Origin of the sequence: Enterobacter sp. V89_11 (genome assembly GCF_029967775.1) — a bacterium.
Classification (GTDB): domain Bacteria; phylum Pseudomonadota; class Gammaproteobacteria; order Enterobacterales; family Enterobacteriaceae; genus Enterobacter; species Enterobacter ludwigii.
In genome coordinates this window covers 1-209,764 of the sequence record NZ_JASCAN010000003.1, presented here as the reverse complement: position 1 = coordinate 209,764, position 209,764 = coordinate 1, and the positions used below count along the sequence as shown (strand labels likewise).

The following is a 209,764-nucleotide window of genomic DNA, read 5'->3' as shown; positions in this document are numbered from 1 at the left end:
CCGTAGCGCCGATGGTAGTGTGGGGTCTCCCCATGTGAGAGTAGGGAACTGCCAGGCATCAAATAAGTGAAGAGGCCATCCGAAAGGATGGCCTTTTTGCGTTTTTATCCCTTCCTCGTTGCTCTAAACTAATCACCTATCCCCCCGTATATACGGTAAACTATCCCGGTTTTTGTCTCAGGATAGCGTCTATGAATCACTCCCTTAAGCCCTGGAATACCTTTGGCATTCAACGTAATGCTAATAAAATTGTACGTGCCGATACTGCACAGCAGCTGCTGGATGCCTGGCAAAGCGCAACAGAACAAGACGAACCTGTACTGATTCTGGGCGAAGGAAGTAATGTCCTGTTTCTCGATGATTTTGCGGGAACGGTGATCGTTAACCGCATCATGGGAATTGATGTGGAAGAGCGCGCCGATAGCTGGCATCTGCACGTTGGCGCCGGTGAAAACTGGCATCATCTGGTGCAATACACCCTGGACAAAGGGATGCCAGGACTGGAAAACCTTGCCCTTATCCCTGGCTGCGCCGGATCATCCCCCATTCAAAATATCGGTGCCTATGGCATCGAACTGAAACACGTTTGTGAATACGTCGATTGTATTGAGCTGGCGACCGGCGCGGCTCAGCGTTTAACCGCTGAACAGTGCCGTTTTGGCTACCGTGACAGTATTTTCAAGCATGAATATCAGGATCGCTACGTGATTGTCGCCGTAGGCCTGCGTCTGTCAAAAAACTGGCAGCCGGTGCTGACCTACGGTGATTTAACGCGTCTCGATCCCGAAACGGCGACTGCCCGTGATGTTTTTGACTCGGTGTGCCATATGCGCACGACCAAACTTCCTGATCCTAAAGTGAATGGAAATGCGGGAAGTTTCTTCAAAAACCCGGTTATCAGCAGCGAAAACGCACAAGCGTTTCTTGCAGGTTGGCCTGCCGCGCCCCATTACCCACAGGCGGATGGTAGCGTGAAGCTGGCCGCGGGCTGGCTTATCGATCAATGCCAGTTAAAAGGCGCCTCCGTGGGCGGTGCGGCCGTTCATCGCCAGCAGGCTCTGGTGCTGATTAATCAAAACGATGCGACCAGCGAGGATGTTGTCCAGTTGGCCCATCACGTCCGTCAGCAAGTGGGCGAAAAATTTAACGTCTGGCTGGAGCCAGAGGTCCGCTTCATTGGCCGTACGGGTGAAGTGAATGCCGTGGAGGTTATCGCGTGAAGGACAATACTATCCCTTTAACCCTGATAAGCATTCTTGCCGACGGTGAATTCCATTCCGGCGAGCAGCTGGGTGAACACTTTGGCATGAGCCGTGCCGCCATTAACAAGCATATCCAGACCCTCCGCGACTGGGGTGTCGATGTCTTTACGGTACCCGGAAAAGGCTACAGCCTGCCGGAGCCGATTCAGCTGCTGAATGAAGAGCTGATCCGCAGCCAGGTAGAGCAGGGCAATGTTGCGGTCTTGCCGGTGATCGATTCGACCAACCAGTACCTTATGGATCGACTCAGCGAATTATCTTCCGGGGATGCCTGTGTAGCCGAGTACCAGCAGGCCGGGCGTGGCCGTCGAGGCCGCAAGTGGTTTTCGCCATTTGGTGCCAACCTCTATCTCTCCATGTACTGGCGTCTGGAGCAGGGGCCCGCTGCTGCTGTTGGCCTGAGTCTGGTCATCGGGATTGTGATGGCGGAAGTGCTGCACGATCTGGGCGCTGATAAGGTGCGGGTGAAATGGCCAAACGATCTTTATCTGAACGATCGTAAACTTGCCGGTATTCTCGTTGAATTAACGGGTAAAACAGGCGACGCGGCGCAAATTGTCATTGGTGCAGGCCTCAATATGGTGATGCGCAATGTACAAAATGACGTGGTGAATCAGGCGTGGACCAACCTGCAGGAAGCGGGGATCACCATCGATCGCAACACCCTTGCCGTGCGTATGATTAAAGAATTACGCAGTTCGCTTTCGCTCTTTGAACAAGAGGGGCTGGCATCCTTCCTGTCCCGTTGGGAAAAGCTGGATAACTTTATTAACCGTCCGGTGAAATTGCTGATTGGTGATAAAGAGATCTACGGTATTTCCCGCGGCATCGACGCACAGGGCGCGTTGCTCTTGGAGCAGGATGGCGTGATCAAACCCTGGGTGGGCGGTGAGATTTCACTGCGCAGCGCGGAATAACCCATTATGCGAAAACCCGCATGCGCCGCTCTGGCCGTCATGATGAGTTTACTGTTCTCCCCACTCTCTCAGGCGGGCCAGGCCTGGGAGAGTTACAAAGCACGCTTCTTTACGCCTGAAGGGCGGATTGTCGATACCGGCAACGGCAATGTTTCGCATACTGAAGGCCAGGGCTTCGCCATGCTGATGGCGGTGGCTAACGACGATAAAGCCACGTTTGATAAGCTGTGGAAATGGACTGACGGTACGCTAAAGAACAAAGAAAATGGTCTATTTTACTGGCGTTATAACCCTGCCGAGTCCAACCCGATTGCCGACAAAAATAACGCCGCCGATGGCGATGTCCTTATTGCCTGGGCGCTGTTGAAAGCGGATACGCGCTGGCATGACAAACAGTACAGCGCCGCATCGGATGCGATAACGAAAGCACTCATTAGCCACACCGTGACCCGTTATGCGGGTTACCGCGTGATGCTGCCCGGCGTCCAGGGGTTTACCCTCGACGGTGAGACCGTGCTTAACCCCTCTTATTTCGTCTTCCCGGCCTGGCAGGCCTTTGCCAGCCGCAGCCATTCGCCGGTCTGGGGCAAGTTGATTCAGGATGGCCATCGCTTGCTGGCAAAAATGGGATCGGGTAAAGCCAGACTTCCCACGGACTGGGTCTCACTGGGCTCTACGGGCACGCTGTCCCCGGCCAAAGCCTGGCCGCCACGGATGAGCTACGACGCGATCCGCATTCCACTTTACCTGGCCTGGTCTGATAAGAAGAGCCCGCTGTTAACGCCGTGGCGAGCCTGGTTCGGTCAGTTCCCCCGTGAACAAACTCCCGCATGGGTAAACGTGACGACCAATGAATATGCGCCTTACATGATGGAAGGGGGGCTGCTGGCGGTACGTGATTTAACGATGGGACAGCCATCCGGAGAACCCGAGATCACTGCAAAGGATGATTACTACTCCGCAAGCCTGAAAATGCTTGTATGGCTTGCTGAGCAGCCATAACGGAACGGGTGAGCCCTCTCCCCTGGGGGGAGAGGGAAATGCGGTTTACTGCGGATAAGGTACCCAGTCTCCACCGTTCAGTCGAACGTACGGTTTGTTCTGATACTGAATCACGACCGCGTTCGCGTTCTCAGAGACTTCGGCAGTTTGCGGCAGGTTACTGGTGAGCTGATCCCAGTTCACGCTGTCTTCCACAAACAGTTTGCCGTCAACCGCGCGGGCAACCAGTTCTGAAATGGCCAGATAGCTGGTTGGCTGAGCGATCTCAATCGGTGCGCCCTGATGAGGTGCCTTCATACCAAAGAATTTAATGCCTGCCGGTACGTTGGTAATAGACGGGCTAGGGATATCACGCAGACCTGACACCTGCATTCTGTCGCCTTTCAGCGCGGCGCCGTGTTCAGGTACCACAACCACCATCACTTTACGGCCCGATTTATCCAGCTCCGTAAAGAACGCGTCCAGTTCATCGAAGAATTTCTGCGCACGAACTTTATAATCGGCCGTTTTGCTCACGCCAGGGAAGTGGTTACCATCGTGAAGCGGCAGCGTGTTGTAGAACGTTGCACTGCGCGGATTACTGTCTTTTTCGATGGTCTTCAGCCAGCGTTGCAGCACGGCGGTATCGTCATAAACAGGTGAACCGTCAAAGCCCAGCAGAGTGACCGGCAGTCCGGTTTGATCCATCAGCTGTGCCTGCATACCACCCTGTTCGCGCACCTCTTTCAGGAAGTTACCGAACTGGCCGTTATGTCCCAGCATCAGATGCTGCGTGAAGCCCAGTTTTGAGAGGTTATCGAACAGATAACACTGGTTGCCGGCGGGTTGATACAGGTTCTTATGCGATGTCTGACCGCAGCTTGCACGAAGCAGGCGAATTGCCGCCGGGCCGCTGTACGAGGTGGCAGAGTTAAAGTCTTTAAACTGGATATCGAAATGGGACCACAGCGGGTGAGACATCAAACCCGCGGCATCGACGTCAGCCCAGGAGAGTGAACAGATGTTGATCACCAGCAGCTCAAACGGCTGAGCATCCGCCGGCAGGGCTTCCGGGAATTTGGTCTGACGTTTATCTTCCGCGGTATAGAAGCTGGAGAGCCAGGCGTTCAGGTTAGTGGACGTCGGCGGTGCGGTCTGCGTCGGGATATCGCCGACCACAGGCGTATCACCTGCCGTCGTGACGGTTGCCGCTGCACTTCCCCCGGTAGTGGTCACCGTTGTCGTGGGTTGACCCGCGGGCCACAGGGAGAAGTCTGGACCTGCAAGCGTCAGCACGTTCAGCCAGATCATAATGGCGACGACAAATACCGTGACACGGATCCATTGTGACAGGAACAGCCAGGCCACCAGCAGCACAAAGACGGCACCTATCATTTGCCAGTTAATAAAGCGCTCGGTCAGGTCAAGGACATAGCTGGCGCTAAACCCTGCCACCTGCGAACCCTGACTCATAATGCTGTCCGGTCCCGGCAGCCAGGTGTCATGCCAGAACAGAGCAAAGCCGACAGGGATAGCAATCCAGTGACGCAAGCGATGCAGCCTGATATTGGGCAAAGGCATCAGCAGGAAAGCCATAAACACCAGGTTGAGCAGGGGATGGAAATTCAGATAGCCTGCCCACAGCAGACCAAACTTCACCAGAAAGTAGAAGTTCCAGCCGGAAAGGCCGCGCCAGTATTGCCAGAGCGGCGATGGTGACGAAGCGGTATAGGTAGAATTAGTCATGTTTTCGGTCTGCCTTGACGTGTGATGCCCGTGTCAGTGTTCCGGCTGGTTTTACATAGCGAGGTTTTACAAACAGCACTCTGGCCGTATCGCGGATACGGCGTATGGAATGGCGTGCATAGTAGCCAAGCGGGAAAAAGATCAGCGCACAGAATACGACCAGTTGAATGATATCGCTGATATTCATGATGGTGCGTTCTCCCCATTCTCAGTTAACAGGCGAAGGGGTTCCGGTATTCGCCGCCAGACGTGTCCGTCATGTCGGGCGTTGAGAATCGGTTTGGCATCGCTCTTCACGGCGAGCGGTTTCGCCCATTGTTCAGGCTCGAGGGCGCGCATCTGCACCAGCTCTGCACTGATAGAATTATCTTCGAACCAGATCATACGGTTCGAGAAAATATCCCCGGTTGGCAGGGGGAAGATATGGTTAAGGGCGGTATCAAGATCGTTTATCCGGCAGAAAGACAAGAACAGCACCAGGCGGTTGTCGCCGATGGTCATGATGTCTCCTGTGCGGTTCGGGCGGCACAAGGTGAGCGCCTGTTCAACGCGGATACCCGGTACCGGGCGCAGGGCAACCATCACCCCTTTCCCGTCTGCAGGAAGCAGCGTGTTGCTCATCATGTTGCCGACGGCGTCGCAGAAAGTATCCCATTTCTGGTATCCGCGCAGCTTCATCGGCTGCGTCATTGAGAGCAGGGTGGAGATATCTTCCGGTACGTGACGGTTGAACTGCTGACCCTGAACGCTTTCGAGAAGCGTCAGGCAGCGTGATAACGGCGCATTCCACGGAATCACCATATTGGCACCGCAGCCCAGAAGCAGGCGCTCATCCGTGGCGCGAAGGCTGGTGTTATTTTCGCGCACCACTATTTTTAAGGCGCTTCCGCGCTGGCGACGTAAGGTGTGGATCTGTCGCGCCAGCGTTTCAATCTGGTTATTTTGCATGAGCGAAAAAACAATGGTTGCCGCCTGGGTTGTGCGAGCTTCATTAAAAAGCGCTTCGTTAGAATCAAACAACGACCAATTTTCCGAGAGCGCAGGTGCCCCCTCTAAAACGGCAATATGGCTCAGGATTCGTTTTTCATCGCTGCGCGGTTGCACCACGGTTTCTTCCTGCTGCGCCAGGTGCCATTCGCCCTCAATATGTTTAAGGGTGAGCTGTTGTCTGGCGCTTACGCCTTTTTCATTACACCAGAACGCAATATCGTAGAGATAGCTGTCTGCCTGGTTCCGAAGACTCGCCAGACCAAACAGGGAACGATATTCGCCCATTAAAAGGGAAAACAGTTTGTCGTTATTACTGCCAGGATTGACTATCAATAGCGTGCAATTTTGAAATTTTGCCCATTTATTGATTTTTTCCAGCCAGGGCAGTAGTTTTTCAGCAGGGATATTTTGCAGGGCGTTATTTGAGCATTTCAGAATCACCAGATAGTGATCCGGATCAATAGAGCACTGAATGTCGCGGGACAAAAAGTATAGACTATCGGCCTCCGCAGGCATGGAAAATAATCGCACCGTCTGCGGACCGCGATCGTTTTCAAGGGTGATAATTTTCTTTGGCTCTTCGCCCATGCTCACGACGGCCACGCGGGAATCCTTGCCCTGAGCGGCAATTGTCTTGTTTACCAGACTGATAGCATCTTCATTACGATCCGTATTAATCCACCAGACTCCTCCGACTGGCATGTGGCTCAATTCGTCCCATAATGACTGGATGCCAATAGAAAATATGGAGTCCACGGTGTCCCTCTTTTCGTTTAATTTCTCTGTATCTCAGTTTACTAGCGAAAGCGTAGAAATAAACCTAACATTGAAATTAAAGAACATCAGATTTAGCATGTAAATGAAATTTGATAGGGCAGGAAGCCTCGCTACTTCTGATTGTGCGATTTTACTCAAAGGGATGGAATAGAATGGATAATAACGAACCCGGCACCCCAGTCGACTCAACCCTGGGTTACACATTCCAGAACGACTTTCTGGCGCTGACGCAGGCGTTTTCATTACCTGAAATAGATTACACCGACATTTCCCAGCGGGAACAGTTGGCCGCGGCTATTAAACGTTGGCCGCTATTAGCTGAATTTGCCCAACAACAATAAGGGAGCCATTGATGGCCATACTAGGATTACAGGGCGTCCGTGGTGGAGTAGGTACAACATCCGTTACCGCGGCGCTGGCGTGGTCATTACAGCTTTTAGGTGAATCGGTATTGGTGATTGACGCCTGTGCCGATAATTTGCTGCGCATGTCGTTTAATGTCGACTTTACGCGTACAGAGGGTTGGGCTCGCGCGCTGCTTGATGATAAAGACTGGCGCGATGCGGGTATGCGTTATACCTCGCAGCTTGATGTACTGCCCTTTGGCCAATTGACCACTACCGAGCGTGAAAATGAAGCTGCCTATCAGCGTCTGTTTTCCCAGTTCACCGTCGCGCTGCAGGAGCTGAAAGAAAAAGGCCATTATAAGTGGATCCTTCTGGATCTGCCGCACGGCGCCGGCACGCTGACCCGACAGTTTATGGCGCAGTGCGATCGCGTGCTGTCGATTGTGAACGTCGACGCGAATTGCCATATCCGTCTGCATCAGCAAGGGTTGCCTGAAAATGGTCATATCCTGATTAACGATTTACGCATTGGCAGCCAGATCCAGGACGATCTGTATCAGGTTTGGCTGCAAAGCCAGCGCCGTCTGCTGCCGATTGTTATCCATCGTGATGAGGGCATGGCGGAATGCCTTGCCTCCAAACAGCCACTCGGTGAATACCGCAGCGATTCCCTGGCGGCAGAAGAGATCCTGACGCTGGCGAACTGGTGTCTGCTGCACTTTGCCAAAGGGGCAGAGCCTGCAGGGAGTTCTGTATGAGCCGTCTCGCCAGCTGGTTACTCATCCCGCCGGTCAGTTCGCGTCTGAGCGAACATTACCGGCATTTTCGCCGGCACGGAGCTTCGGCATTCAGCGCCGCGCTCGGCTGCTTCTGGATGATTCTGGCCTGGACGTTCATTCCCCTCGAACACCCGCGCTGGCAGCGCATTCGTGCGCAGCACAGTGAGTTATATCCGCATATTCATCCCGACCGCCCGCGACCGTTGGATCCGGCGCGTTATATCATTCAGGCTGTCTGGCTGGTGGCCACGTCGTCCCGCTCAGAAAACAAAGCGCCGCGCTGGCGCAGCTTCTCCCGCGTGCAACATTTACGTGAGCGCTATCACCAGTGGCTGGACAGTTTGCCTGACCGCGTGGGTGATAAGACCAGCCATCTGGATAACCATAAAGAGCTCGGGCATCTGCACCCGGGCTTGCGGCGTTTTATACTCGGCGTAATCGTCGTTTTCTCGCTCATTCTGGCCCTGGTCTGTATTACGCAACCCTTTAACCCCCTGGCGCAGTTCACCTTCCTGATCCTGCTGTGGGGCGTGGCATTGCTGGTGCGCCGTATCCCGGGACGCTTCTCCGCCCTGATGCTGATAGTGCTGTCACTGACCGTCTCCTGTCGCTACATCTGGTGGCGTTACACCTCAACGCTCAACTGGGATGACCCGGTCAGCCTGGTGTGCGGTCTGGTTCTGCTGTTTGCGGAAACGTACGCCTGGGTTGTACTGGTGCTGGGGTATTTCCAGGTCATCTGGCCGCTCAACCGTCAGCCGGTTCCGCTGCCAAAAGACACGTCACAATGGCCGTCTGTCGATCTCTTCGTGCCGACCTACAACGAAGACCTGAGCGTGGTAAAAAACACGATTTACGCCGCGCTGGGTATCGACTGGCCGAAAGATAAACTCAAAATCTGGGTCCTGGATGACGGCGGCCGCCCGGCGTTCCGCCAGTTCGCGGAAGAGGTGGGTGTCGAGTACATCGCCCGTACCACGCATGAACACGCCAAGGCCGGGAACATCAACAACGCCCTCAAGTATGCCAAAGGTGAGTTTGTCTCAATCTTTGACTGCGACCACGTGCCGACGCGCTCGTTCCTGCAGATGACGATGGGCTGGTTCCTGAAGGAGAAAGAGCTGGCGATGATGCAGACGCCGCACCACTTCTTCTCGCCAGATCCGTTTGAACGTAACCTTGGCCGTTTCCGTAAAACCCCTAACGAAGGCACGCTGTTCTATGGCCTGGTGCAGGACGGGAACGACATGTGGGATGCGACCTTCTTCTGCGGTTCCTGTGCGGTTATCCGTCGTAAACCGCTGGATGAGATCGGTGGCATTGCCGTCGAAACGGTCACCGAAGATGCGCATACCTCGCTGCGCCTGCACCGTCGGGGCTACACCTCCGCGTATATGCGTATTCCGCAGGCCGCGGGTCTGGCAACGGAATCTCTCTCGGCGCACATCGGCCAGCGTATTCGCTGGGCGCGCGGCATGGTGCAGATTTTCCGTCTCGATAACCCCCTGATTGGGAAAGGGCTGAAACTCGCGCAGCGTCTGTGCTACGTCAACGCCATGTTCCACTTCCTGTCCGGTATCCCGCGCCTCATCTTCCTGACCGCGCCGCTGGCGTTCCTGCTTCTTCACGCCTATATCATCTACGCGCCTGCGCTGATGATTGCGCTGTTCGTTCTGCCGCACATGATTCACGCGAGCCTGACGAACTCGAAGATTCAGGGTAAATACCGCCATTCGTTCTGGAGTGAAATCTACGAAACGGTGCTGGCCTGGTACATCGCGCCGCCGACGATGGTGGCGCTGATCAACCCGCACAAAGGTAAATTCAACGTCACCGCGAAGGGCGGTCTGGTGGAAGAGGAGTATGTCGACTGGGTCATCTCCCGGCCGTACATCTTCCTGGTGTTGCTGAATATCGTGGGCGTGATTGCCGGTATCTGGCGCTACTTCTACGGCCCGGAAAACGAGATCCTGACCGTGTTCGTGAGTATGGCATGGGTGTTCTACAACCTGATTATCCTCGGCGGCGCGGTTGCGGTGTCGGTGGAGAGCAAACAGGTCCGCCGTGCGCATCGCGTGGAAATCTGCATGCCTGCGGCAATCGCCCGTGAAGATGGTCACCTCTTCTCCTGTACCGTGCACGACTTCTCAGACGGTGGTCTGGGGATAAAAATCAACGGTCAGGCGAAGGTGCTGGAAGGGCAGAAGGTTAACCTGCTGCTGAAGCGCGGCCAGCAGGAGTACGTCTTCCCGACGCAGGTGGTGCGTGTAGCCGGTAATGAAGTCGGTCTGCAGCTGATGCCGCTGACGAAAAAGCAACATATTGATTTTGTGCAGTGTACGTTTGCCCGCGCGGACACGTGGGCTCTCTGGCAGGACAGCTTCCCGGAAGATAAACCTCTGGAAAGCCTGCTGGATATTCTGAAGCTGGGGTTCCGTGGCTATCGTCACCTTGCAGAATTTGCCCCGTCGTCGGTGAAATTAATTTTCCGGTCCCTTACTTCGCTGGTTTCCTGGATCGTATCGTTCGTTCCTCGTCGTCCCGAGCGGGATGAGGCGAAGCAGGCGGACCCGGTTATGGCTCAACAATGATGATAACGCGATGAAAACTAAACTTTCCTGGTTATGTGCAGTGGCAATGGGGGTAAGTGCGCTCCCCACAACGATGGCTAACGCAGCACCCGATAACGCAGCGGCAACGCCTGCTCCGACGGTACCTGTGGTCGCCCAGGCGACCGATCCGGTTATCACCGCGGCACCCGGTCAAACGGAAAACGTCATTCCGAACCAGCCTACGGACGGCAACACCCTGCCGGCAGACAGCAATGTCGTCGGTCAGGTGATGCCGGGCGTACAGGGAGCAAACGCGCCTATTGTCGCGGAAGATGCCCCGTCACGGGACGTGAAGCTGAGCTTTGCGCAGATTGCGCCGCCGCCGGGCAGCATGGTGCTGCGCGGTATTAACCCTAACGGCGGCATTGAGTTCGGTATGCGCAGCGATGAGGTTGTCTCTCACGCCATGCTGAACCTTGAATACACGCCATCACCGTCGCTGTTGCCGGTACAGTCTCAGCTGAAGGTTTACCTGAATGATGAGCTGATGGACGTCCTGCCCGTCACGAAAGAGCAACTGGGTAAGAAAACACAGGCCCAGGTGCCAATTAACCCCCTTTTCATCACCGACTTTAACCGCATACGTCTTGAGTTTGTCGGTCACTACCGTGACGTCTGTGAGAACCCTGCCAGCAATACCCTGTGGGTAGACGTAGGACGCAACTCTTCGCTGCAGATGACCTACCAGTCGCTGGCGCTGAAAAACGACCTCTCGTCGTTCCCGGTTCCGTTCTTTGATCCGCGTGATAATCGTCAGTTAGTGCTGCCAATGGTGTTTGCGGCGTCTCCGGACGTCACCGAGCAGCTGGCGGCCACCATTGTGGCATCGTGGTTTGGTTCACGTTCCGGCTGGCGCGGGCAGAACTTCCCGGTGATGTACGACAAAATGCCGGACAGAAACGCGATCGTGTTTGCGACCAACGCGAAACGTCCTGCCTTCCTGCGCGATCACCCGGACGTAAAAGCGCCGACCATTGAGATGATGAGCCACCCGGATAACCCGTACGTGAAGCTGCTGGTGGTCTTCGGGCGTGATGATAAAGACCTGGTGCAGGCGGCCAAGGGCATTGCCCAGGGTAACGTTCTGTTCCGTGGAAACAGCGTGGTGGTGGATGAGGTTAAACCGCTGCTGCCGCGTAAACCTTATGATGCACCAAACTGGGTGCGTACTGACCGTGCCGTCACGTTTGGCGAATTGAAAACGTATGAAGAACAGCTGCAGGCGACGGGGCTTGAGCCAGCCCCGATTAGTCTGTCACTGAATCTGCCGCCAGACCTGTACCTGCTGCGCACCAACGGTATTGATATCAATCTGAGCTACCGTTACACCGCGCCGGCAACCAAAGACAGTTCACGCATGGATATCAGCCTGAACAACCAGTTCCTGCAATCTTTCAGTCTGACAAGCACGCAGGATACTAACCGACTGATGCTCCGTCTGCCGGTGTTGCAGGGGCTGCTGGACGGGAAAACGGACGTCTCTATTCCGGCGCTGAAGCTTGGGGCGATCAACCAGCTGCGCTTTGATTTCCAGTACATGAACCCGATGCCTGGCGGCTCGGTGGATAACTGCATCACCTTCCAGCAAGTACAGAACCACGTTGTGATTGGGGATGAGTCAACCATCGACTTCTCGAAGTATTATCACTTCCTTGCCATGCCGGACCTGCGTGCATTTGCTAATGCCAGCTTCCCGTTCAGCCGTATGGCCGACCTCTCTGAATCCATTGTCGTCATGCCAAAAGCGCCAAATGAGGGCCAGGTGACGACCCTGCTGGACACCATGGCGTCCGTGGGTGCGCAGACCGGATTACCGGCAATTAACGTCACGTTGACTGACGATGGTAGCCAGATCCAGAACAAAGACGCGGACATCATGGTGATCGGTAACATCCCGGATAAGCTGAAGGATGACAAGCGTATCGATCTGCTGGTCAAAGCAGCGCAGTCCTGGGTTAACACGCCACTGCGTCAGACCGAGTTCCCGAGCATTATGCCGGATATCAACGATCGTCAGGCCAGCGTGCAGACAACCGTTACGTCTCAGGGACCAATGGCCGCGGTGGTTGGCTTCCAGTCACCTTACAACGAGCAGCGTAGCGTAGTGGCGCTCCTGGCGGACAGCCCGCGTGGGTATGCGTTACTCAACAGCGCGATGAACGACAGCGGCAAACGTGCCGCGATGTATGGTTCGGTGGCGGTGATCCGCGAGTCTGGGGTCAATAGCCTGCGCGTGGGCGATGTGTACTATGTGGGCCATCTGCCGTGGTTCGAGCGTCTGTGGTATGCGCTGGCTAACCATCCGGTTCTGCTGGCTATCCTGGCCGCCGTCAGCGTGGTGTTGCTGGCGTGGGTGCTGTGGCGTCTGCTGCGTATCATCAGCCGTCGTCGCCTTAACCCGGATGAGTAACAGGTGATGAAAGCGTTTCGCTGGTGTGTGTTAGCAGCGTTGATGCTGGCGGCGATCCCTCTTCGCGCCGCCTGCACCTGGCCTGCCTGGGAGCAGTTTAAAAAGGATTACATCAGTGAGAGCGGGCGTGTCATTGATCCCAGCGACACGCGCAAAATCACCACGTCGGAAGGGCAAAGCTATGCGTTGTTCTTTGCCCTGGCCGCGAACGATCGCAAAGCCTTTGATCAATTGCTGACGTGGACGCGCGACAACCTGGCCGGGGGCAATCTGAACGATAATTTGCCCGCCTGGCTATGGGGTCAGAAAGACCACGACAACTGGGCGATAATCGATACCAACTCCGCCTCGGATGCCGATGTCTGGATTGCCTGGTCACTGCTTGAGGCGGGTCGGCTGTGGAAACATCCGGACTATACCCGCACGGGTAAGGCGCTCCTTAAACGCATTGCCCATGAGGAAGTGGTGAAAGTACCGGGACTCGGCTCCATGCTGCTGCCCGGGAAGGTCGGTTTTGCCGAGGAGAAAGCCTGGCGCTTTAACCTCAGCTATCTTCCCCCGCAGATAGCGAGCTATTTCACGCGCTTTGGTGCCCCGTGGACGACCCTTCGTGAAACCAATCTGCGCTTGTTGCTGGAAACGGCGCCAAAGGGGTTTTCGCCGGACTGGGTGCAGTATCAGAAAAACAGAGGCTGGCATTTGCAGCAGGATAAATCGCTGGTGGGCGGCTACGACGCCATCCGCGTCTACCTCTGGGTCGGAATGATGAGTGACAAAGACGCCCAGAAAGCCCGGTTGCTTACGCGCTTCCGGCCGATGGCGACAATGACAACGAAACACGGTGTACCGCCGGAAAAAGTGGATGTGGCGAGCGGGAAGCCTGCGGGCAGGGGGCCGGTCGGCTTTTCCGCTGCGATGCTGCCTTTTTTACAGCAGCGTGATGCGCAGGCGGTACAGCGCCAGCGCGTTGCAGATAATTTTCCCGATAATAATGCCTATTACAGCTACGTACTGACTCTCTTCGGGCAAGGATGGGATCAGCATCGTTTTCGCTTCACCGCTCAAGGTGAATTAATACCGGACTGGGGCCAGGAATGCGCAACTTCACAGTAAATCTTCTCAGTTTATCGCTTAGCCTGGCACTGATGCCGTTGGCTCAGGCCGCTAACTCCCCGCAGCAGCAACAGCTGCTGCAACAGGTGCGGCTGGGTGAATCGACGCAGCGTGAGGATTTGGTTCGTCAGTCGCTCTACCGCCTTGAGCTGATTGACCCGAACAACCCCGACGTCATTGCGGCGCGCTTTCGTTACCTGCTTCGTCAGGGTGATAACGCCGGTGCGCAAAAAGAGCTGGATCGTCTGAAAGGGATCGCGCCGGGCTCCAGTGCGTATCAGTCCTCGCGCAATACGATGCTGCTTTCTACGCCTGAAGGCCGTCAGCAGTTACAGCAGGCCCGGTTACTGGCTACAACGGGTCATACTCAGGAGGCCATTGCGGCCTATGACAAGCTTTTTGACGGTAATCCGCCGGGCGGTGACGTGGCGACGGAATACTGGAATGTTGTGGCGAAAGATCCTGCCCGCCGTAGCGTCGCCATTAACCAGCTGAAGAAAATTAACGCCAGCAGCCCGGGCAATACGCAGCTGCAGGGCACGCTGGCACAGCTGCTGTTCCAGACCGGTCGTCGCGATGAAGGCTTTGCGGTGTTGCAGGAGATGGCCAAATCCAGCAATGGCCGCAGCCAGGCATCTGATATGTGGTATGAGCAGATCAAAGATCAGCCTGTCAGCAACGCCAGCGTCAGCGCGCTGCAAAAATACCTGAGCGTCTTCAGTGACGGCGACAGCGTAGCGGCGGCGCGTACTCAACTTGATACGCAGCAAAAACAGCTAGCCGATCCAACCTTCCGTGCGAAAGCACAAGGGCTGGCGGCGGTGGATGCCGGGCAGGGCGATAAGGCGGTGGCGGATCTGCAAAAAGCGGTCAGCGCAAATCATGCCGACAGCGAAGCCGTGGGCGCGCTTGGACAGGCGTACTCTCAGAAAGGCGATCGCGCCCGTGCGGTGGCGCAGTTTGAAAAGGCGATCGCCCTCGATCCGCAGAGCGATAACCGCGGTAAATGGGACAGTTTGCTGAAAGTTAACCGCTACTGGCTGCTGATCCAGCAGGGTGATACCGCCCTGAAAGCGAACAATACGGCGCAGGCGGAACGTTATTACCAGCAGGCGCGTACACTCGACAATACCGACAGTTATGCGGTGCTGGGGCTGGGAGATGCCGCAGCGGCGCGTAAAGACACGGCTGCGGCGGAACGTTATTACCGTCAGGCGCTGCGTATGGACAGCGGTAACAGCAATGCCGTTCGTGGCCTTGCCAATGTTTATCGTGCGCAGTCCCCGGAAAAGGCCTCGCAGTTTATCCAGTCGCTCTCTGCCAGCCAGCGTCGAAGCATTGATGACATTGAACGTAGCCTGACCAACGAGCAGCTGTCAGCCCAGGCGGAACAGCTGGAAAACCAGGGCCAATACGCTCAGGCGGCGGAAATTCAGCGTCGTCGTCTGGCACTCTCTCCGGGCGACGTCTGGATAACCTACCGTCTGTCGCGCGATCTCTATAGCGCGGGCCAGCGCAGCCAGGCGGATACCCTGATGCGCCAGCTTGCCAGCCAGAAACCGTCCGATCCGGAACAGGTGTATGCCAGTGGGCTGTATCTCTCCGGAAACGATCAGGACCGGGCCGCGCTCACGCATCTGGAGACGCTTCCGCGCAGCCAGTGGAACGCCAATATTAAGGAGCTTGCCGACCGCCTGCAGAGTAACCAGACGCTGGAAACGGCAAACCGACTGCGCGACAGCGGCAAAGAGCAGGAGGCGGAAAACCTCCTTCGCCAGCAACCGTCCTCTACCCGTATCGACTTAACCCTTGCGGACTGGGCGCAGCAGCGTGGCGATCTGGAGGCCGCGAAAACGGCTTACAACACCGTGCTGGAGCGTGAACCGCAGAACGAAGATGCGATCCTCGGTCTGACCGAAGTGTATAGCGCCCAGGGCAACAAAGAGGCAGCCCGTGCCGCGCTGGCAAAACTGCCTGCTGCGCAAAACGGAGAGCCGCTGTCGCTCAATATGCAGCGCCGGATCGCGATGGCGCAGGCAGGCCTTGGGGATTCCGCCGCCGCAGAGCAGACGTTCAGCAAGATTATTCCTCAGGCGAAATCACAGCCTGCATCTATGGAAAACGCGCTGGTATTACGTGATGCCGCCCGTTTCCAGACGCAAAATGGTCAGCCTCAGCAGGCACTGGAAACGTATAAAGATGCGATGGTGTCGTCAGGCGTCACGACGACACGTCCGGCTGACAATGACAGCTTTACCCGCCTGACGCGTAACGACGAAAAAGACGACTGGCTGAAACGCGGCGTGCGTAGCGACGCCGGTGATTTGTACCGTCAGCAGGATGTTAACGTCACGCTGCAGCATGATTACTGGGGCTCCAGCGGCACCGGCGGCTATTCCGATCTTAAAGCGCATACCACCATGTTACAGGCGGATGCACCACTGGCGGATGGCCGTATGTTCCTGCGTAGCGATTTGGTCAATATGGATGCCGGGTCCTTTTCCACCGATAACGGTACCTACGATCCGAAATGGGGCACTTGTGCCGAAACGCCGTGTAGTGGCAACACGCATCAGTCAGCAAATGGCGCGAGTATTGCCGTGGGCTGGCAGAACAAAACCTGGGCGTGGGATATTGGTACCACGCCGATGGGCTTTGACGTTGTTGACGTGGTCGGTGGTGTAAGCTACAGCAGCGACCTGGGGCCAATCGGTTATACCGTTAACGCCCATCGTCGCCCGATCTCCAGCTCTCTGCTCGCCTTTGCCGGGCAAAAAGATACCAACACCGGCACCACCTGGGGCGGCGTGCGCGCAACCGGCGGTGGCGCGAGCATCAGTTATGACAAAGGTGAGGCGCACGGCGTCTGGTCGAGCCTGAATGCGGAAACGCTGACGGGTAAAAATGTGGAAGATAACTGGCGCGTCCGCTGGATGACCGGTTACTACTACAAGCTCATCAATAAAAACAATGAGCGTCTGACCGTCGGCGTGAGCAACATGCTCTGGCACTACGATAAAGATCTGAGCGGTTATACCCTGGGTCAGGGCGGTTATTACAGCCCGCAGGAGTATGTCTCCTTCGCGTTGCCTGTCACCTGGCGTAAACGTACCGAGAACTGGTCCTGGGAGCTGGGCGGATCGGTGTCATGGTCTCATTCTAAAACTAACGACGTGATGCGCTACCCCATTCAGGGACTGATTCCGACCGATGAGCCCGGTCGCTACACCGACAGAGGCGAAATGGAAACCGGCAGCAGCTCCTCAGGCACGGGTTATACCGCACGGGCCATTATCGAGCGCCGGGTCACGTCCAACTGGTTTGTGGGCCTCGGTGTGGATATTCAGGAAGCAAAAGATTATACCCCAAGCCACGCACTGCTTTATGTACGCTACTCTGCTGCAGGCTGGCAGGGCGATATGGACTTACCGCCGCAGCCGCTGATCCCTTACGCGGACTGGTAATCGGATTTAACTTAATCCATTTGTAAGTCTCTCTTAAAAGTACAGCAATCGGGTATACTCAGGCGCACCAGGTTTACACCCTGGTGCGCCCTGCGCTTCGAGTTTTGTGGAGAGTCATTTTGCGTGTCAGCCGTTCCTTAACTATCAAACAGATGGCGATGGTTTCTGCCGTCACAATGCTGTTTGTACTCCTTTTTTGCGTAATTTTGCTGTTTCATTCCGTACAGCAGAATCGCTATAACACGGCTTCGCAATTAGAAAGTATTGCCCGCTCGGTGCGTGGCCCGCTCTCTGCCTCTATTTTGAAAGGGGATATTCCCGAAGCGGAAACCATTTTAAAACGCATTCAGCCTGCCGGTGTCGTGAGCCGCGCAGACGTGGTGTTACCCAATCAGTTTCAGGCGCTGCGGATGAGTTTTATCCCCGAGCGACCGGTCCCCATGATGGTGATGCGACTGTTTGAACTGCCGGTGCAGATTTCGCTACCGGTCTATTCGCTTGAGCGTCCCGCGAATCCACAGCCGTTGGCCTACCTTGTTCTGCAGGCGGACTCGTACCGCATGTACAAATTCGTCATGAGCTGGGTTGTCACGTTAGTGACCACTTGCTTACTTATGACACTTATTCTGAGCGTGGCGCTGACCTGGTGTATTAACCGTCTGATTGTGCATCCGCTACGCCGGATTGCCCGGGAGTTGAACACGCTTTCACCGCAGGACCAGGTGGGGCATCAGCTTCCGCTGCCGCGTCTTCATCATGACGACGAGATTGGCATGCTGGTACGTAGCTATAACCTCAACCAGCAGCGGATGCAGCGCCAGCAGGATGAGCTGAACAGCAGCGCCACGCGCTTCCCGGTGTCGGAGCTGCCCAATAAAGCCTTCCTGATGGCGATGCTGGAACAGACTGTTGCCCGCCAGCAAACCACCGCGCTGATGGTGATCGCCTGTGAAACCCTGCAGGACACCGCCGGCGTGCTCAAAGAGAACCAGCGTGAAATGCTCCTCCTGACGCTGGTGGAGAAAGTGAAGTCCGTGCTGGCCCCGCGCATGGTGCTGACCCAGGTCAGCGGGTATGACCTGGTGGTGATTGCCAACGGCGTGAAAGAGCCGTGGCATGCGATCACATTAGGTCAGCAAGTACTCACTGTCATTAATGAGCGACTGCCCATTCAGGGCATCCAGCTTCGTCCAAGCGCCAGTATCGGTATTGCGATGTACTACGGTGACTTAACAGCGGAACAGCTTTACCGTCGTGCTTTCTCGGCGGCGTTTACCGCCCGGCGCAAAGGGAAAAATCAGATCCAGTTCTTCGACCCGGAACAGATGGAAAGGGCGCAGCAGCGCCTGACGGAAGAGAGCGACATTTTGACCGCGCTGGATAACCGTCAGTTTGCCCTCTGGCTCCAGCCGCAGGTGAATTTGCTGACGGGCGAGGTGATCAGCGCGGAAGCGCTGCTGCGCGTGCAGCAGCCGGATGGTTCATGGGAATTGCCGGAAGGGCTCATTGAGCGCATCGAATCGTGTGGCCTGATGGTCACTGTCGGTTACTGGGTGCTGGAGGAGTCGTGCCGACAGCTTGCTGCCTGGCAGGAACGAGGCGTGACGCTCCCGCTGTCGGTCAACTTGTCCGCCCTGCAACTGATGCATCCGACCATGGTGTCTGAGATGCTGGAGCTGATCCATCGTTACCGGATCAAGCCTGATACGCTGACGCTGGAAGTCACGGAAAGCCGGCGTATTGACGATCCTAATGAGGCGGTCGCGATTCTGAAACCGCTGCGTAATGCCGGTATACGCATCGCGCTGGACGATTTCGGTATGGGTTATGCCGGGCTGCGTCAGCTCCAGCATATGAAAACCCTGCCGGTGGATGTGCTGAAAATCGACAAAGCCTTTGTTGAAGGGTTGCCGGAAGACAGCAGCATGGTCCAGGCCATTATCCAGCTGGCCCGCAGTCTGAAACTGCAGCTGATTGCCGAAGGGATTGAGACAGACGCGCAGTGCACCTGGCTGGCTGAAGCGGGCGTGGAGGGCGGACAGGGCTTCCTGTTTGCACCGGCTGTTCCGTCGGATGTCTTTGAACAACGCTACCTTTCCGGTGGGGACAATAGCGCAAACGTGTAATTTTGTTGCTGGCTTGTGCGAGCCAGCTCAAAGTTCTTAACATTTGTGTTTCAAATTTGAACTGGGTTTATTTCTGTCCTGTTATACGGGTGTTATTTTAGAGCCGCAGGTTAACCATAACCTTACAAAGCCTGTGGTTTTTCTTCCCAAGGACACCCTATGAAAACCTCACTCTTCAAAAGTCTCTATTTTCAGGTCCTGACAGCCATCGCAATCGGTATTTTGCTTGGTCACTATTACCCTGAACTTGGCGCACAAATGAAACCGCTTGGCGACGCATTCGTTAAGCTCATCAAAATGGTCATCGCCCCGGTGATCTTCTGTACCGTCGTGACGGGCATCGCTGGCATGGAAAGCATGAAGGCGGTAGGCCGTACCGGTGCAGTGGCGCTTCTCTATTTCGAAGTGGTCAGTACCCTTGCGCTGATTATTGGTCTTATCATCGTGAACGTGGTGCAGCCCGGCGCGGGGATGAACGTTGACCCATCAACGCTGGATGCCAAAGCGGTCGCGGTGTACGCCGATCAGGCGAAAGACCAGGGGGTAGTGGCCTTCCTGCTGGACGTTATCCCAGGCAGCGTCATCGGTGCATTTGCCAGCGGCAACATTCTGCAGGTGCTGCTGTTTGCCGTCATGTTTGGCTTTGCCCTGCACCGTCTGGGCAACAAAGGCCAGCTGATCTTTAACGTCATCGAAAGCTTCTCGCAGGTCATCTTCGGCATCATCAATATGATCATGCGCCTGGCGCCTATTGGGGCCTTCGGTGCGATGGCATTCACCATCGGTAAGTACGGCGTGGGTACCCTGGTGCAGCTGGGCCAGCTCATCATCTGCTTCTATATCACCTGTATTCTGTTCGTGGTGGTGGTGCTGGGCTCAATCGCCCGCGCGGCAGGGTTCAGCATTTTCAAATTTATCCGTTATATCCGCGAAGAGCTGCTGATTGTTCTGGGGACCTCTTCATCAGAATCGGCCCTGCCGCGCATGCTCGATAAGATGGAAAAGCTGGGCTGCCGTAAATCGGTGGTGGGGCTGGTCATTCCGACGGGCTACTCCTTCAACCTTGATGGCACCTCGATATACCTGACAATGGCGGCCGTGTTTATCGCTCAGGCGACCAACAGCCATATGGACATTTTCCATCAGGTTACCCTGCTGGTGGTGCTCCTGCTCTCGTCTAAAGGGGCCGCAGGTGTTACTGGCAGTGGCTTTATCGTGCTGGCGGCCACCATTTCCGCGGTCGGACACCTGCCGGTGGCGGGTCTGGCGCTGATTCTCGGTATTGACCGCTTTATGTCTGAAGCCCGTGCCTTAACCAACCTCGTAGGTAACGGTGTGGCAACGGTAGTCGTGGCAAAATGGGTGAAAGAGCTGGATCACAAAAAGCTCGACGATACGTTAAATAATCGCCAGTCAGACAGCAAAACTCCTGGTTTATCCTCTTAATATTGTCACAAATGCCCGCATTCCCTTGTCGGGATGCGGGCTCCTGCGCATAATAACTGTTCGTACCTGTCATAATTCGACAAGATTTTTTTTGGGTATATTTCACTTCTGACCGTGACGTTTTGTAGAACACGCGGTCTAATCGACGTGTTTTCATCGTCATCTTTAAGAGTGAAACGCGTCGCGAGACACTCTCTTTAACCAGGAATGTTGATCAGGGGTTCACATGCAGGGCACAAAAATTCGACTCTTAACCGGCGGTTTGCTGATGATGGCAGCAGCCAGTTATGTGCAGGCAGATGCGCTCCAGCCAGACCCGGCCTGGCAACAAGGGACACTAGCGAACGGTTTTCAGTGGCAGGTTTTAGCCACCCCACAACGTCCAAGTGATCGTGTTGAAATCCGTCTGTCTGTTAATACCGGCTCCCTCACGGAAAGCACTCAGCAAACCGGTTTTAGCCATTTTATTCCCCGACTGGCGCTCACGCAGAGCGGCAGTTTGCAAGCAGTTCAGGTGCGTTCGCTCTGGCAACAGGCCATTGATCCGAAACGCCCGCTTCCGCCGGCAGTGGTCTCGTATGACTACACCATGTTCAACCTGAGCCTGCCAAATAACCGTAACGACCTGCTCAAAGAAGCCCTTACGTATCTCGCCGATGCGTCGGGCAATCTGGCGATTACGCCGGAAACCGTTAACTATGCGCTGAGCAACAGTGACATGGTTGCCACCTGGCCTGTGGACACCAAAGAGGGCTGGTGGCGTTACCGCCTGAAGGGTTCAACGCTGCTTGGGCATGACCCGGCCGAGCCGCTGAAACAGCCGGTGGACGCTGAGCAGGTAAAATCGTTCTACCAGAAATGGTACACCCCGGACGCGATGACGCTTATCGTGGTGGGGAATGTGGACAGCCGTGCGGTGGTGGAGCAGATCAACAAAGCGTTTGGCGAACTGAAAGGCAAACGCGAAACACCGGCCCCTGTCCCAACGCTCTCTCCGCTGCGCGCAGAGCCTGTCAGCATTATGACGGATACCGTTCGTCAGGACCGCCTCTCCGTCATGTGGGATAACGCCTGGCAGCCAATCCGTGAGTCAGCGGCGCTGCTGCGCTACTGGCGTGCCGATCTGGCGCGTGAAGCGCTGTTCTGGCACGTTCAGCAGACGCTCAGCAAGAATAACGTGAAGAATATCGGTCTCGGCTTTGACTGCCGCGTGTTGTTCCAGCGTGCACAGTGTGCCATTAACGTTGAATCGCCGGGCGATAAGCTGAATGCGAATCTGGGCGTGGTGGCAAAAGAGCTGGCAAAAGTGCGCAAAGAGGGTCTGTCGGAAGAAGAGTTCAATGCGCTGGTCGCGCAGAAAAAACTTGAGCTGCAGAAGCTGTTTGCAACGTATGCCCGCGCCGATACCGACATTCTGATCAGCCAGCGTATTCGCTCACTGCAGAATCAGGTGGTGGATATCGCGCCGGAGCAGTACCAGAAGCTTCGTCAGGACTTCCTGGAGGGGTTGACCGTCGATATGTTGAATCAGGACTTACGTCAGCAGCTGTCGCAGGAAATGGCGTTGATTCTTCTGCAGCCGAAAGGCGAGCCGGAATATGACATGAAGGAACTTCAGTCGACCTGGAATACCATTATGGCCTCCACGCCGCAGCCATCGCAGGCTGCTACGGCAGATGATTTGCATCAGGACGCAACGGATATCCCGCAGGGGCAGTAATGCCCCTCATTCAAAACCCTCTCCCTGTCGGAGAGGGTTTTTTTTACTGTGGCATTGCCTCACGCGGAATAATTGCCCCGCGATACTGGATCACGGTGCTCGCCGTCAGGTGTCCACGCTGGGCCGCCGCTTCAGGCGTCCCGCCCGTCAGACGCACCGCCAGATAGCCCGCACTGAATGAATCACCCGCCGCCGTCGTATCAATCACTTTCTCTTTCGGCAACGTCACCGCAGGAACGTCGATGACGGCTTCACCTGCGATGGCGACCAGACATGAATCAGCCCCGCGCTTAATCACCACTTCACTTACGCCGGCGGCCTGCGTACGCGCAATCACCTCATCAACGGGTTTCTCACCCCACAGCGCATCTTCATCATCGAGCGTCAGGAAGGCGATATCGGTGCATTGCAGTATCTGCTGATAAACCTGCTGCGTCTCTTCACGGCTGGCCCACAGGCGCGGACGGTAGTTATTATCGAAAATAACCTTGCCGCCATTGGCGCGGCATTCACGCAGTAACGACAGCAGCTTTTCACGGCTGGCTGAGCTTAAAATAGCCAGGCTAATCCCGCTCAGATAAAGATAATCAAAGGTGGCTAACGCTTCGCAGATGGCAGCCGCAGCGTCGCTCTCCAGCCAGAATTTGGCCGCGGCTTCGTTACGCCAGTAGTAGAAGGTCCGCTCGCCGGTATCGTCGGTTTCAATGTAGTAAAGCCCCGGCAGGCGGTTTTCCATACGCTGTATCAGCGAGGTGTCCACCTGCTCACTCTGCCAGGCTTCCAGCATTTGCTGGCTGAAACTGTCCGTCCCCAGGGCGGTGACGTAGTTCACGGTAAGGGCCTCAGGGGCAACCTGACGGGCAATATAAACGGAGGTGTTTAACGTATCGCCACCAAAACCGCGGCTGACTTCCGCGCCTTTTTGTGACAGCTCAATCATGCATTCGCCAATCACGGCAATTTTCTTGGTCATAGTCGTGAACCTGAACAGAGTAATTTTCGGTAGTGTGCGCTGAGTGAATTATGCGGTCAACTATATTAAAACGACGTTCCATTATTTTATTTGAGCCAGCGCGTGTTCCTGTTAATTTCTGCCCGCTTAATTTCATTTTCCGGTTGAATTGAACATAAAGTTCTCAATTGCCGGGCCGATAACCCTTTGACGAGTCCAGAAAGGCCATCCAACAACAGGACATCTGAAATGAAGTCAGAGCAGGTTATCCAGCGGCTGAGCACTACGCCTGAGGCAAGTATTGAGAACTTGCAGGAGCATCGCTACTGGCTGCAATGTGAGCGTGCGTACACCTATCAGCCGATCTACCGAACGGACGGTCGACTGATGGCTATTGAAATTTTGACCGTCGTGACGCACCCGTCAAACCCCTCACAGCGTATCGCACCGGACCGCTATTTTGCCGAAGTTGCCGTGCGCCAGCGCCTGGATGTGCTGGAAGAACAGCTCCGTATGCTGGCAACCAAACAGGCCTTTTTCGAACAGCACGCCATCCTCGCCTCGGTCAACGTCGATGGACCCACCCTGCTGGCGCTGCGCCAGAACGCGAAATTACAGGAGCTGATCGCCTCCTTACCGTGGATGCGCTTTGAGCTGGTGGAGCATGTTCGTCTGCCACAGGACTCATCATTTGCCTCGATGTGCGAATTCGGCCCGCTGTGGCTGGATGACTTTGGCACCGGGATGGCGAACTTCTCTGCCCTCAGCGAAGTGCGTTACGACTACATTAAAGTGGCCCGCGACCTGTTCATTATGCTGCGCCAGACCCCGGAAGGGCGGAATCTGTTTACGCTGTTATTACAGCTGATGAACCGCTACTGCCAGGGCGTGATAGTGGAAGGCGTGGAAACGCTGGAAGAGTGGCGTGATGTGCAAAATTCTCCCGCGGCAGCGGCACAAGGCTATTTCCTCTCTCGTCCGGTCCCAATGGATACCCTCGATTCCGTGATAACGATCCTCTGATCTGCCCGCTTCCCTTTGTCTGAACTATAGTTTTACAGGTAAGGTCATCAGGAAAGGGGATAACAATGACAAAAACAACCAGGGTAATCTCCTGGACAGCAGGGATTTTATTGTTGTTGATCGTGGTCGCCGTCGTCATTATCGCGACGTTTGACTGGAACCGCCTTAAGCCGACCATCAACCAGAAAGTCTCCACCGAACTCAATCGCCCCTTCGCCATACGCGGCGATCTCGGGGTAGTGTGGGAACGCCAGAAAGAGGAGACCGGCTGGCGAAGCTGGATCCCCTGGCCACATGTCCACGCCGACGACATCATTCTCGGCAACCCGCCGGATATTCCTGACGTGACAATGGTGCATCTGCCCCGCGTAGAAGCCACGCTGGCCCCGTTAGCGCTACTGACCAAAACGGTTTACCTGCCGTGGATCAAGCTTCAGCAGCCCGATGCGCGTCTGATCCGCCTTTCCGAAAAGAACAACAACTGGACGTTTGATCTCGCCAGCAGCGACGAAAAAGATCCCAATGCGCAACCCTCATCATGGTCATTCCGTCTCGACAATATTCTTTTCGATCGCGGGCGGATCGCCATCGACGACAAGGTCAGCAAAGCTGATATCGAGATCCTGGTCGATCCGTTGGGCAAACCGCTGCCGTTTAGCGAAGTGACCGGCGCAAAAGCGAAGGGCGATAATGCCAAAGCCGGGGATTATGTTTTCGGCCTGAAGGCCAAAGGGCGCTACAAAGGGCAGCCCCTGACCGGCACTGGCAAAATTGGCGGCATGCTGGCGCTTCGAAGCGACTCGACGCCGTTTCCTGTGCAGGCGGATTTCCGCTCCGGGAACACGCGGGTGGCCTTCACCGGGACCGTCAACGACCCTATGAACATGGGGGGCGTTGATCTGCGGCTGAAATTTGCCGGTGATTCGCTGGGTGAACTGTATGAACTCACTGGCGTCCTGCTGCCAGATACGCCACCGTTTGAGACGGACGGTCATCTGGTGGCAAAAATCGATACGGAAAAATCGTCGGTATTTGATTATCGCGATTTCAATGGCCGTATTGGCGACAGCGATATCCATGGCTCGTTGACCTATACCACCGGAAAACCGCGCCCGAAACTGGAAGGCGATGTGGAGTCTCGCCAGCTGCGGCTGGCCGATTTGGGGCCGCTGATCGGGATTGATTCCGGTAAAGGCACGAAATCAAAAGAGGTGAAAAAAGATCGCCAGCCGGCGGGGAAAGTCCTGCCTTACGATCGCTTTGAGACCGATAAGTGGGACGTAATGGATGCGGATGTTCGCTTTAAAGGGGGCAAAATCGAACATGGCAGTACGCTGCCGATCAGCAATCTTTCGACCCATATCCTGCTTAAAAATGCCGATTTACGCCTGCAGCCGCTGAAGTTTGGCATGGCGGGTGGGACCATCTCATCGAACATTCACCTCGAAGGCGATAAAAAGCCGATGCAGGGGCGTGCCGATATTAAGGCCCGCCGGCTCAAACTGAAAGAGCTGATGCCGAACGTGGAATTGATGCAGAAAACCCTGGGTGAAATGAACGGCGATGCGGATATCCGCGGCGTGGGGAATTCCGTGGCTGCACTGCTCGGGAGCAGTAACGGTAACCTGAAGCTTCTGATGAATGACGGGCTGGTGAGCCGTAACCTGATGGAGATCCTGGGGCTGAACGTCGGGAACTACGTCATCGGGCAAATCTTCGGTGATGATGAGGTGCGGGTGAACTGTGCGGCGGCCAACCTGGATCTGGTCAACGGCGTGGCGCGCCCGCAGATTTTTGCCTTCGATACGGAGAACGCGGTTATCAACGTGACCGGCACCGCCAGTATGGCCTCCGAGCAGCTTGATTTAACCATCGATCCGGAAAGTAAGGGGATTCGTATCATCACCCTGCGTTCGCCGCTCTACGTGCGTGGGACCTTTAAAAATCCTCAGGCGGGTGTGAAACCCGGTCCTCTGATTGCGCGCGGCGCGGTGGCGGCAGCACTCGCGACGCTGGTTACGCCAGCGGCGGCGCTGTTGGCGTTAATTTCGCCGTCAGAAGGGGATGCGAATCAGTGCCGGAACATTTTGTCGCAGATGAAAAAATAACGTACGGCTTTCGGGACCTTTACCCTCTCCCTGGGGGAGAGGGTATCAGGCCGCGGTGAATTACAGAGACTGGTGCTTCGTCTCGTGGGTCAGCAGCAGGGCAATCAGCGTCAGTGCTGCCATGGCGGCCAGGTAAACGCCCACGTAGAACAGGCCATAATTTGCCTGCAGCCAGGTGGCGATATAAGGCGCAACGGACGCACCCAGAATAGAGGCAACGTTATAGGAGAACGACGCGCCGGTATAACGCACTTCCGTCGGGAACAGCTCTGGCAGCAGCGCGCCCATCGGGCCGAAGGTCAGGCCCATCAGGCTCAGACCAATGAGCAGGTACGCCATCACCAGCGCAGGGCTACCTGAACCCAGCAGCGGCGGGAAGACGAACAGGGCAAACAGAATGATCAGCGTGGTGATAACAATCATGCTTGAGCGACGACCAAACTTATCCGCCAGCAGGCCGGCAATCGGCACCATGACGCCAAACCCAATGACCGCCATCATCAACATCCACAGCACTTCGTTACGCGGCAGGCCGAGCCCAACCGGCGCGGCGGCGGTGCTGAACGTCATTGAATAGACCGTCATGATATAGAACAGCGTGTAGGTCGCGAGCATGATAAACGTGCCCAGTACCGTCACGCGGACGTGTTTAGTCAGCAGCGTACCCAGCGGCACTTTTACCTGTTTTTTTGCGGCGGCAACTTTAGCGAAAACCGGCGTTTCGTGAAGTGACACGCGGACATACAGGCCAATCAGCACCAGCACGGCGGAGAAGACGAACGGAATACGCCAGCCCCAGCTCATGAACTGTTCGTCCGTCAGCAGCCAGGAGAGCAGCAGGAAAGTCCCGTTCGCAAAGAAGAAGCCAATCGGTGCGCCAAGCTGCGGGAATGAACCGTACAGCGCGCGTTTGCGTGCCGGTGCGTTCTCCGTGGCCAGCAGCGCCGCACCCCCCCATTCACCGCCCAGCCCCAGACCCTGACCAAAACGCGCCAGCGCCAGCAGCATCGGGGCCAGAATACCAATGGTTTCGTAGGTAGGCAGCAAGCCGATAGCGACGGTGGAGATCCCCATCGTCAGCAGCGAGGCCACCAGCGTGACCTTACGGCCGATGCGATCGCCGAAGTGTCCAAACAGGGCAGAGCCAATCGGACGCGCAACAAACGCGATCGCAAAGGTAGCCAGAGACTGCAGCGTGGCTGCCGTCGGGTCACCCTGCGGGAAGAAAATATGCGGAAAGACAATGACCGCTGCGGTGGCATAAATGTAAAAGTCGAAGAACTCAATGGCGGTGCCAATCAGCGAGGCGACGACAACTTTGTTTCGCGAGTTAACCGGCGCGGTTTCCGCGCCGGAGTCGAGTGTTGTGGCTGTTGCTTGCATAATATTTTCTTATTTTTAGTCGGACGAAAGGCCATATTACGCACAGCAAAAGCGACATTTCAATCTGTAACAAAGCCGCCCACTGGTGATAAAAGCAACAAAAAGCGGATAATGTTCAGGCCAGACAAAACACTTCTATGAAATGCTTCACAGTTTTCAAATATCAGCTGATAAAACTGGTTTTTGGTTAAATAAAAGTTACGGACTGGATTTATATGCTGAAATGATGAATCGGGCTGAAGTTTCAGCCCGGGAGAGGTGTTATCGGTGTGTTTTACCCGGCATACGCGGGTCGTCTTTGTACTCGGCGGTGGCAATCCACGCCGCGCAGAACAAGGTCAGGCGGGCGAAGAAGTAGAAGAACGCCATCAGCCCCAGCACCGAGCCAAACGCCGCGCCAGAAGGGGATTTCACCAGCGATGGCAGAGTGTAAGTCATCACAATTTTGATCACTTCAAAGCCTATCGCCGCAATCAATGTGCCGCGGATCAGCGCCTTCTTACGCGGACGATGGCGGGGTAAGCGCCAGAAGATCCAGAAGAACAGCAGATAGTTGGCGAAGATGGAAATAGCCAGTCCAATGCCGCGCCACGCGGGCTTCAGCCACTCGATGTAATCCAGATAGAGCGCAGAGATAATCATCTGCTGCGCCGAACCGGCGACAGAGGTGATGGAGAGCGTCACAATCAGCGCGACGAGCAGGCCAATCAGCGAAATAAAGTCGCGAAGATACTTAACCCAGATTTTCTCCTGGTCCTGAGGCTTACGCTCCCACACCTCGCGCGACTGGGCACGAATGGCCTCGCGGAGGTTGCCCATCCAGTTAATCCCGGAGTAAAGGGCAATCAACAGGCCGACGATACCGACCGTCGTACGTTGCTGTACGGCGGTATTAATGGTGTTTTTGAGCGTGGTGGCGAGGGTCGGATCACTGACGTTATTCAGGATTTTATTGAAGATATCCTGCAACAGCGTTGGGTGTGACGCGAGCACAAAACCGGCTGCGGCAAAGGACACCATCAGGATCGGGATCATCGATAAAAAAGAGAAATAGGTGATGGCAGCCCCAAACTGGTTACCCATGCGGTCATTAAACCGCTCTGTTGCGCGTATCAGGTGCGCAATCATGGGGAACTGCTGTATCCGCTCTGCCAGGCTGGTGACAGTCCCCAGCGCTTTGCTGGCGGTGCCTGGCATTTTTACTTCTTCAGGCCCGGTTTCCATCTTCTGGATGGGTTCGTAATCTAAATGTTGGGTAGGTCGTTGCGGGTTGTTTTCCGGCGTCACGCGACTTTTCCTTTTCGTTTGGCTGGATGTTATTGAATTATAGCTTGCGACTAATCCACGTAAGCTTTTGTGAGTGCAGTAAGCCACTCCATAAACAGATGTACCCGACGGGAGAGGTTGCGCCGGTGGGGATAAATCAGCGATACCGGCATCGGTTCCGCCCGGTACTGCGGGAGAACTTCAATCAACTTCCTGGTGCGCAGAGCGTCACGCACGCCAACGCGCGGCACCTGGATAATACCTAGCCCGGCGATACAGGCCGCCTGATACGTTTCTGTGCTGTTGACGGTCAAAACCCCGCCCGTCTTCACCCACTGCGTCGACGTGCCGTTATAAAATTCAAAGCCCAGGGGACGTGTTCCCAGCGTGGCGGCGTAGTGAATGACGGCGTGTGAACCTAAATCTTCCAGCGTTTCCGGATAGCCAAAACGCGTGACATAATCCGGGCTGGCGCAGTTAATCACCGACAGCTTACCCAGCGGGCGGGCGATAAGTCCCGAGTCTTTGAGCGCGCCGACGCGTACCACACAATCAAACCCTTCACGAATAACATCCACCAGGCGATCGCTGCTGCTAAGTTCCAGCTCGATGCCCGGATATTGCTGCAGAAAAGCAGGCAGTTTGGGGATGACTAAATTTCGAGCAACGCTGACGGGCATATCCACGCGTAACCGACCGCTGATGGTGGAGGGGTCATGCTGGAACATACCGTCCAGTTCATCCAGGTTTGTCAGAAGATCTTTTGCCCGCTCGTAATACACCATGCCGTCCTGCGTCAGGCTTACGCGACGCGTGGTTCGGTGCAATAGCTGGGTTCCCAGTCGGTTTTCCAGCGCCTGAATTTGCCGCGAAACACTGCCTTTCGGCAGCGTCAGTGACTCCGCCGCCCGGGAAAAACTCTCCAGTTCCGCGACACGAACAAACAGCTGCATTGCGTGAATTTTATCCATAGACGAAGCTCATTGTTGTTGCAATTGAAACAGTGAAGCGCTCTGCGACATCTTTATTGATCTTCTATCACCTAATAAGCTCTTTCTCAATCTCCACAACAGTCAAAACGAGGTTTCTTATGTCTGAACGTATTGCATTAGTCACAGGTGGTAGCCGTGGTCTGGGTAAAAACGCGGCGTTGAAGCTCGCAGCAGACGGAACGGGAATTATCCTGACCTATAACCGAAGCCAACAGGAAGCGCTGGATGTTGTGCGCGAAATTCAGCAAAAAGGCATTAACGCGGCCGCATTGCAGCTCAACGTCGGCGATGTTGCCAGTTTCGACCTTTTTGCCGCTCAGCTTCAGGAAATCCTTAAGACCGTATGGCAGCGTGAAACCTTTGATTATTTATTAAACAACGCCGGGACGGGCTTGTACGCGCCCTATGCCGAGACAACGGAAGCCCAGTTTGATGAGGCGCTGAATATCCATTTCAAAGGGCCTTTTTTCCTGACGCAGCGTTTGCTTCCCTTGCTGAACGACGGTGGGCGGATCCTGAACGTCTCCAGCGGGCTGGCCCGTTTTACGCAACCCGGTTCCGGCACCTATGCGGCAATGAAAGGGGCGATGGAAGTGCTGACCCGCTACCAGGCGAAAGAGCTGGGCGCGCGCGGTATCTCCGTCAATATCATTGCTCCCGGTGCGATAGAAACCGACTTTGGCGGCGGACGCGTGCGTGACAACGCGCAGCTTAACCAGATGCTGGCAACGCAGACGGCGCTCGGGCGCGTAGGGCTGCCGGATGATATCGGTGATGCCATTGCGGCGCTGCTCAGCGATAAACTGGGCTGGATGAATGCGCAACGTATTGAAGTGTCAGGCGGTATGTTCCTGTGATGCCTTCGCTTAAGGGGAAGGAACCTCTTAAGGAAATCCTCAAATTGAATGTGTCCAGATACTGGGAGATATAAATAACACTGGTGGATTTGTAACGTCTCCGTTCATTGAGTTTTTTCTTAAATAATGCCTCTGTAGAATCTCCCTTCGCGACTCTCAGAGGGAGAAAAACGATGCGGGTAATTATGTTTGACAGGCAGTCCCTGTTTATTCACGGAGCGATACACAGTCTTCAGAAATTAATTCCGGAAATAAATATTACGGGAAGCTGTCAGGCAGAAGATTTATGGGCGCAAATTTCAGCGTCACCCACGGCTATCGTCATGATTGACGGGAATTTAATTGAGGATGAGGGGATCGCCTGGCTGGAAGCGATCATGCAGCGTTTTCCGACGATACGCGTGGTAATGGTTCTGGCTAAAAAAGAGGCCCGATGGGTTGAACAATTGCTGCAGCGAAACGTGATGGCCATTGTTCCCCGCAATGCGCACCCGGAGCGCTTTTCCGCGGTGCTGGATTCGGTCTCCCGAGGAATGGTGTGCTTCCCCGGTGAGTGGGTGAGGCAACCGTCGGCGCCGCAGGCGTTATTATCCTTAAGCGAACGCCAGCGCGAAGTCCTGAAATTACTGGCGGCGGGGGAGTCCAACAAAGAGATCGGGCGCAATCTCAACATCAGCGCCGCCACGGTGAAAGCGCACCTGGAAGCGCTTTTCCGCCGCCTGGAGGTGAAAAACAGAACCCAGGCCGCGATGTACTATACCCGGGCGACGGCCTGAAGAATTGCGGTCGGGAGTGAGGTCGTCTCACCGAAACTGAGCATCATTAACACCAGCGCGTCGTGCTGCTGTTGGGTTAACGGGCGTTTAAATTTTTCCCGCAGCAGCGTTTCGCACAGCTGAATATCATCGTGAAGTAAATATTCAGCCTGTAGCGGCGTGATAAGACGCTGAAAACATTCGCCCTGGCGAATAACATGGCCATAGCCAATAACCCATAAACCGTTTTCATCACGATATTTCTCCAGAGAAAGCCCCTGGTGTTTTTTTATTAACGCAATGGCGGCAGAAGATATCTTCAGCGCATGACCTTTCATATTCGTTTCCTCTTAATGGCAATATTGTAGAGTAAACGACGCACGCGAAATATCCGCCAAATGGCTATAGATCAGGAATGATTGCTGAGATATTCCTGCTTCAATAAACCGAACAGCCAGTCATTATGCCATTGTCCGCCAAGGTAATAACTCTCGCGTAACTCGCCCTCCAGACGAAAGCCCGTTTTTTCCAGCAGGCGTCTGGAGGCGATATTCCCCGCCGTGACGGTGGCGGTGAGGCGGCGGATGCCGCCCTGATGAAAGGCGTAACCGCACAGCGCCTGCAGCGATTCGAAGCCGTAACCTTTCCCCTGGGCCGCAGGTGCAAAAAGAAAACCCACTTCCGCGCAATCGTCATCGCGATGAATATAACCGGTGACGCCGAGCGGTACGCCGGAGGTGGCGTCACGCACAACGAGGCAAAGCCAGTGCGCGCTGCCCGGCGCCCAGGGCGTCAGACGAGAGTCGAACGCCTCGCGGATCGCCTCCACGGGGCGATCTTCCGCGACAAAACGCATCACCTCGGGGTCGTGCTGTAACGCCAGGAAAAAGGGCCAGTCATGGTCTTGCAGCGGTGAACAGATAAGACGCGATGTCGTTAAGACAGGCATTCAGATTCTCCTGAAACATTTAAAATGATTTTCGTGGTGTCACTTTATTTCAACAGAAAGTCAGGTATGGTTAACCTCGTATAAATAAAAAGAAAAACGGCCATTACGGGCCCATTCTGGTTGTCTTCGTTGTCGCTTAAGGAAAACAATGACTCTCAGCACAGCACACCCTATCCGCGAACAGTTCGAACACTGTCTGGCGGTTATTCGCCAGGCCTCGGTTGAAATTTTACTTCTCCTGAATGTACATGTTTCTGAGGGAAAAGATCCACGCTGGTTTCTGGAACAACTGGACAGCGCGCGTTTAGGCCTGGGGGGCTGGAATGCGGTTGCGAAGACGCTCAATTTGAATGACGCGGAGATGTCCGAATTCACGCTGCAATTGCGTCTGCTTCAGCAGCGTGTTCCTCAGTACGAAAGCGGTCAGGATGTCAGTGAAAACCAGCTGATTGCCGCGATGCGGTTTGTGACCACCCTGGAGCACCTTCGTTTGCAGCAGCCTCTTCTGACCTACAGCACCGAAGTGGCGCCTGGCAGTGAACTCCAGCAACAACAGGCGCACAAGCAGGTGCGTACGATTGAGTTGATGATAAAAGGGCTCATCCAGCAGGCCTGGCCCGATCAGGTGCGGCTGAATAACCATCTTAAAACCCTGTTTAACGCGGACCGCGTGCGGCGCTGGCTGAAGCTTGGTGACATCAATGATGTGCTGAGCGGCATGATGTTCAGTGAGCTGGCACAGATGCTGGTGGATAAAAAAGAGTTCAGCCGCTACTACGCCTCGCTGTTTAACGATCCGTCAATGCTCACGCTGATGGTGGAACCGCGGAAAACCCTGCAAACCTTCCTCGATGATATTCGGCAAATCCGCAACAATATTACCGTGCAGAAAGCGTTAAGTTCGGCGCAAATCCAGCTGCTGGATAACTACTACACGCAGATCACCCGACCGGTTCAACGTGCTTTTGAAGAGGGGAGAACCCGCGTCAACCCGGCCGGACTGATGGCGGTGGATGCCAGCGAGCTGCATGCTTTCTGGGAAAAGGCGCAGAAAATGGATCGCGTGACCGGCGGGGATCTCTTTGAGGTTCGTGACACGATTGAAAAACCGACCCAGCGCGCACCGCGCACGCCAGAACAGCGTGAGCAGCTTATTTCCGGCGCGTTATGGGGGGCGGTTGGCGTGATGGTGATTGCCATTGTGGCGGGCGGCTTCTGGCTGGTAACCAGCAGTAAACCCCAGCCTGCAGCCGGGAACGTTGCAGAAACGGCCCAGCCTCAGGAGATGCGCGAAACCCCGTCCTCGCGCGAGACGCTGTCGCGCATGGGCGTGACCTGGGACGAGAATAATTTCCGGTCGGCGATTAACCGCAATGATACCCGGGTGGCACTGCTGTTTTTGCAGGGAGGGATGGACTGGAAGCTCTCCTGGACGGAAGAGGCGATGTCGGCTGACTATGACGACGTGCTGGAGCTGATGTTGCGCTACCGACAGAACATGGTGGAACAGAAGCCGTGCCGGCGCTTTATCAACACGCTCAGCCATGCCATGTCGAATGGCGAGTCCCTGACGTCAATGCGTAAACAGTATCTGAAGGCGTTTTGCACCGTGCCTGCAGTGGTGAAGCGCCAGCAGCATGATCTGGATATGGCGACGCGTCGGGCACAATCACAGCCGGATGCCACTACAAAAAAATGGCAGTCCATCCAGACCGCCATTTATGAAGTGATTCGTTAATCCTGTCTTCTCCCTCTCCCGGCAGGAGAGGGATGGATACGGGCATCAGACCGCAGAAGATCACGGCTCCCCATACAACCCAATCAACCGCCGTACCACGCCGTTAGTCCAGCCGAAGCCATCCTGCAGCGGGTACTCACCCCCGCCCCCTTCGCGCGGCGTACTGCTGGCGATGTGATATTTCTCAATCAGCTTATGGTGGGCTTTATAGAAATGATTCACCGTCTGCAGCCAGCTCCAGGCAATCTCATCGCCCAGCGAGTCATTGCCGTACTGTTTGAAGCCCTGAATCGCCATCCACTGCAGCGGCGCCCAGCCGTTGGGTTTATCCCACTGCTCGCCGGTTTCGTACTCGGTGGCCAGAATCCCGCCCGGCGTCAGCAGACGTGCTTTTACCGCATCCGACAAGCGTTCAGCCTGCTCGTGAGTCGCCATGCCAACGTACAGCGGCACAATGCTCGCCGCTGAGAACAGCGCCATGACCTCGCGGCGCCAGTCGTAGTCACGGTAACAGCCATTCTCGTCATCCCACAGATACCGGTTCACCGCGGCGCGGCGATCGCTGGCTTTCTGGCGGAACAGTTCCGCGGTCTCTTTATCCCCTTTCGATGCCGAAATATTGGCGATCGCGCTTTCCAGTTTGAACAGGAACGCGTTCAAATCGATAGGAATAAACTGCGTGGTGCGGATGCTGGCAAGTCGGCCAGGCTCCCGCAGCCAGCGCGAGGAGTAATCCCAGCCGGAGGCCGCGCCTGCGCGCAAATCGCGATAAACCTCATTCGGCGGACGACCAGAGTGACGGGCGGTTTCCACATCCTCAATCCATGATTCATCACGCGGCGTGTCACGGTCGTCCCAGTAGCGGTTTAACAGCGAGCCATCCGGCATACGCACCGCGCTGCGATAGGCCTGATTAAGCAGCAGCGATTCCGCCCCGTCCATCCAGAAGGCATGCTCCATTTTGAGGTGTTCAAGGTAGCGCTTTGCACCGCGCACACCATCCTCTTCAAACAGCTCTACCATCAGGGCAAATACCGGCGGCTGGGAGCGGCTGAGATAATAGGTACGGTTACCGTTCGGGATATGGCCGTAGCGTTCAATCAACCACGCGAAGTTATCCGCCATACATTTCAGCAGATCGTTACGTCCGCTCTCTGCCAGACCCAGCATGGAGAAGTAGGAATCCCAGTAATAGGTCTCACTAAAACGCCCGCCGGGCACGATATAGGCCTGCGGCAGCGCCAGCAGAGAAGACCAGGGGATGTGGTCCTGCGGCTCGCGCGTCAGCACGGGCCACAGGCTGTCAATGTGCTCTTTTAGCGACAGGCCGGGGTCAGAGACATATTCCGTGGTATAGGTCTCTGGCAGCCAGAAGTGGTTCTCCACGAACCGGCGCAGGTCGAAATCCCGGTGGCGCCTGACCTTGCGATAGCGGATCAGAATATCCAGAGGATCCATCTTCGGGGCACAGTCGGGGAAGGTTTTGCTGTCCGCAAACAGCCGTGTCGACTGCACGTGCTCGAACAGTTCCAGATAGCGATCGGCGGGCGTCAGAGCATCAGAGGCGGGTAGCCCCTCAATCATTTCGGGTTCCGGCTCCGCCTCAATCATTTCATCCAGTTTTAACTCGCAGGGATCGGTCTCGTAGCGCAGCTCTTCTGCAATCTCGAACTCGATGTTCTCGGCAGCCTGTAGTTTCTGGTTGAACATGGCGATAAGGACCTCCGGTTGTGTGTTCAAAATAACAGTTTTTTCCGGGCGTCTTATAAGCGTAGACATTCGCTTCGGTGTTGGCTGAGGGAAATGTGCGGTTGATCACGTTTTTAAACGCGAGGTATTTGCGGAGTTAGAACAGCAATTGCCTGAAAAATAAAGGCTAAAAGGGATTTTTAGACAGATTTATGGGGCAAATAATTCAGAGCATTCGTTGTGCAACCATTTATGTCTGAAACAAACGCCCCTCCGCAGAGGGGCATTTTGCTTAACGCATGGTGACAAATTCTTCGGCCGCTGTCGGGTGGATCGCAACGGTGTTATCGAAGTCTTTCTTGGTGGCACCCATTTTCAGCGCCACGGCGAAGCCCTGCAGGATCTCGTCCATGCCAAAGCCAATGCCGTGGATACCGACAATCTTCTCTTCCGGACCCACGCAGACCAGCTTCATGCGGCATGGCTGACGGTGAGAGGTGACGGCGGTATACATCGCGGTGAACGCGGATTTATACACTTTCACCTGGTCGTCGCCATACTGCTCGCGCGCCTGAGGTTCTGTTAAGCCCACTGTGCCGATTGGCGGGTGGCTGAAGACCACGGTCGGAATGTTACTGTAGTCCAGATGCTCTTCCGGTTTGTTGTTAAACAGACGCTCAGAGAGGCGACGGCCCGCGGCAACCGCAACCGGCGTCAGTTCGACCGCACCGGTGTTATCGCCCACCGCGTAAATGCCCGGAACGCTGGTGTTCTGGAATTTATCGACAACGATATACCCTTTCTCATCGGTTTTAACGCCCGTCGCCGCCAGGTTGAAGTTGTCGTTAGCCGGTTCACGACCAATCGCCCAGATCAGGCAATCCACGGTCTGGCTACGGCCATCTTCCAGCTCAAGCGTCAGGCTACCGTCTGCATTTTTCACGACCGCTTTTGGCACGGCGTGGGTGTGCAGCGTTGGGCCTTCGGTATTCATCACTTCGACCAGCGTATCGACGATCAGCGGGTCAAAGTTACGCAGCGGCGCGTGTTTACGCACGAACAGGTGCGTTTCTGCGCCCAGGCCATTAATCACACCGGCCAGTTCTACGGCGATGTATCCCGCGCCCACCACGGCAACACGTTCTGGCAGAGCAGGCAGCTCGAAGAAACCGTCGGAGTCGATACCGTATTCCACACCGGGAATATCCGGGTGGCTCGGACGCCCGCCGGTCGCGATCAGGATGTGATCGGCAGTGATCGTCTCACCGTTAACGTCGATCGTCTTCGCGTCAACAAAGCGCGCAAAACCATGAATAACATCGACGTTGTTCTTGCCCAGCACATTGTCGTACGAGGTATGAATACGGTCGATATAGGCTGTACGGCTGGCGATCAGCTTGTTCCAGTCAAAGTTATTGATGGTGGTGTCAAAGCCGTAATCCGGGCCATACATATGGATTGCTTCACGGATTTGGGCCGCATGCCACATCACTTTCTTCGGTACACAACCCACGTTGACGCAGGTGCCGCCTAGCGCTTTGGCTTCGATCAGCGCACATTTCTGGCCATACATGGCCGCGCGGTTGATGGAGGCGATGCCGCCGCTGCCGCCGCCGATTGCGATGTAGTCATAATGCTTAGTCATAGCTTTTATCCTTAATCGTGAATTGCCGCGATTGTATACCTGAAATCAATAGTTTCCACCGATGACTGCGATTACTCCGGCACGATCCAACTGACGGTGGCATGGCCCGTTCCGGCCGGCACCAGCGTCTTATGCAGCCACGGCAGCACGTTGTTCATCTGCGCTTCGAGCTTCCATGGCGGGTTGATCACAATCATGCCGGAAGCGGTCATGCCGCGCTGATCGCTGTCCGGGCGCACGGCCAGTTCAATTTGCAGAATTTTGCGGATACCGGTCGCTTCCAGGTCTTTGATCATGCGTTTAATTTGCGCACGCAGCACCACCGGATACCACAGGGCATAGGTGCCCGTCGCAAAGCGTTTGTAGCCGTCGTTAATACCGCTCACTACCGCCTGATAATCGGTTTTGATCTCATAAGGCGGGTCGATCAGCACCAGACCGCGACGGGATACCGGCGGCAGTTTGGCCTTCAGCTGCTGGTAGCCATCCGCCTTTTCCACACGGGCGCGGCTGTCTTTCTGGAATTCAGAACGCAGCAGCGGGAAGTCGCTTGGGTGCAGCTCGGTCAGCTGAAGGCTGTCCTGCTCGCGCAGCAGCTGGCGGGCAATCAACGGCGAGCCAGGGTAGTAGCGCAGCTGGCCGTTGCGGTTAAAATGATTCACCACACCAATGTAGGGCTCCAGCTCTGCCGGCAGGTCGTCCTGCTGCCAGATGCGGGCGATCCCTTCCAGGTATTCCCCGGTGCGTTCGGCATGTTCGCCGCTCAGCTGATAACGTCCCGCGCCCGCGTGGGTGTCCAGATAGAGAAACGGTTTATCTTTCTCTTTGAGTGATTCAATGATCAGGCTCTGAACGGTGTGTTTAAGGACGTCGGCATGGTTGCCTGCGTGAAAGCTGTGGCGATAACTGAGCATGAATGATTGTGTTCCAGGTAGTAAACGTAGGCCTGATAAGCGTAGCGCCATCGGGCAAAAATAGAGCGTATCGCCACAGTATACAGAAAAGTTTATCCTGCCGCGAAAGCGCAACGTCTGGCATTGAAATCCTCTACACTTATCCCCATTCTAGATCGCATATGCACAGCGCCGGATGCGCGCTTCATTCATCTTATTCAACAGGACAGCGTTTATGACCAATCCATTACTGACGCCTTTTTCGTTGCCACCGTTTTCTAAAATCCTCCCTGAGCATGTGGTTCCAGCCGTAACACAGGCGCTGGACAACTGCCGTGCGGCGGTAGAAAGCGTGGTGGCGCAGGGCGCGCCGTACACCTGGGAAAATCTGTGTCAGCCGCTGGCCGAAGTGGATGACGTGCTGGGACGCCTCTTCTCCCCGGTAAGCCATCTGAATTCAGTGAAAAACAGCCCGGAACTCCGTGAAGCGTATGAACAAACCCTGCCGTTGCTCTCTGAGTACAGCACCTGGGTTGGTCAACACGAGGGGCTGTACAAAGCCTATCGCGACCTGCGCGATGGCGACCACTATGCCGAACTCAATACCGCGCAGAAAAAATCGGTCGATAACGCTCTGCGTGATTTCGAACTCTCCGGCATTGGTTTGCCGAAAGAGAAACAGACCCGTTACGGTGAAATTGCGGCCCGTCTGTCTGAGCTGGGCAACCAGTACAGCAACAACGTGCTGGACGCGACCATGGGCTGGACGAAGCTGATTACCGACGAAGCCGAGCTGGCCGGTATGCCGGAAAGCGCGCTGGCGGCGGCGAAAGCGCAGGCCGAAGCGAAAGAGCAGGAAGGCTTCCTCTTAACCCTGGACATCCCGAGCTACCTGCCGGTCATGACCTACTGCGACAATCAGGCGCTGCGCGAAGAGATGTACCGTGCGTACAGCACCCGCGCCTCCGATCAGGGCCCGAATGCCGGTAAGTGGGATAACAGCCCGGTGATGGCTGAAATCCTCGCGCTGCGTCACGAGCTGGCACAGCTGCTGGGCTTTGAGAGCTACGCTTCCAAATCCCTCGCCACCAAAATGGCGGAAAATCCACAGCAGGTCCTCGATTTCCTGACTGACCTGGCGAAACGTGCGCGTCCGCAGGGCGAGAAAGAGCTGGCGCAGCTGCGCGCCTTCGCGAAAGCGGAATACGGTGTCGACGAGCTGCAGCCGTGGGATATCGCCTGGTACAGCGAAAAACAGAAACAGCACCTTTACAGCATCAGCGATGAGCAGCTGCGCCCTTACTTCCCGGAAAATAAAGCCGTTAACGGCCTGTTTGAAGTGGTTAAACGCATTTACGGGATCACCGCCAAAGAACGTACCGACATCGACGTCTGGCATCCGGACGTGCGCTTCTTCGAACTGTATGACGAGAAGAACGAGTTGCGCGGGAGCTTCTACCTGGATCTGTACGCTCGCGAGAACAAACGCGGCGGTGCATGGATGGATGATTGCGTCGGGCAGATGCGTAAAGCGGACGGCTCCCTGCAGAAGCCGGTGGCGTACCTGACCTGTAACTTCAACCGTCCGGTGAATGGCAAACCTGCGCTGTTTACCCATGACGAAGTGATCACCCTGTTCCACGAGTTCGGCCACGGCCTGCACCATATGCTGACCCGTATCGAAACCGCAGGCGTTGCCGGTATCAGCGGTGTGCCATGGGATGCGGTCGAACTGCCAAGCCAGTTTATGGAAAACTGGTGCTGGGAGCCGGACGCGCTGGCGTTTATCTCCGGCCATTACGAAACCGGCGAGCCGCTGCCGAAAGAACTGCTGGATAAAATGCTGGCGGCGAAAAACTACCAGGCGGCGATGTTTATCCTGCGCCAGCTGGAGTTCGGCCTGTTCGACTTCCGTCTGCACGCCGAGTTTAGTCCGGAGCAGGGGGCGAAAATCCTCGAGACGCTGGCCGAGATCAAAAAGCAGGTCGCCGTTATTCCTGGCCCAACCTGGGGCCGCTTCCCGCACGCGTTCAGCCATATCTTCGCGGGCGGCTATGCGGCAGGCTATTACAGCTACCTGTGGGCCGACGTGCTGGCGGCGGATGCGTTCTCTCGCTTTGAAGAAGAGGGCATTTTCAACCGTGAAACCGGCCAGTCGTTCCTTGATAACATCCTGACGCGCGGCGGTTCTGAAGAGCCAATGGTGCTGTTCAAACGCTTCCGTGGCCGCGAGCCGCAGCTGGATGCGATGCTTGAGCACTACGGAATTAAAGGCTAACCGTTACGTGAAGATCTGTTTAGTCGATGAAACAGGCGCCGGAGACGGCGCCTTATCTGTTCTGGCCGCCCGCTGGGGGCTGGAGCATGATGATGAAAACCTGATGGCGCTGGTGATGACGCCGGCGCATCTGGAATTACGTAAGCGTGACGAACCCAGGCTCGGCGGGATATTTGTCGATTTTGTGGGGGGCGCCATGGCGCACCGGCGCAAGTTCGGCGGCGGTCGCGGTGAAGCGGTTGCCAAAGCGGTTGGCGTCAAAGGAAGCTATCTTCCGGACGTGGTGGATGCCACGGCGGGTTTAGGGCGTGATGCGTTTGTCCTGGCCTCGGTAGGGTGTCACGTGCGGATGCTGGAGCGCAATCCGGTCGTGGCCGCGCTGCTCGACGACGGGCTGACGCGTGGCTATGCCGACCCGGAGATTGGGCCGTGGCTGCAGGCGCGCTTGCAGTTGATTCACGCCTCCAGCCTGACGGCGCTGACCGATATCACTCCGCGTCCGCAGGTGGTCTATCTCGACCCGATGTTCCCGCATAAGCAGAAAAGCGCGCTGGTGAAGAAAGAGATGCGGGTGTTCCAGTCGCTGGTCGGGCCGGATTTAGACGCGGATGGTTTGCTGGCGCCTGCTCGTCAGCTAGCCACGAAGCGCGTGGTGGTGAAACGCCCGGACTATGCGCCGCCGCTGGCGGACGTGGCCACGGCCAATGCGGTGGTTACCAAAGGGCACCGGTTTGATATTTATTCGGGGACGCCGGAACAGGAAGGTTAGGGTGTGCAGTTTGATGCTGTCACCCCAACCCGCGCTGGAAAGAGGCTCGAACGGTTCCCTCTCCCTTTGGGAGAGGGAAAGCAGACTTACTCGTCTTCTTCGTCACGCAGTGGAACAATCAGCATATCCACATGAACGGTGTTAATCAGCTGACGCGCGGAAGACATCAGCTTGCTCCAGAAGTCCTGGTGGTGACCACAAACGACCAGATCCATATCGTATTTCTTAATCGCATCAACCAGCACCTGACCCAGATCGCCGCTGCCGCTTAAGGTTTCGGTGATAGGGTAGCCCGCGTTGGTGGACAGTTCGCTCAGGGCGTGGTGTGTCTCTTCAGAGATGCGTTTCTGCATATCACCGAGATTGACGTCAATCAGACCGGTATAGAGGTCGGAGTAATTCACATCAACGTGGATAAGAGAAACTTTCGCGTTGTAAGGGCGTGCCATGGATACCGCTTTATCAACCAGCACTTTACTCTCCGGAGAGAGGTCTACCGCGATGAGAATGTGTTTGTAAGCCATAGTGTTACTCCTTCCTTAAGTTATCGATGACTAAATGGAAAAGCCGTCGTCTGATGCTTTCATTACGGCCCAGTAAAACATATTTTTCAAGCTTTGGTGTTGATAACGATTAACCTTGTGGCAAAAAAATTAACGGATCTCCTACACTATTTAATGAGCCGTTCGGATATTAAAACGCGAACCGGATCGACTTTTGTTCATTCTTTCACTGAACTGTCTGTCAGGGCACTGGAGTGCGGTAGCTCAGAGGCCTTGCTTCGTGGGCGTACGCCGGGGAGGATGTATGATTAGCACCGTCGCATTGTTTTGGGCGTTATGCGTGGTTTGCATAGTGAATATGGCGCGCTACTTCTCATCGTTACGTGCGCTGTTAGTGGTACTTCGTGGTTGCGATCCGTTGCTTTATCAGTATGTGGACGGTGGAGGGTTCTTCACCTCGCACGGACAGCCCAGCAAGCAGATGCGTCTGGTAGGGTATATCTATTACCAGCGTTATCGCGATCACCACGATGAAGAGTTTATTCGCCGTTGCGAGCGTCTTCGCCGTCAGTTCATTTTAACCAGCGCCCTGTGTGGTCTGGTTGTGGTCAGCATGATTGCCTTGATGATTTGGCACTGAGCATAAAAAAAGCGGGTCAGTTTCCTGACCCGCTTTTTTATCGCGTTCTGCCGATTAGATAAGCTTCAGCGAAATCCAGTACAACCCACCCGACAGCAGGATAGAGGCCGGAAGGGTAAATACCCAGGCCATCAGAATGTTGGTCACGGTTTTGCGTTGCAGACCGCCGCCGTCAACAATCATGGTCCCTGCCACGGAAGAGGAGAGTACGTGGGTGGTCGAAACTGGCATACCGGTATAGCTCGCCAGACCGATTGAAACCGCCGCCGTCATCTGCGCGGACATACCCTGCGCATACGTCATGCCTTTCTTACCGATCTTCTCGCCGATGGTGGTCGCCACACGACGCCAGCCAATCATCGTACCGATACCGAGAGCCAGTGCGACAGCCATGATGATCCAGATTGGCGCGTACTCAATAGTATTGAGCATATCGCCTTTCAGTTTCTTCAGCAGACGCTGGTCGTCAGCATTCACTTCTGGCAGCTTCGCCACTTTATCCGTGACATCAGAGATGCACAGCATAATGCGACGCAGTTGACCACGTTGCTCAACGGACAGTTTGTCGTAGCTTTCGATATTACCCAGCATGCCTTTGGCACGTTCCAGCGCGTTAATCGCGTTTGCCGGATGGCAGTGGAATTCGCCCGGCGCAGTGGTAGCGCCTGCTTCAGGAGAAGGGATCAACTGGTCAACGCCGGTTGCCTTCTTCAGCAGCTCAGGGTGTTGCTGGAAATAGATTTCAACGTTGTTCACCGCATCACGGGTACGGGTGATTTCGTAACCGGAGGCGTTCATGTTGACCACGAATCCCGCCGGTGCGACGCCAATCAGTACCAGCATTACCAGACCAATGCCTTTCTGACCGTCGTTCGCGCCGTGAGAGAAGGCAACGCCGATAGCGGAAAGGATCAGGGCAATCCGCGTCCAGAATGGCGGCTTTTTCTTGCCGTCTTTCTTCTCACGCTCTGCCGGCGTCAGGTGAATACGGGAGCGTTTTTTCGTATTGCTCCAGTAACGACGCAGGATGAAAATCAATCCGCCTGCGACCACCAGACCCACGATAGGGGAGACAATCAGTGAGGCGAAAATTCCCAGCACTTTCGGGATGTTTAACGCATCAACAACCGAGGTACCGGTCATGAGGGCATTCGTTAACCCAATACCGATAATCGCGCCGATGAGGGTGTGAGAACTGGATGCAGGCAGGCCGAAATACCAGGTACCGAGGTTCCAGATAATTGCAGCAAGCAGCATTGAGAACACCATAGCGAGGCCATGGCCAGAACTAACGTTGAGAAGCAGATCCGTTGGCAACATATGCACGATCGCATATGCAACGCTCAGTCCACCCAGAAGAACACCAAAAAAGTTAAATACCGCCGCCATAACAACCGCGAGCTGCGATCGCATTGCGCGAGTGTAGATAACCGTTGCTACTGCGTTTGCAGTGTCGTGGAAGCCGTTGATCGCTTCGTAAAACAGTACAAAAACCAGAGCAAGCAATAATAAAAGCCCGGTATGTAAATCCAGGCCAGCAAACAAATGTAGCATAGGACGTTACGCCATTTTGAGGACATGAACGCGGCGCATTATCCAGGACAAATGCGCGGCGGGCAAAGTGAAATATAGCTTTTTTTTGATATAACTTCGGCTTTGTTGGCGTTAGGTAAAGAAATATATTTTATATTTCAAGTATATGACTGATATCTCGGTTAATTGCGCTGGTGTGACCACAGAGGAAACTTTACAATCCGCGGCAGTTAACGAAGAGGATTTTGACGTGGAAAGGTTTGATGCCGTGGTAATTGGCGCCGGTGCGGCGGGTATGTTTTGTGCGGCGATGGCCGGACAGGCGGGTCGTCGCGTGCTGTTGCTGGATAACGGTAAAAAGCCAGGACGTAAAATTCTGATGTCCGGTGGCGGGCGCTGCAACTTTACAAATCTCTATGTCGAACCTGCAGCTTATCTGAGCCAGAACCGTCATTTTTGCAAATCGGCCCTGGCGCGTTACACCCAGTGGGACTTTATCGACCTGGTGGGTAAGCACGGTATCGCATGGCATGAGAAGACGCTGGGCCAGCTGTTCTGTGATGACTCCGCCCAGCAGATTGTCGATATGCTGGTGGCCGAGTGCGAGAAGGGCCGCGTGGTGATGCGCCTGCGCACGGAAGTGCTGGAGGTGTCCCGCGATGAGCAGGGCTACACGCTGCAGTTAAACGGGGAAAGCGTCAGCGCCGATAACCTGGTGATTGCCAGCGGTGGCCTCTCCATGCCGGGGCTCGGTGCTTCACCATTCGGCTACAAGATTGCCGAACAGTTTGGCCTGAACGTGCTGCCCACCCGTGCGGGGCTGGTACCGTTCACCCTGCATAAGCCCCTGCTGGAACAGCTCCAGACGCTTTCTGGCGTCTCGGTTCCGTCGGTCATTACGGCTGAAGACGGTACGGTTTTCCGTGAAAACCTGCTGTTTACCCACCGTGGTCTTTCCGGCCCGGCGGTACTGCAAATCTCCAGCTACTGGCAGCCGGGGGAGTTTGTCACGGTTAACCTGCTACCCGATTGCGACCTGGAGGCTTTCCTCAACGAGCAACGCGCGGCGCACCCGAATCAAAGCCTGAAAAACACGCTGGCCATGCAGTTGCCAAAACGTCTGGTGGAATGTTTGCAGGTGCTGGGTCAGATCCCCGATGTGTCGCTCAAGCAGCTTAACAGCCGCGAACAGGAGGTGCTGGTTGAGACGCTGACAGCCTGGCGGGTGCAGCCCAACGGTACCGAAGGCTACCGTACGGCGGAAGTGACGCTTGGCGGGGTCGACACCCATGAACTCTCCTCACGCACCATGGAAGCGCGCAACGTGCCGGGGCTCTATTTTATTGGTGAGGTGATGGATGTAACCGGCTGGCTCGGCGGATACAATTTCCAGTGGGCATGGGCAAGTGCCTGGGCGTGTGCTCAGGCGCTGGCAGAAGACAAGTGACATAAGAGCACTGCCACTCGTCACAGATGGCTTTACGGGCTGACGGTGGTTACGTCTGTTACAGCAAGAATATTGCTCGCGGCCACTGTCCCCATCTTGATATATGACGCTGCGGTAACGCCGCCAATATGCGGTGAAATAACCACGTTTTCTACGGACTGCCAGAGGTGCGGCGCCGTCAGCGGCTCGTGGGTAAAGCTGTCCAGCGCTGCGCTGTGCAGCGTGCCATCCCTGAGCGCCGCCAGTAACGATTCATCGTCGATCAGTCCGCCGCGTGCCGTATTTACCAGAATTGCGTTCCGCTTGCAGTGTGCGAGCGTCTGGCTATTGATCATCCCCCGATTCTCATCGGTCAGCGGACAGTGCAAAGAGATGACATCGGAACGGGAAAGAAGTCCTTTCAGCGTTTCTGCGCGTTCGCACAGAGCAGGCATGGACTTAGCATAGGGATCGTAAGCCAGCACCTTCATGCCGAATGCGTGGCCAATATGTGCCACACGCGAGCCGATAGCACCCAATCCGATGAGCCCTAACGTTAAGCCCTCCAGTTCAATGGATTTATGCGTCGCCTTATCCCAGTGCCCGTCTCGCAGGCGCTTGTCCAGAGGTATCACCGACTTTGCGCAGGCGAGGATCTGCGCCCAGGTATGTTCAGCCACTGCCGCCGCGTTTGCACCTGGCGCAGCGCGGACGGCGATGTTGCGCTCGGCCGCTGCCGTCTGGTCTATCACATCGATCCCGCTTCCGTGCTTGGAAATAACCTGCAGAGCGGGGGCGGCATCCATGACTTTCGCGGTAATCTTGCCGTAACGTACCAGAATCGCCACAGGATTGTGTCGTTCACACAGCGCGATCAGTTCATCTTCTGTGGGCTGGCGGCCCGCAAACACCACCTCAAAGCCCTGCAACATCACCATGGCCTGCTCCGCCAGGTCGCTTCCGGTAACCAGAACTACGTCTTTGCCCCCCATCACAGCGTCTCCCCGTCATCTAACATACCTGCCTTACGAAGCGCGTCATCAAGCCAGTGTGGACGTAAATCGCCTTCACGGATGGCGGCAAGGCGTCGGGTCTCCATCTCCAGCTTTCCTTTTGCCAGCGCGATAACTTCCTGAACCTCATCGCGCGGGATGACTACCACGCCGTCGATATCCGCGACAACCAGATCCCCGGCCTGAACCGTCGCCCCGGCGACTGAAATGGGATGATTAACCCGACCAGAAATTAGCTTTGTCGGGCCGCAGGGGTTCAGACCGGCAGAAAAGACAGGGTAGTGACCTTTGCTCAAGGTATCGGCGTCTCGTACAGCGCCGTCAATAATAATGCCCGCAATGCCGCTCGCCTGAGCCTGAGTGGCCATGATTTCCCCAAGCAGCGCGCAGCTCAGGTCGCCTTTGCCATCGACGATCAGGACATCGCCGGGCTGCGCCACCGCCATCGCGGCATGAATCGCCAGATTATCACCCGGACGGACTTCAACGGTGATGGCCGGACCCGCAACGGACATGTGTGGGGCCAGCGGTTTGATGCGGCCATGAAGCGTACCGCGGCGACCGGCCACGTCGGCCAGAATAGCGGCCTGATACTCGGCAGCCCGACGAACGTCCTCGGCAGAAACGCGATCAAACTGGCGATTAATCGGTTTTTTTTCAGTAACGGACATGAATGCCTCCATATTGTTTTACTAAGTACAATTCAGGTGTACAGTGCAAAACAACTATAGCGGTGTTGCTTTCCTTTTAGCCAGACCCAAGATGGCGTTTGTGATGTAAACACGAAGTGACTCACAAAATTTGAGGTACACTCACTGCCGGGCTAACAAGGAGATAATGATGGGGAATGAAGGCGTTGTAGCGGTTGAAAAAGCGCTGGCTTTACTGGATTGCTTCCGTCCTGGAGATGAGAGCCTGACGCTGACCGCGCTGGCACAGCTATCGGGTTATCACAAAACCACAGTTTACCGCTTGATGAATTCTCTTGAACGGATGAATTACGTCGTCAGGCATGAAGACGGCAATTATGCGCTGGGCCCACGTCTGCTTTACCTCGGCAAGCTGTATGAACAATCTTTCCATCTTTCCCGAGTGGTTCAGCCAGAGCTTCAGGCCTTATCCCTGGCGTCTCAGGAGAGTGCCAGCTGGTATGTGCTGGAGGGAGGGCAGCGGCTTTGCCTGTTTCGCGCTGAAGCGTCGCATGGCCTGCGACACAGCAATCTTCCCGGTAGCCAGTTTCCGCTCGATAATTCGGCCATCAGTAAGATATTACGCCATTGGGGGCTCAATGAGAGCCTGCCGGAGGGAGACGCTGAACTCCCTTTCTACACGTCAGGGGCACGTGATCCCCACACCGCTGCGTTTGCGATGCCTGTCTTCGGCGTTCACGACAAGCTGGTTGCGGCGTTAGCCCTGACCGGCCCCATCTCACGGCTGACGGAAGATCGTCGTGAGAAGGAGATAGGTCAGTTGATGAAGGCGGCAGCAAGCCGTCTGTCGCAGAAAATGGGAGCCAGTAAGCTCTTCTGTCAGCAGTTTTTTGGGGAAACGAGCGATACGGCGGAAGAACATCTTTAAATGCAGAAGCGGGACAGTTGTCCCGCTTCTGTCAACGCTAATGCGTGACCTGTTTTTCGTGTAGCTGAGCGTTGCGGGCCTGTCGGCCCATAATGAGCACCGCTATCCCCCCGGCCACGCACAGCGCGGCCAGCGGAAGCATCGCCAGCGTGTAGCTGCCCGTCCGCTCATTGATAATGCCGTACGCGTTTACCATCACCGCCCCGCCTATCAGGTTTGCGATGGCACCAATCGCGGCCAGTCCCGCCGCCGCTGAGGTACTGCTCATCCAACCGGACGCCAGCGCCCAGAAAGGCCCTTTCATTGAATAGGCGCCTATCAGCATAATGCTGAGGATAACGATCGTGGCAGACAGCGAAACGCTCACAAAGGCGGCGAACACGCCGGCGGCAATTATGAATAGCGTGAGTGCGGTATGCCAGCGGCGTTCGTTGGTACGATCGGAATTCCGTCCCCATACAATCATGAGAACAGATGCCAGACCGTAAGGAATGGCGTTAAGCAGACCTGTCTCAAGATTATCGAGATGGAAGGATTTCAGCAGTTGAGGAGACCAGACGCTGATGGTGGTACCCGCGGACGATGCACCCGCGTAAATCAGCGCCATCAGCCAGATTTGGCGATGCTTTAGCAACTGCCAGGTGGTCTGGTGTCCGATATTCTTTTGCTGGTTGCGCTCGGTTTCCAGCGTGGTTTCCAGCCATTGTTTCTGTTCACTGCTAAGCCAGCTCGCCTGATGAGGGCGATCCCGGAGAATAAACCAGGCTGCAATACCCAGCAGCACCGCCGGCAAGCCTTCAATAATGAACAGCAGATGCCAGCCGCGAAGACCCAGCCAGCCATCCAGTGACAGTATCAACCCGGAAAGCGGGGAGCCAATGAAGTTAGCGAGCGGGATGGCGACCATAAAGGACGCAATAATGCGTGCGCGGTAGCGGGACGGGATCCACCAGGTCAGATACAGCACGACGCCCGGAAAGAAACCCGCCTCTGCAGCACCGAGAAGAAAACGGACGATATAGAGCGACGTGGTGTTCTGCACCAGGGACATACACATGGAGACGATGCCCCAACTGATCATAATGCGCGGGATCCACAGACGGGCGCCGACTTTCTGCATGGCCAGGTTGCTGGGTACTTCAAACAGAAAATAGGCCACGAAATAAAGACTGCTGGCGAAGCCAAATGCAGCTTTGCTGAGGCCAAGGTCCTCATTCATCTGCAGCGAAGCCATGCCGATATTCCCGCGATCGATAATGGAGACCAGGTAACTGACAATCAGAAACGGGAGAATACGCCAGATCACCTTCCGCATCGTCTCTCTTTCTATGTCCTCGGTGGCGGTAGCACCGTTACGTAAATGTTCTGTCATTGTGTCCTCGCAGGGTATGTTCTTTGTTTTATTAGGTACAACTGAGTTTTATTAAACAAAACCACTATAGCGACGGCGCGTTCTTTTTATCCAGTTAATGGAAGGTTTAAATGATGTAAATAAGAGGTGACTCACAGATAGTGCGCTCCAGATATATCGCTCATAGCAGTCGAACCAGCCGCAAAGAGGAGACTCTATAAGGGTGATAATCACGCAGCGCAATTATTGCACCAACTTTTTTCCTCCGATCCACTAAGCTTCGACCAGGCCAGACAGCTCCAGGTGCCCCGCTGCGTTCGCGGGGTCATTTTTCTTCCCGGTCAGAGCACCTTTCATGCAGCTACTCAGCATCATTATTTTGCTTACCCTTACGGTGGTCATCCATTCGCTGTGGATGTTTTGCGTTTTAAAATTCATTAACTTAGAGGTCGACTCTGCGGTGCGCGTGGTTTTGCGTAACGTCGGGATCGTTATCTCCATGATCTTCGCCCATCTTCTTGAAGCCGGTCTGTTCGCCGGGTTTTATTTTGTTATTGATGCATTTAACGACTGGAACACCAGCTTCTACTTTTCGCTGGTCAGTTACGCCACGGTGGGATACGGCGATGTCACGTTGCCTCAGCACTGGCGGCTGATTGGGGGCGTGGAAGGCCTGGTCGGCGCCTTGATGGTGGGCTGGTCAGTGGCGGTTCTGGTGGCCGTACTGCAGCGTTTGCGCGGCATGAGCGCCTAAACGGCAGATGCGCGACCCCATGGAGTGCGGTAAAGTACCTCTCTTTGCCGGGCCTGAAAAGCCGCGGCTTTAAGGGGTAAAGGCTGGTAAACAGCCTGCCCCTTTCCGTTCCTGGTTTACGCCAGTTTGCATGGTGCTGTGTTTTGTCTGCCAAAAGGGTTGTGTATGTCTGCTGCTCATCTCGGTTTCCCGACTGAAACCGTTGTTGTCTTTGTAGTGATGGCCGTCGGGGCGATGTTTATCGACCTCTTTATGCACCGTCACGATAAACCGATCTCGCTGAAAAGCGCTGCCATGTGGTCCCTCTTCTGGGTCATGATGGCCATGGCTTTCGCCGGGTTCCTGTATGTTCACCACGGCGCAGAGATGGCGAGCCTGTTCCTCACCGGTTACGCGCTGGAAGAGGTGCTCTCCGTCGATAACCTGTTTGTGATGATGGCGATTTTTGCCTGGTTCGGCGTGCCGGATAAATATCGTCACCGCGTCCTCTACTGGGGCGTGCTCGGGGCGATTGTTTTCCGCGGTATCTTTGTGGCCATCGGGACCAGCCTGTTGAGTCTGGGGCCTTACGTCGAGGTTATCTTCGCGCTGGTCGTCGGCTGGACGGCGGTGATGATGCTCAGACGTAATGAAGAGAGTGACGAGGTTGAAGATTACTCCGGCCATCTGGCTTACCGTCTGGTGAAACGCTTCTATCCTGTCTGGCCTAAAATCAGCAGCAATGCCTTTATTCTGACCCAGAAAGAGGTGGACGCGGAGCTGGAGAAACCTGAAAACCAGGACGTAACGGTTGGACGCGTGAAGAAGGCGAAGCGCTACGCAACGCCGCTGCTGCTTTGCGTGGCGGTCGTGGAACTCTCTGATGTGATGTTCGCGTTTGACTCCGTGCCGGCCATTATTGCCGTCAGCCGTGAGCCGCTTATTATTTACAGCGCAATGATGTTCGCCATCCTCGGCTTGCGTACGCTCTACTTCGTGCTGGAAGCGCTGAAGCAGTATCTGGTGCATCTGGAGAAAGCGGTGGTGCTGCTGCTGTTCTTCGTGGCGTTCAAGCTCGGATTAAATGCCACCGATCACTTCTGGCACCACGGTTACAGCATTGGTGCCACGGCAAGCCTGTTTGTGGTGCTTGGCGTGCTGGCGCTGGGGATTATCACCAGCGTGATGTTCCCGGGTAAGAAAGAAGCCCATTAAAAGCAAAACGGCAACCTTTGGTTGCCGTTTTCGGGTAGACAGTGTCTAACACTTAATCGGTGAATGTCGACGCTTGCGCGGTGGATGGAAGTGCCGCCAGTGTGCATCCTGCGCCGCCGCCAGCAGTTCATGGTCGCCGCGGGTATCGCCCCACGCGCGCAGGTGGTAGCTATTCAGATCGCCATACACTTTTTCCAGCCTCGCCACCTTCTGGGCACAGCGGCAGTTGTTTCCGGTGATACGCCCGGTCAGCTTGCCGTCTTTCACTTCCAGCTGTGTGCCAATCAGCTTAATCCCCAGCTTGTCAGCCCACGGCTGGAGCACCAGCGCCGGAGAGGCGGAGCAGATGGTCACTTCCGCACCGGAATTCACCTCCGCGGCGACGGCCAGTACGCCGGCAGGGCGCATCAGCTTGTCCCAGTATTTTTCGCAAAACGCTTCCGCCTGCTGGCGTAGCCAGTGTTCATCCACGCCCGTCAGGAACGTTTTAATCAGCACTTCCTTCAGCTCATCGCGCGTCAGCTTACGACGCACGCAGTGCAGCGTGGGTAAGGCCATACGCACCAGGCGGCCCGCGAAGTAACGTTTACCAAAGGCAAAACGCAGGAAAGGGATAAAGCTGTCGTGGTGCGTCAGTGTTCCATCAAAGTCGAAGACGGAGAGCACGTTGGATTTGGCCACGGCCTCGTCGGCAATCATATTGGTCATAAATACGTCTTAGCTAAAATACACATTCTGTTGATTAGTTTACCTGCTTTACCCTGTCTGTCCTTCTGTCTTGAGCATTTTTTTCGCGATCTTGCGATCGGAAAGTGAGTCCATTTTTGGTCTCAATAATAATTGGTTGAAAAGCGAGCTGTCTATATTATCGCCACATTGAGCGCTATTTCGGGGGAACGTTGGCCCCCACCGGTAAGGAAAATATTCACTCACTGAATCTATTTTGATATGACGTTTAGATCGCTTATTTCAATCCTCTCGTTAAGTCTGGCTTCGTTTTCGGCATTGAGTTTTCAACTGCCGGCGTCAATGCTGTCAATGAACCGTGAGCTCGCCCTTTCTCCGGCAAAATCCGCGCTGCTGCACCAGGAAACAGGACCACTGCGTACCCGGATCCTTGATCAATACCAGAAGTGGAAAGGCACCCACTATCAGTGGGGCGGGACCACGCATCGGGGCGTGGACTGCTCCGCGCTGATGCAGCATCTGTTCAGCGATGCGGCGCACCTTAATCTGCCGCGCACGACGGGCGAACAGATCCATCGCGGCGTGAAGGTGGCGCAATACCGTCTGAAGGCGGGGGATTTGGTCTTCTTTCAGACCGGTCCAGACCGAAGGCACGTGGGCGTGTACATCGGCAATAGCCAGTTTATTCATGCCTCACGCAGCCAGGGCGTAACCGTTTCAACCCTGACTGATGACTACTGGCAGGCGCACTATATTACTGCCCGACGGGTCACAGACCGTTCTGTCTGAGGGATCAGATGATGTCATCCACCACGCCGCCATCGACGCGCAGTGCCGCGCCCGAGGTGGCGGAGGCCTGGGGCGAGCAGACATACACCACCATATTGGCGACTTCTTCCACCGTCGCGGCACGCTGGATAACCGAGCTCGGGCGGTGAGTCATCACAAACTCTTTCGCCAGTTCCTCCAGCGATTTGCCGGTTCTCTCGATCTCGTCTTTCATCATGTCGGCAAAACCGTCTGAAAGGGTGGGGCCGGGCAATACGCTGTTCACCGTGACACCGCTTCCCGCCACGAACTTCGCCAGCCCGCGAGCGAGCGACAGCTGCGCCGTTTTGGTCACGCCATAGTGGATCATGTCCGCCGGAATATTGCAGGCCGACTCGGACGAAATAAACACCACGCGTCCCCAGCCTTTCTGCACCATACCCGGCAGCAGCGCACGGGAGATACGCACGCCGGACATCACGTTTGTCTGCCAGTAACGCTCCCAGGTGTCATCGTCGGTGCCATAAAAATCCTGCTGGCCGTAAATGCCGGCATTGTTGACCAGGATGTCGACGTGGGTCGCCACGTTCAGCAGCGATTCCACCCCTTCAGCCGTGCTGAGGTCGGCAATCGCGGCGCGTACCTGCACCCCAGGCACAACCTGTTGTAGCTGCTGGATACCTTTATTCACCGACTCCGTGCTACGGCCATTGATGATCACTTCCGCACCGCTTTCAGCCAGCCCTCGGGCTATGGCGAAGCCGATCCCGCCGGTAGAGGCGGTCACCAGCGCGACTTTCCCCGTAAAATCGATCTTCATCATCTGCTCCTTATCGTGTTTAACGTTCGGACCTTAAAGCGTAGCAGGTGAGGATGGCGGCTCCTGGCTAAAAAGGCGCAGCAGGGTCTCAACCTGTTCATCCAGCGGGCCAAGGGAGCGTTTCACAATCAGGTGCAGCGGCGTAGCCCGGCGTGCGCCATGGCTAAGCGGCAGGCGTTTAAGCACCCCCAGATCAAGCTGGGTCTGAATACGTTCCTCTGGCAGCCAGCCATAGCCGACCTGGGACATCACCGCCTCTATGGCTGCGTCAATGGTGGAAAAGGTCCACGACTCACCGGCCGCACGCGCGGCGGTCTGGCTGTCGGCTATCTGAATGAGCGGCCACGGGCGCAGCATATCGTCGTTAAGCGGCGCGTCGAGGCTAAAGAGGGGATGTTGATGATGCGCCACGGCAACAAAGTCGATATTCATCAGCCATTCGCCAAGACCGGTTATGTCCTGGCGGCGGGTTAACACCATCACGTCGGCTTCATCATTAATGACATCGGTGCGGCTATTTTCCAGTACTTCGGTAAGACGGACCTGCGTTTGCGGATACAGCTGCTGGAACTGACGCAAAATAGCGAACAGGCGTCGGCGCGGGAAAATGCTGTCCACCACCAGATCTAACCGCGTGCGCATTCCGTTACGCAGGCTTGCCGCACGGGTCTCAACATAGGCGAAGGCTTTCAGCAACGGTTTAACCTGGTTGAGCAGGAGTTCGCCGGCCGGGGTCAAGACAGCCCGCCGCCCCTCGGGCACCAGCAGCGCCACGCCCAGCCGCTCCTGCAGCAGCGACAGGTTATAACTGACCGAGGACTGGCTGCGGTTGGTCTCTTCCGCTGCTTTGGCAAAGCTACCTGCCTCGACCACTCTTTCCAGTAATGACCATTGTTCAAGCGTCGTCTTATGCATGATTAATCTAAAATTTGGATGAGTTTGATTCAAACATAGCGTTATTCATTCATTTTTTGAAGGGGTACGATCGTCTCATCAAAACAAAGGAGACACATTATGAACACCTTCGACAAACATGACTTAAGCGGCTTCGTCGGCAAACACCTTGTATATACCTACGATAATGGCTGGAACTACGAGATTTATGTCAAAAATGAAACCACCCTTGATTACCGTATTCACAGCGGGATTGTGGCGAACCGTTGGGTGAAAGATCAGCAGGCTTATATTGTTCGCGTAGGGGAGAGCATCTATAAAATTTCCTGGACAGAACCAACCGGTACCGACGTGAGCCTGATAGCAAACCTGGGTGACAAACTGTTCCACGGCACCATCTTCTTCCCACGTTGGGTGATCAACAATCCAGAAAAAACCGTCTGCTTCCAGAACGATCATATTCCATTGATGAATGCGTATCGTGATGCGGGCCCGGCATACCCCACTGAAGTCATTGATGAATTTGCGACAATCACCTTTGTTCGCGACTGTGGGGCTAATAATGAAAGCGTTATTGCCTGTGCGGCGAGCGAGTTACCAAAAAACTTTCCTGATAATTTAAAATAAGCGCGACAATTAACTAAAAAGAAAAGTTCCCGGCTATTTCTTCTTTTAAAAGAAATAGCCGGGATTTTTTTTGTTTGTTGATGTTAGGTTTAAAAAATTGCAGGCAAAGGTCGAGTTTGATCACACAATAAATAATTCATAATAATTTAAATCTTTGTATTTTAAGTGGTTAATGGGTGGGCAAAGTGAATGGAATGTCTTTCTTAATTTTTCCCTAAGAAATGTTAGCTACCTTGATATAAGTTTATGGTTCGTTGAAATAAACGAGCCGGCATTTGGTTAATATCTAAAGCGTGCCATTCTTATTTCAAGGAAATTAATGATGAGTGATTTTTTGCCTTTTTCCCGGCCGTCCATGGGTAGCGAGGAATTAGCGGCGTTGCAGGAGGTATTAACCTCCGGCTGGATCACCACAGGACCGAAAAATCAGGCGCTTGAAGAGGCATTTTGTCAGCTAACCGGGAATCAACATGCGATTGCCGTCAGCTCAGCGACCGCGGGAATGCATGTCACGCTGATGGCGCTGGGTATTGGTCCAGGCGATGAAGTGATTACCCCCTCCCTGACCTGGGTATCCACACTGAATATGATTGTGCTGCTGGGTGCAACCCCGGTGATGATTGATGTGGACCGGGATACGTTGATGGTCACGCCGGATGCGGTCGACGCCGCCATTACGCCGCGCACAAAAGCGATTGTTCCGGTTCATTATGCCGGCGCGCCGTGTGACATCGACGCCATTCGCGCCATCGGGGAACGTCACGGTATTCCGGTCATTGAAGATGCGGCGCATGCAGCCGGCACGTACTACCACTCGCGCCACGTGGGCTGGCAGGGCACCGCGATTTTCTCATTCCACGCCATTAAAAACATGACCTGCGCCGAAGGCGGGTTAGTGGTCACGGACGATGCGCAACTGGCGCAGCGGATCCGTAGCCTGAAATTCCACGGCCTGGGTGTGGACGCTTACGACCGCCAGACGCACGGTCGTGCGCCGCAGGCAGAAGTTATCACGCCCGGCTTCAAATACAACCTGGCGGATATCAACGCCGCGCTGGCGCTGGTGCAGTTGGGCAAACTGAAAGAGGCCAACGCACGACGCCATGACATTGCTGAACGCTATCTGCGCGAGCTTGCCGATACGCCGTTCCAGCCGCTGCGTATTCCTTCATGGCCGCACGTCCACGCCTGGCATCTGTTCATCATTCGCGTGGATGAAGCCCGCTGCGGGATTTCTCGCGACAACCTGATGGCAGCCCTGAAGGAAAAAGGCATTGGCACCGGCCTGCATTTCCGCGCGGCGCACACGCAAAAATACTACCGCGAGCGTTTTCCTGATGTATCGCTCCCGAATTCTGAATGGAATAGCGCGCGTATTTGTTCTCTCCCCCTTTTCCCGGACATGACTCATGACGACACAACCCGCGTCATTACCGCGCTCCATCAGCTTGCAGGAAATTGATATGTTCAGCGCACCGCCTGTACAAAAAGTTTCTGTGGTTATCCCCGTTTACAACGAACAGGAGAGCCTGCCCGAACTGATCAGCCGCACGACGGCCGCCTGCGACACGCTCGGCAAAGCCTATGAAATACTGCTGGTGGATGATGGCAGTAGCGATAATTCCGCGCTGATGCTGACCGAAGCCGCGCAGGCCGAGGGCAGCCATATTGTTGCCGTGCTGCTTAACCGTAACTACGGCCAGCACTCCGCCATTATGGCCGGGTTCAGCCACGTGACGGGCGATCTGATTATTACGCTTGATGCCGATCTGCAAAACCCGCCGGAAGAGATCCCGCGTCTGGTTGCAAAGGCCGATGAAGGGTACGACGTGGTCGGCACGGTGCGGCAAAACCGTCAGGACAGCCTGTTCCGTAAGCTGGCTTCCCGCACAATCAACCGTCTGATCCAGCGGACCACCGGCAAAGCGATGGGCGATTATGGCTGCATGCTGCGCGCCTACCGCCGCCATATTGTCGACGCCATGCTGCACTGCCATGAACGCAGCACGTTTATTCCTATTCTCGCGAACACCTTTGCCCGTAAGGCGACGGAAATCCCGGTACTGCACGCCGAGCGCGAGCACGGCGAGTCGAAGTACAGCTTTATGCGTCTCATCAACCTGATGTACGACCTTATCACCTGCCTGACCACCACGCCGCTGCGCCTGTTGAGCGTTTTCGGCAGCATCATTGCCGTGTTCGGCTTCGCGCTCTCCGTGCTGCTGGTGTTACTCCGCCTGATCTACGGTCCCCAGTGGGCGGCGGAAGGGGTCTTCATGCTCTTTGCCGTGCTGTTTATGTTCATCGGCGCCCAGTTTGTCGGGATGGGCCTGCTCGGGGAATACATTGGCCGTATTTATAACGATGTTCGCGCACGTCCGCGCTACTTTATTCAACGTGTTGTCCGCCAGGAACACAAAGCATCTCAAGAGGAAATTCACCCATGAAAGCTGTTGTCTTTGCCTATCACGATATGGGGTGTGCGGGCACGCTGGCCCTGCTGGAAGCGGGCTATGAAATCGCTGCAATCTTCACGCATCCGGACACGGCCGGAGAGAATAACTTCTTTGGCTCGGTGGCGCGTATCGCCGCAGAGCGCGGTATTCCGGTTTACGCCCCGGACGATGTCAACCATCCGCTGTGGGTGGATCGCATCCGGGCGCTCGCGCCTGAAGCCATCTTCTCGTTCTATTATCGCAACCTGATTTGCGATGAGATTTTAAGTCTGGCCGCAAAAGGGGCATTTAATCTTCACGGCTCTTTGCTGCCCGGCTACCGTGGCCGCGCACCGCTGAACTGGGTGCTGGTGAACGGCGAAACGGAAACCGGCGTCACTCTGCACCGTATGGTGCACCGCGCAGATGCCGGTGCCATCATCGCGCAGCAGCGCGTGGCTATCGACGCGGATGAAACTGCGCTGCAGCTTCATCAGAAGCTCTGCACCGTAGCGCAAAGCCTGCTACGTGATGTGTTGCCAGCGATCCTTAACGGCACCTTCAGCGAGACCGCGCAGGATGAGAGCAAGGCGAGCTGTTTTGGCCGTCGCAAGCCAGAAGATGGTCGCCTGGACTGGAACAAGCCGGCTCGTCAGTTGCACAACCTGGTGCGTGCCGTTACCGACCCCTGGCCGGGGGCGTACAGCTTTGCCGGCGTGAGTAAATTTATCGTCTGGAAATCCCGCGTACGCGACGACATTCCTGCCGCCAAACCGGGCACCGTTGTCTCAGCTTCCCCGCTGATTGTCAGCTGCGGCGAGCAGGCGCTGGAGATCGTTACCGGGCAAACCGATAACGGCGTTTATGTTCAGGGCGCGCAGCTGGCTCAGTCTCTGGGGCTGGTCACTGGCGCACTGATCACCAGCGCACCGGTTGTGGCCATCAAACGCCGCACCCGCGTGCTGATCCTCGGCGTCAATGGCTTTATCGGCAACCACCTGACCGAGCGTCTGCTGAAAGACGATAACTACGAAATTTATGGTCTGGATATCGGTGCTGATGCCATCAGTCGTTTCCTCGACAACCCGCGTTTCCACTTTGTGGAAGGGGATATCAGCATTCACTCCGAGTGGATTGAATATCACATTAAAAAATGTGACGTGGTGCTGCCGCTGGTGGCGATTGCCACGCCGATTGAGTACACCCGTAACCCGCTGCGCGTGTTCGAGCTGGACTTCGAAGAGAACCTGAAGATCATCCGCGACTGTGTGAAATACGACAAGCGCATTATCTTCCCGTCAACTTCTGAAGTGTACGGCATGTGTACTGACAAAAACTTCGACGAAGACACTTCTAACCTGGTCGTCGGGCCGATCAACAAACAGCGCTGGATTTATTCCGTCTCCAAGCAGCTGCTCGACCGCGTGATCTGGGCCTACGGCGAGAAAGCGGGTCTGCGCTTTACGCTGTTCCGTCCGTTTAACTGGATGGGGCCACGTCTGGATAACCTTAACGCGGCGCGTATCGGCAGCTCACGTGCCATCACCCAACTGATCCTGAACCTGGTGGAAGGCTCGCCCATCAAGCTTATCGAAGGCGGTAAACAAAAACGCTGCTTTACGGATATCAGCGACGGTATCGAGGCGTTGTTCCGCATCATCGAAAACAAAGAGGGTCGCTGCAACGGAGAGATCATCAACATCGGTAACCCGGATAACGAAGCGAGCATTCGCGAACTGGCTGAGATGCTGCTGGCAAGCTTTGAACGTCATCCGCTGCGCGATCGCTTCCCGCCGTTTGCCGGTTTCCGTGAAGTGGAAAGCAGCAGCTACTACGGTAAAGGTTATCAGGACGTTGAGCACCGGAAACCCAGCATTCGTAATGCGAAACGCTGCCTGAACTGGACACCGACGGTGAAGATGGATCAGACCATTGATGAAACGCTCGATTTCTTCCTGCGCACCGTGGAGCTGTCGGAACAGGTCTCATGAGAAAAGTCGGTTTACGCATTGATGTCGACACCTTCAGGGGGACGCGTGATGGCGTACCCAAACTGCTGGAACTGCTGAGCAAGCACAACGTGCGCTCATCCATTTTCTTCAGCGTGGGGCCTGACAATATGGGACGTCATTTATGGCGTCTGGTTAAACCGGCATTTCTGTTCAAAATGCTGCGCTCACGCGCAGCCTCTCTCTACGGCTGGGATATTTTGCTGGCCGGAACCGCATGGCCCGGCAGGCGCATTGGCGCGGGTAATGAAGCCGTTATCCGCGACGCGGCGCAGCACCATGAGGTTGGACTGCATGCCTGGGATCACCATGCCTGGCAGGCCTGGGCTGGCGTCTGGGATATTCCACGCCTGTCGCGTGAAGTTGAACGCGGCATGCTGGAGCTGGAGGCCATTACCGGCCAGACGATTCGCTGCTCCGCCGTGGCGGGATGGCGTGCCGACCAACGCGTGGTGAAGGCCAAAGAACCCTTCGCGTTTCGCTACAACAGTGATTGCCGCGGCACCGGGCCTTTTTTGCCGCTCATCGGGGAGAATCGCCTGGGGACGGTGCAAATCCCGGTCACGCTTCCCACCTGGGATGAAGTGGTTGGGCGCGAGGTCAGTGCCGGAGGGTTCAATCGCTATATTCTGGACTGCATTCATCGCGACACCGGTACGCCCGTCTATACCATCCACGCAGAAGTGGAAGGGATTGCGTATCAGCATGATTTCGATGCACTGTTGACGATGGCCGCTCAGGAGGGCATTCAGTTTTGTCCATTGAGCGAATTGCTGCCAGAGGATCTTAGCGTCCTGCCCGTGGGCAAAATTGTGCGTAATGAACTGGCTGGCCGGGAAGGCTGGCTTGGCTATCAACAAACCGTGAGTCCGGTATCATGAAAGCAGCCCGTTATGGCTTAGCGCTTCTCGCACTGTTTATCGTTTACTACCTCATTCCGATCGATATCCGCCTGCTGTGGCAGCCTGATGAAACGCGCTATGCGGAAATCAGCCGCGAAATGCTGGCGTCTGGAGACTGGATTGTCCCGCATTTTCTGGGGCTGCGTTACTTTGAAAAGCCGATTGCGGGCTACTGGATCAACAGTATCGGGCAACTGCTGTTTGGGCATACTAACTTTGCCGTGCGCGCCGGCGCCATATTCTCAACCGGGTTGACGGCTCTGCTGGTGATCTGGATGGCGTGGCGCCTGTGGCGGGATAAGCGCGTTGCCATTTTCTCCGGCCTTATCTTCCTGACCCTGTTCCTGGTGTATGGCATTGGTACGTACGCCGTGCTGGATCCCATCATTACCCTGTGGCTGGTGGCCGCTATGTGCAGCTTCTGGCTGGCCTCGCAGGCTGAAACCGTGGCCGGAAAAGCGGGTGGCTACGTGCTGCTCGGGCTTGCCTGCGGCATGGGGGTGATGACCAAAGGATTCCTGGCGCTGGCGGTGCCGGTAATAGGCGTGCTGCCGTGGGTGATTGCGCAGAAGCGCTGGAAAGAGGTGCTGATCTTTGGCTGGCTGGCCATCGTGAGCTGTGTGCTGATCGTCCTGCCCTGGGCGCTGGCCATTGCGCACCGAGAGCCTGATTTCTGGCGCTACTTCTTCTGGGTTGAGCATATTCAGCGCTTTGCCCAGAGCGATGCTCAGCACAAAGCGCCGTTCTGGTACTACCTGCCGTTCCTGCTGGCCGGCAGTCTGCCGTGGCTGGCGCTGTTGCCCGGCGCGTTTCGGCTGGGCTGGCGCGAAAGAGACAACACGGGCGGTGGCTTTTATCTGCTTGGATGGGTCGTGATGCCGCTGCTGTTCTTCAGCATTGCCAAAGGCAAACTGCCAACCTACATCCTGCCGTGTTTTGCTCCGCTGGCTATCCTGATGGCGCGCTATGCCTGCATCGCGGCGGACAAAGGGGCCAGAGCGTTACGCATTAACGGCGGGATTAACCTGGCGTTTGGTGTGATTGGCGTGGTGGCGGCGCTGGTGGTCTCACCGTGGGGGGTTGCTAAGCATCCGGTCTGGACATCCGTTGAGCTGTATAAAGTCTTCTGCGCGGTGCTGGCGTTTCTCATCTGGGCGGCTGTCGGCTGGTTTACCGTGCGGCAAAGCGCGCAGCGCTGGTGGCTGGCGGCGTTGTGTCCTGCTGGCGTGGCGCTGCTGATTGGGTTTGCCATTCCTAACCTGGTGGTGGATTCCAAACAGCCGCAGTCGCTGGTGGATACCATCCGTGACCCGCTTCAGAGCAGCCGGTTTGTGCTGGCGAACAATGTTGGCGTGGCCTCCGGGCTGGCGTGGGAGCTTAAGCGTAATGACATCATTCTGTTTGGTCAGAGCGGCGAGCTGAGCTACGGGCTAGCGTACCCGGATGTGAAAGACCGGTTTGTCGAGAAAGATAATTTTGCGCAGTGGCTGGCAACGCATCGCCAGCAGGGGGGCGTGTCATTGGTGATCCTGCTGTCAAAACACGACGATATTAAGCGGGCTCATCTGCCAGAACCAGACAGCCTGTATATTCAGGGCCGTCTGGCCTGGCTGCAGTATTTACCGCAATGACGACCTGGCTCTGGTTGATACTGGCAAGCCTGCTGACCTGCGCAGGGCAGCTGTGTCAGAAGCAGGCCACCCGTCCGGCGAAAGCCGGGCGGCGTGGCGCGCATATTATGCTGTGGCTGGGCCTGGCATTGCTGGCACTGGGCAGCGGCATGCTGGTCTGGCTGGTGGTCCTGCAGCGCCTGCCTGTCGGCGTTGCCTACCCTATGCTGAGCCTCAATTTTGTCTGGGTGACCCTGGCGGCGAAAGCATTCTGGCATGAAAAAGTCGCGTTGCATCACTGGCTGGGCGTCGGGTTCATCATCATCGGCATTGTTATCCTCGGAGGAAGCCTGTGAGAGGAACGTTCTGGGCGTTATGCAGCGTAATGCTGGTCAGCGCGGCGCAGCTGCTGCTGCGCTATGCCATGCAGGCTCTGCCGCCAGTCAGCGAGCTTTATGCGTTTTTCTCCGCGCTCTGGCACGTCTCATCCGGTACTGGCGCGCTGCTGCTGGGACTCATGGGGTATGTGGCCTCGATGGGCTGCTGGTATCTGGCGTTGCATCGCATGGCGCTCAGCAAAGCGTATGCCTTGCTGAGCCTCAGTTACATTCTGGTGTGGGCCGCGGCCATTTTGTTGCCCGGCTGGAACGAACACTTTTCCTGGCACGGGCTGGCGGGGGTCGGGATGATTATTCTCGGCGTGCTGGTGATTTTTATGCCACGGACATCCCGTGGTGAGCAATCGTCCCGGCGGTAAGGGCATAAGGCGTTGAGGTGCAGACGGCAAGACTGAGCGAGCCGAACTGGAGCTGGCTTACCGAATGCGTCTGCGACGTGCTGTCGATGCTGACAATCTGCCAGGCGCTGCCGCCTCGCTGCTTCACGATGGCCTCTTTACGCGTCCAGATCCCCCAGAAAGCAGAAAGCTTTGTCTCCGGGTCTTCGCGCTCCAGCTCCGCATGTTCCGCCACGCTGAAGACGGCGTTAGCCAGCGCCTGCCAGTTTTCACGTGGGCGGATAACTTCGATATCACATCCCACTTCGCCTTCGTCGCTCAGCAGCAGCGCGATATTATCGCCGCTGTGACTCAGGTTAAACCAGAAGGGCTGCGCATCCACGAAGGCTGGCTTCCCTTGCTCACCATAGACGATCTCGGGTAACGGAGAAGGAGAAAGCGTTTTGGCGAGCAGGGTTCTCCCCGCCAGCCAGGATGCATTTCGTGCACCCGCAGGTGCCATATGTGCAAGCGTCGACGCCAGCGGGTCTGCGCTCAGGGTGGAGATCTTTCCCAGTATAAACTGGTACATAGTTACGCCCAGCGTTTGATGATTATCGACGTGTTGATGCCGCCAAATGCGAAGTTATTGCTTTGTAGATACTCGCAGTCAATCTGACGGGCTTCACCCATAATATAATCTAAAGCACCACATTGCTCATCCGGTTGTCTTAAATTGAGCGTCGGGGCAAACCAGCCCTCACGCATCATCTGCAGACTCATCCAGGCTTCCAGTGCCCCACAGGCGCCTAACGTGTGGCCAAAATAGCTCTTCAGCGACGAAATTGGCACGTTGTCGCCAAAGATGGCGGCGGTGGCCTGGCTTTCGGCGATATCACCGCGATCGGTGGCGGTACCGTGCGCGGAGATGTACCCCATGTCCCGCGCGCTTAACCCTGCTAACGCCAGCGACTGCTCCATACAAATTTGCATGGTGTCACGTTGTGGCTGGGTGATATGGGCTGCATCACAGTTGGTGGCGAAGCCAACGATCTCGCCATAGATAGTTGCACCGCGTGCTCTGGCATGCTCAAGCTCTTCCAGAATCAGGGTGCCTGCGCCTTCCCCAATGACCAGACCATCACGCTGCGTATCAAATGGCGAAGGGGTGGTTTTCGGCGCATCGTTGCGCTGGCTGGTCGCGAATAAGGTGTCAAATACCGCCGCCTCTGACGGACAAAGCTCCTCTGCTCCGCCTGCGACCATCACGGTCTGATAACCGTGACGAATGGCTTCCCAGGCGTAGCCAATGGCCTGACTGCCCGACGTACAGGCACTCGACGTCGGGATAACGCGACCCCGAAGGCCAAAGAACAGGCCGGTATTCACCGCGGTCGTGTGCGGCATCATCTGCACATAGGTCGTACCGGTGATGTTGTGGGTGTGTTTTTCGGTGAGCATGGTGGCGAATTCGCTGACCGGCCCGGTACTGCCTGTGGAGGAGCCATAGGCGATACCGGTTTGGCCATTTGTGAGCACCGCCTCGCCAATCAGCCCCGCCTGCTCCAGCGCCAGCTCGGTGGCGCGGGTCGACATCAACGACACGCGGCCCATGGCGCGAATACGCTTGCGGGTATAGTGTTCCGGCAGGGTGAAATCATCAATCGGCGCGCCCAGCAGAGTGTGCAGGCCATCGTAAACCTGCCACTCCGGCATTTTGCGTACCGCGTTGTCATACGCCAGCAGCCTGCGGGAAACGGATTGCCAGTCCTCACCGAAGGCGGTAACGCCGCCCATACCGGTAATCACCACGCGACGCGTCATAGCATTCCTCCGTTGATGGAAATGACCTGGCGGGTAACGTAGCCTGCAATATCTGACATCAAATAGCTGGCAAGTCCTGCAACCTCTTCGGCCTGGCCCATCCGTTTCATGGGAATGATGGACATTGCCTCTTTCAGCGCAGCCTCTTCCATTTCAATCATGCCGGTATCAATCAGTCCCGGCGCAATGCAGTTCACGGTGATGTTGCGTTTTGCCAGCTCAATTGCCAGTGCTTTGGTCGCGCCAATAATGCCCGCTTTTGCCGCGCTGTAGTTCACCTGACCGCGGTTGCCCATCATGCCGGACACGGAGGATAAGGTGATAATGCGCCCCCCTTTTCGGGTGGCGATCATCGGCATAATGCAGGGTTGAATAACGTTATAAAAACTGTCGAGGTTGGTATGAATGACGCTGTCCCAGTCGTCTTCGCTGAGGGCCGGAAACGCACCGTCGCGGGTGATACCGGCATTACTGACCACGCCATACCATGCGCCGTGGGCCTCGATATTCTGCTCCAGCACGTCACGGCACTGTTCGCGGTTACCTGCATCGAAAGAGAGCAGGCGACCCTGACCGCCCGCCTGTGTGATGGTATCCAGCGTCGCCTGCGCGCCTGCGGCGTCACGGTGGTAATGTACGCCTACGGTAAACCCGTCAGCGGCAAGCTGGCAGGCGATGGCACGACCAATGCCTTTGCTGGCCCCGGTGACCAGTACGGAACGACTCATGCGTGGGATCCCTGATTAAAAAGCGATGTTAATTCTTCTGCGCTCGGCTGGAAGGTATTGACCCGGCCCGTGGCCAGCGTCTCCTCACCGGAGGAGATCGTACATTCAAAACTGCCGAAGCGTTCATCCTGCATCAGCAGTCTGACGGTGATGTCCAGCGTCGCGTCTTTTGCGAAACGTCCACTGGCGCAGACCAACTCGCGCGCACCCAGCACCATGCCCAGCGCAATATGATCTTGCCCTTTCTGCTGGCGATGCCAGCCTGACCAGACGCCAACGGTCTGCGCCATCAGTTCGAGCGCGTACCAGCCTGGCAAATCGCCCTCGGCATTCAAAAAGGGCGCCAGTACGCTTTGGCCGTTGACCGCGACACGGCATACGGCGGAATCGTCTGTGACGCGTTCAACGGATCCCAGCAGCATCATTGGCGCATCGTGCGGCAGATAGTCGACGGGTGATAAGTAGCTCATGACACTCTCCCCAACAGGATGCTGGCATTGTTGCCACCAAACGCGAACGAGTTAGATAAAATGACCGGTTTTTTCAGCGCGGTGCTCTGGTGCAGCACGCCGCACGGCGACAGCGTCTCGTCCGGCGCGTAGCGGGCGAAATCCTGCGGGGGTAACGGCAGGTCACGCGTCAGAATAAGCCAGCTCAACGCCGCTTCGGTGATACCGGCAGCGCCCAGCGTATGGCCGGTAAGGTGTTTGGTAGAACTGCAGGGCACGTTTTCTCCAAAGAGGTCGTGTACCACGTGTGATTCAATCTGATCGTTGAGCGGTGTGGCGGTGCCGTGCAGGTTGATATAGCCAATATCCTCCGGCTGCAGACCCGCGTCATTGAGCGCCTGGGTAATGGCGCGAATGGCGCCTTCACCCTGCGGATGCGGCGCCGAAATATGGTAAGCATCGCTGGACTCGCCTGTTCCCAGCAGTGCGACCCCGGCGGGTTCACGGGTCAACACCATCAGCGCAGCGGCTTCACCAATGGTGATACCCCGACGGTCGCGGCCAAACGGCTCGCAGAGCGTTGGAGAAAGCGATTCCAGACTGTGAAAGCCATTGACGGGCATCCGGCTCAGGGTATCTGCGCCGCCCACAATGGCAATATCCACCAGCCCGGCATCAATCAGACGCCGGCCGCTGATAATTGCCCGCGCGCTGGAGGAGCAGGCGGTCGAGAGGGTATATGCCGGGCCCTCAAGCTGTAACCAGTTAGCCAGAAAGCGGGACGGATCGCCCAGCTCCTGTTGCGGATACTGCCACCGGGTGCTGGCTTCGCCGTTGAGCGTTAATCGTACGTGCTCATCCCCTTCATTGAGGCCGGAGGTGCTGGTACCCAAAACCACGGCCACGCGGTCGCGGCCAACCCGGGCAATCGCGTCGTCAACGGTGGATTGAATCTGTGCCAGCGCGGCCAGCAGCAGCTGGTTATTGCGGGTGCGGTGCGCGGACAGGGTATCTGGAATGGACGGCAACTCGCCTTCCACGCCGCCCAGCACGGCATCGGGCGCATCCTGCAACCAGCCGGACCGACAATGCATGCCGGGGGCTACGCCCGCCGTCAGGTTAGCGGCAATCTCATCCAGCGAGTTACCCAGCGCGTTGACCATGCCAACAGCAGAAATGTAAATCATCTCAGTCACCCAGATATTGAATGGTGATGTGGTAGTTAAAGACGTGTTGCTCGATGCTGATTGGCACGCGCTTGCCTTTGCGTTGCAGGTAGACAATGTCAGTGACCAGCTTGCCGCTGGCATTGCGTAGCTCGCGCCGATCGCCCTTGTCTTTAAGCGTCCAGCCCTTCGGCAGTTGTGGCTGCCAGGCGCTGAGTGGCCAGTGGCTGAGCATCACATCGGCCAGTACCTGGCTGGCGGGAGGCAGCTGCGGCACAACGATCGACTGTTCGGTGTGGATCCCGGTGTCGTCGTAAGTCGCCAGGAACAGACGGATACCGACGGAAGAGAGCCCGGCAAGCGTCACTTTGTGATCATCCGCGTTGAGCATGACCAGCAGGGACTGCGTTTGTCCGTTGAAGGTTCCGGTCAGCAGCTGCTGCGAACTGACCGCCGGGGTAATACCGGGCGGCGGTAGCGTCACTCGGGTTCCCGGCTGAAGCCAGGCCTGCGGGCGCGTCCCTTCAGTATCGGTCGAATGGCTACAGGCTGCCAGCAGCAGCGTCGCGACCAGCGCGGCTGCGCGGTAAAAAGCATTCATTTTCGTTTTCTCTCTTTCTTAACAGGCATCGCCAGCGGCGCCAGCAGGAAGGCGGTAAAAATGCCGCTCACCAGCACAATACCGAAGCTGCTGATGGCCTGCGTGGCGCTGAACACGAGCATGCCTAACGTCAGCAGCGTGGTCATCATCGCCAGCGTGATGGCCAGCATCGACGTCAGCGGCGTACCGCGCGGGTTGCCGAAAAACAGCGTGTAGTTAATGCCAATGCCGAGCACCAGGACCAGCGCCAGCAGTGAAAACAGATTTACCGGATGCCCCGTGACGGCCAGCGCGGCCAGCCCGCAGCTGAGCGACAGCACGGACGGGACCAGACTGATAAGCCCTTTTCGCCAGCCGAGGCGTACCATCGCCCCGCAGGCAATCACCGCCAGCGCGACAAACAAGAGTCCCGTTAACAGCGTGCGGTAGAGCTCAAACAGGCTGTCAAAACTGGCCTTGCGATCGACCCAGACGACGCCCGCATGACGGGCGGCTACTTCGCTGAGTGCGGCGCTGTTCCGGGCGTTGTCCACCGGCACTAACACACCGCTTTCGCCGTCAGGCAGGGTCTGCCACAGCAGACGCCAGCCTTCGCTGGCCGGGCTGGCGAGCCACGCCTCCACGCTCACGGGCATGGCGTTCAGATTCGGTGTGACGGTGCTCAGTCCCGCGTTTCGCAGCGCGTTCGTTATGGCCGGCGCGGCCTGCTGCAACAGCAGCAGATCGCTTTTCTGGCGCGCCAGCGAATTTAAGGGCAGGGAACGCCAGCGGGTAATATCCCCCGCTTTTTGGGCCTGGGCTAACGCCGGGGTAAAGGCTTCCAGCCGTTCCAGCGTTTGCTGCGGCGATGCGCCATACACCACAAACCATTTCTGATCGACACCTTGCCCGGTCAGGGCGGTAATGGTTTTCTCCTGCGCCAGAATGTCTTTGGGCAGCGCCTGTAGCTGGGCGATATCGTCGTTGACCTTCAGGGTGGCAAGCCCGGCAGCCGAGACCAGCGCCAGTACCACAGGCAGGCCCACAGAGAGTTTTTTATTGCGTCGCCAGGCGGCCAGCCAGCGCAACATCAGGACCATAAACGGAACCGGCCGCACCGGCAAACCACGACACAGCCAGGGATGCCAGAAAATCACCGTCAGACAGGAGGCGCTCAGCCCCACCGCGGCAAACACCGCCATCTGGCGGATCCCGGGGAAGGGGGCCAGCATCATAATCAGGTAGGCGGCAACGGTCGTCAGCAGCGCCAGCAGCAGCGCATTACGCACTTTGGCCAGGCTTTGCCACGGGGAATGTTCTGCGCCGTGCACCATGCGTTCGGTGAGGTAATAGAGCGTGTAATCCGCTGAAATTCCGATGATGCTCATGCTCATCACCAGCGTCATCAGATGCAATTCGCCAAACAGCAGCAGCGTCACCACCGTGCCCGCCAGCGCACCTGTGGCAATGGAAATCAGACACAGCAGCAGGGGTTTCAGGGAACGAAACACTGCCACGATCAGCAGGATAACCCCAAGGATCGTGACGATGCCCAGCGTGGAGATGTCCCGTTTTGCCTGCTGGCTGGCGTAATCACTGTAAAACACGGTACCGCGTGAGAGCAGCTGCGCCTGCGGAAAGCGCGTTTTCAGCGTCTCCTGCAGGGCGGTAAGGGTGGTTACCATCTGATGGGTTTGCTGCATATCAAACGATGATCCCGCCAGCTCACCGTGCAGCATATACCAGTAATTTCCACTGGCATCCTGGGTGACCAGCCAGCCGTCCATCAGCCGTAGCTTCTGGCTGTTTTGCGCCAGCGCCAGCTGCGAGCCGCGCATCAGCATCAGGGGATCGTTTTGCAACTCTTTGCCACTCACGCCGGAAAAGGCCGAGTAGAGCTGGGATAAAATCCACTGCGCCTGCGCCTCACCGCCGTTTTGCAGGCGGGCCCGGGTGGCCGAATCAATCAGGCCGTTGCGATGCTGCCAGAAGAACTCGCCCCAGGCCTTTTGCCCGGCGGCGTCCATCGGGCCTTTAACCTCCCTGAGCGAATGGCTGTTTTTCAACAGATCCAGCCACTGCTGCGCCACCCGCGGATCGGGTTCTTTACCGGGACTGACCAGCCAGACAAGCTGGCGGTCAAGACGCTGTATAAACGCGTCGTTGAGTGCCGGCGGGATTGCCCCGAGCGTCTGCTTCGGCAGCATAGCCAGTACGCTGCTGTTCAGGCGCGCGCCGGGCAGCAGCGACAGCAACACGCCCAACAGAATCAGGCATACCGTCGCCCACAGCAGCGCCGGGCGCAGGGATTTACGGTGCGGCAAAGCGTTGGCGTTCGTCATCGGTCAGTCTGGCGGGCGTCAGTGTGTGGCGGGAAAGGACGATATCGGTACGGTCGCCCTGCTTATCGTTGAGGCGAATCGTCTCAAGGTAGGTCGCGCCGCCCAGATCGAGGGTAGCGAAAATTTTGTCCAGCGGTGTCGTTGTGGGGGTCAGCACCAGCGACCAGCGGCCTTCGCCGAGATCGCGAAAATCGATGCGGAAGTTCTCTTCCAGCACCTTGCGGTCGGCCTGGAACAGCGCCCGCAGCAGGTGGTTGAACTGGAACATCTGCGGATTATTGTCGGCGGTAATGGTCTGCGGAGGCTGGCCGTTGATCGTCTGGATCATCCGTTTATCATCCAGCAACAACGTCATGGGGAAAGGCGCTTTTTGATCCCACAGCAGGCCGCTGTCGCGTGCGATCAACATTTCGCCCTGCGAGCGCAGCGGCTGCGGCAGATCCTTAATCGTCCGGACCTGTTCGAAATGCGCACGCACGACAGGTTGCCCGGTAAACCGCTGCTGCAGCTCATCCAGCGTCACGGCGCTCACCAGCGGGCTGATCATCAGTGCCAGCACAGGCAACCATTTCATGGCGTAACTCCCATTCGTTCAAACAATATAGCCGGGCTGACAAAGCACATTTCATGGCTGGCTTCTTCGACGGCCACCTGGATGGTATAGCCGGTGGTGGTGCGTTTACCGGTTTGCGCGTCGAAAATTTGATAGGCGATGCGCAGACGGTTTTCATACTCTTCGATGTGCGCGCGCACACGGATGCGCTGCTCAAAGGTCACCGCATCGCGGTATTTCACCCGGGTATCGACTACCGGCCAGACATAGCCTGACGCCTTCATCTGGCGATAGCCGTAGTTAAACTGGTTGAGCAGCGCCTCGCGGGCAATCTCAAAGTAGCGAAAATAGTTGCCGTGCCAGACCACGCCCATCATATCGACATCGTGGAACGGAACGGTGATTTCTACTTCGGTCGTAAAGCGGGGATCGGTCAGCACCCTTTACTCCTTCTCTTTGGCATCCGGCAGGTGCCAGAAATCGAAAAAATTAAACCAGTCGAGCGGTGACATTAAGGCGTAATGCTCAAGCCGCTGTGCATAGCGATCGACGGCCTGTTGCAGCGCCTGCTGGCGCTCCCCGCGTGGCAGAAGCAGCGGGTCGGCAAACGGTTCGCAGTGTATCGTGAGCGCACCCTGCTGACGCAGGGCGTAAATCAGCACCACCGGGCAGCGCAGAATGGAGGCGAGGATAAACGGCCCTTGCGGGAACGGGGCGGGCTGTCCCATAAACGAACTCCAGATCACCCGCCAGTCGCCGCCGCGCTGTGGCGTGACCGCTATGCGATCGCCCACAATGGCGACCCATTCACCGCGCTCAAGCTTCTCTTTGATGGCGATAGCGGTATCCGGCCCAATGTCCGTCACGGGCATCAGGTTAACCCCCGCCTGGGGTGCCATCTCGGTCATGATCTGTTTAAAGCGCTGCGCGTTATCGCTAAAGACCAGCGCGTTGATGACTTTGCTGCCTTCCAGCTGAGCCAGTGCCCGGCAGGCTTCCACATCGCCAAGATGCGATGCGAGCAGCAGTTTGCCTTGCGATGCGTCAGCATCCAGCACGTCATATGCACCGGGAGCAAAGACCACGTCACGATGAAACTTCAGTTCGCCGCGCCAGCTGGCGACTTTATCCAGCATGGCGTTACCGAAGCGCATAAAATGGAAAAAGCTGTTAAGGCGTGGCGGAACAGGCATGTTCCGCTGCGTCAGCACCTGCTTCACTCGTGCTGTCCACTGCTGTGAAGCCTGTCGCGCCGGTCGGGCCGTAAGCCAGTACACCGCGATAACCGGCCACAGCAGCACGGTAAAGGCCCGGCGGCCAAACAGCTGCCAGACGCGCAGCATCAGGCGCATTCCCCACAGGCCTTTCACCTCGTCCTGCTGCGCCCAGTGCTGGCGGCGACGACGAAACAGCAGGGCGGGAATGCGGGGCAGCATGCCGAAGAACAGCCGGGTGTGCATCAGCGAGATCCGCACGTTGTCTTTGAGCGCGTCGAAATGAGATAACCCGTCCGGCGGATAGGTAACGCGGGTCGGCAGAAAATAGCTGGTATTGCCCTGCCAGTAGAGACGGACCATCACTTCGGTGTCAAAGTCCATACGTTTACCAAGCGATACGCGTGCGGCCAGCTGCAGCGTGGGCGAGACCGGGTAGACCCGAAAACCGCACATGCTGTCTTTAAGTTGCAGGGACAGGGTTTCAATCCATACCCAGACGTGCGTTATCCAGCGACCGTAGAGGCGGGAGCGCGGAATGGAATCATCGTAAATGGGCTGGCCAGATATCAGCGCCTCCGGGTGACGCTCAGCCAGAGCCAGCATTTTGGGGATATCCTCAATAGCATGCTGGCCGTCGGCATCCACCTGTACGGCGTGGGTATAGCCCGCGCGGGCCGACTCTTCCAGCCCCTTAATGACCGCGGCACCTTTACCTGCGTTTTGCGCCAGACGTACCAGCGTAACCTGGGGCTGCCCGGCGGCCAGACGCTCCAGAATACGGCGCGTCTGCTCGTCACTTCCGTCATCGACCACCAGGCAGGGCAAGCCGAACGGCGCCAGCCGCGACAGTACCTTTGCCATCATCGCGCCATGGTTGTAGCACGGGATCAGCACGCAGGGGCGGAAGGTTACTGACACAGGCGAATCTTCCCGCTGCTGGCAGTATGGCGATCGTCACCGGCATGGCGCTGGTAGCTGAAGGTCAGTATCTGACGTTCAGCATGCCAGTTAAGGACCAGCGTGACCGTGGTATCTGGCAGCAGAGGGGCCTGGAATTTCACATTTTGGATGCTGTGAAAACGGTAACCCGGTGCCAGCAGCGTGGTGGCGTAGTGCATGACCCAGTCAATCTGTGCCACACCTGGCAGCAACGGCTGTACGGCAAAATGCCCCTGGAACCAGAACAGGGAGGGGTCAAGATGCAAAACGATTTCCAGGTGCTGCGGCTGTGCCTGGTGGCGTTCGATTTCATGAATTTTCATGAAACAACTCCTGTAACTGCGCATAGACACGCTTGTTCATACTGTTTACCGGCATCTCATCGATAATGCGCCAGTAGCGGGGGACGGCGACCGGCTCAAGCCAGGGCCGCAGGGCGCGGCGCCAGGCCAGTTCCTGCGTTTTTTTGCCCTGCTGATGCCAGCGCTGACGGGTCTTCTCATCCAGAACCAGCAGGACACCTATACCCTGACGACCTCCGCGGGTAACCGGTAATGCTGCGGCTTCACATATGCCCTCAAGCTCCAGCAGGCGACGTTCAATCTCGTTCAGTGAGATACGCTTTTCTTCGATTTTGACCACCCGACCACGACGTCCGGCAATGCTAAAAAAACCGTTACTGTCGAAGTGCAGGATATCGTCCAGCTCTAACCCTGCGGCTTCGTGAATGAGCGGGGAGGTCACGCGGCAGATTTCCCCTTCACTGTGGAACACCACGCCGGGGAAGGCGAACCAGGGTACGCTGTCCGCCTGACGGTGCCGCCAGGCGAGGATCCCGGTTTCGGTGCTGCCATAGATTTCATCCGGCCAGACGTTAAGCCAGCCATGGGTCTCCGTGACATCGCACCAGGGCAGCATTCCCCCAGCGGAGATCAGCATCACGACGGGAGGGGCAGTCAGCTCGGTATCCAGCCGTTTCAGGAACGCCGGACTGCTGATAAAAAGGTACTGCCTGTCGTGAGGGAGTGCCGCCAGCTGCTCAGCGTAATAAAGCATGGCGGCGTGCAGCGGAAGCCCCATCGCCATTGGCAACATGATGCGGAACGTCAGGCCATAGAGATGTTGTGGTACGACCGAGGCCACAATGCTGCAGCCCGCCAGGCGTTCGCCAAAACGGTTCGCCAGCAGGCATGCTTCACGGTCCAGGCTGGTGATGTGCTTAATGACCCGGCGTGGGGTGCCCGTGGAGCCCGAGGTAAAAAGCTCAACAAAGCGCGCGTCGTCAATGACGGGCAACGGTGCCCATTGGCGCGCGGTCTGGGGGGAGGAGGTCACCACAATGACCTTTCCCTGAATATCCAGCGTCTGATCGCTCAGGACACCGCTAAACAGCGACTGCTGTTCGTCGAGCAGAGAGACCCGGCTATGGCCTGGAATGACCGGGGTTTTACCGGCATGCAGTGAGGCCAGCAGCGCAACAATAAACAGGTAGCTGTTTTCAAAGCACAGCGCCCAGCGTTCACCCTCCTGCTGTCGCAATGCTTCTACCAGCAAGGTGACATCGTGGCGCAACTCACCCAGCGTCCAGGTGCGATCGTCAAACCAGGCGATCGGCATGTCGTCAGGGCGTGGAGCATTTAACCACTGGCCCAGCGGGAGGGGTTTATTCATCGAGCTTCTCTTTTTTCATCACCCGTTGACGCACCAGCCACTCTGTCGCCATCAGCGTGCCCATCAGAAAATAAGCCACCATACCGTTCCACACTGTCCAGACATGCATATCGCCGTGTAGCACGGTAAACAGGGCTATCGCACCGTTACCGAGGAAAAACCCGCACCACACCAGCGTCACCTTACGGGTATATCGCACACCCGCCGGAGGCAAATTCGGTTCACGCAGACGTGCCAGCCGTTCAACCAGCGGCATGGTTGTCCACAGTGAGCCGCCAAACACGGCCAGCATCACGAGATTAACCACCACCGGATAGAGCAGCAGCCACTGATGCGCTTTCAGCAGATAGCTCGCCGCGCAGAGCGCCAGGCCTGCCAGCGCAATGCACTGCACCACATACCGCATCGGGCCTGCGTTTCGCCGCGCCTGATGCAGACGCAGCACCAGCACCAGGGCCATCAGCGGCAACAGCCAGTGCAGACCGTTGTGCGTCAGCCCCAATCCAATCAGGAATGGCCACGCCAGCAACACGACTCCCGTCAGGAGTGGGATCGCCGGAAACGCTCGTCCTCCAGGCACGGTGGTTTACTCGTCGCGCAAAAGCTGAGCGACAGCGTCAACCACATCCTGCACGGTACGGACAGATTTGAAGGTTTCCGGTTTGATTTTCGTCCCCGTTTTCTTCTGCAGGTGAACAATCATGTCCACTGCATCGATACTGTCCAGATCCAGATCTTCGTACAGGCGAGCCTCAGGCGTGATTTCCTGTGGGTCGAGTTCAAACAGCGTAGCCAGGAGTTCGCAGACTTCCTGATAAATGGTTTCTTGTTCAGTCATAACGGATCACATCTCAGGCGCGTTGAGCGTTGATAAAAGAAGCCAGCGTGGCGACGGAAAAGAAGTGCTGACGCATCTCTTCGCTTTCGGCAGACAGCACTACGCCATACTGGTTTTTCACGGCCAGGCCAAGTTCCAGGGCGTCGATAGAGTCGAGACCCAGTCCATCACCAAACAGCGCAGCATCGGTATCGATATCCTCGGCGGTAAGCTCGTCCAGATTCAGCGTGGTGATGATGAGATTTTTAATTTCAAGATGAAGCGCTTGCATCATTAATTCCTGACAAAGATTGAAGGCCTGATGTTAATCGATGCTGCAGATGCCGGTTTAACTGCCTTGCCGCCAGTGCCGGTTCTTGTGTCTTTGCATCGTAAAAAGCGTCGATATTCACGCGATCGCGAACATCTACGGTGAAAACAGGTTTTACGGGCGGTACGTCGTACCAGTGACTTTTTTTATCCAGCAGAGGTTCGCTGCAGTGGATCACCACGATGCGCAGGTCGCTGTGGCAGCGCACGGCAATATTTGCCGCGCCGCGCTGGAGGGAGATTGCCTCTCCCGACCGGGTTCGTGTGCCCTCCGGAAAGATTAACAGCGTGTCGCCCTGGGCCAGACGCTGCTGGCTTGCACTGAGGAGCGTTTCCGCTTCGCTGTTAATCAGGTAATCCGCTGCGCGAATGACGCCGCTGACAAAGGGGTTGCGGAGCAACGCACCTTTCACCAGACAGTCGGTTTCGGGCATGACGGACGCCAGGATCACGTAATCAATCAGCGTCGGGTGATTGGCCACCACCAGACAACCGCGATCCCCGCGAAGGGCGTCAAGATTGTGAATGCGATAGTCCAGTACCCCGGTGCCACGGGCGACATGTAAGAAAAAGCGGAAGCTGGCCGCGATACTGCGACGCGCCAGGCGGCGGCGTCTGGCGCGGTCGCGCTGAACCAGCAACAGCAGATTGAACCACACCAGCGACAGCAACAGCCCGCCCGTGCCAAACAGCACGAAGCAGAAGCCGGTCATCATGAGACGCCATAACCAGTTGATACGGGCAGTCAGGCGGCTCATTCGCGTGTCCATTGCCACAGCAGACGTTCGCCTGAAACCACAAACTGTCGTTCATCGCGGAGGTAACGTTGCAGGAACATCAGGCTCTGCGGCAGGGGAGGTTCTTCACCCGTGCTGCCGCTGCGGGTTTCGCACTGCAGTGTGCTCCCGGCTTCAATCACCAGGGCCAGCGCGTAGGGCCAGGTGGGCATCTGCGGCGGTAAACCCGGATGATAAAAATCGGGCAGGGCACCGTCAAAATCGACCAGCAAGACGCGGGAATAGCCCGCCTGAAGCAGGCTCAACACTTCACATAATGCCTGCTGGAAGGTGTCCAGCCCGGCAGAAACAGATGACGAGACGATGGGGTGTCGCGCAGTGATCGTCAGGTTGCCCACCGCCGAATTGTGCACGGACATGGCAAAGTCTGTCGGCGAGACGGCCTGACCGGTCGCCAGGGAGTGCAGGATGCGGAAATTACGCTCCAGTTCGCCATGACGGCTGGAATAGACAACGGCATCAATCGCGTGGCGGCGAAGCAGGGTGAGTCCAAGGTCTACCGCCAGCTTACTGCCCGAGTTGAGGCGGCGCGCGGTCATCATCGGCAGTTCGGTAAGCTTAGGCAGCGGCGCAGCCGGGTCGAGGGTAAGGTGCTGGCGTGACCACGCCTGCCACTCTGCGGCATCGCTCAGGCCTGGTGCTCTTGCCTGCCAGTCAATTATGTTCAGTGAAAATTTCATCTACGCGCGTCCGCGGAAAACCATCATTAAAAGACAGGCAAGCCTGCCGGGCAGTTCAACTGCTCTATTGTTCAATTTTTTGACAAATCAATAGGGTATGACCTACCCCAAGGTTGTCCAGCCGCTGTTCTACGTGGAAACCGGCCCGCTCCAGGTAGTGATAAAATTTCTCTACACTGTAAAACCGGCTGTTGCCGTTCGCCATACAGGTGAAATAAAGCGAGGTAGCATTCAGGCTGAATGAGGCGGCTTCAAATTTTTGGGCATCCCAGAACAGTTCCATGATGCACAGTCGCGCGCCGGGCTTCATAACCTGTGCAACGCGAGTCAACATGGCGACAATCTGGTCCGGAGAGAAACAATCCAGGAACTGGCTCATCCACCAGATATCGGCTTCACCCGGCAATGTCGCATGACTAAGCATATCGACAGCATGGAAGCCAATGCGATGAGATAAACCTGCTTTTTCGATGTTTTCCTGCGCCAGCGTTATCTGCTGTGGCAGGTCAAGGATCGTCACGGCAACATTGTCGTCATAGCGGCAGCAGCGTAACGCCCATTTACCCGTATTTCCGCCCACATCGTACAATTTTGTCGGCGAGCTTGCGAATATATATGGCAGCGCCGCGTCGAAAGCGGCATCAGAATAGTAATGATCAAAAGCGAACCAGCTCTCTTTTGCCTGCGCGGGTAATTGTGATAATGCCGGATAGATGGTTGGCCAGTTGCCAAACACGGATAATCCCGCCGGTTTTTCTTCCTGCAGGGCATCGGCCAGATGGAATAACCCCTGGTAACAAACATCTTGCGTGAAATCCATATTCACGCGAGTCATGGTGTCATGCAATAAGAAATGGCCCACCTTTGCCAGGAAATAGCGCCCTTCTTTACAGGTAACGATCCGTCCGCTTAATCCCATATCCAGCAATACGCTTACGCTATAACTGCTCAGGGTACTGTTTTCGGTTATTTCCTCGAGACTTGCCCCTGCTTTCCCTTTTTTATCCAGCCAGGAAAGCACGCCCGAATTACGCAGACAACGCGCGGTCTGAAACAGCATCGGCGCAAAAGCGATGCGTTGCGCTTCGGTAATGGCATCCAGCGCGTTGAGGATGTCCTTTTCGTACATGCGTGCGTAACCTTATGAGGCCGAGAAAAACGTTATCGGGCCATGTCGGCCCGACATGAGGAAAATATTACAGCGCGGCGCCTGCAGAGAGGTTCATCTGAATATCGTGGTCGAGGTTATGCACCCAGCGGTTATAGTTCTTGTGGATTTTACCGTCGGCGGCTTTCAGGTTCATACTGCTTTCGTAATTAATTGAATAGCTTGTCGCAGAATAAGGAATACGGATTTCGACCGAATGGTCGCGTGCCTGCAGACGGCCTTTAATTACGCCCGGGCCCGCTTCGCTCATGATCCAGTCGCGCTTCTGGCCTGCTTTCAGAATGGCGGTTTTCACCTGCTCAGCGGTGTGGCCTGTACTGACAGTAGCGTGAACCTGATCGATTGGGGCGGTACGCGCGCAACCGACCAGTGCGCCGACGACAGCAACAGCAGCAAACCATTTAATGATCTTTTTCATCAACAACTCCGTATCAATAATAACAATTTAAATCAGTAATTTTAAAAAATTATATTTTGGCGGAGTATTATCGCTAATGAGGATAATTTTTGTCGATATAAAAGTGGGTATTTATTTTACGCGAGGGGAGGTGTAATGCATTGAAACGAAAGGGTGAGAATTATATGTCATGTAATTTGCGTTAAATAAATATTTGCATGACGATTCATTTATTAGGGCAAGATAAATAACGCGAAATCCTCCTTACCGAAAATGAAAATTACCGCGCGGTGAGCGTCGCGGTAATTTTCGGTGTGTTGCACTGTTACGCGTTGTGGGACCCGTTATCCCGGCAATCGGCTTTTCGGTCGCCCGGGACCCAACAGGATCGCCAGTTTGCTGCCACCTTTGGTGGTTTCCATCCAGATCTTACACACGCTGGTCAGCGGGACTGACAGTAACATCCCGACCGGTCCCAGCAGCCATCCCCAGATCAGCAACGACAAGAACACCACCAGCGTCGACATTCCGAGACGGTGGCCCATCATGCGCGGCTCAAGGATATTGCCCAGCACCATATGCACGACCAGGAACAGCGCCCCCACCAGCATGCATTCGTAAAAGCCATTGAACAGAAACGCCTGAATCATCGGCGGCACAGCGGAAAGCACCGCGCCGATGTTGGGTACGTAGTTCAGCAAAAACGCCAGTACGCCCCACATCAGCGCGAACTGCACGCCCATCAGCATCAGTCCCAGCCAGACAATCACCCCGGTCCAGACGCTTAACAGCGTTTTCAGGGCCAGATATTTGGACACGCCCTTCAGGGCCCGGTGTAAACCCGCAATATGAATTTGCGGGTTATTCAGCGCAAAGCGCAGCTTATAAGGAACATGGCGGACCTCGAACAGCATAAACACCACCGTCATCACCAGCAGCAGGATGCTGGCCATCGCGCCGGAAAGGCCGGTCATCAGGGTAGTGGCGTAGGTCATGACCTTCTCTGAATCCATGCGGCGTAACATCCGCTCGGGTGAGATATGCAGGTTAAGAAAAGGCATCATCTCCTGAAGCGAAACGATCTTACGCGTCAGCTCTTTGTTGTACTGCGGGAGCATGGTGGAGAATTCACTGAGCGACGCCGCCAGCACGCCGAAAAGCGCTGTCAGGGCAATCATCATCACGATGACCACGATAGTAATGGCCACCGGACGGCTGATGCCCCGGCGCAAAAACCAGGTCACCAGCGGATTAAGCACAATGGCAAAAAAGAGCGCCAGCAGGAGCTGGACAATGATGTCAGCGGCAGCATGGATACCTGCGAGGATAACCACCAGGCAGGCGAGTTTTAATAAGATGTGAAGTCCTGCTTTGTCGGACTGGTTCGGTATCATGCGGGTTCCTTAATGTGATAGCCCGTTAAGTGTAGTGCCCGGGGGCCGCTTCGTCTGGAGCCGATAATCTGAAAGTCAGTGCTGATTTTCTTATCCTGCCGTGGTAATAGTGAAACACTGTTGTAAAAATTCAGGTTAAACCCCATGCCAGAGCATACCGCCGAACCGGCGCTGAGCGGATTGCGCCTCGATCTGCGCATTGTTTCCGTTGTGATTTTTAACTTCGCCAGTTATCTGACGATTGGCCTGCCGCTGGCGGTGTTGCCGGGCTATGTCCATGACGTCATGGGTTTTAGCGCATTCTGGGCGGGGCTGGTCATCAGCCTGCAGTATTTCGCCACGCTCCTGAGCCGCCCGCATGCCGGGCGCTATGCGGATCTGTTTGGGCCAAAGCGCATCGTCATTGTGGGGCTCTGCGGCTGTTTTCTGAGTGGTCTGGGCTACCTGCTGGCCGCCACCACCAGCCACTGGCCGCTGGTCAGCCTGGCGCTGCTCTGTCTGGGGCGAGTGATTCTGGGTATCGGACAAAGTCTGGCGGGTACCGGTTCGACGCTGTGGGGTGTGGGTGTGGTGGGGGCGTCCCATATTGGCCGGGTGATCTCGTGGAACGGTATCGTCACCTACGGCGCAATGGCGCTGGGCGCACCGCTGGGGGTGATCTGTTATGCCTATGGTGGGCTATCCGGGCTGGCTATCACCATTATGGTCGTCGCGCTGCTCGCGATTCTGTTTGCCCTGCCGCGCCCGAAGGTGAAGGCCAGCAAAGGCAAGCCACTGCCGTTCAGGGCGGTGCTGGGGCGCGTCTGGCCTTATGGTATGGCGCTGGCGCTGGCAACCACCGGCTTCGGCGTGATCGCCACGTTCATCACTCTCTTCTATGACGCCAAAGACTGGGATGGCGCAGCCTTTGCCCTGACGCTGTTTAGCTGTGCGTTTGTCGGCGCGCGTTTGCTCTTCCCGAACGGTATCAACCGTCTGGGGGGACTGAATGTGGCGTTGATCTGCTTTGCGGTAGAGATTGTCGGGCTGGTGTTGACCGGGATTGCCACCGCACCGTGGATGGCGAAAATGGGCGTTTTCCTCGCCGGCGCTGGCTTTTCGCTGGTCTTCCCGGCACTCGGCGTGGTCGCGGTAAAAGCCGTGCCGCAGCAGAACCAGGGGTCGGCGCTGGCGACCTACACGGTGTTTATGGACATGTCGCTGGGCATTACCGGGCCGCTGGCGGGGCTGGTGATGGCGTGGGCAGGGGTACCGGTAATCTATCTTGCCGCGGCGGGTCTGGTGGTTATCGCATTGATGCTGACATGGCGGCTAAAAAAATGGCCCCCGGTGCAGGCACCGGAGGCCACGTCATCATCGTGAAGAATTACTGGATCACGATGGTGTTAATGATGTTTTCAGCAGCCGTCTGCGCTTTCTGCTGATTTTCCGCCGGCAGGGTGATCTGCAGGGTCAGCAGTTTATTATCGACCTTACCAAGCACCACGGAAGAGTAAGCGGTCTGGCCTTTTGCTGAGATGATGCTGTCCAGCTGTTGCAGCGTATGGCCTTTCAGTTCGATAGATTTATTGGTCACGACCTGCAGCTGCGGATCGCGGCTGCGCTGCTGATCTTCCAGACGTTTGGTCATGACGGCCAGGTCTTCGCTGGTGTCGTCGCCCACAATCACAATAACGGCTTTCTGCCCGGTTGCATCGGAGTAAACGTGCATATTGTTCGCCTGGGTACCCAGCTTGCCGCTCTGGTCAGTCATATCTGCCGGCAGAGAGAAACTGAGTTTACCGTCCAGCAGACTCACCGGCTGACCGGTGGCGTTGCTCTCTGCAGACGCGCCCTGAGCAGGCGTTTTCGTGTCGCTATTATCACAGGCTGCAAGGCCCACAACCAGCAGGCCAATCCCGACATATTTAACCAGATTGCGCATTAACTTCTTCCTTTCGATAAACGGCCATAACGGCTGATTGGCTCATCTTATCACAACTGATAAAGCGAACCCTTAACCAGCCTGCAATGCTGTGATTTCAGATTTATCTGCGAGTCTTTTCAGCAGCATATTCAGCAGGACGCCGTACATCGGCAGGAAGAACACAATGCTGATAAGCACCTTGAAGCAGTAGTCCACAAGGGCGATTTCCATCCAGTGCTGGGCCATAAATGCGTCCGGGCTACGCCAGAATGCGATAAAGAAGAAGGCCAGCGTGTCGCTGACGTTGCCGAACAGCGTGGACGCCGTGGGTGCCATCCACCAGCGATGATTTTGACGCAGGCGGTTAAACACGTGAACGTCGAGGATCTGCCCCAGCGCGTAGGCCATAAAGCTGGCGGAGGCGATACGGGCGACAAACAGGTTGAAGTGCGTTAACGCCTCGAACCCCTGCCAGCTTCCCATATAAAACAGGGAAGAGATCACGTACGAAATGAACAGCGCCGGCAGCATGACCGCAAAAATAATGCGGCGAGCCAGCGGTGCGCCGAAAATACGCACGGTCAAATCAGTGGCGAGAAAAATAAACGGGAAACTGAACGCGCCCCACGTGGTATGAAAACCAAAGATGGAGATCGGGAGTTGCACCAGATAGTTGCTGGAGGTAATCACCAGCAAATGAAAAAGCGAAAGCCAGAACAACGCTTTAACGCGCTGTGAATCAGAAAACTGCATCATGTTGTAACCTTTTTATACGTTGGGGTGAGGGAACCCAATAAAAACCGCAGCATGATACTGCTTTGGCCGGACATTGCAATGGTTAGTTTTTACGCAATCGTTAACCTGGTTGCATTGCCGACGATGGGGCGTAAACTACAGCCGTTTTTACCTGACCGAGAAGAACATGACCGATCTGTTTTCCAGCCCAGACCACACCCTTGATGCTCAGGGCCTTCGCTGCCCGGAGCCGGTAATGATGGTACGTAAAACCGTGCGCAACATGCAGACCGGTGAGACGCTGCTGATCATCGCCGACGACCCCGCCACCACCCGCGACATTCCCGGTTTTTGTACCTTTATGGAACATGAGCTGGTGGCACAGCAGACCGAAACGCTGCCGTACCGGTATGTGATCCGTAAGGGGTAAGTGCGGCCTGATGGCCTCACCCCGACCCTCTCCCACAAGGAGAGGGAGAAAACCTTTCTAAACCATCGTTTCAAAATTTCACGCTTTTGTGAGGCGCTTCACCTCCGCTTTTCCGGCCGTAGTCTAGTTTTTAAGCGTAAAAAAATAAAACACTGTTTTAACGCTTATCTCACTACCCTGGAGTTGACCCGATGAAAACGACCCTCAAGCCGTTACTGGCTGCCCTGTGCCTCTCCGCTTTTGCCTGCTCCGTCGCTGCGCAAACCATCAAAGCCGCCGATGTGCACCCTGAAGGCTACCCGAACGTGGTGGCGGTTCAGCAAATGGGTGAAAAACTCAAACAACAAACCGACGGCAAGCTGGAGATTAAGGTCTTCCCCGGCGGCGTGCTGGGGGATGAAAAACAGATGATTGAGCAGGCGCAGATGGGGGCGATCGATATGATCCGCGTCTCGATGGCGCCGGTGGCGGCCATCCTGCCCGATATCGAAGTCTTCACACTGCCCTACGTTTTCCGCGATGAAGACCACATGCACAAAGTGATCGACGGGGATATCGGCAAGCAAATTGGCGATAAGCTGACCGCCAACCCGAAATCACGACTGGTGTTCCTCGGCTGGATGGACTCCGGCACCCGCAACCTGATCACCAAAGATCCGATTGTTAAACCCGACGATCTGAAAGGGAAGAAAATCCGCGTTCAGGGCAGTCCGGTGGCGCTGGCGACGCTGAAAGATATGGGCGCTAACGCGGTGGCAATGGGGGTGAGCGAAGTTTACAGCGGGATGCAAACCGGCGTGATTGACGGCGCGGAGAATAATCCACCGACCTATGTCGCGCATAACTATATGCCGGTCGCCAAAAACTACACCCTCAGCGGCCACTTTATCACCCCGGAAATGCTGCTCTACTCAAAAGTGAAGTGGGACAAACTCAGCGCCGACGAGCAGAAAAAGATCCTGACCCTGGCCCGTGAAGCCCAGTTTGAACAACGTAAGTTGTGGGAAGCCTATAACGCCCAGGCGCTGGAAAAAATGAAGGCTGGCGGGGTGCAGTTCCACGAGATCGACAAAACGGTATTTATCAAAGCCACAGAGCCGGTGCGCGCCCAGTATGGCGAAAAGCATCAGGATCTGATGAAAGCCATCGCTGACGTCAAGTAACCGGAGTACGTATGTCCGAACTCTATCTGAAGTGGATGGACCGTCTCTACCTGCTGGCGATGGCCGTGGCGGGCATTTCGCTGCTGGTGATGACGATTGTGATCCCCATCGGCATTTTTTCGCGCTATGTGCTTAACCGCGGTGAATCCTGGCCGGAGCCGGTTGCCATCATCTGCATGGTGACCTTCACCTTTATCGGCGCGGCGGTCAGCTACCGTGCCGGTTCGCACATTGCGGTGAATATGCTCACCGACCGGCTGCCCGGGCCGTTAAAAACCGTCTGCGCACGGGCCGTTGATCTGCTGATGCTGCTGATCGCTGGCCTGATGTTCTGGTACAGCTACTGGCTGTGCGTCGAACTCTGGGAGCAACCGGTCGCCGAATTTCCGGTCCTGACCTCCGGCGAGAGCTATCTGCCGCTGCCGGTGGGCTCTGCCGTTCTGATCCTGTTTGTGATTGAGCGCCTGCTGTTTGGCTCGCAGGAAAACCGTCCCGTCGTGCTGATCGGCAACCACAGTTAAGGGGTGAACAATGGATGCATTCGTTTTGTTATTCACCCTCGCCATTTTGCTGGCGCTGGGGATGCCGGTGGCCTTTGCCGTCGGGCTAAGCGCCGTCGCGGGCGCGTTGTGGATAGATTTACCCCTCGAGGCGCTGATGATTCAGATAACCAGCGGGGTGAATAAATTCACGCTGCTGGCGATCCCCTTCTTTATTCTCGCGGGTGCGATTATGGCGGAAGGGGGGATTGCCCGACGGCTGGTCAATTTCGCCTACGTGTTTGTTGGCTTTATTCGCGGTGGGCTGTCGCTGGTGAATATTGTGGCCTCCACGTTCTTCGGCGCGATTTCCGGCTCGTCGGTGGCGGATACGGCCTCCATTGGCAGCGTAATGATCCCGGAGATGGAGAAGAAGGGCTATCCGCGCGAGTATGCGGCGGCGGTGACCGCCAGCGGATCGGTACAGGCGATTTTGATCCCGCCCAGCCACAACTCGGTAATTTATTCCCTCGCGGCAGGCGGAACGGTCTCTATCGCGACGCTGTTTATCGCGGGGGTGCTGCCAGGGCTGCTGCTCGGCGTAAGCCTGATGGCAATGTGTCTGGGCTTTGCCCGCAAACGTGGCTACCCGAAAGGGGAAAAAATTCCCTTTAAGCAGGCGCTGAAAATCACGCTGGACGCGCTGTGGGGGCTGATGACTGTAGTGATTATTCTCGGCGGGATACTGTCCGGGATATTTACCGCAACGGAATCCGCTGCTGTGGCCTGTCTGTGGGCGTTCTTTGTCACCATGTTTATCTACCGGGACTACAAGTGGAACGAGCTGCCGAAGCTGATGTGCAGGACGGTGAAAACCGTCACCATCGTGATGATACTGATTGGCTTTGCGGCGGCGTTTGGCGCGGTGATGACCTACATGCAGCTCCCGAGCCGTATCACCGAGTTCTTCACCTCGCTCTCCGATAACAAGTACGTGATCCTGATGTATCTCAACATCATGCTGCTGCTGATCGGCACGTTAATGGACATGGCACCGATCATCCTGATCCTGACGCCAGTGCTGTTGCCGGTAACCAATTCGCTGGGCATCGATCCGGTGCATTTTGGGATGATCATGATGGTGAACCTGGGGATCGGGCTGATTACGCCGCCGGTCGGTTCGGTGCTGTTTGTGGCGAGCGCGGTAAGTAAACAGAAAATCGAGCATGTGGTTCGCGCCATGCTGCCGTTTTACGGCATGCTGCTGGTGGTGCTGGCGATGGTGACGTACATCCCGGCCATCTCGCTGTGGCTGCCGCGCGTGTTAGGGATGCAGTGACGCCGTTTTCCGCCCTCTCCCGGTGGGAGAGGGCATCTCGTGTTATTGTCGACGTAATAAGCGGAGCGCGTTCGCCGTCACCAGTACCGTCGCACCGGTATCCGCCAGTACCGCCAGCCACAGGCCGGTTATACCGAGCAGCGTGGTGACCAGGAAAATCCCCTTCAGGCCCAGCGCAATCCCGATGTTCTGACGGATATTGGCCCGCGTGGCGCGCGCCAGAGCAATCATCTGCGCCAGCCCGGTCAGGCGGTTATGGGTGAGTGCTGCGTCGGCGGTTTCCAGCGCCACGTCGGTGCCGCTGCCCATTGCAATGCCAATGGTGGCGGCTTTCATCGCCGGGGCATCGTTGATGCCGTCACCCACCATTGCCAGCGGTGCATGGTTGTTCAGTTCCGTTACGGCGCGCACTTTATCCGCAGGCAATAACCCGGCTTTAAACGCCAGCCCCAGCTCACCGGCAATCGCTGCCGCGGCTCGCGGGTTATCCCCGGTGAGGATCACCCCCTGCACGCCCAGTTGATGCAGCGCGGCGACGGCGTCTTTTGCATCGTCACGCAGGGTGTCACGCAGTGCCAGCATCCCTATCGCCACGCCGTTTTGCACCACCATCACCACGGTTTGCCCGGCCTGTTCCAGCGCCTGGACTTGCTGGCTCAGCCCGGCCGCCGGAAACGTATTCGCGGCAACGATCAGGACGTTATTCCCTTCAACGTCGGCTTCAATCCCGGACCCGACCAGCGCCCGCTGTGCGGTGGCGGCAGGGATGTCCAGCCCACGCGACTGCGCCTCGCGGACTATCGCCTGTGCCAGCGGGTGGGTGGAGCCTTGTTCGACGGCAGCGGCCAGGGCGAGCAGCGTATTTTCACTGACCTCCTGAGGATAAATGCCCGTGACCTGCGGTTTACCCACCGTCAGCGTACCGGTTTTATCGAAGGCGATATGTTGCACCTGGCTCAGCTGCTCCAGCGCCGCGCCACCTTTAATCAGCGCTCCACGACGCGCCGCGGCCGCCAGACCGGAGGTAATGGCCGCCGGCGTGGAGATCACCAGCGCGCACGGGCAACCAATCAGCAGCAACGTCAGACCTTTATAAACCCAGCCTTCCCAGGCGGCGCCCAGGAATAACGGTGGAATAATTGTCACCAGCAGGGCGACCAGCATGATGGCGGGGGTGTAGATCCGGCTGAAGCGATGGATAAAGCGCTCAACGGGTGCGCGACGCTCCTCGGCCTCTTCAATCAGCTTCAGGATGCGGTCGATGGCGCTCTCACCCGGTCCGGAGAGGACCGTGAGTTGTACCAGACGATCGACGCTGGTGGCGCCTGCAGGCACTTTCTCGCCCGCTGAGCGTTCAACCGGAATCGACTCGCCGGTGAGGGCACTTTCATCGAAACTCGCCGTGGCGGTAAGCAGTTCACCGTCCGCAGGCAGACGCCCGCCGGCGGCGACTTCAATCACATCACCCGGGCGCAGCGTGTTAATAGCCACCGTCTGGCGTTCGCTGCCTGTCACCCGCGTTGCGGTTTCCGGTTTCAGCGCCATCAGCGCGCTGACCCCTTTCCGTGCCCGACTCGCCGCCCAGCCCTCAAGGCGCTCGCCAATTAAGAACAGCAACAGCACCATGGCCGCTTCCGCCGTCGCGCCAATAAACAACGCGCCGATCGCCGCCACGCTCATCAGCGTTTCGATGGCGAACCAGCTTCCGCTTTTCATCAGCCGCAGGGCCTGACGGGCAATCGGGAACAGTCCGACAAGCGTCGTGGCGATGAACGCCAGGTTACCGAACGGGTGGTTAAACTGCTCCAGACCCCAGCTCAGGGCCATCATGATAATAAGGGTGATAATGGGCAGGTTTTCTCGCAGGGCTGACGTCTTTTCGACAGGTGCGGTTTCGCTGCGCAGGCTGTAACCGGCCTTACTGACGGCGGCTTCAACCAGCGTGCTGATGTCATTATCGGCGCTGACCAGCAGCTTCTCGGTGGCGAAGAGCACCTGGACGTGGCTGACGCCCGGGACCTGTTTTACCGCGTTTTCGACTTTACGGGCGCAGGCCGCGCAGTCCATACCGTTGACCACCCAGCTGTAGCAGTTTGCGCTTTCCGGGAGCGGCGGCGTGTTTTGCGTTTCGCATGCGCCGTCGCAGCAGCAGTCGTCCTTCGCGGGAACGGGGCTGAGCTTAAGTGCCGAGAATTGTGGAACTTTTTTAGGTGTTTCTGGAGTCGACATGGCAGTCTCCGGTAATGATAATTTTCTCATTAACCGCAGCATACACTCTGGAGTCGACTCCAGAGTCAAGGCTTATTTAGATATACAGCGAACGCACAATCAGGAAGTGCCCGGCAAAGTAGCAGGCGGCGGCAATCGCGTTATCCGCACGGAAGCGGCGACGATAGTGGCTGCCCAGCCAGACGATATTCCCGAGTAACAGCAGCGTGGCACCAAAGAACGCGGACATTGCCGGTGCCGTCGGACGGAAGAACCACAGTTCACCCGCCAGCCATACCATCACCAGCGTCATGGCGATAAACGTGCAGACAGGCAAGCGCATCTCTTCCAGACGCGTCCAGATCACCGCGATCAACAGCGCGCCAATGACCAGCAGCACCAGCGGTAGCGGCCAGAAGAAGGAGAGCGTCATCTGGCTGGCGAAGTAAATGGTATAAAGCAGATGCGACAGGAAAAATGCCCCAACGGCATACAGCAGGCGCTGTCGCGGCAGCAGGGTTAAGGCATCACCAATCAGGGACGCACACAGACCGGCAAGAACCAGATAGCTGACGGCGTTAAACATGGGCGCTTGCCAGGCAAGCAGCAGGAGTAACAACAGCGTGACGGGTTTAAACAACCATCGCTGCCAGGCAGGGCCGCGATAGGATGCATCGACGTAAAGCCATGCGGAAAAACAGACAGCGATAAATGACCAAAGCATATTAACTCCCTGTAACTGTTGAGTCTGAATAATCAGTTTCTTATTCAGTGTAGTGATGGGGGCAGGCGTTTGGCAATGCCGGGGAAGGCAAGGTATCCTGAATTCCGTATAATCTGATGGGATTTTTGAATGAGCAAGATGCCGCTTTTTTTCGTTATCGTGGTGGCGATTATCGTCATTGCCGCCTCCTTTCGTTTCGTGCAGCAGCGCCGTGAGAAGGCGGACAACGATGCCGCGCCGTTGATGCAAAAACGCGTGGTGGTAAGCAATAAACGCGAGAAAGCCCTCAATGACCGACGCTCGCGCCAGCAGCAGGTTACGCCGGCGGGAGCCACCATGCGCTATGAAGCGAGCTTTAAGCCGGAAACCGGCGGGCTGGAGATGACCTACCGTCTGGAGGCGCAGCAGTACCATCAACTGACGGTGGGAGAAAAAGGGATGCTGAGTTACAAAGGGTCGCGGTTTGAAGGGTTTACGCCAGATCGGTAATGTTCCCTCTCCCGCAGGGAGAGGGGTAGGCTGAGGCTTGAGGCGCCTTACTTCTTCGCCTGGGCCTTAAATTTCTTCATCCACACCAGCAGTTCAAATACGCCAAAAATAAACACGCGCAGCTGCTGCCAGCCGGTCATCTGCGGACCGTCTTTTGGCAGGCCGTTTTTCAGCATCACCATCTGCAGGGCGTGCATGAAGGTGGTAAAGATAAAGGCCACGTTCACAAAGATGTTCATCGGGCGCGGGAACGGGTGCACCAGATTGAGGAGCAGAAATGCCCAGACGCCCAGCATCAACAAACGTCCCACATTAATCAGTACTGGCATTGGATTCTCCTTGTGCCTGACGGTGATACAGACGATAAGCGACCTGACCTGCCACTTTTTCTCGGTGCAGATCCCAGTGTACCGGGACCGGCGGTAAACCATTTTCGACTTCGCTTTCGACGTAGATTAACGCGTCATCCGCCAGCCAGCCGTTGTTTTCCAGCAGGGATAACGTCTCCTCCAGCAGCCCCTTGCGGAACGGCGGGTCGACAAACACCACGTTGTGCGGCGTGCCCTTTTGCGCGAGGAAGCTCAGTGTGTTGGTATTCACTACTTTGGCGTTGGTCGCTTTCAGCGTTGCCAGATTTTGCTGCAACGTCTGCGCAACGCCGCGCTCCATCTCCAGCAGCGTGGCGCTGGCGGCATAGCGCGACAGCGCCTCCAGACCCAGCGCGCCGCTGCCCGCGAAGCAGTCAAGGCAGTGGGCATCCACCATTGAGGGAGCCAGCCAGTTAAACAGCGTTTCGCGTACGCGGTCCGTGGTTGGGCGTAGTCCGGGGCTATCCGGCACCGGTAATTTCCGGCCTCGCCACTGGCCGCCGATAATACGAATTTGACCGGCTGGGGCGCGGTTGGGTTTCTTCATCTCTGGAAAGCTCTGTTAACAATTGGCCTGCGATTGCGGGCGGTGATGTCAATTAAGTAAAGTGTTAGACTATTTCATCATTTTTTTAGCTTCCATGTATATAGCGCCGCGAGGAGTGTAGTCGCAGATGGCAAAACAAAAAAAACGTGGCTTCTTTTCCTGGCTGGGCTTCGGTGAAAAAGAGCAAGAAACAGAGCAGAAAACCGAAGAACAACAAGCCGTTGAAGAGCAGTCTCAGCCTGAAACGCCGGTAGAAACTGCCGCCGTTGTCGACGCGGAAGAGCACGCGCACAGCAAAGAAGAGACCGAAGCCTTTGCTGAAGAGGTGGTGGAAGTTACCGAACAGGTTCAGGAAAGCGAGAAGCCAGAACCCGTTGTGGTAGAAGACGTTATCGATACGCCGCAGGCGATTATCGAGCATGAAACGTTGCCGCTGCCGGAAGAGGTGAAAGCCGAAGAGGTTTCAGCGCAGGAGTGGCAGGCCGAGGCAGAAACCGTCGAAATTGTTGATGCGGTGGAAGAAGAAGCACAAGACGAGCCAGTGCTTACCGACGAAGAGCTGGAAGCCCAGGCGCTGGCGGCAGACGCGGCGGAAGAAGCGGTTATCGTCGTGCCGGTGGAAGCGCAACCAGAGCAGGGTGAAGAGGTTGCTCAGGAGCAGGAAAAACCCACCAAAGAAGGTTTCTTCGCCCGCCTGAAGCGTAGCCTGCTCAAAACCAAAGAAAACTTAGGTTCCGGATTTATCAGTCTGTTCCGCGGCAAGAAGATCGACGACGATCTCTTTGAAGAGCTGGAAGAGCAACTGCTGATCGCCGACGTTGGGGTGGAAACAACCCGTAAGATCATCGCCAGTCTGACCGAAGGGGCGAGCCGCAAGGCGCTGCGTGACGCCGAAGCGCTGTACGGTCTGCTGAAAGACGAGATGGGCGAAATCCTCGCAAAAGTTGACGAACCGCTTAATATTGAAGGCAAAACGCCATTTGTTATTCTGATGGTTGGCGTGAACGGTGTGGGGAAAACCACCACCATCGGCAAGCTGGCGCGACAGTTTGAGCAGCAGGGCAAATCGGTAATGCTGGCGGCAGGTGATACCTTCCGTGCGGCGGCGGTTGAGCAGCTGCAGGTCTGGGGCCAGCGTAACAACATCCCGGTGATTGCACAGCATACCGGTGCGGATTCCGCCTCCGTTATCTTTGACGCCATCCAGGCGGCGAAGTCGCGTAACGTGGATGTGCTGATTGCCGACACTGCAGGGCGTTTGCAGAACAAAGCGCACCTGATGGAAGAGCTGAAGAAAATCGTCCGCGTCATGAAGAAGCTGGACGAAGAGGCACCGCATGAAATTATGCTGACCATTGATGCCAGCACCGGACAGAACGCCATCAGCCAGGCGAAGCTGTTCCATGAAGCGGTAGGGCTGACCGGGATCACGCTGACCAAACTGGACGGCACCGCGAAAGGCGGGGTGATCTTCTCCGTGGCCGATCAGTTCAATATTCCTATCCGTTACATCGGTGTGGGCGAGCGTATTGAGGATTTACGTCCGTTTAAAGCGGACGACTTTATTGAGGCACTATTTGCCCGAGAGGACTAACAATGATTCGCTTTGAACACGTCAGCAAGGCCTATCTCGGTGGGAGACAAGCGCTGCAGGGGGTGACATTCCACCTGCAGCCAGGCGAGATGGCATTCCTGACCGGCCATTCCGGCGCGGGGAAAAGTACCCTGCTCAAGCTTATCTGTGGGATCGAGCGGCCGAGCGCCGGGAAAATCTGGTTCAGCGGCCATGATATTAGCCGTCTGAAAAACCGTGAGGTGCCGTTCCTGCGTCGTCAGATTGGCATGATTTTCCAGGACCACCACCTGCTGATGGATCGCACCGTTTTCGATAACGTGGCCATTCCGCTGATTATTGCCGGTGCCAGCTATGATGATATCCGCCGTCGCGTCTCTGCGGCGCTGGATAAAGTCGGGCTGCTGGACAAAGCGAAGAACTTCCCGATCCAGCTGTCTGGCGGTGAACAGCAGCGTGTGGGGATTGCCCGTGCGGTGGTGAATAAACCTGCGGTACTGCTGGCGGATGAACCGACCGGTAACCTGGACGACGCCCTGTCAGAAGGGATTTTGCGTCTGTTTGAGGAATTTAACCGCGTTGGGGTGACAGTATTGATGGCAACGCACGACATCGGGCTGATTTCCCGTCGTTCGTACCGCATGCTGACCCTGAGCGACGGTCATTTGCACGGAGGCCTCGGTGAATAAGCGTGATGCAATAAACCAGATTCGGCAGTTCGGAAACCGGTTTGACCGCTTCCGTAAGCCGCAGGGCGGCGGTGACGGCAATCGTAATGCGCCAAAGCGTGCGAAAGCAGCGCCTAAGCCGAACTCCCGCAAAACCAACGTGTTCAACGAGCAGGTGCGTTATGCCTTCCACGGTGCGTTGCAGGACCTGAAAAGCAAACCGCTGGCGACGTTCCTGACGGTGATGGTGATTGCCATCTCCCTGACGCTGCCAAGCGTCTGCTACATGGTCTATAAAAACGTTAACCAGGCGGCGTCGCAGTACTATCCTTCTCCGCAGATCACGGTCTATCTGGATAAGGCGCTCGACGATAACGCGGCGGCGCAGGTTGTGGGGCAAATCCAGGCCGAACAGGGCGTAGAGAAAGTGAATTATCTCTCTCGTGAAGAAGCCCTGGGTGAGTTCCGTAACTGGTCAGGCTTTGGTGGTGCGCTGGACATGCTTGAAGAGAACCCCCTCCCGGCCGTGGCGGTGGTGATCCCGAAACTCGATTTCCAGGGGACCGATTCGCTCAACACCCTGCGTGACCGCATCACCCGTATCAACGGGATTGATGAAGTGCGCATGGATGACAGCTGGTTTGCGCGTCTTGCTGCGCTGACCGGGCTGGTAGGGCGCGTCGCGGCGATGATTGGTGTGCTGATGGTGGCGGCGGTCTTCCTCGTCATCGGTAACAGCGTGCGCCTGAGCATTTTCGCGCGTCGCGACACCATCAACGTGCAGAAACTGATTGGTGCGACGGATGGCTTCATCCTGCGTCCGTTCCTGTACGGCGGCGCATTGCTCGGTTTTTCCGGCGCATTTCTTTCACTGATATTGTCAGAAATTTTGGTGATGCGGCTGTCCTCTGCCGTAACCGAGGTGGCGCAGGTTTTCGGAACGAAGTTTGATATCAGCGGCTTAGGGTTCGATGAGTGCCTGTTACTGCTGCTGGTGTGCTCGATGATCGGCTGGGTGGCAGCATGGCTGGCAACCGTGCAACATTTACGTCACTTTACTCCCGACTAATAAAAGCGTGATATAATCTTTCCCTGCACCGAGATGTTCGCTCTGCAGGGAAAGCGTCCCTGTTGTCTCTTCCCCTGTTATCATCTCCATGTCACAATTTGTGCGTAATTTATTCACCGTTGCACCTGGAACTTGTGGATAAAATCACTGTCTGATAAAAGAGTGAATGCTAATCTCGTGGCTCAAACGCTTTGGCATGGTTGTTGCCTGATGGGGACAGCCTGGACCAGAAGAAACATTGAGAGGAATGAATGACCAAAGAAATGCAAACTTTAGCTTTAGCCCCTGTTGGTAACCTGGAATCTTATATCCGGGCTGCGAACACCTGGCCGATGTTAACGGCCGAGGAAGAAAAGGAGCTTGCTGAAAAGCTGCATTACCAGGGCGATCTGGAAGCAGCGAAAAAGCTGATCCTGTCTCACCTGCGCTTTGTTGTTCACATTGCTCGTAATTATGCGGGCTATGGCCTGCCGCAGGCGGACTTGATTCAGGAAGGTAACATCGGTCTGATGAAGGCTGTACGTCGCTTCAACCCGGAAGTGGGTGTGCGACTGGTCTCCTTCGCCGTGCACTGGATCAAAGCAGAAATTCATGAATACGTGCTGCGCAACTGGCGTATCGTGAAAGTCGCCACGACAAAAGCGCAACGTAAACTGTTCTTCAACCTGCGTAAAACCAAGCAGCGTCTGGGCTGGTTCAATCAGGATGAAGTTGAAATGGTGGCGCGCGAGCTGGGCGTATCCAGCAAAGACGTGCGTGAGATGGAATCCCGTATGGCCGCGCAGGACATGACCTTCGATATGTCCTCCGACGACGACGGCTCTGACAGCCAGCCAATGGCACCGGTTCTGTATCTGCAGGATAAAACCTCTAACTTTGCTGACGGCATTGAAGAGGATAACTGGGAAGATCAGGCCGCGAACAAGCTGACTTCAGCAATGGAAGGCCTCGACGAACGTAGCCAGGATATTATCCGCGCCCGCTGGCTGGACGAAGACAACAAGTCCACGCTGCAGGAGCTGGCCGATCGCTACGGCGTCTCCGCTGAACGTGTGCGTCAGCTTGAAAAGAACGCCATGAAAAAACTTCGCGCCGCTATCGAAGCGTAATTTCCGCGATGTCCCCGATAACCCTCGAATGCAAATTCGGGGGTTTTGTTTTTTTATCTCCCGCTCTGGCGAATTCCCTCCCCCTGGCAAACACTTACAGATGCGCTAAGCAGGTGAATTTCTCAGGGGGACAGGGTGAAAAACAGTGAACTGAATGACCGGCGTTTGCAGGCGACGCCGCGCGGTATCGGCGTGATGTGTAACTTCTACGCCGATAAAGCCGAAAATGCCACGGTGTGGGACGTCGAGGGTAACGAGTATATCGACTTCGCCGCCGGGATCGCGGTGCTGAATACCGGCCATCGGCATCCAAAAGTTATTGCCGCCATCGAAAAACAACTCCACGCATTTACCCATACGGCATATCAGATTGTCCCGTACGAAGGCTATGTGGCGCTTGCCGAGCGTATCAACCAACGTGTACCCGTTGATGGGCCTGCCAAAACGGCTTTCTTCTCTACGGGAGCAGAGGCGGTCGAAAACGCGGTAAAAATTGCCCGCGCGTATACCCGTCGTCCTGGCCTGATCGCCTTTGGCGGTGCCTTCCACGGCCGTACCTTTATGACGATGGCGTTGACGGGGAAAGTGGCGCCGTACAAACTCGGTTTCGGTCCGTTTCCCGGATCGGTTTATCACGCACACTATCCAAATGATCTGTACGGCGTCAGCACGGTAGAAGCGTTAAAAAGCCTCGAACGCATCTTCAAAGCAGACATTGCGCCGGACCAGGTGGCGGCCATTATCCTGGAACCGGTTCAGGGGGAGGGGGGGTTCAACATTGCCCCCGCCGATTTTATGCAGGCCCTGCGCGAACTGTGCGATACGCACGGAATTTTGCTGATTGCCGATGAAGTGCAAAGTGGCTTTGCGCGAACCGGCAAGCTGTTCTCGATGGAACACCATTGCGTGAAGCCGGATCTGATCACCATGGCGAAAAGCCTGGCCGGCGGGATGCCGCTCTCGGCGGTCTCTGGCCGGGCGGAAGTGATGGATGCCCCCGCACCTGGCGGGCTGGGCGGGACTTACGCCGGCAACCCGCTGGCGATTGCCGCAGCCCATGCCGTGCTGGATGTGATTGATGAAGAGGATCTCTGCACGCGCGCGGCGCATCTTGGCCATCATCTGGTGGAAGTGCTGAACAAAGCGAAGGGGGACTGTCCGTTTATCGCTGATATTCGTGCCCAGGGCTCAATGGTGGCGGTGGAGTTTAACGACCCGCAAACCGGGCTGCCGTCGCCGGAATTCACGCGTCAGGTCCAGGAGCGTGCGTTACAGGAAGGTCTATTGCTGCTGAGCTGCGGCGTGTACGGCAACGTTATCCGTTTCCTCTATCCGCTTACCATCCCCGAAGTTCAGTTCCGTAAAGCGCTGGATATTATCTCCGCGTCGCTGACACGTTAAAGCCCTGGCCCGGCGGTGATCCCTGCCGGGCTTATCATATATTCATTTCAAATTAGCTATTCCAAAATCATAAAAATGGGGTATGTTTTAGCAGAGTATGCTGAAAAAGCGCGACTGTCATACCTATAACTGAAATAAAGCGCTACACAACAACATCACGACAATCGTAATAACCATAATAATGGGGAATCTCAGGATGAATATGAAGGGTAAAGCGTTACTGGCAGGATGTATTGCGTTGGCATTCAGCACGATGGCACAGGCCGATATTAAAGTGGCTGTCGTGGGCGCGATGTCCGGTCCGGTAGCACAGTACGGCGACCAGGAATTTACCGGCGCAGAACAGGCGGTTGCAGACATTAATGCTAAGGGCGGTATCAAGGGCGAAAAACTGCAGATCGTAAAATATGATGATGCCTGTGACCCGAAACAAGCGGTTGCCGTGGCGAACAAAGTGGTGAACGACGGGATCAAATACGTTATCGGCCACCTGTGCTCCTCTTCCACGCAGCCCGCGTCTGATATCTACGAAGACGAAGGCATTCTGATGATCACCCCGGCTGCAACGGCGCCGGAGCTGACCGCACGTGGCTATAAGCTGACCCTGCGTACCACCGGTCTGGATTCAGACCAGGGTCCAACCGCGGCAAAATACATTCTGGACAACGTGAAGCCGAAGCGTATCGCGATTGTTCACGACAAACAGCAGTATGGTGAAGGTCTGGCGCGTGCCGTGCAGGATGGTCTGAAGAAAGGCAATGCCAATGTGGTCTTCTTTGACGGTATCACCGCCGGTGAGAAAGACTTCTCCACTCTGGTGGCACGTCTGAAGAAAGAGAATATTGATTTCGTTTACTACGGTGGCTATCACCCTGAAATGGGCCAGATCCTGCGTCAGGCACGTGCGGCCGGCCTGAAAACCCAGTTTATGGGTCCGGAAGGGGTTGCGAACGTTTCCCTGTCTAACATCGCCGGTGAGTCTGCTGAAGGCCTGCTGGTGACCAAACCGAAGAACTACGACCAGGTGCCTGCGAACAAACCGATCGTAGATGCCATCAAGGCGAAGAAACAGGATCCAAGCGGCGCGTTCGTCTGGACCACCTACGCTGCGCTGCAGTCTCTGCAGGCGGGTCTGAACCAGTCAGCCGATCCGGCTGAGATTGCCACCTGGCTGAAAGCCCACTCTGTCGATACCGTGATGGGTCCGCTTTCCTGGGATGCGAAGGGCGATCTGAAAGGCTTCGAGTTCGGCGTGTTTGACTGGCATGCTAACGGAACGGCGACCGACGCCAAATAAAAGCAAACGGCAACCTTTCGGTTGCCGTTTTAGTATTTGCACCCTCTCCTGTGGGAGAGGGGCGGGGTGAGGGCATCAGGCGGCATTCAGCAAACCTGACGTTTCTCCCACCCGTTCTCCTGCGCCGTAAACCCTAACGCCTGCATAAACGCCGCCATCACGCCGCGGTCTTCCACGCCCACGTCGGCCATCCACCAGGAGGTGACGTTCGGGTTTTCACGGATTATCTCTTCAATTAAATACTGCCCCACACCGCGACGACGGGTCACGTCACGTACGCGCAGTGAGTCCAGCGCCCCTTCGGTGCCGCTCAGCGTCACGCGAACCGCGGCGAGCAGACGCTCGTTAAAGCGCGCGGCGTAGATGCGGTGTGTCTCATCGACACGGAGCGACGAAGGGGAATATTCCGGCCAGATCTTGCCCAGGTCGATATGATCCTGGTCGCTAAAGGTCACCAGACGCACGATAGTCAGTTTCATTAGCTGCTTGTCCAAATCAAATTGAGTAGGGTCAGTGTACTCAATTTATTCCCTCAGCGGCTTCCTCTTTTTATTACGGCTCACCAGGTGATTAGTTTTTTGGCAGCGCAAAGGGCAGTTTGAAAACACATGGATCGAAAAATAAGCAGAATTTTAACCTGAATGGCAGTGAATTATTCGGCGCTTTGTACCGTTATTTTATGCTGCAAACTGCAATTTTATTTGTTTATCTCTGCCCTATTTCAGAATATTATCTTTGCTTAATCGCCTGAAAAATAGAGATTTTAGTCTGGTTTTTATGAAAAAACTGCGCTAAACCATTAAAGGCGCTGGTAAAAATAGCGTTGTGCATTAAAAGTACAGAATGCTTTTTAACCATAATAAAACAAAATATATACACGACATCACGAATGGGGATTCAGAGATGAAAAGGAACGCGAAGACGTTAATCGCGGGGATGGTTGCATTGGCGATTTCGCATGCAGCCATGGCGGAAGATATTAAGGTTGCTGTAGTGGGTGCGATGTCCGGTCCTGTTGCCCAGTGGGGGGACATGGAGTTCAACGGTGCTCGCCAGGCAATCAAAGACATCAACGCCAAAGGCGGCATCAAAGGCGACAAGCTGGTTGGCGTGGAATATGACGACGCCTGCGATCCCAAACAGGCCGTCGCGGTCGCTAACAAAATCGTGAATGACGGCATCCAGTACGTGATTGGCCACCTGTGCTCGTCGTCCACCCAGCCTGCGTCTGATATCTACGAAGACGAAGGCATTCTGATGATTACCCCGGGCGCAACCAACCCTGAACTGACTCAGCGCGGTTATCAGCACATCATGCGTACTGCCGGTCTGGACTCGTCTCAGGGACCAACCGCCGCCCGATACATCCTCGACACCGTCAAGCCGACGCGCATCGCCATTATTCATGACAAACAGCAGTACGGCGAAGGCCTGGCGCGTTCCGTTCAGGACGGGCTGAAAAAAGGCGGCGCGAATATCGTCTTCTTTGATGGCATCACCGCTGGCGAGAAAGATTTCTCCGCGCTGATCGCCCGCCTGCAAAAAGAGAATATCGATTTTGTTTACTACGGCGGCTACTACCCGGAAATGGGTCAGATGCTGCGTCAGGCGCGTTCGGTCGGGCTGAAAACCCAGTTTATGGGGCCAGAAGGCGTCGGTAACGCCTCCCTGTCGAACATCGCCGGGGACGCAGGCGAAGGCATGCTGGTGACGATGCCAAAACGCTATGACCAGGATCCTGCGAACAAGGCTATCGTAGACGCGCTCAAGGCGCAGAAGAAAGATCCAAGTGGTCCGTACGTCTGGATCACCTACGCGGCGGTGCAGTCTCTGGCAACCGCGCTGGATCGCACCGGCAGCAAAGAACCGCTGGATCTGGTGAAAGATTTAAAAGCACACGGGGCGAACACCGTGATTGGGCCGCTGAACTGGGATGAGAAAGGCGATCTGAAGGGATTTGAGTTTGGTGTCTTTAAGTGGCACGCCGACGGTTCGTCCTCGGTCGCCAAATAATTATCCCACCGCCCGGACCGCCGGGCGGGTATAAAAAGGTTTGCATATGTCCGAGCAGTTTCTCTATTTCCTGCAGCAGATGTTTAACGGCGTCACGCTGGGAAGCACCTACGCGCTGATCGCCATCGGCTACACGATGGTTTACGGCATTATCGGCATGATTAACTTCGCCCACGGCGAGGTCTACATGATCGGTAGCTATGTCTCCTTTATGATTATCGCCGCCCTGATGATGATGGGTATCGACAGCAGCTGGCTGCTGGTCGCCGCCGGGTTTGTCGGCGCGATTGTGATTGCCAGTGCCTATGGCTGGAGCATTGAACGCGTGGCGTACCGGCCGGTGCGTAGCTCCAAACGCCTGATTGCGCTGATCTCCGCCATCGGGATGTCGATCTTCCTGCAAAACTACGTCAGCCTGACGGAAGGCTCGCGCGACGTGGCGCTGCCAAGCCTGTTCAACGGTCAGTGGGTGGTCGGTGCCAGCGAGAACTTCTCTGCCTCTATCACCACCATGCAGCTGGTGATCTGGGTGGTGACCTTCGTTGCGATGCTCGCCCTGACGGTCTTTATCCGCTACTCGCGTATGGGACGCGCCTGCCGTGCCTGCGCAGAAGATCTGAAGATGGCGAGCCTGCTTGGCATCAACACCGACCGCGTTATCGCCCTGACCTTTGTGATTGGGGCAGCGATGGCGGCGGTCGCGGGTGTCCTGCTGGGGCAGTTCTACGGCGTTATCAACCCGTACATCGGCTTTATGGCCGGGATGAAAGCTTTCACCGCGGCGGTCCTGGGCGGTATCGGCAGTATTCCAGGCGCGATGATTGGCGGCCTGATCCTGGGCGTGGCCGAAGCGCTCTCCTCCGCGTATCTGAGTACGGAATATAAAGATGTGGTGTCGTTTGCCCTGCTGATTCTGGTTCTGCTGGTAATGCCTACCGGTATTCTGGGTCGTCCGGAGGTAGAGAAAGTATGAAACCGATGCATTTCGCAATGGCGCTCCTCTCTGCCGCCATGTTCTTCGTGCTGGCAGGCGTCTTTATGGGCGTCCAGTTAGAGCTGGACGGCACAAAACTGGTGGTGGATACCGCCGCCGACATTCGCTGGCAGTGGATATTCATTGGCACCGCGGTTGTGTTTCTGTTCCAGATGCTGCGTCCTGTGTTCCAGAAGACGCTGAAAAGTGTCTCCGGTCCGAAATTCGTTCTGCCGGCTCTCGACGGCTCAACCGTTAAGCAGAAGCTGTTCTTCGTGGCGCTGCTGGTGGCTGCGGTGGCGTGGCCGTTTGTGGTCTCTCGCGGTACGGTCGATATCGCGACCCTGACCATGATCTACGTGATCCTCGGTCTGGGCCTGAACGTGGTGGTGGGGCTGTCTGGCCTGCTGGTGCTGGGCTACGGTGGTTTCTACGCCATCGGGGCCTATACCTTCGCGCTGCTGAACCACTATTACGGTCTCGGCTTCTGGACCTGTCTGCCGCTGGCGGGCCTGGTCTCCGCCGCCGCGGGCTTCCTGCTGGGCTTCCCGGTCTTACGCCTGCGCGGTGACTATCTGGCGATTGTGACCTTAGGCTTTGGCGAAATCGTGCGTATCCTGCTGCTCAACAACACCGAAGTGACCGGCGGCCCGAACGGGATCAGCCAGATCCCGAAACCGACCTTCTTTGGTCTGGAATTCAGCCGTACGGCTCGCGAAGGGGGCTGGGATACCTTCAGCAACTTCTTTGGCGTGAAGTACGATCCGTCCGACCGGGTGATTTGGCTCTACCTGGTGGCGTTGCTGCTGGTGGTGCTAACCCTGTTCGTGATTAACCGTCTGCTGCGTATGCCGCTGGGCCGTGCGTGGGAAGCGCTGCGTGAAGATGAAATCGCCTGCCGTTCACTGGGCCTCAACCCAACCCGCATCAAGCTGACCGCGTTTACCATCAGCGCCGCGTTTGCCGGATTTGCCGGTACGCTGTTTGCCGCGCGTCAGGGCTTTGTCAGCCCCGAATCGTTTACCTTTGCTGAATCTGCCTTTGTACTGGCGATTGTGGTGCTCGGCGGTATGGGCTCGCAGTTTGCCGTTATCCTGGCGGCCATTCTGCTGGTGGTCTCTCGTGAGCTGATGCGCGACTTTAACGAATACAGCATGCTGATGCTGGGTGGTTTGATGGTGCTGATGATGATCTGGCGTCCGCAGGGCTTGCTGCCGATGACCCGTCCACAGCTGAAGCTGAAAAACGGGCAAGCGAAAGGAGAGCAGGCATGAGCCAGCCATTATTATCCGTTAACGGCCTGATGATGCGTTTTGGCGGCCTGCTGGCCGTCAACAACGTGAATCTGGATCTGCACAAGAAAGAGATTGTCTCCCTGATTGGCCCTAACGGCGCGGGGAAAACCACGGTCTTTAACTGCCTGACCGGTTTCTACAAGCCGACGGGTGGCACCATCAAGCTGCGCGACCAGCATCTGGAAGGGCTTCCGGGCCAGCAGATTGCCCGCATGGGGGTGGTGCGTACCTTCCAGCACGTGCGTCTGTTCCGCGAGATGACGGTGATAGAGAACCTGCTGGTGGCGCAACACCTGCAGCTCAAAACCGGCCTTTTCTCTGGCCTGCTGAAAACCCCGGCCTTCCGCCGTGCTCAGGATGAAGCGCTCGACCGCGCCGCCACCTGGCTCGACCGTATCGGCCTGCTGCAGCATGCGAACCGTCAGGCCAGCAACCTGGCCTACGGTGACCAGCGTCGTCTGGAGATCGTGCGCTGCATGGTGACGCAGCCAGAAATCCTGATGCTCGATGAACCGGCGGCAGGGCTTAACCCGAAAGAGACCAAAGAGCTGGACGAGTTGATTGCCGAACTGCGCGATCATCACGACACCACCATCCTGCTGATTGAGCATGATATGAAGCTGGTGATGGGCATTTCTGACCGTATCTACGTGGTAAACCAGGGCACGCCGCTGGCAAACGGGACGCCGGAAGAGATCCGCAACAACCCGGACGTGATCCGTGCATACCTGGGTGAGGCATAAGATGGAAAAAGCGATGTTAACGTTCGACAAGGTTAATGCTCACTACGGCAAGATACAGGCGCTGCACGACGTCAGCCTGCATATCAATCAGGGCGAAATCGTCACCCTGATTGGCGCGAACGGTGCGGGTAAAACCACGCTGCTCGGCACCCTGTGCGGCGACCCGCGCGCCACCAGCGGGCGGATTGTCTTTGATGGCAAAGATATTACCGACTGGCAAACCGCCAGAATCATGCGTGAAGCGGTGGCGATTGTCCCGGAAGGGCGTCGCGTCTTCTCACGAATGACGGTGGAAGAGAACCTTGCGATGGGCGGCTTCTTTGCTGACCGCGACCAGTACCAGTCCCGCATCAAATGGGTCTATGAGCTGTTTCCGCGTTTGTGGGAGCGCCGTATTCAGCGGGCCGGCACGATGTCCGGTGGTGAACAGCAGATGCTGGCGATTGGCCGCGCGCTGATGAGCCAGCCGCGTTTGCTGCTGCTGGATGAACCGTCGCTCGGTCTTGCGCCGATCATCATTCAGCAGATCTTCGACACCATCGAACAGCTGCGTAAAGAGGGGATGACCATCTTCCTCGTCGAGCAGAACGCCAACCAGGCGCTGAAGCTCGCCGACCGCGGCTACGTGCTGGAAAACGGCCACGTGGTGCTCTCCGATACCGGTGACGCGCTGCTGGCAAACGAAGCGGTGCGAAGCGCCTATCTCGGCGGCTAGATAAAAGCAAAAGTAAAAAGGCAACGTCAGTTGCCTTTTTTCATGCTGGGCACCAGACCGCACCGAACTTACCCCAACTGCCTTCACACAACCATCATCCGCCTGACGTTTTGTTGTCATCTCACTGTAAAGAAACAGTTATTTTTCTGTCATTCGAGCATGTCATGTTACCTCGCGAGCATAAAAACGCGTGATATCGCGCATCCGGCACAATAAGAGAGATGACAATGACATCGTTACGACACACAGCTTTGGGTCTGGCAATAGGGCTGACTTTTGCGGCGAACGCAATGGCTGTCACCACCATTCCGTTCTGGCATTCCATGGAAGGGGAGTTGGGTAAAGAAGTTGACTCCCTGGCGCAGCGTTTCAACGACACCCATCCGGATTACAAAATTGTGCCGGTGTACAAAGGTAACTACGAGCAGAGCCTGAGCGCGGGCATTGCCGCTTTCCGTACCGGTAATGCACCTGCGCTGCTTCAGGTTTACGAAGTCGGTACTGCGACCATGATGGCCTCTAAAGCCATTAAACCGGTTTACGAAGTCTTTAAAGACGCAGGTATCAACTTCGACGAATCGCAGTTCGTGCCGACCGTGGCGGGTTACTACACCGATTCCAAAACCGGTCATCTGCTGTCTCAGCCGTTTAACAGCTCCACGCCGGTGCTGTACTACAACAAAGACGCCTTCAAGAAAGCCGGTTTAGATCCGGAACAACCGCCAAAAACCTGGCAGGATCTGGCGGCGTACACCGCTAAGCTGAAAGCGGCGGGGATGAAGTGCGGCTACGCCAGCGGCTGGCAGGGCTGGATCCAGATTGAAAACTTCAGCGCCTGGCACGGCTTGCCGGTGGCCACTAAAAACAACGGCTTCGACGGCACCGACGCGGTACTGGAGTTCAACAAGCCAGAGCAGGTGAAGCACATCGCTCTGCTTGCCGATCTCAACAAGAAGGACGATTTCAGCTACTTCGGGCGTAAAGACGAATCCACCGAGAAGTTCTACAACGGTGACTGTGCGATTACGACCGCCTCTTCCGGCTCTCTGGCGGATATCCGTCATTACGCAAAATTCAACTACGGCGTAGGCATGATGCCTTACGACGCTGACGTGAAAGGCGCACCGCAGAACGCCATCATCGGTGGGGCGAGCCTGTGGGTCATGCAGGGCAAAGACAAGGGCACCTACAAGGGCGTGGCCGAGTTCCTCGACTTCCTGGCGAAGCCAGAGAATGCCGCCGAATGGCATCAGAAAACCGGCTACCTGCCTATCACCACGGCCGCGTATGACCTGACCCGTGAGCAGGGCTTCTACAGCAAAAACCCGGGCGCGGATATCGCGACGCGTCAGATGCTCAACAAGCCGCCATTGCCGTTCACCAAAGGCCTGCGTCTGGGGAACATGCCGCAGATCCGTACCATCGTAGATGAAGAGCTGGAAAGCGTGTGGACCGGGAAGAAAACCCCACAGCAGGCGCTGGATTCTGCGGTAGAGCGCGGTAATCAGCTGCTGCGCCGCTTTGAGCAATCAACAAAGTCTTAATCATTTTACCCTCATCCTGTCCCTCTCCCTGCGGGAAGGGCTGGGGTGAGGGCTACCTACGCTGAGCTAAACTATGTCCTCATCCCGTCCGGTGTTCCGTTCGCGCTGGCTGCCGTATTTGCTGGTCGCGCCGCAGCTGGTCATCACCGTTATCTTCTTTATCTGGCCTGCGGGCGAGGCGCTCTGGTACTCGGTACAAAGCGTCGATCCGTTTGGGCTTTCCAGCCAGTTTGTCGGGCTGGATAACTTTACCGCGCTGTTCCATGACAGCTATTACCTCGACGCCTTCTGGACGACCATGAAGTTCAGCGCGCTGGTCACTGTCAGCGGTCTTGTCGCATCGCTCTTTTTCGCGGCGCTGGTGGATTACGTGGTGCGCGGCAGCCGTCTGTATCAGACGCTGATGCTGCTACCTTACGCCGTGGCGCCTGCCGTCGCCGCCGTGCTGTGGATCTTCCTGTTTAATCCAGGGCGCGGGCTGATTACCCATTTCCTGGCGGAGTTCGGCTACGACTGGAACCACGCCCAGAACAGCGGTCAGGCGATGTTCCTGGTGGTCTTCGCGTCGGTGTGGAAACAGATCAGCTACAACTTCCTGTTCTTCTTTGCTGCGCTGCAGTCTATTCCGCGCTCGCTGGTTGAAGCCGCGGCGATTGATGGTGCAGGGCCGGTCCGTCGTTTCTTTAGGCTGTCACTGCCGCTGATTGCCCCGGTGAGTTTCTTCCTGCTGGTGGTCAACCTGGTTTACGCCTTCTTCGACACCTTCCCGGTGATCGACGCCGCCACGGCCGGTGGCCCGGTGCAGGCCACGACGACGCTTATCTATAAGATCTATCGCGAAGGCTTTGCCGGTCTGGATCTCTCGGCATCCGCCGCCCAGTCGGTCGTGCTGATGTTCCTCGTCATCCTTCTCACGGTAGTGCAGTTCCGTTATGTCGAAAGTAAGGTGCGCTACCAATGATCGAGAACCGTCGCGGGCTGACGATGTTCAGCCACACCATGCTGATTTTGGGCATCATCGTTATTCTGTTCCCGCTGTACGTGGCCTTCGTTGCCGCCACGCTGGACACCAAAGCGGTGTTTGATACGCCGATGACGCTGATCCCAGGCGGGCATCTTTTCGAAAACATGAAAACCATCTGGACCCAGGGCGTGGGCGCTAACAGCGCGCCATTCTGGCTGATGATGCTGAACAGCTTCATCATGGCGTTCGGTATTACGGTGGGCAAAATCACGGTGTCGATGCTCTCGGCGTTCGCCATCGTCTGGTTCCGCTTTCCCCTGCGTAACCTGTTCTTCTGGATGATCTTCATCACCCTGATGCTGCCGGTCGAAGTGCGTATCTTCCCGACGGTGGAAGTGATCGCCAACCTGAAGATGCTGGACAGCTACGCAGGTTTAACCCTGCCGCTGATGGCCTCGGCCACCGCCACCTTCTTGTTCCGCCAGTTCTTTATGACCCTGCCGGACGAGCTGATTGAGGCCGCGCGTATTGACGGAGCCTCGCCGATGCGCTTCTTCCGTGACATCGTGCTGCCGCTGTCGAAAACCAACCTTGCGGCGCTGTTTGTCATCACCTTTATCTACGGCTGGAACCAGTATCTGTGGCCGCTGCTGATTATTCAGGACGTCAATCTTGGCACCGCCGTGGCGGGCATCAAAGGCATGATCGCCACCGGTGAAGGCACCACGCTCTGGAATCAGGTGATGGCGGCGATGCTGCTCACCCTTATCCCCCCGGTCGTTATCGTTTTAGCCATGCAGCGTGCGTTCGTGCGTGGTTTAGTGGACAGTGAGAAATAAGATGGCAGGTTTAAAATTACAGGCAGTGACCAAAAGCTGGGACAACAAAACCCAGGTCATTCAGCCGTTAACGCTCGACGTGGCGGACGGGGAATTTATCGTGATGGTTGGCCCGTCAGGCTGCGGCAAATCAACGCTGCTGCGCATGGTTGCCGGGCTTGAACGTGTGACCAGCGGCGATATCTGGATCGATCGCCAGCGCGTGACCGAGATGGAGCCGAAGGACCGGGGCATCGCGATGGTGTTTCAGAACTACGCCCTTTATCCGCACATGAGCGTGGAAGAGAACATGGCCTGGGGGCTGAAAATCCGCGGGATGGGCAAAAGCCATATCGATGAGCGCGTGAAAGAGGCGGCGCGTATTCTGGAACTGGATGGCCTGCTCAAGCGCCGTCCGCGTGAACTGTCCGGCGGACAGCGCCAGCGTGTGGCGATGGGGCGCGCCATTGTGCGTGACCCTGCGGTGTTCCTGTTCGACGAGCCGCTCTCAAACCTTGATGCTAAGCTGCGCGTGCAGATGCGCCTTGAGCTGCAGCAGCTGCACCGTCGTCTGAAAACCACCTCCCTGTATGTGACGCACGATCAGGTGGAAGCGATGACCCTCGCCCAGCGCGTGATGGTGATGAACAAAGGCGTCGCCGAACAGATTGGCACCCCGGTGGAGGTATACGAGAAACCGGCCTCCCGCTTTGTGGCGAGCTTTATTGGCAGTCCGGCGATGAACCTGCTGGAAGGGCGGCTCAGCAGCGCCGGTACGCATTTTGAGCTGGAAAGTGGGATGGCGCTGCCCGTAAACGGGTACTATCGTGGCTATGCCGGGCGTAAGATGACGCTCGGTATCCGCCCGGAACATATTGGGTTAACCTCACAGGCGGAAGGCGGCGTGCCGCTGGTCATGGACACGCTGGAGATGCTGGGGGCTGACAACCTGGCGCACGGACGTTGGGGTGAACAAAAAATGGTGGTGCGTCTGGCCCATCAGGAGCGCCCTAAAGCAGGCAGCACGCTGTGGCTGCATCTGCCGGAAAATCACCTGCACGTATTCGACGGTGAAACAGGACAACGTATATGAGTAACTGGCCTTATCCCCACATCGTCGCCCACCGGGGCGGCGGTAAACTGGCGCCGGAAAACACGCTGGCGGCTATCGATATGGGCGCGCATTACGGTCACACGATGATCGAGTTCGACGCCAAGCTATCGAAAGACGGCGAGATTTTCCTTCTGCATGATGACAACCTCGAACGTACCAGCAATGGCTGGGGCGTGGCGGGAGACCTGCCGTGGCGCGATCTGCTGAACGTCGACGCCGGAAGCTGGTACAGCAGCGAGTTCAAAGGCGAGCCGCTGCCGCTGCTGGCGGAAGTGGCCGACCGCTGTCGCCTGCACGGCATGATGGCCAATATCGAAATCAAACCAACCACCGGCACCGGGCCGCTCACAGGTAAAGTCATTGCGCTGGCCGCGCGTGAGCTGTGGGAGGGCATGACGCCACCCCTGCTGTCGTCGTTTGACATTGATGCCCTGGAGGCGGCGCAGGCGTCCGTTCCGGCGTTGCCGCGCGGACTGCTGCTCGACACGTGGCGTGATGACTGGCGTGAGCTGACCAGCCGTTTAGGGTGTGTGTCGATTCACCTGAACCACGCGCTGCTGGATGAGGCGCGGGTGAACATGTTGAAAGCGGCGGGGCTGCATATCCTGGTCTATACCGTCAACAAACCCCAGCGTGCGGCGGAGCTGCTGCGCTGGGGGGTGGACAGCATCTGTACCGATGCGATTGACGTAATCGGCCCGAACTTTAGTTCTGCGAAGAATTAAGCATCCCGCCATTCGACGGTGACTGGGACGGCAGCATATGCTGCTGTCCGCTGCCCGACGAGGTCATCCCGCCCAGCATTCCGCCGTTCGGGTTAGGCAGCGGCTGCTCACGCACCTGACCCTGCTGTATGCGCTGGGTGTTGGTGTTCATCTGGTTTTGCAGGCTTTGCTGCTGCATCTGGGTCTGCGTTTTCAACTGCTGGTTCAGCATCCCTTTCTGCTGTTGCTGCTGGCTCATCATCTCCGTTTGCATACGCTGCTGGCTTGGAATGACGTAGCCCTGCTGGTTCGGGTTGTTCATCGTATTGAGTGGCTGTGCGAGCGCGGCAAACGGAAGCAGCGCCGTAAGAATCAGTAAGCGTTTCATTGTCATCTCCTTCTTTTGAGGCTTCTCTTAAGTTTACCCTGATTTCACCATGACGATGATTTTTTAGGAGTTGTGAACCAGGCTTAAGCGGGGAATATGGCCCTCTTCACCTGGAGAACAATAATGATGAAACCAACGTTTTTGCGCTGGATAGCGATCGCCGCGCTGATGGCAGGCGGCACATTTAGCGTGGCGGCCAACCCGCCAGCGGCTCCGCCAGTTTCGTACGGCGTGGAGGAAGATGTTTTTCATCCCGTGCGGGCAACGCAGGGTATGGTGGCGTCGGTGGATGCGCTGGCAACGAAAGTGGGCGTCGATATTCTCCGGCAGGGCGGTAATGCGGTGGATGCGGCAGTCGCGGTGGGTTATGCGCTGGCGGTGACGCATCCGCAGGCGGGGAACCTGGGCGGCGGCGGCTTTATGATGCTGCGGACCAAAGACGGCAAAACCACCGCCATCGACTTCCGTGAGATGGCCCCCGGACAGGCTTCCCGCGATATGTTCCTTGACGATCAAGGCAACCCGGACAGCAAAAAATCCCTGACCTCGCATCTCGCCTCCGGTACGCCGGGCACCGTCGCAGGCTTCTCCCTGGCGCTGGAAAAATATGGCACCCTGCCGCTCAACAAAGTGGTACAGCCTGCGATTAAGCTCGCCCGTGAAGGTTTTGTGGTGAATGACGCCCTGGCTGACGATCTTAAAACCTATGGCAGCGAAGTGATTCCGAATCACGAAAACAGCAAGGCTATCTTCTGGAAAGACGGCGAACCGCTGAAGAAGGGCGATAAGCTGGTGCAGAAGAACCTGGCGAAAAGTCTGGAGCTGATTGCGGAGCACGGCCCGGATGCGTTCTACAAAGGGGCGATTGCCGACCAGATTGCCGAAGAGATGCAAAAGAACGGTGGGCTTATCACCAAAGCGGATCTCGCGGAGTACAAGGCCGTCGAGCGTGAGCCGATTCACGGAAGCTATCGCGGCTATGACGTTTTCTCGATGCCACCTCCGTCTTCCGGCGGCATTCACATCGTGCAGATCCTCAACATTCTTGAAAACTTCGATATGCACAAGTTCGGCTTCGGCAGTGCGGATGCCATGCAGGTGATGGCAGAGGCGGAAAAACGCGCCTACGCCGACCGTTCAGAATACCTGGGCGACCCGGACTTCGTGAAGGTGCCGTGGCAGGCGCTGACCAATAAAGCCTATGCCAAATCGATTGCTGATGAGATTGATATCAACAAGGCCAAACCGTCGAGCGAGATCCGCCCGGGCAAGCTGGCACCGTATGAGAGCAACCAGACCACCCACTTCTCGGTGGTGGATAAAGACGGTAACGCGGTGGCGGTGACCTATACCCTCAATACCACCTTTGGTACAGGCATCGTAGCAGGCAACAGCGGGATTCTGCTCAATAACGAGATGGATGACTTCTCGGCCAAACCGGGCGTGCCGAACGTCTACGGCCTGGTGGGCGGGGATGCAAATGCGGTCGGACCGAAGAAGCGTCCGCTGTCGTCCATGTCGCCTACCATCGTGGTCAAAGACGGTAAAACCTGGCTGGTGACAGGCAGCCCTGGCGGCAGCCGTATTATCACCACGGTGCTGCAGATGGTGGTGAACAGCATTGACTTTGGAATGAATGTCGCCGAAGCGACGAACGCACCGCGTTTCCACCATCAGTGGCTGCCGGACGAGCTGCGTGTTGAGAAGGGCTTTAGCCCGGACACCTTAAAACTGCTGGAGCAGCGCGGACAGAAGGTGGCGCTGAAAGAGGCAATGGGCAGCACCCAGAGCATTATGGTCGGCCCGGACGGCACGCTGTTTGGGGCCTCGGATCCGCGTTCGGTGGACGATTTGACGGCGGGGTTCTGATTTTATTGCCCGGTAAGCGTCGCGCTACCGGGCAATTTATCACTTCAGCCGCGCCATGTAATACGCGTCCACATAGTCGCCGTTACGCAGGGCGAAGTTCCTGCCGGTCCCTTCGATTTCAAACCCAAACTTCTTATACAGCGCCAGTGCCGCAGGGTTATCCGCAAAAACCGTGAGCTCAATGCGTTCAATGCGCAACCAGTTGTCGCAGAGATTGACCATTTCGCGCATGAGCGCACGACCCACACCGCGTCCCTGTACATCAGCGGCCACGCTAATGCCGAACGTTGCAACGTGGCTGCGGCGGGGATTTTCCATCACATCGAGTGCCATATGGCCAACCACTCGCTGGTCAAGACAGGCGACGAGATGCCGTCTTCCCGGTTTCGTCGCGACCCGGTCATGCCACATATCCATTGAGGGATGGGGAAGTTGTAGCGTGTCGTGATACACCCCAGGATGCGACATAATGTCACGTAACGCTTCTGCATCGCGGGCTTCGATATGGCGTATCACAATCTCACTCATTCCTTCATCCTCAGTCAGTTAAACGTCCATTCCAACATCAGTGAGATTAAAATTTGAGTCAACTGCTAATTTTTGCAAAAAAGATTGGACAAGTGCGAATGAGAATGATTATTATTGCTCTGCGTTCAGGAAGACCCCTACGGGAACCTGAAAGCACGACATTGCTCACATTGCTTCCAGTATTACTTTAGCCAGCTTTTCGCTGGCTTTTTTTTGTCTTTTTTCGCCCGCTCCCCGTGGAAGAGGGCTGGGGTAAGGGCAAAACTTGCGCTATGGTTGCACTCAGTAACCTTAAAAAGGACTGAGCCATGACATTACATTGCGCATTTATTGGATTTGGCAAAAGCACCACGCGTTACCACCTTCCGTATGTTCTCAACCGCAAAGACAGCTGGCACGTTGCCCATATCTACCGGCGTCGCGCGAAGCCGGAAGAGCAATCTCCCCAGTACTCCCATATTCATTTCACCAGCGATCTTGATGAGGTCCTCAACGATCCGCAGGTCAAACTGGTGATTGTCTGTACCCACGCTGACAGCCATTTCGAGTACGCAAAACGCGCGCTGGAGGCGGGCAAAAACGTGCTGGTGGAAAAGCCGTTTACCCCGACAATGACAGAGGCGAAAACGTTGTTTGACCTGGCGAAGCGCAAAGGGCTGACCGTCACGCCGTACCAAAACCGCCGCTTTGACAGCTGCTTCCTGACGGCAAAAAAAGTGATTGAGAGCGGTAAACTGGGTGACATCGTCGAGATTGAAAGCCACTTTGATTACTACCGTCCGGTGGCCGAAACGCATCCCGGCCTGCCGCAGGATGGCTCATTCTATGGTCTGGGCGTGCATACGCTCGATCAAATCATCTCTCTGTTTGGCCGACCGGACCACATGGCGTACGACATCCGCAGCCTGCGCAACAAAGCCAATCCGGATGACACCTTCGAAGCCCAGCTGTTTTACGGCGATCTGAAAGCCATCGTCAAAACCAGCCATCTGGTGAAAATTGACTACCCGAAATTTATTGTGCATGGCACCAGAGGCTCGTTTATCAAGTACGGTATCGACCAGCAGGAGACCAGCCTGAAGGCGAACATTATGCCCGGCGACCCGGGGTTTGCGGCGGATGACTCCGTGGGCGTGCTGGAGTATGTCAACGCAGAGGGCATCACCGTTAAAGAGGACGTGAAACCCGAAGCGGGTGACTATGGCCGCGTTTACGATGCGCTGTATGAGACCCTGACTAACGGTGTACCCAATTACGTCAAGGAATCTGAAGTTATGACCAATCTCGAACTCCTTGAACGGGCCTTCGAACAGGCCTCTCCTGCCACGATAACCCTCGCCAGATAAGAAATTATGACTCCTCTTTGCTTGTTCTAAATTTTTGAACAGAGGAGTCAATTTTCACCCTCTATGATCCCAGGCCGTTTGCGTCCACACTTACTCCATCGAAACGAACTGAGGGTGAAACAATGATCTACTTACGCAAAGCAAACGAACGTGGTCACGCGAATCATGGCTGGCTGGACTCATGGCATTCATTCTCGTTTGCTGACTACTACGACCCGAACTTTATGGGCTTCTCCGCACTGCGCGTCATTAACGATGACGTGATTGATGCAGGCCAGGGCTTCGGTACCCACCCGCACAAAGACATGGAAATCCTGACGTATGTGCTGGAAGGGGCGGTTGAGCACCAGGACAGCATGGGCAACAAAGAGCAGGTTCCGGCGGGCGAGTTCCAGATTATGAGTGCGGGTACCGGGGTGCGTCACTCTGAATACAACCCAAGCAAAACGGAAAAACTGCACCTGTATCAAATCTGGATCATTCCGGAAGAAACCGGCATCACCCCGCGCTACGAACAGCGCCGCTTTGATGCTAAACAGGGCAAACAGCTGGTGCTCTCTCCGGATGCGCGTGACGGTTCGCTGAAAGTGCACCAGGATATGGAACTGTACCGCTGGGCGCTGGCAAAAGACGAACAGTCTGTCCATCAGATTGCCGCTAACCGCCGCGTCTGGATCCAGGTGGTGAAAGGCGAGGTGTCTATTAACGGCACGAAAGCTACCACGGCGGATGGTCTGGCAATCTGGGATGAGCAGGCACTGTCCGTGCATGCCGACAGTGAAAGCGAAATTCTGCTGTTTGATCTGCCACCGGTGTAATAAATCATAAATAAATGCCCATCCTTCCCTTTGACAGGGGAAGGATGGGCTTTGTCCGTGATAAACTGAGCAAATCTATCACTTACGATTTCTCAGGACGATGAAAAAGAAACGCCCCGTACTTCAGGATGTAGCCGATCGCGTCGGTGTGACCAAAATGACGGTCAGCCGGTTTTTACGTAACCCGGAACAGGTTTCCGTGGCGTTGCGTGGCAAGATTGCCGCTGCCCTCGATGAACTGGGGTATATCCCTAACCGCGCCCCCGATATTCTTTCGAATGCGACCAGCCGCGCGGTTGGCGTCCTCCTGCCTTCCTTAACCAACCAGGTTTTTGCCGAGGTGTTGCGCGGCATTGAAAGCGTGACCGATGCCTTTGGCTATCAGACCATGCTCGCCCACTATGGGTACAAGCCGGAACTGGAAGAAGAACGTCTTGAGTCCATGCTCTCCTGGAACATCGACGGCCTGATTTTAACCGAACGTACTCACACCCCCCGTACGCTAAAAATGATTGAAGTGGCAGGCATTCCGGTGGTGGAGCTGATGGACAGCCAGTCGCCGTGTCTCGATATTGCGGTGGGCTTTGATAACTTCGAAGCGGCGCGCCAGATGACGGCGGCCATCATCGCCCGCGGCCATCGCCACATTGCCTACCTGGGTGCACGTCTGGATGAACGTACTATTATCAAACAGAAGGGATACGAGCAGGCAATGCTCGACGCCGGTTTAACACCGTACAGCGTGATGGTTGAGCAGTCCTCATCCTATACGTCGGGTATTGAGCTGATGCGTCAGGCACGACGCGAGTATCCGCAACTGGACGGTATTTTCTGTACCAACGATGACCTTGCGGTCGGTGCAGCGTTCGAATGCCAGCGTCTGGGGCTGAAGATCCCTGAAGACATGGCGATTGCCGGTTTCCACGGCCACGACATCGGCCAGGTGATGGAACCCCGTCTGGCGAGCGTCCTGACACCGCGTGAACGTATGGGCCGTATTGGCGCAGAACGCCTGCTGGCGCGCATACGTGGCGAGACGGTGACGCCGAAAATGTTAGATTTAGGTTTCACCTTGTCACCGGGTGGATCTATTTAAGCTGACAAATTTGAAGTGGGTCACACTTATTCACTTCGCGCACGTTTGGATATTGCTTCTCTTTTGCCCCGGCAGGACAATGTTACCGATAACTGTTACCCGTAACAATTGACTGAGGGACACCCTTTGAGCACGACTAATCATGATCACCACGTTTACGTCCTGATGGGCGTTTCCGGTAGCGGTAAATCTGCCGTGGCCAGCGAAGTGGCGCATCAACTTCATGCGGCGTTTCTTGATGGCGACTTCCTCCATCCGCGCAGCAATATCATGAAAATGGCCTCCGGCGAGCCGCTGAACGATGACGACCGCAAACCGTGGTTGCAGGCGCTGAATGACGCCGCGTTCGCGATGCAGCGTACCAACAAGGTCTCCCTGATCGTCTGCTCCGCGCTGAAAAAAACCTACCGCGACCTGCTGCGTGACGGCAACCCGAACCTCTCTTTCATCTACCTGAAAGGCGATTTCGAGGTGATTGAGAGCCGTCTGAAGGCGCGTAAAGGTCACTTCTTCAAAACCCAGATGCTGGTGACGCAATTCGAAGCGTTGCAGGAGCCGGGTGACGATGAGAAAGACGTCTTAGTGGTTGATATCGATCAGTCACTGGAGGGTGTTGTTGCCAGCACCATCGAGGTCATTAATAAAAGGCAGTAAGTTTTGAGTACATTAACGCTAGTTTTAACAGCAGTTGGTTCCGTATTGCTGCTGCTGTTTTTAGTGATGAAAGCGCGTATGCATGCTTTCGTTGCCTTAATGGTGGTGTCTATTGGTGCAGGTCTCTTTTCAGGTATGCCGCTCGATAAGATCGCAGCGACGATGGAAAAAGGGATGGGAGGCACGCTGGGTTTCCTGGCCATTGTGGTCGCGCTGGGCGCGATGTTTGGCAAGATCCTGCATGAGACGGGCGCAGTCGACCAGATTGCCGTCAAAATGCTCAAATCCTTCGGACACAGCCGGGCGCACTACGCGATTGGCCTCGCCGGTCTGATTTGCGCGCTGCCGCTGTTCTTCGAAGTGGCCGTGGTGCTGCTGATTAGCGTGGCGTTCTCGATGGCGCGCCATACCGGCACTAACCTCGTGAAGCTGGTGATTCCGCTGTTTGCGGGCGTGGCGGCTGCGGCGGCGTTCCTGCTGCCTGGGCCTGCGCCGATGCTGCTGGCTTCTCAGATGCACGCCGATTTTGGCTGGATGATCCTGATTGGCCTGTGCGCGGCAATCCCGGGAATGATTATTGCCGGCCCGCTGTGGGGCAACTTCATCAGCCGTTACGTTGAGCTTCACATTCCGGATGACGTCACCGAGCCGCACCTTGGCGAAGGCAAAATGCCGTCCTTCGGCTTCAGCCTGGCGCTGATCCTGCTGCCGCTGGTGCTGGTGGGGCTGAAAACCATCGCCGCGCGTTTCGTGCCGGTAGGGTCTACCGCGTACGAATGGTTTGAGTTTATCGGCCACCCGTTCACCGCGATCCTGGTGGCGTGTCTGGTGGCGATGTACGGCCTGGCGATGCGCCAGGGCATGCCGAAAGACAAAGTGATGGAAATCTGCGGCCATGCGCTGCAGCCTGCGGGTATCATTCTGCTGGTGATCGGTGCCGGCGGCGTGTTCAAACAGGTGCTGGTGGATTCCGGCGTGGGTCCGGCGCTGGGCGAAGCCCTGACCGGCATGGGGCTACCCATTGCGGTGACCTGTTTCGTACTGGCTGCGGCGGTGCGTATCATCCAGGGCTCTGCGACGGTGGCATGTTTAACCGCCGTGGGTCTGGTGATGCCGGTGATTGAACAGCTTAACTACTCCGGTGCCCAGATGGCCGCGCTCTCAATCTGTATTGCGGGCGGTTCGATTGTGGTGTCACACGTCAACGACGCCGGCTTCTGGCTGTTCGGTAAATTTACCGGTGCGACCGAAGCGCAAACCCTGAAAACCTGGACGCTGATGGAAACCATCCTCGGTACGACGGGTGCCATTGTCGGGATGATTGCGTTTACGCTGCTGAGTTAAACCCGGCTAAAAGCAAAAGGACAACATGAGTTGTCCTTTTTTGTTTTTACCTAGCCCTTCATCCACGCGCGGATCCCGTCCAGGAACATCTGCGTTGCCATCATCACCAGAATCAACCCCATCAGGCGCTCCAGCGCGTTTACGCCTTTCTCACCCAGCAGGCGCAGGAACAACGACGACTGCAGCAGAATGATAAACGTCCCGCCCCAGGCAATCAGCAAGGCAATCACCAGATGGCTCATCTGATTGGGGTACTGATGCGACAGCAGCATCAGCGTTGCCAGAATCGTCGGTCCGGCGACGAGGGGAATCGCCAGCGGCACAATAAACGGCTCTTCCCCCGCGGGCAGGCCGCTGCTGCTGCCTTCGGCGCTCGGGAAAATCATCTTAATCGCTATCAGGAACAGGATAATCCCACCGGAAATCGAAACCGTTTCGGCACGCAGATTCAGGAAGGCGAGGATTTTCTCACCGGCAAACAGGAAGATGAACATCACCAGCAGCGCGATAAGCAGCTCGCGAATCATGATCGCCCGACGGCGTTTGGGTTCGGTGTGCTTCAGCACCGACATGAAGATAGGCAGGTTGCCCAGAGGATCCATTATCAGGATCAATAAAACCGCCGCGGATATGATTTCACTCATTAAAATTATCCCTGAAACTCTCTATGGTTATTATGATGATTAGCGCTATTTCTGATTGGCGGGCCATCATCGATTAATTTCGCTTGCGACTTTGGCAGCATTTTGTAATGTGAAGCATATCCCAGTTGAATACTGGTTTGCACAATCAGCACACACCCTCTGCAGGAAAAAAATGCTATGAAAAACGTTGGTTTTATCGGCTGGCGCGGTATGGTCGGCTCTGTTCTCATGCAACGCATGGTTGAAGAGCGCGATTTTGACGCCATCCGCCCGGTCTTCTTCTCCACTTCCCAGCTCGGCCAGGCTGCACCTTCTTTTGGCGGCAGCACCGGTACGTTGCAGGATGCTTTCGATCTGGAAGCGCTGAAGGCACTCGACATTATTGTCACTTGCCAGGGCGGCGATTATACCAACGAAATTTATCCAAAGCTGCGTGAAAGCGGCTGGCAGGGCTACTGGATTGATGCGGCGTCTTCCCTGCGCATGAAAGACGATGCCATCATCATTCTCGACCCGGTCAACCAGGACGTCATCACCGACGGCCTGAACAACGGCGTAAAAACCTTTGTCGGCGGTAACTGCACCGTCAGCCTGATGCTGATGTCCCTCGGCGGCCTGTTCGCGCAGGACCTGGTGGAGTGGGTCTCCGTGGCGACTTACCAGGCCGCGTCCGGCGGCGGTGCGCGCCATATGCGCGAGCTGCTGACGCAGATGGGCCAGTTGCACCACAGCGTTGCAACCGAGCTGGCAAACCCGGCCTCCGCTATTCTCGATATCGAGCGTAAAGTCACCGAGCTGACCCGCAGCGGCGAGCTGCCGGTGGATAACTTTGGTGTACCGCTGGCCGGTGGTCTGATCCCGTGGATCGACAAACAGCTGGATAACGGCCAGACCCGCGAAGAGTGGAAAGGTCAGGCTGAGACCAACAAAATACTCAATACCGCGAACACCATTCCAGTTGACGGTCTGTGCGTACGTATCGGCGCGCTGCGCTGCCACAGCCAGGCCTTCACGATTAAACTGAAAAAAGATGTGTCGATTCCGACCGTGGAAGAGCTGCTGGCTGCACACAACCCGTGGGCGAAAGTGGTTCCAAACGATCGCGACATCACCATGCGTGAATTGACCCCGGCTGCCGTCACCGGCACGCTGACCACCCCGGTGGGTCGTCTGCGTAAGCTGAACATGGGACCGGAGTTCCTTTCTGCATTCACCGTCGGCGACCAGCTTCTTTGGGGCGCAGCCGAGCCGCTGCGTCGCATGCTGCGCCAGCTGGCGTAATAATTTGTTAAACCCCGGGGGGTGATTTTCACCCCCTTTTCCGCGTACTACATGGAGTAAAACGCATATGTCTTATTTTTTATCAGGAGTCATTTAGAGCGTTGGCTATGCTTTAAGGAAGAGTTATTTCTTACCTGAGGTTAGGACGGGGCTGAGAGGATGCCCGTTCAGGTCACATTAAAGTCGTCCCAGGCGCTAAAAAAGGACGACATAAAAAACAGGATGAATACCATGTCCGATCGTGTGGATAGAGACGTGATTAATGCGCTTATTGCGGGTCATTTTGCCGACCCCTTTTCCGTACTGGGGATGCACCGTACCGAGGCCGGGCTGGAAGTCCGGGCACTGTTACCGGATGCCACAGAAGTGTGGGTTATCGAACCCAAAACCGGCCGCAAGGTCGGCAATCTGGAATGCCTCGATTCTCGTGGCTTCTTTTCGGGCGTAATGCCCCGTCGTAAAAACCCTTTTCGTTATCAGCTTGCCGTTATCTGGCATGGTCAGCAAAATCTCATCGATGATCCCTACAGCTTTGGGCCTCTTTTACAGGAGATGGACGCGTGGCTGCTGTCTGAAGGTACCCACCTGCGACCTTATGAAACGCTGGGTGCCCATGCCGATACGATGGATGGCATCACCGGCACGCGGTTTGCCGTGTGGGCGCCTAACGCCCAGCGAGTCTCCGTTGTTGGCCAGTTCAACTACTGGGATGGCCGTCGTCACCCGATGCGTCTGCGCCGTGAAAGCGGTATCTGGGAGCTGTTTATCCCCGGCGCGCACAACGGCCAGCTGTATAAATTCGAGATGATCGATGCGCACGGCAAGCTGCGTATTAAGTCCGACCCGTACGCCTTCGAAGCGCAGATGCGTCCGGAAACCGCGTCAATGATTTGCGGCCTGCCGGAGAAAGTTGTCCAGAGTGAAGAACGCAAGCAGGCCAACCGCTTTGATGCGCCAATCTCCGTCTATGAAGTGCATCTCGGTTCCTGGCGTCGCCATACCGATAACAACTTCTGGCTCAGCTACCGGGAGCTTGCTGACCAGCTGGTTCCGTACGCGAAATGGATGGGCTTTACCCACCTTGAGCTGCTGCCAATTAATGAACACCCGTTCGACGGAAGCTGGGGTTATCAGCCGACCGGGATGTATGCCCCGACGCGTCGCTTCGGCACGCGCGATGACTTCCGCTATTTTATCAATGCCGCGCACGCCGCCGGGTTAAACGTGATCCTCGACTGGGTGCCGGGCCATTTCCCGTCCGATGATTTTAGTCTTTCAGAGTTTGACGGCACTAAGCTGTACGAGCACAGCGACCCGCGCGAAGGCTATCACCAGGACTGGAACACGCTGATCTACAACTACGGTCGTCGTGAAGTGGCAAACTACCTCGTGGGCAATGCGCTGTACTGGATTGAGCGCTTTGGCATTGATGCCCTGCGCGTTGATGCCGTGGCGTCGATGATCTACCGCGACTACAGCCGCAAAGAAGGCGAGTGGATCCCGAACGAGTATGGCGGCCGTGAAAACCTGGAAGCGATTGAGTTTCTGCGCAACACCAACCGTATTATCGGCGAGCAGGTAGAAGGTGCGGTGACGATGGCGGAAGAGTCCACCGACTTCCCTGGCGTCTCCCGTCCACCGTCAACCGGCGGACTGGGGTTCTGGTACAAATGGAACCTGGGGTGGATGCACGACACGCTCGACTACATGAAGCTGGATCCCGTCTACCGTCAGTATCACCATGACAAACTCACCTTCGGGCTGCTCTACAACTACACCGAGAACTTCATGCTGCCGCTGTCGCATGACGAAGTGGTGCATGGCAAAAAATCCATTCTCGACCGCATGCCGGGCGATGCATGGCAGAAGTTCGCCAACCTGCGTGCCTACTACGGCTGGATGTTCGCCTTCCCGGGTAAAAAACTGCTGTTTATGGGCAATGAGTTCGCCCAGGGGCGCGAGTGGAACCACGACACCAGCCTCGACTGGCATCTGCTGGAAGGGGGCGACAACTGGCACCACGGCGTACAGCGTCTGGTGCGGGACCTTAACCTGACCTACCGTCACCACAAAGCCCTGCATGAGCTTGATTTTGACCCGTACGGTTTCGAGTGGCTGGTGGTGGATGACCATGAGCGCTCGGTGTTTGTCTTTGTGCGACGGGATAAAGCCGGCAACGAAATTATCGTCGCCAGCAACTTTACCCCTGTACCGCGCCATCATTATCGCTTCGGGATTAATCAGGCCGGCAAGTGGCGTGAAATCCTGAATACCGATTCCACGCACTACCACGGCAGCAATGCCGGTAACGGTGGTCTGGTGCAAAGCGATGCCATTGAAAGCCACGGGCGACCGAATTCCCTGAGCCTTACGCTACCGCCGCTCAGCACCATCTGGCTGATCCGGGAGGGGGAATGACCCAGCTTACGGCAGGTAAACCCGAACCGCTCGGGGCACGTTTTGATGGAAAGGGGGTGAATTTCACGCTCTTTTCTGCCCATGCGGAGCGGGTTGAACTGTGCGTATTTGACGGCGAGGGTAATGAACATCGTTACGACCTGCCGTCTCGCACAGGAGATACCTGGCACGGCTACCTGGCCGGGGGACGGCCAGGAATGCACTACGGCTATCGCGTACACGGCCCGTGGGCACCTGCGCAGGGGCACTGGTTTAACCCGGCGAAGCTGCTGATCGATCCGTGTGCGCACCGCGTGGATGGCGAGTTTAAAGACGACCCTATTTTCCATGTCGGCTACGGTGAACCCGACCACCGCGACAGCGCCCCCGTGGCGCCTAAAAGCGTGGTGGTGAACGATCTCTACGACTGGGAAGACGATGCCCCGCCGCGCACGCCGTGGGGCAACACCGTTATCTACGAGGCGCATGTCAAAGGGCTGACGTATCTGCATCCGTCAATCCCGAAAGAGATGTGCGGCACCTACAAGGCGCTCGGTCATCCGACCATGATTGCCTACCTCAAGCACCTCGGGATCACGGCCCTGGAGCTGTTGCCCGTCGCGCATTTTGCCAGTGAACCTCGTCTGCAGCGGCTGGGGCTCAGTAACTACTGGGGCTACAACCCGCTGGCAATGTTTGCGCTCGAACCCCGCTATGCCGCTCATCCGGACAAGGCGCGGGACGAGTTTCGTGATGCGGTAAAGGCGCTTCATGCGGCAGGCATTGAGGTCATTCTGGACGTGGTACTGAACCACAGTGCGGAAAGCGATCTCGATGGACCGACGCTCTCCATGCGCGGAATTGATAACCGTAGCTATTATTGGATCAGGGACGATGGCGATTACTTCAACTGGACCGGTTGCGGTAACACGCTCAATCTCAGCCACCCGGCGGTCATGCATTTCGCGTATGAATGCCTGAAGTACTGGGTGGACACGTTCCACGTCGACGGTTTTCGTTTTGATCTGGCACCCGTTATGGGGCGTACGCCGGCCTTCAGCCAGCAGGCGCCGCTGTTTGAAGCGATCAAAAACTGTCCGGTGCTGTCACAGGTGAAGCTCATTGCCGAGCCGTGGGACATCGGTGAAGGGGGTTATCAGGTCGGGAATTTCCCGCCCCTGTTTGCCGAGTGGAACGATCACTATCGCGATGCCGCGCGCCGCTTCTGGCTGGAACGGAATCTGTCGCTGGGGGAGTTCGCCGGACGCTTTGCCGGGTCCAGCGATCTTTTTAAGCGCGATGGCAAACGACCGTCTGCGACGATCAACCTGCTGACGGCGCACGACGGTTTTACGCTCCGGGACTGCGTTTGTTTCAATCAGAAACACAATGAAGCGAACGGCGAGGAGAATCGCGATGGCACTAACAATAACCATAGCTTCAATCATGGTATAGAAGGGTTAGGCGGAAGCCTTGATGTTATCGAGCGGCGACGCGCCAGCGTGCATGCGCTGCTGACAACGCTGTTATTGTCGCAGGGCACGCCGATGCTGCTGGCAGGCGATGAACATGGTCACAGTCAGCATGGTAACAACAATGCGTATTGCCAGGACAACACGTTGACCTGGCTCGACTGGGGTGAAGCGAACAGCGGGTTGATTCACTTTACCGCTGCGCTGATCCATCTTCGCCAGCAAATTCCCGCGCTCACCGCCGATCGCTGGTGGGAAGAGGGCGACGGTAATGTCCGCTGGCTGAATCAAGACGCGCAACCCTTAAGCGCGCAAGAGTGGCAACACGGCGTACCACGCCTGCAAATCCTGCTTTCGGAGAGGTGGCTGGTCACGCTGAACGCGACGGATGACGTCGCTGAGATTGTTTTACCTGACGGGGAATGGCGCGCTGTTCCCCCATTTGCCGGAGCGGATAATCCGGTAGTAATGGCTGTCTGGCACGGGCCTGCGCACGGAGTGTGCGTATTCCAAAGATGATAAAAAAGGAGTTAGTCATGGTTAGATTAGAGAAGAACGATCCCTTAATGTTGGCACGCCAGCTACCATTAAAAACTGTTGCCCTGATACTCGCAGGCGGGCGTGGTACTCGTCTGAAAGATTTGACCATCAAACGCGCCAAACCTGCCGTCCACTTTGGTGGTAAGTTCCGTATTATCGACTTTGCGCTCTCCAACTGCCTGAACTCAGGCATTCGCCGCATTGGCGTCATTACGCAGTATCAGTCGCATACTCTGGTGCAGCACATCCAGCGCGGCTGGTCATTCTTCAGTGAAGAGATGAATGAGTTTGTTGATCTTCTGCCTGCCCAGCAGCGCGTTCACGGTGAGAACTGGTATCGCGGGACGGCGGATGCGGTGACGCAAAACCTCGACATTATTCGCCGTTATAACGCGGAATACATCGTGATCCTCGCGGGCGATCATATCTACAAGCAAGACTACTCCCACATGCTGATCGACCACGTCGAAAAAGGGGCGCGTTGCACCGTGGCATGCCTGCCCGTGCCTGTTGCTGAGGCGACGGCATTTGGGGTGATGCACGTCGACGCCGACGACAAGATTATCGATTTTGTCGAAAAACCGGCGAACCCACCGACAATGCCGGGGGACGATACCAAATCGCTCGCCAGCATGGGGATCTATGTCTTTGATGCCGATTATCTTTACGCGCTGCTGGAAGAAGACGACAAAGACGAAAACTCCAGCCACGACTTCGGTAAAGATATCATTCCGAAAATTACCAAAGCTGGCATGGCGTATGCACATCCCTTCCCGTTGTCCTGCGTGCAGTCTGATCCGAATGCTGAACCTTACTGGCGCGACGTCGGAACGCTGGAGGCCTACTGGAAGGCAAACCTCGATCTCGCGTCGGTGACGCCTGAACTGGATATGTACGACCAGAACTGGCCAATCCGTACCCACATGGAATCGCTGCCGCCGGCGAAATTCGTTCAGGACCGCTCCGGCAGTCACGGCATGACGCTGAACTCGCTGGTGTCCGGCGGATGCATTATCTCGGGGTCGGTGGTGGTGCAGTCGGTGCTGTTCCCCCGCGTGCGCGTGAACTCATTCTGTAATATCGATTCGGCGGTGCTGCTGCCGGATGTCTGGGTCGGACGCTCATGCCGTCTGCGCCGTTGCGTTATCGACCGTGCCTGCGTCATACCTGAAGGCATGGTGATTGGTGAAAATGCGGAAGAAGACGCGCGTCGTTTCTACCGTTCGGAAGAGGGGATCGTGTTAGTAACACGGGAAATGTTGCGGAAGCTGCAGGTCAAACAGGAGCGATAATGCAGGTTTTACATGTATGTTCTGAGATGTTCCCGTTGTTAAAAACGGGCGGTCTGGCGGATGTTCTTGGCGCATTGCCTGCGGCGCAAATCGCCGGGGGTGTAGATACCCGAGTTCTGTTGCCCGCTTTTCCGGATATCCGGCGTGGTATTCCAGATGCAAAGGTTGTCACTCGTCGTGAAACCTTCGCCGGACGCATCACCCTGCTGTTTGGACATTACAATGGCGTAGGCATTTACCTGATTGATGCGCCGCATTTATACGATCGACCGGGTAGCCCGTATCACGATACGAACCTGTTCGCCTATACCGACAACGTGCTGCGTTTCGCACTGCTCGGCTGGGTCGGTGCTGAAATGGCAACCGGGCTGGATCCGTTCTGGCGCCCGAATGTGGTACACGCTCACGACTGGCACGCCGGGCTTGCACCGGCGTATCTGGCGGCGCGCGGCCACCCGGCGAAATCGGTCTTTACCGTTCACAACCTGGCGTATCAGGGCATGTACTATGCCCATCACATGAATGACATCGATCTGCCATGGTCGTTCTATAACATGCACGGGCTGGAGTTTAACGGGCAGATTTCGTTCCTGAAAGCCGGCATCTACTACGCCGATCACATTACGGCCGTGAGCCCGACCTACGCCCGGGAAATTACCCAGCCGGAGTTTGGTAACGGTCTGGAAGGGCTGCTGCGACAGCGCCATCGTGAGGGCCGCCTGTCGGGGATCCTCAACGGCGTTGATGAGCAGATCTGGAATCCGGAGACCGATCTTCTGCTGGCGGCACGCTATGGCCGCGATTCCGTGGAAGACAAAGCGGAAAACAAACGCCAGCTGCAGATTGCGATGGGGCTGAAGGTGAACGATAAAGTGCCGCTGTTCGCCGTCGTCAGCCGTCTGACCAGCCAGAAAGGGCTGGATTTAGTGCTGGAGGCGCTGCCGGGCTTACTGGAGCAGGGGGGACAACTGGCGCTGCTCGGTGCCGGCGACCCGGTGCTGCAGGAAGGTTTCCTTGCGGCAGCGGCGGAACACCCCGGGCAGGTAGGGGTGCAGATTGGCTATCACGAAGCGTTTTCGCACCGGATTATGGGCGGTGCTGACGTCATTCTGGTGCCGAGCCGTTTCGAACCGTGTGGCCTGACGCAGCTTTATGGCCTGAAATACGGCACGCTGCCGCTGGTACGTCGTACCGGCGGGCTGGCGGATACCGTATCGGACAGTTCTCTGGAAAACCTTGCGGACGGTATCGCCAGCGGGTTTGTCTTTGAGGACAGTAATGCCTGGTCGCTGCTGCGGGCGATTCGGCGTGCTTTCGTCTTGTGGTCCCGTCCATCTCTGTGGCGTTACGTTCAGCGTCAGGCGATGTCCCTGGACTTTGGCTGGCACGTTGCGGCGCAGTCATACCGCGACCTTTATCAACGCTTGATGTAACGAGGCGAAGTTACTGATATGAATGCTCCTTTTAGCTATTCTTCACCCACGCTCAGCGTTGAGGCGTTAAAGCACTCTATCGCCTATAAGCTGATGTTCACCATCGGGAAAGACCCGGTCATCGCCAACAAACACGAGTGGCTGAACGCCACGCTGTTTGCCGTGCGTGACCGCTTAGTGGAACGCTGGCTGCGCTCTAACCGCGCCCAGCTCTCGCAGGAAACGCGGCAGGTTTATTACCTGTCGATGGAATTTTTGATTGGCCGCACGCTGTCCAATGCGCTGTTGTCGCTCGGTATCTATGACGACGTCAAAACCGCACTGGAAGAGATGGGGTTAGATTTAGAAGAGCTGATTGACGAAGAGAACGACCCGGGCCTCGGTAACGGCGGCCTGGGGCGCCTGGCCGCCTGTTTCCTGGACTCGCTGGCGACGCTGGCCCTGCCGGGCCGCGGCTACGGGATTCGCTACGACTACGGCATGTTCAAGCAGAACATCGTGGAAGGCCGACAGAAAGAGTCTCCGGACTACTGGCTTGAGTACGGTAACCCGTGGGAATTCAAACGACACAACACGCGCTACAAAGTGCGCTTTGGTGGCCGTATTCAGCAGGAAGGGAAAAAATCCCGCTGGGTTGAGACGGAAGAGATCCTGGCCGTGGCCTATGACCAGATTATCCCCGGCTACGACACCGATGCCACCAACACCCTGCGCCTGTGGAGCGCCCAGGCCAGTAGCGAAATCAACCTCGGTAAATTCAACCAGGGCGACTATTTTGCGGCGGTGGAAGATAAAAACCACTCTGAAAACGTCTCCCGCGTGCTCTATCCGGATGACTCGACCTATTCCGGACGCGAACTGCGTCTGCGTCAGGAGTATTTCCTTGTGTCCGCGACGATTCAGGACATCCTGAGCCGTCACTATCAGCTGCACAAAACCTACAGTAACCTGGCGGAAAAAACCGCGATTCACCTCAACGATACCCACCCGGTGCTTTCGATCCCCGAGCTTATGCGTCTGCTGATCGACGAGCACAAGTTCAGCTGGGATGATGCGTTTGAAGTGACCTGCCAGGTCTTCTCGTACACCAACCACACCCTGATGAGCGAAGCGCTGGAAACCTGGCCGGTCGACATGCTCGGTAAAATTTTGCCGCGCCATCTGCAGATTATCTTTGAGATTAACGACTACTTCCTGAAGACGCTGCAGGAGCAGTATCCGAACGATACTGGCCTGCTGAGCCGGGCCTCAATCATTGATGAATCCAACGGTCGCCGCGTGCGTATGGCCTGGCTGGCGGTGGTGATCAGCCACAAGGTGAACGGGGTTTCCGGACTGCACTCGAACCTGATGGTGCAGTCGCTGTTTGCTGATTTCGCGAAGATCTTCCCGACGCGTTTTTGCAACGTGACGAACGGTGTTACCCCGCGTCGCTGGCTGGCGCTGGCTAACCAGCCGCTCTCCGACGTCCTGGACGAACATATTGGCCGCACCTGGCGTACCGATTTGAGTCAGCTGGGCGAGCTTGAACAGCACCTGGATTTCCCGGCGGTGAACAAAGCCGTGCGTGAAGCCAAGCTTCTGAACAAGAAGCGGCTGTCGGTGTATCTTGCGCTGCACCTGAACGTGGTGGCCAACCCGAAAGCGTTGTTTGATGTGCAAATCAAGCGTATCCATGAGTACAAGCGACAGCTTATGAACGTGCTGCACGTGATCACGCACTACAATCGCATCAAAGCCGACCCAACGGCCGACTGGGTGCCACGGGTGAAAATCTTTGCCGGTAAGGCGGCGTCGGCATACTACATGGCGAAGCACATTATTCATCTCATCAATGATGTGGCGAAGGTGGTCAACAACGATCCGGATATCGGTGACAAGCTGAAGGTGGTCTTTGTCCCGAACTACAGTGTGAGTCTGGCGCAGCTGATCATTCCGGCGGCGGACCTGTCTGAGCAGATTTCCACGGCCGGTACGGAAGCCTCCGGCACCAGTAATATGAAGTTTGCCCTGAATGGCGCACTGACCATCGGTACGCTGGATGGCGCGAACGTTGAGATGCTGGAGCATGTCGGGGCAGAAAATATCTTTATCTTCGGTAACACGACGGAGGAGGTGGAGGCGCTTCGCAGGAAGGGCTACTCGCCGCGCGAGTACTATGAAGAAGATGAAGAGCTGCGCCAGGTGTTGACGCAAATCGCCACCGGCGTGTTTAACCCTGAAGAGCCGAGCCGCTATCGCGATCTGGTCGATTCACTGATTAACTTTGGTGACCACTATCAGGTGCTGGCGGATTACCGCAGCTATGTCGACTGCCAGGACAACGTGGACGAGTTGTACCGTCAGCAGGAGAAGTGGACCAGCGCCGCGATGCATAACATCGCCAATATGGGCTATTTCTCATCAGACCGTACTATCAAAGAATATGCTGAAACTATCTGGCATATCGATCCCGTGCGGTTATAAAAAAACAGAGCCGGGTGGCGGCTTCGCCTGACCCGGCTTATGCGATCTGCAGGCCCGGGAAGCGTAACGCCACCGGGCTTTTTTACATCACGATGCTAATGACAGCTCACGCTTTCCCGCGTTCTGCGCCAGCCACTGAGCCACGCGCGACTGCTGCTCGGCATCCAGCCACATCCCTTCTTTGGTACGACGCCAGATGGCATCATCCAGGCGGCGCACCCACTCGTTCTCAACCAGATAGCGCAGTTCGGCTTCGTAGAGTTCGTGACCGAAATGTTCACCCAGGTCGGCAAGCGTTTTGGCTTCACCCAGGATCCATTCCGTATTACTGCCGTAGGTACGGGCGTAGTGACGCGCCATCCCTTCGGTGATGAACGGGTAGCGACGGCGCAGTTTCGCGGCATAATCATCGCGGTTATCCCCGATATCGCCGCCAGGCAATACGGCACCTTTAGTCCAGGCCGGGCCAATGCCTTTGTAGTACGGCACCAGTTTTTCCAGCGCGTGTTCTGCCAGCTTACGATAGGTAGTGAGCTTGCCGCCAAAGACCGACAGCAGCGGTGCCTGGCCGTCCACGTCATGAATATCCAGCGTATAGTCGCGGGTGATGGCCTGCGGTGAGTCCGATTCGTCATCACACAGCGGACGCACGCCGGAGTAGGTCCAGACCACGTCATCGCGTGCCAGCTGTTTTTTGAAGTGCGCGTTATACACTTTCAGCAGGTAGCTGACTTCACTTTCGTCGATCTCGACATTTTTCGGATCGCCTTTGTACTCCACGTCGGTGGTGCCGATGATGGAGAACTCATCCATCCACGGGATCACAAACACGATACGTTTATCTTCGTTTTGCAGGATATAGGCCTGCTTCTGGGTATGCACGCGTGGCACGACAATGTGGCTGCCTTTGATCAGGCGGATGCCGTACGGCGAAGGCAGGTGCATTCCCTCATCAAAGAACTGTTTCACCCACGGACCGGTGGCGTTTACCAGGCCGCGCGCTTTCCAGCTGAACTTCTCGCCGGTATCCACGTCTTCCGCTTCAACAATCCACAGGCCGTTTTCACGACGGGCAGCCGTGGCGCGGGTGCGGGTTTTCACCTCGCCGCCCTTTTTCACCACCATCTGCGCATTGGCAAGGACCAGACGCGCATCGTCTACCCAGCAGTCGGAATATTCGAATCCGCGCACGATTTCAGGTTTAAGGACCGATTCTGAGCCAAAACGCAAACCGGTCGATCCTGGCAGGCTGGTACGTTTGCCCAGATGATCGTACATAAACAGACCGATTCGAATCATCCACGCCGGACGCAGATGCGGGCGGTGGGGCAGGCGAAAGCGCATCGGAATCGCCAGATGCGGGGCCATTTTCAGCAGCACTTCACGTTCGGCCAGGGCTTCGCTGACCAGGCGGAATTCGTAGTGTTCCAGGTAGCGCAGGCCACCGTGGATCAGTTTGGAGCTGGCGGACGAGGTCGCGCAGGCGAGATCGTTAGCTTCCAGCATCAGCACGGATAAACCGCGTCCTGCAGCATCGGCCGCAATCCCGGCACCGTTGATGCCACCGCCTATCACAATCAGATCTTTGGTTTCCATAACACCCTCACGCACTTTCGTTAAAGCTCAGAAATGTTCGATATCGCTCATAATAGCAAAGGAACGCGCTTTTGGTAACATCAAAAAAACAATTTAGAGTGATATGGATAACATAATGGCGTTTACCCGCCGCCAGGACGTACACTACGGGGTAAAATAGTGCCGCTTGATGCCCTCGCCCATCCTTCTCACTTCAGGAGAGAGTGGGGGTGAGAGGAAGCGCACCACACCTGAATATAAGATGAGAGCACCATGGATCAGTTTGAATGTATTAACGTAGAAGAAGCCCATCAGAAAATGCACCAGGGAACGGCTGTGCTGGTGGACATCCGCGATCCGCAGAGCTTTGCGATGGGCCACACGCCAGGCGCGTTCCACCTGACCAACGACTCCCTGGGCGCGTTTATGCGCGATAACGACTTCGACACGCCGGTGATGGTCATGTGCTACCACGGCAACAGCAGTAAAGGTGCAGCGCAGTACCTGCTTCAGCAGGGCTACGATGCGGTTTACAGCGTTGATGGCGGCTTCGATGCCTGGCATCGTCATTTCCCGGCAGAAGTTGAATACGCGTTTGAGCGCTGATACCGCTATACTGTCCCCTTTTGTGTGGAAATAAGCGACGGCTGCCCATGTTGATGATCACCTCTTTTACCAACCCGCGCGTCGCCCAGGCGTTTGTCGACTATATGGCGACGCAGGGCGTTATTCTGACCATCCAGCAACATCATCAGACCGATGTGTGGCTGGCCGACGAGAGCCAGGCCGCGAGGGTAAATGAGGAGCTGGCGCGGTTCCTTGAGAACCCCGGCGACCCGCGCTATCTGGCCGCAAGCTGGCAATCAGGCCAGACGGGCAGCGGGCTGCACTATCGTCGTTTTCCCTTCTTTGCCACCGTGCGCGAACGCGCGGGTCCGTTTACGCTGCTGCTGATGGCGGCCTGCATTATCGTGTTCATTATGATGAACGTGGTCGGCGACCAGAGCGTCATGATCGCCCTGGCATGGCCCTATGACCCTTCACTGGACGTTGACGTCTGGCGCTATTTTACCCACGCGCTGATGCACTTCTCGGTGATGCATATTCTCTTTAACCTGCTGTGGTGGTGGTACCTCGGCGGTGCCGTCGAGAAGCGTCTTGGCAGCGGGAAGCTGATTGTGATCACCGTCATCAGTGCCCTGTTGAGTGGCTATGTGCAGCACAAATTCAGCGGCCCGTGGTTTGGCGGATTATCAGGTGTTGTGTATGCCCTGATGGGCTATGTCTGGCTCAGAGGTGAGCGCGATCCTGAAAGTGGCATCTATCTGCAACGCGGGTTAATAACCTTTGCGTTAATATGGCTAATTGCCGGATGGTTTGATCTGTTTGGTATGTCTATCGCCAATGGTGCACACGTCACCGGGCTGGCCGTTGGGCTGGCGATGGCGTTTGCCGACACGCTCCATGCGCGAAAACGAACATAATTCTCAGGGATAATTGATGAAACAAACACAACGTCATGACGCCATTATCGAACTGGTTAAAAAACAGGGATATGTCAGCACCGAAGAACTGGTCGAGCAGTTTGCCGTCAGCCCGCAGACCATTCGTCGTGACCTGAACGACCTTGCCGATCAAAACCGTATTCTGCGCCACCACGGCGGGGCGGCGCTGCCGTCCAGCTCGGTCAACACCTCATGGCATGACCGTAAAGCCACGCAAACGGCGGAGAAAGAGCGCATTGCGCGGAAAGTCGCCAGCCAGATCCCTAACGGGGCGACGCTGTTTATTGATATCGGCACCACGCCGGAAGCGGTCGCCCATGCGCTGCTGGATCATGAAAACCTGCGCGTTGTGACCAATAACCTGAATGTCGCGAATACCCTGATGCAGAAAGACGATTTCCGCATCATTCTTGCGGGCGGCGAGTTACGCAGCCGCGACGGCGGCATCATCGGTGAAGCGACGCTCGACTTTATCTCTCAGTTCCGTCTCGATTTCGGCATTCTCGGGATCAGCGGTATCGACAGCGATGGCTCCCTGCTGGAGTTTGATTATCATGAAGTCCGCACCAAGCGCGCGATTATTGAGAATTCACGCCACGTTATGCTCGTGGTGGACCACTCCAAGTTTGGCCGTAACGCGATGGTGAATATGGGCAGCATCAGCATGGTTGATGCGGTTTATACCGACGTGATGCCGCCGGCAGGCGTGATGCAGGTGATTAAGGATAATAATCTGCAGCTGGAACTGTGCTGACGTAAAAGCAAAACGGCAACCGAAGGTTGCCGTTTTTAGTTTCTGCAAAACAGGCCCGGGTGAGGGCACCCACGCGCACCGGAATTACACGCCGTACCCCATCATCTTCAGCAGCTGCTGTGCATGCTGCACCGCATCCTGACGATGGGCGACGCCAAGCTTCTGATAGAGATTGCGGATATGGGTTTTGATGGTCGTCGCCGCCACCGCCAGTTCACCGGCGATCTGCTCGTTGCTGTAGCCTGAGTAGATCAGCCCCAGCACCTGCCATTCGCGCTGAGTGAGCGGGCTGGTGCGGATCAGTTCCGGTACTTCCGGATGGTTCAGCAGACGTTCCACGAAGTTCTCATCAAAGTGCGCAAACTTATGGCGATGGTGCTGGTTAATCTCGCGCAGAATACGCTGGGCACGATGCTGATCCAGCTCTGGCAGCGTATTGAGTTGAATCAACTGTCGCAGCTGCTGGGCCATCACTTCACCTTCAATGACAAAGTGGCTGATAAACCCGGTGCGGTTCGCCAGCTGCAGCGCTTCCAGCAGGACGCGCTGGGCATCGTTTTTGCGGCCCGCCTGCCAGTAAAGCTGGTTCAGCAGAAGCAGGTTGCGGTTGAGATCGCTCATCAGACGCAGGCTGCGGGCGTTTTCATTAAGCTCTTCCAGCACGATTTCGGCAGGGTCTAATTCACCGAGCAGGATCTGGACGCGGGCAATGTTGCGCCACTGGCTCTGCAGGAAGTGGTTGTTGGCAAATTCCGGTTTAGGGGTCTGACGTAACCAGTTGGCGGCGGATTTTTTGTCGCCGGTCATCTGCCAGTAAATCACCCGCACCTTATCGGCGTTGGACACCCAGTCGCTATGGTACTGACCGTTACCGAGCAGGTTTTCCAGACGGTTAAGGTGGTTGCGGGCGTTATCGAGATCGCCACGCGCCAGCGAGCACTGGACCAGCAGCGCCAGACACTGCAATTGCTGCTGTGGCTGGAAGCTGGAGAGAACGTCCACACCCTGACGGGCGCAGCTTTCCGCTTCATCCAGACGCGACCATGCCCAAAGGAGCTGTGCACGAATGCGCAGCAGGAACTCATGCATCGGCAGCTGTTCCAGATGCTGCTCACGAATCAGCTGGAAGGCCTTTTCCTGATTTTCCCAGGCGGCCTGCAGGAACCCCTGCGCAAACAAAATTTCACTTTGCTGGATCAGGCTCCACAGCGCGTAATGCCAGACATCGTGGCGGCGGGCCATCTGTTCAGTTTGTTGCATGAGCGAAAGGGAGCGCGTCAGCTCGCCTTTGCAGTGCAGAACTTCACCGTGTACCGAGGTGGCCACAATACGGCTGTAGAAATTGGCCAGCGGCAGTTCATCCAGCGCAACCATCGCCAGGCGCTCTGCCTCTTCCGGATCACCGTCGTTAATCGCCACCTGCGCTCGCAGGGCGTTGAATTCGCCGTGCAGGGTGGCATCCATATCGCTTTCCATCTCCTGCTCGGCACGTGCCAGCAGGGTATTTACTTCACTGTAGCGATGCTGGCTCTGCATCAGCCAGGCCTGCAGCAGCACCAGGCGCGGATTCTCCAGCAGGCTCTCCCACGGCAGGGCTTTCAGTGACTCTTCAAGCAGCGTCAGCTCGCTGTGGTTAAACAAGCCCCATGCGTGGTTAAGGAGGATATCGCGCAGCATGCCGGCATCACCGGCGGCAAGCGCGTGGTGAATCGCCTCGCTCGGGAAACCTTGCGCCATCCAGCTTTCGGCGGCGGCGCGATGGATTTCCGGCAGTTCCGTCGCAAGCTCCCACTGACAGCGCTGGCGCAGGAAGCTGCCGAACAGTGGGTGATAGCTGAACCACTCGCCGGGATCGTCCATTCGGGTCAGGAACAGGCCCTGGCGTTCAATCTCTTCCAGCTGCAGTTGACCGTTTTCACAGCCGGTCACGCGCACGATCAGCGCGTCGTTCATGGAACGCAGCAGAGAACTTTTGAGCAGGAAATTTCGGGTCGACGGATCAACGCTGTTCAGCACTTCGTCGACGAGATAATCAGAAAGATGGCTCGCGTTAATCCCCGCCAGGCGACGCGCAGACTGGTGCGTCGGGCTGTTATTTTGCCGGGCAGAGAGAGCAATCAGCTGCAGCGCCGTCGCCCAGCCGGCGACATCATCACACAGGCGGCTGCTTTCGGAGGCCTCAATTGGCGAGTTCAGTCGACAGTCAAAAAACTGTTTGGCTTCCTGATGGGTAAAGGCCAGCTGCTGGCTGCCGACTTCCAGCAGCTGATCGCGCACGCGCAGGTTGGCGATGCCCAGTTGCGGCAGGTTACGCGACAGCACGACCAGGGTCAGGTTTTCCGGCTGATGACGCAGGAAGAAACGCATCGATTCATGGATAACCGGGTTAGTGATGAGATGATAATCATCAATCACCACGTACAGCGGGCGATGCCATTCGGCCAGTTCGATAAACAGCTGCGAGAAAAGGGAAGACAGGCTGGCGTACTGGCGCTTTTGCACCATGACCTCACTGGCGACGCAGTGTCCGTTGGTTGCCTGCTGAATGGCGGCAATCAGATAGCTGGCAAAACGCTCTTGCTGGTTATCGCCCTCATCAAGGGAGTACCAGCCAAGGTCGCTCTTACCTGCGGCCCATTGCGAAATGAGCGTTGTTTTTCCATAACCTGCAGGGCTCGTAACCAGCGCCAGTCGGAAATTATGCGCGCCGGAAAGTTTAGCCAGCAGACGCTCGCGGACCACTGTATGGTCAAGACGAACCGGGCGACTTAATTTAGACGGAATCAACATAGTTTTCACTTCACTGTGGGGAACGAGAGAATTTATTTTTTTTGCGCTTCGTAATTAATAGCTATAAGGTCGGCCAGAAAGAGAACTATTGCAAGTTATGTCTGGGTTTTGTGGCTCTGAATTTGCACTCTGTCACAAAACATTCAGGCGAGTACCGGAACTTTTCCAGAATGGCTTTAACACCGCGTCAGCGCTGGCTTGTCCCAGTGTCACACGGTTACGCTGAAACTGGTTTCAGAAAGGTATAGTGACGTCAAATTTAATAAAGTTCGGGTAAAGTTGAGTGAGATTAATAATCCCCTTAGGTAAGGCCCCATTGCAGAAATATTATTCTGCGTAAGTAATCATTTCGGCGCGGATTAATTTCATCCGAAACTGTATTTCATTTTTTTGACATTCTCCCCGGTTATCTTTTTTTCTTCCTGGCACACTCACACTATGCTCTCAGAGTGGCCTTGATCACACTTTTATGCTCATCCCCGCTACTCCTCCCTGCCTAATCCCCTGCGGGATGAGGAAGAGGCGAAATGAGCCTGGCACACTAGCGCCAACATGTGTTTTCTCTCTACAGGATGCCAATTCCCTATGTCACAGCCTACCTTTAACAAAGCTCAATTCCAGGCTGCCCTGACGCGTCAGTGGCAGCGTTTTGGCCTTCACGCTGCAAACGAGATGACGCCTCACCAGTGGTGGCAGGCAGTGAGCGGTGCGCTCGCGGAGCAGCTGGATGCTCAACCGTTGGCAAAACCGGCGAAAGACCAGCGCCACGTTAACTACATCTCAATGGAGTTCCTGATTGGCCGTCTGACAGGTAACAACCTGTTGAACCTCGGCTGGTATCAGGAGGTGGGTGATGTGCTGAAAGAGCATGACATTAACCTGACCGACCTGCTGGAAGAAGAGATTGACCCGGCGCTGGGTAACGGTGGTCTGGGACGTCTGGCGGCCTGTTTCCTTGACTCGATGGCCACCGTGGGTCAGTCGGCCATTGGCTACGGTCTGAACTACCAGTACGGCCTGTTCCGTCAGTCGTTTGCTGATGGTCATCAGATGGAAGCGCCGGATGACTGGCACCGCAATACTTACCCCTGGTTCCGCCACAATGCACAGCTTGATGTGCAGGTGGGCATTGGTGGTAAAGTCACGAAGCAGGGGCTGTGGGAGCCTGCGTTTACCCTGACCGGCGAAGCCTGGGATCTGCCGGTGCTGGGCTACCGTAACGGCGTGGCGCAACCGCTGCGTCTGTGGCAGGCAAAGCATGCTCATCCCTTCAACCTGACCAAATTCAACGACGGCGATTTCCTGCGTGCCGAGCAGCAGGGGATCGACGCCGAGAAACTGACCAAAGTCCTTTACCCGAACGACAACCATCTGGCGGGCAAGAAACTGCGTCTGATGCAGCAGTACTTCCAGTGTGCCTGTTCCATTGCGGATATTCTGCGTCGTCATCACCTGGCGGGCCGCAAGCTGGCGCAGCTGCCGGACTTCGAAGTGATCCAGCTTAACGATACACACCCGACGATTGCGATTCCTGAACTGCTGCGCGTGCTGATTGACGAGCACCAGCTGAGCTGGGATGACGCGTGGGCGATCACCAGCCGTACGTTTGCCTATACCAACCACACCCTGATGCCTGAAGCGCTGGAGTGCTGGGATGAGAAGCTGGTGAAAGCCCTGCTGCCGCGTCATATGCAGATCATCAACAAGATTAACGACGCGTTTAAAAAGCAAGTGGATAAAACCTGGCCGGGCGACAAAGCGGTGTGGGCGAAGCTGGCTGTGGTACATGACAAACAGGTGCGCATGGCGAACATGTGCGTGGTGAGCGGTTTTGCGGTGAACGGTGTGGCGGCGCTGCACTCGGATCTGGTGGTGAAAGACCTGTTCCCGGAATACCACCAGCTGTGGCCGACCAAATTCCATAACGTGACCAACGGCATCACGCCGCGTCGCTGGATTAAGCAGTGCAACCCGCTGCTGGCCGGCCTGCTGGACAAAACCCTGAAGAAAGAATGGGCCAACGATCTGGACCAGCTTATCAATCTGGAAAAGTATGCCGACGACGCGGCATTCCGCGAGCAGTACCGCGCCATTAAGCTCGAAAACAAAGTGCGTCTGGCGCATTTTGTCAAAGCGCGTACCGGGATTGAGATCAACCCGAACGCCATTTTCGATATTCAGATCAAACGCCTGCATGAGTACAAACGCCAGCACCTGAACCTGCTGCACATTCTGGCGCTGTATAAAGAGATCCGCGAGAACCCGCAGGCTGACCGCGTACCGCGCGTGTTCCTGTTTGGGGCGAAAGCCGCACCGGGCTACTACCTGGCGAAAAACATTATCCTCGCCATTAATAAAGTGGCCGCGGCCATCAATAACGATCCGAAAGTGGGTGACAAGCTGAAGGTGGTGTTCCTGCCGGACTACTGCGTCTCTGCAGCTGAGATGCTGATCCCGGCGGCGGATATCTCCGAGCAGATCTCCACGGCAGGGAAAGAAGCTTCCGGTACCGGCAACATGAAGCTGGCGCTGAACGGTGCGCTGACCGTCGGTACGCTCGACGGCGCGAACGTCGAGATCGCCGAAAAGGTGGGGGAAGAGAACATCTTTATCTTCGGCCATACCGTCGAAGAAGTGAAAGCCCTCAAAGCCAAAGGTTACGACCCGGTGAAATGGCGTAAGAAAGACAAAGTTCTTGATGCGGTTCTGAAAGAGCTGGAAAGCGGTAAGTACAGCGATGGCGATAAACATGCCTTTGACCAGATGCTGCACAGCATGGACAAACACGGCGGTGACCCGTATCTGGTCATGGCGGACTTTACGGCCTATGTGGACGCGCAAAAACAGGTCGATGTGCTGTATCGCGACCAGGAAGCGTGGACCCGGGCGTGCATTCTGAACACCGCCCGCTGCGGGATGTTCAGTTCTGACCGCTCAATCCGTGATTATCAGGCTCGTATCTGGCAGGCAAAACGCTAAGGAAGCGCGATGGAGAGTAAACGTCTGGACAGTGCCGCGCAGGCGGCGGGGATCAGCCTCAGTTACATTAATGCTCACGGCAAACCACAGTCTATTGGCGCCGACACCAAAAGACGTTTGCTGGATGCCATGCACAAGACCGACGCGAAAGCGTCGGTTGCTCCGGTGCCGAACGTGAAGGTGTTTACCGCCGGTAAAAAGATGCCGCTTACGGTAAACGGGCGCGGTGAATTTAGCTGGCTGCTCACGACCGAAGAGGGGCAACAGCACAAAGGCCACGCCACCGGTGGCAAAGCGCTTAACCTTCCGGCAAAACTGCCGGAGGGCTATCACACGTTAACCCTCATGCAGGACGACCAGCGTTTTCATTGTCGGGTGATTGTTGCGCCAAAACGCTGCTATGAGCCGCAGGCGTTGCTCGAGGGTAAAAAGCTGTGGGGGGCCTGCGTGCAGCTCTACACGCTGCGCTCTGACAGCAACTGGGGTATCGGCGATTTTGGCGACCTGAAAAAGATGCTGGCGGATGTGGGCGAGCGTGGCGGTGCGTTTATCGGCCTCAACCCCATTCATGCGCTCTATCCGGCGAACCCGGAAAGTGCCAGTCCGTACAGCCCGTCATCCCGTCGCTGGCTGAACGTGATTTACATTGACGTGAATGCCTTAGACGATTTCAAAAACAGCAAAGAGGCGCAGGCGTGGTGGAACCTCACGACCACTCAGCAGGCGCTGAAGCAGGCGCGCGAGACGGACTGGGTAGACTATGCCACCGTCACCGCACTGAAAATGGCCGCATTACGTCTGGCGTGGAAAGGTTTTTCGCAGCGTGATGACGAGCAGATGTCGGCTTTCCGCCAGTTTGTGGCCCAGGAAGGCGAGAGCCTTTACTGGCAGGCGGCGTTCGATGCATTGCACGCTTATCAGGTAAAAGAGGACGAAATGCGCTGGGGCTGGCCGGTATGGCCGGAAGCGTATCAATCTGTCGATACGCCCGAAGTGCAGGCGTTCTGCAAAAAATATGCTGACGAGGTGGACTTCTTCCTCTGGCTACAGTGGCTGGCTTACAGCCAGTTTGCCGCCTGCTGGCAGGTGAGCCAGGGCTATAAAATGCCGATCGGCCTGTACCGCGATCTGGCCGTTGGCGTGGCGGAAGGCGGGGCGGAAACCTGGTGTGACCGCGAGCTTTATTGCCTGAAGGCCTCCGTGGGCGCACCGCCGGATATTCTTGGCCCCCTCGGCCAGAACTGGGGTTTGCCGCCGATGGATCCACACGTCATGGCTGCGCGGGCTTACGAGCCGTTTATCGACCTGCTGCGCGCCAACATGCAAAACTGCGGCGCGCTGCGAATTGACCACGTGATGTCCGTCCTGCGTCTGTGGTGGATCCCTTATGGTGAAACGGCTGACCACGGCGCGTATGTACAGTATCCGGTTGACGATCTGCTCTCGATCCTGGCGCTGGAGAGTAAACGTCATCAGTGCATGGTGATCGGCGAAGATCTCGGTACCGTGCCGGTTGAGATTGTCAGTAAGCTCCGCGACAGCGGTGTTTACTCCTATAAAGTGCTCTATTTTGAAAACGACCATGAGAAAACCTTCCGCGCGCCGAAAGCGTACCCTGAACAGTCAATGGCAGTCGCGACGACGCATGACCTTCCTACGCTTCGTGGCTATTGGGAAAGCGGCGATCTGACGCTCGGTAAAACGCTGGGCCTGTATCCGGATGAAGAGGTCTTACGCGGGCTGTATCAGGATCGCGAGCTGGCGAAGCAAGGGTTGCTTGATGCGTTACACAAGCATGGCTGCCTGCCGAAACGCGCCGGGCATAAGGCATCACTGATGTCGATGACGCCTACGCTCAACCGCGGATTGCAGCGCTATATTGCCGACAGCAACAGTGCCCTGCTGGGTCTGCAGCCGGAAGACTGGATTGATATGGCGGAGCCGGTAAACATTCCGGGCACCAGCTATCAGTACAAGAACTGGCGTCGCAAATTGTCCATCACGCTTGAGAAGATGTTTGCCGATGACGGGGTGAACAGACTGATTAAGGATTTGGATAAGCGCAGAAAAGCGGTGGGTAAAACGCGGTAGTCTCACAGAGTGAAGAAAGCCGGGTAAGCGCAAGCTACCCGGCTTTTTGATATCAGATAACCATGTTCAACAGCAGAACCCCGACCAGACCACACACCGAAATAATGGTTTCCAGTGCAGACCAGGACTTGATGGTTTCACCGATTGTCAGGTTGAAATATTCCTTGAACAGCCAGAAGCCCGGATCGTTCACGTGAGAGAAAATCACGCTACCGGAACCTACCGCGATAACCATCAGCTCAGGGCTCACGCCCGTCGTCGCAATCAGCGGCGCAACGATACCACCGGCGGTGATTGCTGCAACGGTTGCAGAGCCGAGCGCGATACGCAGCACCGCAGCGATAGACCACGCCATCAGCAGCGGTGATACATTGGTTTCATGCATCATGGCCGCGATGTATTTATCCACGCCGCTGTCGACCAGCACCTGCTTGAACGCACCGCCACCACCGATAATCAGCAGCATCATGGCAATGATTTTGATGGAAGAGGTCAGCGTGTCGTTAATCTGATCCATTGAACGACCACGGTTCAGGCCGAAGGTGAACATCGCAATCAGCACCGCAATCAGCGTCGCCATCACCGGATCGCCCAGGAACTCGGCAACGGACAGGAACGGGTGGCCTTTTGGCAGGATCATTTCCGCCACGGCACGCATCGCCATCAGGATGACCGGCACCAGAGAGGTCCAGACGCTGACGCCAAAACCAGGCATCTCTTCTTCCGTGAAGGTTTTCGCGCTGTACAGACCTTCCGGGATAGGCTTATCAATCCCTTTCAGGAAGCGGGCATAAACCGGGCCGGCCAGGATCACCGTCGGGATTGCCAGAATCGTACCGAACAGCAGGGTTTTACCCATATCGGCATGGAAGATGGTGGCGATCGCGGTTGGACCCGGGTGTGGTGGCAGGAAACCGTGCGTAACGGACAGCGCGGCGGCCATCGGTACACCGACATACAGCAGTGGAATGTTCGCTGCCGCTGCGATGGTGAACACCAGTGGCAGCATCAGCACGAAGCCCACTTCATAGAACAGTGCGAAACCGACGGTAAACCCGGTTAACACGACCGCCCACTGAATATTCTTCTTACCAAATTTGGCAATCAGCGTGGTGGCAATACGCTGGGCGCCCCCACAGTCTGCCAGCATTTTGCCGAGCATAGCGCCAAAGCCCATGATCAGTGCCAGGCTACCGAGCGTGCCGCCGACACCGGCTTTAATGGAGCTGATGACTTTCACCAGCGGCATCCCTTGCATCAGACCGACTGCAAGTGCCACCAGAACCAGAGCGATAAACCCGTTCATTTTGAAACGGATCATCAAGAGCAGTAATAACACAACACCGATAGCAACGATGACTAATGGCATGATTTACCTGGCCTTTGAATTGTTATGGGTAACGTCATTGTTTCAACGACAAATTCCGATTGTCCCAACTGGGAACAGAGTGTTAACGGCACTAATACTGTTGCCTTGGAAACTATTAAGTTTAGTCGGCTGTTATGAAGGTGCTTAGTGCCCACGAGAATGATACGGGTAACATGCCGTGGTTGAGAATCACCCTAGGGGGCTAAATTTGAATTATGAGACGCAGGTCAACATATGGGGAGGCAAGGCAGGGAGGGGAAAGCAGGCCCGGTAAGCATAGCGCCACCGGGCAAAAGCAGGCGGGCGCTTAGTAGTAAGAGTGCTCGCCGCGCTGGTGTTCGGTCAGATCGCGCACACCTTTCAGTTCCGGGAATTCGTTCAGCAGCTGCTTCTCGATCCCTTCTTTCAGCGTGACATCAACCATTGAACAACCGTTACAACCGCCGCCGAACTGCAGGATCGCCAGGCCGTCTTCAGTGATTTCCATCAGGGAAACACGACCGCCGTGGCCCGCCAGCTGCGGGTTGATCTGAGACTGCAGCAGGTACTCGACGCGCTCCATCAGGGGGGCATCGTCAGACACTTTACGCATTTTGGCGTTTGGCGCTTTCAGGGTCAGCTGAGAACCCAGCTGATCGGTGACGAAGTCGATCTCCGCATCTTCAAGATACGGTGCGCTCAGCTCATCAACGTAAGCCGTGAGCTGTTCAAATTTAAGGGCAGTGTCAGTCGCTTCCACTGCGTCCGGAGGACAATAAGAGACACCACATTCTGCATTCGGAGTGCCTGGATTGATCACAAACACGCGGATCTGCGTCCCTTCTTCCTGATTTGCCAGCAGTTTGGCAAAGTGCGCTTGTGCAGAATCGGAAATACGGATCATAGCTTTGGCCTAATAGTTGACTAAATTACCTGGGTATAATCATACGCCCATTGAAGAAGGGCTACAAGGTACGGCACAGACACCATACCTGAACCGACGCGGCGCCGCTTTGCAAAAGCAGTCGGGAAAGTTCAGCAACGGTACTGCCTGTGGTGACGACATCATCCACAATCGCGATATGGAGGCCTTTGACCGGGAATTCAAGACGAAAGGCATTTTTGAGGTTCCTTTTGCGAAGCCGGGCCGTGAGCTGATGCTGGATAGCCGTGTTATGGACGCGTTTGAGCGCACGGGCGTCGTACCGACAACCGAGCCATCGGGCGAGCGGGCGGCAGAGCAGGTCACTTTGGTTGTAGCCGCGTCGCCAGTATCGGCGACGGTATAAAGGCACGTTGACCACCATATCGATGTTCGGCAGACCGCGGGTGCGTCGCGCCTGTAAAACGGCCAGCAGTAACAGGCGGGCGAGGGGACGCGCCAGCACACTCTGGCCGGCAAACTTCAGCGCATGTATAAGGCCGCTTAACGGCGCAACATAATCATCCACAGCCACCAGGGCACACCACGGCGGCGCTTTTTTCAGGCAGCGGCCGCAGGGAACGTCTCGCCCGGTGGCCGCTAGCCCACACTGCGGACACGTCATCGCCTGCCTTTTCAGCGAGCGGGTGCAAACGGAGCAGACGCCCCATGCGCTGAGGGCAAGCGGCATCCGGCATAGCCAGCACAAGCCAGGCACTGTTAACATGTGCAACCTCCATGTGAAAAAAGAGAACAGTAACTGATGAAGACGCTGTGGTGGCAGACCGTAGGGACGGGAAATTGCCATCTTGTGCTGCTGCACGGATGGGGACTGAATGCCGAAGTATGGAATTGCATAACCGGGGAACTCGCCTCGCAATTTACCCTGCATCTGGTGGATTTACCGGGCTTTGGCCGCAGCCGCGGCTTTGGGGCAATGTCGGTCGAGGAGATGGCGGAGCAGGTGCTGGACGCTGCGCCGCAACACGCCATCTGGCTCGGCTGGAGCCTGGGCGGGCTGGTGGCGAGCCAGATTGCCTTGACCCATCCCGAGCGCGTGCGTGCGCTGGTCACGGTAGCCTCGTCACCGTGCTTCAGTGCAAAGCACGACTGGCCGGGCATAAAACCGGATGTGCTGGCCGGGTTTCAGAAACAGCTGAGCGAAGACTTCCAGCGGACCGTTGAGCGTTTCCTGGCCCTGCAGACAATGGGAACCGACACCGCGCGTCAGGATGCCAGAGCGCTGAAGCAGACCGTGCTTTCCCTGCCGATGCCGGACGTTGAGGTGCTTAACGGGGGGCTTGAGATCCTCAAAACCGTCGATTTGCGTGAGCCGCTGGCCGCGCTGGCGATGCCGCACCTGCGTATCTACGGCTACCTCGACGGGCTGGTGCCGCGCAAAGTGGTTCCAGTGCTGGATTCACTCTGGCCACAAAGTGAGTCTCTGGTGATAAACAAAGCCGCGCATGCGCCGTTTATCTCTCATCCGGCGGAGTTTTGTTCAGCGCTGATTGCGTTAAGTCAACGTTTAGACTGATTATTTTCTATCCAGCCTGGAAAAAGTTTCACACCGCAACCATACTCCAGATGTCGTTGCGGTTGTTCTGCCTACGATAATCAAAACAACAATCCTATGGAGAGTCAGGCTATGAAACTTGTTACAGGTATCGTCACTTCTCTGGTTATTGGGTCACTTTCATTTGGCGCCTTTGCGGCACAAGAGCTGGAAAAAGATAAAGTTGCCGGGATGAATCTGACCAAAGTTGGTGAGATTTCTACGTCTGACACGACCGCGCCGATGGACGCCAAAAAAGAGCTGTCTAAGAAAGCGGATGAGCTGGGTGGGAAGTACTACGTCGTCACCAGTGCAGAAAAACAGACCAAAAACGTGCGCGCAACGGCGGACGTCTATAAGTAATACGATAATGCCGGGCAGCGATGCCCGGCATTATGCGCGCAGTGCCCACCACTCTCTGAGGCAGGCTTTTCCTTCCGGGCAGCTTTTACAACTGCCGGACAGGCAGCCTTCCGCCTCTTCCTGAATACGCACCGCTTTTCCCATGGCTTCCAGTCTTTCCAGCATGGCATCGATCATCGGCTGCGGGGTATGCAGGGTGAGGCTCAGCTGTTTCGCCTCCATTCGCCCTTGTAACGCCAGCAGGTCACGTACCTGAATCAACGATGCCATGGCTTACCCCTTAGTGACAGTCGCCCGCCGGGCTGTTGCAACAGGTGGCAGCCGTTTTGCGGTTTGCCAGCAGGTTGATATCAACCCGGCTGCGTGCCCGGCGTAGCAGGCCGAGAACGAGCACGTTAAACAGCACAACCGCCAGGATGCACGCCAGGCTATAACGCGGGTGCTGGCTAAAGTTAACGGTCTGATAAAAGAGCGTCGCCAGCGAGTACGCGATGTTGAGCCCCCACAGAATGGAGAAGCCCATCCAGCCACGGCTGGACTCGCGGGCAATCGCGCCCATGACGGAGATGCACGGAATATAGAGCAGAACAAAGATGAGGTAGCTGTAGGCCGCAGAGGCGCTACCAAATTTCTCGCTCATCACGCCCATGGCACCCGTTGCCATTTCGCCGTCACCTTTACTGGCCTCAATAGGGTTCGCCAGCACGCTCAGGCTAAAGGTGTCTTTCAGGCTCTGCCATGTCTCTTCGACGGCGCCCAGCAGTTCGTTACCGAGATGAAACTCTGCCGGATTGAACGCTTGCTCCTGGATGTTCTCCGCGGTGTAGAGCGTATTCAGGGTTCCGACGACCACCTCTTTCGCCATCGCACCGGTGAACAGACCGACGGTCGCCTGCCAGTTATCGTCATGGACGCCAATCGGCTTGAAGACCGGGGTTATGACGCGGCTGACGGAGGCGAGGGCGGAGTCGTTGATGTTATCCGCAGCCTGTCCGCTCAGGGTGAAGCTGTTCAGCGCGCTCAGGAAAATACTCACGATAACAATCACTTTACCGGCACGCAGGACGAAGCCTTTCAGGCGCTGCCAGGTCTGGATCACCAGGCTTTTAAGATGGGGGACGTGGTAGACCGGCAGTTCCATAACGAACGGCGACGCTTCGCCGCGCATGATGGTGTGTTTCAGCATCAGCCCCGTGAGAATGGCCATGACGATACCCAGCACGTACAGCGAGAAGACCGCCAGCGCCCCCTGCTGCCCAAAGAAGGCCGCGGCAAAGACCGCGAAGATAGCCAGTCGCGCACCGCAGGACATAAACGGTGCCATCATAATGGTCATCAGACGTTCACGCGGCGCATCCAGCGTACGGGCACCCATAACCGAGGGCACGTTACAGCCGAAGCCCACGATCAGCGGCACGAAGGATTTGCCCGGCAGACCGAGCGCCTGCATCAGGCGATCCATGACGAAGGCGGCGCGCGCCATGTAACCGGAATCCTCAAGGAAGGAGAGGAACAGATACATCATGCCGATTTGCGGCACCAGAGGCAGTACGGTGTTGATACCACCGCCAATCCCCTGGGCAAGGAAGATGGTCAGCCATTCCGGGAAATGCAGGGTGTAACCCACCCACTGAATGCCATGAACAAAGATAGCAACGGAACCGGCATCGAAAATCGGCTGGAGTGCGCCACCAATGTTAATGGCGAGCAAGAACATCAGGTACATCACCAGCAAGAAGACCGGCAAACCGAGGAAACGGTTAAGCACAACCTTATCCACGGCAGCGGTGAAGCGGCTCGGTTCCGCCGTCAGGGCGTTACTGACCACGTCGCAAATCGCGGCGATGGCCTGATAGCGAGCATCAGCGATATGCAGGGCCGGGTCATCCAGCTCGTCGCTCAGACGGGCGAGGACCACGTCCAGTTTATCTGCCGCATGACCAGCATAGGCGCGGCTGTAGATATCCCCTTCCAGCATTTGCAGGCCGAGCCACAGGCGCTGTTTTGCGGGCATGCTTTTGTCCATCTCTTGCGCCAGCAGATCCGCTTCGCGCAGGAGCGGCTGGGCGTAGTGCACCAGCTCAACGTTACGATTTCCCGCGTGGCGATCGATAGCCAGTTTCAGGGCATCAATACCGCGGGCGCGCGTCGACACCAGCGGAACGACCGGGCACCCCAGCCGTGCGGAGAGGGCATCGACGTCGATACGCAGTTTCTGTTTCTCTGCAATGTCGAGCATGTTGAGCGCCACGATGCAGGGAATGCCCAGCTCCAGCAGCTGCAGCGTCAGGTAGAGGTTACGCTCAAGGTTTGAGGCATCAACCACGTTGATGAGCAGATCCGCGTCGCCGCTAAGAATATAGTGGCAGGCAATCTGCTCATCGAGCGAAGTTTGCGAGGAGATCGTGGTTAAGGAGTACGTGCCGGGCAGGTCAACCAGCGTGACCTGGTGATCTGTTGTTGAGAACAGGCCTTCTTTACGTTCAACCGTTACGCCAGCCCAGTTACCGACGCGCTGGCGCGCACCCGTGAGCTGGTTAAATAGCGTTGTCTTGCCGGAATTAGGATTGCCAATTAAGCCAATAGTTAATTTTTTCATTTTTCTGGACTCACTGAAACCGCTGGCTTGTTATCGGGATAAGGCTTCGACTTCTATTAATGCGAGATCTTTTTTACGCAATACCAGATTTACGCGTCGGGTTTCGATATGCACCGGATCACCTAACGGGGCGACGCGCACGACCTGAAATGACGAGCCGGGCAGCATGCCCAGCGACAGCAGCTTTTGTCGGTAGGCCGGGCTAATTTCGTGGGTAAAACCGGTAATTTTCCATGCACTGTCTGGAGTGAATTGCATAATGCCTGATTCCACGAGAGGTTAAAATATCTACTATGGGATGATAATGAGAATAGTTTTTATCAGCAATAATAAAACTGTGACGGAATGTTGTTTGCGGTATTAATTTACGGCCTGTTTGACCTTGCTCAATATTTACTGATTCTGCGGCAGGGAGAGGAAAGGCTTATTTGTTAATAGTGTGATCACTGATGGTTGAAATATAGATATACAACCGGTTTCATATTTTACAATTAATTTCGGCGGGATAACGGCCCGGTGAGTGACGCATCACCGGGCCTTTTTTATGCGGTTAGCGTTTCTTACCCATTGCTGCCGCCAGCGCATCCATCATGGCGCTGTTGCCCGCAGGCTGGGCGTCACGTCCGCGTGGCTTCGCCGCTTTTGCGGCCGGGCGCTGCTGCTCGCGTCCGCCGCCGTTACTGCCGCGGCGCGCGCTGGTTTCACCTGGCTGCTCGTCCAGGCGCATCGTCAGGGCGATACGCTTACGCTGCAGATCCACTTCCATCACCTTCACCTTCACGATGTCGCCCGCTTTGACCACGGTATGCGGATCTTCAACGAATTTATCGGCAAGGGAAGAGATGTGGACCAGACCGTCCTGGTGCACGCCGATATCGACAAACGCGCCAAAGTTGGTGACGTTAGTGACCGCCCCTTCGAGTACCATGCCCGGAAGCAGGTCATTCATGGTTTCAACGCCGTCGGCGAAGGTCGCGGTTTTAAACTCAGGACGCGGATCGCGGCCCGGTTTTTCCAGCTCTTTGATAATGTCCGTGACCGTCGGCACCCCGAACTGTTCGTCGGTAAAATCGACCGCCTTCAGGTTACGCAGCGCGCTGCTGTCGCCCATCAGGTCTTTCAGCGCCTGCTGGGTTGCGGCCAGAATGCGTTCCACTACCGGGTACGCTTCCGGGTGAACGGTTGAGGCATCCAGCGGGTTATCGCCGTGGTTGATGCGCAGGAAGCCCGCGCACTGCTCAAACGCTTTTGGCCCCAGACGGCTCACCTTCAGCAACTGCTTGCGGTTCTGGAACTGGCCGTTTTCATCACGCCAGGCAACGATGTTTTGCGCCATCATGCGGGTTAAGCCCGCCACGCGGGTCAGCAGGGGAACAGAGGCCGTGTTCAGGTCAACGCCGACGGCGTTTACGCAGTCTTCCACGACCGCATCCAGCTTACGGGCCAGCTGAGTCTGGCTCACGTCATGCTGATACTGGCCGACGCCGATGGATTTCGGGTCGATCTTAACCAGCTCCGCCAGCGGATCCTGCAGACGGCGGGCGATAGAAACTGCACCGCGCAGGGAAACGTCCAGGTCCGGGAACTCCAGGGCGGCCAGTTCAGACGCCGAATAGACGGAAGCGCCCGCCTCGCTGACAATCACTTTCTGTGCGGTGACTTTCGGGAACTGTTTCTGCACGTCGAGGTAGAAACGCTCGGTTTCACGGGAGGCCGTACCGTTGCCGATGGCTACCAGCTCCACGTTGTATTTCTCGCACAGCGCCGCAACCACGACGGCAGCCTTCGCCGCCTGGCCGGTATGCGGATAAATGGTGTCGGTAGCCACCAGCTTGCCGGTACCGTCAACCACGGCCACTTTTACGCCGGTACGCAGACCCGGATCGAGACCCATGGTGGCGCGCAGGCCGGCAGGTGCGGCCATCAGCAGGTCGTGCAGGTTACGGGCGAAGACGTTGATTGCTTCGTCTTCGGCGCGTTCACGCACGGTGCCCATCAGTTCGGTTTCAAGGTGCATCAGCACCTTGATGCGCCACGTCCAGCTCACCACGCCTTTGCGCCAGCTGTCTGCCGGCGCTTTGTTCAGGCGCAGGCCGAGGTGGTCGATAATGATCTGCTCGCAGTGGCTCTCTTTTGGTGGCTCGTCAAACTGTGGGTCGGCATTCAGGGAGAGCTGGAGCACGCCTTCGTTGCGGCCGCGGAACATCGCCAGCGCGCGGTGTGAAGGGGTGGTAGAGATGGGTTCGTGATGATCAAAATAATCGCGGAACTTGGCGCCTTCTTCCTCTTTCCCGCTGACCACGGTAGAGACGATGTGGGCGTTTTTCCACAGATAGTCACGCACTTTCGCGAGCAGGCCGGCATCTTCGGAGAAGCGCTCCATCAGAATATAGCGCGCGCCGTCGAGTGCGGCTTTGGTGTCTGCGACCCCTTTATCGGCATCGATAAACTTCGCGGCTTCGGTTTCCGGGTCGTGGGACGGTTCGTTCCACAGCAGTTCGGCCAGCGGCTCCAGGCCTGCCTCAATGGCAATCTGTCCACGGGTACGGCGCTTCGGTTTGTACGGCAGATAAAGGTCTTCGAGTTCGGTTTTGCTCAGGGTTCCGTTGATTGCGGTTTCCAGCTCGCTGGTCAGTTTTCCCTGTTCGCCGATGGATTTGAGGATCGCCTGACGACGGTCTTCCAGTTCGCGCAGGTAACCGAGACGGGTCTCCAGGTTACGCAGCTGCGTGTCATCCAGACCGCCGGTGACTTCCTTACGATAACGTGCAATAAACGGCACGGTGTTCCCTTCATCAAGCAGGCGAACGGCAGCTTCTACCTGTTCGGCTCTGGCCTGAAGTTCACCCGCAATAATGCGGCAGAGCGAATCTTTCATCATGGCTTTATCATCTGTTGAGTCGAAAAAATCAGGGGATAGTTATACGGGCTGACACGGCAAAATGCCAGCCGCGGAGGGCGCTCTCGGACTATTTAACGTACGTAATTTCGTTGACGTACCAGCTGGCTTCGCCGCCAGGGGTCTGCACGACGGCCAAATCGCCCACTTCCTTTTTCAGCAGCGCACGGGCCATTGGTGAGTCGATAGAGATGTAATCCTTACGACCAAAAATTTCGTCATAGCCGACGATACGAAAACGCAGGGTGTCGCCATCGTCGTTCTCAATCTCGACCCACGCGCCGAAAAACACTTTGCCTTCCTGCTGTGGGGAGTAATCCACTATTTTGAGGTTCTCAAGGCATTTGGTCAGATAGCGGACCCGGCGGTCGATTTCACGTAACCGTTTTTTGTTGTACTGGTAGTCAGCATTTTCACTGCGATCGCCCAGGCTTGCGGCCCAGGTCACTTTCTTGGTCACTTCAGGACGCTCTTCGCGCCACAGGTAATCCATCTCTTTTTTGAGTTTCTCATACCCTTCGCGGGTGATCAGGGGCGTTTTCATGGGGTGACCTTAAGACTCGACATCATTGCATTCTTTGCGCACATTACGTATCACGTAGTCTAACAGACAACGTTAATAATGATTTATGTGATGAAATGTGCAGATAAGCTGCTGTTAAATATGCTTTGTAACAATTTCGACTAGAATTTATACCAGAATTAGCTGGTCGAACACGTGCACTTTTTTAGAATACGCTGTTATTAGACTATCCGAACCTTTGGGAGTACACACAATGCAAGAGAACTACAAAATTCTGGTCGTGGATGACGACATGCGCCTGCGTGCGCTGCTTGAGCGTTATCTGACCGAGCAGGGCTTCCAGGTTCGTAGCGTGGCCAACGCTGAGCAGATGGATCGTCTGCTGACCCGCGAATCTTTCCATCTTATGGTACTCGACCTGATGCTGCCTGGTGAAGACGGGCTTTCCATTTGCCGCCGTCTGCGTAGCCAGAGCAACCCTATGCCGATCATCATGGTGACGGCGAAAGGGGAAGAGGTTGACCGCATCGTTGGTCTGGAAATCGGTGCTGACGACTACATTCCAAAACCGTTCAACCCGCGTGAACTGCTGGCCCGTATTCGCGCCGTGCTGCGCCGTCAGGCGAACGAACTGCCTGGCGCACCGTCGCAGGAAGAAGCGGTGATTGCGTTTGGTAAGTTCAAGCTCAATCTCGGTACCCGTGAGATGTTCCGTGAAGATGAACCTATGCCGCTCACCAGCGGTGAGTTCGCGGTGCTGAAAGCGCTGGTCAGCCACCCGCGTGAGCCGCTTTCACGTGACAAGCTGATGAACCTGGCGCGCGGCCGTGAATACTCCGCAATGGAACGTTCCATTGACGTGCAGATCTCCCGTCTGCGCCGCATGGTGGAAGAAGATCCGGCGCATCCTCGTTATATTCAGACCGTATGGGGTCTGGGCTACGTGTTTGTCCCGGACGGCGCTAAAGCATGAGGCGAATGCGCTTCTCTCCGCGAAGCTCATTTGCCCGTACGCTGTTACTGATTGTCACCCTGCTGTTCGTCAGCCTGGTGACAACCTATCTGGTGGTGCTGAACTTTGCGATCCTGCCGAGCCTCCAGCAGTTCAATAAGGTTCTGGCATACGAAGTGCGTATGCTGATGACCGATAAACTGCAACTGGAGGACGGCACGCAGTTAGTTGTTCCCCCGGCGTTTCGCCGTGAAATCTACCGTGAGCTGGGTATTTCGCTTTACTCCAACGAAGCGGCAGAAGACGCTGGCCTGCGCTGGGCGCAGCATTATGAGTTCCTCAGCCAGCAGATGGCGCAGCAGTTAGGTGGCCCGACGGAAGTGCGCGTTGAGGTCAACAAAAGCTCGCCGGTCGTCTGGCTGAAAACGTGGCTGTCACCCAATATCTGGGTGCGCGTCCCGCTGACCGAAATTCACCAGGGTGACTTCTCACCGCTGTTCCGCTACACCCTTGCCATTATGCTGCTGGCGATAGGCGGCGCGTGGCTGTTTATTCGTATACAGAACCGACCGCTGGTCGACCTGGAGCACGCTGCGCTGCAGGTCGGTAAAGGGATTATTCCTCCGCCACTGCGTGAGTACGGTGCCTCAGAAGTGCGTTCCGTGACGCGGGCCTTTAACCATATGGCGGCTGGCGTGAAGCAGCTGGCGGACGACCGTACGCTGCTGATGGCGGGCGTGAGTCATGACCTGCGCACGCCGCTCACGCGTATCCGTCTGGCGACGGAGATGATGGGCGAAGAGGATGGTTATCTTGCGGAGTCCATTAACAAGGACATCGAAGAGTGTAACGCCATTATCGAGCAGTTCATTGACTACCTGCGTACCGGGCAGGAGATGCCGATGGAGATGGCCGATCTGAATGCGGTACTCGGTGAAGTGGTCGCGGCGGAAAGCGGCTACGAGCGGGAAATCGATACCGACCTGCAGGCCGGTGAAATTCAGGTGCGGATGCACCCGCTTTCCATTAAACGTGCGGTGGCCAATATGGTGGTTAACGCGGCCCGTTATGGCAATGGCTGGATTAAAGTCAGCAGCGGATCTGAGCTCAACCGCGCCTGGTTCCAGGTGGAAGATGACGGTCCGGGCATTAAGCCAGAGCAGCGTAAGCATCTGTTCCAGCCGTTTGTGCGGGGCGATAGCGCGCGCAGTACCAGCGGAACCGGCTTAGGCCTGGCGATTGTGCAGCGTATTGTGGATAACCATAACGGCTTGCTGGAGATTGGGACCAGTGAGCGGGGCGGTTTAAGCATTCGCGCATGGTTACCGGTGCCGGTGACGCGCGGGCAGGTGAGAGAGAGTTAAAAAAGGGTGGCAAAAGCCACCCTTTTTTTTGCAGGTCGTGTCAGCTGTTACAGCTTCGGACCCGCACTCACCAGCGCTTCACCTGCCGGGGTATCGGTATACTTCTCGAAGTTCTCAATAAACAGTTTCGCCAGCGATTCTGCTTTCTCACGCCACTGCTCCGGTGAACCGTAGGTATTGCGTGGGTCGAGAATACGGGTCTCTACGCCCGGCAGCGCCGTCGGGATTGCCAGATCAAACATCGGCAGCGTGAAGGTTTCGGCGTTATCGAGTGAACCATCCAGAATGGCGTCGATAATGGCGCGGGTATCTTTGATGGAGATACGTTTGCCGGTGCCGTTCCAGCCGGTATTCACCAGGTACGCCTGCGCACCGGACGCCTGCATGCGTTTAACCAGCACTTCCGCGTACTGCGTCGGGTGCAGCGACAGGAACGCTGCGCCGAAGCAGGCGGAGAAGGTTGGCGTTGGCTCCGTCACGCCGCGCTCGGTACCGGCCAGTTTGGCGGTAAAACCAGACAGGAAGTGGTACTGCGTCTGGCTGGCGGTCAGGCGGGACACCGGAGGCAACACGCCGAACGCATCTGCCGTCAGGAAAATCACCTTCGTCGCGTGGCCCGCTTTTGACACCGGCTTCACGATGTTGTCGATGTGGTAGATAGGGTAAGACACGCGGGTGTTTTCGGTTTTCGAGGCATCGTCGAAGTCGATCGTTCCATCGGCACGTACGGTGACGTTTTCCAGCAGCGCATCGCGGCGGATGGCATGGAAGATATCTGGCTCCGCTTCTTCAGACAGGCGAATGGTCTTCGCGTAGCAGCCCCCTTCGAAGTTAAACACGCCGTCATCATCCCAGCCGTGCTCGTCATCGCCAATCAGACGACGTTTCGGATCGGTAGAAAGGGTGGTTTTACCGGTGCCGGACAGGCCGAAGAACACCGCCACATCCCCTTTTTCACCGACATTTGCCGAACAGTGCATGGAGGCGATACCGCGCAGCGGCAGCAGGTAGTTCATCACCGAGAACATCCCTTTCTTCATTTCGCCGCCGTACCAGGTACCGCCGATCAGCTGAATACGCTCGGTCAGGTTAAAGGCGATGAAGTTTTCGGAGTTAAGACCCTGCTCTTTCCACTGTGGGTTCGTGCATTTCGCCCCGTTCATCACGATGAAGTCAGGGGTGAAATCCTGCAGCTCTTCGTCGTCAGGACGAATAAACATGTTTTTCACGAAATGCGCCTGCCAGGCCACTTCAGTGATAAACCGCACGGAAAGGCGAGTGTCGGCGTTAGCGCCGCAGAAAGCATCAACGATAAACAGACGCTTGCCGGAAAGTTGATGGGTAACGAGCCCTTTCAGATGCTGCCAGGTTTCCGGAGAGAGCGGTTTGTTATCGTTCTTCCCTTTGCCTTTATCAGCCCACCACAGTGTGTCGCGGGTGGTCTCGTCTCGGACGATGTATTTATCTTTCGGCGAACGACCGGTAAAGATACCGGTATCGACGGCGATAGCACCAAGGTTAGTCAACACACCTCGCTCGTATCCTTCCAGTGCTGGATTGAGCTCTTCCTGATACAGCGTATCGTAATCGGGGTTGTAGACGATTTCCTGGACGTCGTGAATACCATAAGCCTTGAGATCTTGCGGGGTTAAACCAGTAACACGCATATCACTGCTCCTTAGCCAATATGTACTGTCTGAAATTGTAGGGTTTTTGTGAGGTTGTTAACCGCGACGGGGCTCATAGATTTACGCATCTGGACAAAACCCTTACTAACGGAAAACGCTGCGACTCCAGTCACAGGGCAGGCGGATTATCGCAGGAATCGCTTTTTGGTTGGGGAAAATGTTCCGAAAAGGTTAATGGCTGGTGATTTTATCGGAAGGAATGTGAATGTAATCGCATACACGTAAGAAAATTACGTAAGAGTTACAGTGTTAAAAACGATTCAGCCAGAGAGGGCTTTTTTGCACCTTGCCCTCTCGCAAAAGGGAGAGGGCAAGGTGAGGGCAGGCTTTGCTTAGTGGACCTGAGGATCCGCCGGGGAGGCGTTGTTGCGGATCTCAGCAATATCCATCGAATTGAACACGTAGTGCGTACCGCAGTAGTCACAGTGCATATCGATTTCGCCGTCTTCCGCCATGATGCTGTCGATCTCTTCATCCGGCAGGGTCTTCAGCGCGCCAGCGCAGCGTTCACGTGAACAGGTGCACTTAAATTCCACCGACTGTGGGTCGTAAACCGTCACTTCTTCTTCGTGATAAAGACGCCACAGGACATCGGTCGCCGACAGGGTGAACAGCTCTTCTGCTTTGACGGTTTCCGTCAGGGTCGCGAGGTGCTCGAAGTCGTTGGTCTGCGCGTCCTGCGCAGGCAGAACCTGCAGCAGCATACCGCCAGCAGCAGGCTGACCGTCTACTTCACCGGTGCGGATGAACAGACGCGTTGGCAGCTGTTCTGAACGCATGAAGTAATCTTCCAGGCAGGCCGCCAGCGTATCGCCTTCGAGGCCAACCACGCCCTGATAGCGCTCACCTTCCTCCGGGGAGATGGTGATGACCAGATAGCCATTACCCACCAGCGTTTTCAGGTCCGCGTTTTCAGGAACATCGCCCTGTACGCGCGCCACGCCACGCATCTGCTGCTGGTTATTACCGTTGATGACCGCCAGGGTCATAGGGCCATCACCCTGCAACTGCACGGTGATATCCCCGGCAAATTTCAGGGTGGCAGTCAGCAGGCTGGTGGCAACCAGCAGTTCGCCCAACAGGGTTTTCACCGGCAGCGGGTAGTTGTGGTTTTCCAGAATCTGTTTCCAGGTTTCGGATACGGTGACCAGCTCGCCGCGCACGGCGAATTGTTCAAACAGATAGCGGTGTAATTGGTCGTGTTGGGCCATAATAGTCTCTCGTGCAGGTGAGGGTTACTCGGTCTCACCGTGTTTAAATTTCATCAGATCGCGGCGCTCTTTTTTATCCGGACGCCGGTCCGGGTGGGGCATTGTCAGCGCATTCATTTTGCGCGCCAGCGCGGTCTTCTCGCGTTTTTCAATGCTCTCAGCCGTCTCTTCATACAGCAGTACGGCTTCGGTTGCGGGCCGTCGTTGTTCAGTAATGGCTTTAATCACCACGGTACGTTCATCGTTGCCCTGACGCAGCGTTAAGGTGGCATTCAATTCGACCAGCTTGCTCGGTTTGCTGCGCTGGCCGTTGTAATGTACTTTACCGCCGTCGATCATGTCGCGGGCAAGGGCGCGCGTTTTATAAAAACGGGCCGCCCACAGCCATTTATCCAGTCTTACCCCTTCAGAGGGTTTTTCTTTCATGGCCTCTCCTTCACGGTCAGTGAGGGGATTATCTGGCGATAGTCGTTCAGCCCCGGATGGCGCAGATAGCTTTTTTCAGCCAGGCCAGAGTCAGGATTGGTAACGCCCAGACAATAGCGAATGCCAAACCTGGCCGCGGAATCCAGAATAGGCTCGCTGTCATCAATAAACAGCGTACGTTCCGGCTGCAAACCGGTCTCTTCCGCCACCGCATGCCACAACCGCTGATCCTCTTTCGGATAACCAAATGTGTGGGTGGAAAGTAATAAATCAAGGTGCGAAGCAAGACCCGTATGCTCCAGCTTCACGGCCAGATTGTGAGGATGGGCGTTGGTCAGCAAGATACGGCGCTTGCCGCTCGCTTTCAGCGCATCCAGAAAAGGCACGGTATCCTCACGCAGTACGGCGCGCGGGCCCTGGGCGGTGGTCATGGCACAAATATCCAAACCGAGGCGCTCGCTCCAGTAGTCAAGACAGTACCAGTTTAGCGTATGCTGCACCGCGCTATATTGCGAACGAATGAATTCCTGCGCTTCTGCCGGGGAGATCCCCTGCTGTTCACCATAGGTTTCCGGAACCAGCTTTTGCCAGAAATAGTTATCAAAGGCGAGATCGAGCAGCGTGCCGTCCATATCCAGCAGAACGGTATCAACCTCCTGCCAGGCGATATCAAGATGCATAAGGGGGAACTCCAGCCTGAAGAAACGTGCGCGACAGGGTAGCACATCTTGTCGCGCATCGACGTTATCAGATCAGGCTCTCAGAGGAGGGGATCAGCTTAGGGTTAAGGCAATTTTCGTAATACTGCTGGATGTCGGCAAGCCTGGTACGAGAGCGCTGATAGCGACGCAGCGCCATAAAACCGTTCCAGCAAATGCATACCAGCATCGCAATCATCAGCAGCGAGGTGCCGATGTAGCGCCACAGGCCTGCGCTGTCCGGGATGCGGTGCAGGCCGATGTGGCGCGTGCCGTTGGCATCGGTAAAGATACTCGTCACAATCCCTTCAGCGCTAAACGGCGTCTGCATCAGCATCTGCGCCAGGCGCTGGAACTGGCCCCATTGTTCCTGAGCCGGGTAGTCATAAAGTGCGACCTGCGGGTATGGCTGATCGACCAGGTCGCTCCCTTCATCACTGACGATCACAAAGCCACCCGGTGCCGGGCTGTTCAACGCCTGCGCCGCGCGGGTGGTTTCGCGCATCACGAACGGTGCGGTTGACGTGGCGACCAGATTATCCAGCGACTCGGCGCTGACCGGACGCAGCAGCACGTTAACGCCATCCAGCCGGCCCGCTTCCGCGCGTTTCACCAGCGAATCCCAGTCTTTACTGTTACCCAGGTTCACAAGGGCGTTTTTGAGACGTACGCATTCGTCCTGAGCGGAACACAAATCCTGCGTTTTCAGAACGATGTCACCAAAGTCGTCCAGAAGCACCATCCCCGATTTCTGAATGGCCGAGCGCAGGGCAGGGCTCACGCGTGAGTCGTCATCGGGTTTCGGGTGCAGCTGGCGGTTGACCGTCTGGGTAAGCGACGTGGCTTTATTGACAACCTCAGATTCAGGCAGCGGCAGCGGCGGCGCATCATTCCAGATAATTTGTGAGCAATCGAACGGCATGAACGGCGAGCTCTGACGCGTATTCCATGCGCCAGGCGTATGAATGTTACACATCCCGGTGCCCTTCAGGCGCAGCGTATCACCGACCCGCACGCCAGCCTCGTCCAGTTGGTTGACGCTGGTTGCCTCAATGGTTTGCGCCCCTTTTATCCATGACAGGGTAAATTTAATGGGCATATCCAGCGGGACAAACAGCAGAAGCATGATAAAGACCAGCGCTGCCCCCCCGGCAATGACCGCACTGCGTAACCAGTGCTGAAGCGGGAAATTTTTTACTTCATCATGCAGGGATAAAAAGCGCCCCTGGCGCACCACATGGCGGTCAAGATAGATATCGATATCGGTTTTCTGCCCTAAATCCTGGGCAATCCACGGCTGCCAGTGGCGCGGGTAGATAAGATCGATAATACCGAGCGAGATATTATTGAGGTGCTCCTGGTCACTCTCACCGAACAGACCCCAGCGCTTAGGAGTACCGCGCAGGCAGTGGATCTCACGTAGCGAGGTTTTTGCCGGCGGGGCAAAGAGCCCCCACAGTCCGGCTGCCAGCAACAGCACCGCACCGCCAGCCAGCCAGGGGACAAACACATCCGGCGTCAGCAGGCAGATGAAAAAGAGCAGGAACGCGGCCACGATCAGAATCGCTTCGCGAATGCCGTCAGGGCGGCTCAGGGCGTACTCTTCATGCGTCTCCTGGCGAATGTTCAACAGCTCGATCTGCTCTGTCTCTTCGCCACGAATGGAGGCCTGCGTTGAGCTTGCGCGTTCCAGCGCAAAACGCGGGGCTTCTTGAAGATATTCATTCAACGTATGGCCGTTGAGTGAGATAACCAGCGGCAACGAATCGGTATGGATCAGCTCTACGCTGTTTTCGTCATTAATGTACTGCTCCCAGGACGGGGGCAGATGCACTTCAACCGAATCCAGGTAATAGCGCCATTTATTGGGATCGTCTGTGGTGATGCCATAGCGGGTGATGGAGCGCGTCACACTGAGCACTGTGTCACTTTGCGCATTTAACTTGATCGCCACCGGCGCAGCAGTTGCCCCCGTCGGCCCAGGTGTTAACTGAGAACGGTTCAGTGTTTCGAGATAGTTTTCTACTGCATCGCGCTCTTCTTGCGTCAGTTTACGCGTCGTCGCACCGGCAAAGGCGTTTAAAAAGGGCAGCCGGTAACGACGCCTTACGCGACGCCTGTATACCCACCCTGCAACCAATGCGCCGGCCAGCATAGCAGCGAGAACAATCAAAATGGTGCTCATGCTTTCCCCATCTTACTTATCTTCTTACAGGTGTAGTCAGTAGCACCTTTAACATTGAATGAGAGTCTGTGGTTGGCTATCGGCAAGTATGGAGTCGAACTTGAGCATTCTGAAGCGCATCCCAGTGACCGATGATGATAGCAAAGCCTGTTATGGCGCGATATCAGCAAATTCCTGGAAACATTTCAACCTCTTGACATTTGTTTTGAATTGAGGATTGATTCCTGTTACGTTGCATAAATGTAAATACAGAACAATTGACATTGCCGAAACCGTGCGGCGTATCGCACAATAAAGCCAGTTCCCACTGCTAAGACCCCATCACGATGAGCAAACCACTACAAAAACCCACCATTCTGAATGTTGAAACAGTCGCAAAATCGCGCCTGTTTAATGTCGAAAGTGTGGATCTGGAGTTCAGCAACGGTGTGCGTCGCGTTTACGAACGTATGCGCCCTTCTTCGCGCGAAGCGGTGATGATTGTTCCTGTCGTCGACGACCATCTGATCTTAATCCGCGAGTATGCCGTGGGAACCGAATCTTACGAACTTGGGTTCTCGAAAGGGCTCATCGATCCGGGTGAAACGGTCTTTGAGGCGGCCAATCGCGAGCTCAAAGAAGAGGTCGGTTTTGGCGCGAACGAACTGACGTTCCTGAAAAAACTGAGCATGGCACCCTCCTATTTTTCCAGCAAAATGAACATTGTGGTTGCTGAGGATCTCTATCCAGAATCGCTGGAAGGGGACGAGCCGGAGCCACTGCCACAAGTTCGCTGGCCGCTGGCCCATATGATGGACCTGCTCGAAGACCCTGACTTTAACGAGGCCCGCAACGTGAGCGCGCTGTTCCTGGTACGCGAATGGCTGAAGGGGCAGGGGCGGTTATAACAGCCTGATGTCCGCAACGTATGACAGAACAAAAAAAACGGCAACCTGAGGTTGCCGTTTTTACGTTGCCCGTTAGAACAACTCGTGCGTTTCGCCGTTATCAATGATTTCTGTACCCACCTCATGCACCGCCTGTGTGGTTGGCTGCGTGCCCTCAATGAAATACTCTGCACGGCTATTGCCGCCATTGGCAAGCTGCCCGGTGCTGCGGTCGATATTGACGGTAACCACGCCCGGTGGTGGCGTCAGCGGCTGCTCCGGAACGCCTTCCAGCACGGATTTCATATAGGCATCCCAGGCCGGTTGCGCACTCTTCGCGCCGCCTTCGTAGCCAGAAATCTGATCTTTAATCGCGCCTGAAGCCGTGGTGCGGCCTAAATCACGGCGATGATCGTCAAAACCGATCCAGACTGACGTCACCACGCCCGGACCGTAACCGGAGAACCACGCATCTTTCGAGCTGTTTGTTGTCCCCGTTTTACCGCCGATATCATGGCGTTGTAAATCACGTCCTGCCCGCCAGCCGGTCCCTTGCCAGCCAGGTTCGCCGAAGATGTTGGTGTTCAGCGCGCTCTTTATCAGGAACGACAGCGGCGTGTTGATGACATGCGGTGCATACTCCTGTGCCCCGCTCTGCGCTACCAGCGACTGGTTAGCCTGTTCCAGCTGCGGCTGCGGCAACACAGGGTTCGTCTGCTCCTGAGACACGGCAACGTCTTCCATGTCCTTGTTTTCAATCACTTCAGATTTTGGCGTATTGCCGTAAATGACCGGAATATCGCAGTCAGGGCAGGCAATTTTCGGCTTCGCTTCAAACAGCACGCCACCCTGGTCGTTCTCGATTTTACTGATGAAGTACGGGTCAATCAGGAAGCCACCGTTAGCCATCACCGAGTACCCCCGCGCCACCTGAAGCGGCGTAAAGGACGCAGAGCCTAACGCCAGCGATTCGGTGCGCACGATGTTCTGAGCCGGGAAACCGAAGCGTTGCAGATATTCCGCGGCATAGTCGACACCCATCGCACGCATTGCGCGCACCATCACCACGTTTTTCGACTGCCCAAGACCCTGACGAAGACGAATAGGGCCTGAATATTCCGCCGGTGAGTTCTTCGGCTGCCAGTCAGAACCGGCACCAGCATCCCAGCGGGAGATAGGCACGTCGTTCAGGATACTGGCGAGAGTCAGTCCCTTATCCATGGCTGCGGTGTAGAGGAACGGCTTGATGTTAGAGCCAACCTGACGCAACGCCTGGGTGGCGCGGTTAAATTTGCTCTGGTTGAAATCGAACCCACCGACCAGGGCCAGCACGGCACCATTCTGCGGATTGATGGACACCAGGGCCGAGTTAACGTCTGGCACCTGCGCCAGCCACCAGTTGTCGGCCACCTTGCGTACCCAGATTTGCTGTCCGGTCTGGACGACATCCGTCACTTTACGCGGCGTCGGGCCTTGCAGGGTGTCTGAGCGGTACGGGCGAGCCCAACGGATCCCGTCCATTCGCAGGGAGACAGATGTCCCATCCGCCAGCGTTGCCACCGCTTCCTGCGGATCGGCCTGAGTCACCACGGCGGGAAGGAGCGGGCCATAGGTGGGCAGCGCTTTCAGCGTACTGGTGATTTTTTTGCTGTCCCAGGCGCTTTCGCCGACTTTCCACAGCACATTCGACGGGCCGCGATAACCGTGGCGCATGTCGTAATCCATCACGTTGTTACGCACCGCTTCCTGAGCCGCCTGCTGAACGTTGCGGGTCACGGTGGTGTAAACGCGGTAGCCATCTTCGTAGGCTTTATCGCCGTAGCGGCTCACCATCTCCTGACGCACCATTTCGGTGAGATAAGGGGCAGAGAAGGCAATCTCCGGCGCATGGTAGTTGGCATCGATGACATCGTTGCGCGCCTGTTCGTACTCGCTCTGGCTGATATAGCCCTCGATCAGCATACGTGACAGGACGACGTTACGACGCGCCGTAGCGCGTTCAAGCGAGTAGAGCGGGTTGAATGTCGATGGTGCTTTAGGCAGACCGGCAATGGTTGCCATTTCGCTTAACGTCAGCTGTTCGACAGGTTTACCAAAGTACACCTGCGCGGCCGCACCAACACCGTAGGCGCGGTAGCCGAGGTAGATTTTATTGAGGTACAGCTCAAGGATCTCGTCTTTGCTCAACAACTGCTCAATACGGATCGCAAGGAACACCTCTTTGATCTTACGGGTCAGGGTCTTTTCTGGGCTAAGGAAGAAGTTACGCGCCAGCTGCTGTGTAATGGTGCTTGCCCCCTGAGAGGCATGACCGGAGAACAGCGCAATACTTGCAGCACGGAAAATCCCCACCGGATCGACACCGTGGTGCTCGTAAAAACGGCTGTCCTCGGTAGCGATAAAGGCTTTGACCATCACGGGCGGAATTTGATTTAAGGTCAGCGGGATACGACGCTTTTCGCCGTACTGCGCCATTAATTCGCCATCGGCGCTGTAGACCTGCATCGGGATCTGGAGTCGCACATCGCGAAGCGTAGCGACATCAGGCAGCTGCGGCTCAATATATTTGTACAAACCATAAATCGAGCCTGCTCCCAGCAGAATGCAACAGACTGCAAGGATTAATAAATACTTTACGAACTTCACCGGAGATTTCCCATTTGGTTTCACTTGGGCAGTTTCTAAACAATCGCGCGGTAGTATAAAGGCAAGCCTGATTCATTGATATAGCCGTCACCTGACGGGCGATAAGGAGATCGTGAAGCATGGCTTTCAAAATATGGCAAACAGGCGTTCATATTCAACAGGATAGGGTGCAGATAGTGGCGCTGGCCCGGGAGCGGTCGGGCTGGCGTTTGTGCCGCTGGTGGGCTATCACTCTGGCCGACGGGATTATCCGGGATGGCAAAATTTGCCAGCCTGAACAATTGGTTGACGCCCTGCGCGACTGGCGGAAAACGTTGCCCCACTCCCACCGGGTGTTTCTCTCATTTCCGGCGGCACGCACGTTGCAACGATCGCTTCCCCGTCCGGGCGTGGCGCTGCGCGACAGCGAACAGCTCTCCTGGCTGGGGGCGACGCTCGCGCGTGAACTGGAGATGGCTGCTGACACGCTCTGTTTTGATTATGCGCAGGATACGTTCAGCAATACATTCCATGTCACCGCGGCACAAAACAACGAGATTCATCCCCTGCTGACGCTGGCAAAGATATTGCGTTTACGGCTCGTGACGATCACCCCGGATGCCAGTGCGCTGGCGAACCTTCTCCCTGCGGTAGCGCCGGCGCAGTGTGTCGCCTGGCGGGATGGGCATCAGTGGCTGTGGGCGATGCGCCATCAGTGGGGACGGCGTTTTACCACGGAAGCGGAAAACGTGGTCGATCTCGCGGCACTGCTGGCCCTCACGCCACAGGACATTGCCCTCTTTGATAGCCAGCGAGACCCCTGGGACGCCCTGGTTCGTTGCCATGCTCCTCTGCCGGCGTGCGGCGCTGATTATACCGTCGCGCTGGCGCTGGCCATGAGTGAGGTGCCGGAATGAGCATGACGAACTTTCTGCCGTGGCGGCGGCAGCGACGCGTGCGCTGCCTGCGATTCTGGGGCGTACTGTTTGTCGCTACGTGGCTGCTGATACTGATGGGGGTTTTCAGCCTGCGGATGAATCCTCTCGTGATGACACGTGCGCTGCATATTCAACTGGCGGGCATGCAGTCCGTGCAGCAGGTGCTGGTGTCTCGTACAAGGTCAGGCACAGAGACGCCGACGCCCGCGCCAGCGCCTCAACGACGCGCCTGGCAGCCGGTGCTGGAGTCCTTTGCCGGGATGATGCCATCCCAGGTCTGGCTGACCGAACTGCGCTATCAGCCCCCTACACTGATGTTAACCGGATATGCCGCAACACTCCCCGCGCTCTCTGCTCTGCGGGATGGGCTCGGAAAGATGGCGGGGTTTACCCCCGGGCCTACGGGGGAATTACAGCAGGATGACCTGGGGCGCTGGATGTTCACCTTTCATCTGCGAAGCGAGGGCTAATGCGTGGAAACCTTGTTCGAACGCTGGTGCGAAAGCAGCCCCCGATGGCGGGTGCTGTGCTGGTGTCTGAGCGTTCTCTTTCTGGGGAGTACGACATGGGGCATGGTGCTTCGACCGGTTGCAAAGCAGGTGGCTGAACTTCAGCGGCAGGTCAGCGAGGCCGCACAGGCTAATGTCTCGCTATGGCCCGCCGCCAGTCAGGTGCCGCGGCGTCACGCACCCCGTGAAGCCACGGTAATGACGCCTTTTTCGCCACTCGAGTTTCAGGGGGCGGGCACAAGACTGGTTCACTGGAAGCCGTTGCAAAACGGAGGGGAACTGACGCTGGATGCTGAATGGCAGGCCATCCCGACTGTTTTCAGCCGGCTGGCGCAGCGGGATGTTCAGGTTGCCGCCTTTGCTCTCTCTGCACAGGGTTCGGCATTACGCCTGCGGGTGGAGCTGGAGGAGCAGCATGCGAAATAGCGCGCGTTGCCTGCTGGTGTGTTGCGCCCTGTTAGTGACCGGGATGCGGGATCCTTTTCGCCCGCCGGATGACCCTTGTGCGGTAGGGCAACTGGCGCAGTGGCATTACCACGGGATGGTGGGCGGCACTCAGGACACTGGCATTTTACAGGACGGGCAAAAGCGCTGGCATCGCCTGACACCGCAACAGCATCTCCCGGTGGGCTGGCGGGTAACGGCCCTCAATGAAAGGGAACTGGTCGTCGATGTGGGGGATGCATGTGAACCCAGACAATGGACGTGGCAACGAGAAGGAACGAAAAAGAATGAACATAAGGATAACGCTGTGGCTGCTGGCGTTCAGTCATCCGCTGTGGGCCGCCGCGCCAAAGCCGGTCACGCTGGTGGTGGATGAGGTACCTGTGGTGCAGGTGCTACAGGCGCTGGTCGCACAGGAGAACCGTAATCTGGTGGTATCGCCAGATGTCAGCGGCACGCTGTCGCTCAATCTGACACGCGTCCCCTGGCGACAGGCGCTACAGACGGTCGTCACCAGCGCCGGACTTGTTCTGCATGAAGAAGGGGGGATTTTTTATGTTCACACCGCAGCCTGGCAGCGTGAACAGCTGGAACGCAAAGAGCAGGAGCGGACACGCCGACAGCTTGATGCGCCGCTGGTCTCGCACAGCATACCTTTTTCTTACGCTGACGCCGGGGAGCTGCAAAAAGCGGCGGAAAAACTGCTCAGTCCAAAGGGGAGTTTGTCTGTCGACAAGCGCACGAACCGTCTGCTGATACGGGATAACCAGGCGGTGCTTGATACGCTGCAGCACTGGGCGACACAGATGGATATCCCTGTCGAGCAGGTGGAACTGGCGGCGCATATCGTGACCATCAATGAAAAAAGCCTGCGTGAGTTGGGGGTGAAGTGGAATCTCGCCGACGCAACGGAGGCGGGCAAGGTCGGGCAACTCACAACGCTTGGCAGCGATCTGTCCGTGGCAAACGCCACCACCCATGTGGGTTTTAATATCGGGCGGATTAACGGCAGGCTGCTGGATCTGGAGTTGTCGGCGCTGGAGCAAAAGCAGCAGGTCGATATCATCGCCAGCCCACGACTGCTGGCCTCGCATATGCAACCGGCCAGTATTAAGCAGGGCAGTGAGATCCCATATCAGGTCTCCAGCGGTGACAGCGGGGCGACCTCCGTGGAATTTAAAGAGGCGGTGTTAGGCATGGAGGTGACGCCGGTGGTGCTGCCCGGCGGTCGCGTACGCCTGAAGCTGCACATCAGTGAAAATATGCCAGGACAGGTGCTGCAGCAGGCCGATGGTGAAACGCTCGCCATCGATAAACAAGAAATTGAAACCCAGGTGGAAGTAAAAAGTGGAGAAACGCTGGCGCTGGGCGGAATTTTTTCGCAAAAGAATAAAACCGGAAGCGATCGCGTGCCTGGGCTGGGCAACATCCCGTGGCTTGGACAGCTTTTTCGCCATGACGGAAAGGACAATGAACGACGGGAGTTAGTGGTGTTTATTACACCACGACTGGTCGGTATTCGCTGAAGAGTCACGATCCTCCCAATGATTTTGCATTCAGATTGTTGCAGATGTTTGACGTGGGGCATGAATTAGCATACAAGGAGTACCGATTTGAGTTGGACTTACGTCTTATTGCCTTATGCGTCTGGTGCGGTGATTTAATCAGTTGCCAAACAAGCCGGAGTATTGAGATAATTTTTAGTCTGACTCTCGCTCTATTGCATATGAGGTTTCAGTTCATGTCCTGCTACGCCGGGTGTCTGCGAAGCGGGGATTACCATTAACGAATAGTCTTAGTAGTACCGATAAAATGGCAGAGAAACGCAATATCTTTCTGGTTGGGCCTATGGGTGCCGGCAAAAGCACTATTGGGCGTCAGTTAGCTCAACAACTCAATATGGAATTTTACGATTCTGATCAAGAGATTGAGAAACGAACCGGAGCTGATGTGGGCTGGGTTTTCGACGTAGAAGGCGAAGAAGGTTTCCGTGACCGAGAAGAAAAAGTGATCAACGAACTCACGGAAAAGCAGGGCATTGTTCTGGCAACAGGCGGTGGCTCTGTCAAATCTCGCGAAACCCGCAACCGTCTCTCCGCCCGTGGCGTAGTGGTCTATCTCGAGACGACCATCGAAAAACAGCTGGCACGTACGCAGCGCGATAAAAAGCGCCCGTTGCTGCAGGTTGAAACGCCACCACGCGAAGTTCTGGAAGCGTTGGCCGATGAACGCAATCCGCTGTACGAAGAGATTGCTGATGTGACCATTCGTACTGACGATCAGAGCGCTAAAGTGGTTGCAAACCAGATTATTCATATGCTGGAAAGCAACTGATTCTGGCTTTATATACAATCGCCTGCGGGTAAAAGCATTAAAGGTGGATGTCGCGTCATGGAGAGGATTACAGTTACTCTCGGGGAACGTAGTTACCCAATCACCATCGCGGCTGGTTTGTTTAACGACCCAGCTTCCTTTTTACCACTGAAAGCGGGTGATCAGGCGATGCTGGTCACCAATGAGACGCTGGCTCCGCTTTATCTCGACCGCGTTCGCCACCTGCTTGAACAGGCGGGCGTTAAAGTCGACAGTGTAATTCTGCCCGATGGCGAGCAGTATAAAAGCCTGGCGGTACTGGATACCGTCTTTACCGCATTGCTGCAAAAACCGCATGGTCGCGATACAACACTGCTTGCCCTGGGCGGCGGTGTTGTGGGCGATCTGACGGGCTTTGCGGCTGCAAGTTATCAACGTGGTGTGCGTTTTATTCAAATCCCTACCACGTTACTGTCTCAGGTCGACTCTTCTGTCGGCGGCAAAACGGCCGTTAACCATCCGCTCGGTAAAAATATGATTGGCGCGTTCTACCAGCCGGCATCGGTGGTGGTGGATCTCGACTGTCTGAAAACCCTACCGAAACGCGAGCTGGCTTCTGGCCTGGCTGAAGTGATCAAATACGGCATTATTCTGGATGGCGAGTTCTTTGACTGGCTGGAAGAGAATATGGATGCGTTGCTGCGCCTGGATGAGGCGACACTGGCTTACTGCATTCGTCGTTGTTGTGAGCTGAAAGCGGAAGTTGTCGCTGCAGACGAGCGTGAAACGGGCTTACGTGCTTTACTGAATCTTGGGCATACGTTTGGTCACGCGATTGAAGCCGAAATGGGTTACGGTAACTGGCTTCACGGTGAAGCAGTCGCTGCCGGAATGGTAATGGCTGCCCGCACTTCTGAACGTCTGGGGCAGTTTAAACCTGAAGAGACGGCACGCATCATCACGCTGCTTGGGCGTGCGGGCTTGCCGGTAACCGGGCCGAAAGAGATGTCGGCACAAGCGTATTTACCCCACATGATGCGCGATAAAAAAGTATTGGCAGGTGAGATGCGTCTTGTACTCCCGCTTGCAATAGGGAAGAGTGAAGTACGCGGCGGAGTGCCGCATGATGTGGTTCTTGGCGCTATTGCTGACTGTCAGCAGGCGTAACAACTAGAAAGGTCAGGCCACTGTTACAGGTGGTCGTTTAGCTTCAGGCGAAATGCAAAGTCGTTGGCATAAGCCTTTGAGTGGGGTGTTAAATGGATGAATTCAAACCAGAAGACGAGCTGAAACCCGATCCCAGCGATCGTCGTACTGGTCGTTCTCGTCAATCTTCAGAACGTGATAACGAGCCGCAGATCAACTTTGACGATGTTGATCTGGATGCAGACGATCGTCGCCCTTCGCGTAGCCGCAACGCGCGTGATGAGCGAGAAGAAGAGGGTTATGAGTCCGAAGAAGATTCAATGGACGAAGAGCCTGTAGAGCGTCGCCCACGTAAACGTAAAAAAGCCGCTGCGCAGAAACCCGCCTCCCGCCAGTACATCATGATGGGACTCGGCGTTCTGGTGCTCGTGCTGCTGATTGTCGGTATTGGTTCTGCGCTAAAAGCGCCTTCGACCCCTTCCGGTGAGCAAGCGGCATCCACTGAGAAGAGCATCAGCCTCTCTGGTAACGATGCGACCGATCAGGCGAATGGTGCGCAGCCAGCGCCGGGTACCACCTCCGCCGAGCAGACTGCCGGAAATACAACACAGCCGCAGGATGTTTCTCTGCCGCCAGTTTCTTCTACCCCCGCACAGGGTCAGGCACCTGCCACGCCGGAAGGCCAGCAGCGTGTAGAAGTTCAGGGCGACCTGAACAATGCCCTGACGCAGCCGCAAAATCAGGCGCAGGTGGACAATGCCGTGGTTAACTCTACGCTGCCAACTGAACCTGCAACCGTTGCACCGATCCGCGGTGGTAACGCTCAGCCGCAAACGGCTGCAACCGAAACCAAACCGCGCCAGACGCAACCTGCGACCCGTCCTGAACGTAAGCAGGCTGTGATTGAACCTAAGCGTGAAACCAAACCTCAGGCAGTCGTCAAAGCGCCTGAAGTGAAAGCGCCGACTCAGACAAAACGAACTGAAACGGCCACGGTGAGCGAACCGGCAAAAGCACCGGTTACGCAGACTGCACCGAAAGCAACGGCGACCACCACGGCACCGGCTGCCACTTCGGCACCAGCTGCAACTGCACCTACTGCAACTGCACCTGCAGCAACGGCAACAACCAGCGCCGCAGCAGGCAAGACTGCAGGTAACGTCGGTTCACTGAAGTCAGCCCCGTCCAGCAATTACACGCTGCAGCTGAGCAGTTCGTCTAACTATGACAACCTCAACGGTTGGGCGAAGAAAACAAATCTGAAAAACTATGTGGTTTATCAGACGACCCGTAATGGTCAGCCGTGGTACGTGCTGGTAAGTGGCGTTTATGCTTCAAAAGATGAAGCGAAACGTGCTGTCGCAACGCTGCCCGCCGACGTTCAGGCGAAAAACCCATGGGCTAAGCCAATTCATCAGGTTCAGGCTGATCTGAAGTAATGTTTAAAGCGCAGGATGCTGTCGGAGCTTTCTCCACAGCCGGAGAAGGTGTAATCAGTTAGTCAGCATGAAAAAAAATCGCGCTTTTCTGAAATGGGCAGGGGGGAAATACCCCCTGCTCGATGATATTAAAAAGCACCTGCCGAAAGGCGAGTGTCTTATCGAGCCCTTTGTGGGCGCTGGATCGGTATTCCTGAATACCGATTTTTCTCGTTATATCCTGGCGGATATCAACAGCGACCTCATTAGCCTCTACAACATCGTCAAGCTGCGGACCGACGAGTACGTGGAAGAGGCTCGGAAGCTGTTTACACCCGAGCACAATAATCCGGACGTTTACTACCAGTTCCGCACTGAATTTAATCAGAGTCAGGATCCGTTCCGTCGGGCGCTGTTGTTCCTCTATCTCAATCGACACGGCTACAACGGCCTGTGCCGGTATAATCTTCGTGGTGAATTTAACGTGCCGTTTGGCCGTTATAAGCGTCCGTATTTCCCACAGGATGAGTTGTATCACTTTGCTAAAAAAGCGCAGAATGCCGAATTCCACTGCCTCTCCTATGAAGAGTGCATGGAGCTGGCAGGCGTAAACTCGGTGGTCTATTGCGACCCGCCTTACGCACCGCTGTCTGCGACGGCAAATTTCACCGCTTATCACACCAACAGCTTCAGTCCGGCCGAGCAGGCCCGTCTGGCGGAGATGGCGGAAAAGCTGGTCAGCAAAAGAATTCCGGTGTTAATTTCGAATCACGATACCCCTGATACGCGCGAATGGTACAAAGCCGCGAAGCATTTTCAGGTCAAAGTGCGGCGTAGCATAAGCAGCAACGGCGGCACACGTAAAAAGGTGGACGAACTCCTGGCTCTTTATCGCCCCTGAGCCGTTTTGCCCGCCGGTAAACACATTTCAAGGAGATGCGGATGAAACAGTTTTTGATTGCTCCCTCAATTCTGTCGGCCGATTTTGCCCGCCTGGGTGAAGACACTGCAAAAGCACTCGCGGCGGGCGCGGATGTCGTCCATTTCGACGTTATGGATAACCACTACGTTCCTAATCTGACCATTGGCCCGATGGTGCTTAAAGCGCTGCGTAACTACGGTATTACCGCGCCGATTGACGTCCATCTGATGGTGAAGCCTGTTGACCGTATCGTGCCTGATTTTGCCGCTGCGGGAGCCAGTATCATCACCTTCCACCCTGAAGCGTCTGAACATGTGGATCGCACGCTGCAGCTCATCAAAGAGAATGGCTGTAAAGCGGGTCTGGTTTTCAACCCGGCTACGCCGCTGAGCTATCTCGACCATGTGATGGATAAGCTGGATGTCATTTTGCTGATGTCCGTTAACCCGGGCTTTGGCGGTCAGTCGTTTATCCCTCATACGCTGGATAAACTGCGTGAAGTGCGCCGTCGTATTGATGAGTCAGGTTACGACATTCGTCTGGAAGTCGACGGTGGCGTAAAAGTGAATAACATTGGTGAAATTGCGGCAGCGGGCGCGGATATGTTCGTTGCAGGTTCAGCGATTTTCGACCAACCGGATTACAAAAAAGTCATTGATGAAATGCGCCGTGAACTGGCGAAGGTAAGTCATGGATAAATTGCAGGCAACCCGGGGTATCGCATTTGACCTCGACGGCACGCTGGTCGACAGCGCGCCGGGCTTAACCAGCGCCGTAGACCAGGCGCTGTATGCTCTTGAACTGCCCGTTGCGGGCGAAGAGCGTGTCATCACGTGGATTGGCAATGGCGCCGATGTCCTGATGGAGCGCGCGTTGACATGGGCCCGCCAGGAGCGTGTGTCCCAGCGTTCCGCACAGGGTAAACCGAGCGTGGATCATGCGGATATCCCGCAGGAAGAACAGCTGCGTATCCTGCGTAAATTGTTCAATCGTTTCTATGAAGAGACGGTCGAAGAGGGCAGTTTCCTGTTCCCGGATGTCGCAGAAACGCTGAGTGCGCTTCATGCCAACGGCATTCCGCTGGGGCTGGTGACAAACAAACCGACACCTTTTGTCGCCCCTCTGCTGGAAGCGCTGGACATCGCAAAGTATTTTTCCGTCATTGTTGGCGGTGATGATGTGCAGAACAAAAAGCCGCATCCGGAACCGTTACTGCTGGTGGCAGGAAAATTATCCTTAACGCCCGCGGAGCTGCTCTTTGTCGGTGATTCTCGCAATGATATTCTGGCTGCCAGAGCGGCGGGTTGTCCTTCAGTGGGATTAACCTATGGCTACAACTACGGTGAGGCCATCACGCTGAGTGAGCCGGACGTCGTGTTCGACCACTTCAAAGATTTGTTGCCCGCACTCGGGCTTTCGCACAGTGATAATCAGGAATTGAATAATGACTAAGCCCATCGTTTTTAGTGGCGCACAGCCGTCAGGTGAATTGACCATTGGTAACTACATGGGTGCGTTACGTCAGTGGGTCAGCATGCAGGATGATTACCATTGCATTTACTGCATCGTAGATCTGCATGCTATCACTGCACGTCAGGATCCTGAGAAGCTGCGTAAAGCCACCCTGGACACCCTGGCGCTGTATCTGGCCTGCGGAATTGATCCTGAGAAGAGCACCATTTTCGTTCAGTCTCACGTTCCAGAGCATGCGCAGCTGGGCTGGGCGCTGAACTGCTACACCTACTTCGGCGAACTGAGCCGCATGACGCAGTTCAAGGATAAATCCGCGCGCTACTCAGAAAACATCAACGCCGGTCTGTTTGATTACCCGGTACTGATGGCAGCAGACATTCTGCTGTACCAGACCAACCAGGTGCCGGTTGGCGAAGATCAGAAACAGCATCTGGAACTGAGCCGCGATATCGCCCAGCGCTTTAACGCGCTGTACGGCGACGTGTTCAAAGTGCCTGAGCCGTTCATTCCGAAATCCGGCGCACGCGTGATGTCGCTGCTGGAGCCAACCAAGAAGATGTCCAAGTCTGACGATAACCGCAACAACGTTATCGGCCTGCTGGAAGACCCGAAATCGGTGGTTAAAAAGCTCAAGCGTGCGGTGACCGACTCGGATGAGCCACCTGTTGTGCGTTACGACGTGCAGAACAAAGCGGGCGTCTCCAACCTGCTGGATATCCTCTCCGGTGTGACGGGTCAGAGCATTCCTGAGCTGGAACAACACTTCGAAGGCAAGATGTATGGTCACCTGAAAGGGGAAGTGGCGGATGCCGTTTCCGGCATGCTGACCGAGCTGCAGGAGCGTTATCACCGCTACCGTAACGACGAAGCTTTCCTGCAGAAAGTGATGAAAGAGGGCGCGGAAAAAGCCAGTGCCCGCGCGTCTGAAACCCTTAAAGCGGTGTACCAGGCGATTGGGTTTGTGGGTAAACCGTAACCCTGTTTTGTCGGGTAAGCATGAGCGCTCCCCGACAAAAAACGTGCTGAGCCAGACAAAAAAACCGGGACATTCCCGGTTTTTTTTACGCCTGAAAAACGCTTACTGCTGTGCGGCCGGGCCGCAGCCACCGATGAACTTCGAAATGGAAATTGCCGGGTGCAGCAGGTAATCATAGCTGCAATTATTTTTGGTATTTTGAACGTGACCGGTGCAGGCGGTCAGAGTCGATAACATGCCTACCAGAACGGCGGTTTTTGCCAGTTTAAACATACGCATTCCTTGTCTGAAAAAACGAAAATTGGATCTAACGTGAGGGAATAAATGAAAAAATTCCATTTCGCGGGCGGTATGTTATCGGGAGCGGTAAGAGGGGAGTAGTCCGCATAAGGACTACTCCGGGAAGGGGGAATATGCGTTAGTGATTCGAGAACCAGTTCAGTTTATCGCGCAGCTCCACCACGCGTCCGACAATAATCAGCGCCGGGCTTTCAACCTGCTGTGCCAGCTCACCTAACTGGGTCAGCACGCCGTTCACCACGCGCTGCTTAATGGACGTGCCGTTTTCCACCAGCGCGACGGACATATCCTCTTCCATGCCGTGCTCAAGCAGTTTGGCCTGAATGGTCGCGGCCTGGTTTAACCCCATATAGAACACCAGCGTTTGTTTTTCGGCGGCCAGGTTATGCCAGTCCAGCTCACTGCCGGTTTTCAGGTGTCCCGTCACCAGGCGTACGCTCTGGGCATAGTCACGGTGGGTCAGCGGAATGCCCGAGTAAGCTGAGCAACCGGAGGCTGCCGTGATGCCCGGCACCACGGAAAACGGAATACCCGCGTTGCACAACGTTTCCAGCTCTTCACCGCCGCGACCAAAGATAAACGGGTCGCCACCCTTGAGGCGTACCACGCGTTTTCCTTTTTGCGCTTCGCGCAGCAGGATCTGGTTAATCTCCTCCTGCGGCACACAGTGGTACCCGGCACGTTTACCGACAAATACGCGGTCAGCATCGCGGCGGACCAGGTTCATTATCTCATCGGAGACCAGACGGTCATAAACCACAATATCCGCCTGCTGGATCTGCTGCAGCCCTTTCAGCGTCAGCAAACCGGCATCGCCCGGGCCGGCACCCACCAGCACCACTTCACCACGATGATCCAACGGCTCGCAGAGCAACTGCGCCGTCGTCTCTTCCACCGCTTTATGATCCTGATTCGCCAGCGACTGGGCCAGCCTGTCATTCACAAAGAATTTTTCCCAGAAGCGACGGCGTTCACCCACGGTCGCGAAGGTTTGCTTAACCCGTGAACGCAGCTGTCCGGCATAGTGGGCAATCTGGCCAAGATGCTGCGGCAGGATGGCTTCCAGTTTTTCCCGCAGCAGGCGGGCCAGGACGGGAGAGCGGCCGCCGGACGATACCGCAATCATCAGCGGCGAACGGTCAATGATCGACGGCATGATAAAGCTGGCTTCCTTCGGGGCATCCACCACGTTACAGAAGATGCGGCGCGCTTCACAGGCGTCGCTGACGCGCTGATTCACTTCATCGTCATCCGTGGCGGCTATGGTCAGCCAGCAGGTATCAAGCAGGGATTCATTAAACCCCCCCTGCACCAGCGTGAGCATCCCTTCTTTTTCCCAGGCCTCAAACTGCGGGGCGAAGGCCAGGGCGTTAACGGTGAGTCGGGCTCCTGCTTCTAACAGCAAGCGCGCTTTGCGTTCAGCCACATCGCCGCCGCCTACAAGCAGACAGTCGCGATGGCGTAATTGACAGAAAATCGGCAGGTGGTCCACGACATTACCTCACAGCATTCAAGGAGGGGGTAAGAAATTGAGGTCAGGATAACAGCAGGAATCGTACAGAACATACGGTTTTTCCTGCCGTTACCCATAAGGGGTCATAAGCTTTTCATATTGAAAAGGCGAGAGATTAGCCTTTCAGCTGCACCTTACCGTCCTTCACGCGGACATCGTAGGGCTTCACGGAATAATGCTCATCTTCCATGCAATACCCGTCGCGTAAACGAAAACGCTGTTTCTTCAACGGGCTGGCGACCCAGAGTTCACCCTGATGCTCTGCGATTAATCCCCGGGACAGGACGCTGGCCTCAAAGAACGGGTCGATATTGCTGATGGCAAAAACCTGTTCATCATGGCGAGGGCGAAATATTGCGACCTGCTCGTTACCCAGCAGGGCACAGACCCCGGTGGCAGGCAGAATGTCGTTAATGTTGCAGATGTTTACCCACTGGCTCATGCGTTTTCCTCCACCAGAGTCACCGGAATACGTTCATAAGGTGTCGCCGGACGATGCTGCTCGCGTTCTGCCACAACCTGCACATTCGGGTCGCGCCGGGTGCTGTTGATAAAGTGTCTGAAGCGAGTCTGCGCCGCCGGGGTGTTGACGGTTTCAGTCCACTCGCAGATCACCGCCTCGCGCAGGCGCGCCATTTCCGCTTCCAGATGGTCGTTCAGGCCCAGTTTGTCGTCAATGATGACCGATTTCAGGTACTCGATACCGCCTTCCAGGTTATCGAGCCAGGACGCGGTACGGGTCAGCTTATCGGCGGTACGGATGTAGAACATCATAAAGCGGTCGAGATACTGAATCAGCGTATCGCGGTCGAGGTCAGCCGCCAGCAGGTCTGCATGGCGTGGTTTCATGCCGCCGTTACCACAGACGTACAGGTTCCAGCCTTTCTCGGTGGCGATGATACCCACATCTTTACCCTGCGCTTCCGCACATTCGCGGGTACAGCCGGAGACGCCAAACTTCATTTTGTGCGGTGTACGGATGCCTTTGTAGCGGTTCTCCAGCTCCACACCAAAGCCGACGCTGTCGCCTACGCCGTAGCGGCACCAGGTGCTGCCCACACAGGTTTTCGCCATACGCAGCGCTTTCGCGTAGGCGTGGCCGGTTTCGAATCCCGCGTCAATCAGCTGACGCCAGATTTCAGGCAGGTCATCTTTCTGCGCACCAAACAGGCCAATACGCTGAGAGCCGGTGATTTTGGTATACAGGTTAAATTCGCGCGCGATACGGCCAACGGCGACCAGCCCTTCCGGGGTGATTTCGCCACCGGCGGAGCGTGGGATGACGGAGTAAGTCCCGTCTTTCTGAATGTTCGCCAGGAAGTTATCGTTGGTATCCTGCAGCGGCGTGTGCTCTGGTTTGAGAACGTACTCGTTCCAGCAGGAGGCCAGCAGGGAACCCACGGTAGGTTTACACACTTCACAGCCATAACCCTGGCCGTGTTTCGCCAGCAGTTCGTCGAAGGATTTGATGCCTTCCACGCGGATCAGGTGGTACAGCTCCTGGCGAGAGTAAGCGAAATGCTCGCACAGGTTATTGTTGACTTCGATACCCTGTTTCGCCAGTTCTGCGTTCAGAACCTGTGTGACCAGCGGGATACACCCACCGCAGCCGGTACCGGCTTTGGTTTCTGCCTTCAGGGCCGCGACGGTATGGCAGCCTTTATTGATGGCCGAAATCAGCATGCCTTTGGTCACATCGAAGCAGGAGCAAATCTGCGCGCTGTCGGGCAGTTTATCCACGCCGATGGACGGCTTACCGCTGGACGCATGCGCCGGAAGGATCAGCGCGTCCGGGTTTTCCGGCAGTTCGATGGCGTTCAAGACCAGCTGAAGCAGGTTACCGTAGTCGCTGGTATCGCCCACCAGCACCGCGCCGAGCAGGGTTTTGTTGTCCTGACTGACGATAAGACGTTTGTACACCTCTTTGCTTTCATCGAGGTAAACATAGCTGCGTGCGCCCGGGGTGCGGCCATGCGCATCGCCAATACCGCCTACGTCTACGCCCAGCAGTTTCAGCTTGGCGCTCAGGTCAGCCCCTTCGAAGGCGTTCTGGTTGCCGAGAATATGGTCAACGGCAACCTGCGCCATTTTGTAGCCAGGCGCGACCAGACCGTACACGCGGTTGTTCCAGCTGGCGCATTCGCCGATGGCGTAGATATCCGGGTCGGAGGTCTGGCAGGTATCGTTAATCATGATCCCGCCGCGCTGAGCGACGGCCAGACCGCACTGGGTGGCCAGCTTGTCGCGTGGGCGAATACCGGTAGAGAAGACGATGAAGTCCACTTCCAGTTCGCTGCCATCGGCAAAGCGCATGGTTTTCCGCGCTTCGGTGCCTTCCTGCACAATCTCTTTGGTATTTTTGCTGGTGTGAACCTTCACGCCCATGCTTTCGATTTTACGGCGCAGCTGGTCACCACCCATGTGGTCAAGCTGCTCTGCCATCAGCATGGGGGCAAATTCGATGACGTGGGTTTCAACACCGAGGTTTTTCAGCGCACCGGCGGCTTCCAGACCCAGCAGCCCCCCCCCGACCACGGCGCCACGTTTACTGCGGCGTGCACATGATTCGATCGCATTGAGATCTTCGATGGTACGATAAACGAAGCAATCCTGCGTTTCCGAGCCTTTGATCGGCGGGATCCACGGGTACGAGCCAGTCGCCATGATCAGCTTGTCGTAAAAAACCGTACGTCCGGCGCTGGAGTGGATCACTTTTTCCTGACGGTTGATGGTGATAGCGCGTTCGCCCACCAGCACTTTCACGCCATGCTTCTCGTAGAAACCATCGCGCACCAGAGAGAGCTCTTCAGCGGTATGATGGGAGAAGTAGGAAGACAAGTGCACACGGTCGTACGCCTTGCGGGGTTCTTCACAGAACACGGTAATATCGAACTGGTTAGCATCGGCTTTATCGAGAAGATCCTCAATAAAGCGGTGGCCGACCATGCCGTTACCGATGATAGCGAGTCTGACTTTGCTCATTTTTGCCTCGATTTCTTTTCTATTACTGCCTACCTTAACGATTCAGCAGGGGCACTTATTGATGCAAATCAAATACGCCTTCGCCTACTCCTTAGGTGGTATATGACTGATTTGTCAGGATTTTTATAAGTTGTGGAAATCGCTGGCTTTTCGAGGTCGCCGATTTTGTGTACAAATTAAGGGGCGCATTGTCAAAAATGCGTACTCCCAAATTTCAGCCGCGTTTTTCAGGGGAAAGGCATGTCTACAACACCGCTTGGGCTTATCCAGAATGTTCGCTTACCGGGTCGCGAAGGGCTGTGGCAAATCGCCATTGAGCAGGGCCGTTTTGGTGGCATTACGCCGATGGGCGATACCGAAGACGAAAACGTAAGAATCTTAAACGCGCGTGGCGGCCTTGCCATCCCCCCGTTTATTGAACCGCATATCCACCTTGATACCACCCAGACGGCAGGCGAGCCGAGCTGGAACCAATCCGGTACGCTGTTTGAAGGCATTGAGCGCTGGGCGGAGCGTAAGGCACTGCTTAGCCATGAGGATGTAAAAGCGCGCGCCTGGAAAACGCTGAAAGGGCAAATTGCCAACGGTATTCAGTTTGTGCGCACCCACGTGGACGTCTCTGACCCGACGCTCACCGCCCTGAAGGCCATGCTGGAGGTGAAGCAGGAGGTTGCGCCGTGGATCACGCTGCAAATCGTGGCGTTCCCGCAGGAAGGCATCCTTTCTTACCCGGACGGCGCGGCGCTGCTTGAGGAGGCGTTGAAGCTGGGCGCCGATGTGGTCGGGGCAATCCCGCATTTTGAATTCACCCGCGAGTATGGCGTGCAATCGCTGCACATTGCCTTTGAACTGGCGAAGAAATATGACCGTCCGCTGGATATCCACTGCGATGAAATTGACGATGAGCAGTCCCGATTTCTGGAAACGGTGGCCACCCTGGCTTATGAATCAGGGATGGGCCCGCGGGTCACGGCCAGCCATACCACGGCGATGCACTCCTATAACGGGGCATACACCTCGCGGCTTTTCCGCCTGCTGAAGATGTCAGGCATCAACTTTGTCGCCAATCCACTGGTGAATATCCATTTACAGGGACGCTTTGATGATTATCCCAAACGACGCGGGATTACCCGAGTGAAGGAGCTGCTGGAGGCGGGGATCAACGTCTGTTTCGGGCATGATGATGTCTTCGACCCGTGGTACCCGCTTGGCACCGGCAATATGCTGCAGGTACTGCATATGGGGCTGCATGTGTGTCAGATGATGGGGTATTCGCAAATTGACAACGGTTTGAACCTGATAACCCACAACAGCGCCCGAACCTTCGGCCTGACGGATTACGGTATCGAAACGGGAAATCTGGCTAACCTGATCGTGCTGCCTGCGGAGAGCGGGTTTGAAGCGGTGCGCTGCCAGGTGCCGGCGCGCTGGTCGATTCGGGAGGGGCGAGTGATTGCCACGACGCAGCTTGCGCAGACGTGGATCAAAATGGACGAGGTTGCGGAAGAGCACATCTTCACGAAAAACAGCCCCTTCGCTGAGCGCAAAGGGGCGTAGGGGATCAGTGGGACGCCGCTGCCGTATTATGCTGGCGGTGGCGGGTCACGAAGCCCAGAACCAGGCACATCACAAACACCACCGCGTACAAACCGTTAGCGGTATGCAGCGCGGCCAGCGGGCCGCTGTGGGCGACGATCGGGCCGGTGACCACGAAGGTCAACATGGTGCCGATGGTGCCGCAGGTCAGCACGAAGTTCACCAGTTTCGGTGACGCCACTTTGGTCTGCAGAGAGCCCAGCGTAATGATAGAGGTGTAAATCGCACTGGAGAAGAAGCCCAGGGTCAGGATGAACCACGGCATATGCTCCGGTGAACCGTTAATGAACAGGTACATCAGCACGGTTGCCATGCCTGCCAGCACGGTCAGAATGCGCTGCAGGTCGAAGAAGCGCAGGATGAAGCTAAACGCCCACATGCCGAACATGTAAGACATCCAGAAATCGCTCACCAGTTTACCCGCGTCGTTCAGACTCATGCCCAGGCCTTTGGCGTATTCCGGTACCCAGGAGATAAAGCCCAGCTGACCGAGGATGTAGCACAGTGCGGCAACGGAGAGGAACAGTACGCCGATACCCCATTTCTCTTTCGCGACCGGCTCGTCCGTGGATTGCGCTTTTTTGCCCAGAACCGGGAATTCACAGCCGAAGGTCAGAATAAAGATTGCCACGTAGACCAGACCGATACAGGCATAAACCCAGTACCACTCAATGCTGCGTGCCAGCAGAACGGCCGCTACCATCGGGAAAATCATCCCCGCCATGCTGAAGAAGGAGTCGGTAAACAGCAGACGTGCGCCACGCTGACGACCTTCATACATGTGGGTAATCAGGAACGTACCGATGGACATCGTGATACCGCTCACCAGACCCAGCACAAACATGGCGGCAGAGAACAGGGCGATGCTGTGGCTCACCATTAAACCCGCGACCGCGGCGACCATCAGCACGAAACCAAAACGCAGCTGCGTTTTCAGTGGAACAATTTCCATCAGCCAGGCATTCAGGAAAATGGAGATCAGGATCCCGGCGTTGAGGAAGGTAAAGGTGTTACTCATGCTGGAAACGGGCAGCTGGAAGTAGTCTGCGATATTACCCATCACCATCCCGGTGACGATCACCAACGCGCCGGTCAGGGCGTAGGAGAAGAAGCTGATCCATGTGAGCTTGATACGATTGCTGTTAGTCATGTCTGGCCTGTTCAGGAAAAGAAAAGCGCCCGAGGGGCGCTGAGAGCGGGCAGATTTTAGACATTAAAGTGATCCATTCATATCTTTTAAGAGAAATTCGATCGCTATTGCAGGTTTTTATGTGATTCAGATCACATTAATGGGCGTCATAACCAATCGTTTGCGTGGTTACAACTGTTTCAATTTCGTAAAATTAGGTAAAAGGCTGGTCTCCGTTCATACTGCTCTTTAGAATCAAGCCATTCGCTTTTTATACTGCGCTTTGTTAAGGAATTCTCATGCTCAAATCAACGCTGGCGGCTGTCGCAGCTGTGTTTGCTCTTTCTGCCGTTTCCCCTGCTGCGCTGGCAGCCAAAGGAGACCCTCACGTTCTGCTGACCACCTCCGCCGGGAATATTGAGCTGGAACTGAATAGCCAGAAAGCTCCGGTTTCTGTGAAAAACTTCCTCGACTACGTGAATAACGGTTTCTATAACGGCACCACATTCCACCGTGTGATCCCGGGCTTTATGGTGCAGGGCGGTGGTTTTAACGAGCAAATGCAGCAAAAGCAGCCTAACGCACCGATTAAAAATGAAGCGGATAACGGCCTGCGCAACACTCGCGGCACCATCTCAATGGCGCGTACGGCAGATAAAGACAGCGCCACCAGCCAGTTCTTTATCAACGTGGCGGATAACGCCTTCCTCGACCACGGCCAGCGCGACTTCGGCTACGCGGTCTTCGGTAAAGTGGTGAAAGGGATGGATGTGGCTGACAAGATTTCTCAGGTGCAGTCCCATGATGTTGGCCCGTACCAGAATGTGCCGACAAAACCGGTTGTGATCCTCTCTGCAAAAGTTCTGCCGTAACCTTCTTTGACACGGGCGCTTCTCGCCCGTGTTTCGCTCCCCTCCCTGCGAAAGCGCGTTTTGCTGCTTATACTTGTGGCACACGGACATCTTCAGGGAGGCGTTAAGTGAAAAAACTCACCGATAAGCAAAAATCCCGTCTCTGGGAGCAGCAGCGAAACAGTAATTTCCAGGCCAGCCGCCGCCTTGAGGGGGTTGATAGCCCGCTCGTTACGCTAAACGCCCAGGATGCGCAAAGCCGTCTTGAAGAACTCAGGAGGCACTATGAGCGATAAAATCGGTGACGATCGTGACCCGTATCTCTACCCGGGTCTGAATGTGATGCGTAACCGTCTGAATATCCGTCAGGCTGACCGTCTTGCAAAGGCATCCTATGAGATCACCGCGCTGCGGGTGGCGACGCTCGGCTTAGGCCCGTCGGCGCCGGGGTTGCCGCATCTCTGTGCAATCCACCGCCACCTTTATCAGGATATTTTTGACTGGGCGGGCGATATCCGCGAAATCGATATTTATCAGGGCGACACCCGCTTCTGCCACTTCGCCTACATCGAGAAAGAGGGCAATGTCCTGATGCAGGATCTCGAGGAAGAGGGGTATCTCAACGGTCTGCAGAAAGAGGAGTTTGTGGCCCGCCTGAGTCACTACTACTGTGAGATCAACGTGCTCCATCCCTTCCGGATTGGCAACGGTATCGCTCAGCGGATCTTCTTCGAACAACTCGCCATCCATGCAGGCTATCAGCTGAGCTGGAAAGATATCGACCCGGGCAAATGGGCGGCGGCCAACCAGAGCGGCGCAATGGGCGATTTAACGGCCCTGAACGCCATCTTTGCCAAAGTAGTGAGCGAAGCGCGGGAAACTGAGTAGAATAGGGCGGCACGTTTTTCTGGAGCCGCCATGATTCTGCTGATTGATAACTACGATTCCTTCACCTGGAACCTTTACCAGTATTTTTGTGAACTGGGTGCAGAGGTGGTGGTCCGCCGCAACGACGACATCAGCCTGGCCGAAATCGACGCGCTTGCCCCGCAGAAAATCGTTATCTCGCCGGGGCCCTGCACGCCGTCGGAATCGGGCATTTCGCTGGATGTCATTCGTCACTACGCCGGTAAGCTGCCCATTCTTGGCGTCTGCCTGGGCCACCAGGCCATTGGGCAGGTGTTTGGTGCCACCATTGTGCGCGCCGCCAAAGTGATGCATGGCAAAACCGCGCCGGTGACCCATACCGGCACGGGCGTGTTTACGGGGCTTAATAATCCGCTTACCGTGACGCGCTACCATTCGCTGGTCATTGACCCGTCAACGCTGCCGGAATGCTTTGAGGTTACCGCCTGGAGCGATACCCGGGAGATCATGGGGATTCGGCATCGTGAATGGGACCTCGAAGGGGTGCAATTCCACCCGGAGAGTATCCTCAGCGAGCAGGGACACCAGCTGCTGGCAAATTTCCTCAATCGTTGAATAGTGGTTGCCTTGCTGTGATTTTTTATGCATATTTTGTGATTATATTTTCACAATCACTGTGACATAAAATGGATGGTCATGACATGGCAACTGAACAATCTGCAATTACCCGCGCGACATTCGATGAAGTCATTCTGCCGATTTATGCACCGGCTGAGTTTATCCCGGTAAAAGGGAAAGGCAGCCGAGTCTGGGATCAGCAGGGGAAAGAGTATGTTGATTTCGCCGGCGGGATTGCGGTGACGGCGCTGGGTCATTGCCATCCTGCGCTGGTGGAGGCGCTGAAAACCCAGGGGGAAACCCTGTGGCATACCAGCAACGTCTTTACCAACGAACCGGCGCTGCGTCTGGGCCGCAAGTTAATCAGCGCGACCTTCGCCGAACGCGTGCTGTTTATGAACTCCGGTACAGAAGCGAACGAAACCGCCTTCAAACTGGCGCGCTACTATGCCTCCACGCGCCACAGCCCGTACAAAACCAAAATCATTGCTTTCCACAACGCCTTCCACGGTCGCTCGCTGTTTACCGTTTCCGTCGGCGGACAGCCAAAGTATTCCGACGGTTTTGGACCAAAACCGGCCGATATTATCCATGTGCCGTTTAACGATCTGCATGCGGTAAAAGCGGTAATGGATGACCACACCTGTGCGGTGGTGGTGGAGCCGATCCAGGGAGAGGGCGGCGTAACGGCTGCCACGCCGGAGTTCCTGAAAGGGCTGCGCGACCTGTGCGATGAGCATCAGGCGCTGCTGGTATTTGATGAAGTGCAGTGCGGGATGGGCCGTACCGGCTCCCTGTTTGCCTACATGCATTACGGCGTGACGCCGGATATTCTGACCAGCGCCAAAGCGCTCGGCGGCGGCTTCCCGGTCAGTGCGGTATTAACGACGCAGGAGATTGCCTCCGCATTCCATGTGGGTTCCCACGGCTCCACATACGGCGGCAACCCGCTGGCGAGTGCCGTCGCGGGTGCCGCGTTCGACATTATCAATACCCCTGAGGTTCTGAGCGGCGTCAACGCGAAGCGTGAGCTTTTCGTGACGCATTTGCAGCAGATTGATGACCAGTATGACGTCTTCAGCGAGATCCGCGGGATGGGGTTACTGATCGGCGCGGAGCTGAAGCCACAGTACAAAGGCCGTGCGCGCGATTTCCTGCACGCCGCCGCCCATGAAGGGGTGATGGTGCTCAATGCCGGGCCGGACGTGATGCGCTTTGCGCCGTCGCTGGTGGTCGAAAATCAGGACATTGAAGACGGGTTAAACCGTTTTGCCGCGGCGGTCGCGAAGATCGTAAACGCTTAAGACTCTGTTCGCGTTAAGCGACGGGTTAACCATATCCCGTGGTGAGGGCGCTGACGCCATGCTACCGACGAAATGGTGTGCATGGTGTTCAGATGCCCGAGAACGCGCTGCAGATGCTGCTCCAGGGTACTCATTGGCCCGTGGGTGAGCGTCTCTGGCGCCTCCAGAATGTTCGAATCCCCTGACTCGCCAGGCGCGTCATACTCGAGTCGCTGCTGACACCGCTGCAGGGCAATCTCACACGACTGCAGGTAGCGCTGCGCCAGATCGGGCGTCAGCATCGTATGTTCCCGCGCCAGCGTGGTCATGGCGTTGATATGCTCAACGATAAACTGGCTGTGCGTCACCCAGAGCTTCATGTCCGCCAGATAGTGCGAGTTAAAGCCGGGCTCCTGCATTGCCTGATTCAGCGAGTTAAACAGGGCGTTATGCGCCTGGTTGACCTTCATCCGCTGATACGCCAGCGGGGAGGGCTGCGGGTCGTCACTCAGGATCAGGCGAATGGCCTGCTGGTCGGCCTCCAGCGCATCGTGGGCGTTCTGTCTGAGCAGCCCGCTTTGCCACTGAGGCCACAGCCAGACCATGCCGCCAAAGGCAATCAGGCAGCCAATCAGGGTATCGACCAGCCTGGCGATAATAAACTGCTCGCCGTTGAGCGTGAGCAACTGCAGGGTATACACCGCCGTTACCGTAAAGCCCACCATCGCCCAGCCGTAGTTTTTGCGGATGATCAGGTAGCTCACCATCGTGATCACCAGCATCCCTGCCAGCGTATAGCCTTCCGGCACGTGAAAGTGCAGCGTAACGCCCGCAATGATCAGCCCCGCCATCGTTCCGCCTGCCCGGTGCAGAATGCGCACCCGCGTCGCGCCATAGCCGTTCTGGGTGACAAACAAGATGGTCATTAAAATCCAGTACGGTTTGGGCAGATGCAGCGCCATGCCCATCAGGCTGGCAATGCTCAGCATCACGCTAATTCGCGCGGCGTTGCGCAGGGCAGATGATTTAAGGGAGAGGTAGCTTCTGAGCGCCGGCAGCAGCGGCAGGCGTTTTTGTTTGTCGGCCATCAGGTCGCGCGGATAAAGCGGACGCTGGGTTCGTAACACGCGGGCGATACGGCTGAAGTGCCAGGCGGCAAACTGACCCACCGGGTTGTCTTCATGCTGACGGGCAATCTTCTCCAGCGCGCCGAGCTGTTTGTCCATGTTAAAGCGCGTGGGGTAGCGGTGATACAGAATATCGTCAGCCAGCACCCGAAGGCGCGCGGAGACGGTTTGTGCGTTCCAGCGGATCACCGCTTCGGCATGGCTGCGCTCGACCAGTTTTTGCACCTCCTGCGGCTGGTGCAGGCTCACGGAGATATGCTCCTGTAAGTCCAGCCCCACCTGGAAGACGCGCAGTAGCCGCTTATATTCGTGGTTCTTATTGGCGGCGAGCATATGCAGCTGCTGATAACACTGGCTTATCAGGTCCACCACCTTTTGCTGACGCGTCAGCAGGGGCGGCAGTGATTTTTCTGGATCGGTATGCTGGGTGAGCAAGGTGTATTTGGCTTCACAGTAATCCGCCAGCTGCACGTAGAGCAGGCTCAGGGATTCCCGCAGGGGCTGTTCCCGCCACAGCCAGAACCAAAACCAGTTAAACAGCCCGTACCACAGCGTACCGAGGGCGTAGATCAGTAGCGGCTCCCACACCGGCATGTTGCCCGCAAGGCTCAGCGTGAAGATGGCGGCAATCAGCGACGCGGGAAGCAAACGCGCGTGCAGTGAGCTGATTTCAGCGGTTACGCCCAGGGTCATCGCCAGGACGGTGAGGATCAGCGGCAGCGGGATATCGCGGGCCAGCAAAAGCTGTACGGCGAGGCTACAACCCGCAAACAGCGAGCCGCCCACGATCAGCCGTTTGAAAAAGCGCTTATGCGGTGTATCCAGACCGGCAATGTTGCAGCAGGCGGGAACGAGAGAGAAGAGCAGACCTTGCTGAAGATGGCCCAGAATCAGGCCCACGGCCACAGGAAGGCACAACACCAGCGTTTGTCGCAGTGCGTAGTTAACTTCCGGGTGATAAATCAGCCTGCGCCACATGGGGAATAGAGACAAAAACGGCGTGACACCTTGCGATGGCACGCCGTTTGAGCGGAATTAACGCGTTCCGTAAACCACGATGGTTTTACCGTGTGCGGAGATCAGGTTCTGATCTTCCAGCATTTTCAGAATACGGCCCACTGTTTCACGGGAGCAACCGACAATCTGACCGATTTCCTGACGGGTAATTTTAATTTGCATGCCATCAGGGTGAGTCATCGCATCGGGTTGTTTCGCCAGATTCAGCAGGGTCTGAGCGATACGGCCGGTCACGTCCAGGAAGGCGAGGTTACCCACTTTCTCAGATGTCACCTGCAGACGGCGCGCCATCTGCGAAGAAAGACGCATCAGGATGTCAGGGTTAACCTGAATCAACTGACGGAATTTCTTGTAGGAAATTTCAGCCACTTCACATGCTGTCTTTGCACGAACCCAGGCGCTACGTTCCTGGCCTTCTTCAAACAGGCCCAGTTCACCGATGAAATCGCCCTGGTTCAGATAAGAAAGGATCATCTCTTTCCCTTCTTCATCTTTGATCAGCACTGCCACCGAGCCTTTGACGATGTAATACAACGTTTCCGCTTTTTCACCCTGGTGAATCAGCGTGCTCTTCGATGGGTACTTATGAATGTGGCAATGAGACAAGAACCATTCGAGAGTCGGGTCTGTTTGCGGTTTGCCAAGCACCATGCGCTGTTATCCTCTGTTATAAGCTGTCACCAGAGTCATAAGATGCATCCGGACTCTGGGGTTGCAATCGAATTCTTACCCATACCCTGGGAAGTCGGCTATCGTAACGTTTCGCAGCCAGTAAAGTTTGATGTCCTCTGCATACATGTGTAACGTCAATGTATTACTGTAGCATCCTGAGTGTTTTAGCATAGCTTTCGCCGCGTGTCTCCTGGTGTCTCGCTTCAGCATGACGCAGGTCGCCTTCCATTGCGAGAAATGTAACGAACGCGTAATCTGTCACCAAAAATGCAACGTTGGAGTGAGTGAATATGCAAGCGCGTGTGAAATGGGTTGAAGGTTTAACGTTCCTGGGCGAGTCCGCTTCAGGACACCAGATTTTGATGGATGGTAACTCCGGCGATAAAGCACCAAGCCCAATGGAAATGGTGCTCATGGCAGCAGGTGGATGCAGCGCAATTGATGTGGTGTCGATCCTGCAAAAAGGCCGGCACGATGTGACCGACTGCGAAGTAAAACTCACCTCAGAACGCCGCGAAGAGGCACCACGCCTGTTCACCCACATTAACCTGCATTTCATCGTCAGCGGGAAAGAACTGAAAGACGCGGCGGTCTCACGCGCGGTCGATCTTTCAGCGGAGAAATACTGCTCGGTCGCGTTAATGCTCGAGAAAGCGGTAAAAATTACGCATTCGTATGAAGTGATCGACGCCTGATATTGGGGGGCATCGTTCACCCCGATGCCCTCACCGAAGCCCTCTCCCACGCGGAGAGGGAAATCATCAGGCGATTTTCTTCCCTTCTATCAACCGCTGCACCAGCGGCATCATAATTAATTCCATTGCCAGCCCCATTTTTCCGCCCGGAACCACTAACGTATTCATGTGCGAAATAAATGAGCCCTGCAGCATCGCCAGCAGCCAGGGGTAATCAATGCCGTCGAGATTGCGGAAATGGATAACCACAAAGCTCTCATCCAGCGACGGGATACTTTTGGCGGCGAACGGGTTAGAGGTGTCCACTGTCGGTACGCGCTGGAAGTTGATATGCGTGCGGGAGAACTGCGGCGTCAGGTAAGTAATGTAGTCTTCCATGGAGCGCACGACGGAATCCATCACCGCCTCGCGTGAATGGCCGCGCTCGCTGATGTCACGCGTCAGCTTCTGGATCCACTCAAGGTTCACGATGGGCACCACGCCAACCAGCAGATCCACGTGACGCGCCACGTCATGCTGCGGCGTCACCACGCCACCGTGCAACCCTTCGTAAAACAGGACGTCGGTCGGTTCCGGCAGCGGTTGCCAGGGGGTAAAGGTGCCGGGCACCTGGTTCCAGGGAACGGCTTCATCGTAGGTGTGCAGATATTTGCGTGACTGCCCCTTGCCGCTCTGGCCGTACTCCTGAAAGGTTTGCTCCAGCAGGCCGAAGTCATTGGCCTCCGGGCCGAAGTAGCTGATGTGTTTACCCAGATCGCGCGCCTTGCGGATAGCCATATCCATCTCCGGGCGCGTGTAGCGGTGAAAGCTATCGCCTTCGACCTCCGCCGCACGGAGATTCAGTTGGGCGAAAATCTTACGAAAAGCGAGGCTGGTCGTGGTGGTTCCCGCACCACTCGAACCCGTAACGGCAATAACCGGATGTCTGGCAGACATAGCAACTCCCTGACTGGAAAGGTTTAAAGATCAGCCATGAAACGCGTTGCGGGGAATGATATTGACCGTCTCATGCAGTTCAGACCATACCAGCACCACGTCGCCGCTTTTGAGCTGGCGCTTCACATCGTTGACCTTTTGCTCAAGCGAACGTTCATGTTCACCATAATCGGTACCTTCGCGCAAGACAAAGCTTTCAATCAGATTATCGAGCGTGTCGGGGGAGAGGTCCTGCCACGGAATAATCATTTTGCACCGTCCAGATAAGGGGTAAGCCAGTCAGGAATACGCGACTCCAGCCACATTTTCGGGCGGCGCAACGTTCCACCGATGAACCCCACGTGACCACCATGCTCTGTCAGCTGGTAGTGAACGTTGGCAGGCAAAAATTCCTGCGCGGGGATAGAGTGATGATCCATAAACGGGTCATCTTTGGCATGAATGATAAGCGTCGGTTGCGTGATCTTGCTGAGCAGCGGCATGGCGCTGCACTGACGATAGTAGTCAATCGCATCGGCAAAACCGTGAATTTTGGCGGTGATCAGATCGTCGAATTCGCGGATGCGACGGACCTTTTTCAACTGACGCAGGCTCACCGGCAGCGTATCCGGATAGGCTTTCAGCTTGCGCGCCGCGTTGGCTTTCAGCAGGTTGAGCAGGTAACGCTGATAGACCCGGGAAAAGCCTTTCTCCATATGGTAGCTGCACTGCTCCAGCATAAAGGGCGCGGAGACAATGACGGCCGCGTCCAGCGGCACGGTGTCGCCCTCTTTTGCCAGCAGGCAGGCCAGCATATTGCCACCCAGCGAGTAGCCCACGGCCGCCGTCGGGACGGTACCAAAGTTTTCCCGTAACCAGTGTAAAAACCAGGTGCCGTCTTCGGTTTCACCCGAGTGATAGATGCGCTTCTGGCGATTCGGTTCGCCGCTACAGCCGCGAAAGTGCATCACCACGCCGAGCCAGCCCCGCGCTTTGGCCGCCTGGATGAGCCCGTGTGCATAGGGGCTGTGCAGACTGCCTTCCAGACCGTGAAAAACCACCAGACGCGGCTTGTGGCGCGCCTGTTCTGGCTCTTCGCTCCATGCCAGGTCCAGAAAGTCACCGTCCGGTAAGTCCAGCCGTTGCCAGTGCGGCGTGAACTGAACCTTACGGCGGATGAGTCGCGGCAGCATGGTCTGCAGATGGCAATTGGCCACGCCGCGCATAGGCACGAACTCGGTGCTGTCTTCGGCGATGATGTCGAAGTCTGATGGAATGATTTGGCTCATAACGGCGATGCTAATTCTTGTCAGTTATTTTCTGTTCTTTCCGAATTGTACCCCGTTTAGCCTGGTTTTCCGAAACATGAACTGATCTCGATCACAAATATTTACCTTGATTATTACTCTCAGGCTAATGATTCCGCCCTGCGCTTAATTGATGACTTCCTCGCCACAGCGCACACTTTACTCAACGTTAAGCAAATCATAATGATGTGCTGAATCAGGAGGTTAATAATGTTATCTGGGCAAACACCCACCCGGCAATGGAACACACGACGCACCGAGAAAGCGCGTCGTCTGGCCTCCGTACCGGTGCAGGGCAAGGTACTGCCAACCGGCGATCTTGTCGCCATGCTGGAAAAACTGATCGCGCCTGGCGACAAAGTCGTTCTGGAAGGTAATAACCAGAAGCAGGCCGATTTCCTTTCACGCTCGCTGGCTGAAGTGAACCCGCAAATCGTGCATGACCTGCACATGATTATGCCAAGCGTGGGCCGTAGCGAGCATCTGGATATCTTTGAGAAAGGTATCGCCCGCAAGCTGGACTTCTCCTTCTCCGGTACCCAGAGCCTGCGCATCTCGCAGCTGCTGGAAGATGGTCAGCTCGAAATTGGCGCTATCCATACCTACATAGAACTCTATTCACGTCTGTACGTGGATCTCTCGCCAAACGTGGCGCTGATTGCCGGCTTTAAAGCGGACCGAAAAGGTAATCTTTATACCGGCGCAAGCACCGAAGATACCCCCGCGCTGGTGGAAGCGGCCGCGTTCCATGACGGCATTGTCATCGCACAGGTGAATGAGCTGGTGGACGACGAATGCGACCTGCCGCGCGTTGATATTCCCGGCTCCTGGATTGACTTCGTGGTGGTGGCCGACAAACCGTTCTTTATCGAACCGCTGTTTACCCGCGACCCGCGTCTCATCAAACAGGAACATATCCTGATGGCGATGATGGCCATTAAGGGCATTTATGCGGAACATCAGGTGCAATCCCTGAACCACGGGATTGGTTTCAATACCGCGGCGATTGAACTGCTGCTGCCGACCTACGGTGAACAGCTCGGCCTCAAAGGCAAAATCTGTAAACACTGGACCCTTAACCCGCACCCAACCCTGATCCCGGCGATTGAAAGCGGCTGGGTGGAAAGCGTGCACTGCTTCGGCGGCGAACTGGGGATGGAAGAGTACATTCGTGCACGTCCGGATATCTTCTTTACCGGTGCCGACGGCTCTATGCGTTCCAACCGCGCCTTCTGTCAGCTGGCAGGCCAGTACGCCGTTGATATGTTCATCGGCTCAACCCTGCAGGTCGACGGGTATGCCAACTCCTCAACCGTGACCCGTGGTCGTCTCTCTGGTTTCGGCGGTGCGCCAAACATGGGCCATGACCCGCATGGTCGTCGTCATGCCACCCCGGCCTGGCTGAACATGATCACCGAACCTGATCCGATGCAGCGCGGTAAAAAACTCGTCGTCCAGATGGTGGAAACCTTCCAGGCAGGCGTGAAACCGACCTTTGTGGAAAAACTCGATGCTGTTGACGTTGCGAAAGCGTCCGGGATGCCTCTGGCTCCGGTCATGATCTACGGCGACGACGTTACACATGTGCTGACGGAAGAGGGGATTGCTTACCTCTATCGCGCAGAAAGTCTGGAAGAGCGCCGGGCGATGGTTGCGGCCGTCGCGGGGATCACCGATATCGGTCTGGGCGTCGATGCCAAACGTGTGGCGCAGTTGCGCCAGAGCGGCAAAGTGGTTTACCCGGAAGATATGGGGATTCGCCGCACCGATGCCACCCGTTCTCTGCTGGCAGCAGGCAGCGTGTCAGACCTGGTTGAATGGTCTGGCGGTCTTTACAACCCACCTGCGAAATTCCGGAGCTGGTAATGAAACTTCTGCCCCAGATTCAGGTTGAAGGCGGTGCCGAATGGCTGGCGCGAACCGCCACGCAGTGTCTGATTGACGAAGCACAGTTAAGCCCGAAACCCGGTCTGGTGGACAGTCGGGGGAACGGCGCGCACCACGATCTGTCGCTCGCGTTGATGGAGCGTTCCGCGCGCAGCCTGACCCCCACGTTTCAGGCGCTGGCGCAACACAGCTGGCAGCGTCCGGCGGATATTGCGCTCAGGCAAACCATAGGGCGGCTCGGCCGTGAAGGTGAGCAGCAGATGATGGCGGCTACCGACGGTGTAAATACCCACCGCGGCGCGATTTGGGCGCTGGGGCTGCTGGTCAGTGCCGTGGCGATGCTCGGTGGCGATGCCAGCGCGCAGGCGGTAGCGAATACCGCGGCACAGCTGGCGAAACTGCCCGATGACGCGGCGCCGAAAGTGTTCAGCAAAGGGCTACGCGCCACGCGCCGCTACCGGGTTCCGGGCGCACGTGAAGAGGCCCAGCAGGCATTTCCACACGTGATGCAGCGTGCTCTGCCGCAGCTTCGTCTGAGCCGTCTTAACGGCAGCAGCGAAACGTATGCAAGGCTCGATGCGCTGATGGCCATCATGACGTCGCTTACCGACACCTGCGTGCTGTCGCGCGCCGGGATGGCGGGGCTGGAGGCCATGCAGAACGGTGCGCGTGCGGTGCTGAGCGCCGGAGGATGCGCGACATCCGCAGGCCAGATGGCGCTGGCGAGATTAGACCGCCACATGCTGGCACTCAATGCCTCACCGGGCGGAGCAGCCGACCTGCTTGCCGCCACGCTGTTTCTCGATCGCATCGAAACGCCTTATTCAAAGCATTAAGAGGATGTTATGGAAAAAATCACATTAACCATGCCAGCGAGCCGCGCGTTAAGCGGCAAAGCGCTCGCAGGGGTTGTTGGTTCCGGGGATATGGAGGTGCTGTTTGCCGCCGAACCGGGCCAGACGTTAACCATTGATATCACCACGTCCGTCGACAACAGCCGCGGTCGCTGGGAGGCGTTATTCAACCGCCTGCACACCGTCAGCAGCCTGCCTGCAGGAAAACTGACGATCCACGACTTTGGCGCGACGCCGGGGGTGGCACGCATTCGTATCGAACAGGTTTTTGAAGGGGTGAGCCATGCGTGATGATCGGAGTTTTATTGAATTAAAAGCTCGCCAGCGTGCGCAGGCATTGCTGGACGACGGGAGCTATCGCGAACTGCTGGATCCTTTTGAAGGCATTATCTCCCCGTGGCTGGGGCCGCAGGGCATCGTTCCTCAGGCCGATGACGGCATGGTGGTCGCCAAAGGCACCCTCAACGGCCAGCCTGCGGTAGTGGTGGCGATCGAAGGTGCGTTCCAGGGCGGCAGTATGGGCGAAGTGTCTGGCGCCAAAATGGCGGCCGCGCTGGAGCTGGCGGCAGAAGATAACCGCAACGGGATCCCGACGCAGGCGGTACTGTGTCTCGAAACCGGCGGCGTGCGTCTGCAGGAAGCCAACCTGGGCCTGGCGGCCATTGCCGATATTCATGCGGCAATTGTTGACCTGCGCCGTTACACCCCGGTAGTCGGGATTGTGGCCGGGACCGTGGGCTGCTTCGGTGGGATGTCTATCGCTGCTGCACTGTGCAGCTACCTGATTGTCACCCGCGAAGCGCGTCTCGGTCTGAATGGTCCTCAGGTTATCGAGCAGGAAGCGGGAATTGAAGAGTATGACTCCCGCGACCGTCCGTTTATCTGGAGCATGACCGGTGGCGAAGTCCGCTATGAAAGCGGCCTGGTGGATGCGCTGGTTGGCGATGGCGTGAACGCGGTGAAAGCGGCGATGAACGACGCGATTGCCAAAGGCGTGCCTGCGAAACATCGCACCGATAACTATGACGATTACCTGAACCGTCTGACGAATTTCGACACCCGCAAACAGGCCGATGCCGAACAGATTAAAGCGCTCTTTGCCCGGGAGGTGAAATGATGACTAACTCAGTAAGCCGTGGCGAACTCTGGCTGCAAACACTCGCGCCGAACGCCAGACGCCTGGAGGGTTTATGCCCGTCCGTACAGGCGGCCGATGGTGAACTTAACGGTGAAACGGTACGTTTTGTTGCCGTGGTACCGGATGCCAACAACCACTTCCCGCGTGCGGCGAAAGGGGAAGTCGGTCTGCTGGAAGGCTGGACGCTGGCGAAAGTGGTGAGCGAAACCGTTGCCGCCGATGCCAACAGCGCCGTGAAGCGCCCGATCGTGGCGGTGATTGACGTGCCAAGCCAGGCCTATGGCCGTCGTGAAGAGGCATTTGGTATTCACCAGGCGTTGGCCGGCGCGGCGGCGGCCTATGCTAACGCGCGTCTGGCCGGTCATCCGGTGATTGGGCTTATCGTTGGTAAAGCGATGTCCGGCGCGTTTCTGGCGCACGGGTACCAGGCAAACCGCCTGATTGCCTTTAACGATAAAGGCGTGCTGATCCATGCCATGGGTAAAGAGTCTGCGGCGCGTATTACGCTACGTACCGTGGACGCGCTGGAAAAACTGGCGGCAACGATCCCGCCAATGGCCTATGACATCAGCAACTACGCCACACTGGGGCTGCTTTCCAACCTGCTGGACATCAGCAACCCGGATGCCCCTTCTGAAAACGATCTGACGCAGGTGAAAACCACGCTGCAACAGGCCATCCATGACGCTCGTCAGGACAACACCCTGAAAAACCGTCTCGGTGCTGACAATCGCCGCAGCTCTGCCCTCGTACGCGAACGCATGCGGGCAAGCTGGTAAGTAAAAAGAGACCTGCCAGATGCACTCCCCGCGGACGTAACCGTTACGTCCGCGCGGGAACCTGCATCCTGAAAATAATAATCATCGCGCCAGTGCTTAAACTTTTTTACTACAGGTGAATTATGACTTACGTAATTGTTCATGCTCTTGCACCGATTTTCGTCATCATGCTGCTGGGATTCTGGGCCGGTAAGGCAAAGATGGTCGATAACAAAAATGTCTCCCTGCTCAATATCTTCGTCATGGATTTTGCTTTGCCTGCCGCGCTGTTCAGCGCCACGGTGCAAACCCCGTGGACTGGCATCGTAGCCCAGTCACCGCTGATTCTGGTGCTGACCCTGGCGATGTGGATAACCTACGCGGCCATTTACTTCCTCGCGACCAGCGTCTTTAAAAAATCCCCACAGGATGCCGCCGTGCTTACGCTGACGGTTGCGCTGCCAAACTATGCCGCGCTTGGCTTGCCGATTCTGGGCAGTGTGCTGGGTGAAAGCTCTTCAACCTCACTGTCCGTGGCGGTCTCTATTGCCTGTGGTTCGGTACTGATGACGCCGTTCTGCCTGCTGATTCTGGAACGTGAAAAAGCGCGTGCCGAAGGCAATAACTCCGGTTCAACGCTCTCGATGCTGCCGGTGCTGATGTGGCGCTCGATTAAAAAACCGATTGTGATGGGACCCCTGCTGGGTGTGATTTTGTCTGCAGTCGGCATCAAAATGCCTGAACTTGTTCTGGCCGCCATTAAGCCACTGGGGCTTTCTGCAACGGCTGCCGCGCTGTTCCTGACCGGGGTGATCCTCTCTGCGCGTAAGCTGCAGATCAACACCATGGTGATTACCTCAACCGTAGCCAAGCTGCTGATCCAGCCTGCGATTGCCTGGGGTATCGTTCTGATCTTCGGTCTGCACGGCTCCGTGGCGATCACCGCTATCCTGATGATTGCGCTCTCTGCCGGTTTCTTCGGCGTGGTGTTCGGTAACCGCTTTGGCGTGCAGTCTCCGGATGCGGAAGCGGTGCTGCTGTTAAGCTCGGTACTGTGTATCCTGTCGCTGCCACTGTTTATCTCGCTGACTTCAGGAATGTAATCATGACCACAACATTACGCCCTCACGACCTCATCTGGCTTAACGCGCGTGACGCGCTGGAAGGCATCACTGACGACTGGGTGGATGCGGTATGGCATACCGGTTTACCGGTGGTCGTGCGGCGTGATGTTGATAACGCTGGCCGTATTCCCGTTGGCGTACGCGGTTTACGCCGCGACCAGCGGGCGGCCGGTTGGGTGAAGCCAGAAAACGTCGTGCGGGTGGTCTCACCCGAGGCGTTGAGCGTGACCGCCGATCTTCTGCGTTCACCGTTTGTGACTCAGCCACCGGTTCAGGTGGCATTGCAACTTTCTCAGCAGTCATGGCCGTGGACGTGGGGAATTACGGGCAGCACGGGCTACGCCCTGGCGACCGGTATCCCGGTCATTCATGCCGACAGCGATCTCGATCTGCTGGTGCGAGCCCCTCAGCCTCTGTCGGCTGACGCTTTTCGTGTCTGGGCGTCACAGCTCAGCCGCGCGTTATGTCGGGCAGACACCCAGGTCGACACCCCTGAAGGCGGCTTTGCGCTGACGGAGTGGCTGCGCGACGGCAAAACGTTGCTGAAGACCCGCCGTGGGCCACGTCTGGTGGCGGACCCGTGGCACAGGGAGGAGTGATGAAAATACTGTTTACCTTTCCAGGGCAGGGCACCCAGCATGCCGGTATGCTGCAAAACCTGCCTGGCACGACGCTGGAGCAGGCCCGCGAGGTATTGGGTGGCGAAGTCGATATGCTGGATACCGCGGCAGCGTTAACCCACACGCGAGCCGTTCAGCTTTCGTTGTTAATTGCCGGTGTTGCCTGGGCGCGTGAGCTTGAACAACGCGGCGTGGCACCGGATATCGTCAGCGGTCTGTCTATTGGCGCGTATCCGGCCGCGGTCATTGCCGGTGCGCTGGAATTTGCCGACGCGCTGACGCTGGTCGCGCTGCGTGGCGATCTCATGGAGCAAGCCTATCCGCACGGTTATGGCCTGACCGCGATAATGGGGCTGACCCTGCCTCAGGTTGAAGCGTTGCTGGAAGGCACCGGAACGTATATCGCCAATCTGAACGCGGAAACGCAGATTGTGATCGCCGGCACCGATGAGGGGATGGGGCAGGTGGCGAAACGCGCGCTGGCAAAAGGGGCTAATAAGGCGCATCGGCTGACCGTCAGCGTGCCTTCCCATTGCGAACTGCTGGCGGAGCCGGCGCACAAGCTGGTGGAGGCATTCACATCCGTCACGCTCACACGCCCGCGCTGTGCTTACCTGAGCGGCAGCACAGGACGCGTGCTCTGGACGCCTGAGAAAATCGCGGACGATCTGGCGATGAATATGGCGCGCACGGTGCGCTGGCAGGAAGCGGTGATTTCTGCCAACGAGCGTGAAGCTCGGCTGGCGATTGAAATGCCACCTGGCGGAGTACTGACCTGCCTGACGCGTCAGGCGGCCTGGGAAGGGGAGTCGGTTTCGCTGGAGCGCAGTGGTGTAGACGTGGCGGTACACCTGGCTAAGCGGCTACAGCGGTAGGGTCTGCGCAGGGTCGGTGGCGATACTGCGGGCATACATTCGCCCTTCGGCTGCCAGTGCCCGCAGGCTGGGGTCTTGCTCGCGGTTGCGGGCAAACACAATGGCAATCAACTGCTGCATCTGATACGGCTGGGCCAGCTTCAGTAGCTGTACTGAGTTCTCATACACTTTCTTCATTCTGCCTGGCATGAGCGTAAAGCCCACGCCCGCCTGCACCAGACTCAGCATCGAGAAAATGTCATTTACGCGGGTGACGATTTCCGGTTCGAAACCGGCAATATGAAACGCCTCCTGAAACCCGGCGTAGGTGGCAAACCCTTCCGACAGCGCGACAAACTTCTGGTCTTTGTAATCACGTAAGTCGGCAGGCCCGCTGGTGTTCAGCGTGGCAGAGGCAGGCGCGGCAAGAAAAATGTCGTCATGGAACAGGGGGAGCACTTCCAGACTGTTGCGATCGATATCGCTTTCGGAAATAGAGATGAGGATGGCGTCGAGCAAACCGTCGTCCAGCATACGCAACAGGGTCTCGTTAGAGCCCATCGTCAGGTCCATCTCCAGGTCCGGACGGCGCAGTTTCATCCCCATAATCAGGCGTGGCACGGTTTCCAGCGTCAGCGAGTAGAGCGTGCCGACGCGCAGTCGTCCCTGGCCAACGCCGGCCGTTTTGCGCGCTTCTTCCAGCCCGCGCGCCATTACCTGCATCACTTCCTGACAATATTCCAGCAGCGTCCAGGCCGAAGGCAGCGCAATGAGATTGCGACCTTTATGCGTAAAGAGCGGGCAGCGCACATTTTCTTCGAGAGTATGCAGCGCGCGGTGCACGCTAACGCCGCTCAGGCCAAGCGCTTCGGCGGTACGGGCGATATTGCCCTTCTCCATAAAGGTCATGAAGATGCTGAGTTTACGAAATGTAATGTCGCTCGTGATATCGAAACTCATAACCCTCCCGGGGATTTAGTCGGCCTGCAGCATGGCTTCCAGCTGTTCCTGGGCGTCCAGCCACGCCATCTCGCACGCTTCGAGGCTGGATTTCGTCTTCGCCTGTGTCTGCAGGCAGTCGGTCAGTTCCGCCTTACGGCTCTGGTCATACAGACCGCTGTCGCCCAGCTTCTCTTCAACGGTAGCCAGCAGAGCGTTAAGTTTCTCCATCTCCTTTTCGAGACGGGCAATCTCTTTACGCAGCGGCTGGGTTTGAGTACGCAGTTCCGCTTCACGGCGCTTCTGGTCTTTACGCGCCTGGGCGCTGTTGGCGTTATCTTTCGACGAGTCGTCCGGCTGGTTTTCCTGCTTCTGCACGTCCGTTAGCCACTGCTGATAGTCTTCCAGATCGCCATCGAACGGCTCGACTTTGCCATCGTGCACTAAATAGAGATCGTCCGTTGTGGAGCGGATCAGGTGACGATCGTGCGAGACGACAACCAGCGCGCCTTCAAACTCAATTAACGCTTCGGTCAGCGCCTGACGCATGTCGAGATCGAGGTGGTTTGTAGGTTCATCGAGCAGCAGCAGGTTCGGACGCTGCCAGACGATGAGCGCCAGCACCAGACGCGCTTTCTCGCCGCCGGAGAAACGTTCGGTGTTTTCGGTGACTTTATCGCCCTGGAAGCCAAAGCCGCCAAGGTAATCGCGCAGCTTCTGCTCCATCTCCTGCGGCGCCAGTCGCGCGAGGTGCTGGATGGGCGATTCATCGGCGCGTAAGAATTCCAGCTGATGCTGGGCGAAGTAGCCAAGCTTAATGCCTTTTGCCAGGCCGATCTCGCCGCTGACCGGGTTAAGCTCGCCCGCCAGCAGTTTAATCAGCGTCGATTTACCGGCGCCGTTACGCCCCAGCAGACCAATACGTGAACCCGGCACCAGGTTGAGCTTGATGGAGTCGAGAATAATGCGATCGCCGTAGCCAGCACTCACCTTTTCCATCTTCAGCAGTGGGTTCGGCAGGCTCTCGGGCTCGCGAAAACTGAAGTGGAACGGGTTATCGACGTGCGCCGGGGCGATCATCTCCATGCGTTCCAGCATCTTGATGCGGCTCTGGGCCTGCTTGGCTTTAGACGCTTTTGCCTTGAAGCGGTCAACAAAGCTTTGCAGATGCGCCACGCGCTGCTGCTGGCTTTCGTACATCGCCTGCTGTTGAGCAAGGCGCGTCGCGCGCTGGCGCTCGAATGAGCTGTAGTTGCCGGTGTATTCAAACAGGCTTTGCTGTTCGATATGAACGATTTTATCCACCACCGGGTCGAGGAAGTCGCGGTCGTGGGAGATCAGAATCAGAGTGCCCTGATAGCTCTTGAGCCACTTCTCCAGCCAAATAACCGCATCGAGATCGAGGTGGTTAGTGGGTTCATCAAGCAGCAGCAGGTCGGAACGGCAAATCAGTGCCTGCGCCAGGTTAAGGCGCATACGCCAGCCACCGGAGAAGTCGCTGACGGGGCGTTCAAGCTGTTCGTTGCTGAAACCCAGACCGTGCAGCAGGCTGGAGGCGCGGGAGCGAATGGTCCATGCGTCGATGGCGTCCAGCTTACCGTGGACGGTGGCGATAGCATGACCGTCATTACGCTCGTTGGCGGCGTTCAGTTCAGCTTCCAGCTTACGGTATTCACGATCGCCGTCGATAACATAGTCGAGAGCGGGTTCGCTCAGGGCAGGCGTCTCCTGATTTACCCAGGCAAGCTGCCAGTTGCCCGGATAGGTAAAGTTACCGCCGTCAGCGCTAATCTCGTTTTTCAGCAGCGCAAGCAGGGTCGATTTTCCGCAGCCGTTTTTGCCGACCAGACCCACTTTTTGACCGGGATTGATGGTGGCGGAGGCGTTATCCAGCAGGACGCGCACGCCGCGGCGAATTTGTAACGAGGAGAAAACAATCATAGAAGCGCCGTATGTTCCGACTATGTTAATTTGTCATTATGATAATGTAAGGTGTGGGCCATTTTCCGCACCGGGCCGCCATGGTAGCCCAAAACAACGACGATACACAAAAACAGAAACAGAACCGGGAGGGGAGTGATGTCTCAGACAGCGAAAGTGCTGCTGCTGTATGCCCATCCGGAATCTCAGGACTCGGTGGCAAACCGGGTTCTGCTTAAGCCGGCTACTCAGCTCAGCAATGTGACGGTGCACGATCTCTACGCGCACTATCCTGATTTCTTTATTGATATTCCTTACGAGCAGGAACTGCTGCGTCAGCATGACGTGATTGTGTTCCAGCATCCGCTTTATACCTACAGCTGTCCGGCACTGCTGAAAGAGTGGCTGGACCGTGTGCTGAGCCGGGGGTTCTCCAGCGGGGTGGGGGGCAACCAGCTGGCGGGAAAGTACTGGCGCAGTGTCATTACGACCGGTGAGCCAGAGAGCGCTTACCGCCACGACGGTCTTAACCGTTATCCCATGAGCGATATCCTGCGGCCGTTTGAGCTGACGGCCGCGATGTGCCGCATGCACTGGATGAGCCCGATTATTGTCTACTGGGCGCGTCGCCAGAAGCCTGAAGCGCTGGCGAGCCACGCCAGAGCGTATGGCGATTGGCTGGCATCACCGATTTCGGCGGGAGGTCGCTAATGGAAGGATCGAATTTACTCCTGGCCGGCGTGCTGTTTTTATTTGCCGCAGTGGTGGCGGTTCCGCTGGCCGCCCGGCTGGGCATTGGCGCGGTGCTGGGCTACCTGCTGGCCGGGATCGCCATTGGCCCCTGGGGGCTGGGGTTCATCAGCGATGTGGATGAAATTCTCCACTTCTCTGAACTGGGCGTAGTGTTCCTGATGTTCATCATTGGCCTCGAACTGAACCCGTCAAAACTGTGGCAGCTCCGGCGATCGATATTTGGCGTGGGGGCGGCGCAGGTCTTGTTCAGTGCCGCGATTCTGGCCGGGCTGTTAATGCTGACCAACTTCTCGTGGCAGGCGGCGGTGATCGGCGGAATAGGTCTTGCGATGTCGTCGACAGCGATGGCGCTACAGTTAATGCGTGACAAAGGGATGAACCGCAACGAGGCAGGACAGCTGGGCTTTTCGGTACTGCTGTTTCAGGACCTGGCCGTGATCCCGGCGCTGGCACTGGTGCCGTTACTGGCAGGCTCCGGTGACGATCATTTTGACTGGGTCAAAATCTCCATGAAGGTGCTGGCCTTCGCCGGCATGCTGATTGGCGGACGTTTCCTGCTGCGTCCTGTGTTTCGTTTTATTGCCGCCTCTGGCGTGCGCGAGGTGTTTACTGCCGCGACGCTGCTGCTGGTGCTGGGCTCGGCATTGTTTATGGACGCGCTGGGGCTGTCGATGGCGCTCGGTACGTTTATCGCCGGGGTGCTCCTTGCTGAAAGCGAATATCGTCACGAACTGGAAACGGCTATCGATCCGTTTAAAGGGCTGCTGTTAGGGTTGTTCTTTATTTCGGTGGGAATGGCGCTCAACCTGGGCGTGCTCTATACCCATTTGCTGTGGGTGGTGATGAGCGTTGTTGTGCTGGTGGCGGTAAAAACGCTGGTGCTGTACGTCATGGCACGGATATACGGGCTGCGCAGTTCCGAGCGCATGCAGTTTGCCAGCGTCTTAAGTCAGGGCGGAGAGTTCGCGTTCGTGCTGTTTTCCACCGCCTCCTCCCAGAAGCTGTTTAAAGACGATCAGATGGCGCTGTTGCTGGTGACGGTCACGCTGTCGATGATGACCACCCCGCTGCTCATCAGGCTGGTGGATAAGCTGCTCTCACGGCGTTTAAATCCGACAGAGGATGAAGATGAGATGCCGTGGGTGGAGGATGATAAGCCGCAGGTGATTGTGGTGGGCTTTGGCCGCTTTGGGCAGGTGATTGGACGTCTGCTGATGGCGAACAAAATGCGCATTACGGTACTGGAGCGCGATATCAGCGCGGTGAACCTGATGCGTAAATACGGCTACAAGGTTTACTACGGCGACGCGACCCAGCTCGAACTGTTGCGTTCAGCGGGAGCAGAAGCGGCAGAATCCATCGTGATTACCTGCAACGATCCGGAAGATACGATGAAGCTGGTGGAACTGTGCCAGCAGCATTTCCCGCATCTGCATATTCTGGCGCGTGCGCGTGGACGTGTTGAAGCGCACGAACTGCTGCAGGCAGGTGTGAAGCACTTCTCCCGTGAGACATTTTCCAGTGCGCTGGAGTTGGGACGTAAAGCGCTGATTTCGCTGGGCATGCATCCTCATCAGGCTCAGCGGGCCCAGATGCATTTTCGCCGGCTGGACATGCGAATGCTGCGCGAATTAATGCCGGTACACTCTGATACGGCGCAGATCTCCCGCGTGCGGGAAGCGCGTCGCGAGCTGGAAGAAATTTTCCAGCGAGAGATGCAACAGGAACGACGCCAGCTCGATGGCTGGGATGAATTTGAATAAAGGGTAACGAAAGATGGCTGTACGTAAACGCTTTATTGCGGGCGCAAAATGCCCGAGCTGCCAGGCGCAAGATACGCTGGCGATGTGGCGGGAAAATAATATTGATGTCGTAGAGTGTGTTAAGTGCGGCCATCAGATGCGCGAGGCGGATAAAGAAGCCCGCGATCATGTTCGCAAAGAAGAGCAAGTTATCGGGATTTTTCATCCGGACTAGCGATATGCCCTGAGTTTTTTTAAGCTAAAGGGTACACGGGTGCAGATTTCCGCTACAATCTGCGCCAGCAATTTTCCCTTGCTCAGGAGATATCATGAAAGTAGCAAAAGACCTGGTGGTCAGCCTGGCCTACCAGGTACGTACAGAAGACGGTGTGTTGGTTGATGAGTCTCCGGTGAGTGCGCCGCTTGACTACCTGCATGGTCACGGTTCCCTGATTTCCGGCCTGGAAAACGCGCTGGAAGGTCACGACGTTGGCGACAAATTCGACGTTGCTGTTGGCGCGAACGACGCTTACGGTCAGTACGACGACAACCTGGTGCAGCGCGTTCCTAAAGACGTGTTCATGGGCGTTGACGAACTGCAGGTTGGCATGCGCTTCCTGGCGGAAACTGACCAGGGTCCGGTTCCTGTTGAAATCACTGAAGTGGAAGACGACCACGTTGTGGTTGACGGCAACCACATGCTGGCTGGCCAGAACCTGAAATTCAACGTAGAAGTTGTTGCGATCCGTGAAGCGACCGAAGAAGAACTGGCTCATGGCCACGTTCACGGTGCGCACGGTCACGACCATGACCACGATCACGGTCACGACGGCTGCTGCGGTGGTCACGGCCACGATCACGACCATGGTCACGACCACGGTAAAGGTGGTTGCGGTAACGGCGGCTGCGGTTGCCACTAATTCCGTTATGCGGAAAATAAAAAAGCGGGATAATAATCCCGCTTTTTTTACGCCTCAATAATGAGGTGGTGGCGTCTCTTCTGACTGAGAGGCAATATGTGACGGCTGTGTGGCCTTCAGTTTGTCCGTCAGAAGGCGCATGAGATCCCGCAGTTTCGCCATTTCCAGTTCATGTGCGGTCACGGTCTGGTTTAGCTCTTCGATGGTGATGTCCTGAAAAGCCAGGCGGCTTTCCAGCTCAGCCATTCTCGCTTCTAACATTGTGTCCTTCATCATTCACCTCGTTGTATCTCATTAACCACAATCGGCCAGCGGCGGCGAAGTTTAACTGAGTTTATCCTTAAGTTCAGTATCTATCCCCTTGGCAAGAAACTTATTTAAACAAAAATAGTCTGAAAAGTGGCGAGAATCGGGAGAGTCTGTCTGTAGATTTCTTCCGCAACGTTTTATAGTACGTAACTCATTTACGTTTAACGCTGGGGTGAGAGTCCCCAGGCCCTGGAGATATGGATGAAATCACTGTTTAAAGTAACGCTGCTGGCGACGACGATGGCTGTTGCGCTGAACGCGCCGCTGTCCTTCGCTGCTGATACTGCTGCGAAGCCTGCTGCAACTGCAGACAGCAAAGTGGCGTTCAAAAATGACGACCAGAAATCCGCCTACGCACTTGGCGCATCTCTGGGTCGTTACATGGAAAACTCTCTGAAAGAACAAGAGAAACTGGGCATTAAACTGGACAAAGCTCAGCTGATCGCGGGCGTTCAGGACGCATTTGCAGATAAGAGCAAACTGTCTGACCAGGAAATTGAACAGACTCTGCAGGCGTTCGAAGCACGTGTGAAAGGTGCCGCTCAGACTAAGATGGAAGCGGATGCAAAAGACAACGAAGCGAAAGGCAAAGCCTACCGCGATACCTTTGCTAAAGAGAAGGGCGTGAAAACCTCCTCTACGGGTCTGGTGTACAAAGTTGAGAAAGAAGGTACCGGTGATGCGCCTAAAGACAGCGATACTGTCGTGGTTAACTACAAAGGTACGCTGATCGACGGTAAAGAGTTCGATAACTCTTACACCCGTGGTGAGCCTCTCTCCTTCCGTCTGGATGGTGTGATCCCAGGCTGGACTGAAGGTCTGAAAAACATCAAGAAAGGCGGCAAGATCAAACTGGTTATTCCACCGGATCTGGCATATGGCAAAACCGGCGTTCCAGGTATCCCTGCTAACTCTACCCTGGTCTTTGACGTAGAGCTGCTGGACATCAAACCAGCGCCGAAAGCTGATGCGAAACCAGAAGCGCAGGCAGAACAGAAAGCTGCGACAGACGCGAAGAAGTAATGGAATGAAAACCGCCGCCTTTAAGGCGGCGGTTTTTTTTATTGTGGGGCAGATATAATTAACACTGGAAAGCGTTATGCACGCTGTATTAATTTAGTTGTCCGTGTAGATAATGAGCCTGCCCTGAAAACCTAACGACAGGCTCCTGAAAAGGAGTGTTTTTTTCATGTCCAGGTCGCTTTTAACCAACGAAACCAGTGAACTTGATTTACTGGATCAACGTCCTTTCGACCAGACCGACTTCGATATTCTGAAATCCTACGAGGCGGTAGTGGACGGGTTAGCGATGCTCATTGGGTCCCACTGCGAAATCGTATTGCACTCCCTGCAAGATCTTAAGTGTTCCGCCATCCGCATTGCTAATGGTGAGCATACTGGCCGTAAAATTGGTTCGCCAATCACCGACCTTGCATTGCGTATGCTGCATGACATGACCGGCGCGGACAGCAGCGTCTCCAAATGTTATTTCACCCGTGCCAAAAGCGGCGTACTGATGAAATCAGAAACCATCGCGATTCGAAATCGCGAGCATCGCGTGATCGGTCTGTTGTGCATCAACATGAACCTTGATGTGCCGTTCTCGCAAATCATGAGCACTTTCATACCGCCTGAAACACCGGACGTTGGCTCCTCAGTTAACTTTGCCTCCTCGGTTGAAGATCTGGTGACGCAGACGCTTGAGTTCACTATCGAAGAGGTGAATGCCGATCGCAACGTATCGAACAACGCCAAGAATCGTCAGATCGTGCTGAATCTCTATGAGAAAGGGATTTTTGACATCAAAGACGCCATTAACCAGGTGGCCGATCGCCTGAACATTTCCAAGCATACGGTCTACCTCTACATCCGCCAGTTCAAAAGCGGTGATTTCCAGGGGCAAGACAAGTAATGCGTTTTTCGCTGATGGTGACAGGCCCGGCGTATGGTACTCAGCAGGCCAGCAGCGCGCTGCAGTTTGCGCATACGTTACTGGCTGCCGGACATGAGCTGGTGAGCGTCTTCTTTTATCGGGAAGGGGTGTATAACGCCAACCAGTTTACCTCACCGGCCAGCGATGAATTTGATCTGGTGCGCGCCTGGCAGACGCTGAACGAGACAAGGGGGGTTGCGCTGCATATCTGCGTGGCGGCAGCCCTGCGTCGCGGCGTGACCGATGCCACCGAAGCTGAACGTCTTGGCTTGCCAGGGGCCAACCTGCAGCCGGGGTTTACATTGAGCGGTCTGGGCGCACTGGCACAGGCTGCGTTAACCTGCGACAGAGTGGTGCAATTCTGATGAAACGCGTGGCGTTTGTTTTTTCATCTGCTCCGCACGGTAGTGCGTCCGGCAGAGAAGGGCTGGATGCGTTGCTCGCAACATCAGCGCTGACCGAAGACATCGGTGTCTTCTTTTTAGGGGATGGCGTGTTTCAGCTTCTGGCAGGCCAGCAGCCGCAGGCTATTCTGGCGCGGGATTACATCGCGACCTTTAAAGTGCTGCCGCTTTACGACATTGAAACCTTTTTTGTCTGCGCTGATTCTCTGGCTGCGCGCGGTCTGCGCGATAAGACGTCTTTCGTGCTGGATGTCACACTCCTCCCGGCCGACGCGCTGCGCGACCAACTTTCCCATTACGACACTGTTCTGAATTTCTGAGGCTGACATGCTCCATACCCTGAGCCGTTCACCGTGGCATTGTGATATCGACGCATTACTGAGCATGCTGCGCGAAGGTGATGACCTGCTGCTGATTCAGGATGGCGTACTGGCTGCGCTTGAAGGGAGTCGTTTCGTTGAAATTCTCAGCAATGCCCCCATATCCGTCTCTGCGCTGAAAGACGATCTTGAGGCGCGAGGTCTTTCTGGTCAAATTTCAGCCAAAATTGACGTGGTTGGCTATACTGATTTCGTCAATCTTACTGTGACGCACGCCAGTCAAATGAACTGGTGATCCGAGATCGCTGTATATTTCTTGACACCTTTTCGACGTAGCCCTAAAATTTCGCGTCCTCATATTGTATGAGGTCGTTTTATTACGTGTTTACGAAGCAAAAGCTAAAACCAGGAGCTATTTAATGGCAACAGTTAACCAGCTGGTACGCAAACCACGTGCGCGCAAAGTTGCAAAAAGCAACGTGCCTGCACTGGAAGCCTGCCCGCAGAAACGTGGCGTATGTACTCGTGTATATACCACCACTCCTAAAAAACCAAACTCCGCACTGCGTAAAGTATGCCGTGTGCGTTTGACTAACGGTTTCGAAGTGACTTCCTACATCGGTGGTGAAGGTCACAACCTGCAGGAGCACTCCGTGATCCTGATCCGTGGCGGTCGTGTTAAAGACCTTCCGGGTGTTCGTTACCACACCGTTCGTGGTGCGCTGGACTGCTCAGGTGTTAAAGACCGTAAGCAGGCTCGCTCCAAGTACGGCGTGAAGCGTCCTAAGGCTTAATGGTTCTCCGTTAAGTAAGGCCAAACTGATTTATCTTAATGTCAAACTAAACTCGTAGAGTTTTGGACAATCCTGAATTAACAACGGAGTATTCCCATGCCACGTCGTCGCGTCATTGGTCAGCGTAAAATTCTTCCAGATCCGAAATTCGGATCAGAACTGCTGGCAAAATTTGTAAATATCCTGATGGTAGATGGTAAAAAATCTACTGCAGAAGCAATCGTATACAGCGCGCTGGAGACCCTGGCTCAGCGCTCTGGTAAAAATGAACTGGAAGCTTTCGAAGTCGCTCTCGACAACGTGCGCCCGACTGTAGAAGTTAAGTCTCGCCGCGTTGGTGGTTCTACTTATCAGGTTCCAGTTGAAGTTCGTCCGGTTCGTCGTAATGCTCTGGCAATGCGTTGGATCGTTGAAGCTGCTCGTAAACGCGGTGATAAATCCATGGCTCTGCGTCTGGCGAACGAACTTTCTGATGCTGCAGAAAACAAAGGTACTGCAGTTAAGAAACGTGAAGACGTTCACCGTATGGCAGAAGCCAACAAGGCGTTCGCACACTACCGTTGGTAATCCCTTCGGAGTATTAGTCACCAGGCGGGCGCTTCAGCGAAGCTGCCCGTCCTGGGTTACTTAACTGAACGCCTAAAGAAACAAACGAGGAATCAAATGGCTCGTACAACACCCATCGCACGTTACCGTAACATTGGTATCAGTGCGCACATCGACGCCGGTAAGACCACTACTACCGAACGTATTCTGTTCTACACCGGTGTAAACCATAAAATCGGTGAAGTTCATGACGGCGCAGCCACCATGGACTGGATGGAACAGGAGCAGGAGCGTGGTATTACTATCACCTCCGCAGCGACTACTGCATTCTGGTCAGGTATGGCTAAGCAGTACGAACCGCATCGCGTTAACATCATCGACACCCCAGGGCACGTTGACTTCACCATCGAAGTAGAACGTTCCATGCGTGTTCTTGACGGCGCGGTAATGGTTTATTGCGCAGTTGGTGGTGTTCAGCCACAGTCTGAGACCGTATGGCGTCAGGCGAACAAATATAAAGTTCCACGCATCGCGTTCGTTAACAAAATGGACCGTATGGGTGCTAACTTCCTGAAAGTTGTTGGTCAGATCAAATCCCGTCTGGGCGCGAACCCTGTTCCGCTGCAGCTGGCAATTGGTGCTGAAGAAGGCTTCACTGGCGTTATCGACCTGGTGAAAATGAAAGCCATCAACTGGAACGATGCAGACCAGGGCGTTACCTTCGAATACGAAGATATCCCAGCTGAGATGCAGGACCTGGCTGACGAATGGCACCAGAACCTGATCGAATCCGCTGCTGAAGCTTCTGAAGAGCTGATGGAGAAATACCTGGGTGGTGAAGAACTGACTGAAGAAGAGATCAAAAAAGCTCTGCGTCAGCGTGTTCTGAACAACGAAATCATCCTGGTAACCTGTGGTTCTGCATTCAAGAACAAAGGTGTTCAGGCGATGCTGGATGCGGTAATTGATTACCTGCCATCCCCGGTTGACGTTCCTGCGATCAACGGCATCCTGGACGACGGTAAAGATACTCCGGCTGAACGTCACGCAAGCGACGAAGAGCCGTTCTCTGCACTGGCGTTCAAAATTGCTACCGACCCATTCGTGGGTAACCTGACCTTCTTCCGCGTTTACTCTGGTGTGGTTAACTCCGGTGACACCATCCTGAACTCCGTGAAAACGGCGCGTGAACGTTTTGGCCGTATCGTACAGATGCACGCTAACAAACGTGAAGAGATCAAAGAAGTTCGTGCGGGCGACATCGCTGCAGCAATCGGTCTGAAAGACGTGACTACTGGTGACACCCTGTGTGACCCGGATCACCCGATCATTCTGGAGCGTATGGAATTCCCTGAGCCGGTAATCTCCATCGCGGTTGAACCAAAAACCAAAGCTGACCAGGAAAAAATGGGTCTGGCTCTGGGCCGTCTGGCGAAAGAAGACCCATCATTCCGCGTATGGACTGATGAAGAATCTAACCAGACCATCATCGCTGGTATGGGTGAACTGCACCTGGACATCATCGTTGACCGTATGAAGCGTGAATTCAACGTTGAAGCGAACGTGGGTAAACCTCAGGTTGCTTACCGCGAAGCGATTCGTGCGAAAGTTACCGATGTTGAAGGTAAACACGCTAAGCAGTCTGGTGGTCGCGGTCAGTACGGTCACGTTGTGATCGACATGTACCCACTGGAGCCGGGCTCTAACCCTAAAGGTTACGAGTTCATCAACGACATCAAAGGTGGTGTAATTCCTGGCGAATACATCCCAGCCGTTGATAAAGGTATCCAGGAACAGCTGAAAGCGGGCCCTCTGGCTGGCTATCCGGTTGTTGACATGGGTGTCCGTCTGCACTTCGGTTCTTACCACGACGTTGACTCCTCTGAACTGGCGTTTAAACTGGCTGCGTCTATTGCCTTTAAAGAAGGCTTTAAGAAAGCAAAACCAGTTCTGCTTGAGCCAATCATGAAGGTTGAAGTAGAGACTCCTGAAGAGAACACCGGTGACGTTATCGGTGACTTGAGCCGTCGTCGCGGTATGCTGCGCGGTCAGGAATCCGAAGTAACTGGCGTTAAGATCCATGCTGAAGTTCCGCTGTCTGAAATGTTCGGATATGCAACTCAGCTGCGTTCTCTGACCAAAGGTCGTGCATCATACACCATGGAATTCCTGAAGTATGATGATGCGCCTAACAACGTTGCTCAGGCCGTTATCGAAGCCCGTGGTAAGTAATCCACAGGATTAAAACCTAAGTCCCGTGCTCTCTCCGAAGGGGAGAGCACTATAGTAAGGAATATAGCCGTGTCTAAAGAAAAATTTGAACGTACAAAACCGCACGTCAACGTTGGTACTATCGGCCACGTTGACCATGGTAAAACTACCCTGACCGCTGCAATCACTACCGTACTGGCTAAAACCTACGGCGGTGCTGCTCGTGCATTCGACCAGATCGATAACGCACCAGAAGAAAAAGCGCGTGGTATCACCATCAACACCTCTCACGTTGAATATGACACCCCGACTCGCCACTACGCACACGTAGACTGCCCAGGCCACGCCGACTATG

196 protein-coding genes are annotated in these 209,764 nt (G+C 56.1%); 117 read left to right on the top strand and 79 right to left on the bottom strand.

What is annotated here, in order from left to right; genetic code table 11:
- Positions 1–191 precede the first annotated feature (191 nt).
- The 3 genes from murB to QLG09_RS03880 are packed head-to-tail and all read left to right on the top strand — an operon-like array spanning position 192 to position 3,181.
- Positions 192–1,220, top strand: a complete 1,029-nt coding sequence (murB, locus tag QLG09_RS03890; RefSeq protein ID WP_044868115.1) for a UDP-N-acetylmuramate dehydrogenase — start codon at positions 192–194, stop codon at positions 1,218–1,220.
- Positions 1,217–2,179: a bifunctional biotin--[acetyl-CoA-carboxylase] ligase/biotin operon repressor BirA gene (gene birA, locus QLG09_RS03885; RefSeq protein WP_049021687.1), complete on the top strand. Its 963-nt coding sequence runs from the start codon at positions 1,217–1,219 to the stop codon at positions 2,177–2,179. The genes murB and birA overlap by 4 nt, the downstream gene beginning before the upstream one ends.
- A 6-nt stretch (positions 2,180–2,185) precedes the next feature.
- Positions 2,186–3,181 (top strand): glycosyl hydrolase family 8, encoded by a 996-nt coding sequence (locus tag QLG09_RS03880; RefSeq protein WP_049021697.1) that lies wholly within the window; start codon positions 2,186–2,188, stop codon positions 3,179–3,181.
- Between the two features lie 45 nt (positions 3,182–3,226).
- On the opposite strand, the gene bcsG is transcribed toward QLG09_RS03880, so the two are convergent.
- The 3 genes from bcsG to bcsE are packed head-to-tail and all read right to left on the bottom strand — an operon-like array spanning position 3,227 to position 6,652.
- The gene (gene bcsG / locus QLG09_RS03875; RefSeq protein WP_020884479.1) at positions 3,227–4,906 is read right to left on the bottom strand and encodes a cellulose biosynthesis protein BcsG; all 1,680 of its coding nucleotides are present in this window, start codon (positions 4,904–4,906) and stop codon (positions 3,227–3,229) included.
- Positions 4,899–5,096, bottom strand: a complete 198-nt coding sequence (gene bcsF / locus QLG09_RS03870; protein WP_025202797.1) for a cellulose biosynthesis protein BcsF — start codon at positions 5,094–5,096, stop codon at positions 4,899–4,901. Before bcsF ends, bcsG begins: the two co-directional genes overlap by 8 nt.
- Positions 5,090–6,652, bottom strand: a complete 1,563-nt coding sequence (bcsE, locus tag QLG09_RS03865) for a cellulose biosynthesis c-di-GMP-binding protein BcsE (protein ID WP_282488741.1) — start codon at positions 6,650–6,652, stop codon at positions 5,090–5,092. The genes bcsF and bcsE overlap by 7 nt, the downstream gene beginning before the upstream one ends.
- A gap of 173 nt (positions 6,653–6,825) precedes the next feature.
- On the opposite strand from bcsE, the gene bcsR reads away from it, so the two are divergent.
- The 9 genes from bcsR (at position 6,826) to QLG09_RS03820 (ending at position 22,690) form a co-directional block, all read left to right on the top strand.
- The gene (bcsR, locus tag QLG09_RS03860; protein WP_020884481.1) at positions 6,826–7,014 is read left to right on the top strand and encodes a cellulose biosynthesis protein BcsR; all 189 of its coding nucleotides are present in this window, start codon (positions 6,826–6,828) and stop codon (positions 7,012–7,014) included.
- A gap of 11 nt (positions 7,015–7,025) precedes the next feature.
- Positions 7,026–7,778 carry a cellulose biosynthesis protein BcsQ gene (bcsQ, locus tag QLG09_RS03855; protein ID WP_049021713.1) on the top strand — a complete coding sequence of 251 codons (753 nt, stop codon included), beginning with the start codon at positions 7,026–7,028 and terminating at the stop codon, positions 7,776–7,778.
- Complete coding sequence (gene bcsA / locus QLG09_RS03850) at positions 7,775–10,390, top strand: UDP-forming cellulose synthase catalytic subunit (RefSeq protein ID WP_025202799.1); 2,616 nt, start codon at positions 7,775–7,777, stop codon at positions 10,388–10,390. The genes bcsQ and bcsA overlap by 4 nt, the downstream gene beginning before the upstream one ends.
- A 10-nt stretch (positions 10,391–10,400) precedes the next feature.
- Positions 10,401–12,821 carry a cellulose biosynthesis cyclic di-GMP-binding regulatory protein BcsB gene (gene bcsB / locus QLG09_RS03845; RefSeq protein WP_032670490.1) on the top strand — a complete coding sequence of 807 codons (2,421 nt, stop codon included), beginning with the start codon at positions 10,401–10,403 and terminating at the stop codon, positions 12,819–12,821.
- A gap of 6 nt (positions 12,822–12,827) precedes the next feature.
- On the top strand, positions 12,828–13,934 hold the full coding sequence (bcsZ, locus tag QLG09_RS03840) for a cellulose synthase complex periplasmic endoglucanase BcsZ (RefSeq protein ID WP_282488742.1): 1,107 nt from the start codon (positions 12,828–12,830) through the stop codon (positions 13,932–13,934).
- Positions 13,916–17,398, top strand: coding sequence for a cellulose synthase complex outer membrane protein BcsC (gene bcsC, locus QLG09_RS03835; RefSeq protein WP_282488740.1), 3,483 nt, complete (start codon positions 13,916–13,918; stop codon positions 17,396–17,398). Before bcsZ ends, bcsC begins: the two co-directional genes overlap by 19 nt.
- Before the next feature lie 119 nt (positions 17,399–17,517).
- Entirely contained in the window at positions 17,518–19,524 is a 2,007-nt protein-coding gene (gene hmsP / locus QLG09_RS03830) for a biofilm formation regulator HmsP (RefSeq protein WP_282488739.1), read from the top strand.
- Positions 19,525–19,683: 159 nt separating this feature from the next.
- Complete coding sequence (locus QLG09_RS03825) at positions 19,684–20,970, top strand: dicarboxylate/amino acid:cation symporter (protein WP_014172087.1); 1,287 nt, start codon at positions 19,684–19,686, stop codon at positions 20,968–20,970.
- Between the two features lie 226 nt (positions 20,971–21,196).
- Complete coding sequence (locus tag QLG09_RS03820; RefSeq protein WP_025202804.1) at positions 21,197–22,690, top strand: pitrilysin family protein; 1,494 nt, start codon at positions 21,197–21,199, stop codon at positions 22,688–22,690.
- 43 nt (positions 22,691–22,733) lie between these two features.
- On the opposite strand, the gene QLG09_RS03815 is transcribed toward QLG09_RS03820, so the two are convergent.
- Positions 22,734–23,663: a sugar kinase gene (locus QLG09_RS03815; protein WP_063925797.1), complete on the bottom strand. Its 930-nt coding sequence runs from the start codon at positions 23,661–23,663 to the stop codon at positions 22,734–22,736.
- Positions 23,664–23,891: 228 nt separating this feature from the next.
- Between QLG09_RS03815 and pdeH the strand changes: the two genes are divergently transcribed.
- Positions 23,892–24,665 (top strand): cyclic-guanylate-specific phosphodiesterase, encoded by a 774-nt coding sequence (gene pdeH, locus QLG09_RS03810; protein WP_020884490.1) that lies wholly within the window; start codon positions 23,892–23,894, stop codon positions 24,663–24,665.
- Positions 24,666–24,730: 65 nt separating this feature from the next.
- Positions 24,731–26,773, top strand: coding sequence for an AsmA family protein (locus QLG09_RS03805; protein WP_282488738.1), 2,043 nt, complete (start codon positions 24,731–24,733; stop codon positions 26,771–26,773).
- A 60-nt stretch (positions 26,774–26,833) separates the two neighbouring features.
- Here the strand turns inward: QLG09_RS03805 and QLG09_RS03800 are convergent, their stop codons facing one another.
- The 3 genes from QLG09_RS03800 to QLG09_RS03790 all read right to left on the bottom strand — a co-directional run bounded on the left by QLG09_RS03800 (position 26,834) and on the right by QLG09_RS03790 (position 30,393).
- Entirely contained in the window at positions 26,834–28,156 is a 1,323-nt protein-coding gene (locus QLG09_RS03800) for an MFS transporter (protein ID WP_014172082.1), read from the bottom strand.
- Positions 28,157–28,417: 261 nt separating this feature from the next.
- Positions 28,418–29,443, bottom strand: coding sequence for an inner membrane protein YhjD (yhjD, locus tag QLG09_RS03795; protein ID WP_049021742.1), 1,026 nt, complete (start codon positions 29,441–29,443; stop codon positions 28,418–28,420).
- A gap of 50 nt (positions 29,444–29,493) precedes the next feature.
- Entirely contained in the window at positions 29,494–30,393 is a 900-nt protein-coding gene (locus QLG09_RS03790; protein WP_049021743.1) for a LysR family transcriptional regulator, read from the bottom strand.
- A 119-nt stretch (positions 30,394–30,512) separates the two neighbouring features.
- Between QLG09_RS03790 and QLG09_RS03785 the strand changes: the two genes are divergently transcribed.
- Together QLG09_RS03785 and QLG09_RS03780 are read left to right on the top strand one after the other, a co-directional pair.
- On the top strand, positions 30,513–31,271 hold the full coding sequence (locus QLG09_RS03785) for an SDR family oxidoreductase (protein WP_063925799.1): 759 nt from the start codon (positions 30,513–30,515) through the stop codon (positions 31,269–31,271).
- A gap of 173 nt (positions 31,272–31,444) precedes the next feature.
- Positions 31,445–32,047 carry a response regulator transcription factor gene (locus QLG09_RS03780; protein ID WP_032679190.1) on the top strand — a complete coding sequence of 201 codons (603 nt, stop codon included), beginning with the start codon at positions 31,445–31,447 and terminating at the stop codon, positions 32,045–32,047.
- Here the strand turns inward: QLG09_RS03780 and QLG09_RS03775 are convergent.
- Positions 32,026–32,364 carry a lysozyme gene (locus QLG09_RS03775; RefSeq protein WP_014172077.1) on the bottom strand — a complete coding sequence of 113 codons (339 nt, stop codon included), beginning with the start codon at positions 32,362–32,364 and terminating at the stop codon, positions 32,026–32,028. The genes QLG09_RS03780 and QLG09_RS03775 overlap by 22 nt on opposite strands.
- A gap of 71 nt (positions 32,365–32,435) precedes the next feature.
- The gene (locus tag QLG09_RS03770; protein WP_014172076.1) at positions 32,436–32,975 is read right to left on the bottom strand and encodes a GNAT family protein; all 540 of its coding nucleotides are present in this window, start codon (positions 32,973–32,975) and stop codon (positions 32,436–32,438) included.
- Positions 32,976–33,123: 148 nt separating this feature from the next.
- On the opposite strand from QLG09_RS03770, the gene QLG09_RS03765 reads away from it, so the two are divergent.
- Entirely contained in the window at positions 33,124–34,713 is a 1,590-nt protein-coding gene (locus tag QLG09_RS03765; RefSeq protein WP_121340488.1) for an STY4199 family HEPN domain-containing protein, read from the top strand.
- 60 nt (positions 34,714–34,773) lie between these two features.
- Here the strand turns inward: QLG09_RS03765 and QLG09_RS03760 are convergent, their stop codons facing one another.
- From QLG09_RS03760 to QLG09_RS03750, 3 genes are all read right to left on the bottom strand, one after another.
- On the bottom strand, positions 34,774–36,423 hold the full coding sequence (locus tag QLG09_RS03760) for an alpha,alpha-trehalase (RefSeq protein ID WP_020884498.1): 1,650 nt from the start codon (positions 36,421–36,423) through the stop codon (positions 34,774–34,776).
- 271 nt (positions 36,424–36,694) lie between these two features.
- A complete protein-coding gene (gorA, locus tag QLG09_RS03755; RefSeq protein WP_014172073.1) occupies positions 36,695–38,047 on the bottom strand; it encodes a glutathione-disulfide reductase in 1,353 nt (450 codons plus the stop codon).
- A gap of 71 nt (positions 38,048–38,118) precedes the next feature.
- Positions 38,119–38,961 carry a 23S rRNA (adenine(2030)-N(6))-methyltransferase RlmJ gene (locus QLG09_RS03750; protein WP_020884500.1) on the bottom strand — a complete coding sequence of 281 codons (843 nt, stop codon included), beginning with the start codon at positions 38,959–38,961 and terminating at the stop codon, positions 38,119–38,121.
- A 214-nt stretch (positions 38,962–39,175) separates the two neighbouring features.
- Between QLG09_RS03750 and prlC the strand changes: the two genes are divergently transcribed.
- Positions 39,176–41,218, top strand: coding sequence for an oligopeptidase A (gene prlC, locus QLG09_RS03745; protein WP_050737714.1), 2,043 nt, complete (start codon positions 39,176–39,178; stop codon positions 41,216–41,218).
- 7 nt (positions 41,219–41,225) lie between these two features.
- Positions 41,226–41,987 carry a 16S rRNA (guanine(1516)-N(2))-methyltransferase RsmJ gene (rsmJ, locus tag QLG09_RS03740; protein ID WP_025202814.1) on the top strand — a complete coding sequence of 254 codons (762 nt, stop codon included), beginning with the start codon at positions 41,226–41,228 and terminating at the stop codon, positions 41,985–41,987.
- Positions 41,988–42,073: 86 nt separating this feature from the next.
- Here rsmJ and uspA read toward each other — a convergent pair whose 3' ends face one another.
- Positions 42,074–42,511, bottom strand: a complete 438-nt coding sequence (gene uspA, locus QLG09_RS03735) for a universal stress protein UspA (RefSeq protein ID WP_003861223.1) — start codon at positions 42,509–42,511, stop codon at positions 42,074–42,076.
- Positions 42,512–42,794: 283 nt separating this feature from the next.
- Here uspA and uspB point away from each other — a divergent pair, with 283 nt between their 5' ends.
- Entirely contained in the window at positions 42,795–43,130 is a 336-nt protein-coding gene (uspB, locus tag QLG09_RS03730; protein ID WP_003861224.1) for a universal stress protein UspB, read from the top strand.
- 54 nt (positions 43,131–43,184) lie between these two features.
- Here the strand turns inward: uspB and pitA are convergent, their stop codons facing one another.
- Positions 43,185–44,684 (bottom strand): inorganic phosphate transporter PitA, encoded by a 1,500-nt coding sequence (pitA, locus tag QLG09_RS03725; protein WP_014172068.1) that lies wholly within the window; start codon positions 44,682–44,684, stop codon positions 43,185–43,187.
- A 229-nt stretch (positions 44,685–44,913) separates the two neighbouring features.
- Here pitA and QLG09_RS03720 point away from each other — a divergent pair, with 229 nt between their 5' ends.
- Positions 44,914–46,110, top strand: a complete 1,197-nt coding sequence (locus QLG09_RS03720; RefSeq protein ID WP_126488472.1) for an NAD(P)/FAD-dependent oxidoreductase — start codon at positions 44,914–44,916, stop codon at positions 46,108–46,110.
- 32 nt (positions 46,111–46,142) lie between these two features.
- On the opposite strand, the gene QLG09_RS03715 is transcribed toward QLG09_RS03720, so the two are convergent.
- Both QLG09_RS03715 and QLG09_RS03710 read right to left on the bottom strand, forming a co-directional pair.
- Positions 46,143–47,081 (bottom strand): NAD(P)-dependent oxidoreductase, encoded by a 939-nt coding sequence (locus tag QLG09_RS03715; protein WP_282488737.1) that lies wholly within the window; start codon positions 47,079–47,081, stop codon positions 46,143–46,145.
- Positions 47,081–47,773: a diguanylate cyclase gene (locus QLG09_RS03710; RefSeq protein WP_025202818.1), complete on the bottom strand. Its 693-nt coding sequence runs from the start codon at positions 47,771–47,773 to the stop codon at positions 47,081–47,083. Before QLG09_RS03710 ends, QLG09_RS03715 begins: the two co-directional genes overlap by 1 nt.
- Positions 47,774–47,942: 169 nt before the next feature.
- On the opposite strand from QLG09_RS03710, the gene QLG09_RS03705 reads away from it, so the two are divergent.
- Positions 47,943–48,680 (top strand): IclR family transcriptional regulator, encoded by a 738-nt coding sequence (locus QLG09_RS03705; protein ID WP_044858534.1) that lies wholly within the window; start codon positions 47,943–47,945, stop codon positions 48,678–48,680.
- A gap of 37 nt (positions 48,681–48,717) precedes the next feature.
- Here the strand turns inward: QLG09_RS03705 and QLG09_RS03700 are convergent, their stop codons facing one another.
- On the bottom strand, positions 48,718–50,052 hold the full coding sequence (locus QLG09_RS03700; RefSeq protein ID WP_014172063.1) for an MFS transporter: 1,335 nt from the start codon (positions 50,050–50,052) through the stop codon (positions 48,718–48,720).
- Positions 50,053–50,386: 334 nt separating this feature from the next.
- On the opposite strand from QLG09_RS03700, the gene QLG09_RS03695 reads away from it, so the two are divergent.
- Both QLG09_RS03695 and QLG09_RS03690 read left to right on the top strand, forming a co-directional pair.
- Positions 50,387–50,785 carry a potassium channel family protein gene (locus QLG09_RS03695; RefSeq protein ID WP_020884509.1) on the top strand — a complete coding sequence of 133 codons (399 nt, stop codon included), beginning with the start codon at positions 50,387–50,389 and terminating at the stop codon, positions 50,783–50,785.
- A 165-nt stretch (positions 50,786–50,950) separates the two neighbouring features.
- Complete coding sequence (locus QLG09_RS03690; protein ID WP_025202820.1) at positions 50,951–51,979, top strand: TerC/Alx family metal homeostasis membrane protein; 1,029 nt, start codon at positions 50,951–50,953, stop codon at positions 51,977–51,979.
- A 45-nt stretch (positions 51,980–52,024) separates the two neighbouring features.
- On the opposite strand, the gene QLG09_RS03685 is transcribed toward QLG09_RS03690, so the two are convergent.
- Positions 52,025–52,687 carry an HAD family hydrolase gene (locus QLG09_RS03685; RefSeq protein ID WP_014172059.1) on the bottom strand — a complete coding sequence of 221 codons (663 nt, stop codon included), beginning with the start codon at positions 52,685–52,687 and terminating at the stop codon, positions 52,025–52,027.
- Between the two features lie 240 nt (positions 52,688–52,927).
- Here QLG09_RS03685 and QLG09_RS03680 point away from each other — a divergent pair, with 240 nt between their 5' ends.
- On the top strand, positions 52,928–53,455 hold the full coding sequence (locus QLG09_RS03680; protein ID WP_020884511.1) for an NlpC/P60 family protein: 528 nt from the start codon (positions 52,928–52,930) through the stop codon (positions 53,453–53,455).
- A gap of 4 nt (positions 53,456–53,459) precedes the next feature.
- On the opposite strand, the gene QLG09_RS03675 is transcribed toward QLG09_RS03680, so the two are convergent.
- Entirely contained in the window at positions 53,460–54,254 is a 795-nt protein-coding gene (locus QLG09_RS03675; protein ID WP_020884512.1) for an SDR family NAD(P)-dependent oxidoreductase, read from the bottom strand.
- Positions 54,255–54,287: 33 nt separating this feature from the next.
- Positions 54,288–55,169, bottom strand: coding sequence for a LysR family transcriptional regulator (locus tag QLG09_RS03670; protein ID WP_020884513.1), 882 nt, complete (start codon positions 55,167–55,169; stop codon positions 54,288–54,290).
- A gap of 99 nt (positions 55,170–55,268) precedes the next feature.
- Here QLG09_RS03670 and QLG09_RS03665 point away from each other — a divergent pair, with 99 nt between their 5' ends.
- The 8 genes from QLG09_RS03665 to arnF all read left to right on the top strand — a co-directional run bounded on the left by QLG09_RS03665 (position 55,269) and on the right by arnF (position 63,488).
- Positions 55,269–55,775 carry a phenolic acid decarboxylase gene (locus tag QLG09_RS03665; protein WP_020884514.1) on the top strand — a complete coding sequence of 169 codons (507 nt, stop codon included), beginning with the start codon at positions 55,269–55,271 and terminating at the stop codon, positions 55,773–55,775.
- A 322-nt stretch (positions 55,776–56,097) separates the two neighbouring features.
- Positions 56,098–57,237 (top strand): UDP-4-amino-4-deoxy-L-arabinose aminotransferase, encoded by a 1,140-nt coding sequence (arnB, locus tag QLG09_RS03660; protein ID WP_041162895.1) that lies wholly within the window; start codon positions 56,098–56,100, stop codon positions 57,235–57,237.
- Position 57,238: 1 nt separating this feature from the next.
- A complete protein-coding gene (gene arnC, locus QLG09_RS03655) occupies positions 57,239–58,222 on the top strand; it encodes an undecaprenyl-phosphate 4-deoxy-4-formamido-L-arabinose transferase (protein ID WP_020884516.1) in 984 nt (327 codons plus the stop codon).
- On the top strand, positions 58,219–60,201 hold the full coding sequence (gene arnA / locus QLG09_RS03650) for a bifunctional UDP-4-amino-4-deoxy-L-arabinose formyltransferase/UDP-glucuronic acid oxidase ArnA (protein WP_282488736.1): 1,983 nt from the start codon (positions 58,219–58,221) through the stop codon (positions 60,199–60,201). The genes arnC and arnA overlap by 4 nt, the downstream gene beginning before the upstream one ends.
- Positions 60,198–61,100 carry a 4-deoxy-4-formamido-L-arabinose-phosphoundecaprenol deformylase gene (arnD, locus tag QLG09_RS03645; RefSeq protein ID WP_020884517.1) on the top strand — a complete coding sequence of 301 codons (903 nt, stop codon included), beginning with the start codon at positions 60,198–60,200 and terminating at the stop codon, positions 61,098–61,100. The genes arnA and arnD overlap by 4 nt, the downstream gene beginning before the upstream one ends.
- Entirely contained in the window at positions 61,097–62,752 is a 1,656-nt protein-coding gene (arnT, locus tag QLG09_RS03640) for a lipid IV(A) 4-amino-4-deoxy-L-arabinosyltransferase (protein ID WP_032679159.1), read from the top strand. The genes arnD and arnT overlap by 4 nt, the downstream gene beginning before the upstream one ends.
- Positions 62,749–63,087, top strand: a complete 339-nt coding sequence (gene arnE, locus QLG09_RS03635; RefSeq protein ID WP_014172049.1) for a 4-amino-4-deoxy-L-arabinose-phosphoundecaprenol flippase subunit ArnE — start codon at positions 62,749–62,751, stop codon at positions 63,085–63,087. The genes arnT and arnE overlap by 4 nt, the downstream gene beginning before the upstream one ends.
- Entirely contained in the window at positions 63,084–63,488 is a 405-nt protein-coding gene (arnF, locus tag QLG09_RS03630; RefSeq protein WP_282488735.1) for a 4-amino-4-deoxy-L-arabinose-phosphoundecaprenol flippase subunit ArnF, read from the top strand. Before arnE ends, arnF begins: the two co-directional genes overlap by 4 nt.
- Here arnF and acpT read toward each other — a convergent pair.
- From acpT to QLG09_RS03530, 20 genes are all read right to left on the bottom strand, one after another.
- On the bottom strand, positions 63,445–64,038 hold the full coding sequence (gene acpT, locus QLG09_RS03625) for a 4'-phosphopantetheinyl transferase AcpT (RefSeq protein WP_040018250.1): 594 nt from the start codon (positions 64,036–64,038) through the stop codon (positions 63,445–63,447). The genes arnF and acpT overlap by 44 nt on opposite strands.
- A gap of 2 nt (positions 64,039–64,040) precedes the next feature.
- Complete coding sequence (locus QLG09_RS03620) at positions 64,041–65,270, bottom strand: beta-ketoacyl-ACP synthase (RefSeq protein WP_020884520.1); 1,230 nt, start codon at positions 65,268–65,270, stop codon at positions 64,041–64,043.
- Complete coding sequence (locus tag QLG09_RS03615; RefSeq protein ID WP_020884521.1) at positions 65,267–65,998, bottom strand: 3-ketoacyl-ACP reductase FabG2; 732 nt, start codon at positions 65,996–65,998, stop codon at positions 65,267–65,269. Before QLG09_RS03615 ends, QLG09_RS03620 begins: the two co-directional genes overlap by 4 nt.
- The gene (locus tag QLG09_RS03610) at positions 65,995–66,468 is read right to left on the bottom strand and encodes a 3-hydroxy-fatty acyl-ACP dehydratase (RefSeq protein WP_025202828.1); all 474 of its coding nucleotides are present in this window, start codon (positions 66,466–66,468) and stop codon (positions 65,995–65,997) included. Before QLG09_RS03610 ends, QLG09_RS03615 begins: the two co-directional genes overlap by 4 nt.
- Positions 66,465–67,634 (bottom strand): beta-ketoacyl-[acyl-carrier-protein] synthase family protein, encoded by a 1,170-nt coding sequence (locus QLG09_RS03605; protein ID WP_214580887.1) that lies wholly within the window; start codon positions 67,632–67,634, stop codon positions 66,465–66,467. Before QLG09_RS03605 ends, QLG09_RS03610 begins: the two co-directional genes overlap by 4 nt.
- A gap of 1 nt (position 67,635) precedes the next feature.
- The gene (locus QLG09_RS03600; protein WP_214580888.1) at positions 67,636–68,214 is read right to left on the bottom strand and encodes a DUF3261 domain-containing protein; all 579 of its coding nucleotides are present in this window, start codon (positions 68,212–68,214) and stop codon (positions 67,636–67,638) included.
- Positions 68,211–70,535, bottom strand: coding sequence for an MMPL family transporter (locus QLG09_RS03595; RefSeq protein WP_223398654.1), 2,325 nt, complete (start codon positions 70,533–70,535; stop codon positions 68,211–68,213). The genes QLG09_RS03600 and QLG09_RS03595 overlap by 4 nt, the downstream gene beginning before the upstream one ends.
- Positions 70,504–71,109: an outer membrane lipoprotein carrier protein LolA gene (locus tag QLG09_RS03590; RefSeq protein WP_108647714.1), complete on the bottom strand. Its 606-nt coding sequence runs from the start codon at positions 71,107–71,109 to the stop codon at positions 70,504–70,506. Before QLG09_RS03590 ends, QLG09_RS03595 begins: the two co-directional genes overlap by 32 nt.
- Positions 71,106–71,528, bottom strand: a complete 423-nt coding sequence (locus QLG09_RS03585; protein ID WP_106503548.1) for a thioesterase family protein — start codon at positions 71,526–71,528, stop codon at positions 71,106–71,108. Before QLG09_RS03585 ends, QLG09_RS03590 begins: the two co-directional genes overlap by 4 nt.
- A gap of 3 nt (positions 71,529–71,531) precedes the next feature.
- Positions 71,532–73,223 carry a glycosyltransferase family 2 protein gene (locus QLG09_RS03580; protein ID WP_160890680.1) on the bottom strand — a complete coding sequence of 564 codons (1,692 nt, stop codon included), beginning with the start codon at positions 73,221–73,223 and terminating at the stop codon, positions 71,532–71,534.
- A complete protein-coding gene (locus QLG09_RS03575; protein WP_020884527.1) occupies positions 73,214–73,567 on the bottom strand; it encodes a beta-hydroxyacyl-ACP dehydratase in 354 nt (117 codons plus the stop codon). Before QLG09_RS03575 ends, QLG09_RS03580 begins: the two co-directional genes overlap by 10 nt.
- Positions 73,554–74,915 carry an AMP-binding protein gene (locus QLG09_RS03570; RefSeq protein ID WP_020884528.1) on the bottom strand — a complete coding sequence of 454 codons (1,362 nt, stop codon included), beginning with the start codon at positions 74,913–74,915 and terminating at the stop codon, positions 73,554–73,556. The genes QLG09_RS03575 and QLG09_RS03570 overlap by 14 nt, the downstream gene beginning before the upstream one ends.
- Positions 74,908–75,495 (bottom strand): hypothetical protein, encoded by a 588-nt coding sequence (locus QLG09_RS03565; RefSeq protein WP_014172034.1) that lies wholly within the window; start codon positions 75,493–75,495, stop codon positions 74,908–74,910. Before QLG09_RS03565 ends, QLG09_RS03570 begins: the two co-directional genes overlap by 8 nt.
- 6 nt (positions 75,496–75,501) lie before the next feature.
- On the bottom strand, positions 75,502–75,753 hold the full coding sequence (locus QLG09_RS03560) for an acyl carrier protein (RefSeq protein WP_014172033.1): 252 nt from the start codon (positions 75,751–75,753) through the stop codon (positions 75,502–75,504).
- 13 nt (positions 75,754–75,766) lie between these two features.
- On the bottom strand, positions 75,767–76,024 hold the full coding sequence (locus QLG09_RS03555) for a phosphopantetheine-binding protein (protein WP_020884530.1): 258 nt from the start codon (positions 76,022–76,024) through the stop codon (positions 75,767–75,769).
- Complete coding sequence (locus QLG09_RS03550; RefSeq protein WP_044858006.1) at positions 76,005–76,820, bottom strand: lysophospholipid acyltransferase family protein; 816 nt, start codon at positions 76,818–76,820, stop codon at positions 76,005–76,007. Before QLG09_RS03550 ends, QLG09_RS03555 begins: the two co-directional genes overlap by 20 nt.
- A complete protein-coding gene (locus QLG09_RS03545) occupies positions 76,817–77,539 on the bottom strand; it encodes a beta-ketoacyl synthase chain length factor (protein WP_040018231.1) in 723 nt (240 codons plus the stop codon). Before QLG09_RS03545 ends, QLG09_RS03550 begins: the two co-directional genes overlap by 4 nt.
- A 64-nt stretch (positions 77,540–77,603) precedes the next feature.
- Positions 77,604–78,668, bottom strand: coding sequence for a class I SAM-dependent methyltransferase (locus tag QLG09_RS03540; protein ID WP_282488734.1), 1,065 nt, complete (start codon positions 78,666–78,668; stop codon positions 77,604–77,606).
- A 67-nt stretch (positions 78,669–78,735) separates the two neighbouring features.
- On the bottom strand, positions 78,736–79,125 hold the full coding sequence (locus tag QLG09_RS03535; RefSeq protein ID WP_049022907.1) for a hypothetical protein: 390 nt from the start codon (positions 79,123–79,125) through the stop codon (positions 78,736–78,738).
- A 323-nt stretch (positions 79,126–79,448) separates the two neighbouring features.
- Positions 79,449–80,498, bottom strand: coding sequence for an AI-2E family transporter (locus QLG09_RS03530; protein WP_014172027.1), 1,050 nt, complete (start codon positions 80,496–80,498; stop codon positions 79,449–79,451).
- A gap of 144 nt (positions 80,499–80,642) precedes the next feature.
- Between QLG09_RS03530 and QLG09_RS03525 the strand changes: the two genes are divergently transcribed.
- On the top strand, positions 80,643–81,860 hold the full coding sequence (locus QLG09_RS03525; protein WP_282488733.1) for an MFS transporter: 1,218 nt from the start codon (positions 80,643–80,645) through the stop codon (positions 81,858–81,860).
- Positions 81,861–81,864: 4 nt separating this feature from the next.
- On the opposite strand, the gene QLG09_RS03520 is transcribed toward QLG09_RS03525, so the two are convergent.
- Together QLG09_RS03520 and QLG09_RS03515 are read right to left on the bottom strand one after the other, a co-directional pair.
- On the bottom strand, positions 81,865–82,422 hold the full coding sequence (locus QLG09_RS03520) for a DcrB family lipoprotein (protein WP_014172025.1): 558 nt from the start codon (positions 82,420–82,422) through the stop codon (positions 81,865–81,867).
- A 72-nt stretch (positions 82,423–82,494) separates the two neighbouring features.
- Entirely contained in the window at positions 82,495–83,160 is a 666-nt protein-coding gene (locus tag QLG09_RS03515; RefSeq protein WP_020884536.1) for a 7-cyano-7-deazaguanine/7-aminomethyl-7-deazaguanine transporter, read from the bottom strand.
- A 166-nt stretch (positions 83,161–83,326) separates the two neighbouring features.
- Between QLG09_RS03515 and tusA the strand changes: the two genes are divergently transcribed.
- The 4 genes from tusA to QLG09_RS03495 all read left to right on the top strand — a co-directional run bounded on the left by tusA (position 83,327) and on the right by QLG09_RS03495 (position 86,550).
- On the top strand, positions 83,327–83,569 hold the full coding sequence (gene tusA, locus QLG09_RS03510; RefSeq protein WP_020884537.1) for a sulfurtransferase TusA: 243 nt from the start codon (positions 83,327–83,329) through the stop codon (positions 83,567–83,569).
- 191 nt (positions 83,570–83,760) lie between these two features.
- Positions 83,761–84,732: a TRAP transporter substrate-binding protein gene (locus QLG09_RS03505; protein WP_014172022.1), complete on the top strand. Its 972-nt coding sequence runs from the start codon at positions 83,761–83,763 to the stop codon at positions 84,730–84,732.
- 11 nt (positions 84,733–84,743) lie between these two features.
- Entirely contained in the window at positions 84,744–85,253 is a 510-nt protein-coding gene (locus tag QLG09_RS03500) for a TRAP transporter small permease (RefSeq protein ID WP_014172021.1), read from the top strand.
- Positions 85,254–85,263: 10 nt separating this feature from the next.
- Positions 85,264–86,550, top strand: coding sequence for a TRAP transporter large permease (locus QLG09_RS03495; RefSeq protein WP_020884539.1), 1,287 nt, complete (start codon positions 85,264–85,266; stop codon positions 86,548–86,550).
- Positions 86,551–86,592: 42 nt separating this feature from the next.
- On the opposite strand, the gene zntA is transcribed toward QLG09_RS03495, so the two are convergent.
- Both zntA and QLG09_RS03485 read right to left on the bottom strand, forming a co-directional pair.
- Positions 86,593–88,779: a Zn(II)/Cd(II)/Pb(II) translocating P-type ATPase ZntA gene (gene zntA, locus QLG09_RS03490; protein WP_282488732.1), complete on the bottom strand. Its 2,187-nt coding sequence runs from the start codon at positions 88,777–88,779 to the stop codon at positions 86,593–86,595.
- Positions 88,780–88,855: 76 nt separating this feature from the next.
- On the bottom strand, positions 88,856–89,482 hold the full coding sequence (locus QLG09_RS03485; protein WP_014172018.1) for a lysoplasmalogenase: 627 nt from the start codon (positions 89,480–89,482) through the stop codon (positions 88,856–88,858).
- Positions 89,483–89,611: 129 nt separating this feature from the next.
- On the opposite strand from QLG09_RS03485, the gene QLG09_RS03480 reads away from it, so the two are divergent.
- Entirely contained in the window at positions 89,612–89,971 is a 360-nt protein-coding gene (locus QLG09_RS03480; RefSeq protein ID WP_014172017.1) for a DUF2500 domain-containing protein, read from the top strand.
- Between the two features lie 47 nt (positions 89,972–90,018).
- Here QLG09_RS03480 and QLG09_RS03475 read toward each other — a convergent pair whose 3' ends face one another.
- A complete protein-coding gene (locus QLG09_RS03475) occupies positions 90,019–90,300 on the bottom strand; it encodes a DUF1145 family protein (protein ID WP_014172016.1) in 282 nt (93 codons plus the stop codon).
- Positions 90,284–90,886, bottom strand: a complete 603-nt coding sequence (gene rsmD / locus QLG09_RS03470; RefSeq protein ID WP_020884541.1) for a 16S rRNA (guanine(966)-N(2))-methyltransferase — start codon at positions 90,884–90,886, stop codon at positions 90,284–90,286. Before rsmD ends, QLG09_RS03475 begins: the two co-directional genes overlap by 17 nt.
- A gap of 127 nt (positions 90,887–91,013) precedes the next feature.
- Here rsmD and ftsY point away from each other — a divergent pair, with 127 nt between their 5' ends.
- The 6 genes from ftsY (at position 91,014) to livJ (ending at position 98,003) form a co-directional block, all read left to right on the top strand.
- On the top strand, positions 91,014–92,480 hold the full coding sequence (gene ftsY / locus QLG09_RS03465; RefSeq protein WP_277493241.1) for a signal recognition particle-docking protein FtsY: 1,467 nt from the start codon (positions 91,014–91,016) through the stop codon (positions 92,478–92,480).
- Between the two features lie 2 nt (positions 92,481–92,482).
- Positions 92,483–93,148: a cell division ATP-binding protein FtsE gene (gene ftsE, locus QLG09_RS03460; protein WP_014172013.1), complete on the top strand. Its 666-nt coding sequence runs from the start codon at positions 92,483–92,485 to the stop codon at positions 93,146–93,148.
- Positions 93,141–94,196, top strand: coding sequence for a permease-like cell division protein FtsX (gene ftsX, locus QLG09_RS03455; protein WP_014172012.1), 1,056 nt, complete (start codon positions 93,141–93,143; stop codon positions 94,194–94,196). The genes ftsE and ftsX overlap by 8 nt, the downstream gene beginning before the upstream one ends.
- 251 nt (positions 94,197–94,447) lie before the next feature.
- The gene (rpoH, locus tag QLG09_RS03450) at positions 94,448–95,305 is read left to right on the top strand and encodes an RNA polymerase sigma factor RpoH (protein ID WP_014172011.1); all 858 of its coding nucleotides are present in this window, start codon (positions 94,448–94,450) and stop codon (positions 95,303–95,305) included.
- 135 nt (positions 95,306–95,440) lie between these two features.
- Entirely contained in the window at positions 95,441–96,706 is a 1,266-nt protein-coding gene (locus QLG09_RS03445) for a 4-aminobutyrate--2-oxoglutarate transaminase (protein WP_047742602.1), read from the top strand.
- A gap of 196 nt (positions 96,707–96,902) precedes the next feature.
- A complete protein-coding gene (gene livJ, locus QLG09_RS03440; protein WP_074148115.1) occupies positions 96,903–98,003 on the top strand; it encodes a branched chain amino acid ABC transporter substrate-binding protein LivJ in 1,101 nt (366 codons plus the stop codon).
- 86 nt (positions 98,004–98,089) lie between these two features.
- On the opposite strand, the gene panM is transcribed toward livJ, so the two are convergent.
- On the bottom strand, positions 98,090–98,482 hold the full coding sequence (gene panM / locus QLG09_RS03435; RefSeq protein WP_020884545.1) for an aspartate 1-decarboxylase autocleavage activator PanM: 393 nt from the start codon (positions 98,480–98,482) through the stop codon (positions 98,090–98,092).
- A gap of 424 nt (positions 98,483–98,906) precedes the next feature.
- On the opposite strand from panM, the gene livK reads away from it, so the two are divergent.
- The 10 genes from livK to ugpQ all read left to right on the top strand — a co-directional run bounded on the left by livK (position 98,907) and on the right by ugpQ (position 108,907).
- Positions 98,907–100,016: a high-affinity branched-chain amino acid ABC transporter substrate-binding protein LivK gene (livK, locus tag QLG09_RS03430; protein WP_020884546.1), complete on the top strand. Its 1,110-nt coding sequence runs from the start codon at positions 98,907–98,909 to the stop codon at positions 100,014–100,016.
- A gap of 46 nt (positions 100,017–100,062) precedes the next feature.
- Complete coding sequence (gene livH / locus QLG09_RS03425; protein ID WP_020884547.1) at positions 100,063–100,989, top strand: high-affinity branched-chain amino acid ABC transporter permease LivH; 927 nt, start codon at positions 100,063–100,065, stop codon at positions 100,987–100,989.
- Positions 100,986–102,263 carry a branched chain amino acid ABC transporter permease LivM gene (gene livM / locus QLG09_RS03420; RefSeq protein WP_014172003.1) on the top strand — a complete coding sequence of 426 codons (1,278 nt, stop codon included), beginning with the start codon at positions 100,986–100,988 and terminating at the stop codon, positions 102,261–102,263. Before livH ends, livM begins: the two co-directional genes overlap by 4 nt.
- Positions 102,260–103,027 (top strand): high-affinity branched-chain amino acid ABC transporter ATP-binding protein LivG, encoded by a 768-nt coding sequence (gene livG, locus QLG09_RS03415; RefSeq protein ID WP_014172002.1) that lies wholly within the window; start codon positions 102,260–102,262, stop codon positions 103,025–103,027. The genes livM and livG overlap by 4 nt, the downstream gene beginning before the upstream one ends.
- 1 nt (position 103,028) lies before the next feature.
- On the top strand, positions 103,029–103,742 hold the full coding sequence (livF, locus tag QLG09_RS03410) for a high-affinity branched-chain amino acid ABC transporter ATP-binding protein LivF (protein ID WP_020884549.1): 714 nt from the start codon (positions 103,029–103,031) through the stop codon (positions 103,740–103,742).
- A gap of 227 nt (positions 103,743–103,969) precedes the next feature.
- Positions 103,970–105,286 carry a sn-glycerol-3-phosphate ABC transporter substrate-binding protein UgpB gene (gene ugpB, locus QLG09_RS03405; RefSeq protein WP_049022899.1) on the top strand — a complete coding sequence of 439 codons (1,317 nt, stop codon included), beginning with the start codon at positions 103,970–103,972 and terminating at the stop codon, positions 105,284–105,286.
- A gap of 73 nt (positions 105,287–105,359) precedes the next feature.
- A complete protein-coding gene (gene ugpA / locus QLG09_RS03400) occupies positions 105,360–106,247 on the top strand; it encodes a sn-glycerol-3-phosphate ABC transporter permease UgpA (RefSeq protein ID WP_014171998.1) in 888 nt (295 codons plus the stop codon).
- On the top strand, positions 106,244–107,089 hold the full coding sequence (ugpE, locus tag QLG09_RS03395; protein WP_014171997.1) for a sn-glycerol-3-phosphate ABC transporter permease UgpE: 846 nt from the start codon (positions 106,244–106,246) through the stop codon (positions 107,087–107,089). Before ugpA ends, ugpE begins: the two co-directional genes overlap by 4 nt.
- A 1-nt stretch (position 107,090) precedes the next feature.
- Entirely contained in the window at positions 107,091–108,161 is a 1,071-nt protein-coding gene (locus QLG09_RS03390) for a sn-glycerol-3-phosphate import ATP-binding protein UgpC (RefSeq protein ID WP_032679131.1), read from the top strand.
- Positions 108,158–108,907 (top strand): glycerophosphodiester phosphodiesterase, encoded by a 750-nt coding sequence (gene ugpQ / locus QLG09_RS03385; RefSeq protein ID WP_185791841.1) that lies wholly within the window; start codon positions 108,158–108,160, stop codon positions 108,905–108,907. The genes QLG09_RS03390 and ugpQ overlap by 4 nt, the downstream gene beginning before the upstream one ends.
- Here the strand turns inward: ugpQ and QLG09_RS03380 are convergent.
- Positions 108,888–109,274 carry a DUF2756 family protein gene (locus tag QLG09_RS03380; RefSeq protein WP_020884553.1) on the bottom strand — a complete coding sequence of 129 codons (387 nt, stop codon included), beginning with the start codon at positions 109,272–109,274 and terminating at the stop codon, positions 108,888–108,890. The two genes, ugpQ and QLG09_RS03380, sit on opposite strands and share 20 nt — an antisense overlap.
- 123 nt (positions 109,275–109,397) lie before the next feature.
- On the opposite strand from QLG09_RS03380, the gene ggt reads away from it, so the two are divergent.
- Positions 109,398–111,143 (top strand): gamma-glutamyltransferase, encoded by a 1,746-nt coding sequence (gene ggt / locus QLG09_RS03375; protein WP_020884554.1) that lies wholly within the window; start codon positions 109,398–109,400, stop codon positions 111,141–111,143.
- A gap of 39 nt (positions 111,144–111,182) precedes the next feature.
- Here the strand turns inward: ggt and yhhY are convergent, their stop codons facing one another.
- Positions 111,183–111,671 (bottom strand): N-acetyltransferase, encoded by a 489-nt coding sequence (gene yhhY / locus QLG09_RS03370; protein WP_014171992.1) that lies wholly within the window; start codon positions 111,669–111,671, stop codon positions 111,183–111,185.
- A gap of 308 nt (positions 111,672–111,979) precedes the next feature.
- Between yhhY and QLG09_RS03365 the strand changes: the two genes are divergently transcribed.
- The 5 genes from QLG09_RS03365 (at position 111,980) to gntU (ending at position 116,929) form a co-directional block, all read left to right on the top strand.
- Positions 111,980–113,017: an oxidoreductase gene (locus QLG09_RS03365; RefSeq protein WP_282488731.1), complete on the top strand. Its 1,038-nt coding sequence runs from the start codon at positions 111,980–111,982 to the stop codon at positions 113,015–113,017.
- A 122-nt stretch (positions 113,018–113,139) separates the two neighbouring features.
- Positions 113,140–113,835, top strand: coding sequence for a pirin family protein (locus QLG09_RS03360; RefSeq protein ID WP_014171990.1), 696 nt, complete (start codon positions 113,140–113,142; stop codon positions 113,833–113,835).
- Positions 113,836–113,935: 100 nt separating this feature from the next.
- Positions 113,936–114,931 carry a gluconate operon transcriptional repressor GntR gene (gene gntR / locus QLG09_RS03355; protein WP_014171989.1) on the top strand — a complete coding sequence of 332 codons (996 nt, stop codon included), beginning with the start codon at positions 113,936–113,938 and terminating at the stop codon, positions 114,929–114,931.
- 126 nt (positions 114,932–115,057) lie between these two features.
- Positions 115,058–115,585 (top strand): gluconokinase, encoded by a 528-nt coding sequence (gene gntK, locus QLG09_RS03350; RefSeq protein WP_020884556.1) that lies wholly within the window; start codon positions 115,058–115,060, stop codon positions 115,583–115,585.
- 3 nt (positions 115,586–115,588) lie between these two features.
- Complete coding sequence (gene gntU, locus QLG09_RS03345; protein WP_014171987.1) at positions 115,589–116,929, top strand: gluconate transporter; 1,341 nt, start codon at positions 115,589–115,591, stop codon at positions 116,927–116,929.
- Between the two features lie 50 nt (positions 116,930–116,979).
- Here gntU and yhgN read toward each other — a convergent pair whose 3' ends face one another.
- A complete protein-coding gene (gene yhgN / locus QLG09_RS03340; protein WP_003861574.1) occupies positions 116,980–117,573 on the bottom strand; it encodes an NAAT family transporter YhgN in 594 nt (197 codons plus the stop codon).
- Positions 117,574–117,750: 177 nt separating this feature from the next.
- Between yhgN and asd the strand changes: the two genes are divergently transcribed.
- The 6 genes from asd to glgP all read left to right on the top strand — a co-directional run bounded on the left by asd (position 117,751) and on the right by glgP (position 128,454).
- Positions 117,751–118,854: an aspartate-semialdehyde dehydrogenase gene (gene asd, locus QLG09_RS03335; protein WP_014171986.1), complete on the top strand. Its 1,104-nt coding sequence runs from the start codon at positions 117,751–117,753 to the stop codon at positions 118,852–118,854.
- A gap of 231 nt (positions 118,855–119,085) precedes the next feature.
- On the top strand, positions 119,086–121,272 hold the full coding sequence (gene glgB, locus QLG09_RS03330; protein WP_020884557.1) for a 1,4-alpha-glucan branching enzyme: 2,187 nt from the start codon (positions 119,086–119,088) through the stop codon (positions 121,270–121,272).
- Positions 121,269–123,242 carry a glycogen debranching protein GlgX gene (gene glgX, locus QLG09_RS03325; protein WP_282488730.1) on the top strand — a complete coding sequence of 658 codons (1,974 nt, stop codon included), beginning with the start codon at positions 121,269–121,271 and terminating at the stop codon, positions 123,240–123,242. The genes glgB and glgX overlap by 4 nt, the downstream gene beginning before the upstream one ends.
- A gap of 17 nt (positions 123,243–123,259) precedes the next feature.
- Positions 123,260–124,555, top strand: a complete 1,296-nt coding sequence (gene glgC / locus QLG09_RS03320; protein ID WP_020884559.1) for a glucose-1-phosphate adenylyltransferase — start codon at positions 123,260–123,262, stop codon at positions 124,553–124,555.
- On the top strand, positions 124,555–125,988 hold the full coding sequence (gene glgA, locus QLG09_RS03315) for a glycogen synthase GlgA (protein ID WP_014171982.1): 1,434 nt from the start codon (positions 124,555–124,557) through the stop codon (positions 125,986–125,988). Before glgC ends, glgA begins: the two co-directional genes overlap by 1 nt.
- An 18-nt stretch (positions 125,989–126,006) precedes the next feature.
- Positions 126,007–128,454 (top strand): glycogen phosphorylase, encoded by a 2,448-nt coding sequence (gene glgP, locus QLG09_RS03310; protein WP_014171981.1) that lies wholly within the window; start codon positions 126,007–126,009, stop codon positions 128,452–128,454.
- An 87-nt stretch (positions 128,455–128,541) separates the two neighbouring features.
- Here the strand turns inward: glgP and glpD are convergent, their stop codons facing one another.
- Positions 128,542–130,050 (bottom strand): glycerol-3-phosphate dehydrogenase, encoded by a 1,509-nt coding sequence (gene glpD, locus QLG09_RS03305; RefSeq protein ID WP_025202849.1) that lies wholly within the window; start codon positions 130,048–130,050, stop codon positions 128,542–128,544.
- A gap of 252 nt (positions 130,051–130,302) precedes the next feature.
- Here glpD and glpE point away from each other — a divergent pair, with 252 nt between their 5' ends.
- From glpE to QLG09_RS03290, 3 genes are read left to right on the top strand one after another with little or no spacing between them, the layout of a single operon-like run.
- The gene (glpE, locus tag QLG09_RS03300) at positions 130,303–130,635 is read left to right on the top strand and encodes a thiosulfate sulfurtransferase GlpE (RefSeq protein ID WP_020884562.1); all 333 of its coding nucleotides are present in this window, start codon (positions 130,303–130,305) and stop codon (positions 130,633–130,635) included.
- A 47-nt stretch (positions 130,636–130,682) separates the two neighbouring features.
- Complete coding sequence (glpG, locus tag QLG09_RS03295; protein ID WP_032679123.1) at positions 130,683–131,513, top strand: rhomboid family intramembrane serine protease GlpG; 831 nt, start codon at positions 130,683–130,685, stop codon at positions 131,511–131,513.
- A 16-nt stretch (positions 131,514–131,529) separates the two neighbouring features.
- Positions 131,530–132,288: a DeoR/GlpR family transcriptional regulator gene (locus QLG09_RS03290; RefSeq protein ID WP_008503060.1), complete on the top strand. Its 759-nt coding sequence runs from the start codon at positions 131,530–131,532 to the stop codon at positions 132,286–132,288.
- Positions 132,289–132,372: 84 nt separating this feature from the next.
- Here the strand turns inward: QLG09_RS03290 and malT are convergent, their stop codons facing one another.
- Positions 132,373–135,078, bottom strand: a complete 2,706-nt coding sequence (gene malT, locus QLG09_RS03285; protein ID WP_032679122.1) for an HTH-type transcriptional regulator MalT — start codon at positions 135,076–135,078, stop codon at positions 132,373–132,375.
- A gap of 585 nt (positions 135,079–135,663) precedes the next feature.
- On the opposite strand from malT, the gene malP reads away from it, so the two are divergent.
- Together malP and malQ are read left to right on the top strand one after the other, a co-directional pair.
- On the top strand, positions 135,664–138,057 hold the full coding sequence (gene malP, locus QLG09_RS03280; RefSeq protein WP_025202851.1) for a maltodextrin phosphorylase: 2,394 nt from the start codon (positions 135,664–135,666) through the stop codon (positions 138,055–138,057).
- Positions 138,058–138,066: 9 nt separating this feature from the next.
- Complete coding sequence (gene malQ, locus QLG09_RS03275) at positions 138,067–140,148, top strand: 4-alpha-glucanotransferase (protein WP_063435111.1); 2,082 nt, start codon at positions 138,067–138,069, stop codon at positions 140,146–140,148.
- Between the two features lie 52 nt (positions 140,149–140,200).
- Here malQ and gntT read toward each other — a convergent pair whose 3' ends face one another.
- The 3 genes from gntT to gntX form a co-directional block, all read right to left on the bottom strand.
- On the bottom strand, positions 140,201–141,517 hold the full coding sequence (gene gntT, locus QLG09_RS03270; protein WP_014171973.1) for a gluconate transporter: 1,317 nt from the start codon (positions 141,515–141,517) through the stop codon (positions 140,201–140,203).
- Positions 141,518–141,824: 307 nt separating this feature from the next.
- Positions 141,825–142,400: a Fe-S biogenesis protein NfuA gene (nfuA, locus tag QLG09_RS03265; protein WP_003861601.1), complete on the bottom strand. Its 576-nt coding sequence runs from the start codon at positions 142,398–142,400 to the stop codon at positions 141,825–141,827.
- Between the two features lie 61 nt (positions 142,401–142,461).
- Positions 142,462–143,145, bottom strand: a complete 684-nt coding sequence (gene gntX, locus QLG09_RS03260) for a DNA utilization protein GntX (RefSeq protein ID WP_049022895.1) — start codon at positions 143,143–143,145, stop codon at positions 142,462–142,464.
- Between the two features lie 36 nt (positions 143,146–143,181).
- On the opposite strand from gntX, the gene bioH reads away from it, so the two are divergent.
- Together bioH and QLG09_RS03250 are read left to right on the top strand one after the other, a co-directional pair.
- Positions 143,182–143,955, top strand: a complete 774-nt coding sequence (gene bioH, locus QLG09_RS03255; RefSeq protein ID WP_049022894.1) for a pimeloyl-ACP methyl ester esterase BioH — start codon at positions 143,182–143,184, stop codon at positions 143,953–143,955.
- 111 nt (positions 143,956–144,066) lie between these two features.
- On the top strand, positions 144,067–144,336 hold the full coding sequence (locus tag QLG09_RS03250) for a YdgH/BhsA/McbA-like domain containing protein (protein ID WP_025202855.1): 270 nt from the start codon (positions 144,067–144,069) through the stop codon (positions 144,334–144,336).
- Between the two features lie 30 nt (positions 144,337–144,366).
- Here the strand turns inward: QLG09_RS03250 and feoC are convergent, their stop codons facing one another.
- The 5 genes from feoC to greB all read right to left on the bottom strand — a co-directional run bounded on the left by feoC (position 144,367) and on the right by greB (position 150,378).
- Positions 144,367–144,606, bottom strand: coding sequence for a [Fe-S]-dependent transcriptional repressor FeoC (gene feoC / locus QLG09_RS03245; RefSeq protein WP_014171968.1), 240 nt, complete (start codon positions 144,604–144,606; stop codon positions 144,367–144,369).
- A 10-nt stretch (positions 144,607–144,616) separates the two neighbouring features.
- Positions 144,617–146,935, bottom strand: coding sequence for a Fe(2+) transporter permease subunit FeoB (feoB, locus tag QLG09_RS03240; protein WP_193163546.1), 2,319 nt, complete (start codon positions 146,933–146,935; stop codon positions 144,617–144,619).
- Positions 146,936–146,965: 30 nt separating this feature from the next.
- Positions 146,966–147,193 (bottom strand): ferrous iron transporter A, encoded by a 228-nt coding sequence (feoA, locus tag QLG09_RS03235; RefSeq protein WP_020884570.1) that lies wholly within the window; start codon positions 147,191–147,193, stop codon positions 146,966–146,968.
- Between the two features lie 292 nt (positions 147,194–147,485).
- Complete coding sequence (locus QLG09_RS03230; RefSeq protein WP_282488729.1) at positions 147,486–149,816, bottom strand: Tex family protein; 2,331 nt, start codon at positions 149,814–149,816, stop codon at positions 147,486–147,488.
- Positions 149,817–149,904: 88 nt separating this feature from the next.
- On the bottom strand, positions 149,905–150,378 hold the full coding sequence (greB, locus tag QLG09_RS03225; protein ID WP_014171964.1) for a transcription elongation factor GreB: 474 nt from the start codon (positions 150,376–150,378) through the stop codon (positions 149,905–149,907).
- A 232-nt stretch (positions 150,379–150,610) separates the two neighbouring features.
- Here greB and ompR point away from each other — a divergent pair, with 232 nt between their 5' ends.
- Both ompR and envZ read left to right on the top strand, forming a co-directional pair.
- Positions 150,611–151,330, top strand: coding sequence for a two-component system response regulator OmpR (ompR, locus tag QLG09_RS03220; RefSeq protein ID WP_006177890.1), 720 nt, complete (start codon positions 150,611–150,613; stop codon positions 151,328–151,330).
- On the top strand, positions 151,327–152,673 hold the full coding sequence (gene envZ / locus QLG09_RS03215) for a two-component system sensor histidine kinase EnvZ (protein ID WP_014171962.1): 1,347 nt from the start codon (positions 151,327–151,329) through the stop codon (positions 152,671–152,673). Before ompR ends, envZ begins: the two co-directional genes overlap by 4 nt.
- Positions 152,674–152,720: 47 nt before the next feature.
- On the opposite strand, the gene pckA is transcribed toward envZ, so the two are convergent.
- The 5 genes from pckA to QLG09_RS03190 all read right to left on the bottom strand — a co-directional run bounded on the left by pckA (position 152,721) and on the right by QLG09_RS03190 (position 158,881).
- A complete protein-coding gene (gene pckA, locus QLG09_RS03210) occupies positions 152,721–154,340 on the bottom strand; it encodes a phosphoenolpyruvate carboxykinase (ATP) (RefSeq protein WP_032680145.1) in 1,620 nt (539 codons plus the stop codon).
- A 353-nt stretch (positions 154,341–154,693) separates the two neighbouring features.
- On the bottom strand, positions 154,694–155,572 hold the full coding sequence (gene hslO / locus QLG09_RS03205; protein WP_014171960.1) for an Hsp33 family molecular chaperone HslO: 879 nt from the start codon (positions 155,570–155,572) through the stop codon (positions 154,694–154,696).
- A 24-nt stretch (positions 155,573–155,596) separates the two neighbouring features.
- Positions 155,597–155,998 (bottom strand): ribosome-associated heat shock protein Hsp15, encoded by a 402-nt coding sequence (gene hslR / locus QLG09_RS03200; RefSeq protein ID WP_020884572.1) that lies wholly within the window; start codon positions 155,996–155,998, stop codon positions 155,597–155,599.
- A complete protein-coding gene (gene yrfG, locus QLG09_RS03195) occupies positions 155,995–156,678 on the bottom strand; it encodes a GMP/IMP nucleotidase (protein WP_282488728.1) in 684 nt (227 codons plus the stop codon). The genes hslR and yrfG overlap by 4 nt, the downstream gene beginning before the upstream one ends.
- Before the next feature lie 67 nt (positions 156,679–156,745).
- The gene (locus QLG09_RS03190; protein ID WP_282488727.1) at positions 156,746–158,881 is read right to left on the bottom strand and encodes an intracellular growth attenuator family protein; all 2,136 of its coding nucleotides are present in this window, start codon (positions 158,879–158,881) and stop codon (positions 156,746–156,748) included.
- 326 nt (positions 158,882–159,207) lie between these two features.
- Between QLG09_RS03190 and nudE the strand changes: the two genes are divergently transcribed.
- Positions 159,208–159,768: an ADP compounds hydrolase NudE gene (gene nudE / locus QLG09_RS03185; protein ID WP_014171956.1), complete on the top strand. Its 561-nt coding sequence runs from the start codon at positions 159,208–159,210 to the stop codon at positions 159,766–159,768.
- A gap of 72 nt (positions 159,769–159,840) precedes the next feature.
- Here the strand turns inward: nudE and mrcA are convergent, their stop codons facing one another.
- Positions 159,841–162,393 carry a peptidoglycan glycosyltransferase/peptidoglycan DD-transpeptidase MrcA gene (mrcA, locus tag QLG09_RS03180; RefSeq protein WP_282488726.1) on the bottom strand — a complete coding sequence of 851 codons (2,553 nt, stop codon included), beginning with the start codon at positions 162,391–162,393 and terminating at the stop codon, positions 159,841–159,843.
- A gap of 119 nt (positions 162,394–162,512) precedes the next feature.
- Here mrcA and QLG09_RS03175 point away from each other — a divergent pair, with 119 nt between their 5' ends.
- The 12 genes from QLG09_RS03175 (at position 162,513) to trpS (ending at position 172,511) form a co-directional block, all read left to right on the top strand.
- Positions 162,513–163,289: a hypothetical protein gene (locus QLG09_RS03175; RefSeq protein WP_049023786.1), complete on the top strand. Its 777-nt coding sequence runs from the start codon at positions 162,513–162,515 to the stop codon at positions 163,287–163,289.
- Positions 163,286–163,780, top strand: a complete 495-nt coding sequence (locus QLG09_RS03170) for a PilN domain-containing protein (RefSeq protein ID WP_032680147.1) — start codon at positions 163,286–163,288, stop codon at positions 163,778–163,780. Before QLG09_RS03175 ends, QLG09_RS03170 begins: the two co-directional genes overlap by 4 nt.
- A gap of 3 nt (positions 163,781–163,783) precedes the next feature.
- Positions 163,784–164,245, top strand: a complete 462-nt coding sequence (locus tag QLG09_RS03165; RefSeq protein WP_020884578.1) for a hypothetical protein — start codon at positions 163,784–163,786, stop codon at positions 164,243–164,245.
- Positions 164,235–164,639 (top strand): HofP DNA utilization family protein, encoded by a 405-nt coding sequence (locus QLG09_RS03160; RefSeq protein WP_059305538.1) that lies wholly within the window; start codon positions 164,235–164,237, stop codon positions 164,637–164,639. Before QLG09_RS03165 ends, QLG09_RS03160 begins: the two co-directional genes overlap by 11 nt.
- Entirely contained in the window at positions 164,551–165,789 is a 1,239-nt protein-coding gene (gene hofQ / locus QLG09_RS03155; protein WP_032680150.1) for a DNA uptake porin HofQ, read from the top strand. Before QLG09_RS03160 ends, hofQ begins: the two co-directional genes overlap by 89 nt.
- Positions 165,790–166,075: 286 nt before the next feature.
- Positions 166,076–166,597 carry a shikimate kinase AroK gene (gene aroK, locus QLG09_RS03150; protein ID WP_003861630.1) on the top strand — a complete coding sequence of 174 codons (522 nt, stop codon included), beginning with the start codon at positions 166,076–166,078 and terminating at the stop codon, positions 166,595–166,597.
- Positions 166,598–166,654: 57 nt separating this feature from the next.
- Positions 166,655–167,743 carry a 3-dehydroquinate synthase gene (gene aroB / locus QLG09_RS03145; RefSeq protein ID WP_032679104.1) on the top strand — a complete coding sequence of 363 codons (1,089 nt, stop codon included), beginning with the start codon at positions 166,655–166,657 and terminating at the stop codon, positions 167,741–167,743.
- A gap of 92 nt (positions 167,744–167,835) precedes the next feature.
- The gene (gene damX / locus QLG09_RS03140; protein ID WP_049023789.1) at positions 167,836–169,161 is read left to right on the top strand and encodes a cell division protein DamX; all 1,326 of its coding nucleotides are present in this window, start codon (positions 167,836–167,838) and stop codon (positions 169,159–169,161) included.
- Positions 169,162–169,228: 67 nt separating this feature from the next.
- Entirely contained in the window at positions 169,229–170,041 is an 813-nt protein-coding gene (dam, locus tag QLG09_RS03135) for an adenine-specific DNA-methyltransferase (protein WP_014171946.1), read from the top strand.
- A 41-nt stretch (positions 170,042–170,082) separates the two neighbouring features.
- Positions 170,083–170,760 (top strand): ribulose-phosphate 3-epimerase, encoded by a 678-nt coding sequence (gene rpe / locus QLG09_RS03130; protein WP_014885523.1) that lies wholly within the window; start codon positions 170,083–170,085, stop codon positions 170,758–170,760.
- The gene (gph, locus tag QLG09_RS03125) at positions 170,753–171,514 is read left to right on the top strand and encodes a phosphoglycolate phosphatase (RefSeq protein WP_020884582.1); all 762 of its coding nucleotides are present in this window, start codon (positions 170,753–170,755) and stop codon (positions 171,512–171,514) included. Before rpe ends, gph begins: the two co-directional genes overlap by 8 nt.
- Positions 171,507–172,511, top strand: a complete 1,005-nt coding sequence (gene trpS / locus QLG09_RS03120) for a tryptophan--tRNA ligase (RefSeq protein WP_014171943.1) — start codon at positions 171,507–171,509, stop codon at positions 172,509–172,511. The genes gph and trpS overlap by 8 nt, the downstream gene beginning before the upstream one ends.
- 102 nt (positions 172,512–172,613) lie before the next feature.
- Here the strand turns inward: trpS and QLG09_RS03115 are convergent, their stop codons facing one another.
- The 4 genes from QLG09_RS03115 to nirB all read right to left on the bottom strand — a co-directional run bounded on the left by QLG09_RS03115 (position 172,614) and on the right by nirB (position 177,306).
- Positions 172,614–172,784, bottom strand: a complete 171-nt coding sequence (locus QLG09_RS03115; RefSeq protein WP_282488725.1) for a YhfL family protein — start codon at positions 172,782–172,784, stop codon at positions 172,614–172,616.
- A gap of 145 nt (positions 172,785–172,929) precedes the next feature.
- Positions 172,930–174,303, bottom strand: a complete 1,374-nt coding sequence (cysG, locus tag QLG09_RS03110) for a siroheme synthase CysG (RefSeq protein ID WP_020884584.1) — start codon at positions 174,301–174,303, stop codon at positions 172,930–172,932.
- Positions 174,304–174,439: 136 nt separating this feature from the next.
- Positions 174,440–174,766, bottom strand: a complete 327-nt coding sequence (nirD, locus tag QLG09_RS03105; RefSeq protein WP_020884585.1) for a nitrite reductase small subunit NirD — start codon at positions 174,764–174,766, stop codon at positions 174,440–174,442.
- A complete protein-coding gene (gene nirB, locus QLG09_RS03100; protein ID WP_079231620.1) occupies positions 174,763–177,306 on the bottom strand; it encodes a nitrite reductase large subunit NirB in 2,544 nt (847 codons plus the stop codon). Before nirB ends, nirD begins: the two co-directional genes overlap by 4 nt.
- 240 nt (positions 177,307–177,546) lie before the next feature.
- Here nirB and QLG09_RS03095 point away from each other — a divergent pair, with 240 nt between their 5' ends.
- A complete protein-coding gene (locus QLG09_RS03095) occupies positions 177,547–178,863 on the top strand; it encodes a cytosine deaminase (protein ID WP_040018194.1) in 1,317 nt (438 codons plus the stop codon).
- Between the two features lie 4 nt (positions 178,864–178,867).
- Here QLG09_RS03095 and tsgA read toward each other — a convergent pair whose 3' ends face one another.
- Positions 178,868–180,052, bottom strand: a complete 1,185-nt coding sequence (tsgA, locus tag QLG09_RS03090) for an MFS transporter TsgA (protein ID WP_020884588.1) — start codon at positions 180,050–180,052, stop codon at positions 178,868–178,870.
- 278 nt (positions 180,053–180,330) lie between these two features.
- Between tsgA and ppiA the strand changes: the two genes are divergently transcribed.
- The 5 genes from ppiA (at position 180,331) to QLG09_RS03065 (ending at position 183,671) form a co-directional block, all read left to right on the top strand.
- Entirely contained in the window at positions 180,331–180,903 is a 573-nt protein-coding gene (ppiA, locus tag QLG09_RS03085) for a peptidylprolyl isomerase A (RefSeq protein ID WP_014171936.1), read from the top strand.
- A gap of 107 nt (positions 180,904–181,010) precedes the next feature.
- The gene (locus QLG09_RS03080; RefSeq protein WP_014171935.1) at positions 181,011–181,178 is read left to right on the top strand and encodes a YhfG family protein; all 168 of its coding nucleotides are present in this window, start codon (positions 181,011–181,013) and stop codon (positions 181,176–181,178) included.
- A complete protein-coding gene (locus QLG09_RS03075; RefSeq protein WP_025202869.1) occupies positions 181,168–181,770 on the top strand; it encodes a putative adenosine monophosphate-protein transferase Fic in 603 nt (200 codons plus the stop codon). The genes QLG09_RS03080 and QLG09_RS03075 overlap by 11 nt, the downstream gene beginning before the upstream one ends.
- Positions 181,771–181,800: 30 nt before the next feature.
- Entirely contained in the window at positions 181,801–182,364 is a 564-nt protein-coding gene (pabA, locus tag QLG09_RS03070; protein ID WP_049023797.1) for an aminodeoxychorismate synthase component 2, read from the top strand.
- 86 nt (positions 182,365–182,450) lie between these two features.
- Complete coding sequence (locus QLG09_RS03065) at positions 182,451–183,671, top strand: aspartate aminotransferase family protein (RefSeq protein WP_187393664.1); 1,221 nt, start codon at positions 182,451–182,453, stop codon at positions 183,669–183,671.
- On the opposite strand, the gene QLG09_RS03060 is transcribed toward QLG09_RS03065, so the two are convergent.
- Both QLG09_RS03060 and crp read right to left on the bottom strand, forming a co-directional pair.
- Positions 183,668–185,755, bottom strand: a complete 2,088-nt coding sequence (locus tag QLG09_RS03060; protein ID WP_020884592.1) for a YccS/YhfK family putative transporter — start codon at positions 185,753–185,755, stop codon at positions 183,668–183,670. The genes QLG09_RS03065 and QLG09_RS03060 overlap by 4 nt on opposite strands.
- Positions 185,756–185,812: 57 nt before the next feature.
- Positions 185,813–186,445: a cAMP-activated global transcriptional regulator CRP gene (crp, locus tag QLG09_RS03055; RefSeq protein WP_000242758.1), complete on the bottom strand. Its 633-nt coding sequence runs from the start codon at positions 186,443–186,445 to the stop codon at positions 185,813–185,815.
- Between the two features lie 311 nt (positions 186,446–186,756).
- Here crp and QLG09_RS03050 point away from each other — a divergent pair, with 311 nt between their 5' ends.
- On the top strand, positions 186,757–187,161 hold the full coding sequence (locus tag QLG09_RS03050; protein WP_025202873.1) for an OsmC family protein: 405 nt from the start codon (positions 186,757–186,759) through the stop codon (positions 187,159–187,161).
- 66 nt (positions 187,162–187,227) lie between these two features.
- On the opposite strand, the gene QLG09_RS03045 is transcribed toward QLG09_RS03050, so the two are convergent.
- The 3 genes from QLG09_RS03045 to QLG09_RS03035 are packed head-to-tail and all read right to left on the bottom strand — an operon-like array spanning position 187,228 to position 189,365.
- Positions 187,228–188,097, bottom strand: a complete 870-nt coding sequence (locus QLG09_RS03045) for a phosphoribulokinase (protein ID WP_014171927.1) — start codon at positions 188,095–188,097, stop codon at positions 187,228–187,230.
- A 30-nt stretch (positions 188,098–188,127) separates the two neighbouring features.
- Positions 188,128–188,346: a YheU family protein gene (locus QLG09_RS03040; protein WP_282488724.1), complete on the bottom strand. Its 219-nt coding sequence runs from the start codon at positions 188,344–188,346 to the stop codon at positions 188,128–188,130.
- Positions 188,343–189,365 (bottom strand): hydrolase, encoded by a 1,023-nt coding sequence (locus QLG09_RS03035; protein ID WP_014171925.1) that lies wholly within the window; start codon positions 189,363–189,365, stop codon positions 188,343–188,345. Before QLG09_RS03035 ends, QLG09_RS03040 begins: the two co-directional genes overlap by 4 nt.
- A gap of 228 nt (positions 189,366–189,593) precedes the next feature.
- Between QLG09_RS03035 and mdcA the strand changes: the two genes are divergently transcribed.
- The 8 genes from mdcA to mdcH all read left to right on the top strand — a co-directional run bounded on the left by mdcA (position 189,594) and on the right by mdcH (position 196,639).
- On the top strand, positions 189,594–191,249 hold the full coding sequence (mdcA, locus tag QLG09_RS03030) for a malonate decarboxylase subunit alpha (protein ID WP_014171924.1): 1,656 nt from the start codon (positions 189,594–189,596) through the stop codon (positions 191,247–191,249).
- Entirely contained in the window at positions 191,249–192,106 is an 858-nt protein-coding gene (locus tag QLG09_RS03025; protein WP_020884594.1) for a triphosphoribosyl-dephospho-CoA synthase, read from the top strand. The genes mdcA and QLG09_RS03025 overlap by 1 nt, the downstream gene beginning before the upstream one ends.
- 9 nt (positions 192,107–192,115) lie before the next feature.
- On the top strand, positions 192,116–192,415 hold the full coding sequence (gene mdcC / locus QLG09_RS03020; RefSeq protein ID WP_020884595.1) for a malonate decarboxylase acyl carrier protein: 300 nt from the start codon (positions 192,116–192,118) through the stop codon (positions 192,413–192,415).
- Entirely contained in the window at positions 192,408–193,241 is an 834-nt protein-coding gene (locus QLG09_RS03015; RefSeq protein WP_014171921.1) for a biotin-independent malonate decarboxylase subunit beta, read from the top strand. Before mdcC ends, QLG09_RS03015 begins: the two co-directional genes overlap by 8 nt.
- Entirely contained in the window at positions 193,241–194,041 is an 801-nt protein-coding gene (gene mdcE / locus QLG09_RS03010) for a biotin-independent malonate decarboxylase subunit gamma (RefSeq protein WP_032670503.1), read from the top strand. Before QLG09_RS03015 ends, mdcE begins: the two co-directional genes overlap by 1 nt.
- Before the next feature lie 122 nt (positions 194,042–194,163).
- Positions 194,164–195,123 (top strand): AEC family transporter, encoded by a 960-nt coding sequence (locus tag QLG09_RS03005; RefSeq protein WP_049023801.1) that lies wholly within the window; start codon positions 194,164–194,166, stop codon positions 195,121–195,123.
- 2 nt (positions 195,124–195,125) lie between these two features.
- Positions 195,126–195,743, top strand: coding sequence for a malonate decarboxylase holo-ACP synthase (locus QLG09_RS03000; RefSeq protein ID WP_025202876.1), 618 nt, complete (start codon positions 195,126–195,128; stop codon positions 195,741–195,743).
- Complete coding sequence (gene mdcH / locus QLG09_RS02995; protein WP_049023803.1) at positions 195,743–196,639, top strand: malonate decarboxylase subunit epsilon; 897 nt, start codon at positions 195,743–195,745, stop codon at positions 196,637–196,639. Before QLG09_RS03000 ends, mdcH begins: the two co-directional genes overlap by 1 nt.
- Here the strand turns inward: mdcH and QLG09_RS02990 are convergent.
- Positions 196,628–197,578 carry a LysR family transcriptional regulator gene (locus QLG09_RS02990; protein ID WP_014171916.1) on the bottom strand — a complete coding sequence of 317 codons (951 nt, stop codon included), beginning with the start codon at positions 197,576–197,578 and terminating at the stop codon, positions 196,628–196,630. The two genes, mdcH and QLG09_RS02990, sit on opposite strands and share 12 nt — an antisense overlap.
- Positions 197,579–197,593: 15 nt before the next feature.
- A complete protein-coding gene (locus tag QLG09_RS02985) occupies positions 197,594–199,498 on the bottom strand; it encodes an ABC transporter ATP-binding protein (RefSeq protein ID WP_049023805.1) in 1,905 nt (634 codons plus the stop codon).
- Between the two features lie 138 nt (positions 199,499–199,636).
- Between QLG09_RS02985 and kefG the strand changes: the two genes are divergently transcribed.
- From kefG to slyD, 4 genes are all read left to right on the top strand, one after another.
- The gene (kefG, locus tag QLG09_RS02980) at positions 199,637–200,188 is read left to right on the top strand and encodes a glutathione-regulated potassium-efflux system ancillary protein KefG (RefSeq protein WP_020884601.1); all 552 of its coding nucleotides are present in this window, start codon (positions 199,637–199,639) and stop codon (positions 200,186–200,188) included.
- On the top strand, positions 200,188–201,993 hold the full coding sequence (gene kefB, locus QLG09_RS02975) for a glutathione-regulated potassium-efflux system protein KefB (RefSeq protein WP_020884602.1): 1,806 nt from the start codon (positions 200,188–200,190) through the stop codon (positions 201,991–201,993). Before kefG ends, kefB begins: the two co-directional genes overlap by 1 nt.
- Before the next feature lie 13 nt (positions 201,994–202,006).
- Complete coding sequence (locus QLG09_RS02970; RefSeq protein ID WP_013099038.1) at positions 202,007–202,207, top strand: YheV family putative zinc ribbon protein; 201 nt, start codon at positions 202,007–202,009, stop codon at positions 202,205–202,207.
- Between the two features lie 94 nt (positions 202,208–202,301).
- Complete coding sequence (gene slyD, locus QLG09_RS02965; protein ID WP_014171912.1) at positions 202,302–202,892, top strand: peptidylprolyl isomerase; 591 nt, start codon at positions 202,302–202,304, stop codon at positions 202,890–202,892.
- A gap of 54 nt (positions 202,893–202,946) precedes the next feature.
- Here the strand turns inward: slyD and QLG09_RS02960 are convergent, their stop codons facing one another.
- Positions 202,947–203,165: a protein SlyX gene (locus QLG09_RS02960; RefSeq protein ID WP_020884603.1), complete on the bottom strand. Its 219-nt coding sequence runs from the start codon at positions 203,163–203,165 to the stop codon at positions 202,947–202,949.
- 237 nt (positions 203,166–203,402) lie between these two features.
- Here QLG09_RS02960 and fkpA point away from each other — a divergent pair, with 237 nt between their 5' ends.
- From fkpA to QLG09_RS02915, 9 genes are all read left to right on the top strand, one after another.
- Positions 203,403–204,224: an FKBP-type peptidyl-prolyl cis-trans isomerase gene (gene fkpA, locus QLG09_RS02955; RefSeq protein ID WP_049023808.1), complete on the top strand. Its 822-nt coding sequence runs from the start codon at positions 203,403–203,405 to the stop codon at positions 204,222–204,224.
- A gap of 166 nt (positions 204,225–204,390) precedes the next feature.
- The gene (locus QLG09_RS02950) at positions 204,391–205,113 is read left to right on the top strand and encodes a transcriptional regulator (protein ID WP_014171909.1); all 723 of its coding nucleotides are present in this window, start codon (positions 204,391–204,393) and stop codon (positions 205,111–205,113) included.
- Complete coding sequence (gene tusD / locus QLG09_RS02945; protein WP_049023810.1) at positions 205,113–205,499, top strand: sulfurtransferase complex subunit TusD; 387 nt, start codon at positions 205,113–205,115, stop codon at positions 205,497–205,499. The genes QLG09_RS02950 and tusD overlap by 1 nt, the downstream gene beginning before the upstream one ends.
- Entirely contained in the window at positions 205,499–205,858 is a 360-nt protein-coding gene (gene tusC, locus QLG09_RS02940; RefSeq protein WP_049023813.1) for a sulfurtransferase complex subunit TusC, read from the top strand. Before tusD ends, tusC begins: the two co-directional genes overlap by 1 nt.
- 7 nt (positions 205,859–205,865) lie before the next feature.
- Positions 205,866–206,153, top strand: a complete 288-nt coding sequence (gene tusB, locus QLG09_RS02935; RefSeq protein WP_014171906.1) for a sulfurtransferase complex subunit TusB — start codon at positions 205,866–205,868, stop codon at positions 206,151–206,153.
- A gap of 124 nt (positions 206,154–206,277) precedes the next feature.
- Complete coding sequence (gene rpsL, locus QLG09_RS02930) at positions 206,278–206,652, top strand: 30S ribosomal protein S12 (protein WP_000246815.1); 375 nt, start codon at positions 206,278–206,280, stop codon at positions 206,650–206,652.
- A gap of 96 nt (positions 206,653–206,748) precedes the next feature.
- Positions 206,749–207,219, top strand: coding sequence for a 30S ribosomal protein S7 (rpsG, locus tag QLG09_RS02925; RefSeq protein WP_003861706.1), 471 nt, complete (start codon positions 206,749–206,751; stop codon positions 207,217–207,219).
- 96 nt (positions 207,220–207,315) lie between these two features.
- Positions 207,316–209,430, top strand: a complete 2,115-nt coding sequence (gene fusA, locus QLG09_RS02920) for an elongation factor G (RefSeq protein WP_014171904.1) — start codon at positions 207,316–207,318, stop codon at positions 209,428–209,430.
- A 69-nt stretch (positions 209,431–209,499) separates the two neighbouring features.
- The coding region (locus QLG09_RS02915) for a GTP-binding protein (protein WP_000031675.1) at positions 209,500–209,764 on the top strand (265 nt) is incomplete at its 3' end.

Bases quoted from the DNA above. Each gene is read 5' to 3' on its own strand.
- murB (WP_044868115.1), top strand. From the start codon at position 192: ATGAATCACTCCCTTAAGCCCTGGAATACCTTTGGCATTCAACGTAAT.
- QLG09_RS03880 (WP_049021697.1), top strand. From the start codon at position 2,186: ATGCGAAAACCCGCATGCGCCGCTCTGGCCGTCATGATGAGTTTACTG.
- bcsG (WP_020884479.1), bottom strand. From the start codon at position 4,906: ATGACTAATTCTACCTATACCGCTTCGTCACCATCGCCGCTCTGGCAA.
- bcsR (WP_020884481.1), top strand. From the start codon at position 6,826: ATGGATAATAACGAACCCGGCACCCCAGTCGACTCAACCCTGGGTTAC.
- bcsQ (WP_049021713.1), top strand. From the start codon at position 7,026: ATGGCCATACTAGGATTACAGGGCGTCCGTGGTGGAGTAGGTACAACA.
- bcsA (WP_025202799.1), top strand. From the start codon at position 7,775: ATGAGCCGTCTCGCCAGCTGGTTACTCATCCCGCCGGTCAGTTCGCGT.
- bcsB (WP_032670490.1), top strand. From the start codon at position 10,401: ATGAAAACTAAACTTTCCTGGTTATGTGCAGTGGCAATGGGGGTAAGT.
- bcsZ (WP_282488742.1), top strand. From the start codon at position 12,828: ATGAAAGCGTTTCGCTGGTGTGTGTTAGCAGCGTTGATGCTGGCGGCG.
- bcsC (WP_282488740.1), top strand. From the start codon at position 13,916: ATGCGCAACTTCACAGTAAATCTTCTCAGTTTATCGCTTAGCCTGGCA.
- QLG09_RS03825 (WP_014172087.1), top strand. From the start codon at position 19,684: ATGAAAACCTCACTCTTCAAAAGTCTCTATTTTCAGGTCCTGACAGCC.
- QLG09_RS03820 (WP_025202804.1), top strand. From the start codon at position 21,197: ATGCAGGGCACAAAAATTCGACTCTTAACCGGCGGTTTGCTGATGATG.
- QLG09_RS03815 (WP_063925797.1), bottom strand. From the start codon at position 23,663: ATGACCAAGAAAATTGCCGTGATTGGCGAATGCATGATTGAGCTGTCA.
- pdeH (WP_020884490.1), top strand. From the start codon at position 23,892: ATGAAGTCAGAGCAGGTTATCCAGCGGCTGAGCACTACGCCTGAGGCA.
- QLG09_RS03805 (WP_282488738.1), top strand. From the start codon at position 24,731: ATGACAAAAACAACCAGGGTAATCTCCTGGACAGCAGGGATTTTATTG.
- QLG09_RS03800 (WP_014172082.1), bottom strand. From the start codon at position 28,156: ATGCAAGCAACAGCCACAACACTCGACTCCGGCGCGGAAACCGCGCCG.
- QLG09_RS03790 (WP_049021743.1), bottom strand. From the start codon at position 30,393: ATGGATAAAATTCACGCAATGCAGCTGTTTGTTCGTGTCGCGGAACTG.
- QLG09_RS03785 (WP_063925799.1), top strand. From the start codon at position 30,513: ATGTCTGAACGTATTGCATTAGTCACAGGTGGTAGCCGTGGTCTGGGT.
- QLG09_RS03780 (WP_032679190.1), top strand. From the start codon at position 31,445: ATGCGGGTAATTATGTTTGACAGGCAGTCCCTGTTTATTCACGGAGCG.
- QLG09_RS03775 (WP_014172077.1), bottom strand. From the start codon at position 32,364: ATGAAAGGTCATGCGCTGAAGATATCTTCTGCCGCCATTGCGTTAATA.
- QLG09_RS03770 (WP_014172076.1), bottom strand. From the start codon at position 32,975: ATGCCTGTCTTAACGACATCGCGTCTTATCTGTTCACCGCTGCAAGAC.
- QLG09_RS03765 (WP_121340488.1), top strand. From the start codon at position 33,124: ATGACTCTCAGCACAGCACACCCTATCCGCGAACAGTTCGAACACTGT.
- QLG09_RS03760 (WP_020884498.1), bottom strand. From the start codon at position 36,423: ATGTTCAACCAGAAACTACAGGCTGCCGAGAACATCGAGTTCGAGATT.
- gorA (WP_014172073.1), bottom strand. From the start codon at position 38,047: ATGACTAAGCATTATGACTACATCGCAATCGGCGGCGGCAGCGGCGGC.
- QLG09_RS03750 (WP_020884500.1), bottom strand. From the start codon at position 38,961: ATGCTCAGTTATCGCCACAGCTTTCACGCAGGCAACCATGCCGACGTC.
- prlC (WP_050737714.1), top strand. From the start codon at position 39,176: ATGACCAATCCATTACTGACGCCTTTTTCGTTGCCACCGTTTTCTAAA.
- uspA (WP_003861223.1), bottom strand. From the start codon at position 42,511: ATGGCTTACAAACACATTCTCATCGCGGTAGACCTCTCTCCGGAGAGT.
- uspB (WP_003861224.1), top strand. From the start codon at position 42,795: ATGATTAGCACCGTCGCATTGTTTTGGGCGTTATGCGTGGTTTGCATA.
- pitA (WP_014172068.1), bottom strand. From the start codon at position 44,684: ATGCTACATTTGTTTGCTGGCCTGGATTTACATACCGGGCTTTTATTA.
- QLG09_RS03715 (WP_282488737.1), bottom strand. From the start codon at position 47,081: ATGGGGGGCAAAGACGTAGTTCTGGTTACCGGAAGCGACCTGGCGGAG.
- QLG09_RS03710 (WP_025202818.1), bottom strand. From the start codon at position 47,773: ATGTCCGTTACTGAAAAAAAACCGATTAATCGCCAGTTTGATCGCGTT.
- QLG09_RS03705 (WP_044858534.1), top strand. From the start codon at position 47,943: ATGGGGAATGAAGGCGTTGTAGCGGTTGAAAAAGCGCTGGCTTTACTG.
- QLG09_RS03700 (WP_014172063.1), bottom strand. From the start codon at position 50,052: ATGACAGAACATTTACGTAACGGTGCTACCGCCACCGAGGACATAGAA.
- QLG09_RS03695 (WP_020884509.1), top strand. From the start codon at position 50,387: ATGCAGCTACTCAGCATCATTATTTTGCTTACCCTTACGGTGGTCATC.
- QLG09_RS03690 (WP_025202820.1), top strand. From the start codon at position 50,951: ATGTCTGCTGCTCATCTCGGTTTCCCGACTGAAACCGTTGTTGTCTTT.
- QLG09_RS03685 (WP_014172059.1), bottom strand. From the start codon at position 52,687: ATGACCAATATGATTGCCGACGAGGCCGTGGCCAAATCCAACGTGCTC.
- QLG09_RS03680 (WP_020884511.1), top strand. From the start codon at position 52,928: ATGACGTTTAGATCGCTTATTTCAATCCTCTCGTTAAGTCTGGCTTCG.
- QLG09_RS03675 (WP_020884512.1), bottom strand. From the start codon at position 54,254: ATGAAGATCGATTTTACGGGGAAAGTCGCGCTGGTGACCGCCTCTACC.
- QLG09_RS03670 (WP_020884513.1), bottom strand. From the start codon at position 55,169: ATGCATAAGACGACGCTTGAACAATGGTCATTACTGGAAAGAGTGGTC.
- QLG09_RS03665 (WP_020884514.1), top strand. From the start codon at position 55,269: ATGAACACCTTCGACAAACATGACTTAAGCGGCTTCGTCGGCAAACAC.
- arnB (WP_041162895.1), top strand. From the start codon at position 56,098: ATGAGTGATTTTTTGCCTTTTTCCCGGCCGTCCATGGGTAGCGAGGAA.
- arnC (WP_020884516.1), top strand. From the start codon at position 57,239: ATGTTCAGCGCACCGCCTGTACAAAAAGTTTCTGTGGTTATCCCCGTT.
- arnA (WP_282488736.1), top strand. From the start codon at position 58,219: ATGAAAGCTGTTGTCTTTGCCTATCACGATATGGGGTGTGCGGGCACG.
- arnD (WP_020884517.1), top strand. From the start codon at position 60,198: ATGAGAAAAGTCGGTTTACGCATTGATGTCGACACCTTCAGGGGGACG.
- arnT (WP_032679159.1), top strand. From the start codon at position 61,097: ATGAAAGCAGCCCGTTATGGCTTAGCGCTTCTCGCACTGTTTATCGTT.
- arnE (WP_014172049.1), top strand. From the start codon at position 62,749: ATGACGACCTGGCTCTGGTTGATACTGGCAAGCCTGCTGACCTGCGCA.
- acpT (WP_040018250.1), bottom strand. From the start codon at position 64,038: ATGTACCAGTTTATACTGGGAAAGATCTCCACCCTGAGCGCAGACCCG.
- QLG09_RS03620 (WP_020884520.1), bottom strand. From the start codon at position 65,270: ATGACGCGTCGCGTGGTGATTACCGGTATGGGCGGCGTTACCGCCTTC.
- QLG09_RS03615 (WP_020884521.1), bottom strand. From the start codon at position 65,998: ATGAGTCGTTCCGTACTGGTCACCGGGGCCAGCAAAGGCATTGGTCGT.
- QLG09_RS03610 (WP_025202828.1), bottom strand. From the start codon at position 66,468: ATGAGCTACTTATCACCCGTCGACTATCTGCCGCACGATGCGCCAATG.
- QLG09_RS03605 (WP_214580887.1), bottom strand. From the start codon at position 67,634: ATGATTTACATTTCTGCTGTTGGCATGGTCAACGCGCTGGGTAACTCG.
- QLG09_RS03600 (WP_214580888.1), bottom strand. From the start codon at position 68,214: ATGAATGCTTTTTACCGCGCAGCCGCGCTGGTCGCGACGCTGCTGCTG.
- QLG09_RS03595 (WP_223398654.1), bottom strand. From the start codon at position 70,535: ATGACGAACGCCAACGCTTTGCCGCACCGTAAATCCCTGCGCCCGGCG.
- QLG09_RS03590 (WP_108647714.1), bottom strand. From the start codon at position 71,109: ATGAAATGGTTGCCTGTGCTGGCACTGATGATCAGCCCGCTGGTGAGC.
- QLG09_RS03575 (WP_020884527.1), bottom strand. From the start codon at position 73,567: ATGAAAATTCATGAAATCGAACGCCACCAGGCACAGCCGCAGCACCTG.
- QLG09_RS03570 (WP_020884528.1), bottom strand. From the start codon at position 74,915: ATGAATAAACCCCTCCCGCTGGGCCAGTGGTTAAATGCTCCACGCCCT.
- QLG09_RS03560 (WP_014172033.1), bottom strand. From the start codon at position 75,753: ATGACTGAACAAGAAACCATTTATCAGGAAGTCTGCGAACTCCTGGCT.
- QLG09_RS03555 (WP_020884530.1), bottom strand. From the start codon at position 76,024: ATGCAAGCGCTTCATCTTGAAATTAAAAATCTCATCATCACCACGCTG.
- QLG09_RS03550 (WP_044858006.1), bottom strand. From the start codon at position 76,820: ATGAGCCGCCTGACTGCCCGTATCAACTGGTTATGGCGTCTCATGATG.
- QLG09_RS03545 (WP_040018231.1), bottom strand. From the start codon at position 77,539: ATGAAATTTTCACTGAACATAATTGACTGGCAGGCAAGAGCACCAGGC.
- QLG09_RS03540 (WP_282488734.1), bottom strand. From the start codon at position 78,668: ATGTACGAAAAGGACATCCTCAACGCGCTGGATGCCATTACCGAAGCG.
- QLG09_RS03535 (WP_049022907.1), bottom strand. From the start codon at position 79,125: ATGAAAAAGATCATTAAATGGTTTGCTGCTGTTGCTGTCGTCGGCGCA.
- QLG09_RS03530 (WP_014172027.1), bottom strand. From the start codon at position 80,498: ATGATACCGAACCAGTCCGACAAAGCAGGACTTCACATCTTATTAAAA.
- QLG09_RS03525 (WP_282488733.1), top strand. From the start codon at position 80,643: ATGCCAGAGCATACCGCCGAACCGGCGCTGAGCGGATTGCGCCTCGAT.
- QLG09_RS03520 (WP_014172025.1), bottom strand. From the start codon at position 82,422: ATGCGCAATCTGGTTAAATATGTCGGGATTGGCCTGCTGGTTGTGGGC.
- QLG09_RS03515 (WP_020884536.1), bottom strand. From the start codon at position 83,160: ATGATGCAGTTTTCTGATTCACAGCGCGTTAAAGCGTTGTTCTGGCTT.
- tusA (WP_020884537.1), top strand. From the start codon at position 83,327: ATGACCGATCTGTTTTCCAGCCCAGACCACACCCTTGATGCTCAGGGC.
- QLG09_RS03505 (WP_014172022.1), top strand. From the start codon at position 83,761: ATGAAAACGACCCTCAAGCCGTTACTGGCTGCCCTGTGCCTCTCCGCT.
- QLG09_RS03500 (WP_014172021.1), top strand. From the start codon at position 84,744: ATGTCCGAACTCTATCTGAAGTGGATGGACCGTCTCTACCTGCTGGCG.
- QLG09_RS03495 (WP_020884539.1), top strand. From the start codon at position 85,264: ATGGATGCATTCGTTTTGTTATTCACCCTCGCCATTTTGCTGGCGCTG.
- zntA (WP_282488732.1), bottom strand. From the start codon at position 88,779: ATGTCGACTCCAGAAACACCTAAAAAAGTTCCACAATTCTCGGCACTT.
- QLG09_RS03485 (WP_014172018.1), bottom strand. From the start codon at position 89,482: ATGCTTTGGTCATTTATCGCTGTCTGTTTTTCCGCATGGCTTTACGTC.
- QLG09_RS03480 (WP_014172017.1), top strand. From the start codon at position 89,612: ATGAGCAAGATGCCGCTTTTTTTCGTTATCGTGGTGGCGATTATCGTC.
- QLG09_RS03475 (WP_014172016.1), bottom strand. From the start codon at position 90,300: ATGCCAGTACTGATTAATGTGGGACGTTTGTTGATGCTGGGCGTCTGG.
- rsmD (WP_020884541.1), bottom strand. From the start codon at position 90,886: ATGAAGAAACCCAACCGCGCCCCAGCCGGTCAAATTCGTATTATCGGC.
- ftsY (WP_277493241.1), top strand. From the start codon at position 91,014: ATGGCAAAACAAAAAAAACGTGGCTTCTTTTCCTGGCTGGGCTTCGGT.
- ftsE (WP_014172013.1), top strand. From the start codon at position 92,483: ATGATTCGCTTTGAACACGTCAGCAAGGCCTATCTCGGTGGGAGACAA.
- rpoH (WP_014172011.1), top strand. From the start codon at position 94,448: ATGACCAAAGAAATGCAAACTTTAGCTTTAGCCCCTGTTGGTAACCTG.
- livJ (WP_074148115.1), top strand. From the start codon at position 96,903: ATGAATATGAAGGGTAAAGCGTTACTGGCAGGATGTATTGCGTTGGCA.
- panM (WP_020884545.1), bottom strand. From the start codon at position 98,482: ATGAAACTGACTATCGTGCGTCTGGTGACCTTTAGCGACCAGGATCAT.
- livK (WP_020884546.1), top strand. From the start codon at position 98,907: ATGAAAAGGAACGCGAAGACGTTAATCGCGGGGATGGTTGCATTGGCG.
- livH (WP_020884547.1), top strand. From the start codon at position 100,063: ATGTCCGAGCAGTTTCTCTATTTCCTGCAGCAGATGTTTAACGGCGTC.
- livM (WP_014172003.1), top strand. From the start codon at position 100,986: ATGAAACCGATGCATTTCGCAATGGCGCTCCTCTCTGCCGCCATGTTC.
- livG (WP_014172002.1), top strand. From the start codon at position 102,260: ATGAGCCAGCCATTATTATCCGTTAACGGCCTGATGATGCGTTTTGGC.
- livF (WP_020884549.1), top strand. From the start codon at position 103,029: ATGGAAAAAGCGATGTTAACGTTCGACAAGGTTAATGCTCACTACGGC.
- ugpB (WP_049022899.1), top strand. From the start codon at position 103,970: ATGACATCGTTACGACACACAGCTTTGGGTCTGGCAATAGGGCTGACT.
- ugpA (WP_014171998.1), top strand. From the start codon at position 105,360: ATGTCCTCATCCCGTCCGGTGTTCCGTTCGCGCTGGCTGCCGTATTTG.
- ugpE (WP_014171997.1), top strand. From the start codon at position 106,244: ATGATCGAGAACCGTCGCGGGCTGACGATGTTCAGCCACACCATGCTG.
- QLG09_RS03390 (WP_032679131.1), top strand. From the start codon at position 107,091: ATGGCAGGTTTAAAATTACAGGCAGTGACCAAAAGCTGGGACAACAAA.
- ugpQ (WP_185791841.1), top strand. From the start codon at position 108,158: ATGAGTAACTGGCCTTATCCCCACATCGTCGCCCACCGGGGCGGCGGT.
- QLG09_RS03380 (WP_020884553.1), bottom strand. From the start codon at position 109,274: ATGAAACGCTTACTGATTCTTACGGCGCTGCTTCCGTTTGCCGCGCTC.
- ggt (WP_020884554.1), top strand. From the start codon at position 109,398: ATGATGAAACCAACGTTTTTGCGCTGGATAGCGATCGCCGCGCTGATG.
- yhhY (WP_014171992.1), bottom strand. From the start codon at position 111,671: ATGAGTGAGATTGTGATACGCCATATCGAAGCCCGCGATGCAGAAGCG.
- QLG09_RS03365 (WP_282488731.1), top strand. From the start codon at position 111,980: ATGACATTACATTGCGCATTTATTGGATTTGGCAAAAGCACCACGCGT.
- QLG09_RS03360 (WP_014171990.1), top strand. From the start codon at position 113,140: ATGATCTACTTACGCAAAGCAAACGAACGTGGTCACGCGAATCATGGC.
- gntR (WP_014171989.1), top strand. From the start codon at position 113,936: ATGAAAAAGAAACGCCCCGTACTTCAGGATGTAGCCGATCGCGTCGGT.
- yhgN (WP_003861574.1), bottom strand. From the start codon at position 117,573: ATGAGTGAAATCATATCCGCGGCGGTTTTATTGATCCTGATAATGGAT.
- asd (WP_014171986.1), top strand. From the start codon at position 117,751: ATGAAAAACGTTGGTTTTATCGGCTGGCGCGGTATGGTCGGCTCTGTT.
- glgB (WP_020884557.1), top strand. From the start codon at position 119,086: ATGTCCGATCGTGTGGATAGAGACGTGATTAATGCGCTTATTGCGGGT.
- glgX (WP_282488730.1), top strand. From the start codon at position 121,269: ATGACCCAGCTTACGGCAGGTAAACCCGAACCGCTCGGGGCACGTTTT.
- glgC (WP_020884559.1), top strand. From the start codon at position 123,260: ATGGTTAGATTAGAGAAGAACGATCCCTTAATGTTGGCACGCCAGCTA.
- glgA (WP_014171982.1), top strand. From the start codon at position 124,555: ATGCAGGTTTTACATGTATGTTCTGAGATGTTCCCGTTGTTAAAAACG.
- glgP (WP_014171981.1), top strand. From the start codon at position 126,007: ATGAATGCTCCTTTTAGCTATTCTTCACCCACGCTCAGCGTTGAGGCG.
- glpD (WP_025202849.1), bottom strand. From the start codon at position 130,050: ATGGAAACCAAAGATCTGATTGTGATAGGCGGTGGCATCAACGGTGCC.
- glpE (WP_020884562.1), top strand. From the start codon at position 130,303: ATGGATCAGTTTGAATGTATTAACGTAGAAGAAGCCCATCAGAAAATG.
- glpG (WP_032679123.1), top strand. From the start codon at position 130,683: ATGTTGATGATCACCTCTTTTACCAACCCGCGCGTCGCCCAGGCGTTT.
- QLG09_RS03290 (WP_008503060.1), top strand. From the start codon at position 131,530: ATGAAACAAACACAACGTCATGACGCCATTATCGAACTGGTTAAAAAA.
- malT (WP_032679122.1), bottom strand. From the start codon at position 135,078: ATGTTGATTCCGTCTAAATTAAGTCGCCCGGTTCGTCTTGACCATACA.
- malP (WP_025202851.1), top strand. From the start codon at position 135,664: ATGTCACAGCCTACCTTTAACAAAGCTCAATTCCAGGCTGCCCTGACG.
- malQ (WP_063435111.1), top strand. From the start codon at position 138,067: ATGGAGAGTAAACGTCTGGACAGTGCCGCGCAGGCGGCGGGGATCAGC.
- gntT (WP_014171973.1), bottom strand. From the start codon at position 141,517: ATGCCATTAGTCATCGTTGCTATCGGTGTTGTGTTATTACTGCTCTTG.
- nfuA (WP_003861601.1), bottom strand. From the start codon at position 142,400: ATGATCCGTATTTCCGATTCTGCACAAGCGCACTTTGCCAAACTGCTG.
- gntX (WP_049022895.1), bottom strand. From the start codon at position 143,145: ATGTTAACAGTGCCTGGCTTGTGCTGGCTATGCCGGATGCCGCTTGCC.
- bioH (WP_049022894.1), top strand. From the start codon at position 143,182: ATGAAGACGCTGTGGTGGCAGACCGTAGGGACGGGAAATTGCCATCTT.
- QLG09_RS03250 (WP_025202855.1), top strand. From the start codon at position 144,067: ATGAAACTTGTTACAGGTATCGTCACTTCTCTGGTTATTGGGTCACTT.
- feoC (WP_014171968.1), bottom strand. From the start codon at position 144,606: ATGGCATCGTTGATTCAGGTACGTGACCTGCTGGCGTTACAAGGGCGA.
- feoB (WP_193163546.1), bottom strand. From the start codon at position 146,935: ATGAAAAAATTAACTATTGGCTTAATTGGCAATCCTAATTCCGGCAAG.
- feoA (WP_020884570.1), bottom strand. From the start codon at position 147,193: ATGCAATTCACTCCAGACAGTGCATGGAAAATTACCGGTTTTACCCAC.
- QLG09_RS03230 (WP_282488729.1), bottom strand. From the start codon at position 149,816: ATGATGAAAGATTCGCTCTGCCGCATTATTGCGGGTGAACTTCAGGCC.
- greB (WP_014171964.1), bottom strand. From the start codon at position 150,378: ATGAAAACGCCCCTGATCACCCGCGAAGGGTATGAGAAACTCAAAAAA.
- ompR (WP_006177890.1), top strand. From the start codon at position 150,611: ATGCAAGAGAACTACAAAATTCTGGTCGTGGATGACGACATGCGCCTG.
- envZ (WP_014171962.1), top strand. From the start codon at position 151,327: ATGAGGCGAATGCGCTTCTCTCCGCGAAGCTCATTTGCCCGTACGCTG.
- pckA (WP_032680145.1), bottom strand. From the start codon at position 154,340: ATGCGTGTTACTGGTTTAACCCCGCAAGATCTCAAGGCTTATGGTATT.
- hslO (WP_014171960.1), bottom strand. From the start codon at position 155,572: ATGGCCCAACACGACCAATTACACCGCTATCTGTTTGAACAATTCGCC.
- hslR (WP_020884572.1), bottom strand. From the start codon at position 155,998: ATGAAAGAAAAACCCTCTGAAGGGGTAAGACTGGATAAATGGCTGTGG.
- yrfG (WP_282488728.1), bottom strand. From the start codon at position 156,678: ATGCATCTTGATATCGCCTGGCAGGAGGTTGATACCGTTCTGCTGGAT.
- QLG09_RS03190 (WP_282488727.1), bottom strand. From the start codon at position 158,881: ATGAGCACCATTTTGATTGTTCTCGCTGCTATGCTGGCCGGCGCATTG.
- nudE (WP_014171956.1), top strand. From the start codon at position 159,208: ATGAGCAAACCACTACAAAAACCCACCATTCTGAATGTTGAAACAGTC.
- QLG09_RS03175 (WP_049023786.1), top strand. From the start codon at position 162,513: ATGGCTTTCAAAATATGGCAAACAGGCGTTCATATTCAACAGGATAGG.
- QLG09_RS03170 (WP_032680147.1), top strand. From the start codon at position 163,286: ATGAGCATGACGAACTTTCTGCCGTGGCGGCGGCAGCGACGCGTGCGC.
- QLG09_RS03160 (WP_059305538.1), top strand. From the start codon at position 164,235: ATGCGAAATAGCGCGCGTTGCCTGCTGGTGTGTTGCGCCCTGTTAGTG.
- hofQ (WP_032680150.1), top strand. From the start codon at position 164,551: ATGAACATAAGGATAACGCTGTGGCTGCTGGCGTTCAGTCATCCGCTG.
- aroK (WP_003861630.1), top strand. From the start codon at position 166,076: ATGGCAGAGAAACGCAATATCTTTCTGGTTGGGCCTATGGGTGCCGGC.
- aroB (WP_032679104.1), top strand. From the start codon at position 166,655: ATGGAGAGGATTACAGTTACTCTCGGGGAACGTAGTTACCCAATCACC.
- damX (WP_049023789.1), top strand. From the start codon at position 167,836: ATGGATGAATTCAAACCAGAAGACGAGCTGAAACCCGATCCCAGCGAT.
- dam (WP_014171946.1), top strand. From the start codon at position 169,229: ATGAAAAAAAATCGCGCTTTTCTGAAATGGGCAGGGGGGAAATACCCC.
- rpe (WP_014885523.1), top strand. From the start codon at position 170,083: ATGAAACAGTTTTTGATTGCTCCCTCAATTCTGTCGGCCGATTTTGCC.
- gph (WP_020884582.1), top strand. From the start codon at position 170,753: ATGGATAAATTGCAGGCAACCCGGGGTATCGCATTTGACCTCGACGGC.
- trpS (WP_014171943.1), top strand. From the start codon at position 171,507: ATGACTAAGCCCATCGTTTTTAGTGGCGCACAGCCGTCAGGTGAATTG.
- QLG09_RS03115 (WP_282488725.1), bottom strand. From the start codon at position 172,784: ATGTTTAAACTGGCAAAAACCGCCGTTCTGGTAGGCATGTTATCGACT.
- nirD (WP_020884585.1), bottom strand. From the start codon at position 174,766: ATGAGCCAGTGGGTAAACATCTGCAACATTAACGACATTCTGCCTGCC.
- nirB (WP_079231620.1), bottom strand. From the start codon at position 177,306: ATGAGCAAAGTCAGACTCGCTATCATCGGTAACGGCATGGTCGGCCAC.
- QLG09_RS03095 (WP_040018194.1), top strand. From the start codon at position 177,547: ATGTCTACAACACCGCTTGGGCTTATCCAGAATGTTCGCTTACCGGGT.
- tsgA (WP_020884588.1), bottom strand. From the start codon at position 180,052: ATGACTAACAGCAATCGTATCAAGCTCACATGGATCAGCTTCTTCTCC.
- ppiA (WP_014171936.1), top strand. From the start codon at position 180,331: ATGCTCAAATCAACGCTGGCGGCTGTCGCAGCTGTGTTTGCTCTTTCT.
- QLG09_RS03075 (WP_025202869.1), top strand. From the start codon at position 181,168: ATGAGCGATAAAATCGGTGACGATCGTGACCCGTATCTCTACCCGGGT.
- pabA (WP_049023797.1), top strand. From the start codon at position 181,801: ATGATTCTGCTGATTGATAACTACGATTCCTTCACCTGGAACCTTTAC.
- QLG09_RS03065 (WP_187393664.1), top strand. From the start codon at position 182,451: ATGGCAACTGAACAATCTGCAATTACCCGCGCGACATTCGATGAAGTC.
- QLG09_RS03060 (WP_020884592.1), bottom strand. From the start codon at position 185,755: ATGTGGCGCAGGCTGATTTATCACCCGGAAGTTAACTACGCACTGCGA.
- crp (WP_000242758.1), bottom strand. From the start codon at position 186,445: ATGGTGCTTGGCAAACCGCAAACAGACCCGACTCTCGAATGGTTCTTG.
- QLG09_RS03050 (WP_025202873.1), top strand. From the start codon at position 186,757: ATGCAAGCGCGTGTGAAATGGGTTGAAGGTTTAACGTTCCTGGGCGAG.
- QLG09_RS03045 (WP_014171927.1), bottom strand. From the start codon at position 188,097: ATGTCTGCCAGACATCCGGTTATTGCCGTTACGGGTTCGAGTGGTGCG.
- QLG09_RS03040 (WP_282488724.1), bottom strand. From the start codon at position 188,346: ATGATTATTCCGTGGCAGGACCTCTCCCCCGACACGCTCGATAATCTG.
- QLG09_RS03035 (WP_014171925.1), bottom strand. From the start codon at position 189,365: ATGAGCCAAATCATTCCATCAGACTTCGACATCATCGCCGAAGACAGC.
- mdcA (WP_014171924.1), top strand. From the start codon at position 189,594: ATGTTATCTGGGCAAACACCCACCCGGCAATGGAACACACGACGCACC.
- QLG09_RS03025 (WP_020884594.1), top strand. From the start codon at position 191,249: ATGAAACTTCTGCCCCAGATTCAGGTTGAAGGCGGTGCCGAATGGCTG.
- mdcC (WP_020884595.1), top strand. From the start codon at position 192,116: ATGGAAAAAATCACATTAACCATGCCAGCGAGCCGCGCGTTAAGCGGC.
- QLG09_RS03015 (WP_014171921.1), top strand. From the start codon at position 192,408: ATGCGTGATGATCGGAGTTTTATTGAATTAAAAGCTCGCCAGCGTGCG.
- mdcE (WP_032670503.1), top strand. From the start codon at position 193,241: ATGACTAACTCAGTAAGCCGTGGCGAACTCTGGCTGCAAACACTCGCG.
- QLG09_RS03005 (WP_049023801.1), top strand. From the start codon at position 194,164: ATGACTTACGTAATTGTTCATGCTCTTGCACCGATTTTCGTCATCATG.
- QLG09_RS03000 (WP_025202876.1), top strand. From the start codon at position 195,126: ATGACCACAACATTACGCCCTCACGACCTCATCTGGCTTAACGCGCGT.
- mdcH (WP_049023803.1), top strand. From the start codon at position 195,743: ATGAAAATACTGTTTACCTTTCCAGGGCAGGGCACCCAGCATGCCGGT.
- QLG09_RS02990 (WP_014171916.1), bottom strand. From the start codon at position 197,578: ATGAGTTTCGATATCACGAGCGACATTACATTTCGTAAACTCAGCATC.
- QLG09_RS02985 (WP_049023805.1), bottom strand. From the start codon at position 199,498: ATGATTGTTTTCTCCTCGTTACAAATTCGCCGCGGCGTGCGCGTCCTG.
- kefG (WP_020884601.1), top strand. From the start codon at position 199,637: ATGTCTCAGACAGCGAAAGTGCTGCTGCTGTATGCCCATCCGGAATCT.
- kefB (WP_020884602.1), top strand. From the start codon at position 200,188: ATGGAAGGATCGAATTTACTCCTGGCCGGCGTGCTGTTTTTATTTGCC.
- QLG09_RS02970 (WP_013099038.1), top strand. From the start codon at position 202,007: ATGGCTGTACGTAAACGCTTTATTGCGGGCGCAAAATGCCCGAGCTGC.
- slyD (WP_014171912.1), top strand. From the start codon at position 202,302: ATGAAAGTAGCAAAAGACCTGGTGGTCAGCCTGGCCTACCAGGTACGT.
- QLG09_RS02960 (WP_020884603.1), bottom strand. From the start codon at position 203,165: ATGAAGGACACAATGTTAGAAGCGAGAATGGCTGAGCTGGAAAGCCGC.
- fkpA (WP_049023808.1), top strand. From the start codon at position 203,403: ATGAAATCACTGTTTAAAGTAACGCTGCTGGCGACGACGATGGCTGTT.
- QLG09_RS02950 (WP_014171909.1), top strand. From the start codon at position 204,391: ATGTCCAGGTCGCTTTTAACCAACGAAACCAGTGAACTTGATTTACTG.
- tusD (WP_049023810.1), top strand. From the start codon at position 205,113: ATGCGTTTTTCGCTGATGGTGACAGGCCCGGCGTATGGTACTCAGCAG.
- tusC (WP_049023813.1), top strand. From the start codon at position 205,499: ATGAAACGCGTGGCGTTTGTTTTTTCATCTGCTCCGCACGGTAGTGCG.
- tusB (WP_014171906.1), top strand. From the start codon at position 205,866: ATGCTCCATACCCTGAGCCGTTCACCGTGGCATTGTGATATCGACGCA.
- rpsL (WP_000246815.1), top strand. From the start codon at position 206,278: ATGGCAACAGTTAACCAGCTGGTACGCAAACCACGTGCGCGCAAAGTT.
- rpsG (WP_003861706.1), top strand. From the start codon at position 206,749: ATGCCACGTCGTCGCGTCATTGGTCAGCGTAAAATTCTTCCAGATCCG.
- fusA (WP_014171904.1), top strand. From the start codon at position 207,316: ATGGCTCGTACAACACCCATCGCACGTTACCGTAACATTGGTATCAGT.